The sequence below is a fragment of the Hymenobacter sp. 15J16-1T3B genome (assembly GCF_020711235.1).
Lineage (GTDB): Bacteria > Bacteroidota > Bacteroidia > Cytophagales > Hymenobacteraceae > Solirubrum.
The window spans coordinates 115343-341252 of the sequence record NZ_JAJFAV010000002.1 but is presented as its reverse complement, the minus strand read 5'-3'; the positions used below and the strand labels follow the sequence as shown (position 1 = coordinate 341252).

Below are 225910 nucleotides of genomic sequence, written 5' to 3'. Positions count from 1 at the left end.
GGCTGGCGGTTTCGGTGGCCGTGCCGATCAGCGAGGCCAAGTCCTCGCGCGAGATGGGAATAGCGCAGTTGCCGGAGTCGAGGCAGAAGGTGCGGTGCAGCAGCAACAGCGCCCCGGCCAGCCGCTCGCGCACGGGCTTGTAGGTCATGTGCAGCATGCGGGTTTCGGTGTCGTTGAGCGACTCGGTGAGGTGGCGCAGCAGGGCACGGGTAAACTGCGTGTTCTGCTCCATCAAGCTCAGTACATCGGTGCGGGGCACCATGCACACCACGCAGTCCTCCAGGGCCACGGCCGAGCAGGCGTAGGGCGCGTCGCTCATCAGGGCCCGGAAACCCATGGTGTCGCCTTCCCGGGTGAAGCGCATGATCTGGGCTTTGCCGTCGCCGCCGGTTTTGGTCATCTTCACCTTGCCTTCGAAAATGCAGTAGAGGCTGCTGAGCCGGCTGCCTTCGCGGAAAATAACCTGCCCTTTCTGGTAGGTCTGAAAGGTTTTGGTGGTCGACACCAGATTCAGCTCGGCTAGTTGGCAGCAACCCAGCAACGACTGCTGCCGGCGCGGGCAATCCTGGCAGTTGGCGGGCGCGAGGGAGGGTACTTGTCTCATCAATAGGTGACGTCGGGAGTCGGGCGCAGGCCAGTTGGTCGGTGCGGCCCTCGACTCTGCATAAGGGTGGGTAGGTGGCAGTCAGCGCTCCGCCTCAATTCGTAGAATGCTTGCTGACGCCCGGCGGTATACAATTTTGCGGCCGCGCCCGGGGGCTCGTGCCAACCCGCCGCTTCCGTAATCACAACTTGACTGATAACCTGAGCCTTACCCCTGGTTTAATTCTTAAAAAATCACGCAACTTGTCTTTTGCGCCCGCCCGGCTACGGATCCGTATTCCCAGAACGGTAGAAATACGGATTGTTCCCTTCCCAAAATCGGACGGGGGCAAGCTGCCGGTGGAGGCTTTTCCCTCAGGCCCAAACGCAAACGGCCCCGCTCTCCTGCGAGAACGGGGCCGTTGTCATGCTTACGCCAGTGGGCTTACACGCCCAGCAGCAGGCGGGTCGGGTCTTCTAGCAGCTCCTTCACGCGCACCAGGAACGATACCGACTCGCGGCCATCGATGATGCGGTGGTCGTAGCTCAGGGCCAAATACATCATCGGGCGGATGACCACCTGCCCGTTTTCGGCCACGGGACGCTGCACGATGTTGTGCATGCCTAGGATGGCCGACTGCGGGGCGTTGATGATCGGGGTGCTCATCATCGAGCCGAAGATGCCGCCGTTGGTGATGGTAAACGTGCCGCCGGTCATCTGCTCGATGGTCAGCTTGTTGTCGCGGGCCAAGCCGGCGAGGCGCACGATTTCCTTCTCGATGCCGTCGAACGACAGCTGCTCGGCGTTGCGAATCACCGGCACCACCAGCCCTTTCGGGGCCGATACGGCGATGCTGATGTCGCAGAAGTCGTTGTACACGATGTCGGTGCCGTCGATCTGCGCATTCACGGCCGGCCACTCCTGCAGGGCCACGCACACGGCCTTGGTGAAGAACGACATGAAGCCGAGGCCCACGCCCTTCTTCTCCTTGAACTTGTCCTTGAACTTGTTGCGCAGGTCCATGATGGGCTGCATGTTCACCTCGTTGAAGGTGGTGAGCATGGCCGTTTCGTTCTTCACCGACACGAGGCGGCGGGCCACCGTCTTGCGCAGGTTGGACATCCGCTCCCGGCGCTGGTTGCGGTTGCCGCCGGCTACGGCCGGGGCCGCTTGCGGCGCCGACGCGGCCGGAGCGGCGGCGGGCTGAGCAGCCGGCGTAGCAGCTTGCGGCTGCGCCTTCAGCGCGTCTTCCTTGGTAATGCGCCCGTCGCGGCCCGAACCCTGCACACCGGCAGCATTGATGCCTTTCTCGTCGAGAATTTTGCCGGCCGCCGGCGAGGGCGTGCCCGAAGCGTAGGTGTTCGAGCTGCTGGTAGCTGCTTGAGCAGCCGGTGCAGCAGCCGCGGCCTGGGCCGGAGCTGCCGCGGGAGCAGCTGCCGGAGCGCCAGCACCCGCGCCTTCGATGCGGGCAATGACGGCGCCGATGCCGATGGTTTCACCTTCCTTGGCCACGTGGCGCAGCACGCCGGCTGCTTCGGAGGGCAGCTCAAACGTGGCCTTGTCCGATTCCAGCTCGGCAATAACCTCGTCTTGGGCCACCGTGGCGCCGTCAGGCTTCAGCCACTTGGCCACCGTCACTTCGGTGATGGACTCGCCCACGGCCGGAATCTTCATTTCCTTGGTTGCGCCGCTGCCGCCGGCCGCCGGAGCAGCCGCAGTCGGCGGCGTGCCCGAGGCAGCACCACCGGCGGGCGTGCCGCCGTAGCCAGCTTGGTCGCTGGCCTTGGGGTTTTGCTCACCGGCATTCACCGGGTCGGCTTGCGTAGCCGAAGCAGCTGCCGGGGCAGCGGCAGGAGCCGAAGCCGCTGCGCCGTCGCCGCTGATTTCGGCAATGACGGTGCCGATGCCGATGGTCTCGCCCTCGGCCACGCGGATTTTCAGCGTACCGTCGCCCTCAGCGGGCAACTCAAACGTGGCCTTGTCCGATTCCAGTTCGGCAATGACTTCGTCGCGCTTTACGGCCTCGCCGTCTTTCTTGAGCCACTTGGCGATGGTGACTTCGGTGATGGATTCGCCGACGGCGGGTATTTTGATTTCCAGAGCCATGTACTAGCTGGTGGGAATGATGTCGATGGTGGGAAGTTAGAAAGCGGAAGCGGAATGGCGCCCGTAGCACGAGCCAGAGGCCCGCGCTACGGGTAGGCCACTAGTCCGGTACGTCTTTCTTGGCCGTTTCGGCCGTGGCTTTGATGTTCTTGTCGGCCACGGCGGCTTGGGGCAGTTCGAAGGCACGGGCCACGATGTTCTTCTGCTCCTGCACGTGCACTTTGTTGTAGCCGGTAGCGGGCGAGGCGGAGGGCTTGCGCGCCACCACGTCGTTCAGCTCGCGGCGCATGAAGCGCAGCATGTAGTTCCAGTAGCCCATGTTTTCGGGCTCTTCCTGCACCCAGATCAGCTCGGCTTTGGGGTACTTCTTCAGTTCCTCGGCCAGCTGCACCTGCGGGAAGGGGTGCAGTTGTTCCAGGCGCACGATGGCCACGTCCTTGCGCTCCGACTTGGTTTGCTCTTCGAGCAGGTCGAAGTACACCTTGCCCGAGCACAGCAGTACGCGCTTCACTTTCTTGGCCTCGGCGTAAGTGTCGCCGAGTACTTCGCGGAAGGTGCCGGAAGTGAATTCCTCCACCGGCGACACGCACAACGGGTGGCGCAGCAGCGACTTGGGCGACATGACCACGCAGGGCTTGCGGAAATTCCACACCAGCTGACGACGCAGCAGGTGGAAGAAGTTGGCCGGCGTGGTAATGTTGGCCACCACCATGTTCAGCTCGGCCGAGAGCTGCAGGAAACGCTCAGGACGGGCGTTGGAGTGCTCCGGGCCCTGGCCTTCGTAGCCGTGGGGCAGCTGCATCACCAGGCCGTTCATGCGCTGCCACTTACTTTCCGACGAGGAAATGAACTGGTCAATCATCGTCTGGGCGCCGTTGGCGAAGTCACCGAACTGGGCTTCCCAGATAACCAGCGCCGTGGGGTTGGCCATGGCATAGCCGAATTCAAAGCCGAGCACCGCGTACTCGCTCAGCAGCGAGTTGTAGATGCGCAGCTCCTCCGGCTGCCCGCCCTCGATGTGGTTGAGCGGCGTGTAGGGCGCCGAGGTAACGGCGTCGTGCAAGACGGCGTGGCGGTGCGAGAAAGTGCCGCGCTGAACGTCCTGCCCGCTGACGCGCACGATGTGGTTTTCGAGCAGCAGCGAGCCGTAGGCCAGCTGCTCGCCGGCGGCCCAGTTGAGCACCCGCGTCTCGAAGAACATCTTGTTGCGCTCCTTCAGCAGGTTCTCGATCTGCTTGATGGGCTTGAACCCTTCCGGAATGGTGGTCAGGGCTTTGGCCACTTTCTGCACCACTTCCTCGCTCACGCCCGTTTCCGGCGACTTGTTGAAGTCCTCGGCCGTGGCGCGGCGCAGGCTGCGCCACTCATTTTCCAGCGGCTGGTACTTGTAGGGCAGCGGCTGTTGCTTCACCAGGTCGAGGCGGGCCTGCAGCAGGTCGCGGAACTCGCGGTCCATCTGGTTGGCCAGTTCCTTGTCCACGTCGCCGCGCTGCACCAGCGTCGCGTTGTACACCTCGCGCGGGTTCTGGTGCTTCGAAATGATGTTGTAGAGCGCCGGCTGGGTGAATTTCGGCTCGTCCGACTCGTTGTGGCCGTGGCGGCGGTAGCACACCATATCAATAAAGATATCGGCGTGGAACTGCTGGCGGTACTCGGTTGCCAGCTGCACCGCAAACACGACGGCCTCGGGGTCGTCGCCGTTCACGTGCACCACCGGCGCGTCGATGATCTTCGCCAAGTCGGTCGAGTAAATCGACGAGCGGGCGTCCTCGAAGTCGGTGGTGAAGCCCACCTGGTTGTTAATCACGAAGTGCAGGGTGCCGCCGGTCTTGTAGCCTTCCAGCTGCGACATCTGCGTCACTTCGTAGCCAATGCCCTGGCCGGCCACGGCGGCGTCGCCGTGAATCAGGATGGGCAGGATTTTCTTGTAGTCGCCGCCGTACTGGTGGTCCAGTTTGGCGCGCACGAAGCCTTCCACCACCGGGTTCACCGCCTCCAGGTGGGAGGGGTTCGGGGCCAGCTTCAGGTTTACTTTCTTGCCACCGGCCGCGTCCACTTCCGACGAATAGCCCATGTGGTATTTCACGTCGCCGTCGCCCATGGTCAGGTCCGGTACGGCCGTTCCCTCGAATTCCGAGAAGATCTGCTCGTAGGTTTTGCCCATGATGTTGGCCAGCACGTTCAGACGGCCGCGGTGGGCCATACCGATCATGACTTCCTCCACACCCAGCTCGGCGCCCTTCTGAATGATGGCGTCTAGCGCGGGAATGGTCGTTTCGCCGCCTTCCAGCGAGAAGCGCTTCTGGCCCAAAAACTTCGTGTGCAAGAAGTTTTCGAATACCACCGCCTCGTTGAGCTTGCTCAGGATGCGCTTCTTGTACTCTACGCCGGGGTTGAAGCTCAGCGAGTCCTGCTCCACTTTGGTGCGAAACCAGTCGAGCACCTGCGGGTCGCGGATGTACATATACTCGAAGCCGATGGTTCGAGTGTAAATCTTCTGCAGCGCGTCGATAATGTCGCGCAGCTTAGCGCCGCTGCCGAGGCCCAGCAGTTCACCGTTTTTGAACGTCGTGTCGAGGTCAGCGTCGCTCAGGCCGAAGTCCGAGAGGTTGAGCCGCGCCTGCCGGTCTTTCCGCTCGCGCACAGGGTTGGTGCGGGCCACTAGGTGGCCGCGGCTACGGTAGGCGTGAATGAGGTTGCGCACCGCCGTTTCCTTGTCGGCCGAAACCGAGTCGGAGGGCGCAATGGCGGTAGAACCCAGCGTGGAGGCCGATTTGGTCAGCACGCCGGTGCCGGTGGCTTGCTCGGCACCTTCTTCCGGGTAGGTCTGCGAGAAGTCGAAACCTTCGAAAAACTTGCGCCAGCCGAAGTCTACCGATTCCGGGTCGGCCTTGTAGTCCTGGTACAGCTGGTCGATGTAGTCGCCATGCGCGTTGGCGATATAGGAGTATGCGTCCATGTAAACGGCTATGGTGGGAAAGCAAATGTAAGGCGTATTCAACCAAGCACAAATCTACATTCGCATACACGAATAAATCTGTTATTCAACACACAACACCTTAGCCCAACAATTCCAATTGTCGACAACCTTCCCTCGCTGACAGAATTCGCAATAAAAGAATTTTAGCTAACGACAACGGCCCGCCCAAAGTTGGGCGGGCCGTTGTTGAGCCGCGGTCGTGCTGCGGTTATTTGGGCAGGGCCATTTTAAACAAGCGGTACGGCTGGTTTTGCTTGCCTACCCCCTTATTCCAAGTCGGCGTCTTGTGAATGGCCGAAGCAGTAACGTATAAGGTGTTATCCGGGGTTAGAAAGTAGGTATCCGGCCACTGCAGGCGCGGATCTTTGGCCAGCGTCTCGATTTTGCCATCGGGCGTGCGGCGCACCACGGCATTCTGCTCAATGGCCGTGATGTAGACGTTGTTGTTGGCATCAATTTCCAGCCCGTCGCAGGCTGGAGTCTTGCCCAGGTTTTCCACCTGCGCGCCGAGCTGCGCGTCACTGAGCGCAGCGTTGCGCAAGGCTGCCGTTGGAATGCGGTAGAGCGTGTACCCCGTGACGGCGTGGTAGTAGAGGTGCTTGTTGTCGCGGCTAAGGGCAATGCCGTCGGAATGCAGCTTGGCAGGCTTGCCCATGGGGTCGAGCATGGGGTTGCCCTCCACGTTCAGCTTGATATCCTCGGCCTTCACCGACGGGTGGTTGGTGAGGACGCGCCGAGCCTTTTGCGTCTTTAAATCGACCACTACCAAGCCGCCCTGGCTGGATTCGGTGATGTAGGCGTAGTTGTTGTCGAGGTCGATGCGCACGTCGTTGAGGTAGGACTTGCGCGGAGCCACCGATTGATCAAAGCGAATGGTTTGCACCACTTGGTTGGTCTTGGGGTCGATTTTGACCAGCTTCGGCCCGCCGGGCACGGTGTACTTCAGGCCCGGCGCGGCCGGATCGAGCACCCAAAGCATGCCGCTGCGGTCGACGGTGGCCGCCTGGGGGCTGATCCAGTGCTTCTCGGGTTCGGTGCGCACCGAGTCGTTCCACGTGCACCATTTGGCATCCGGGTAGGGCTGCACGGAGTTGTCGGACCCGAGGATGGCAATGGGGTTGACGGGGTTGTAATCCCAGCGCGGCGAGACGAGGAGCACGCGCTGATCGGGCAGCACGGCCACGCCCACAAACTGCGGTTCGCGCAGTTCGCCAACGAGTTGCAAGGGCGAATCAGCCGGGGCGCTGGGGGCCGCGGCAGTGGCGGCCGCCGAGTCGGCCGGCGCATTTAAATTGGTTGTCGTACCTTTGTCGGCCCCGGAGTTGCAGCCGGCCAGTGCCGCCGCGAGTAGCATGGGCAGCAAGGCAGCCTGGGTGTTGGTAACGAAGCATCGCATAGCAAGCGGTGTTTTGGGTTGGGTAGAAAAGCCTTGGCGCTGGCTTCCGCAGCCCAACGGCGTCCCTTACTACGCTGGTTACAGCCTCGCGTTTGATGGTAGTGGCTTTCCGCATCAGCGGGCGGGCAGCTCGTCACTAACCTTTCCTGAACTCGGCCGTTTAACCACTTCTTTTTGGCCCCTAGCTAGTCTAAAACCGCATTTATATAATTAATACTATAAAAAATATTGTTTAAAACTTAGCCATTATTTACCTTGACCAACTCCGAACCCGGTAAGTCAGGCCATACGGGCCTCCTTCAATCATATGATTTCCCGACCGCGTGACGGCCGGACCTTAACCGCCCCAGGTGAAAGTGGGCGTGCACGAACCCAAACGTCATGTCTATAGCGCTTTTTCTGCTTTACCTTTTCCTTCCCGCCCCCACTCCTTCCGTTCCCCGGCACTTGCCCACCGCGCACTTGGCGCCGCGTGTGGCCGCAGTGACTCCCGCGCCAGCTCCTGCGGTAGCTTATCATCCACCCAAAAAGCTACCGACTTACCGCGTAACGGCCACGGTTTACATGGCCGTGGTCGGCCAAACCGATGACGAACCGTTCGTCACGGCCGACAACTCCCGTATTTCGCCCCATCAAACGCACAAAAGCCGCTGGGCCGCCCTTTCGCGCGACCTGCTGAAGCACTGGGGCGGCCCCTTTGATTACGGTGACTCCGTGCGGGTTAGTGGCATTTCGCCCCAGCTCGACGGCATCTACATTATCCATGATACCATGGCCCGGCGCCACAAGCACTGCTTCGACGTGCTCGTGGGAGCTAAAGAAGCGCACCTGTCCGATATGTGGCACAACGTGCGCCTGACGCCGGTTCCGCCCCGCCCCGCTCCGCAGCCGGAGTGGCAGGCCGGTTAAGCGTATCCGCTTTTTCTGGGATTTTTTGCCGGGCTAGCAGCCCGACCAGCTTCCGCATTGCCTGGCCCCGCCTTCTGGCGAACCGGCACGCTACGGGCCTACCGGCGCGGCAACTTGCTGCGCGGGTAGGCCCGTGACTCGTTGCGCCGGGGCGCAGTTAGGCCGGAAAGGCGGTGAGCGTACGCGGCTGCCCGTCGGCGTCGTAGAGGTAGCTCAGCGGCTCGCGCGGGTTCTGCAAGATGGTGCGCAGCTCTATTTTCCAGGGCAGCCACAGCTCTTCCAGCGTTTGGGCGTAGGCCATGTTGTCCCAGGGGTTGAACACCGAGCCGGTCACGTCGTCGAGGAAGGTATCCATAACCAGCACGTCGTCGCCGGGCTTGACGGGGCGCGGAAAGTACTCCGGAATGGCGCTGAGCAGGTAGGCACCGTAGTACACCCGGGCTTTAAACTCGGCCAACTGCACCGGGTGCAGGGGGCGGGCCTGCGCGTCGTGGTACACGCGCTCCATCACGTGGCGCAGCATGTCGTTGTCGAGCAGGCAGCCGATGACGGCCACGCGGCCCAGGCGGATGCTGAACACCATGGTGGCCAGGTCGTCTTCGTAGGCGAAGTCGGGCTCGTCGGGCCCTAGCTCCACGTCGAGGATAAACATGGAGCCGGGCACAAAGTCGTCGTACTGCATGGGCACGCGCAGGGCCTGCAGCACCTGGAAAAACGAGCGGAAGCGGCTGAACAGCGTGCGGTTTTCGGCCAGCGGGTAGCGCGGCTTGATCAGCGGCTCTTGTTCCCGGGCCAGTTCGCCCACGAAAATGCCGTAGAACATTTTGCCCAGCCACAAGAACAAGGTTTGTTCGTCGAGCTGGCGCAGGCCGGCGGGGTCGGCAGCGGTAGCGGCTTCCACGCGGCTTTCCAGCGCATTCACGTGCTGCTGGTGGCAGCGCGGGCAGCACGGAATCGTCAGCTCCCGGAAAGTGCTGGTGCTCTGGTCAAGCAGGCGGATTTCCCGGTCGGCCAAGCCGTAGCGCTCCGTCAGCCAGGGCGCAAAAACCGGCACGTTGTCGCGGGCCGGGTCGACGGGCGCACCGCACAGAAAGCAGGCCGGGGCCAGCAGCTGCATGCGGGCGAAAGGGTCGTAGAGGGTGAGGTCGGGCGAAGGAGTGGCTGCCATAAGGTGCAAAAATACGCGGCCCGCCGCAGCCGAACCGGAGTTCGGGGCGACGGGCCGCGTATAACCGGCAAACGGGCCGGCGGGTTGGCTAGCGCGAGAGCGAAGAGCCCAACTTGATGAGCAGCTTGCCGAGCTGAGCCAGCGGCGGGCCGTAGCCGGCGGAGGCTTCGTCGGCCACTTTGCTGGTTTCAGCCCCCAGCGTGGCCAGGGTTTCGGCCACGGCGTGCGGGTCGGCGTCCGAGCCGGTGAGCTGCTCGCGCAAGTGCTGCAGCTCCTTGATGATTTTGGCCAGGCCCGGCTTTTCGCTGGCGCGCAGCACCTCGGCCCACCGGTCAATTTCGGTCAGCCCGTATTGATTGGCCGCCGTGGGTACGCCTTCCCCCAGCAGGGCCAGCGTGTCGTCGATCAGTGCCGACTGCTGGCCATCAGTGACTTCCATCGGCAGTTGAAACTCGGGCGTGTGGGCGGGGGTGGGCGTTAAAGAATCCATGGTGAGGGGCGAAAAAGGAAGACTGAACAAGGGCAGCGGTTGCTTGCGTATACTTTGCCTGAATCCAAAAAGTTGAGGGCAGCCGCCGTCCGACTGCGTTTCTCCTATTCCGCCGCCCCGCCCTGCCTTCCCGCTGCTTGATGCTGCACGTTTTTCAGCCCGCCCCTTTTCCCGATCCGGCCCGCCAACAGCTGTTCGAAACCGTCCGCCGCATCTTGGGCACCGGCTTGCCCGCCGACGCCCCCGCCCTGCTGGCCGGTCCGCTGCCGCTGCCCGGCGGCCGCTCGGCCGACGCGGTGCTGGTGCGGCCGCACAGCCTGACGTTGCTGCTGCTGCACCCCGGCGCGGGTGGTGAGTTGCGCATGCCCTCGTTTGCCGAGCACCCTTGGCAGCTCAACGGCAACCCGCTGACCCTAGCTAGCGGTGCGTTGAATCCCTACCAGGACTTCGCGCAGCTGCAGCCAGCCCTGCTGGCCCTGCTGGAGCCCCTGCTGCCGCCCGAATCCGTCAATTCGCGCTTCGTGACGGGCCTGTGGCTTACCGACGGCCCCCTGCGCTTCGGTGCCGATGTGGAGGCCAGCATGGCCGCGGCGCCCGAAGCCCGGCAGCTGCAGCTGCTGCCCGAGCTGACCCGCCTGCCCCGCCGCCTGGCCCAGCTGGCCACCCCCGAAATCGAGCTGACGGCGGCCGATATTCAGCAGCTGGCCACCGCCTTGCCCGCCGCCCTTGCAGCCCCCCAGGCCAATGCCGTCACCGAGCCGTCGGCCACGCTGGGCTCGGTGGTGCAAAACACGGCCCGGCAACTGTGGCGCTGGCTCGGGGCCGAGGACGTGGACGAGCTACCGCCCGACACGTACGCCCTAGCGGCCCGCAGCGAAGACCAAAAACACCAGCTGGAAGAGCAGCAGGCAGCCTTGCAACGCCAGCTCACCGAGCAGCTGCGTGCCATTGAAGCGCGCGAGGCCGCCCGCGAACAAAGCTTAACGCAGTTGCGCGCCGAGTTGGCCCGGGCCCAGCAACAAGCCGCCCCGCACGCGGCCGAGCTGCAGGCCCGCCTGGCCGCCGAAAACCGCGCCAAAGCCGCCGAAGAATCCAGCCTGCAGGCCGCCCGCGCCGAGTGGCAGCGCCGCAATCAGGATTTGGACGCGAAAATCACCGCGTTGGAGCAACTGCTTCTGCGTCTGCAGGCTCCTCCGGCAGCTCCGGCCCAGACCCCGACCGAACCCTTGGCCACCCCAGTTGCGCCGTCCGCAGGTGCGGCCGCGGCGCCGGGGGAGCGGCCGGCCCAAGCGGCGCCGGTAACCGGCGCGGAACATGCCCCACCGGCTCGGGCAGCAGCTTCCATTCCTCCGGGCGCGGCAGGGGCCTTGCCGCGTTCCAGCGCAGCGTCTGCGGCTTCGGTGCCGCCGCTGGCGCAGCGTCTGCGGGTTGGGCTAACACACACCCGCCGCGCCGCTGCCGCGCTGGCGGCCCCGTTGCGGCAGCGCCTGCCGGCCACCGACCACTGGCTGTGGCTGGCGCTGGGCGGCATTTTTGGCCTGGGGCTGATGCTGTGGCTGGGTACGCAGGTGTTCAAAGGCCCGGCGCCGGAGCCGTTTCAGGCGCAGGGCCGCTGGGGTTTTGCCCGCCGCGGCGAACCGGTGATAAAAGCCGAGTACGCCTCGGTGCAGCCATTCCAGGACGAGCGGGCGGTGGTGGAGCGCGACGGGGCATTTGGGGCGGTGGACATGGAAGGGCAGGAAGTGGTGCCGCCCGCTTACGACGCCATGAACAACTACGCCGGCGGCTACGCCCGGGTGCGCATCGGCGACCTATACACCTTCGTCGACGCGGACGGGCAGGAGTTCAACTACTATTTCTTCAACGCCTACGACTTCGCCGAGGGCTACGCGCCGGTGCTCGACCGCCGCGGCTGGTACTACATCAGCGGCCCCGGCGCCGGGGTGCCGGCGCACCCGCGAGTGTTTCAGGAAGCCTACCCTTTCCGCAACGGGCTGGCCCGCGTACGCACCGGCGGCGCCTACACCTTTATCACGCCCGAGCACCTGGCCGACAGCACCCGGGGCCCCGAGCCGTTTGGCCGCTACGAGCAGGCGTCCGACTTCGCCGACAACCGCGCGCAGGTGCAGCAAAATGGCCGCCGCTTCGTCATCGACACCGACGGGGCGGAGGTAACGCAATAGAGCTGCCGGACGCTAGTCGTCGTGCTTGCGGCCGTGCTTTTTACCAAACTGCTTCCACCATTTTTTCAGCTGCCCCGGTGGCATGTGGCGCGCGGGCCCGGCGTGGGGGCCCCGGGCTACCGGGCGGGCGGCTGGGGCCGCCAGTGCCCAGGTGCCGTCGGGCTGCTGCCGGCTCCCGACGGGATTACCGCGCAGGTCGCAGCCCTGGCCCTCGGCGAGCTGGGTGCGGCCGCCGTCGGACCGGAGCACAAAGCCGTCGGGGGTGACGGAGCGGCCGTTGGGCAAATGCACTTCCTGGGTGAGCGGGCGCAGCTGCCCGTGCCGCACGAGGTAAGTGGCGCCGTTGCGGCGCAGGAAGCCGTCGTCGGCCTGGGCGGAGGCGGCGCGGGCCGTCAGCGCCAATAGCGCGGTGGTCGTGAGCAGAAAGCGGAGCAGGGTAAGCATGGAAAGCGGAGGCGGCAACAATGCCGGTCTTGTACGCGCCGCGGTCGGTAGCCGTTGGGCACGTGGGTTACCTTCGGCGCTACTTGGTATAAAGGGCCATAGCATCCACCAAAACAACCTACGACCATGAAAATGACTTTCAAATCCCTGCTGTTTGTAGCCGCTTTTGCCGCTTTCGCTACCACCTCGTGCAGCGAGAAAACCCAGGACAACGCCGAAGCTACCGCTGAAAGCGCTGCTAACGACGCCGCTGCCAACACCGAAGCCGCCGGCAACGCCGTGGAAGGTGCCGCCGACAACGCCGCCGCCGACATGAAAGAAGGCGCCAACGAAATGGCTACTCCCGAGAAGGGCGACACGGCCGTGGTGAAAAACCAGCCCGCCAACGGCGTGGTGGAAGAGACGCCCAAGAAGTAATTTGCGGCTTACCGGCCCTAAAAAGCCCGCTCCTGAGCTCAGGAGCGGGCTTTTTCATTAAGCCGATACCGGGGCGGGTGGGGCCACCGGCTGCGCGGCGGTCAGTTCCATCAGCACATCGTAGTAGGGGCGGCCCATCATGCGGGCGCGCAGCCAGGCGTAGAAGCTCATGGCCTGCAGGTCTTCGCGCTCCAGGGGCAGGAAGCGGGGCATTTCGGCCACGCGGGCGGCAAACGCCGGCCGGCTGGCGGCTTTGGGGTCGTCGAGGATGTCGCGCACCAAGGCCAGGTAGCTCAGCACGTAGCGGTAGGCGCCGCCGTCGGGCCCGAACCGGTCACGCACGAAGCGTTCCACGGCGCGCAGGCGGTGGGTGGCCACGTCGGGGTTGCCCATTTCCAGCTGGGTCAGCAGCTCGCCCAGGTTTTTGTTGAGCAGCCACTCCACGCCCATGGTTTCCTCGCACCAGTGGTCGGAGCGGCCGATGGTGAGCAGCGTGTGGGCCGTGCGCTGGTACTGGCCTTCGGCGAAGTAATGGAAGCCCAGGCCGAGGCGGGCGGTGAGCTGGTCGCGCGGGTTGAGGGCCTGGGTGCGCAGCAGTTCTTCCAGCAGCTGAATGCTTTCGGCGTTGCGGCGCAAAAAGGCCAGGTTGGCGGCCAGCAGGAAGATATACTTGGGGTAAAACTCGTTGTAGTGGCTGCGCGGGCCGTTTTCGATCAGGCCGCGCAGCTGCTGCAGGTACTCCACCGACTCGGGGAAGCGGCGGTTGCGGTAGAGCGCGTGCGCAATCATGTAGAGCAGGCCGAGCTGGTACTCGCGGTGGGCGGGCTGGAAACCGTGGCGCTTTTCCATCAAGTGGTAGCAACGGCGCACGAAGGGCTCGAAAGAAGCAAAGTCGCGGCGCACGAGCATGGCCGAGCGGGCAATGGAGAGCAGGCGGTAGAGCAGGGAGGGGCGGCGGCCGAAGGCATCCTGCAGGTCGTACTCGCGCAGGATGTCATTCATAATCTGGTCGAAGGGCACCACCCCGCCGACCGGGCCGTGGTGGCGCCCCTGGGTGCGGGCCTGGCGCAGACGGGCGCGCATCAGGCTGTAGGCAATGGCGGCGCGCTCCTCTTCCTCGGCCGCGGGTTTGTTGCGGTTGCGTCGCCGAATGATGTCGTCCAGCGGTTCGGCGTGCTCCCCGTGGGCGTGCTCGATCTGCAGGTTGTACACCGTGTTGAGCAGCTCGTACTGCTCGTTTTGCGCGGCCAGCTTCTCAGCCTTGCGCAGGGTAGCCCAGGCCAGGCGCGGAATGCCCGCATCGAAGAGGTACTGCGCGAGGCTAAGCTGCCCGCGCACGGTGCTGGCGGCCGTCAGGTCCTGGTCGCGCTGCTTCAGGAGGAGGAAGTCGGTGACTTGGCGCAGCAGGCGCTTGCGCAGGGCGTAGTACGCGGTGGCGTTGGGCTCGTCGGGCGGGTAGAGCTTGGCCAGCAGCTCGGCCGTGCTGTACTCCTGCTTGTGCCAGAGCAATTCGCAAAGCTGGGCGTCTTTGCGGCCTTTCTCTTTGCGGCGCTGGCGCTGCAGAAAGCGCAGGAATTCCTTCCGGTCGTCGGGCGAGAAGGTGGCGAGGGTGGTGCGTAGGTCGTCCATGACACTGCCAAACTACGGCATTGTGACCCACCGAATGCAAGTGTATGCTAAAAAAGCTGATGTCCCCGGCGCCACATAAAAATGTGAGCCATACAACGAAAAGAGGCGAATCTTCCTCTATCCGTAAAGTCAGATGCCAGGCTAATTCGGCGGCAGCAACCGCGCGGCCAATTCTAGCTTGCCGACGATATTCTTCCCCTCTCTTTATGCGTTCCTTTCTCCCGCTCCTCCTGCTCCTTGGCCTACCCCTGCTGGCCGATGCCCAAACCGTGGCCGACACGCTAGTGGCTACCCCGACTGCCCTGGCTACCGCCCTGCCCGACACCCTCGCGCCGGCTCTTGCCCTGCCGGCCCCCGACTCGGCGGTGGCGGCGGCCCCCGATACGACGCTGACGGCGCTTCAAGGGCTGTCGGACGTGGAGCGGCGGCAACGGGGCCGGGCCGATGCCAAGAAGCATTACCGCCCGGCCCGGGGCGTATTCTGGGGCGGGCTGGGCATGGGCGTCGCCAGCCCGGTGGCCTCGATATCGGGCGGGCCGCTGGGGTTTGCGGGCACTTTGGGCGGGGCCCTGGGCATGGGCTTGGCGGGCCCGCGCCCCGACAAGCTGCAGGCCAGCGCGCCGCAGCCCGAGTTGCTGCGCGACCCGAATTACCGCCAAGGCTACAAGCTGCAAGCCAGCAACAAAAAGCTGGGCAAAGCCATTCTGGGCTGGGGCATCGGCGCCACCGTTGCGTTTGCCGGCCTCATCGTGGCCGTAGCAGTGGCGTTGAGCGGGGGCTTCAGCTAAGGGCCCGACGGTGGGGTGGCAGACGGCGGAGCAACCCCTAGCTCGACCATGCCGTACACCAACTACATTCTTTCCCCACCCCAAAACACCTGTCAATCATGGATATCAACCGCAATAACCTCGACGACTCGACCGAGCTGCGCGCCCGCAGCAACTGGAACGAAATCAAAGGCCAGGCCAAGCAGAAGTGGGGCCAGCTCACCGACGACGACCTGACCTACGACGAAGGCCGCCAGGACGAGTGGTTCGGCCGCCTGCAAGAAAAAACCGGCGAAACCATCGACGACATCAAGGGCTGGTTCCGCCGCACGTTCTAGGCGAATTGCTCTGATGCTGAACGCCCCGCAGCCCGCGCTGCGGGGCGTTTTTTTTGGCTGCGGGGAGCACCCGGGCCCGAGGCCGCGTATATTCCTCCGGCTTTTCGCTCTTCCATGCGCATTCATTCCGACGAGCTGTACACGTTGGGCAACAAAGCCCTGTTCAAGCTCCCGAAAACCGCGTTTTTCTGCTCCCGCGACTACCCGCCGGCCATTGAGCGGCTCACGTTTTTGTGGGCCATGGAGCAGCGCTACCGCGGGCACTGCGTGCTGTCGGGCTTTCACTCGCGCCTGGAACAAGCCGTGCTACGCTACCTGCTGCAGGGCGAGTGGCAACCGGTGATTTACGCCCTGGGCCGGGGAATTCAGCCCGGTACCCGCTTCGAGTACGAGGCCGACATTGCCGCCGGGCGCCTGCTGTTCGTCACTCCGTTTGAACCGGGGGTACACGTCGTGACCCAGGACACGGCCGACATCCGCAACCTGCTCATTGCCGACCTGGCCGATCAGTTCTTCGTGCCCTACCTGGCGCCCGGCGGCAACCTCGACCGGCTGCTGCGCACCGATGCGGTGGGCGCCAAACCCATCCTGACGCTCGATTTGCCCGAAAACCAGCCGCTGCTGGCCCGGGGGGCGCGGCTGTACCGGCCCGGCGGCGTACTCGGGCACGCCAGCCGCCCGGCTCAACCCTAGCACCTGCCGCATGCGTATGCCGAAGGTTCCAACCTAGCACCTTCCGTCTCATGGCAACGCTTTCTTCTTCTATTCCGGCTCACCTGCCGACTTCCCCGTCCGACGGCATCCGGACGCTGGCCCGCTTCGGCTTCGCGGCCAAGGGCGTGGTCTACGGCATCCTCGGCGCGCTGGCCGTCATGGCCGCCACCAACATCGATGGCGGCCGCACCGCCGACAAGCAGCAAGTGCTGCAAACCATTCAGGACATGCCCCTGGGCCGCTGGCTGCTGGGCCTGGTGGCCTTCGGGCTGGCGGGCTACGTGGTGTGGCGCCTGGTGCAGGCCATCCGCGACACCGAAGGCAAAGGCAACGGCGCCAAAGGCATAGCCACCCGCATCGGCTACGTGGCCTCGGCCCTGGGCTACGCCGCGCTGGCTTTCGTGGCGGGCAAGGCGGCCTTCGAAAACACCAGCGCCGACGCCGGCAGCGGCGGCACCCGCCAGTCGATGGTAGCCAAGCTGCTCGAGCAGCCTTACGGGCAATGGCTGGTGGGCGCCATCGGGCTGTTCGTCATCGGCATTGGCGTATACCAGCTGATCCGGGCTTACTCCGGCTCGTTTGCCAAGCACGTCAACGACAGCCAGCTGCCGGCCGCCCAGCAACGGCTGGTGTACCGCGTGGGGCAGCTCGGCTACACGGCCCGCGGCATTGTGTGGGGCATTCTGGGCTATTTCCTGGTGCGGGCCGCCCTCACCGCCAACGCCCAGGCAGCCGAAGGCACCGAAGGCGCGTTTGACTTCCTGGCCTCGCTGGGCCAGGCGCCGCTGCTCATCGTGGCGCTGGGGCTGGTGGCTTACGGCCTTTACATGCTGGTGCGGGCCAAATACCCGATTTTGCGCGGAGTGTAGCCGCCGGGTTTCCGTATAACTCGCAGCCGCACCCCCTGCGTAAAAAAGCCGTCTAACCGACGGCTTTTTTCGTTCCTGCCTTTTTCCTTGCTCCCTCTCCCCGACCTTGATCTACCCAGCCCGGCCCGGGCATTTACCGTTTTGGCGCGCTTTGGCCTGGCCGCGCAAGGCGTGGTGCACTTGCTGCTCGGGGCGCTGGCCGCGCAAGCGGCGGCCGGGGTGCGCGCGGCCCGCGCCGACCGGGAACAGGCGCTGCTGACCATCGAGCACCTGCCGCTGGGCCCGTGGCTGCTGGGGCTGCTGGCCCTGAGCCTGGGGGCGTACGTGACGTGGCGTTTCGTGCAGGCCGCGTTCAATACCGAGCGCTGCGGCTACGACGCAAAAGGCCTGGGCAAGCGCGTGTTCTTTGCCTGCAGCGCGGTGGGTTACGGTTGGCTGGCCTATTATGCCATGCACCTGGCAGTGGCCGGCCGCAGCACCGGCGACTCGCAGCAGCACCTCATTGCCACCGCGCTCAGCTACGCCTACGGCCACTGGCTGCTCGGGGCCGTGGCCCTGACGGTGATGGGCATTGCTCTGTTTCAGCTCTACCAAGCCTTTGCCGGCACCATGGACCGCGAGGTAAACGACCGGCGCCTGCCCGACCAGCCCTGGCAGCTGGTGTACCGTCTCGGGCAAGTCGGCTACACCGCCCGCGGCGTGGTTTGGCTCATTCTGGCCTATTACCTGCTGCTGGCCGCCGTGCACGGCAACGCGCGCGAAGCCCGCGACACCGACGGCGCCTTCGACATCCTGGGCCGCATGGGCAGCGGCGTGCTGCTGGTGGTGGCCGCGGGCTTCGTGTGCTACGGCCTGTACATGTTGGTGCGGGCCCGCTACCCGCGGATGCAAGGCCCGGCCTGAGCCTTTAGTGCGCGGGTGCCAGCACGTCTTCGCCCACGTAGTCGCGCAGGTACTGGTAGCGCGGGGTCAGCTGGCCGCCGCGGGCAATGGTGGCCCGTTCGATGACGGCGTCCGGATCGGGACCGAACAGGTGAGGAAACACGTTGTCGATGAGCTGGCGGCCGAAGTCCCGCGAGGCGTTGCGCGGCAGCTCGCAGGGCAGGTTGTCCACGGCCATGACGGTCAGGTTCAGCGGGTGCGAATAGGCTGTTTCCAGCTCGCCGGTGCGCGGGTTATAGTCGAAAGCCGGGTCGGGGATGCTCGTGCTGCGCTTGGTCACGGGAATTGAGCCGTCGATGTCGCAGGTCACGTCGGCAATGGTGTTGATGCGGAAGTTGGGCCGGCGCGTGTCCTCCTCGGTGAAGAGCTTGGGCGCTTTCGGGTCCCAGTAGGCGCAGGCAATGAGCAGGTCCGTCACCGGCAGGTACTTGTCGAACGTGGACAAGTACTCCTCCGGGTGGTGGTGAAAGTCGGGCGTGTCCCACACGCGGCCGTCGCGGCGGGCGTTGTAGTCGGAGGAGCGCAGCTGGGTGTACACGGGCTCCGTGAAGTCGTGGTAGAGGTAGTCGTACACGCTCACGCGCCGGATGCCCATTTTATCGAGCACCTGCAGGGCGCCCTGGGCCACGCGGCCGGAGCCCGTCACGGCTATCTTGATAGGCGGCAAGGCCCGCACCTTGAAGTATTCCTCCTGCATGTCGTCGAGGTCGGTGCAGAGGTAGGCGGGCTTGAGCTGGTAGAGGCCGTGCTTGCGGCCGTAGGTCAGCAGGCCGTTGTATGCCCCCACCACCCCGGCCCAGTAGCCAAAGGCCACGATTCGTTCGCCCTTGGCGTTGGTCAGCACTTCGTAGTCGACGAGCGTGATGTTCTTCTGCAGCACGGCGCGCAGCAGCTTGCGGTTGGCCGGCTGCTTCTTGATGGTATGGGAGAAGAACAGGTAGGTTTTGTTCGGCACGAGCTGCTCCACGGGCACTTCCTTCACCCCGAGCAGGATGTCGCAATCGGTCACGTCGGCCTGCACCGGAATGCCCAGGTCGCGGTATTCCTGATCGGCGTAGCTGCGGATGTCGCTGCTCTGGGCCACTACCTGCACCTGCGGCCAGGTTTGCTGCACTTCCACGCACTTTTTGGGCGTGAGCGGCACGCGGCGGTCGACGGGAATTTTGCCTTCGCGGATCAGGCCAAGCTTGATGGGGTTCATGGGGGAATGGCTTCGGGTGGGGAATGGCAAAGCTAGAATTTTTGCCCGGAGCGGTCGGCCGCGGCCCCGGCGCCGGGGCCGCGGACCGCGGTTTGGCGGCGCCGGCCGGCGGCACGCGCCGCCCGGGCCCGACTGCCACTTTTTTGCCCGCGAAATGGTTTAAGCGTGAAGCCTTTTCGGCCTACCTTTGTTAGAGGCTAACAGTAGTTAGTTTCCCTGCCAACCCATCCGTTTCCCATATGAAGTTGTCCTTCAAGCCCGCCGACGTGTTTGTTGACCGTCACAACGGTCCTGACGCTGCGGCCGTGGCCGAGATGCTGCGCACCATCGGCGTCGAATCGGTCGACCAGCTCATCAACGAAACCGTGCCCGCCCGCATCCGCCTGAAGCACGAACTGAAGCTGCCTGCCGCCCTCACCGAGCGGCAGTTTTTGCATAAGTTCAAGCAGATTGCCGGCCAAAACCAGGTGTTCCGCTCCTTCATTGGGCTGGGCTACCACGACACCCAGATGCCGCCGGTTATCCTGCGCAACATCATGGAAAACCCCGGCTGGTACACGGCATACACGCCCTACCAAGCCGAAATTGCCCAAGGCCGCCTCGAAGCCCTGATCAACTACCAGACCATGGTGATTGACCTGACGGGCCTCGAAATTGCCAACGCCAGCCTGCTCGACGAGGGCACGGCCGCCGGCGAGGCCCTGCACATGTTCCACGGCCTGACCAAGAAGAAAAACGCCACCAAGTTTTTCGTTTCCGAGCAGGTATTGCCCCAGACCATCGACGTGCTGCGCACCCGCGCCACGCCGCTGGGCATTGAGTTGGTCATTGGGGACCACCGCACCGCCGACCTTTCGGACGAGGCCCTGTTCGGCGCCATCGTGCAGTACCCCGCCGCCGACGGCGAGGTGTTCGACTACACCGACTTCATCAGCCAAGCCCACGACCAGGGTATCCTGGTAGCCGTAGCGGCCGATTTGTTGGCCCTCACGCTGCTCACGCCTCCCGGCGAAATGGGCGCCGACGTGGTGGTGGGCAACTCGCAGCGCTTCGGCGTGCCGCTGGGCTACGGCGGCCCGCACGCCGGCTACATGGCCACCAAAGACGCCTACAAGCGCGTGATTCCCGGCCGCATCATCGGCCAGAGCGTGGACGCTACCGGCAACAAGGCCTACCGCATGGCCCTGCAGACCCGCGAGCAGCACATCCGCCGCGAAAAAGCAACGAGTAACATCTGCACCGCGCAGGTGCTGCTGTCGGTTATTGCCGGCATGTACGCCGTATACCACGGTCCGGAGCGCCTGAAGCAGATTGCCGTCAACGTGCACCTGCTCACCCGCCAGCTGGCCGCCGGCTTGCAGGAGCTGGGCCTCAAGCTGAACGTCGAAAACTACTTTGACACCATCAGCCTGACGCTGGAAAGCGCCGAGCTGAGCCAGGGCCTGCGCACCGAGCTGGAAGCCAATGGCATCAACCTGCGCTACTTCGGCCAGAGCAACGTGGGCATTTCGCTGCACGAGAAAACCGACGCCGAAGATGTAACCGACATCCTGCGCGCCTTTGCCAAGGTGCTCGGCAAAACCGCGCCCGCCGCGGCTTCGGCTGAACTGGAGCTGAACTGGCCGGAGGCGCTGATCCGCACCTCGGAGTACCTCACGCACCCGGTGTTCAACACCCACCACGCCGAAACCGAGCTGCTGCGCTACATGAAGCAGCTCGAAAACAAGGACCTCTCGCTGGCGCACTCGATGATTCCGCTGGGCTCGTGCACCATGAAGCTCAACGCCACCGCCGAGATGATTCCGGTGACCTGGCCCGAAATCGGCCAGCTCCACCCCTTCGCCCCGCGCACCCAAACCCAGGGCTACAGCCAGATCTTCAAGGACCTGGAAGCCTGGCTGTGCGAGGTAACCGGCTTCGACGCGGTGAGCCTGCAGCCCAACTCGGGCGCCCAGGGCGAATACGCCGGCCTGCTGGTGATTAAGGCCTACCACGAAGCCCGCGGCGACCATCACCGCAACGTGGCCCTGATTCCGGCTTCGGCCCACGGCACCAACCCCGCTTCGGCGGCCATGTGCGGCATGAACATCGTGGTGGTGAAGAGCACCGAGCGCGGCGAAATCGACCTGGACGACCTGCGGGCCAAGGCCGAGCAGTACTCGGATAAGCTCAGCTGCCTGATGGTGACCTACCCGAGCACGCACGGCGTGTACGAGGAAAGCATCATCGACATCTGCAACCTCATCCACGAGCACGGCGGCCGCGTGTACATGGACGGCGCCAACATGAACGCCCAGGTGGGCCTGACCTCGCCGGCCAACATCGGCGCCGACGTGTGCCACCTGAACCTGCACAAGACCTTCTGCATCCCCCACGGCGGCGGCGGCCCCGGCGTAGGCCCCATCGGCGTGGTAGCCGACCTGGCCCCCTACTTGCCCGGCCACGTAGTCGTTGATGCCGACGGCCGCTCGGGCGGCGCGGTTTCCGCGGCGCCTTGGGGCTCGGCCAGCATCCTGCCCATCTCCTACGCCTACATCAACATGATGGGCGGCGAAGGGCTGAAGGCAGCTACGCAGACGGCCATTCTGAACGCCAACTACATCAAGGCCCGCCTGGAGGAGCACTACCCCGTGCTCTACACCGGCGCCCAGGGCCGCTGCGCCCACGAAATGATCCTCGACTGCCGCCAGTTCAAGAAAGCCGGCATTGAAGTGGAGGACATTGCCAAGCGCCTGATGGACTACGGCTTCCACGCCCCCACCGTGTCGTTCCCGGTTGCGGGTACGCTGATGGTGGAGCCGACGGAGTCGGAGAGCAAGGAGGAGCTGGACCGCTTCTGCGAGGCCATGATCAAGATCCGCCAGGAAATCCGCGAGGTGGAGGAAGGCCGCGCCGACCAGAAGGACAACCTGCTCAAGCACGCCCCGCACACCGCCGCTGTGCTGCTGCAGGAAGAGTGGACGCGCCCCTACTCGCGCGAGCAGGCCGCCTACCCCACCGACTTTGCCCGCCGCTTTAAGTTCTGGCCCACCGTGTCGCGCATCGACTCGGCCTTCGGCGACCGGAACCTGATCTGCGCCTGCACGCCCATCGAGGCCTACGCCGACCAGGAAGAGCACCTCGTGCCCACCGACAAAGGCCCGTCGTACTAAGCGGCCCGGCTGCCTCATGCAAACGGCCCGGAACCTTGCGGTTCCGGGCCGTTTTATTGGTGCCTGGCTGTCGGGGGGTGGAGGGGGCTACTGCTAGCGGCTGCCGTTGAAGCAGGTGCGGTACATGTAGCCGGTTTCGGTTTTGCCGCCGTTGGTGGCGCGCACTTTCACGAAGTACTGGTCGACGGTGTCCATCACCTGTACTTCGGTGCCCGAGGTAACGGCCATGAGCTGGGTCGATTCCTTTTTCATGCCATCGTAGAGCGGGCAGTCGACCACGGTATTGCGGGCCACCGGGGCTTTGGTGCTGCGGCTGGAGGCGGTGTCGTCTTTGGCGGCGCTGCAGGCAGCCAAGCCAAGCAATGCTAGGAAGAGTAGAGGTTTGGGCATGGGCGGAGGATTTGTGCCGGAATGTAGCGAAATGCCCGGGGTAATGCGCAGTTATTTTCCTCGCGTTCAGGGGGCGGTGTTCAGGCAGGCGCGGTACATGTAGCCCGACAGCACCTTGCCGTTCTTGCTGAATTGCGCGTGCACGAAATAGGCGTTGTTGGCCGAGTCGGTAACCTGCACCTGCGCCCCCACCGGCACGATGGAGAGCATGGGCGACTGGGTACTGGGCCGCGTGTAGAGGCAGCAGGCCGTGCCGGTGGTGCGGCCGGCGGTTTTTTGGGCAATGGGCGGAATTTGGGCCGTAGCCGCGGGCTGCTGCCCCAGCAGCAGGTAAGTCAGTAGTAGCAATGGCATGTGGCGGGAAGGCAAGTCGGGGAACGGACCTCTAATGTGCCAATAAACTGCATTTAATCAAAATAAAATTGGCCTGAATATTTTCATCCACCTGCGCAGAATACAACAATCCGGGAACGGTCGGCGGGGCGCCGATGTTGACAGAATAGCCCGGCAAAACCAGCCTGCCGACGCCGGCAGCGCGGTTTTCGGGCCTTCCCAATTCGATCTACTTATGCAACGCTTCACTCAATTGTTTTCCCGTCCCGTGGCCCTGGCGGCCGTAGGTCTGTCGCTGCTGCTGGGCGCGGCCGGCTGCGCCACGGTGCCGCACGTGGGCGTCACGTCCGACTTCGACCACGCCGTCAACTTCCGGGCCTACAAGACTTGGGCGTGGTACCCCGAGCAGCCCACCGACGCCGAGGGCGGCCCCGCCAAGGGCTACAACTCGTTTTTCGACCAGCGCATGCGCCGCTCGGTGGAAGCCGAAATGGTGCGCAAGGGCCTGACCAAAACCGACAAGAACCCCGACGTGTACGTGGCTTACTCCGCCCGCGTGGAGGACAAGCAACGCGCCGCCAACCCCGGCTACTACGGCCCCTACGGCTTCCCCTACTGGGGCTATTACGGCCTCGGCCGCCCCTACCAGACGGTGCAGGACTACAAAGCCGGCAACGTCATCATCGACATCGTGGACGCCAAGCGCAAGGAGCTGGTGTGGCGTGGCTACGGCCAGAGCCAGGTAGACCAGCAGACGCTGTCGGAGCAGGAGGTCAACCGCCTCGTGACCGGCGTGCTCGGCGACTTTCCGCCCACCGACAACACCGCCCGGCGCTAAGCCAGCGCCGTTGCAACGCTTCGGTTTCGAAAAGCCTCGTCTGTATCAGACGAGGCTTTTTGTTTTGGTATGCGCCGCATGATTCACCGCATTGTTCCGCTCGGCCTGCCGCTGCTCGTGTTCGGAGTTACCGGCTGCAACGCCCTCTTTACCGGTTTGATGGGCATGCACAGCACACCGCCCCACTCGCCGGCCCGTGTGGCGGCGGATGCGGCCCGCTACCGCGTGCCCGCCGCCCAGGTAGCGGTACTCGACGCCAGCTACCTGCGCTTTGTGCGGCGGCAGGCCCGGGAGGCGAGCCGCTACGACGCGGCCAAAAACCACGGCCAGCTGCTGCAGTTACTGTATTTCGACGCGGCGGGCCGGCTCGTATCCTTTCACATCAACTGCTACGCCCCGCCCAAGCTGCCCAGCCTCAACCTGAACTGGAACCCGGACGGCCTGCTGAATACCTTTCCGCCCGCCTCCCAGGTGGCGCCCGACCAGTTGCTGTCGTTTGCGCAGCTGCTCACGTTTCTGCGCACGCCCGAGGGCCAGCCGCTGGCGGCGGAGCCGCTTGCAGTGGCGCCGGGCGGCTACCGCGTGGTGGTGTTCTGGAGCCACACCATGGGCCGGCAGACGCGCGTGTTGCTGCGCGCAGTGGCGCAGAACCTGCAGCGCGTGCCGCCGGGCCAGCCCGCCCCGCAGGTGCTCTACGTCAACAACGACGCTTACTTGGGCTTGCTAGATTAAATGCGCCGGGCCCGCTTCCTCCATGGAAAGCGGGCCCGGCGGCAGATGGCGCAAGCGCAGCGGTTGCGGCCTAGATGGGCACGTTTACGTGGCGCTCGGCGTGATAAGAGCTACGCACCAGCGGGCCGCTTTCCACGTACTTCAGGCCGCGGCGCAGGCCTTCTTCCTTGTAGTGCGCGAACAGGTCGGGGTGGATAAACTCCGCTACCTCGATGTGGCGCTTGGTGGGCTGCAGGTACTGGCCCAGGGTCAGGATGTCGAGGCCGTTGGCGGCCAAATCGTCCATGGCCTGGTACACTTCCTCCTTGGTTTCGCCCAGGCCCAGCATGATGCCCGACTTGGTGCGGCACCCGGCTTCCTTGGTGCGGCGAATCTGCTCCAGGCTGCGGTCGTACTTGGCCTGCGGGCGCACGAGACGGTAGAGGCTGCCCACCGTTTCCATGTTGTGCGACACCACTTCCTGCCCGCCGGCAATCATCGTGTCCAGGGCGGCCCAGTTGGCCTTTACGTCCGGAATGAGCGTTTCGATAGTCGTGGTGGGCGAGAGCTGCTTGGTTTGCACCACGGTTTCGTACCAGATGCTGGCGCCGCGGTCCTTCAGCTCGTCGCGGTTCACCGACGTGATGACGGCGTGCTTCACCTTCATCAGCATGATGGCCTCGGCCACGCGGCGGGGCTCGTCGAGGTCGTACTCGGTGGGGCGGCCGGTGGCCACGGCGCAGAACGAGCAGGAGCGCGTGCACACGTTGCCCAGGATCATGAAGGTAGCCGTGCCGGCGCCCCAACACTCGCCCATGTTCGGGCAGTTGCCCGATTCGCAGATGGTGTGCAGTTTATGTTCGTCCACCAGCTTGCGCACGTTGGCGTAGGCCGGGCCCACGGGCAGCTTCACGCGCAGCCAATCGGGCTTGCGCGGCTTGGCCGGCGCAGCAGCTTCGGGCTGAATGACGGGTAAGGTCAGGAGAGTATCCATCCTACAAAGGTAAGTGGTAGCGGGTTGCGGCGCAGCACGGAGTTGGCGGCCGTGCCCGCTAAACAGCGCCGCCCGTCTGCTAGTTGCAAACCGGCCCGCCGGGCGCGAAAAAGCCCGTCGCCGGCCAGACGCGAGAGGTCCGGCCGGCGACGGGCTAAGGCAGCAACGGTGGCAGCGCTATTTGCGCGAGCCGATGTAGAGCGTCACGTACACGGAGTTGAAGAGGTTGTTGTTCAGCTTGCTCTCCGCCACGCCGGGCACATTCATGGTCACCAGGCGCTTGGTGTAGGCTTCCACCAGGAAGCCGGCCTCGATGCCCGCCACGGCGTCGCGGTAGCGGCCGTACTCGAAGTTCAGCGCGCCGCGCAGATGGGCCCCGAAGTTGGGCTTCACGTTGCCGATGCCCGAAAAGATGGGCGCCCGGTCGTAAATCTTGCCCGTTTCGTAGTGCTTGTCCGGGTCGTACTGCTCGGCGCGGATGTCTTCGCGCGGGTTGGGGTTGCTCTGGTCGGGCTTGGGCGTGTAATCGTAGTAGATGTAGTAGGGCAGCAGCATCCCGATGGACGGGCCGGCCCCGAACAGGGCATCCACTTCTACCCCCGATTCGGCCGCTTTGCGGAACAGGGTGCGCTGCAGGCCCACGGTGGGGCGCAGGGCGAAGAGGTAGTTGGTTTTGCCGGGCACGTAAATCCCGCCGATGTTATTCTGGAAGCGCTGCTCCTTGCGGCCCTTCACCTCCACGCCCTCGAGCAGCCAGAAGCGGGCCCAGTCGTCGTTGAGGCGGCGCGTGGAGCGCACGGCCACCCCGCCGATCAGGCCGGCGTTGGTGTTCAGGTTAATTCCGTAGGTAAATTCCTTCTCGTAGCTCGGCGCGTCCTGGGCCTCCTGGGCCTGGGCGGCGGAAGTGGCCAGCAGCGCGGCCGTGAGCAGGAAAGCGGAGTATAAATAAGGGCGCACGGCAGCAAAAGCGGGCAGGATGAGAAACAAACGCGCGGCCGCCCGCCGGGGGCTGGCCACTCCGAAAGTACGTAAATTTGAGCGCATCCGTCTGTAGTTTTTCTGAATTTATGAGCACTGCCACCGCCCGGTACGCCGGCCAGCTGCGCACCGACGCCACCCACGTAGCCTCGGGCACCACCATCCACACCGACGCCCCGGTCGACAACCACGGCCGCGGCGAAGCGTTTTCGCCCACCGACTTGGTCAGCGCGGCCCTGGGCTCGTGCATGATGACCATCATGGGCATCGTGGCCGAGCGGCAGGGGCTGGACCTGCGCGGCGTGACGTGGAACGTGACCAAGCACATGGCAGCCGAGCCGCGCCGCATTGCCGAAATTGAAGTGGCATTCCAGATGCCCGCCTCGCTTTCGGCCAAAGAACGCGCCACGCTCGAAAACGCGGCCCGCACCTGCCCGGTGGCTCTCAGCCTGAACCCGGAAATCCGGCAATCGGTTCAGTTCTCCTACGAAGGCTAAACCGCTTCGTTACAGCTGGGTTTGGGCGAAGAATTGAGCTTGGTTGCCCCGTTACTTAACGCCCATCGAAAGCGGCTAAAAAACGTCTGTCATCCTGAGCGCAGCGAAGGACCTTATCACCGCTAAACGACCATCGTAACAACGACTCGTTCGGGCGTGATAAGGTCCTTCGCTGCGCTCAGGATGACAGCACTTACTGCCTGGCCGACCTACGCGGCTACTTTCTTTTTCACCTCGCCGAGCTGAATGCTCATGTGCGAGGCGTCGTAGCTGCACTCCCCGTCCTGAATCAGCAAGAGCTGCGGCGACTGGTGCTGCACGCCAAACTGCTCGGCAATTTGGTTGGAGATGGGGCGGTAGCGCAGCAGGTCGAGGTAGTAAATCTTCACTTCCTGCAGGCCGGCGTCGGACCACTGGCGCTCCAAACGGCTCTTGGCCATGGCGCTGATGGAACAGCTGGTGCTGTGCTTGAAGATAACGACGGGGTGTTCAGCCGATTCGCGCACGATGTCGGCGAGCTGTTCGGGCTGGGTAAGCGGGGTCCACTGCATCACTCGGATTCTTTGGGTTGTTTTTTGGCTTTACGCGTGGTGACCATCTTTTGGTCGCTCACCCGCGGCGTGCCGGTGTTGTCGAAGCGGTAACGGTTGCTGCCCTCCGGCAGGTTCCGCTCGGGCGTTTCGCCCGGGCGCAGGTCGCGCTTGTCCACGGCCAGGTGCGACTGGCGCAGGTCTTCGGGCGCCTGGTACTTCTTGGCCGCTTTCAGGGCCTTGCGGGCGGCGCGCTTCTGGGAAACGAATTCGGTTTGGGCGGCGGCCGGCAGGGCACTCAGGCCCCAGAGCAGCAGCCCGAGGGTGGCAATACGGATCAGCATACGAGTGGCAACAACGGTGGGAAGCAATAGCGCACCTTGGCTATACGCGACGCGAACAAGCAAAGGTAAATCAGCGGGTTAGAACGGCAGGGTAATGCCCAGAAAGCGACGCTGCCCGATTTTCTTCTTGAGCTTGCGCCGGTTCATCTTGGGTTTTTTGAGCAGGCCGTTTTTGTCGTAGCTGTTCTTCTGCACTTTGGCCGGCTCGGCCGAGGCGTCGGTGGTCGAGCCGTCGGCCGCTTCGGTCGCGTCGGGGTCTTTCTTTTTGGATTTTTTGACTTTTACCACCGGCCCCTTGGGATTGGGAATGCGGTAGGGGTGAAACAGGCGGCACCCGCTCAGCCCGGGGCCGGCCAGCACCACCAGTACCAGCAGCAGGCAGCTCAGCCGGCGCAGACGCAGAAACTCACTCACGGGGCAGCGGGGTAAAGTCGTAGTAGCCCGAAAAATACAAAGCGCGGAATTAAGAGCTTTGAGTTTGGCCCGGCGAGCTTAGAAGCGAGAAGTCAGCAAGCCGCTCCGTTCTGATTTCTAAGCTCGCCGGCCTAACCTTCGACGTCTAATACGCCAGCAACTTCTCCACGCAGGCACGCAGACGGTTGTCGGCCAGGAAATTGTGCTCCAGCGCCGGCGCGAAGGGAATAGCCGTGTCGAGGGAGGCCACGCGCTGAATGGGCGCGTCGAGCTTGGTGAAGCAGTGCTCGGCAATCCAGGCGCCGATTTCGCCGCCGATGCCGCCGGTGAGCGTGTCCTCGTGCAGGATGATGACGCGGCCGGTTTTCTCCACGGTGCGGCGCACAGCTTCCTCGTCCCAGGGCAGCAGGGTACGCAGGTCCAGGATGTCGCAGTCGAGGTTCATGTCCTCGGCCAGCTTGGCGGCCCAGTGCACGCCCATGCCGTAGGTGATGATGCTCAGCTCCTGGCCTTCGCGGGCGAGGCGGGCTTGGCCGATGGGCAGGGTGTAGTAGTCGTTCGGCACCGGCCCGCTGATGGAGCGGTAGAGCATCTTGTGCTCGAAGTAGATAACCGGGTTAGGGTCTTCGAGGGCGGCGCAGAGCAGGCCTTTGGCGTCGTAGGGCGTGGCGGGGTACACCACTTTCAGGCCGGGCGTGTGCACAAACCAGGCTTCGTTCGACTGCGAGTGGAAGGGCCCGGCGGCCGAGCCGGCGCCGGTGGGCATGCGCACCACCACGTCGGCGTTCTGGCCCCAGCGGTAGTGGCTCTTGGCCAAGTTGTTTACAATCTGGTTGAAGCCGCAGGTCACGAAGTCGGCAAACTGCATTTCCACCATGGCCTTTTTCCCGCGGATGCTCAGCCCCAGGCCGGTGCCGATGATGGCCGACTCGCACAGCGGCGTGTTTCGCACCCGCGCCTTGCCGAACTGCGCCACGAAGCCGTCGGTAATCTTGAACACGCCGCCGTACTCGGCAATGTCCTGGCCCATGAGCACTAGCTCGGGGAACCGCTCCATGCTCTGGCGCAGGCCATCGGAAATGGCGTCGACGTAGCGGCGCTCGGTGCTCGGCGCGTCGGGCGCGGGCGCCTGGTCGGGGGCCTGGAAGGGCATGTACATATCGGCCACTTCCTCTTGCTCGTCCACGGTAATTTCCGGGGTGTCGAACACGATGCGCCAGGCCTCGTCGATTTCGTCCTTGATGGTGCGGCGGTAGCGCTGCTTGGCTTCCTCGTCGAGCACGCCCTGTTCCATGAGGTAGCGCTCAAAGTTCTCCACCGGGTCTTTCTGAGCCCATTCCTCGAACAGCTCCTGGGGCACGTACTTGGTGCCGGAGGCCTCCTCGTGGCCGCGCATGCGGAAGGTCAGCGCTTCCAGCAGCACGGGGCGCGGGTTCTGGCGCAGATCCTCGGCGAGGCGGCGCACGGTGTCGTACACTTCCAGCACGTTGTTGCCGTCCACCTGCACGGCTTCGATGCCGTAGGCCGGGCCCTTGTTGATGAAATAGCCGTGGCGGAACTGCTCGTTGCTAGGCGTGGAGAGGCCGTAGCCGTTGTTTTCGACGATGAAGATGACCGGCAGCTGCCACACGGCGGCTACGTTCAGGCCCTCGTGGAAGTCGCCCTCGGAGGCGCCGCCGTCGCCGGAGTACACCACCGTTACTTTGCCCTCGTCGTTGAGCTTGGAGGCCAAGGCAATGCCGTCGGCCACGGCCAGCTGCGGGCCCAGGTGGCTGATCATGCCCACGATGTGGTGCTCGTTGGTGCCGAAGTGGAAGCTACGGTCGCGGCCCTTGGTGAAGCCGGTTTTCTTACCCTGCCACTGCGCGAAGAGGCGGTCCAGCGGCAGCTGCCGGCAGGTAAACACGCCCAGGTTGCGATGCAGGGGCAGAATGTACTCATCCGGGTGCAGGGCCAGGGTCGAGCCCACCGAAATTGCCTCCTGCCCAATGCCCGAAAACCACTTGCTCACCTTGCCCTGGCGCAGCAGGATGAGCATTTTCTCTTCGATCATGCGCGGCTTCACGAGGCCTTCGTAGAGGCGCAGCAGGTCGTCGTTGGAGTAGTCTTTGCGGTCGAATTGCATGGGGTGGAAGGGGTTCGGGGGAAAGTGGCGGCAAAGGTAGGAGGTTGGGCCGAAGGCCAGAGCCTGATGTTGCAGGCGGAAGCTTGGCTGGCCTGCCCGAGCGTCGTAGTTTTGGCTGATTGACCGTATCCATGCACCGATTTATCCTTCTTAGCTCCTGCGGCCTGTTGGTGGCCCCGGCCGTCAGCGCCCAGCAACTACCCCTACCCGACTCGGCCGCGACGCGGCCGGCCACCAACGTAATAACCGCCCGCGGGCCGGCGGCGGAAGCGCTGCTCACGGCCCAGCCGCTGCTCAGCCAAGTGGCCGGCGTGCAGGTGACGCCCTACTCCGGCGCGCCGGGTGCGGCGGCCGCCGTGTACATCCGCGGGGCCTCCTCGGTGCTGCTGCCCGCTCAGCCGCTCTACGTGGTCGACGGGCTACCTGCCTTCAACCTGCCGCCCACGGCCCCGGGCCTGTATTCACTAGTTGGCGACACGCCGGGTGCGGCGGAGTTTGTCAGTCCGCCGCTGCTGGGCATTCCAGTGGAAGACATTGCCAGCGTGGAAGTGGTGAAGGGCGCCGCCGCTACGGCCGCCTACGGTAGCCAGGGCAGCAACGGCGTCATCCGCATCAGCACCCGCCGCGGGCAGGCCGGGCGGCCGCTGCGCCTACGCTACGCGGTGGCCGGCGGGGTGCAGCAGGTGCGCCAGCGCTACGAGCTGCTCGACGCGCAGCAGTACGCCACCCTGCTCAACGCCATCGTGACTCACCGCAGCTCTTCGAGCAGCCCGCCTTACTCCGACCAGCAGGTGAGCCAGCTCGGCCGGGGCACCGATTGGCAGGACGAGCTGTTTCGCACCGGCGCCGTGCAGCGCCATTTTCTCAGCCTCGACGGCGGCAACGACACCACCCGCTACTACTTTGCCGCCGACTACCAGCGGCAAAGCGGCGTGGTGCAGCACGGCGGCCTGACGCGCTACGGCCTGCGCGCCCGGCTGCAGCGGCAGCTGACCGCCCGCCTGCGCGCCGACGCCGGCCTGAGCCTGAGCCGCAACACCCAGCGCCTGCCCGCGCCCGAAGCCGTGGCCGCTGCCCTGCTGGCGCCGCCCACCGCGGCGGTGCGCCGGCCCGACGGCCGCTACAACCAAACCCAGCCCGTTACCACCGAACGGTTTGCCAACCCGCTGCAACTGGCCGAGTGGGCCTACCGCCGCCCCACAACGCTCTACCTGCTGGGGCAGCTGGGTCTGGAGTACCAAGTGTCGCCGACGCTGCAGCTCACGGCCCGCGCCAACTACGCCCGCCAGGAATTGCGCCAGCAGGACTACGCCGCCGCGCCCGTGGGCTACGTCAACGCGCTCTACAACCCGCCGCTTTACACGGAATCGGTACGGACACTTGGCCTGCGCAACTCGGTCCGCAACTACAACGCGGAGGCCACGGCCCGCTACGAGCGAAACTGGGGCCGGCAGCACTGGCTGGCCGCCGAATTGCGCTACCTGCACCAGGGCTGGGGCCGGCAGCAAGATGCCGAAATACTTTACGCGCCCGGCTCAGTAACTGAAAAACTTGACTGGCAGCACCTGAACAGCGCCACGGCCACACTGCACTACCGCCTGCGTGGCCGCTACGATCTGACGGCCAGCCTGCGGGCCGACCGGCGCCGCAACGGCAGCCCGGCCCAATCCGAGCAACAAAACCCGCCGCGGACTTATTACCCCGGCGCGCAGCTGAGCTGGCGCTTGGGCGAGGAACCCTGGCTGCACGGCTGGGCCGGCCTCAGCCAGCTGACCGCCTGGGTGGGCGTCGGGCAAACGGGCACCTTCGGGCAGCTGGCGGAGCGGACGTACGTGGTCCGAGGCGCTTCCCTGGGCCCGTTTGACTTTCAGCGCCTTACCCAGGCCGAAGCCGGCCTGCGCGCGGGCTGGCTGCACGACCACCTCGTGGCCGAGCTGACGGCCTACCAGCGCCACAGCCGCCACGTGGCCAACCTGGCTACGCTCGTCGGCAGCGCCGGCCTGTACACCACGCTGTTCTACGATTCGCAGGTGCATAACCGCGGGCTGGAGGCCACTATGGCCGCTACCTGGCAGCTTGGACCCGGGCTGACGGGCACTACCAGCCTGGCAGCCGCCCTCAACGACAACCGCGTAACGCGCGGACCGCAGCCACCAGCCGTGCAGCCCGGTCAGCCTGCGGCCCAGGGCCAGCCGGTGGCCGGTTTCTTCGGTGTGCGGCAAGATGGGGTGTACCCCGCGGGCTCGTCGCAGGCCGGCGCCGTCCGCTTCGCCAACGGCGGGCAGTCGGGGTACCTGGGCAATGCGCTGCCCCGCCAACTGTTCAGCTTCACGCAGCAGCTGCACTGGCACCGGTTCGGCCTCGATGCCCAACTCGATGCCATGCGCGGCCACTACGTGCTCAATGAGCTGCTAACCCGGCTTGACTTTACCAGCAGCGAGCTAAACCACCGCACTCGCGCCCTCGATTATTGGACGCCGGCCAACCCCAACACCATTATCCCCGCCCCAGGCGCGCCTCCAGTGAGCCTGGCTGGGCTCAGCAGCTTCGATTACAACGTGCGCAAGGCCGATTGCCTGCGCCTGACGCAGCTGGCGCTGAGCGTGGAACTGGTGCGCACCGACCGCCGCCAGTTGAGTTTCTGGGCTGGCGGCCAAAACCTATGGGTGCTCACCGCCTACCCCGGCTTCGACCCCAACGTAAGCAGCGCCGGTAATACGCCCTACGACGCCGGCCGCGACAACGGCGCCTCTCCCCTGCCCCGCACCTGGCTGCTGGGCCTGAACGCCAGCTTCTGAGCCCGCCGGTCCCCAGTTCTTCCCGCTGGCGCCCGGGCCGCAGCCGGTTCGTCGTGTTAGCCGAACCCGGCGCCGTTTTCGTAGGTTACTGCCTTGGTAGCCGCCCCACCCCTATTGCTTCTATGATCAACTTCCAGGAATTTACCCTTGCCAACGGCTTGCGCTGCCTCGTCCACGAGGATTTCACGCAGCCCATGGCCGTGCTCAACGTGCTCTACAACGTCGGCTCGCGCGACGAAGAACCGGCGCACACCGGCTTTGCCCACCTCTTCGAGCACCTGATGTTTTCGGGCTCGGTGAACATTCCGAGCTACGACGAGCCCCTGCAGCGCGTGGGCGGCGAAAACAACGCCTTCACCTCGCCCGACATCACCAACTACTACCTCACCCTGCCCGCCCAGAACATCGAAACCGCGTTCTGGCTGGAGTCGGACCGTATGCTGAGCCTGGCCTTCAGCGAAAACGGGCTGGAAGTGCAGCGCAAGGTGGTCGTGGAGGAGTTCAAGCAGACCTACCTCAACCAGCCCTACGGCGACGTGTGGCTGAAGCTGCGGCCCCTGGCCTACCAGCAGCACCCCTACCAGTGGGCCACCATCGGCAAGGAAATCAGCCACATCGAAAACGCCACCATGCAGCAGGTGCGCGACTTTTTCGCCAAGCACTACTCTCCCTCCAACGCCATTCTGGTGGTGGCCGGGCACGTGAGCCTGGCCGAGGCGCAGCAGCTGGCCGAAAAGTGGTTTGGGCCCATTCCGGCGGGCACCCGCTACGAGCGGCAACTGCCCCGGGAGCCGCGCCAAACCGAAGCCCGCCTGCTGACGGTAGAGGCCGACGTGCCGCTCAGCGCCCTCTACAAAGTGTACCACATGCCCGGCCGCACCGACGAGGACTACTACGCCGCCGACCTGATGAGCGACGTGCTCGGCCGGGGCAAATCCAGCCGGCTGTACCAGCGCTTAGTGAAGGAGCAGCAGCTGTTCAACTCGATTTCGGCCTCCGTCATGGGCTCGTTGGAGCCGGGCCTGCTTGTCATTAGCGGCAAGCTCAACCAGGGCGTGGACTTGGCTCAGGCCGACGCCGCCGTGGAAGCCGTGGTGGCGGAGCTGCGCAGCCACGCCATTGAGGGAGAGGAGCTGGAGAAGGTGAAAAACCAGGCCGAAGCCAGCATTGTGTTCAGCGAAGTAGAACTGCTGAACCGCGCCATGAACCTAGCCTACGCCAAGCTCATGGGCGACGCCAACTTGGTAAATGAGGAAAGCGCCCGCGTGCAGGCCGTGCAGCCCGCCGACGTGCTGCGCATGGCCCAGGAAGTGCTGCGCCCGGACAACTGCTCGACGCTGCGCTACCTGGCCCGCCCCCGCGAGGCGGCCGAAGTGGAAGTCGAAGCCGAGGAAACCCTGGCCTAAGCTGGGCCCATCGGCTTTTCAACACAGGCAAAAAGCCCTTCCGAATAACCGGAAGGGCTTTTTTATGGTCAGGGGTCAGAGCCGGTTGGCGGCAACTCCGGCGCCGCGGTGGCGGGCTATTCGCGGGGGCGCATCGAGGGCTTTTGCTCGATGGGGCGGCCGCGGTAGTCGTAGCGGGTGCGGCTCATCGGGCGCAGGGCCGAGCCCGGGGCCACGCTGGTGCCTTCGATGGGGCGGGCGTCGTTGCCGGCGCCGCCGCTGTAGCCTCCGCCAAAACCGCCCGAGGCAGCCCCGGCGGCGTCAGTAGCGGCGGGCGTGGTGGCCGTGGCCGGCGCAGTTTCGGTGGGCGCCGGCGTGGCAGCAGCGGGCGTACCGGCATCAGCAGCTACGGCTGATTTCGTGGTGGCGGGCTTGGTGCTAGCCGCTTTGGGAGCCGCGGCTTTCTTGGGCGCGGGGGCCGGCGCGCCCCAGCCGTCGTTGCTGCTGCTGCCCCAACCGTCGCTGGATTTGGAAGATTTTTTGGTGGTCTGCGCCTGCGCCTGCACGGTCATCAGGCCCAGTACCAATCCGAGTAATGCCAACCGTTTCATGGTCTGATTCTTTTGTAAGCGTGGTGGGAAAATCTACCGGGGATGTACGCAGGGCGGCCCCAAAGGGCCAGACTGAAAGCAGCCTTTTGCCACTGGCTTCCCCCGAACCCGGCTATGCGCCAAACAGTTCAGCGACGCCGGCTTTTCTTGGTCGCGGCTTTGCCGCCGGCCGAGCTGGTGCCCCCAGCCGACATAGAGGTAGCCTGGCCCTTGGTGGTTTTCACCGGCGTGGAGGTCAGTTTCGCTTTGGGCTTGAGGGGCCGGCCCATGTAGTCGGTGGTCAGGGCCAGGGGGCGGCCGATGCGCATACCCGGGGCCAGCTTCACGTCATCGGACGACTTTGGCTGGTTACGGACGCGGGTGCCGCGGCCGCTGTGGGCTTTGCGGGTTTGGGCCTGGGCCGCGTTGGTGCCGGCCACGAAGAGCACCAGCAGCAAGGGAAGTAGAAATCGGCGAAGCATGGCGTAGAGACTGGGGGTGAGGGGTGAAACAACCCGGCAAGCCGGGCCGGCACGTTAGGGGCGGGTGGTGGCCGGAGCCGTCTTTTTGGTCGCCGGCACGGGGCGGCCGTTGTAGTCGTCGCGGGCGCGCTCCACGGGCGGCACCGGCTCGCCCGGCGCCGCGCTGACGCCCTGCCCGGCAGGCACGGGGCGCGTATCGGTGGGCTGGGGCGAGCGAGTGGGCTTCTTGTAGGTGGAAGGGCGGCCGTTGTAGTCGGTGCTGGCGCGGCCCAGCTCCACAGTTTCGCCCGGGGCCACGGTGGCGTTGCCGTCCGTGGCGGCGCGGGCGGGGGCTTTGGAGGCTGCCGGCGCCGGGGCGGGGCGCCGGGCAGGTGTGGTTTGGGCCAGCAGCGCGGCGGGGAGCGTGGTTAGCAGCAGAGCGAGGAGCAGGCGCATCGGCGGACGGGGCAAGGCGGTGGAATGATGCTTCATACGTAAACGCGCCGGAGTCAGCCACCCGCCGCGGCCCGCGCCCCGGCCGGGGCGCGGTCGGAGCCCGCCGAGGGCCTATCTTTGCAGGACTTATGCAGGACACGATCCAACAGCTTCAGCAGGAAATCGAGGCCTACGACGTCACGACGGCGGCCGGGCTCGACCAGTTTCGCATTGCCTACACCGGCCGCAAGGGCCGCATTGCCGACCTTTTCGACCAGCTCAAGACTGTGCCGGCCGAGGACCGCCGCGCCGTGGGCCAGCAGCTCAACGCCCTGAAGCAGCTGGCGCAGGACAAATTCGACCAGCGCCGCCAGCAGCTGGAGGACGAGGCCGCCAGCCAGCCCGCCGACGCCGGCTACGACTACACCCTGCCGGCGGTGCCCGGCGCCCTGGGCACGCGGCACCCGCTGAGCCTGACCCGCGACGAAATCGTGCGCATCTTCTCGCGCATCGGCTTCAACGTGGCCGAGGGGCCCGAAATCGAGGACGACTGGCACAACTTCTCGGCCTTGAACTTCCCCGAGAACCACCCGGCCCGCGAAATGCAGGACACCTTCTTCCTGCCGCCCGCGGGCGAGGAGGAGCAGAACCGCCTGCTGCGCACCCACACCAGTACCGTGCAGGTGCGCCTGATGCAGAGCCAGAAGCCGCCGATTCGCTCGATTATGCCCGGCCGGGTGTACCGCAACGAGGCCATTTCGGCCCGCGCCCACATGGTGTTTCACCAGATCGAGGGTCTTTACATCGACGAAAACGTGAGCTTCGCCGACCTGAAGCAGACCATCTATTACTTCGCCCAGGAATTCTACGGGGCCGACGTGAAGATGCGCATGCGCCCCTCCTACTTTCCCTTCACCGAGCCGAGCACGGAAATCGATATTTCCTGCCTGATCTGCAAGGGCGCGGGCTGCAACATCTGCAAGTACACCGGCTGGGTGGAAATTATGGGCGCCGGCATGGTCGACCCGAACGTGCTGCGCAACTGCGGCATCGACCCGGAGCGGTACTCGGGCTTTGCCTTCGGCATGGGCCTGGAGCGCCCCACCATGCTCAAGTACCAGATCAAGGACCTGCGCCTCTTCACCCAGAACGACATGCGCTTCCTGCGCCAGTTCGAGGGTATTCACTAAGCGAAGGCTTGCTCGTTTCAACAAAAAGCGCTTCCCAGTCGGGAAGCGCTTTTTGTTGGCCGTGTGGGGCCGGTGGGTAGGCTTATGCCCGTCGACAACGATGACTATTGAACGTCATGCTCAGGTGGCGTCGGCGTGCCGGGGCAGCTCTACCAAACGACGCACCGCCACGGGATTCCGGATGATACTATTAGAATGTCCGCAAGCGAGATGCCTCGACTTCGCTCGACAGGACGGCCTTTTTGGCTTGTTCACTCGGGGTGACAGGTTACCAACTTGCTTGATTAACGAATTGCCTGCATAGCGAAGCAGTAGTGCTGCTTCGCCTCGCTTAGCAGGATGTGTCAAAGCTACGGCGCCGCCGCGCCGTAGCCGCTGCCGCCGCGGGGCGTGAGTGACTGATTACTTCGCACGGCGGGTTTTTACTTGCGTTATTTTTTTATGTTTTATGCTTGCCGCACCTTTGCCCGGCCGCAGCTTTTCCATTCCCACCAATCCGGCCCGTTTATGATGCACCGCGCTACCTCATTCCCACCAACCTTCGCGTTTCGCCCCGCGCAGCTGCTCCCGCTGCTCTGCCTATTGCTGCTCGGTTTCGCGGTCCGCGCCGAGGAAATCAAGTCGCCCAACGGGCAGCTGACGCTGAACTTCGAGCTGCAGGGCGGCGTGCCTACGTACCGGCTGCGCTACAAGGGCCGCGAGGTTATCAAAACCAGCAAGCTGGGCCTGGAGCTGAAAAAGACCACCAGCCTGCTCGGGGGCTTCGCCCAGACGGATAAGCAGACGCGCAGCTTCGACGAAACCTGGACGCCGGTGTGGGGCGAGGCCAAAACCATCCGCAACCACTACAACGAGCTGGCCGTGACGCTCACGCAGGCCGAAACGCAGCGCACCATGCGCGTGCGCTTCCGCGTGTTCGACGACGGGCTGGGCTTCCGCTACGAGTTTCCGCGCCAGCCTAAGCTCGACTACTTCACCATCAAGGAGGAGCGCACGCAGTTTGCCCTGGCCGGCGACCATAAAGCCTTCTGGCTGCCCGGCGACTACGACACGCAGGAGTACAGCACCGTCACCTCCAAGCTCTCGGAAGTGCGCGGGCTAATGAAGTCGGCCGTGACGGGCAACGCCTCGCAGACGCCCTTCTCCCCCACCGGCCTGCAAACGCCGCTGATGCTCAAAAGCCAGGACGGGCTCTACATCAACATCCACGAAGCGGCCCTCATCGACTACTCGTGCATGCACCTGGAACTGGACGACAAGACCATGGTGCTGGAGTCGCACCTGACGCCCGACGCGGTGGGCGACAAAGGCCTGATTCAGACCCCGGCCAACTCGCCTTGGCGCACGGTCATCGTCAGCGACAAGGCCGGCGACATTCTGCTCTCCAAGCTGGTGCTGAACCTGAACGAGCCGACCAAATTCACGGACGTATCGTGGATCAAGCCGGTGAAGTACGTAGGCGTGTGGTGGGAAATGATTACGGGCAAGAGCACCTGGTCGTACACCAACCTGGACAACATCAAGCTGGACTCCGTCGACTACCGGAAGGTGAAGCCCAACGGCACGCACGCGGCCAACACGGCCCACGTGAAGGAGTACATCGACTTTGCCGCCCAGCACGGCTTCGACGCGGTGCTGGTGGAGGGTTGGAACACCGGCTGGGAAGACTGGTTCGGCAAGCACAAGGAATACGTGTTCGACTTCGTGACGCCCTACCCCGACTTCGACGTGCAGGAGCTGCAGCGCTACGCCCAGAGCAAGAACGTGCGCATCATCATGCACCACGAAACCTCGGGCTCGGTGCGCAACTACGAGCGGCACCTCGACTCGGCGTTTCAATTCATGAACAAGTACGGCTACAACGCGGTGAAAACCGGCTACGTGGGCGACATCGTGCCGCTGGGCCACCACCACTACGACCAGTGGCTGATCAACCACTACCAGTACGTGCTGGAAAAGGCCGCCGCGCACAAGATTATGGTGAATGGCCACGAGGCCGTGCGCCCCACCGGCCTGGCCCGCACCTACCCCAACCTCATCGGCAACGAGGCGGCGCGGGGCACGGAGTACGAGTCGTTTGGCGGCAACAACGCCGACCACACCACCATTCTGCCCTTCACCCGCCTCATCGGTGGGCCGATGGACTACACGCCGGGCATTTTTCAAACCAAGGTCAGCGCCTACAACCCGCAGAACAACTCCTTCGTGCACTCGACGCTGGCCCGGCAGCTGGCCCTGTACGTGACCATGTACTCGCCCCTGCAGATGGCGGCCGACCTGCCCGAAACCTACAACAAGCACCTCGACGCCTTCCAGTTCATCAAGGACGTGGCCGTGGACTGGGACGACACCAAGGTGCTGGAAGCTGAGCCCGGCGACTACATCACCTACGCCCGCAAGGCCAAGGGCAAGAGCAGCTGGTTTGTGGGGAGCACCTGCGACGAAAACGGCCGCACCTCGAAGATTGACCTGAGCTTCCTGGAGCCCGGCAAGAAGTACACGGCCACCATCTACGCCGATGCCCCGGACGCGCACTACGAGAAAAACCCGCAGGCCTACCAGATCCGCAAGCTGACGGTGACCCGCAAAACCAAGCTGACGCAGCTGTGCGCCCCCGGCGGCGGCTACGCCATCAGCCTCGTCGAAGCCGGCCGCTAACCATTCGAAAGTGCCGCGTACCGCCCGGGTACGCGGCACTTTTGCGTTATTTCCCCCTTCAACTCTTCCACCCTTCGCATGGCTGCTCCCCTGTTGTCCGCTACCCCGCCGCCCGCGCCGGCCGCTACGCCCGGCGCGCCGCGGCCCAGTTACGCCCCGGCCTTGGCGTCCTTGACGGTGCTGTTTTTCATGATGGGCTTCATCACCTGCCTGAACGACATCCTGATTCCCTACCTGAAGGGCCTCTTCACGCTCGGCTACGCGGAGGTGAACCTGGTAAACTTCTGCTTTTTCGGGGCCTATTTGGTCATGGGCGTGCCGGCGGGCTGGGTAGTCAAGCGCCTGGGCTACAAGGGCGGCATGCTCGTGGGCTTTTTGGTGGCCGCGCTGGGCGCCTTCCTGTTTTACCCCGCCGCGGCGGGCCGCACCTTCGGCCTGTTCCTGGCGGCCTTGTTCGTGCTGGCCACCGGCATCGTGCAGCTGCAGGTGGCCGGCAACCCGTACGTGGCCATCCTGGGGCCGCCCGAAACGGCCTCCTCGCGCCTCTCGCTCACCCAGGCCTTCAACTCGCTGGCCACGTTTTTGGCGCCCATTCTCGGCTCGGTGCTCATCCTATCGCACCTGCCCGACCTGAAAAAGCTCACGCCCGCCCAAGCGGCGGCGCTGGACGTCACCTCGGTGCAGTACCTCTACCTGGGCATCGGGGCCGTGATGGTGCTCATCAGCTTGCTGCTGGGCTTTTTGAAGTTGCCGCGCATCGAGCACGCCCCCGCCGCGCCCGAGGACACGCGCCGGGCTTGGCACTACGGGCACCTGCTGCTGGGCTTGGTGGGCATTTTCACCTACGTCGGGGCCGAGGTGGCCATCGGCTCGCACATCGTGAGCTACCTCAACCAACCGGAAGTGGCCGGGCTGAGCGCGCAGGCCGCCGGCGTGCGGGTATCATTATACTGGCTGGGCGCCATGGTGGGGCGCTTCGTCGGCATCTTCTTGCTGCGGGCGGTGAAGCCGGGCCTAGTGCTGGCCGTCAATGCGGTGGGGGCCGTGGTGCTGCTGCTGATTTCGATTAACACCACCGGGGCGGTGGCCATGTGGAGCCTGCTGGCGGTGGGGCTGATGAACTCCATCATGTTCCCGGTCATCTTCACCCTCGCGGTGGCCGGGCTGGGCCGCCACACCGAAGACGCCTCCGGCCTGCTCTCGGCCGCCATCGTGGGCGGGGCCGTCGTGCCCCCGCTCTTCGGCCTGGTGGCCGACAGCGCCCTGGGCGGCGGCGGCGTGCACGCCCTGCGCCTGGCTTTCCTGCTGCCCGCCGCCTGCTACCTCTACATCTGCTGGTACGGCCTCAAAGGCCACCGACAACGCGCCTGACTCCGTCCCGTTGCCCGAGCCGCGCTTTTCCACCGAAAGCGCGGCTCGGTTGTATATGGGCAGCACCGCCGGGCAACAAATTATGCGTCATTTCTGCCCGGATTTGCGTCATTGCAAGCGCATTCCCGCGTCGTCTAGTTCTATTCCTCTCACCGCTTCCTGATGAAAACCCTACTCTGCGGCAGCCTGGGGCTGCTGGCCCTGATGGGCGCCCAGCCCCCCGGCGAAACCTACGTGCTCAAAGGCAAGCTCGGACCCAAAGCCAACGTGACCAAGGCCTACCTGAGCTACGTGCTGAACAAGCAGCGCGTGACCGACTCGGCCGCGGTGCAAAACGGCGCGTTCGAGTTCAAAGGCTCGCCGGCCGAGCCGCTGGCCGCCCGCCTCACCCTCAGCCACGGCGGGGCTCCGCTCAACAAGTCGGAGGACGTGACCATGGTGTACCTGGAGAAGGGCACCATCACCGTCACCGCGGCCGACTCGGCCAGCAAGGCCACAGTGGCGGGCACGCCGCTGAACGTGGAGGATGCCAAACTGCAGGCCAAGCTCAAGCCGCTGAACCAGAAGTCAGAGGCTTACATCAAGGAATTCCGCGCCCTGCCCAAGGACAAGCAGAGCGACCCGGCCACCGTGAAGGCCCTGGAAGCCAAGCTCGACCCGCTCGACGAGCAGGAGCGGCAGGTGTACACGGCCTACGTGAAGGCCAACCCCGGCGCCCGCTACAGCCTGTTTGCCCTGCCCAAGGCCATCGGCTACTTTCCGAAAGCCGACGAGTTTGCGGCCCTCTACAACGGCCTCACGCCCGCGCTGCGCGCCACGCCCCAGGGCCTGCGCCTCGGCGAACAGCTCAAGCGCGTGCAGAAAACGGCCATCGGCGCCGTGGCCCCCGAATTCACCCAGAACGACCCCGACGGCAAGCCGGTGGCCCTGAGCAGCCTGCGCGGCAAGTACGTGCTGCTGGACTTCTGGGCCTCGTGGTGCGGGCCCTGCCGCCGCGAAAACCCCAACGTGGTGAAGGCCTTCAACGCTTACAAGGACCAGGGCTTCACCGTGCTCGGCGTCTCGCTCGACAAGCCCACCGGCCGCGAGGCTTGGCTCAAGGCCATTCAGGCCGACGGCCTGGCCTGGACGCAGGTGTCGGACCTGAAGTACTGGCAGAACGCCGCCGCCCAGGAATACGGCGTGCAGGCCATTCCGCAAAATTTTCTCATCGACCCGCAGGGCAAAATCGTGGCGGCCAACCTCAACGGCGAGGAGCTGCACGCCACGCTCGGCCGCCTGCTGAAGAAGTCGAACTAGGCAGGGGCAGAAGCCTTATCTAGTCCTCGTAGTACGTCGTGCCGAGCGCAGTCGAAGCATCTCTGCCGCTTCATTTGAACAGGCCCACCAGCCCGTCATGTCGAGCGCAGCCGAGACATCTCGCCAGATAGGACTTTCTTTCTAGAGGATGCTATCCGGCATCAGCCCGCGAGATATTTTGACAAGCTCGACATAACGAACTGATTGACCTCGATTAGCCCGGACGCCGCGCAGGCGTCCGGGTCACCCTCATCGGGCCGGCTGCCGCAAGGTGGCCGGCCCGACTGTTTTTTAGGCGCTGCGGGGGCGTAACCTGGGCCTCATTAAACCATGACGCAAGCGTAACGCCCGCGTCATTACCGCGTAACGGGCCGCGGTGTACTTCGAACCGGATTTAACCCCCTGGTTATGAAGCGCTCCGTGCTTGCTCCTTCCCGCGCTTACCCGGCTTGGCTGCGGCGGGTGGGCTACCTCGCCGTCGAAATGGCGTTGCTGCTGGCCTACCGCACCGGCCGGCTGGTGGCCTGGCAGCGCAGCCTGCACGGCGCCGGCCGGCAGCTGTGGCGCCCGCAGCGCCCGGGGCGCCGCTACCAGCTGCGCCCCACCGCCTGATGAGCCCGCGTCCGAAAAAGCGCCGCGTGGAAGTGGCCGTCGTTTCCGACGTGCACCTGGGCACCTACGGCTGCCACGCCCATGAGCTGCTGCGCTACCTGCGCAGCATCAAGCCGCGGGTGCTGGTGCTCAACGGCGACATCGTCGACATCTGGCAGTTCAGCAAAAGCTACTGGCCCGCCGCCCACATGCAGGTAGTGCGTCACCTAGCGGGTCTCGCGGCCAAGGGCACCCGCATCCACTACCTCACCGGCAACCACGACGAGCTGCTGCGCCGCTTTGCCGGCACCCGCCTAGGCGCGCTCAGCATCGGGAACAAGCTGGTACTCGACCTGCCCCACGGCCGCACCTGGCTGTTTCACGGCGACGTGTTCGACGTGACCATGCGCCACTCGCGCTGGCTGGTCAAGCTCGGCGCCGAGGGCTACGATTTATTGATCCTGCTGAACCGCCTCGTCAACTGGGGCCTGCGCAAGCTGGGGCGCCCGCGGGTGCAGCTGTCCAAGGCCGTGAAGGACCGCGTGAAAAGCGCCGTGAGTTTGGTCAGCGACTTTGAGCAGACCGCCGCCACCATTGCCATCGACGAGGGCTACCAGTACGTGGCCTGCGGGCACATCCACTGCCCCGACATCCGGCGCGTGACCACGCCCCGGGGCGCAGTCACCTACCTGAATTCCGGCGACTGGGTGGAAAACCTCACCGCCCTTGAATACACCGCCGACGCCGGCTGGCGCCTCTACCGCTACGCCGACGACGCCGCGCTGCAAGCCACGGAGGCTAGCGAAGAAGAAAACAACCCGCTCGACCACTCGCCTGATTCGGCCGCCCTGCTCGACAGCCTGCTGGCCGAATTCCGCATCCACCGCAGCCCGAACTTTTAACTCTCCATTTTTAATTGACCTCGCCCCGCATCCTCTACGCCATTCAGGGCACCGGCAACGGCCACCTCGCCCGCGCCCTCGACGTGGTGCCGCTGCTGCGGCAGCGCGCCGGCCGCCTCGACGTGCTGGTGAGCGGCCCGCCGGCCGATTTGCCCCTGCCCTTTGCGGTGCGCTACCGCTGCCACGGCCTGGGCTTCATCTTCGGCAAGAAGGGCGGCGTGGACTTCGCCCGCACCTTCTGGCAGCTCCAGTCGGCCCGGCTGCTGCGCGAGATTGAGCAGCTGCGCGTACAGGACTACGACCTGGTCATCAGCGACTTTGAGCCCGTGTCGGCCTGGGCCTGCCAGCTGCGCGGGGTGCCCTGCGTGGCCCTGAGCCACCAGAGCGCCGTGCTGCACCCACAGGCTCCGCGCCCCCCGAAACCGGACCTGATGGGCCGGGCCGTGCTGCGCCACTACGCCCCGAGCACGGCCCAGTACGGCTTTCATTTCCAGCCCTACGCCCCGGGCATCAGCACGCCCGTTATCCGCCGGCAGGTGCGCGAGCTGACCCCGCAGAACGAGGGCCACTACACGGTGTATCTGCCGGCCTTCGACGAGGCCACGCTGGTGCAGCGCCTGCGCTACCTCAGCCGCGCGGTGCAATGGGAGGTGTTCAGCAAGCACAGCCCGCAGGAGTCGGAGCACGGCAACGTGCGGGTGCGCCCGGTGAGCGGCGCGGCCTTCCTCGACTCGCTGGCCCGCAGCGCCGGCGTGCTCTGCGGGGCCGGCTTCGAAACGCCCGCCGAGGCCCTGTACCTGGGCAAAAAGCTGCTGGTGGTGCCCATGAAAAACCAGTACGAGCAGCAGTGCAACGCCGCCGCCCTGGCCGGGCTGGGCGTGCCGGTGGTGCGCAGCCTCAAGGACAAGCACCTGCCTGCCCTCGACCACTGGCTGCACCACGGCCCGGTGGTGCCCGTCGACTACCCCGACCAGACCGCCGCCGCCATCGACAAGCTGCTGCTGGAGCAGCTGCCCGCCGGGGTGCGGCCGGTGCTGCAACCAGCAACTGCACTGATGTGACGCGCTGGAAAAAGAACGTCATGCCGAGCTTGTCGAGGCATCTCGTGGGCTCGTTGAACGATGTACCAGAACGCCATGCTGCACCTGCCGAAGCATCTCTACCGAACGATGGTAGAAAGGCGAGTTAACGAAGCGGTAGAGATGCTTCGACAAGCGCGGCATGACGTTCTAACTACTCGTTGCAATGCTAGCAGGCGAGATGTCCGGGCTGCGCTCGGCATGACGGAGACGGGCTGATTCACCTGTTCACCTGACTAGCCGATTCACCTCCTCCGAGCATCCACCGCCCGCTTTCCTCGTTTACCTCGGCATGTCCGATTACCTCGCGCCGGTCCTGCCGCCCGCCTTCTTTCCGCCGACCACGCCCGCCGCGTACACGCGCGCTGATTTCGGCCCCGACTTTCGCTGGGGCGTGTCGACGGCGGCCTACCAGATCGAAGGCTCGGGCAACTGCGACGGCAAGGGACCGAGCATCTGGGACGACTTTGTGCGGCGGCCGGGCAAGATCAAGCGCGGGGAGCACGGCCACGAGGCCTGCGACTTTTACCGCCGCTGGCCCCAGGACCTGGAGTTGCTCAGCCAGCTGCACGTGCCGAACTACCGCTTTTCGGTGGCCTGGAGCCGGGTGCTGCCGCAGGGCACCGGCGCGGTGAACCCCGCCGGCCTTGATTACTACGAGCGGCTGGTCGACGGCTGCCTGGCGCGCGGCATCACGCCCTGGCTCACGCTCTACCACTGGGATTTGCCGCTGGCCCTGCAGCAGCGCGGCGGCTGGCCGAACCGGGACGTGGTGGGCTGGTTCACGGATTACGCCGAGCTGGTGGCGCGCCGCCTCGGCGACCGGGTGCGGCACTGGATGGTGCTCAACGAGCCGATGGTGTTTGTGGGCGCGGGGCATTTGCTGGGCATCCATGCCCCGGGCAAACGCGGGCTGGGCGCCTTTCTGGCCGCCACCCACCACGCCGCTTTGGCCCAGGCCGCGGGCGGCCGGGCCCTGCGCGCCGCCCTGCCCGCCGCGGCACAAATCGGCACCACGTTTTCCTGCTCCTACGTCACGCCCGCGCGGCCCGGCCTCGGGCGCGACGAGCGCGCCACCCGCCGCGCCGACGCCCTGCTCAACCGCCTGTTCGTGGAGCCCGCGCTGGGCCTGGGCTACCCCGTCGACGCGCTGCCGTTTCTGGGCTGGCTCGACCGCTACGTGCGCCCCGGCGACGAGGCCCGCCTGCCCTTCGCCTTCGACTTTTTGGGCGTGCAGAACTACACCCGCGAGGTGGTGCGCCACTCGCCCTTCGTGCCGCTGGTGTGGGCCATGCTGGTGGGCGCCGCCCGCCGCCGCGTGCCGCACACCACCATGGGCTGGGAAGTATACCCCGAAAGCCTGTACCACATGCTGCGGCAGTTCAGCGCCTATCCGAACGCGCCGCGCCTCATCGTAACGGAAAACGGCGCGGCTTTCCCCGACGAGGCGCCCACCCCCGACGGCCGCGTGCCCGACCCGGCCCGGCAGGCTTACTTGCAGGCCTGCATCGGGCAGGTGCTGCGGGCCCGGCGCGAGGGCGTGCCGGTGGACGGCTACTTCGCTTGGTCGTTTACCGACAACTTCGAGTGGGCCGAGGGCTACGCCCCGCGCTTCGGGCTGGTGCACGTGGACTACGCCACCCAGCGGCGCACGGTGAAGGATTCGGGCCGCTGGTACCGCGACTTGCTCGCCGGCGCGGCCCCGGGCAGCGGGCTTCCCGAATCTGTACCCGGGGCCTAACCTTGCGGCAACGGGCCAACAACCGCTTTGGCGTCAGCTTTCAACCCGCGTAACCGCCCGTGCGCCCCACCCTATTTGTGCCCGCTTCCGCTGCCACTTGCGCCCGGGCCTCGCGGCCGCTACGGCCCGCGTTGCGTGTAGTCCGCGGCCTCAGGCACGCTGGCAACGCAGTAGCCTTGCGGGGTCAGCTCCAATCCGCTTGCCCCGAGGCGCTTGCAAAGCTTAACATAGCCGGCGGGCCATGTTACCGAATTGTTACGGTAGCTTTGGCCCATGCCTACTGCCTCTTCCCCGCCCGAGTTGCCCCGGTGGGTGTCGGCGCTGTTCGACAAAATTTTGCTGGTAGCCGTGGTGGCCGTGGTGCTCTTCGGGCTCGGTACCTGCCTGCTCCACATCTGGGTTAGCGCCGTGCATCCGCCCCACGCCGATCCGCAGCACGCCGACTTGTCGCGCCTGACGCAGGAGTGAGCCGCCGGCGCCTCGCCTAGCGGCCCAGCCAGTCCTTGAACTCGGTGGCCCGGTCGACGCTGACGAGCACCGGCTGCCGGGCGGCGGGCTGCAAGATCAGCTCCAGGCGCCCGGCCGAGTGGTGGTGAATGGTGTCGATGGCACTAATGCCGACGAGGTATTGCCGGTTCACCCGGAAGAACTGCTGCGGGTTGAGCACCTGCCCCAGCTTGTCGAGGCTGTAGTCAACCACCAGGCGCTGGCCCGGCCGCGTGACGAGAAAGGTGGCCCCGTCTTCGAAGCAGAAGTAGGCCACCTCGCTGGTGTCGACGCTGCGCAGGCGCGGGCCCACCGACACCAAAAACCGCTCTTTGTAGCCCGGCGCGGGCGCGGGGCTCACCAGGCGCAGCAGCGCGGGCAAATCGGCCGGGGTGAAGTGCTGGCGCAGGCGCTGGTACTTCGTCAGGGCGGCCACCAGCTCGTCGTAGTTGATGGGCTTGAGCAGGTAGTCGATGCTGTTCACCTTGAAGGCCTGAATCATGTACTCGTCGTAGGCCGTGGTGAAGACGATGGGCGAGCTGACCTGCACCTGCTCGAAAATGCGGAAGCCCAAGTCGTCTTCGAGGTGAATGTCGAGGAAGATGAGGTCGGGCGCGGGGTGCTGGCGCAGCCACTGCACGGCCGCGGCCACCGAGGGCAGGCGCTCCAGCACCTCGATGGCGGGGTCGTACTTGCGCAGCTGGCCCTCCAGGCGGCGGGCCGTCAGGTTTTCGTCTTCGATGATCAGGACTCTCATGCGGGCAGCAGGGGGATGCGGACGGTAAACTCGCGGTTGCTCACGGCCACCGAGACGAGGCGCGCGGTGAGCAGCCGGTAGCGGTTGTGAATGTTGTCGAGCCCCACGCCGGTACCGGGGTAGCTGGCCGGGCGGCGCTGCAGGGTGTTGCGCACCACCAGGGTGTCGCCGTCCAGCCCAATGCGCACCAGCAGCGGCTCCTGCTGCGACATGGTGTTGTGCTTCACCGCGTTTTCCACCAGCAGCTGCAGGGTCAGCGGGGCAATCTGGTAGGCGTGCCGCGCCGCCTCGGGCACGTCGACGTGCACGTCGAACTTGTCCTCGAAGCGAATCTTGAGCAGGAAGGTGTAGGCCCGGATGAAGTCCAGCTCGGTGCCCAGCGCCACCAGGTCGTGCTCCCGCTGCTCCAGGGTGTAGCGGTAGGCCCGCGAGAGTTGGTCGATGAACTGCTCCGAGAGGTCGGCGTCGACGTGCACCAGCGAGGAGAGGATGCTCAGGCTGTTGAAGAGGAAGTGCGGGTTCACCTGGCTTTTGAGGGCGGCGAAGCGGGCCTGCAGGTTCTCGTTTTCGAGCTGCTCGGTGCGCAAGTGGAAGGCCCGTACCCGCAGCAGGGCCCGGCTGTTGGCCACCAAGTAAAACGCCGAGAGCATCAACATCAGGAAGAAGCCGTCGTTGGCGCGGCGGTGCAGGGCCATGTGCTCGGGCGTGAGGCCCGGCGGCCGGCTGGAGCGCAGCCCCGGCAGCAGGTGAAAAAAGGTGCGAATCAGCGTGCTGTACACCAGAATGAAGCCGGCGGCCAGCACCATCGACACCAGCAGGGTGGCCAGCTGGGCCGGCAGCTTCAGCTCCAGCAGAAAGTCCTCGCCAAACCAGCCGAACAGCCGCTGCTGAATCCACTCCACCAGGTTCAGCCAGATGAAGTAAAAGCCGAGCATCACCACCACTTGCGTCAGCAGCAGCGGCACCGAATGCAGCAGCCCGTCCCAGTTGCGGTGCCACTCGGGGAAGTTCAGGTAGGTGTGAATCGGGAAGTAGATTATCACCAAGCTGAGCGCCAGCTTCCATTTCTGGCGGGCGCTCAGGTGGTAAGAAGCCGGGGCGGGCGCTGCGGTCATCGAACAGGGAAACTTCCGAACGTCATGCCGAGCGCAGTCGAGGCATCTCGCTAGATAGCAACCTGCTCGTGGCGTTTACTACCTGCCGTCAGCCCGCGAGATGTCTCGACAAGCTCGACATGACGTTCTTTTTCAATCCGTTATTGAGCAGATTACGGCCGGCCGCCGCCTTGCTGCTGCGTCGAGGTGTCGGTGCCTTCGCCGCCGCTCTTCAGGTCGTCGTTATTCACCGACTTCTTGCGGCGCTGCGTGGGGGCGGTGGTTAGCTTGCCGATGCGGTAGCTGAAGTTGACGCGGAAGCCGAGCATCTGCATGGTGTTGACGCTGTTCTGCGTGACCAGCGGCGACACCACCTCGCTGCGGATTTTGTAGGTCGGGGTCAGGAAGTTATCCACGCCGAAGCCCAGGCTACCCTTTTTGTCCCACAGGTCGCGCTTCAGGCCCAGGCTGTACACGCCGAAGCCGCTCTGGTAGCCCTGCAGCTGCACCTGCCGGCCGCGGTAGAAGCCGAAGAACTGCAGGCCCCACTTCGGGGTGAAGTTGTAGCTGCCGAACAGGCGGCCGCTGAGCACCCAGCCCTCGTTCTTGGCGTTGTAGAGCACGTCCGACACGTTGTTGCGCAGCACGGCGTAGTAAAGGTCCGGCCCGCCGCTCAGGCTGAGCTTGCCGGCCAGGTTCACGTTGGCAAACACGTTCATGCCGTAGGCGCTTTCGTTGCCGATGTTGGCGTACGAAGTGCGGATGGTGTCGCCGCCGAGCGGGGTACGCACCGCCTGAATGGAGCCGGTGGTGTTGCGCACAAACCCGCTGAAGCTAAGCGTGGTGCCCTTCAGGAAGGTGCTGTACGACAGCTCGTAGCTGTTGGTGTATTCGGGGCGCAGCAGCGGGTTGCCCTGGGTCACGTTCAGCGGGTTCGAGGCTTGGATGTTGGGGTTCAGGAACTGCAGCGAGGGGCGCTGAATGCGACGGTTGTAGGCCGCCTTGATCATGTCGCCGTTGGCCAGCTTGCGCGAGAGGTTCACGCTGGGCACCAGCACGCCGTACGAGGGCAGCTTCACGGTTTGCCCGGTCTGGAAATCCGCGTCGATGGTGGTCTGTTCGTAGCGGGCCCCGGCCTTCAGCGAGTAGCTCTTCAGGAAGCTCAGCGTGTAGGAGAGGTAGCCGGCGGCCACGTTCTGGTTGTAGTTGAACACGTTGGTGAGCGAGGAGCCGGGCAAGGACCGGAACTCCCCGGTGGCGCCGTCGGCCAGCAGGTAGGTGTACTCGCTGCGCACCTGCCGCATGATATCCTTGGCGCCCAGCTCCAGCAGCTGGCTTTTGCCCAGCGGCACCTGGTAGTCGGCCTGCACCGTGACTTCCTGGTTGTAGCTGTCGTTCTGGTTTTTCAGGCGCTGCGTCACCTCGTCGGTGTTGTAGAGCGTGTTGGAGAAGTCGTTGGTGGCGTTGGTGCGGCTGTAGAGCGTGAGCAGGCTGAACTCGTGCTGGGGCTTGGTGAACAGGTGGGTGTAGTTCAGGCTCAGATCCAGGTTGTTGGTGCGGTCGGTGCTCGTCACGTCGCGCACCGACATGTTCACCAGCGGGCCGTCGGTGCTGTTGCCGGCGTAGGTGCGCGTAATCAGGGCGTCCTGGTAGTTCTGCCCGTTGCGCACGCCCAGCTGCACGCCCAGCGAGAGGGCGTTGCGCTTGTTGATGTCGTAGTCCCAGCCGAAGTTCACGCGGCCGCCCAGGTTCCGGCGGCGGGTGTCGGCCTGCTGGGTGGTCAGGCGCTGGGTGCCGTCGGTGGGGCTGGTGGTCAGCTGGGTGTTTTCGTAGGAGCCAGGCGTGTTGTAGCCGGTGCGCATGCCGCCGCCCAAGGTGAAGCCCATCTTGCCGGTGCGGTAGCCCGCGTTCAGGCCCAGGTCGGCGCTGCGGTAGCCCACGCTGGTGCGCATGTCCAGCGTCTTGCCCTGCAGGTTGTCCTTCTTGGTGATGATGTTGATGATGCCGCCCGAGCCCTCGGCGTCGTACTTGGCCGACGGCGAGGTAATGACCTCCACCGACTTGATCTGGTCGGCCGGAATCTGCTTGAGCGCGTCGGCCACGTTGCTGGCGGCAATGGTCGAGGGCTTGTTGTTGATGAGCACCTTGATGTTGGAGGAGCCGCGCAAGGACACGTTGCCGTCCAAATCCACCGAGAGCAGGGGCACGCGCTTGAGCACGTCGGTGGCGTCGCCGCCGCGGGTGGTTTCGTCCTTTTCGGCGTTGTAGATGGTGCGGTCCACCTTTTCTTCCACCAAGGAGCGTTGGCCCTGCACCACCACTTCGCCCAGCTGCTGGGTGGCCGAGGCCAGCGTGATGGTGCCCAGGTTCACCGTTTCGCCCGCGTCGGTAAAGCTCACGCCGGGCTTCTCCAGGTTTTTGTAGCCGATGAAGCTGACCTGCACGGTGTAGGTGCCGGCCGCCACGCCTCCGATGCTGAACTTGCCCTTGTCGTCGGCCACGGTCCCGTCGATGGGCTTACCGGCGGCATTCAGCAGCGCCACCGTGGCGAAGGGCACCGGCTGCTTGCTGGCCGCGTCGAGCACCGTGCCGGTGAGCTTGCCGCTGCCCTGCACCACCGGGCTCGGCAGGGCGGGCCGGCCTTCGCCGCCGGCGGGCGCACCGGCCGGGCGCTGGCCGCCGGGACGGGCTCCTTCGGGGCGGGGTTGGTCCTGGGCGCTGGCGAGCAGGGGCGTGCTGAGTAGGGCTAGGCAGACGAGCTGACGTTTCATAACGATGGGGTCCGGGCAGTGGCCGGTAGTGCCACAAAGGTACCGCCGCCGCCGCCCAGGGTTCGGGCCGATGTGGTTGAATGCCGGATTTCGCTCGTTGAATCCCCGATAACGGCCGCGGAGCCGGCAGCCTCCTTAGGCCAAACCGGCCCGCTTCGGCGCCCTGGGGCCACCAACCGGCCTCGGCCCGTTGCTTTTTCCATCCGCGCCCGCTCGTTGTGCCCCGGCCGCGTCCACGGCCAGCCGTCCGCCGACGAAGCGCGCGTTTGCATCGACCAATCAGCCCCTGCCGGCCCTGCCGGCCCGCGGGCGGCGCTTGTCGGACCCGAACCGGGCCTAGTCGGCAAAAAGCCCTGCGCAGTCTATTGCCGGCGGTAAGTGGCGGAAGGTCAGTGCAATTTCGAAGCAGAACGGTGCCCCGTCCGGCGGCCGTTGCCCACCCGCTTCCGCGTTTCGCCATGACCTTCGCCGCCTGCTTCCGCCTCTTGCTCGTCTCCGTTTTGCTGGCCGCTGCCTGCCCGGCCCGCGCCCAGCTTGCCGACCGCGAAGTGCCCGCCCCGCGCGTGCCCGTGGCCGACATGCCCGTCAACCTCTCGCCCTTGGCGGCCCTCGACTGCGCCCCCGCCCAGCTCCTGCGGGCCTTGGTGACCGAGCTGCGCCTGCAGCCCCATCAGGCCCTGGCCCTGCGCCACTCCCTGCTCGCCACGCCCGAGGGCGACGCCGAAGCCGCCGTGCCCGCTGCCGAAACCCTGCGCCTGCTGCTGAGCAACGCCCAGCTCGAGCAATTGCAGCAGCTCACCGCCACGCCGAGCGAGGTGCTGAGCACGTGGGTGGCGCTGTACCGCTAGCGCCACCAGGTACGGCTTGGGGCGTAGTGCCCCGGGTAGTCCCTACGCGCTCAACCCCGTGGCCGACTGCAAGACTACTGTAGCCCGCACCGCTTCGCGGTGAAATAGCGGCTTGCCGCCCGCCTCTGCCCCGCCCAAAGTCCGCTCCTCCTCCCACGGCCGCCGGCTACCGGTTGTCCGGAACTGCTCTGCCTTCCAAGCGCAGCACCCGCCCTTTGGCAGCCGGTTGGACTTCGGATGAACAAGCTGCGCTTTGGGCGGCCACCGGCCGCTGCCCCATTGGCGCAGCCTGCTCATCAACTTCCAAGCCGCGCCCGGGCAGGATTTTGACCATTCTGCTAGCCCGCACAACGTCAACCGCCGCTAGGCCTCCGCCGGACTGCTGCCGGCCGGGCTAGCGGCGGGTTCTTTGATTTTTATACACAATCCATTGGTTTCCATACTGCCCCTGCTAGCTGGCTTGTTGAATTTTGCATTGTCGCGCCGGCCAACGGTGCTTGGCCGGGCACCTGTCGCCGGCCATCCGCCCCGGGCCAACGCCTAATCCGCCTGCGGGTGCGCTTACATCTCCGGCGCGCCGTACCATCCCCTATGAGCACTTCCAACACTCCTAACGCCCCGGCCGGCACCACGCAGGGCCCGGCGGAAAACTTCGTCGGCACGGCCTGGGTGACCATGCGGGCCGGCGCCAATCCCACCGACTGCACCGTCGGCGACGTGACCTTTGAGCCGGGCGCGCGTAACAACTGGCACTCCCACCCGGCCGGGCAGATTCTGGTGGTGACGGCGGGACGGGGCTACTACCAGGAAAAGGGCCGGCCGGCCCAGCTGCTACGCGCCGGCGATGCGGTAAGCATTGCGCCGGGCGTGGTGCATTGGCACGGCGCCGCTCCCGACAGTCTGTTCACGCACCTGGCCATCAACCCCAACGTCGGCCGGGGCGTGGCCGAATGGCTGCAGCCCGTCACGGACGAAGAATACCGGGCGGCGCAAGGTTAACGCAGCCGCGCCGAAGCGCCGTCTAGTCAGTTGAGTACCAGCCAGCCTGAGCAGCCGACGGCCCAGCCGGCAACCGGGCCTTGCGCGGCGCCCGCATTGGCCGGGGCCGTGCCTAGCGACGCCGGCGCACCACGCACACTTCCTTATGATACCACCAACCCGAACCATTTTTGAGCGGGAACTGGCCGGCGAGGTTATTTCCCTCGACGACCCGGACTATCCGCAGATCTACGCCGTCATCCGCAAGGCTATCCGCCTCACGTCGGAGCTGAACGCCATGCCGGTAGACGACAACGCGCAGGTCAACCGCGTGTTCAGCGAGCTAATCAACCGGCCCGTCGACGAGACGTTCTTTCTGATTCCGCCCTTCTACACCGACTTTGGCCACAACATTCACATTGGCAAGAATGTCTTTGTGAACCACGCCTGCACCTTTATGGACCGCGGCGGCATCACCCTGGAAGACAACGTGTTGATCGGGCCAAAGGTAAACCTTATCACCACCAACCACCCCACCGAACCGGGGCAGCGGCGCAGCACCTATTCCAAGCCCATCGTGGTGCGGCAGGGCGCGTGGCTGGGGGCCAACGCAACGGTTATGCCCGGCGTGACCATCGGCGAAAACGCCATTGTGGGGGCCGGCGCGGTGGTGACCAAAGACGTACCCGCGGGCTGCATCGTGGCGGGCGTGCCGGCGCGGGTGGTCAAGCACCTGTAAGCCGCTGCAGCTACCCGTTTCACCCTTGCCACTGCTTGCCATGACGCGCCTTGCCCTAACCACTCTTCTGGCCCTGAGCCTCGGCCTGCCCAACACCGCCCAGACCATTCCGCCAGCCGCCCCGGGGCCCGTTTTCCCACGGGGCGAGCGGGCGCCGGCTCCGTATTTCACCGGCGAGGTGTACGTCTACCCGCTGGTGCAAGACGACCCGGCTTTTCAGTGCGTGAGCAGCAGCGTGACCTTCCGGCCGGGCGCGCGCTCCAACTGGCACGTCCACCCGGCCGGGCAGCTGCTGCTGGTCACCGAGGGCGTGGGCTACTACCAGGAAAAAGGCCAGCCCATCCGGCTGCTGCGCCGCGGCGAGGTCGTGCAGGCCCTGCCCGGCGTGGAGCACTGGCACGGCGCCTCGCCCACGCAGGCCCTGACGCACATTGCCCTCAACGTCAACACCGAGAAGGGCATCGTCAACTGGGGCCGGCCGGTAACAACCCAAGAATATACCAGCTACCACTGACCGGCGCTGCGGCCGTGCGGCCCGCGCCCTTGCCCTGATGAGCGCAACAAAACCCCAACTCCCCGCGTCTGTTATCAGCTTGCAGCAACGGCGCCTGTTGGCCCAAGCGCTGAGCAATCCGATGCCCCACTCCCGCGCTTTTTCGCCGCCTGCTTCTGCCCCCGCCCCCGGCGACGTGGAAGTGCTGACCATGCAGGAGGCGCGGTGCGGCATGAGCAACTTCGACCGCCGCGACCTGTTCAAGGTGGTGCTGGTAGTGGAAGGCGCCAACGAGCTGCACTACACCACGCGCAGCTACGCCGTCGACCGGCCCGCGCTGGTGTTTACCAACCGGCTGATTCCCTACGCCTGGGAAGTGGTGGAGGGTTCCGGCGAGCAGCAGGGCCACCTGTGCTGCTTTTCCGAGTCGTTTCTGCACTCGGCCATGCGCGGCGTGAGCCTCAAAGACACCGTGCTCTACAAGGTGGAGGGCAACCCCGTCTACTTCCTCGACGCGGAGCAGCTGCGCTACTTCACCGACGCTTTCACCCGCATGCGCCGGGATTTGCAGTCGGATTACGCCCACAAGGATGATTTGCTGCGCAACCAGCTGTCCATCATCATCCACGAGGCCGCCCGCCTGCAGCCGGCCACGGCCCAGCACGCGCCCGTCAACGCGGCCGAGCGCATCACCGCGCTGTTTCTGAACCTGCTGGAAGTGCAGTTCCCGGTCACGGCCCAGCTGCGGGAACCGGTGCTGAAATCGGCCTCCGACTACGCCGAGCGCATGGCCATTCACGTGAACCACCTGAACGCTATGGTGAAGGAAGTGACCGGCAAGCCCACCACCGCCCACATCAACGAGCGGCTGGTAACCGAAGCCAAGCTGCTGCTGGCCCACACCGCCTGGTCGGTGGGCGAAATTGCCTACAGCCTGGGCTTCGAGTACCCCACCTACTTCAACCACTTCTTCAAGAAGCACACGGCCCTGACGCCGCTGGCCTTCCGCCGTGCGGTTGCGGTGGCCGTATAGAGCGGCTATGACCAGACCCCACGTAATCTGCCACATGATGTCCTCCGTCGACGGAAAGATTCTTTCCGCCAACTGGCAGGACCAACAACTCACCGACACCTTCGCCGGGTATTTCGAGAAGTACCACGAAACCTTCACCAGCCAGGCCTGGATGTGCGGGCGCGTCACCATGGAGCGCGACTTCTCGGGCGGCACGCAGCCCGCGCCGCAGACGCCCCCGCAGCCCATTGCGCGGGAGCCGTACGTGGGCAACAAAGCCGCCACCTCGTTTGCCATTGCCGTCGACGCCCACGGCAAGCTGGGCTGGGACACCAACGAGACGGGTGGCGACCATATCATCGAAGTGCTGACGGAGCAGGTCAGCGACGAGTACCTCTACTACCTGCAGCAAAAGGGCATTTCGTACCTGTTCGCGGGCAAGACCGAGCTTGACTTCGGCGCGGCGCTAGAGCAGCTGGCCGCGCTGTTTCCCATTCAGACGCTGATGCTGGAAGGCGGCGGACACCTGAACGGCTCCCTGCTCAACGCGGGCCTGATCGACGAGCTGAGCCTGCTGCTGCTGCCCATTGCCGACGGCACGCCCATGTCGCCGACCACCTTCGAAGTCAGCGACTACCTGCACAAAGGCCCCGCCACCCGCCTGCACCTCACGCAGGTGCAGCAGCTCGACAACGACGTGGTGTGGCTGAAGTACCGCTTCGAGCACTAGCCGGCGCGGCCGCGCGGCGTAATCCGGGCCGCGCGGCAACGCATACCCATTTTCACTGAAAGCAGTATTGACGCCGCCGGGGCCAGCACTAGCTTTGAAGCACGCAATTCGCGTTTTACCCCTAGCGTTTTTTCTTCATGATTCAGACCAAAGGCTACGCAGCCCCCAGCCCGTCCTCCGACCTCGCTCCCTGGACCTTCGAGCGCCGCGACGTGGGCCCGCACGACGTGCAAATTGACATCCTGTTCTGCGGCGTGTGCCACAGCGACCTGCACCAGATCCGCAACGAGTGGTTTCCCGGCATTTTCCCAATGGTGCCCGGCCACGAAATCGTCGGCCGCATCAGCCAGGTGGGCGACCATGTGCGCAAGTTTCAGGTGGGCCAGCTGGCCGGCGTGGGCTGCATGGTCGACTCCTGCCAGGTGTGCGAAAACTGCCGCGCCGGCGAGGAGCAATACTGCGTGGAAGGCAATACCCAGACTTACAACAACCTCGGCCGCGACGGGCAGCCGACCTACGGCGGCTACTCCACCACCATCGTGGTGCGCGAGGAGTTCGTGGTGAGCGTGCCCGAAAACCTCGACCTGGCCGCGGTGGCGCCGCTGCTCTGCGCCGGCATCACCACCTATTCCCCGCTGAAGTACTGGCAGGTGGGCCAGGGCCACAAGCTGGCCGTGGTGGGCCTGGGCGGCCTGGGCCACATGGGCGTGAAGTGGGGCGTGGCTTTCGGCGCCGACGTGACCGTGCTGAGCACCTCGCCCTCGAAAGAAGCCGACGCCAAGGCGCTGGGCGCCCACCACTTCGTCGTCACCACGGACGAGGAGCAGCTCAAGGCCGTGCAGGGCTCGTTCGACTTCATCCTCGACACCGTGGCCGCCGACCACGACCTGCCCATGTACCTGTCGCTGCTCAAGACCAACGGCACGCACATTCTGGTCGGGGCGCCGCCCAAGCCGCTGGAAGTGCCCGCCTTTGCGCTGATTCCGGGCCGCAAGAGCGTGGCCGGCTCCACCATCGGCGGCATTGCCGAGACGCAGGAAATGCTCGACTTCGCCGCCGAGCACAACATCGTGTCCGATATCGAGCTGATCAACATTCAGGACATCAGCCAGGCCTACGAACGCATGGTGAAAGGCGACGTGCGCTACCGCTTCGTCATCGACACGGCCAGCCTGTAAGCCGGTACGAGCCCCGAATCGTCCGCCCGCCGCGCAAGTTTGGCGCACGGCGGGCGGACGATTTTTAGGTATCGAGCTGGGCGCAAGCCGGCAGCCCGGGGCCGCCGCGGGCGTTAGGCCGCGTGAAACCAGGCCGCGGCCTGCTCCGGGTCGTCGAATAGGGCAACGGTCAGGTACCGCCGCAGATCCTGCACCACCGGTTCGGTGTGCAGCCGACGGGCGGGGTCCGGCGCGGGCAGCGCCGCGTAGTGGGTGGCGCGGGTCCGGGCCACGGTATCGGGCAGCCACTGCGTCAGCAGCCACTGCCGATCTGCCGGCTCGGGGGCCGCGGGCATGGCGCGGTGGTCCACCAGCAGACGGCGCAGGCCTTTGCGCTCCAGCACGTTGCGGGCGTGAACGTAGAGCGCCCGCAGCTCCGGGCTGGTCAACGGCTGGCCCGACCACCGCAGGCGCACGTAGTCACCGGGCACAAAGTCGATGGACCCCGCGGCGTTGGAAAAATAATGACGGGTGTCGGACATTCAGTAAGCGCGGGTGAGCGAACAAAGTAACACAACGATTCGGGCACCCGGTCCCGCTCGGTCATGGGGATAGAATTGGCAGAGGGCTCAACGAGCACCAAGTTGGTCCTATACAATTATTTACACCCGGCATTAATGCCCGAGCCCGCATTTGGCGGGCTCGGGCATTGGTGTTTTTCAGACCTGTTGAAGCAGATCCGCCCATACGTACGTATTACCGACCTTCGCAGTTGGGCGGGGCCGCGGCTGGGCAGCACGTGCGCCGGCGGCACCCGTCCGAACGCGTTTTGCTATGGCTGTTGCCCCCCTAATCAAGCCGCTGGTGCGGCCGTTTGCCGAGTTTTTCCGCCGCGAGGCCGCCGGCAGCATTGTGCTGCTCTTCAGCGCCGCCTTGGCCCTGCTGCTAGCCAATACCAGTTGGGGCCCGGCCCGGTACTTTCCCGCCATCTGGGACGAGCACCTGCAACTAAGCGTGGGCCGTCTGGTGCTCAACAAGAGCCTGCTGCACTGGATCAACGACGGGCTGATGACCGTCTTTTTCCTCATCGTGGGCTTGGAAATCAAGCGCGAGGTACTCGACGGCGAGCTGGCATCCGTGCGGCAAGCGACCCTGCCCATTGCCGGGGCCTTGGGCGGCATGCTAGTGCCGGCGCTGGTGTATGCGCTGTTCAACCACGGCACGCCCACGGCTGGGGGCTGGGGCATTCCCATGGCCACCGACATTGCGTTTGCGTTGGCCGTGCTGCAATTGCTCGGCTCGCGCGTGCCGCTGGGCCTGAAGGTATTTCTCACGGCGTTGGCCATCGTCGACGACCTGGGCGCGGTGCTCGTCATTGCCGGGTTTTACACCAGCGACTTGCACGTGTCGTACCTGCTGCTGGCCGGGGGCATTTGGGCGGCGCTGCTGGGCCTGAACCTGCTGGGCGGGCGCAGCCTGTGGCTGTACTTGCTGCTGGGCCTCGGGCTGTGGTACGCCATGCTTGAATCGGGCGTGCACGCCACGCTGGCCGGGGTGCTGTTGGCCGTAGCCATTCCGGCGCGCATCGGCCACGGCCGCCCGGCGCTGCTGCGCCTGCTCGACGAGCGGCTCCGGTTTCTCAGCCTCGAAGCCCACGCCCGCGACGCCGACCCGCGCACCATCAGCGAGGAGTTGGAAGAGCTGTCGGAGCGCATCAGTTCGCCGGCCCAGAAGCTGGAGCAGCGTCTGCACTCGGTGGTGGCCTTCGGCATCATTCCGCTCTTCGCCTTCGCCAACACCAGCCTGACGCTCGACGCGTCGTTGGTGCGGCAGCTGACCTCGCCGCTGGGCCTGGGCATCTTGGCGGGGCTGGTCGTGGGCAAGCCCCTGGGCATCGGGCTGCTGAGCTGGCTGACGGTGCGCCTGGGCTGGACGGCCCTGCCCGCCGGCGTGACCTGGCGGCAGCTGTGGGGGGCCGGGGTGCTGGGCGGCATTGGTTTCACCATGTCGCTGTTTGTGACCCTGCTGGCCTTCGGCGTGCACTCGCCCAGCGAAGCCGTGGCCAAGCTGGCCATCCTACTGGCCTCGGCGCTGGCCGGAACGCTGGGCTACCTGCTGCTGCGCACGGCGCCGCATAGGTAGCCTCCCCGGCCGCCCAGCCCTTTCGCAGCTCGGCACAGCGCGCCTACCAGCGCTGGAGTCACGGGGCAATAGAGGGCAAATGGACATGCGTCGGGGCAAGTGGCAAGTGAGCGGAGCGCAACGGGTGCGTCGGCGGGTGACCCAACCCGTTGATTTCTTATCCTATGGTAAGGAGCGACGACACGTGGCGGGTGGATCTTTGCATCGTTCTTTCCCAGTGAAGGCGCTGCCCGTCAGCGCCGTTTGCCGTAGAGCCCACTATGACGACGACCCCGCTTCCGTATTTGTCGCTGCCGGCCGAACGCATCGGCATTCACCCGGCCGTGGAGCTGCCCGCGGGCATCCGCCTGGGCGTGGTGCACCTGGCCGTGGCCAGCCTCGACCGCTCGCTCGACTTTTACCAGCGCGTGCTCGGGTTTCACCTGCTGCGCCGCACCCTGGCCACCGATACCGGGCCCGCCGTGGCCGAGTTGGGCGTAGCGGGGAGGCCCGAAGTATTGGTGGCCCTGCACGAGCAGCCGGGCGCCCGCCCAGTGCCGCGCCGGGGCCGCCTGGGCATCTATCATTTCGCCGTCCTGCTGCCCTCCCGCGCCGACCTGGGCCGTTTCGTGCGGCACGTGCGGGCGCAGGGCGTGCACCTGGGCGCCTCCGACCATCTTTACAGCGAAGCCACTTACCTGGTCGACCCGGACGGCTTCACCGTGGAAGTGTACCGCGACCGGCCCCGGGCCGAGTGGCGGGTGTCGCCGGAGGGCGAAGTGCAGTCGGCCCTCGACCCGCTCGATGAGCACGGCGTGCTGCAAGCCGCCGGCGACACCGCGTGGCAGGGCCTGCCGGCCGGCACCACCATTGGCCACCTGCACTTCTACACCGGCAGCTTGGAGCAGGCCGCGGCGTTTTACCACCGGGCACTGGGCCTAGACCTCATGACCTGGCGCTTGCCCGGCGCGCTGTTCGTCGCGGCCGGGGGCTACCACCATCACCTGGGCCTGAACGTGTGGGCCGCCGACTCGCCCGCCGCCACTGCCGCCGATGCCCGCCTGCTGCGCTGGGAACTGCTGCTGCCCGATGCCGCCACCCGCGACGCGGCGGCCGCCCGCCTGGCCGAAGCCGGCTACCCCGCCACGCCCACGCCCGAAGGCCCGCTGATTGCCGACCCGTGGGGCATCCGCCTGCTGCTGCGCACCGAGACTACCCTGCAGTCGTGAAGCACCGCCGAAGCCGTTGCTGGCTGGCGTTTCTCTTCTCCTGCTTGCTTACTCCTGCCATGCCCGTTGCCAACCCGCCGCTGCCCCCGCTGCTCACCGATTTGCCCCTTCCGTACCGCCTCGTCACCCCCGCGCAGGCGCCTGGTGCCCACTGCTTGGTGCTGCTGTTGCACGGCGTGGGCGGCAACGAGCTGAACCTGCTGCCGGTGGGCGCGCAACTGGCCGATGCCCGCACGCTGGTGCTGTCGGTGCGGGCGCCGCTGGTGTTCGGCCCGGCCGGTTTCGGCTTCTACCAAGTTGATTTTTCGACGGGCCAGCCCGTTTACGACCAGGCGCAGCAGCAGCGCGGCCAGGAGCTGCTGCTCCGCTTTATCGGCGAGGCCACGGCCCGCTACGGCGTTCCGGCCGGGCAGGTGTACCTACTCGGCTTCAGCCAGGGCGCCATCATGGCCTACGACGTGGCCCTGAGGCACCCCGGGCAAGTGCGGGGCGTGCTGGCCTTCAGCGGCCGCCTGCTCGAAGAGTCGCGGCAACACCACGCGCCGGCCGCCGAGGTGCAGCGGGTGCAGTTCTTCCTCAGCCACGGCCGCCACGACAACACGCTGCCCGCTTTCTACGCCGACCAGGCCGCCGCTTTTCTGCGGACGCTCGGCGTCGCGCCGCACTACGAAGCCTTTGAGGGCGGCCACGAAATCAGCGGAGCCGGTCTGGCTGCTGCCCGGCAGTGGCTGGGCCAGCAGCCGTAGCCGCTACTTCCCCTTCCTGCTGCCCCAGTTCCATTACCAAGTGGACGTAGGAATTTTCATTTGCATGAAACTATGTATGTACATTAAATGTATATACACATGAAAGCAACAAACGCACGCTTTCCTCCTTCTTCGACACTTCAACTGCGCAAGCACTTCGTTCAGAAATCATGAAAAAGCTCCTCTTCCCCCTGCTGTTCGCTGCCACGGTCCTCTCGGCTCCCGCGCAAGCTGCCAGCGGCCCGGCCACCGGCAAACCCGTCGCGACCAAAGCCGCCGTGGAAACCTACAAGGTGCAGCCGCAGCTGAGCACCCTGGGCTGGGTGGGCAAGAAAGTCGGTGGCCAGCACAACGGCACCATCGCGCTGCAAAGCGGCTCGGTGCAGGTGAAAGGCAACCAGTTGGTGGGCGGCACTTTCGTGGCCGACATGGCCTCGATCAAAAATACGGACCTCACCGACGCCGACTACAACGCCAAGCTGGTGGGCCACCTCAAGTCCGACGACTTCTTCGGCGTCGACAAGTACTCGACGGCCACCTTCGTCATCACCAGCATCAAGCCGCTAAAGGGCGACGCCGCCGGCAACAACGCCACGGTGACGGGCAACCTGACCATCAAAGGCAAGACCAACCCGCTGAGCTTCCCGGCCAAAGTGGGCGTGAAAAACGGCGTGGCGTCGGCCTCGGGCGTGGCCACCATCGACCGCAGCAAGTACGACGTGAAGTACGGCTCGACCCTGTTCGGCGCCGCCGCCGACAAGGCCATCGACGACAACTTCGCCCTGAGCTTCAACGTCATTGCCAAAGCAAACGGCGTTGCAGCTCGCTAAGCAACTGCTTCCCCCCCAAAAAACGCAATGGCACCTTCCTCTCCCGGAAGGTGCCATTGCGTTTTTTGGGGGGGGGGAAGCGGCGGGCAGCGTTTCCCACCCGGGCATTACCGTTGGAAAACGCGGCGGCCCTTGCTTGCGCCAAGGGCCGCCGGTCGGGTGGGGAAGCCCGGCGAATTACTGTTGCTGCTTGATGCGGTCGAGCTCGTCGAGGGCGCGGGCCGGTTTGCGAGCTTCCGGGGCTTGCCCGCTGCGGAAGCGGTAGCGCAGGGTCAGGCGCAGGCTTTGGGTGCCGGTGTACTGGTCAAAGGCGTTGACGTTGCCGCTGAGGGTAGCGGTGGCGCGCAGCCGGCGGGTGCGCAGCAAGTCGGTGGCGCTCAGGCTCAGGTCGAGTTGGTCGTGGCAGAAGCTGCGCTTCAGGCCGGCGTCGAGCCACCAGTTGGCTTGCAGGCGGTACAGGCCGTAGGCCATGGGCCCCTGGTAGCCGGCGTTGAGCTCCAGCCGCAGCTGCCGGGGCAGCAGCACGGTGTGCGCCGACTGGGCCCGCAGCAGCAGCTGGGCGTTGTGCAGCGCCTGGCCCTGCAATGCGGTGGCGAAGCGCTGATAGGCCACGGTGGCGTTGTTGGTCATCTGCCAGCGGGCCGACACGCGCACCGGGGCCAGCAGCGTGGCGCTCAGGCTGCGGAAACTTTGCACGTTTTGCTGCTGAAACACGGTGGTGCGGTCGGCGGCGCGCTGCTCGGGCACCTCGGCGATGAACCCGGTAGTGCTGGCATAGCCCAGCGTGAGGCGGTACTGCTGCTTCCAGCTCTGGGTGAATTCCAACGAGTTGGTGTACTGCGGCTTCAGCCCCGGGTTGCCCTGCACCCAGGTGTAGGGGTCGAGGTAGAGGATAAACGGGTTCAGGCTTTCGTAGCCGGGCCGGTCGAGGCGGCGGCTGAAGCTGTAGCCCAGCTGGTAGTCGGCGCTGACGTGCTGCTGCACCGTCACGCTCGGAAACAGGCCCAGGTAGCGGCGACTAAAACTCTGCGCCAGCGTCAGCGAGTGGCCGTCGGCCTGGGTTTGCTCGGCCCGAAGCCCGGCCTGCACCTGCCACTGCTCCCCGAAGTGGGTGGCCAGGCTGGCGTAGGCCGCGTACACGTTTTCGCGGTAGATGAAGTGGTTGCTGCGGCGCGAATCAAGCAGGGCGGCGTCGTTTTCCACCGCGTAGAAGCGCACCTCGTTGTCCGACTGCACGCGGCTGGCCTTGGCGCCAGCTTCCAGGGTGGTGGCGCGGCTCAGCGGCTTGCTCAGGTCCACGCGGGCGGCGTAGATGTCGTAGCCGGTGGGGTTCTGGCTGCGCAGCTCGGTGCTGAAGTCGCCCCGGTCGCGGCCCAGACTGTCGTAGGCGTTGCGGAAGGTGGAATTCTGGGTGCTGCGCAGGCGGGCGTAGTCGAGGTCGGCGCTGAGCGTGGTGCCGGCCGAGTCGAGGCGGCCGGCGTAGTGCAAGTTGGCGGTGGCGTTCTGGAAGCGGCCCCGGCCCTCGTTGCGGGCTAGCACCAACAGGTCGTCCTCGGCCCGGCCGTCCTGGAGCAGGGTGCTGGTGGCAAACCGGTCGGCGCTGCGGCGCTGAGTCAGGTTCAGGCTCAGCCCCAGGCTGTGGCGGGAGCTAAGGGCATAGTCGGTGCTCAAGCGCAGGGCGGGCACGTCGCGGGTGCCTTCCTCGCGGGCGTGTTGCGCCAGCGTGCTGGTGTTGGTTTCGCCCCGGAACTCGCGGTGCATCTCCATATCGCGAAAGCGTGTGCGGCGGGCCAGGTCCACGCCCGCGGCGGTGTTCCAGCGGCCGCGGCGGTAGCTCAGGTCGGCGCCGGCGCTGTAGCCCGCTAGCTGGTTGTACTGGTAGCCGGCGTAGGCGCTGCCGCTCAGGCCCGCCTGCGGATTTTTCTTCAGCGTGAGGTTAATCACCCCGGCCGAGCCTTGGGCGTCGTACTTGGCCGCGGCGCCCGCGCTGAGTTCCAGGTCGCGGATGTTGTCGGCGCTCATGGTTTGCAGCAGGTTCTGCAGCTCCTTGCCGGTGAGGTAGCTGCGCTTGCCGTCGATGAGCACCTGCACGCCGGCTTTGCCGTTGAGCTGCAGGTTGCCGTCGGCGTCCACGGCCACGCCGGGGGCGCGGGTGAGCACGTCGAGGGCGGTGCTGCCGCTGGCCAGGGCCGAGCCGGCCACGCTCACCACCAGCTTGTCGCCCTGCTGCACCACGGCCGGGCGCAGGGCCTGCACCTTCACTTCCTGCAGCAACTGGGCGTCGGCGGGCAGCAGCAGGCGGCCGAAGTCGAGGCGGAAGCCGGGGCCGTCGACGGCAAAGGCCGGCGTTTGCCGGGTGGCGTAGCCCAGCATACTGAGCTTCAGCACGTAGCTACCCGGGGCCGGCGTGGGCAGCTGAAAGGTACCGTCGGCGGCGGCAGCGGTGCCGGTGACGAGCGTGGCCGTGCCGGCTTCGAGCAGCACCACGTTGGCGAAGCTCACGGCTTGGCCCTGGGCGTCGTACACCGCGCCACTGAGGCCGGTAGTCGTTTGGGCAGCCACCTGAGCAGTGGCCGTTTGGGCGGCCGTGAATTGGGGCAGCAGGCCGAGGCTGCCGAGCAGCAGAGCTTGCGAGAAGAATCGGGTAGCGGACGTGTTCATGGTCGGGGTTTGGTTAAGGCGGGGAGCATCGTGGCAGCCGGCGTCAACCGACTGAGTGCTCAAAAGTGCCTTGCCCCGACAGCGGGCGAAATCAGAAAGCCATGAACGCGGAAACGAGGGTGGTGAACGAGGACTTGCGACCAATGAAAAAGCCGGCGCTTGGCCCTGGCGGCCCGTGCAAAGGGCCGCAGCCGGCCCTGTTGTAGGTCGCGCAGATGATACCCATTGGAAAAAGCCGCGCCCGTCACGGAGACAGGCGCGGCCGAGCAATCAGCGGATTATCATCGGTGCAGCGTGGATCAACAGCACGTCCGACTTCCTCTGGCGTGTGCGCAAGCGAAGGCCTATCAACATTTCGTCAGCTCCATGCAGGCCGTCATGTCGAGCGAAGTCGAGACATCTCGTTGGATAGTAATTTCTTGTCGAGGTTGCTTGCGGACGTCAGCACGCGAGATGTCTCGACAAGCTCGACATGACGTTCTTCTTGTTTCCGTTCAGACGAAGCGGTAGAGATGCTTCGGCTGCGCTCAGCATGACGTTCTGCCCCCTGCTCACGAATCCAGCCACTGCTTGAACGTGGCGGCGCGGGTGCTGCTGATGAAGAGGTCTTCCGGGGCGGGCGGGTTGAGCAGCAGGTACAGGCGGCCTTTCAGGTAGGGCCGCACCTCGCTCACGGCACCGATGTGCACCAGGAATTGCCGGTTGGCCCGGAAGAACAGCTGCGGGTCGAGTTGCTCCTCCAGCTGGTCCAGGGTGAAGTTGACGATGTAGCGCTTCTTCTCGCGGGTGATGAGGAACACCACCGCGTCCTCGGCCAGGAAATAGGCAATGTCGGCCACCGGCACCACCTTGCTGCCGGGGCCGCTTTTCACCAAAAACCGACCCCGGAACGGCCGCGGCGTCGGCGTCTGCAGGGTTTGCAGCAGGCCCTGCAGGTTGCCCAGGCCCTCGGCCAAGTAGTGCTGCTTCGACTCGTCGTACTTGCGCAGGGCGCCGGCCACGTCTTCCGGCTTGATGGGCTTGAGCAGGTAGTCGACGCTGTGGACCTGGAAAGCCTGGATGGCGTACTGGTTGTAGGCCGTGGTGAAGATGACCGGGCAGCGCACCTCCACCTGCCGGAACAGGTCGAAGCTGCTGCCGTCGGAGAGGTGAATGTCGCAGAACAGCAGGTCGGGCGCCTGACGCCGGGTAAACCACTCCACCGCTTCCTCTACCGAGCCGAGCACGCCCAGCAGGTCGGCGTCGGGGCGCGCGGCGCGGATCAGGTCGGCCAGCGCGTCGGCGGCAAAGGGCTCGTCTTCAATCAGCAGAATCTTCATCGTCGGTCGGGGCAAGCAGGGGAAGCGCCACGCGGAAGGTGGCCGGGGTGTCGTCGATGCGCGGGAGCGGGGCGCCGAGGTAACGGTAGCGGCGGCGGATGTTGTTCAGCCCGAGGCCGGTGGACACCACCGGGCTGCTGCGCGGCTGCCGGTTGTTTTCCACCACCACCGCGCCGTCGTCGGCAAAGATGCGTACCTGCAGGGGCTTGAGGCGCGTGGAGCCGTTGTGCTTGATGGCGTTTTCGACGAGCATCTGCAGCGCCGCCGGCGGCAGCACCCGGGTCAGCAGCTCGGCCGGCACGTCGATGTGCACCTGCAGGTTGGGGCCCAGGCGCGTCTGCATCAAGAACACGTAGGCCTGCACCAGCTGCAGCTCGGCCTGCAGGCTGACCAGGGCGCGGGCGCTGTGGTCGAGGGCCAGGCGGTACACGGTGGCGAGCTGGTCGAGAAATTGGTGGGCCAGCGGCGGGTCCTTGGCGATGAGCGAGTTGAGCACGTTCAGGCTGTTGAACAGAAAGTGCGGGTCCACTTGGCTTTTGAGCAGCTCGAGCTGGGCGCGAAAGTGCTCCTTCTGCAGCTGCTCGGCCCGCAGCAGCTCCTGCCGCAGCCGCGCCCGGCCCCGCTCGCGCTCCACGAAGTAGTAGAAGAACAACGACACCACGGTGCTCACCAGCAGGGCCATGCGCACGCGCACGGGCTGCAGCGGAATATCCAGGTGCGCGGCCCGGATAAAAAGCCAGTAGGGCAACAGCAGCGTGAGCACGCAGATCAGCAGGTTGGCCACCGATACCGCTAGCCCCTCAGCCACGGCCTGCTGCCCGACCGTGAGGCGCCGGGGCGGGTGCGCTTCAAAATAGGCCGCCAGGCGCTGGTTCGACCAAAAGATGACCAGCAGGTAGCCCACCAGCAGCGTCAGCTCCAACGCCACGCCCCGGTCGAATACCCAGATGGTGCCCAGGTTGATGAACACGATGGTGTAGTAGAACACCACGGCCGTCAGGACGGCGCGCAGAACGGTGCGGAGCAGCGGTGGGGTGGGCATACGGGAAGCGTGAGCGGGCCGGCGGCAAGCCCCGGCCGGCCAAGCAAAGGTGACACGCCGGCCCGGCTCCGCCAACCCTCAGGCCCTCGAACCGGGATAAGCCCGGGCTGAACGCGGAATCAGCCGCCCTGAACCGGGATGCCCCCGCTGCGCCCAGGCAAAACTGACTTGACGAAAGCCCCCGGCTGGCCAAGTTACACGGCTGTTGTGCTCAGCGGCTGCCTGCTGCGGCCTAGGGAGTGCGAAGACCTTCCGAACCGCGTTGGCATTGCTCCTGGCCTTGGCGAGGTCGGGCAGGTTTGGCAAACCGTGGGGTTCGTTAGTGGACCAGCATGGGGCGGCAGTAATCGGCTGTTAAAACGCCGTCAACAAGTTTGTACTTCTCCGAGAGTAGTGCGCTGGCAGAGCTGTACCACGCTTGCCTTGCGGAGTATATCCGCACTGCCGGGCACGCTCAAAAGGCCTACGCGGCTGACGTAAAGCCAGCCCCCAAAAAGGGATTTTTGGTACCGTTACCCACCAATAAGGTTCAGCATACCGAACATCTTCTGCGCGTTGAGCAAGCGTTAAATCACATTAAAATCACATTAAAAATAGTAAAAACTACGTATTGCGGGGCTTGCTATTCCATTGCACTTTCGTCGTCCCTCAGCAACCCGAACGGACGCGCTCTTCCCCGTTCTCTTTTCCACTGAGGTACCCACCTATGCACAAATTTACCCCCTTCAGACCGGTGTTTCCGGTCTGGCTCCTTTTGCTGTTTGCCCTACTGCTGGGGCAGCGGGCCCACGGACAAAGCTGGCTGTGGGCCAGTACCAGCGAGCAAGGCCTGTTTACCCAAACGGACCTCGCCGTTGATGCCGCCGGCAACACGTACATGACCGGCAACTTCGGCCGCACGCACACGTTTGGCAACGGCGTCACCGTTACGCATACCGGCACTATCGGCTACAACGATGACTTCATCGCGCGTTTTAGCGCGAGCGGCACGCCGCTGTGGGCTGTGCTGATCGATCAAAGCTCGGCCAGCCAGGCTACCCCGTCCGTTGCGGTTGGCGCCAACGGTGACGCCTGGGTTACGGGTCGCATCCCGTACGGGGAGTCCGTGACGATTGGTGCTCAAACATTCGCCGCAACTACGTTCACCGATTCGTATTTCGCCAAATTCAGCAGCAACGGCACCCTGCAGTGGGCGCAAAAGCTCACGGGGTACGCGACTGCCGATGTGGCTGCCGATGCGAGTGGTAATGCTTACCTCAACGGTACGCTGTCTAACGGTGCAACTCTGGGAACCACAACCAGCGGTGCTGGCAACGGCCTTGCGGTGGTAGCCAAGTTTTCGAGCTCCGGCAGCGTGGTCTGGACCTCTTACCCAAGCACGTACGATGCCTATACCTCGTCGGATGGGGGTAAACTAGCCTTGGACAACGCCGGCAACGTGTGGGTGACCGGACGGGTTACCACCACGTCGGGCTTCACCGGGGGGTACATCATGTGGGGGTTGAGCAGGGTGTACGCGCCCGTAATGAGTCCTTACGGCACTCCCCGCTGGTACGCCGTTCGGATGTCGGCCGGCGCAGGCGCCCCTGACCTGGCGTTTGAAGTGGAAGGCCCCGTCTCCAGCCCTCCCGGCCTCGGCGCTGAAGTTGGCTTGGCAACGGACAACGCCGGCAACATTTACTTTGCGCATTCCCTTATCACGGCGTCGGGTACCGGCTACACGGTGGTTGTGGGGCAATCGTATAACAACCTCGGCGTACCCAGTGGGGGTACTTCGATTCCGGTAGCGGTGGGGGATAACCGATGGTACCTCGCCAAATTCACGTCTACCGGCACTCTTGCCTGGGTGAAGCAGGCCAATAGTGCTTCGCCGGCCAGTGCCAACGCCTACGGGCTGACGGTTAGCAGCGCCGGTGAGCCGTATGTAGGCGGATACTTCAGCGGAACCATCGACATCGACGGTACCGCCCTCACCAGTACGCGCGACGCTAACACAACCCAACGTACGGCGGATGGGTTTTTAGCGCGTTTTTCAGCGGCCGGGTCGGTTACCTCGGTCATGTCTTTATCCGGCACCGATCCAACTTTTAATTACGCGTCGCAGGACTACGTTTATGGCATAGCGGCAGATGGCAACGGTGGCGTTTATGTCAGCGGTGATTACGGCTACAACGCGACGTTTGGCAGCCTTACGATGCCTGCTGTCAACCAGTCTAACTCCTCTACTTTTCTCGCCAAATACGGCACCGCCTGCACCCCGCCCACGGCCAACGCCGGTCCGGATAAAACCGCTTGCTCCGGCGGCACGGTGACGCTCGGGGATACCGCGGTGCAGGCCGGGGTGAACTACAGCTGGTCGGTGACGCCGAACATTCCCGGCTTCAGCAGCAGCCAAGCCCGGCCCACGGTGACCCTGCCCACGGTGACGGCCAGCACCCAGTACGTGTTTACGCTCACGGTCACTAACGCGGCCGCCAGTGCCTGCTCGACCACGGACGCAGCCACCGTGACCGTGGCGCCCGCCCCCACTGCGCCCGCTGCCGCGGCCGCGCCGGCCAGTATCGGCCAAGGCCAGAGCACCACGCTCAGCGTCACGAACGCGCAGAGCGGCGTGAGCTACACCTGGAGCGGCCCGGGCCTGCAAACCACCGCGGGCAGCAGCGTCACGGCCACGCCGCCGAGCACGGGCGCGGCGCAGTACACCGTGACGGCTACCAACGCGAGCAACTGCACGGCTACCGGCCAGGTCAGCGTGAGCGTGACGGCGCCGGTGCCCGTGCTGACAAACTTCTCGCCCGCTTACGTGAAGCCCGGCGACGCCATTACCATCACCGGCCAAAATCTGCAGGGCCTGACGCAGCTTACGTTCAACGGCGCGCCGCAGACCTCCTTTTCGGTGAACAGTGCCGGCACGCAGGTCACCACCACCGTGCCCGGGCCCTCCTACCGGCTCAACGGCACGGAGTACCCGGTAACGACGGGCCTGATCCGGGCAACTACCCCCGCTGGCACCGCCAGCAGCGCAACGCGCCTGCGCATTTTCAACGTCGTTGGGTACTACGACCCTGCGCGCGGCTACAATTACCCGGCGCCGCAAAATGCGACGCTGACGGTGAGTGGTGGCGCCTTGCTATCCATAAAAGGGTCCGGGTTGTTGAATGCTACCAGTGCTTCCTTCCAGGGTCTTCTGGGCTGCGGCAGCTTTGCGTCGTTTGCAGCTCCGCTGACGGTGCTCAACGACTCCATGCTCACCATCAGCTTTGGCAGTCCGTTGGCCGGTTTCGGCTACCCAAGCGTCACCTCAGCCATTACGACTTCTATCGGCACGCTTTCGCCCTACAGCTCGTCGACCACCATATCCGGGAACCCCTACTTCGCAAATCTGTCCATTGCTCAGCCGTACGCCTCCTGTCTGTCACCAAGGAGCGGGCCGGTTGGAACGCGGGTTACGGTGAGTGGCAATTGGCCGCTAAGCGTTAGCCCGCCTCCCACCAGCATCACCTTTAATGGCGTACCGGGGCTGAATTTTGCCGTCGGTTCCACGGGGGCTTACCAAACCGTATCGGCGGATGTGCCGGCCGGCCTCAGCCCAGGCACTATCACGGTACAAGTGGGTGGCAACACCTCCCTAGCCGCGTCTGCTTCGGACCTCAGCCTGCCGTTTACCCTCACCGCGCAACCGACCATTGCCAGCTTCACGCCCGGCAACGGCCCGACCAACCTGACTTCCGTCACGCTGACGGGGACGAATCTGACGGGTACCACCGCCGTGAGCTTCAACGGCACGGCCGCGGCGGGCTTCACGGTCAATGCCAACGGCACCAGCCTGACCGTCACGGTGCCCAACGGGGCCACCACGGGCCCGATTACGGTAACGACCCCGCAAGGCACGGCCACCAGCGCCAGCAACTTCACCGTCACCGGGCAAGGCCCGCTCATCGGCTCGTTTGCGCCGGTTTTCGCCAAGAGCGGGCAGACCGTTACCATCACCGGCAGCAACCTGACGGGGGCCACGGCGCTGACGTTTGGCGGCGTGAGCCAGCCCTCGTTCACGGTAAATGCCGCCGGCACGCAAATCACGGCTGCCGTGCCCTACGCCAACGCGTCCGCGTCGCCGGATCTACCCTCGGGCCTGATTCAGGTGGCGACGCCCACCGGCACGGCCACGTCGGCTACGACCCTGCGCCTGCTGGCCGTCACGGGTGTTACCACCAGCTGGGGCGGGGCCGGCGGGCTGACGGGCGACAACGTCACGCTCAACGGCACGGGCTTCACCGGCGCCACCGTGGCGTATGTGCTGAACTCGGCCACGTACCCGGTGACGTATACCGTCGTGAGCGAAACCCAGATTACGGCCACCGTGCCGGACCTGAGCGGCGCCACGGCCTTGTCGGGCAACGGCGGCTTCACCGTCACCAACACCCCGGGCCTGAGCGGGGCGAACTTTGAAGTGCTGAGCCCGGTGGTGTCCTCGTTGTCGCCCAACGCGGGCCCGGTGGGCACGGTGGTGACGGTAACCGGCTTCAACTTTCAGCGCACCGACCCGCGCTCAGGCCTCCCCCAAGCCACGGCCGTCACCGGCATCACCTTCAACGGGGTGGCGGCCACCAACTTTCAGCTGCTGAGCCCCACGCAGGTGCGCGTGACGGTGCCGGCGGGCGCGGCCACCGGCTACGCGCGCCCCACCGGCGGCACGCTGCAGGAAAGCGTTTCCCGGGGTGTGCTCTTTACGGTTGGGCAAGCGCTGACCACCTGGACCGGGGCGGTCAGCACCGACTGGCTGACCGCGGGCAACTGGACCGCGGGCGTGCCCTCAGCCACGCTCAGCGCCAGCATCCCGGCCGGCCTGACGCGCTACCCGGTGCTGAACGCGGCGGGCAGTCCGCCGGCCGCCGTGCTCGACCTGACGCTGCAGACCGGCGCGAGCCTGGCGCTGCAGAGTGGGCAGCTGAACGTGTACGGCAGCGTTGTCAACCACGGCACCCTGACCGCCGGCACCGCCGCGGTGGCCTTGCTGGGCCCGGCAGCCCAGACGCTCAGCGGCAGCGGCACCACAACCTGGTACGACTTGACCGTGGGCCCGGCCGGGGCCACGCTGAGCGCCCCGGCGCAGGTGCAGCGTGTGCTCACGCTCAACGGCAACCTCACCTCCAACGGCAACCTGACGCTGCTCTCCAGCGCCGCGGGCACGGCCCTGGTAGTCAACAACGGCGGCGCGGTGACGGGTACGGCCACGGTGCAGCGCTACATCGACCCGGCGCTGAACGCCGGTCCGGGCTACCGCCACCTGGCGGCGCCGGTGAGCGGCAGCACCGTGGCCGACCTGGCCACTGCCAGCTTCTCGCCGGTGGTGAATCCGGCCTACAACACGGCCCCGGTGCCCAACAACGTAACGCCCTTCCCCACCGTGTTCGGCTACGACGAGCAGCGGCTGACCGCCGCCAGCACGCTCAGCAGCGGCTTCGATTACGGCTGGGTTTCGCCCAGCTCCACGGCCAACGCGCTGACGGTGGCCCGCGGCTACACCGTGAACCTGGCCCCGCAGACGGTTGACTTTACCGGTACGCTGAACAACGGCCCGCTCAGCGTCAGCCTGACGCGCGGCGGGACCAGCAATTCGGGCTGGCACCTGCTGGGCAACCCCTACCCCTCGCCACTAAACTGGGATGCGCTGGCCCGCCCGGCCGGCGTGGACAACGCCTTGTACGTGTACCGCTCGAGCGGGCCGTACACCGGCAGCTACCAGGCGTACGTCAACGGCGTGGGCCCGGCCGGGGCCAACCGGATTCCGCTGGGGCAGGGCTTCTTCGTGCGCGCCACCACCGCAGCCACCTTCGCCTTCAGCAACGCCGCCCGCATGACGTCGCCGCTGCAGGACGCGCCCGTGTACCGCACGCAAGAAACGCGGCCGCTGCTGGCCCTGGGCGTGCAGCAAGCCGGCGCCCCGGAAGACGTGCTCTACGTCTACCAGCAGGCCGGTGCCACCACTGGCTTCGACGCAGCCTACGACGCGGTGAAGGTGCAGTTCAACGGCGGCAGCCAGCCCACGCTGTACCACAGCACGCCCACCGGCGAGTCGCTGGCCATCCAGGGCCTGCCCGCGGGCCCGCAGCCGGTGGATCTGCCGCTGGCCGTGTACGCTCCGCAAGCCGGCAGCTACACCTTCACGCCCCGGCAGTTGGAAAACTTCCCCGCCGCGGCGCAACTCCTGTTGGAAGACCGGCAAACCGGCACTTGGCACGACCTGCGCCAGGGCGGTTACGCGGCCCAGCTGACCACCGGTCTGCAGCCGGTCCGCTTCGTGCTGCACCTGTACGCCTCCCGCGTGACGGCCAGCCAGCCGGCCCAGCTAAGCGCGGCCACGCTGCAGGTGTTCCCCAACCCGGCGACGAACGGCCGCCACGTGACGGTATCGGCCGCCGGGCTCCCGGGCACTCAAGCCGAGCTCTGCTTGCTCAACGGCCTAGGCCAAGTGGTACGCCGGGAAACCGTGGCCCTGAGCGGCCGCCTACTCGAGCATGCCTTCCCGCTTGCGCAGCTGCCGGCCGGCGTGTACACGCTGCAGGTGCGCACCCAGGCCGGCATGCTGACGCGCAAACTCGTTCTGCAATAGCCCCATCTTCTTGCCCATGAAACGCCTCGTATTCCTCTGCCTGCTGTTGACTAGCTCGGCGCTTTGCCCAGCCCAAACACCCGGCTCGGGCGGCCCCGTACCCGGCACGCCCACGGCCGAGCCCACCGCCGTGCCCCTCGATGGCGGCGCCTCCCTGCTGCTGGCCGGCGGCGTGACGGTTGCGCTCCGCGGGTTGCGGCGCCGCAACTAAGAATCCACGGCAACCCAGCACTACGCCCCTCCAAGTTGGAGGGGCGTTTGTGTGTGTAGGGGTGTTGTTTTCCGTCGATACTCATTCCTTTTATTCCAGGTTCGCCTACTCTTGCCGCAGCCAGTGGACGCTGCGCTTGAAACCTTCCTTGCTCACCACACATGCCGCCGTGGCACTACGCCGCTGGGCAGCCACGAGCAGGATGTACCTTTGGGAATTATGCCTACCCCTCCACCTGCGTTACTGACCCTGCTGCGGTTGTGGGGGCTGTTGCTGCTGCTCTTGCCCGTTACCGTGCGCGGGCAATCGGCCAATCATTCGCTCTGCGTTCATGCCGACGGCACCCTCTGGGCATGGGGCCTTAACGGCTATGGTCAACTCGGCGACGGCACCCGCCTCGACCGCTCCGTGCCCACGCAGATTGGAATGGCCACCAACTGGCTGGCGGCGGCCACCGGTGAATTCCATAGCGTGGCAGTACGCCGCGACGGCACGCTCTGGACCTGGGGCGACAACAGCGCCGGGCAACTGGGCAATGGCCGGCGCGGCAGCACCGCCGACGAGGAACGACACGTGCCGGAGCAGGTGGGCACGCGCCGGGATTGGCAAAGCGTGGCGGCCGGCAACCGGTACACGCTGGCCATCCGCCGCGACGGTACGTTGTGGGCGTGGGGCCACAACCGCTCTGGTCAGCTCGGCGACGGCAGCACCACCGGCCGCAACGCGCCAGTACAGGTTGGCACCGTTGCCGATTGGCAAGCCGTATCGGCCGGGACGGGCCACACCCTGGCCTTGCGCCGCGACGGCAGCTTGTGGGCGTGGGGCATTCCCATCGGCGCACCCGACGATACGACCATCCAGACTTCCCCGATGCAACTTGCCCCGGCGTTTACCTGGCGCAGCATTGCTGCCGGCGCCAATTTCGCGTTGGCCATCCGGCGCGACGGTAGCTTGTGGGCATGGGGCTACAACTACTTCGGCCAACTCGGCGACGGCAGCACGCTCAACCGCCGCCTGCCGGTGCCGGTTGGCACGGAGCACCGTTGGCAAAGCGTGGCGGCCGGAACCACCGGCACGGCGGCAATAAGTCGCGACGGGTCGCTCTGGGCCTGGGGCCGCACCACCGGCGAGCAGGAAGAGGACGTCCAGCAGGTGTCTGCTCCCGTTCGGATGGGCACGACCCGGAGGTGGCGGAGCGTAACGGCTGGGTATGCCCACTTCACGGGGCTGCAACGCAACGGCTCGTTGTGGGCTTGGGGCAGCAACAGCAACGGGCAGGTAGGCAGCACCCAGCTGAGCATGCTCTACCAGGCGGACCCGGTGCAAGTCGGGACCGACTCGACCTGGCAAACCATAACCGCGGCGGCAAATCACACCTTGGCCATCAAGCGCGACGGCAGCCTGTGGGCGTGGGGCGCCAACAGCGGGCAGCTCGGCGACGGGATGTACGTGGCTCCAACCCGAACCGTCCGGAGCGCGAATGACAGCTTGTACGCCCATGCCTTCTTCCGGGCGCCCGTGCGCGTGGGCACCGGCAACGCGTGGCTGCAGGTCACCACCGGGGCCGCGCACACGGCCGCCTTGCGCCGGGACGGCACGCTGTGGACCTGGGGCCACAATACCAGCGGCGAGCTTGGGCTGGGCGCGGGCGCGCAGCTGCTCTACCGCGTGCCGCAGCAGGTGGGCCCCGAAACCGACTGGCAGCGCGTGACAGCCGGCGCCGGCCGCACCTTTGCCCTGCGGCGGGACGGGTCGCTTTGGGCCTGGGGGCAGAATCTGTACGGGGAGCTTGGCAACGGCACCACCACCGACCAGAACGTGCCCGTGCCGGTGGCTGCTGGCTCCGCCGGGGGGTGGCAATGCGTGGCTCCAGGCTCCGCCCAAACGGTGGCCATTCGCCGCGACGGAAGCCTCTGGACCTGGGGGCGCAACGTGGCGGCAACCGACTACGCGACCTCCACTACCCCCGTACAAATGGGGAGCGGCACGGATTGGCAACAAGTCGTCGGCTCGCTTCATTTCGTGCTCCTCCGCCGCGACGGGACGCTCTGGGCCTGGGGCAGCAACACGTACGGCCAACTCGGCAGCGGCTCCTGCCAAAGCAGCTCAGTTCCGCAGCAGGTGGGGGCCGCCGCCGATTGGCGAACCATGGCCGCCGGGGCGTATCACACCGCCGCCATTCGCCGCGACGGCACGCTGTGGGCCTGGGGCAGCCATACCTATGGGGCATTGTTCGAGGACAGCGCTTATTGCCGCCGAGCCCCCGAGCCAATTGCCCAGGCCTTCCGCTGGCGAAGCGTCGTGGCCGGAGCCACTCATACGGTGGCGCTGCGCCAAGACGGCACGTTGTGGGCCTGGGGCAACAATCAGTTCGGTCAATTGGGCCGGCCCATCAGCAGTTGCGCCCCGCTGCTGATCGGCAACGTCCGCGGCTCTAAGCGCCAAGCTAAAGGCCCCCGCTTGTAGCTCGGCTGCATTGCCGGCGGGGAAGCGGCCAGGTACTATTGCCGCTCCCACGTGTCGCCGCCTTCTTCCACGAAGCCCACGACACCGTCGCCCTTGGTGTAGTAGAGCTTGGTGATGCGCCACGCCAGGCGGGTGGCCTCGGGGTACGGGGTGCATTCCAGAACGTCGGTGTAGGTGCGGCCGCCGAACGTGGCCTGCGGCAGCAGGCGGAACGTGGCCGGCAGCGGGAATTGCTGGTTCACCAGGTCGGCGGGCAGGTAGAACTCGCGGGTCCAAGTGAGGCTGCAGTGGGTTTGCTCCGTGGGGGTGCCGTACGACGGCTCCGACGTTTGCGCAAAGGTGATGACGTACTTGCCGGCGCTGCCGGAGGACGACGTTGAGTCCTGCCGCCACAGGGTGGCGTCAACGGTATGGTACCAGTACTGAACCTCAAAGGACTTGCCGGCATAGCCCCTTTTTTTTTCCTTGAGCTCGGTGACCTGGTAGCGGCGCTCGGCGCCGCGGCGGTTGCGGAAGGCCCACACAGAACCCTTGGCGTACGGATCGGCCCAGGCGCGCTGCTCGGCGGTGAACTTGTACTCGGGAGCGTCTTTGCCGCCACAACTGCTCACGCTGATGGCCAAGCACGCCACGGCCGCGCCGGTGAGGAACAATCGGGAGGAGGGAACTAGGGGCATGGCAGGAAAAACAAACCGGTAGATGCGCGGCGGCCAAGTCCCGTTGCTTGGAGCCCGAAAGGATGTGCCACGCGCACTCGGCAAGCAAATGTATGACCGCGCTGGTGCGGAGGCACTCACACGATGATGCTATATCCGGTCATGCAGGCTCCGCCGGGAACGGCCGAAGCGTTGTTAGAGGAGGTCAGAGTGTCGCTCCGATGCGCATGCGTGCGCCGGTTCGCAGGTGCGGTTCGGCCGTTCTCCTATGCCATCAACTACTTGTATGACCTAATCAAGAAAGGCATACCTCCTTTTGGAGGCGCCGAAGTAGTTCAGCAAGCATGTATAGCAATCAAATTAAACGTGGTCATATTCGGTATTGCTAAAAACGCACATCCAGTATTGTACTGATCGGGTTACTGGTTTTGCTCCTGCAAAAGCCTCGAATACCGATTACACACTGTGTCCTATACCCTAGCTATGCGAATACCCGCTAGCTACGGCGGGCATCACAGTTGTGCACTCCTTCCCAGGAGCCTCTTTTGCACCGATACAATCGTAATCAAATACTTACAATTTGCATATGCTGGTTTTGCGCTGATTTGGCATTGCCATATGCATTAGACTTATTTCTAAGTCAATACAGGTAACCGATGGGCTTGTTGCCGAGAAGTAGCCAGGGAGTGTGTCAAAGACACAATTAGGTTAATTAAAATAGCCCTTTTACTTAGGCGCTATGCAGTCAATCGAACGTCTTTGTGCGCCATTAAATATTCCAATGCCAGAGACAATCGGGCCCAATTACTTATTAGGCTGATTCATGATGTAAGTGCGGCCTGCTTATGGCCGTCAGCAAAGCCACTCCCGCTACGTGGTATCAGAATAGACAGCGCACAAACCTTTACCTTTGCCGGCAAAAGTCTGTTAGATAGGTGGCTGCCAGTCTGATTTTTACGCAACTACAGAGGATGGCACCCACCGGCAAAGCCAAGTGTTATGCCCTAATGCTTGGCTTGAGCTGGCTGGTATCGTGGGCGCTGGCGGCGCCTGCAAAGGCCCCGCTGGAGCAGGTCTTGGTTCAGCTAGGCCCAGAAAAGCGTAAGGACTCCCTGCGCACGGCCGAAAATGCCGCCTTGCATCAGCATCGGGCGGCCTGGAACCAGGATGGCGCCGCCCGTTTTTTTGTATTTCGCCGGCTTGCGCTAAACTATCAGCGCCTAGCCAACCGCGACTCGGCTTATCACTACCTGCACCGCGCCCGGGGGGCGGGCCAGCCCCTGCGCCAGCAATACCCGCTGGAAGTCGCCGATGTCCTCTACGAGTTGGGTTCCTTTCATTGGGCCGGCTCGGCCTTGGACAGCGTATTGGTTTATTACGCTGGGGCGCTCCAACTCATCGAGCACTCCGGCTACAACTTGCACAATCCCCAGCCGATCAAGCGCGTCGACGGCAGCGAGGTACTGTTGCCCGAGCTGCTGGCCAGCCGCAGCGCCAACGCCAGCCTGCTGTACCGGCGGCGCGGGCAAATCAGCGAGGCCCTGCACCTGACCGAGCAAGCCCGGCGCTGCTACCAGCTCACGGGCAACCAAGCCGGGCTGCGCTGGGCCGAATGCCTTGTTGGGGAAGCCTACGAAGACCAGGGCAACGACGCGCAGGCCTGGGTCTATTACACCCATGCCCTGCAGGCGGCCCGCCGCATGCGCGGCACCGACCCAGTGCGGGCCCCTATCGATTTTGCCGATGTATTAGGTTACGGCCACGACGTGCTGGGCCGCTTGCACCGCCCAGAGCAGCTGCAAGCCCTCGCGCGGGAAGGCCTGCGCCACGCCGCGCGCCAGCAACAAGCTGCTCCCTGGCACAGCCTGCTTGCGGCCGTGCCGGCGGCCCTGCACGGCTATCAGGCGCAAGCTTACCTGCAGGCCCATCAGCCCGACTCAGCCCGCCGCGCCCTCGACGACATGCAGCTTGCGCTAACCCGGGTGGCGACACTGGAAAGCCCTGCGGCCCGGCAGCAGTCCGATTACTACCCGCTCACCCTGCAACGGCAGCTGCTGTTGGCGCAGTGGGCCCGGCAGCAACACCAGCCGGCGTGGCGGCAGTACGTGCAAGAGGCGCAGGCCACGTTTGCCTCGCTGACAGTGCCGGCGCAACAGCATCGCGCCCGCAAGCTCCTGGGCCGGGCCTTGCTGCAGCTGGACGAACCCGCGGCCGCCGCCGCGGTGCTAGAGCCTCTGGCCACCGCGGAGCGGCAGGCTCGCAACTTGGTGGAGTTGCGCGAGACGTACCACCTGTTGCGCCAAGCCTACGCTGGCAGTAGTAACTACGCCCAAGCCTTCCGCTTCGCCGAAAGGTTTGAGAGGCTAGATGATACGCTGCGTGCCGACCAGCAGTATTCCATTCTTACGGCTATGCAAACCCGGTTTCGCACCCGCGAGCAGGCCCTGGCCATCCAGCGGCTACAGGCTTCGGCGCAGCAGCAGCGGCGGCAAACGCAGCTGGGGTGGCTAGCGGTGGGCTTACTCGGCTTGCTGCTGCTGGCCGTGGGCTTGGCCCTGCGCCACACACGCCGCCTAAACGGGCGCCTGGCGGCACTAGACGAGCTGAAAAGCCAGTTTTTTTCCAACGTCTCGCACGAGCTACGAACCCCGCTGACTCTGGTGGTAGGACCGGTGGAGCACCTGCTGCAGCAACCCGACGCGCTGCCGCCCGCTGCCCGCGCCCAGCTGGCACTGAGCCGTCGCAACGGGCAGCGCCTGCAGTACCTGGTCGACAGCCTTCTGGACTTAGCCAAGCTCGAAGCCGGGCGCCTGCAGCTAAACCCCGGGCCGGTGCGCCTGGCGCTGTTCGGGCAGCAGCTACTGGCGTCCTTTGAAGCATTGGCCGAGTACCGGCAGCTCAGCCTCACCTACGAAACCGACCTGCCCGCGGACCTCACCCTCGCCTTGGACGTGGAAAAACTGGAGCAGATAGTGAGCAACTTTCTCTCCAATGCCCTGAAGTTTACCCCGGCGGGTGGCCGGGTCACGTTAACGGTGGCGGCGGGTGCAGACCATACCTGGCATTTGAGCGTACGCGACACCGGCCCGGGCATTGCTCCCGAGGAGCAACAGAAGGTGTTCGAGCGCTTTTACCAGAGCCCGCAACGCCAGGCTCAGGGCGGCACCGGCATTGGGCTGGCGCTAAGCCGCGAACTGGCCGCGCTCATGGGTGGTACTCTGACGCTGACCAGCACGCCGGGCCAGGGTTGCACGTTTACCCTGGTTTTGCGCGCCGAACCAATACCCGAGGTGCTCCCGGCCGCCGAGTCCGGGGAACTCGCGCCGGACGCGGAGGCCGAACCCGATGCGGCCTCGGCCGGGCAACCGGCACGCGTGCTGGTGGTGGAAGACAACGTCGACCTACGGGCCTTCCTGCGCCAAATTTTAGAGCCGCACTACGCCGTACTCGAAGCCGAAGACGGGCAGCGCGCCCTGGATCTGCTGGCCACCACGCCCGTCGACCTGATCTGCTCCGACGAAATGATGCCCCGGCTCAGCGGCACCGAGCTGCTGCAGTCCTTGAAAGCTCGCCCCCGAACGCAAAGGGTCCCCTTCCTGATGGTAACAGCCCGCTCCGACGCGCGGCACCGCTTCGAGGCGCTGGAAACGGGCGTGGACGACTACCTGCAAAAGCCATTTGCGCCCCGCGAGCTGCTGGCCCGGGTGCACAACTTGCTTGGCAACTACCACGAGCGGCGGCGTTATGCCGCTGAACGGGGTTCGGCTGTAGCTGGGGCTGGCGACGAATCCACCGTTGAGGCTCTGCAGCCGATGGCTACCTTGGCCTCGCCGCCAGCAGCGCTGCCCGACGCCGACCAACTGTTGCTTCGCAAGCTGGAAACGCTTGCCCGCACCTCACTGGCCGACTCTGCTTTCGGCGTGGAGCAGTGGCTGGACCAGCTGGCCATGAGCGAACGGACTCTGTACCGCAAGCTCAAGGAGCTGACAGGCCTCACACCGGCAACCTATCTACGGCAGCTACGCCTGGAGCACGGCCGGCAGCTGCTGGAAAGACGCGCCCTGCCCACCGTGGCCGAAGTGGCCTACGCCGTCGGGTTCGAAGACCCGGCCTACTTTGCTAAGGTGTTTCTCAAGCACTACGGCAAGCGCGCCTCCGACTACCTGCGCCAGCCAGCCGAAGCCAAGTAGTGGAGGAAGGACGCTAGGCCCACCTTTGAGCGCCGTGCTTGGCAGCGCTGTCGCTAAGAATGGCAGATAATTACTAGCCGGCTACCAGCCGCCCGCCAGAGTTTTGGACCGGCGTCTTTCCGCAGTCATTCCGGGGCGCCGCGCGTATGAAGCGCCCCGTGTCCCATCCCCACGACCCGCCCGACGCCGAAGCCCTGCGTCGGCTCCGGGAGCTGGCCGCACTGTCCTTGCACCGGTCCGTCTTCGGGGTGGCCGCGTGGGCCGCCGCGGCGGGGCTGAGCGAACGAACCCTCTACCGGCGCCTGCACCAGCTGACGGGGCAACCGCCGGCGGCCTACCTGCGGCAGCTGCGCTTGGAGCGGGCGCATCAATTGCTGCTCACCAAGGCGCTGCCCTCGGTCGATGAAGTAGCTGCCGCTGTTGGCTTCGACGACGCGTCCTATTTCGCCCGCGTCTTCCACCGGCACTTCGGCCTGCGCGCTTACGATTTGCTGTCGGCTTAATCGTGGTGGTTCGGCTTTGGTTGCTACGCTCGCCTGCCGCTCCAAGCCGGCGGGCGTCTGCCGGTTTGCCGCTTGATATGATGCAATTGGCAGGAAATCCCCGAAGTATGGCAGGAATTTACCAGCTCTATATAGGGGTGGCAAAATAGCTTTGTGTTGGCCCGCAAGCACCGCTTGCGGCGTTATTCGGCATTTGGGTCGGCGGCTTTTGCTTCGCCTGACCCGGCCCAGTGGCGCGCCCTCCCCCAGCCTGGGTAGCGCCTGCAGCACGCTCTCCCCATCTCCACTATGCACGTAAATTCTTTACTTCCTTCGGGGCGGAGGCTGGCCTCGGCTGCCCTGGCTTCCGAGCCCAATGGGCTGCTTCGGCGGGGTAGCCGCTGGGCCCGGCGGCTGGCCGTGGCTGCGGGCCTGCTCACCCATTACCCCGCGGCCGGACAGACGCCGGCCAGTATCCTCGGCATGTCGCCGGCGTACAATAGCTTAGCCGTGTCGCGCACGGCTCCGGTGTGGATACAGCTCAACAACGGGCTGAACACGTCGCCCATCACGGCCGTGGTGCCCGTGGGCGCCACCACCGGCCCCGTCAGCGTGACGACGGCCTCGGGCTCGGGCACTCCGGCGGCGGCCTTCACGGTGCTACAGATCCATAACGGTATCCTCAACCAGTGCCTCACCACGGTGCCCGTCAACAGCACCGGCTCGGGCCAGTGGCAGTGGCTGTTGGCCGATAACGGCCAGTTGGTAGCCGCCCTCAACGACCGGCGCAATGCCCTGGGCACGGTGGCGGCGGAGTTTACCCAGGCGCAGCTGGCCGCCGTGCGCACCGACGCCCGCGGCACCGAGTACCTCGACCGCAACTGGCACCTGACGGCCGATAACGCGTTTGCCGGCCAGAGCGTGGACGTGCGCTTCTACGGCTTGCTAAGCGAGTGGAACCGCTTCGTGGCCGCCAACGACGGCGACTTGAACGACGCCACCAGCCTCACGCAGCTGCGCCTGACCCAATACGCAGGCAACAACGAGAACTGCAGCTTCGGCGACAACACCGCGCCCACGCAGGTGCGCCTGCTCACGCCCACGGTGGCCAGCTCCCTGAGCGGCGGCAACTGGTTTGTGGTCGAAGCCCCGGTGCCCGACCACTTCTCGGAGTTCTACCTCAACGGCGGCACCATGCCGCTGCCAGTGGAGCTGACCAGTTTCACGGCCGGGCGCCAAGGGGACGACGCGCTGCTGCACTGGACCACGGCCCAGGAGCTGAACAACGACCATTTTGAAGTAGAAGCCTCCGCCGACGGGCAGACCTTCCGCCCGGTAGGGCGGGTAGCGGGCCAGGCAACAGTACTGTCGCCCATAGCTACGCTTTCACCGACGCCGGGCAGGTATACTACCGTCTGCGCCAAGTCGACCACGACGGCCAAGGGCCGGTCCGCGCTGAGCTTGCCGGCCGGGCTACCGGCGTGAACCTGGTGCGCAGCGGCGCGCAGGTACTGCGGCTAGTGGTCGAATAAGCCTCCGGGCCACTTTCCCTACCCACGCACCGGGCGCTGTGGCTGCTGCCCGCGCCCGGTGCACCATTTCTCTTCGTTTTTCACGCTACTTCAATGCCACGTACGATTGGCTTTTTGACCCCACTCCGGGCCTTCCTGCTGGGAGTCCTGCTCTTCGCCGAACTAGGCATGAGCGGCTTATCAGCCGCCACTGCCCGGCCGGCCGCAGCGGCTCCCCCCCGACACTTTGCGCCGCTGGCAGCCACCATTTCGGCCCAAACCAACGTGAGCTGCAACGGCGGCTCCAACGGCTCGGCTACGGTAACGGCTAGCGGCGGCACCGTGCCCTACTTCTACAGTTGGGCGCCTTTCGGGGGAAGCGGCGCCAACGCCACCAGCCTGCCCGCGGGCACGTACTACGCAACGGTGTACGACGCCGCCGGCGCCTCGGCCACGGCTACGGTCACCATCACCCAGCCAGCGGCCCTGGCCCTGACCGGCACCGCGACCAACACCAGCTGCAACGGCGGGAGTGATGGCTCGGCCACGGTAACGGTCAGCGGGGGCACCGCACCCTACTTCTACAGCTGGTCGCCCGCCGGGGGCACCGGCGCCACGGCTTCCGGCCGGCCGGCCGGCACATACACGGTCACTGTCACTGATACCAAGGGCTGCAGCGCCTCCAAGCAGTTCAACATCGGCCAGCCGGCGGCGCTGACGGCCAGCCTGTACCAAGTCAACCCCGCGTGCTCCTACTCCTCCGATGGCTGGGTGCAGGTGACGCCCAGCGGGGGGACGTCGCCCTACACCTACCAATGGTCGCCGGGTCATCCTACCGGCTACAACACGAACACCATCAGCAATCTGTCGGGGCCCAGCCAATACTCCGTGCTGGTGACCGACGCCAAGGGCTGCACGGTGACCAAACTCGTCGGCATGGTGGCCCCGCTGCCGCTCAACCTGAACGTGACGGCCACCAACCCCAGCACGGCGGGCGGCGCCGACGGCTCGGCCTCGGCCAGCGCCTCGGGGGGCAGGTCACCGTTTCAGTACCGCTGGACGCGCACCTCCGTCCCGGCCGCTACGCTCAGCTCCACCAGCGCGTCGGTATCGGGGCTGACGGCCGGCACTTACACCGCGCAGGTAACGGACTATAATAACTGCACCACTTCCCGCAGCTTCACCGTGCTCGACCCCACCGACGCGCCAGTGCTCAGCACCCCGGCCAACGGTGCCAGCCTGACCACTGCCATTCCCAGCTACGCGGGCACGGCCCCGGTGGGTAGCACCGTCACGGTGTACGTCGACGGCAGCAACGCGGGCAGCACTACGGCCGACGCCGGCGGCAGTTGGAGCTTTTCACCGGCCGCTACCCTTGCTTTCGGCGCGCACACGGTGTACGCCCGGGCCCAGCTCAGCGGCTACGCCCTCAGTGCTAGCAGCAACACCAACTCCTTCACGGTGCTCAACCCAGCCACTTACACCAGCAGCACCGCCGAGCAGCCCAACCTCGACCGCGTGGTGGCCGGCCGCAGCAACCAGGAAATCCTGCGCGTGGCCGTGACCATTGGTGGCGGGCCCGACCTGCCGCTGAGCTTGCAGTCCTTGGGCTTCGCCACGACCGGCTCCTCCAACGCCGCCGCCTGCCTGACGGCGGCCCGCGTGTACTACACCGGCAGCAGCAGCGCCCTGAGCACCACCACACCATTCGGCACGGCCGTGAGCGGGCCCGATGGCGCCTTCACCATCACCGGCAGCCAACCGCTGAGCGCGGGCCTGAACTACTTCTGGCTGGTGTACGACGTGTCCGACGGCGCCGCCCCCGGCCTGCTGCTCGACGCGGAGCTGACCAGCCTGACCGTGGGCGGCACGGCCTACGCGCCCACCGTCGGCAGTCCGGTCGGCAGCCGCACCGTCGTCAATGCCGACCCTACGGCCGGGTACGCCCTACGCGGCACCGGCGGCACCACACCCGGCTACGTCAACCTGGGCAACAACCCGGTGACCCTGGGCGGGCAGTACACCCAGGCCGTGTGGCTGAAGCCAAGCTTTGGTACGGGCACCGGCTTCTACGGGGTGCTGGGCAACGGCACGGGCAACAGCGCCGGGCCCTACCTGGGCGTGGGGGCCGACGGCCGCATCGAAGCCGGCTTCGGCACGGGCAGCACCATTCGCAGCGTTACTACGCCCGCGGGCACGCTCACCTCGGGGCAGTGGAGTTACGTAGTGGTGACCTTCGACGGCAGCCAGCTGCTCATCTACCACAACGGCAGCCTGCTGGGCAGCCTGAGTACCACCAGTGTGCCGGTCAACCCCACGCAGTTCTGCATCGGCAACCTCAGCGCCAGCCCCGCCACCAATTACTTCCCCGGCAGCCTCGACGAAGTCAGTTTCTGGAACCGGGCACTGAGCCAGGCCGAAATCCGCCAGCTGCGCCACCTCACGTTGGAAGGCACCGAAACCGGCCTGCTGGCCTACCTGCAGTTCAACGCCCCCGTCAACCTGGCCTTCGACGCGGTACGGGGCGGGGCCGCGCCCATCGTGGGCGCGACGGTGGTCAGCAGCACGGCGCCGGTGGGCTACGGCCGCAGCGCCAGCCAGACCGTCACCGGCGCCGGCGCCTACAACTTCGCCGCGGCCAACGCGGCCATCAATTTCAGCGCCGCCGGCAGCGCGCCCTACGAAGTGGTGGTCAGCCGCATCGACGGGGCGCCGCTGGGCACCCAGCCCGCCAATGCCAGCCTGAAGGGCACCTACACCCCGGCCTACTGGATTGTCGACCGCTACAGCTTCACCAGCTTCGCCGCCACCGTCACGTTCACATTGGGCCCCAACGACCTCAGTCCCGCCGACGCGGCTTCGCCCGCCAACCTGCGCCTGTTCAAGCGCGACAGCAACGGCGACGGCGCCTTCGACGCGCCCATTGCGGCCAGCAGCGTCGACGCCGCGGCGGGCACGGTGGCCTTCCCGGTGACCTCGTTCAGCCAAGCCGTTATCGGCACCTTCGGCTCCTCGCCGCTGCCGGTGGAGCTGCTGCGCTTTACGGCCGAGCGCCGCGGCCAGGACGCGTGGCTGCGCTGGACCACGGCCCAGGAGCTGAACAACGACCACTTTGAAGTAGAAGCCTCCCCCGACGGGCAGACGTTTCAACGCGTGGGCTCGGTGGCCGGGCAGGGCACCAGCAGCTCCGCTCACGACTACCAGTTCACCGACGCGGGCCTGCTGCGTTACGGCGTACCGCTGTTCTACTACCGCCTGCGCCAGGTGGATACCAACGGCGCGGCGCAGCTGAGTGCGGTGCAGGCGGTACTAGTGTCGGGTGAAGAACTGCAGCTGCGCGTGTGGCCCAACCCGGCGCGGCAAGCGGTGCACGTGAGCGGCGGCACGCCGGGGCAGTCCGTGCAACTGCTCGACGCAGTCGGTCGGGTGGTGGCCACCGGCATCATGCCCGCCACCGGCGCCCTAGTTCTCACGTTGCCGGGGCATTTGCCCCTCGGCATTTACGCAGTGCGGGTACAAGGCCGCTCCACCAAGCTTGTTATCCAGTAGTCAACGTTCAAAACTTGCTGAAACAGCCCGGCAGCATGATGCTGCCGGGCTGTTTCTTTTCAACTCAAATGACCGCTTAGCGGAACCTGATGGTCTCACTATTCTGGCTGTTGGTTGCGCTTTTGGCGCCTCTTGCCGTTCTACCGACCGCCGAACGAATGAACTGTGCCCTATTTTGACGAGATGACCCCAGCACAGCTGAAGGAATTTAGTAAGGGGCGGCCCCCGCCCCGACGCGGACCAGTTTGCCACCTTTGATTATTGCATCTACTTAGCGGGAGAGCTGTGCAATCAATTGCTGGCAGTCAACACCGAAGAGCAAGGGATGGTAAGCCACATTGCTTGGGCAGGCTAAGCGGGGATGTACACGGGCCAGGGACGACGCTGTCTCGTCCGAAAATTTATACGGCTGTATGTCTGTATAACTTATTCCACAGAGATAAGCTCGCAATTGAGCTTGTGGTTTCCTGGACGGTTTAGAAAGCTTGCATACTATTCAGAGTACACATGGCCTAACCTGATATTGGTAAAAGTGGGCTTGATACACACAGCTAGACGCGCTTGATGAATGTCCAATAGGTCCGAAGGAAAGATCTAACACAAACAGCTGGCGCCTTGGCCGTTTTCACCTCAAACCATACTCTTCGAGAAGCGCGTTTTCGTCAATATGCCGTCCGAAGCAATTGCCCGTGGGATAAGTTGCTAGTTAGTAACCCCAACTCAAAATTGGTCTGGGGCCTTTGCGGTTGTTCCTTGCTCGCTATTCGGATAAATGAACAGCGTACCGCCGATCCAACTTGCGCGTGACACGCCATGTAACCTTGCCCCACAGCGGTACGGCTTTGCCTTTCTTGCCCGTCTTTTCAGGCAGGACATGCTCCCCAGTGTCGAGGAGCAGTTCTTGGTTGTGCCAGCGCACCGTGATGCGTGCGGGGCAATAGCCAGCTTTATTGATGGCCGCGAGGCGGGAGAAGAAGCTGACGTTGATTTTGCGCCGGTGGAGGGGCAAACGTTGCATTCGGCGTCTTGTACTGGTTAGGTTGCTGCTTACCAGTATGACCCTCAATCTAAATCTTATCCTATGCCCTTTAAACGCGAATACCCGCCAGTTACGGCGGGTATCACAGTTGTGCGCTCCCTCCTGGGTGCGCCTTTTTTACATCAACTGCCTGTTTGTCAATACTAAGCATAGCCACAACCTTAGATGGTCATGCTTTTGGTCGGGCTTCGGCATGTTCCACGGCCTTTTGCGGCCATGGCCGGCCCCGCTGGCGCTTCGGCCAACCCGCCGGCTCCGGGCGCCCCGTGGCCGCTTCACCGAGCAGCACCCAAGGCACATTGGCAACTGGGCAATGCCGGTGCAGTTCGTAGAGCAGGCGCTGGTTGGCATGGTTGGTGCCGCGTTCGATGAGGCTCAGCAGCGACGGGTTTACTTCCATCTTGGCGGCCAGCTCCCGAAAAGAGCTGATGACGCCTTCGTCGAGCAGGCGTTGCACTTCCCAGACGAAGCGGCGGTCCATAGCCACCTGGTCGAACGGCGGTAGGGTGGTGCTCATGACAGCAGGCGGGCTTTTTGTTGCTCAAATTCCACAGCCGTGATTGTACCCGCCTCGCGCAGGGCCTGCAGCTTCTGCAGTTCGTCGGCCACGCTGGAGCGGGGCCCTGGGGCAGCTACGACCCGCACGGACGGCGCAGGCTTGCTCAGGGCCCAGATCAGGGCCCCAATCCACCCGATGATCGACCAACCCAGCAGCAGGTTCAAAAAGAAGATAGAGGTAGCCTGGCGGTGGGTACGCCCCACTATAGCAGGAATAAAATAGAGCAGGCCTGCGAACATCAAGGCCAGGAACCCAGCAATGGGATTGTAATCTGTGTCGCTGGTGTCGGTTGAAACTTGCAACAGCAAGGAGAGCAGTACCATGTTATTCGTCTTTAGAGCCGGCAGATACCCGTAGAATGTTGGCGCTGGACATAATGGATTCCAACGCGCCGCGAAGGTCCTCGACGTTGTCTTCCAACGCGTCGACTTTCTTGAATAAATCCTCGGTAATGTTCTCGGCCGAGGCGGTGATGCGCCACTCGAAGCGCCAGATTTCGACCACCTCGGAAAAGTCGAGGTTAAAGCGCCGATGGCGGCGGTTATCGGAGAGGCAGCGGATTAGGTGCTCAGCCGGGCGGACCTTCAGCCGCTTCAGCTGAACGCCGTGGGTTTTGCTCACAATGACACACACATCGAAGTCCTTGATGCTGGCCCAATCCTGGGGCGGCACAAAGCGGCATACCACGTAGTCCTTCGCCAAGAATGTCGGCTCCATGGAGTCGCCGATGACGGGAAATACCGCGTGGTGCTGGCCTTTGAGCATGAAACGCGGCATGGTCAGCACGTCGACCTGTTCGACGGGCTCCTGAGAATCATAGCCCGACAGGTAGTTTGCTGCTGCCTTCACATTAAATATGATGGCGGCCTTGTTGGCTGCTTGGTCGGGCACTACCAGCCGCGGCTCTTCTATATGCTGCTGCTGCGTGAGCGGCACCACTTTATTGGTGGCGGCAGCTTCTTCGACCGGCGAGGGGGCTGCCTTTTCGCTTTTCAGCATAGGCCCTTCGCCCAGCAAAAGCCACTCTATCCGCAAAAGCGGATATGCTTTTGCAGTTTTCTGCAATAGCTCAGCGCTTGGCTTGCTCTGCCGCTCCCCAAAAATCTCACTAATGCGACCAGGAGCCACTCCGACCTGCAAGGCAAATTGCCGTTGCACACCGCTCTCGAAATGATCTATCACCGCTTGTAGGCGCTGACTAATAGGGTTTTCAGGAGAAGGCATGGAAAAGCCTGAAAAAAGATTCCGCAAAAGCATACATCATGTGTGCTTTTGCGTATACCTTTGGAACAACAACAACAACAAGCGCCAAGATACGGCACCCGCTGATATGCCTACCCCCACTACCATCGAAAACCCGGCGGCTCCGCGCATCCGGCAACTGATGCCGGATGGCTTCCTGCGCACCATTGCCGAGCGCACCGGCTGCACGCAGCGCGCCACCCTTTCGGGGGTGGTGAACTATGAGCAAACCAGCTCCAAATACTGGCCGGCTGTCGAGCAGTTGGCCCGCGAAACCAACCCCGATGGCTTTGCCGAGTGGCAGGCCGCCCAACTGCAGCCGGTTGCCGCCGGCGCCTAACCCCATTCTTCACTTCAACCCCAGCTACCGAGATGCTGCACCGCTCTACCGGGTCCGACCGGCCCGCCCGCTACTCGCAGAAACAGGCCGTGCGCGCCCTGCTGCAAGACAAACTCATCACCGACGCCGAGCGCCAGGCCGAACTGCCGCTCGTGCGCACTTACAGCAGCCACGGCGCCGATCAGGCCCGCACGCGCTACGCCAGTCTCATCGAAATCCGCCAAGGCCGCGCCGCTGCCTAGCTCACCGGGCGTTGCCGCGCCCTCTCTCCTGCCTCCAACTACCCTACCGATGAAACTGTCCTTATCTCCTGCCCCACTGGTACCGATGCTCGCTGATGTGCGGGCCCGCGCCCACAAACACGACCCGGCCCTCGGCTTCCGCGACTCCGACCTGCTGCACATCATCCGCAACTGCGAAGACCGCAGCGCGGGCCAGGTGCTGCCCGTGCTCGGCTACTGCATCTGCTTCGGCGTGAACCAGGAGGCCTACGCCGTGCGCGTCTACGTCCCGGGCCGCCAGACCACCTCCGCCGGCCGCGAAGCCTTGCGCTTCCCGACGGCACTGGAAACCGAAGTGTTGTTCGTCCCCCTGCCCGCTTTCATCACCGAAATCGACGTGACCGACTCGGCCCACTGCCTGGCCCTGGAGCGTGTGCACGAAGCCGTGGTGATTCCGATGTACGCTTCGCAAACCGCGCTGCAGCGCGCCGCCTGATGCTACTCATTGCCAACGCCAAGCCCAACGTGCATCTGGGCGACTGGAATCAGCTGATGGGCATGATTCCACTCGACAAAGCACTGCGCGCCCCGCGCCCCTGGCTGGAATACGAGGTGTTCGAAGCCGTCGAGGCCAATCCGCACCTGGCCGACGAAGGCCAGTACCTGCTGAACCTGAAAGCCGCGCAGGAAGCCGGCGCTATGAAAGTCCGCTAAGCTTATGACGTCCACCATCCGAGTCTCCGTCAAGCGCGTCGGCCGCCAATGGCTCGCCACCGCTTCCATCAACGGCCGAGAGGCCTGCTACTGCCAAAGCCAGCACCGCGCCGGCGCAGTGCGCCTGGCTCGTCAGGATGCCGAAACCATCGTCAACACGCCCCGCGCCGAACGGCCCGCCGTTGCGCCGCAGCTGCTGGCCGACACCTTCACCACCTCCGACGTCCGCTGGTCATGATGACGCTGGAGCGACTGGCCCTTGACCGGGCGTGGTACGACAACCTGGAGAAATACTCCATGGCCCGGCTGCGGGCCGAACGCCGCTGCTGCTGCCGCATCCCCAACGTGCCAACGCGGCTGGGCCACTGGCACACCCACGTGTACTGTGGCGAGCAGGGGAGCCACGGCGTCGGGGTACCGACCACGCAAGGCACCGACGGCAACTGGTACTGTCCCATTCACTTGAACCAGCGCGAATCCTCCATCCCCTTCACCCGCGCCCACTTAGAGGCCTACCGCCATGAAAAAGCCATTTCGAACGCCGCAGGAGCAACTGGCTGCTGAACGCCACCGCGCCAGTGTAGCCCTGAACCGCTTGCTGGGCTGGCTGCTGCTGGTCTTCGCCGCCGCGCTCTACCTGACCCACTAAAACGCGAACAGCCAGGGGTTGCCGCCCCTGGCTGTCACCGAGAAACTGAACCAAAGTCCCGCTAAGAACCCGACTCATTTCACTGCAAAGGTACTGATATGCAGCTGACCATCACCAAACACATCGGCCGCCGCCGCTACGACTTCACCTGCCAGGGCAACGACCTGCACGAAGTCGTGCTGGAAACCGAGCGCCTCTCCTTTCCGGACGTGCCGGCCTGCGGGCTCTGCAAGTCCGACGACCTGATCCTGACGGCCCGCGTGGCCCAGGACAAATTCAAGTACGTCAGCATCAAGTGCTGCAAGTGCAAAGCCGACCTCACCTTCGGCAAGATGCAGCGCGACGACCGCACCTACTTCCTGCGGCGCACCGAGACCGGGGCCTTGGATTGGCGCCCCTACACTCCAGAGGGGCAGGAGCCGGCCGCGGCGCCGGAGCCGGCGGAGAATTACGCCTTCGTGCCGGCCACCGTGGAGCAGGTCGAGCACATCAAGCGGCTCGTGAAGCACGACAAGGTGACGCCGGCCGAGCGCGCCAAACAGCAGCTGCGCTTCAACCACGCCGGCTACGACCACCAGTGCGCTCAGGATGACATCATGTACTGGACGCAGCAACTCCAGAAGCGCCAGCAAGCACCGGTTAACGCCGCAGCCTAACCGCCATGTCGACGCCCACCATTGCCATTCCTGTGGAGGCCCTGCTACCCGCCGCCATGCCGCTGCTTCAGCCGCTGATTGAAGCGGCGGCGCGGCAGCTGGTGGGCGACAACGTGGCCGACCCGCAGTACTCGGTGCCTCGCGCCGCCGAATACCTCGACGTAGCGCCCGCCACCGTGCGGGCCTACACCGGTCTGCCGGAAGGCCACCCGCGCCGCCTGCGCACGGTCAGCACCTCCGAGCACGAACGGGGCCAGCGCATCCGGCTCTCGGAGCTGCGCGACTGGCAGGCCCGCAACGACGCCGATGCCCTGAAGGCCGCGGCTATGCCCCAACCCAAACGCCCGGCCCGCCGCCGGGGGCACGCATGAGCGGTGCATTGGATCGGGCCATGGATGCCCACCGCGTGCTGCGCCAGCGCGCTGCCCGTGCATTTCGCGGCCTCGCCCGCTGCCGGTGCCGCTACTGCTTGGTCGATTACGTGCAGGCCGCTGAGCAGGCACAGGAAGCCGACCGCGCCCTCATCGGCGCCTGGGTACCGCAATACCACCTCGACGCTGTCGAGGCCCTGATTTCTTCACCGTCTAACTCCTGATCTATGTCGACGGAAACCGAGACCGAATTTCCCGACCTGCGCCTCGTGCCGGTCCGCGAAATCCGCCTGAGCAAGGTGAAGGTGGACAAGCACCACATGCTGACCATCGAGTACACCTGTATTGAAAATGACTCTTACAGCGAGCATACCGCCCGCTATTACCGCCCGGCCCACGAAGACCTGGTGAAGGCCATGAGCCGCCTGACCGTGCACTGCTGCCTGATGACCGAGCAGGTTAACGGGGTTCAGCAAGGTGACGAGTACCTCAGTGGTTACGCGCTGGGCCAGCTGTTCGCGTCGGAAGACATCTACACGGCCTTCGAGTTTCACTCCTACCGGTGCACCGGCTTCACGCTGAGCAGCGGCGGGGTGGTGCTGGTGGGCCAGAAAAAGCTGCGCACCAAGAAGGTGCTCAACGTGATTGCGCCTTACGAGGTGCTGATTCCGGAAAACCCGACTGGCAACGAATACGACTGGCTGGCTGAGCTCAACATCGACCTGGACCGCGTCATCGAAGAGGTGAAGGCTTATATCGCGGGCAAGTGGAATGACGAGGGCCGGCAGCTGGATATGTTCGAGGAAGTCGAGCAGGCAAAGCCGCTGCCATCTACTGGGCTGGAGGAAATCACCCAGCAGGTAGACGAAATGTACGCGCAACACCAAGCCAAACAGCCGCTGCGGGAGCAGCACTTGCGCGACTTGGCCCATGCTGGCGACGAGACGGCTGAATGTATTGTCCGCACTTTCAACGGAAAGGAGCTGGACAGTGAATAAGCTCCCCGAAACCAACGTGCGCTACTGCCGGCGTTCAGCGTGGCTGCAGTTTAACTGCAAACGGACAGGCAACGACTTCAAAATGCTCACGTGGGCGCACCGTCCGTTGTTTCTGAAGTGCCTGCACCTGCTTAAGAAGCTCGGCTTTGCGGTCGGCAAAGATCCTTACTACGAGAAGATGTTTCCGACGCTCTCGCAGTACCACCGCTACGGTAAGTGGCGCGACTTGGAGGTTGGTATCGAGATTAAGTGGAACGGCATCTGGTTTGAATTTTACCAGAACGTCAACGCTAAGAACCCGAACGGTGGCAAGTACGACTTCGACAAGTACGACTTGATGCCTTACCTCTGCCAGAAGCGCTTTGAATACACTTGCCAACGCCTTCGGGATCTGATTGCCAAGGACGTTTCCGTCGGTTATGAGGCCGTAGAACGACCAGTGCTGGCTGAGGAAGCAATGCTTCGGTACTACCGAGAGAGCTGGCACCACCACGGAGTTGAAACGCTGGCGGACGTGAAGGCCAGCATGAAGGACTACGACCATAGCCGCAACGCGCAGGACCGTGATAAGAAGTACATCGAGTGCGGTAGCATTAAGTACTTCCGCGACTCCCGCACCGGTCGGCTGATGAGGGGCCGGGTGTACTGGAGTCTCAATAGTCAGTGGTACGTGATTCTGCATCCCCGCAGCTACACCTGCGTGTCAGCGGGCCAACTGTTCGACCCCTCGCCCGAAGACTTCGCCCAGCGGCGTGTTAAAAAGGGGCGCATTCCAGAAGCGAAACAGCAGCAACTCGACTTGCTGCGCAGCCTGAGCCCGGCAATGCTCCGAAAGGCCTTGGCCGTCCACCAGCGAAAGGGGGTAGTAGCATGAACCTGCGCACCCAGCTCGATTTCTTCCACGATCCAGGGCCCGACGTACCGGCGCTGGTTGCAGCTGGGGCGTTGTTTGTCATCAATCACAGTGGCGGGAAAGACAGCCAGCTGATGTTTCATCACGTCAAGAAGTTGGTCCCAGCCCGGCAGATGATCTGCATTCACGCTCCGCTGAAGGATGTGGAATGGCCCGGCGCCTTGGAACTGGCCCGGGACCAAGCTGCGGCGGCGGGTGTGCGGTTCATTCTGGCTCACCATCACCGCGAAATCAGCCTGCTCGATAAGGTGGCTGAGAAACACGCGAAGCGCCCCGACTGCTCGCCGTGGCCTTCCGATGGACAGCGGTGGTGCACGTCGGACTGGAAAACGGGTCCCTGTCGCCGCGAGGCCCGCCGCTACGCCAATCTAGCCGGCTTTACCACCGTGGTTAACTGCCTGGGGTTGCGGGCTTCGGAAAGTTGGAGCCGGTTTAAAGAGCTGCCTTGGTCCTTGAACGAAGAGCAGACCAACTCCCGCCGCACCTGGTATGACTGGCTGCCTATCCACAACGTCTTCACCCCCGAAGTATTCGCCCAATTAGACGCTGCAGGTCTTGTTCCTCATCATGCCTACGGTCTGGGTAACGAGCGGCTGAGCTGCTGCTTCTGCATCTACGGCAGCTCCAGCGACTTGCGGAACGGGGCGCTGCACAATCCAGAGCTGTATGCCCGCTACGTCGAATTGGAGCAACAGACCGGCTACACCATGCACATGAGCCGCAAAAGCCTGCCTGAGCTGACAGGATTATCAGTGCGCCAAGCTCGCCAGCTGCACGCTCTGAATTTCTCCACCACCTGATTACCGCCGCTATGGCACGCCCCAAAAAAGTAGGGCTGGAGTACTTCCCCCTCAACACCCGCATGAACGACAAGATCGACATGCTGGAAGCTGAGCACGGTTTGGAGGGCTTCGCCGTCTACATCAAACTGCTGCAACTCATCTACCAGACCGAGGCGGGCGAGCTGGATATGTCGAATGAATTCCGCTGGAAAATGCTGCCGAAAACGTGGGGTTTTCCAGCGGAAAACTTCCGGAAAATCGTGGATACCATGCTGGAAATCGGCCTGTTTTCCACTGGAGAATTCACAGCCCGCAAGGTGCTGACCTCCGAAAGCGTGCAGAAGCGCATCGATGCGGTGACGGGCCGCCGACGCAAGGACCGTGACCGGAAAGGAATATCCGAGGGTTTTCCGGCGGAAAACCCAAGTTATCCACTGGAAAACGTCGAGAAAACCCCGGATTTCCCTGCGGATAAGTGCACAAAGGGAAATGGAAAAGGAAAGGATACTAGCGTATCCCAAAGGGAAACGGAAAGCTCTCCAAACGAGCGGGCGGGCGAGCCAGCGGCGGGCCCGGATTTCGACCAGGTTGACGACCTGACGCCCGCGCCCCCTCTTCCCCCCGTTGCGGCCGCCCCCCTTCTCCCCCTGGCCGACCCGCCCCCCGCCCACCTGCAGCGCGACTTCACCGCTTACTCCCCCGCGCTCAGCCTGCCCTTTAAAACCGACGGCTTCCGCGAGGCCTGGAGCAAGTGGCGGGCTTTCCGCTACGAAATCGGCAAGCCCTACCGCGGCGACATCAGCGAGCAGCAGGCCATGCTGGAGCTCAGCCAGCTGGCCGGCCAGGACGAAGCCCGGGCCCTGCGCATCATCGCTCAATCCATCTCCCGGCAATGGGAGGGGTTCTACCCACTCAAATCCACGCAATCCAATGCCAGAAACAACACTAACGGCGGCAATGGAAGCATCCGGGCTACCAACCGCCTCCGCATCAGCGCCCAGCCCAATTTCGAAGGCGATGCGGCTTGACAAAGCCGGCTGGGACATTCCGGCGCCGCAGGACTTCCGCGAAAACGACCGGATGGAACTGCCCCTAACGGACCAGGAAGCCAACTGGCTGTTGCAGCAGGGCCGCCAAGCCAAGTACCACGCCGCCTGGGGCCAGTGGTACCGGTGGCGCCTCGCCGAGTCAGCCAAGCCGCAGGAATTCACCGCCGACGAAATCTGGCAGTGGTTCCACCTTACCGCCCAGCGCATCCTGGGCAAGCCCTACGAGGTGACCGATTACAACCGCTGGATTCTGAACCAGCTCTGCCTCTACTTCGCCGGCGATAAACGCTTCGAGAAAGACGGCCGCAGCCTGGAAAAGGGCATCATGCTGCGCGGCGGTGTCGGTTGCGGGAAAACCACCCTGCTGACCTTGTTCGCCGGCAACCCGCGCCAGCCCTTCGAAGTGACGCCCTGCGAAGACGTGGTCGGCACCTACATGCAGCCCCGCGAGAAAGGCGGCCGCGAGGCGCTGCGGCGCTTCAAACAACTCAACCGCATCCCGTCGGCGCACGAGCCGATGTACAACTACCGGCAGTGGATGGGCCATTGCTTCGACGACCTCGGCACCGAAGACTGGAACGCCCGCCACATGGGCGGCGACCCGTTCAACTGCATGGCGGGCGTCCTCTCCGGTATCGATGACGCCGTTGTCGCCGGGCGCATGCCCCGCCACGCGGTGCACCTGACCACCAACCTGCTCTTCGACGATTACCAGGTCGACGGCGAGAACATCCCGGGCATCGAGTCCATCTACGGCACCCGCGTCCGCTCCCGCATCCGGGGCCTGATGAACGTGCTCACCTTCCCCAACGACGCGCCCGACCTGCGGGCATAATCCACCGACTTATGAACATTTCCACCTACACCCGCCGCGCGCGGGTAGCGGGCACCATTGCCCTGCTCGAAGCCGTGGCGGCCCTGGCCACGCGCTTCACGGCCGACGGCCAACTGTTCAAGTTCAAGGGCAAGCAGGCCATCAACCGGATGCGCGCCGAAGCCGACCAGCTGGTGCTGCAGATGGACCGGCTGCAGGAGGGCGAGCCGATGCACGGCACCAACGAGCTGCTGTTTCTGGGGCAGGACTTCACGGCCGCCGCGCTGTTGTTCGCCCTGCTCGACCTGCCGAGCCGCACCGACAACGCCAACGTGCTGCGCCGCGGCTACGCCCAACTGCTGGAGGGCCTCGGTGACGAAGGTGCCGTGGCCCGGATGGAAGCCGACATCGAGCGCCTGATGGAGGCCCGAGGCTTGCCTTACCACCCCGACGCCGCGGCGGCCCCGGCCGAAGCCCAAACCGCCGAAGAGGTGCTGCGCGGGCTGCTGACGGCTCAGGCCGCCGGCCACGGCGTGCAGCTCAGCGCCGGCGAAGTCTCGCTACTGACGCGCCACCTGCACTACCAGGGCCTGCTGACCCGGGCGCTGCGCAATTCAATTCCTTCCTTCACTCAACCGGCCCAGACGGGCGAAGCTGCCTAATGTCGTCCGTGTCGACTGCATCTAACGCGGTTAGCGGAAGCTACACCCTCCACCACGGCAACGCCCGCCAGCTCCTGCAGCAATACCCCGACAGCCATTTCGACAGCCTCGTGGCCGACGGCCCCTACGAGCTGGGCTTCATGGGCCGCGCCTGGGACCGATCCGGCATCGTCAACGACCCCGCCTTTTGGGCCGAATGCCTGCGCGTGCTCAAGCCCGGCGCCCACCTGGTGAACTTCAGCCACGCCCGCACCTACCACCGCATGGCCTGCGCCGTCGAGGACGCCGGCTTCGAGCTGCGCGACCAGCTGATGTGGCTCTACGGCTCGGGCTTCCCCAAATCCAAGAACCTGGCCGGCGACTGGGACGGCTGGGGCACGGCCCTCAAGCCCGCGCATGAGCCCATCGTTTTGGCCCGCAAGCCGCTGGAAAAGGGTCTCACCGTGGCCGATAACGTCGCCAAGTGGGGCACCGGGGCGCTGCACATTGATGCGTGCCGGGTGAACCCCGGAGAGTTTACAAAAACCGGTGGTCGGTCAAGCCGCGGGCATGGAGGCGTTTACGGTGATGGCATGGCTCCGTCGGGCTTTGAAGCGCATGACAATGGCCGCTGGCCCGCCAACCTGCTGCACGACGGCAGCGCCGCAGTGCTGGCCGGCTTCCCGGATGAAGCCGGAGCCCGGGCCGCGGTGCTTGGGACCGAGCCCAGCAGCAGCAGCAAGATGGGCCCGCACGTGTACGACGGGGGCCAGATGCGCAACCAAGCCCGGGAGCGGCGCGACGACCTCGGCAGTGCCGCCCGCTTCTTCTACTGCGCCAAGGCCAGCCGCGCCGACCGCAACGAAGGTTTGCCTAGCTACGACGCCCCGGCCGTCGGCTCCAACGCCACCATGGGCCAGCGGGAACGGGCGGACTGGCCGGCCCGCAACGGCAACCACCACCCGACGGTGAAGCCCACGCGCCTCATGCGCTGGCTGTGCCGGCTCATCACCCCGCCCAGCGGCCGCATTGTCGACCCGTTCGCCGGCTCGGGTTCCACGGGCAAAGCCGGCCTCCTGGAAGGCTTCGACGTGGTGCTGATGGAGCTGCAGGCCGAGCACCTGCCCCTTATTACCGGCCGCTGTGACCACGCCCTCGATGTGCGCCGCCGCTACTTGGCCCAGCTGGCCCGGCAAGCCCGCATCGGCACTCAAACCACCCTTTTCTCTCTCGCGTCCTAATCCAATTACAGCTATGTGCACCCCCTGCAAACCCCGCCAGTTCTCACTGGTCGAAATCAACGCCCGCATCGGCGGCATAGCCGATGTATACGCCACGCTGATGAACCTGCCGGCGGGCACCCCGCCGCAGCTGATGCAGCAGCGAGTGTTTGGCCTGCTTTGCGACGCCAGCACGCTGCGCGTCGTACAACACGGCATCTGGCGCACTCAATCTGCAGCCTCGGAGGCCCCCGCCCCGGTGGCCTCTACGGACGACCAGCCCGCGCTACCCTACAGTTTTGAGCACGTGCTGGAGTTGCTGCCGCTGGCCATTCGCCAGAAGCACCGAGAGGAAATAGTAGCGCTGCGGGCCCAGGTTCAAAACCTGCGCCGGTTTAAAACCTACGTGCACAGCCGACTTGACCAAGCGGGCATTGATGCTCACGAAGCTCAGAACGCAGTCAACGGCTGCCGCATCGGTGCCCGCTTGGATGATGTGTTGGTAAGCCGCCCGGCCAACCCATCCGAGCGCGAACGGCTGCTCGCTGCCATCAACGTGGCGGAAAACAGCTTTGGCTACGATGCTTACCAGGACGGGCTGACGCATGCACACCTGGAGAAGCTGCGCGCCCAGTTGGCCGCCTTGTCCGAGGATGCTACCCAAGGGCCGCAAGTTGCGCAGGGCCTGCTGGTATGAGCCAGTACCGCTACCAAGGTGATAAGCACACCGCGCCCGAGATGCGCGGCGCGGTGTGCTCAGCCGTGCGCGACAGCCGCGGCAAGTGCATCCGGGGCCGCAACGGCTCGATGCTGGTCGATTTCGAAACCCATGGCCGGCACGTGGTGCTGGGCCGTCAACTCCGGAAACTATGAAAGCTCTCTCCCTTATCCAGCCCTACGCCACGCTCATCATGCTGGGCTATAAGCAGTACGAAACCCGATCCTGGGACACCAAGCACCGTGGGCCGCTGGCCATTCACGCCAGCGTCGGGAAGCCCGCCTGGGCTCGGGAGGTAGCCGAAACCGACCCGCACATCAGCGTCATCCTGGCGCAACACGGCCTGACGTTCGACACATTGCCGCGCGGGGCGGTGCTGGGCACGGTTGAGGTACTCGGCACGTACCGCTTCGTCGAAACGCCGACCGACGGCCAAGGCAAGCCGTCGTTGGTCCCACGCACCCTGCCGACCGTTGAGCTGGCCTGCGGCGACTTCACCTCCGGCCGCTACGGGTGGAAGCTGCGCAAGTCGGGCGAATTAGCGAAGCCCATACCCTGCAAAGGCGCATTGTCGGTATGGACTCTACCGCCGGAGGTAGCCCAGGAATTACAGCAGCTGGGTATATGAAAGCGCCAAAAGGCATCATCTCCTTTTACACCCAGCAGCTGCAGGCCCTTGGCTACGACGTGCATGTAGCCCAGGGCAAGGCGCCGACCCCGCTGGCCGACCAAGTGGCGGCTCTGCGTGGGGCGGCTCTCACGTTCTTCAACGCTGCCCTGGCCACGCGGGGGCTGAAGCTGGTGAAGGCCACCAAGCCGAAGCCACTCTCCGCCTCACGCCGCAAACCCACGCCGAAGAAATGAAGCGCCGCAAGAAGCAACCTACTCCCGAGCGGAGTTGGAGCGACCGGACCTGGCGGATGCTCGCCCGCCGCCGGGGCGTGCTGGCGCTGACGCGCTTTATCCAGCGTCGGGAGCTGAATAAGATGCTGCGCCCCTCATCCCAAGCAGAACAACAAGCCGTGCTGGCCTTGTGTAGCATCAAAGCCGAAGACGTTGTGGGCCTGCTCAGCGCCCACGACGCTTATCACCTGCGGGCACTGCTGCTGCGCACCGTGCGCGCGGTTCACCTATTCCAGAAACTCAATCCGGCCAAGTAATGAACGAAAAGCACCTGCTCTACGTGCTCAGAATACACACGCTGGTGCACGCTATCAAAACCAAGCGTGGAGCTAAGCCCCTGCGTGCCGTGGCTGCTGAAATAGGAATATCGACTTCCTCACTCTCCCGAATAGAGCGGGGCGCAGAGATGGACATGCTCACCTTCCTGCTACTCTGCACGTGGTTAGAACGTCCGCCCAGTGACTTTTTTACCAACCGTCAAGCCGGGAGCCAGCCAGTATGCTTACCGCGTCGGGTAACATCTACAGCTCCGCATTTATGACTCCTACGCTCTTCATCGGCATCGACCCAGGCGTTAATACCGGCTTCGCTCTTTCCGAGCGGGGCCGGCTCACCCGTCTGGCCACGCTCACCTTCTGGGAAGCCATTGCGGAGCTGGAGCAACTCTGCGACGGCTCGCGGCCGGTACACGTCGTAATCGAAGACCCCAACGCCCACGCGGCCATGTACGCCCGCCTCGACGGCATCGACGGCCGCAAGCGGACCAAGATTGCCCAGAACGTCGGCAGCAACAAACGCGACGCGCAGCTCCTCTGCGAGAAGGTGCTACTGCTCGGGGCGCAGCTCACGACGGTGCCCCCGAAGAGCACCAAGGTGAACGAAGTCATCTTCCGCAGCGTGTCGGGGTGGCGAGACAAGTGCAGTCAGCACGCCCGGGATGCAGGCATGTTAGTTCTAGGCCGATGAAGTGCCATTGGACCACTGCAGAAGACGGTTCCCGCTTCTTCTACCCCGGTTGCTGGGGCGGTGCCGTTAACGGGGAGCGTGCCTGTCACTGCCTCAGGAAACCACCCAGACCGGAAGAGCCGCACGAGGCGCTTATCCGTGAACTGGAACAGGAAAATGCCAGGCTCAACCGCCTCATCAGGCGTCTTACAACCCCTCAAAACCGCCGTTTTTGAGGGGTCGGCCTGTGTAGGCAACAACTTCCCCTTTGGGGAGCCCCAAAAAGTGATTTCGTTTTGTGATGTTTGGTGTAATGGAAAACACCAACGTTTCCCCAAAAGCAGAGGGAGCCCAGCCTGAACAGCTGACCTCCCTCGTCTGGACCTGGTTGCCGCGCCTAGCGACAATCTTGGCCATCCTCCATTACCTGTATGAGTTCGTAGTAGCACTCTGGTAATTGGGGACTGAACCCGGTAGGCCGCCTCGTCATTCGCAGTGACGGGGCGGCTTTGTTTTCGGGCGGTTCCAAGGTAGTCAATTTGCCAAGTATTTGATGGGAAAGCACCCCTGAGTACCGCCGAACTTACAAATCCAGTTTTAATGTACATAACTTGCATACATTACTTTTCATTACAAGTTGAGGTGCCATGGCCACGGGACAGCCAGATGCGCAACCGAAGCCGCTCGCGGCCAAGAAGAAGCGGTTCGTAGAAGAGTACGTGAAAGACTGGAACGGCGCGAAAGCGGCCGAGCGCGCGGGCTACGCGCCGAAATCGGCCCGGCAGCAGGCCTACCACCTGCTACGCGACCCGGCCGTGCTGGACTACCTGCAGAAGTTCATGGAGCCGCTGACCATGTCCAGCACCGAAGCGCTGCTGCGCATGACCGAGTGGGGCCGCGGCACCATGTCGCCTTTCCTGAGCGTGACCGAGGATGGGGCCATGGCCATCAACCTGAGCACGGACGCGGCCAAACGACACTACCACCTGATCCGGAAGGCCACCCAGACGCGCACCATCATTCGGATGGAGGACGTGGAGCGCGAGGAAATCCGTACCACCATCGAGCTGCACGACGCCAAGGACGCGGTGAAGCAGATTCAGGCCATCCGCGGCCAGGTGGTGCAGCGCCTCGACCACACCACCAACGGCAAGGACCTGCCCGAGCCCGGCTCCAACATCTACCTGCCCGACAATGGCCGGGACTAAGTTCATCAAGGCCGGAAAGACCAACGCCCCGCACGAAAAGCCGCCCGGCATCTACCCGCAGCCGGGGTTTCAGAGCAAGGCCCTGGCCACCGCCGCCGACATTGCCATCCTCGGCGGCGCGGCCGGGGCCGGCAAGTCGTTCGTGCTGCTGATGGAGGCCAGCCGCCACCAGTTCAACCCCGACTTCGAAGCCGTCATCTTCCGCCGCACCTACCCGCAGATCATGAGCGCCGGCGGCCTCTGGGACACGGCGGGCAAGTTGTACCCCAACGTGGGCGCCCGCGGCCGCGAGAACAACACCGACTACACCTTCCGCAGTGGCTCGCGCGTCAGCTTCCGCCACTTGCAGCACGAGGGCAGCATCTACGACTGGCAAGGCTCCCAGGTGCCCATGATCGGCTTCGACGAGCTGACGCACTTCACCGAGCGCCAGTTCTGGTACATGCTCACCCGCAACCGCTCGGCCTGCGGCGTGCGGCCCTACGTGCGCGCCACCTGCAACCCCGAACCCGACAGCTGGGTCGCCTCGCTGATTGAGTGGTACATCGACCAGCAAGAGTTTCTGCCCGACGGCGCCACGCCCAACCCGAACTACGGCTTCCCCATCCCGGAGCGCGCCGGCGTGCTGCGCTACTTCACCCGCGACGGGGAAAACATCGTGTGGGGCGACTCGCCCGACGAGGTGCGCCAGCGCGCCCCGCATCTGTTCGTGGGCCCGCTGGCCGACGTGCCGCCCAAGTCGTTCACCTTCATCCCAGGCAAGATCTGGGACAACCAGGCGCTGCTCACCGTCGACCCCGGCTACCTGGGCAACCTCATGGCCCAGGACGAAGCCACCCGGGCGCAGCTGCTCGACGGCAACTGGAAAATCAAGATCGACGGGCTGGCCCTGTTCGACTACGCCCGCATCAACGACCTGTTTACCAACTTCCCGCCGGCGGAGGCCCGCCCGCTGCGCTGCATCACCTGCGACGCCGCCGGCTTCGGCCGCGACCTGTGCGTCATAAAGGTCTGGGTGGGTTGGGAAGTGGTCGACATCGTGGTGCAGCGCAAAAGCGAGAACCGGGAAATCTTCGAGGCCATCGAGCAGCTGCGGCGGCGCTGGAACGTGGCCGCCTCGGACGTGCTCATCGACCAGGACGGCGTGGGTGGCGGGGTGCTGAAGCTGGCCACCTACAACGGTTTCAGCGGCGGCGCGCAGGCGCTGGCCGACCCTGTGACGGGCGTACGCGAGGCGTATGCGAACCTGAAGACCCAGTGCTACTACCGCTTCGCCGAGCGGGTGAACCGCGGCGAGGTGAAGTACTCCATCACCAACGACAACGTGCTCATCGACGGGGTGCGCACCAAGCAGCTGAAGATGGGCGGCAAGGTCGTTACCGTCATCGACCTGCTCAAAGCCGACCTGCGGGCGGTGAAGCGCCGCAACCCCGACAGCGAGGGTAAGAAGCAGATCAACACCAAGGAGGAACAAAAGATCATCCTCGGCGGCCGCTCCCCCGACTTCGGCGACACCGGCATGATGCGGGAGTGGTTCGAGCTGCGGCCGGTGGCCGTGCAAGGATTTATGCGGCGCCGAAACTGAGGGAATTGCGTAGGTTGATTTAATGTATATAACTTGCATACATTAAAATCAGGTTTCACCCTTCACGCACTGCCTCGCTATGGCTACTTGCACCCGGCCGGCGGCCCTCTCGAACGTTTCGAAGCAGGACTGCCCCATCGACTTCAAACAGATTCAGCGGATCATTCTGCAGCGCCTGGGCTTCAAGTTCGCAACCGAGGCGGAGATGAAGACCCTGGCGGCATGGACCCCGCTGCTGGCCGCCGCTGATAGCACCAAAGTGGTGTTGTCGCCCTTCACGACCGGCTTCGTGATTCCGCCCAGCGAGCCGACGTTCATCAACGAGAACGACAACAACTCGCTCAACGGCATGGGCAAGTTCACGGGCCTGAACTCGGTGAAGCCGACCGGCCGCTTCGTGGGCTTAGAGTCGGCCATCTGGGAACAGATGCAGCAGTTCAGCACCGAGTCGGACGCCGCCCTCGGCGTCGAGCGTCTGGGCGCCTACCTGCTCAACCAGGACGGCGCCATTCTGCACAACGACCTGGGCCCGATTCCGCTGGCCAACTTCTACGTGGCCGACCCGGGCTCCGAGGGCTTCCGCGCCGAAACCATCATCCCCTTCGGCTTCTCGCTGAAGGGCGGCTGGTACAAGGGCGTGCAACTGCTGCAGCCGAGCTTCAACCCGCTGGTAGACCTTGACTAAGGTGCACAAGCCCGCCAAACCCACCGCTGCACCGAAGCCCGCCACGCCCGCCGTGGTGGTGCTTCGCTGCGAGCAGCTGGGGGTAGAACGCGAGTTCACCCCCGACCACGCCGCCCGGCTGCTGAAGTGGCAGCAGGAGCGCGGCCAGACCGACTGGCAGCCGGTGAATGCTGCCGAATCCACCGACTAAGCCCCGCAGGCTGCATGGCCCGGCTCTCCCAGCAACAAGTACAGGCACTACTCAAGGCCCCCGCCAACGGGGCCGACATTGCTGCGTGCGTCCGCCACGAAGAGCGCATCCGCCTGCACGCCGTGCCCTGCGTCGACGGCGACCAGCCGCCGGTGGGCCTGAAGCAGTTGCTCAAGCGCTGGGAAGCCCGCCTGCCGCTGGATAAGTACCAGAAGATGCTCGACCACCTGGAATGGCCCTTGGCCACGCTGGAAATCGTCGATGCTGTCTTTACGGGCCTCTCCCGCGTCTTCGAAGCGCAGGACGGCTTGGTGCAGGTGGAGCTGGCCACGCCCGAGCTGGAAACCGACTTTGAGCAGTTCCGCACAGATCAGCGCGAGGATGCCTTCTGGGCTGGTGAGGCGTTTCGCGCCGTGCGTCAGGCCCCGCACTCGCTGCTGGTAGTGGATATGGCCACCGAGCAGACCACGCGCTACCCCGAGCCTTACGTGTTCGTGCTGAACGTGGCCAGCGTCATCGACGTGGAGCTGCGAACCGATAGCAGCTGCGAATACTTGCTGTTTGAGCTGCCCAGCCGCCAGGAGGGCGCCACCGTCATCGAGCGGGCTGCCGCCTACGACGACGACTTCTACCGCATCTGCGAGAAGCGCACCGACGAAGACGAATGGCGCGTGGTGCTGGAAAACGCCCACATCCTGGGCTCCTGCCCGGCACGCATGCTGTGGTCGGAGCCGTTGAGCGGCGCCACGGCCTTGCCCCGCCGCGGGCCCCTGACCAAGCAACTGGCCCAGCTTGACCGCTTCGTGTGGTGGGACACCGCCATCGAGTACTACGAGAGCTACGGGGTGTTCCCGGTGTGGTGGTCGTTCGAGGAAAAGTGCGACTACCAGACGCCCGACGGCGCCCACTGCAACGGCGGCATGGTACCCTACCTGAAGGCTACCACGATGCTGGAGGGCCGCGAGGTGCCCATCTATGGCGAACGGGAATGCCCCGTCTGCAAGGCCCGCAAGCTCATCGGCCCAGGCACGGAAGTGCAAGTACCGGCCCCGTCGAAAGACCTGCCCGACACGCGCAACCCCATCGGCACAGTGTCAGCCGATCCGGAGGTGTTGCGCTACATCCAGGAGCGCCAGCAGGCGCGGATGCAGCAGATCATCACTGCCTGCCTCGGCAGCGACACGGAGCCGCAGAACGCGCAGGCCAAGAACCGCGACCAGGTGGCGGCCGGCTTCGAGTCGAAAACCGACGTGCTCACCTGGTTCAAGCGCCCCTTCGAAGCAGCGCGCCAGTGGGCGCTGCAGGTGCGCGGCACGCTGCGCTACGGCGCGCTGATGCGCTCGGCCTACGTCAACCTGGGCGAGCAGTGGTACCTGAAGACGCCCGAGCAGCTCAGCGCCCAGGAGGCCGAAGCCCGCAAGGCTGGCCGCCCGGTCTACGAGCTGAGCCAGGCCCGCGACCAGCGCTACCAGACCGAGTACCGCACCAACCCCGCGCTGCTCGACCGCATGCGCATCCTCTCGGACCTGGAGCCCTTCCCTGAGTACTCGCTGGAGCAAATCGGGACGCTGCTGGAGCAACAGCCCGCCGTGTTCGGAGCCGTGTTCACGCCGCAACTGGTGGCGCTGAAGGCCGACTTCGGCCGCTACCTGACGCGCTTTGAGTCCGAGCAGCTGCCGGTGACGCGCTTCGCGTCCCGGCAGCCCTATCACCTGAAGCTGGAAGCCATCACCCAAATCTTACTTTCCTATGTCCCTCCAATCCCAAACGGCCAAGGCGGCCAAGCGCCCGAAAATCGACCTGCAGGAACTGCAGCGTAAGCAGCTCGACGGCGAAGACCTCGACACCCAGAAAGGCAACACCGCCGAGGGCGCCGACTACGACCTGCCGACCCACGAAGCTGACCGGGTGCACGTGCGCGTGACGCAGCGCGTGAACGACGCGACCAAAAAGGAGTACGTCGACGAAACCCGCGTCATCAAGCTGGTGCCGGCGCAGTACGACCGGATGGTCGCCAACAACTACTTCGACACCCAGACTTACGACAAGGTCGAAGTGCTGCACGACCCGCGCCGGGCCGCTGGCGCGAAAGCGGAGGCCCCGGCCACGGGCAACAAGCCCTGGGAGCCAGTTGAGGGCCTGCCGACGCTGCAAGACGCGCAGGTGCGCTACCAGCAGCTGACGGGCCGCAAAGCCCCAGCCGTGGAGTACGACATCCTGATCGAGTTCATCCGGGCGGCGGAGGCCGACAGCGACGAGCAGACCACGGAGCCGGAAGCCAGCGGCGAGGGTGACACTCCCACCCGCAAGGCGCTGCGCAGCACCGCCGACGCGCAGGCTCGCTACAAAGAGCTGTTTGGTGTCGATGCCCCGGCCGATAAGAGCTTCACGGAGCTCAAGACGCTCATCGAAGCCGAAGAGGCCCTTCGCAGCAAACAGGAATAGGCGACTTAGCACGTCGTCAGGGCCGGCCCCACACGGTGGGGAATGAACCGGGGCCGGCCCACTTTCCCCGCCGTGAGCAGTGTGTTTCACCATAGCGACTCCCCACCCGCATGGCTTACCCTATCCAATTTCCCGAGGCCAACGCCGAACTCGGCCCGCCGCCCGGCATGAGCACCGACGACTGCCGCCCGTTGCCCATCCTGCGCAAAGACAACCAGTGCATCAGTATGTGGAAGCTGGCCCCCGAAGAAATGGCCAGCATCAACCTTACCGGCTGCGTGTGCGTCGGCGTGCTGTCCGGCCAAACCCAGCCGCCTATCTGGGTGGAAGCGGCGGCCCCAGCCAACGGCACCAACATCGAAAACGGCCGTGCTCTGCAGCAGGGTGCGACTTATGAGTTGGGCACGTTGGGCCTCAAAATCTTCCTCTACTCGGACGAAGCCGACGACGTGGAGCAGGCCCGCGCCACCACGTTGCTGAAGCGCCTGACCGAAGCGGTAGAGGGCTACCAGCGGGACCACCACATCTAGTTTTCTCACCCTCTTATCTACCCAACTGAACGGGACTCAGTATGGCCATCACCGACAACACCTTTAGCCTCGAAGAGCTGACCAACGCCGTGGCCGCCAATCCGGACCTGGCGCAGCACGTCGTAGGCGCCGCCAAAGCCGCGAACTACGTCGTGCGCACCGCCGACGAAGAAAAGACCTTCATCGGCTCCAAAGTGGGCGAAATTCACAGCCGCTACGAGCAAGACTTCTTCGACACCTCGGGCATTGCCAAGAACCCGAACGAGAAGGCCTACGAGTACGGCAAACGCGTCATCACCGGCCTGAAGTCCGACGCTACCGCCCGCCAGACGAAGATTACCGAGCTGGAAACGGCCATTGCCAACGGGCAGGGCGACGCCACCATGAAAGCGCAGCTGGAGCAGTTGCAGATGAAGGAGGCGCAGTGGCAGCAGGACCAGGAGAAGCTGACCAAGCAGCTCCAGGAAAAGGACGTGCGCCTCGCCATCCGGGACGGGCTGCGCGAGTTGAAGTACGACCCGACGGTGAAGGAATCCATCCGCAACACGATGGTCGACGCGGCCACCAGCCGCTTGATGAACTTGGCCGTGGTGCAGAAGAACGCCGACAACACGGAAACCGTGGTGTTCGTGCGTGACGGCAAAACCCTGCTCAATAAGGACGGGCAGCCCGCCAATGCGGCCTTCCTGCTGGCCGAAGAGCTGAAGGACGTGCTGGACGCCGGCCACCAAGGTGCCGGCGGAGGCGCGGGGCAGGGCGGCCAGGGCGCCGCTGGGGGCCAAGGTGGCAAAAAAGCCTTGCCCGCTGCCGTGCCGGCCACCATCAAAACCCAGGGCCAGCTGATTGACTGGCTGAAGGAATACGGGCTGGCCCAGAACTCGAAGGAGTTCGACGAAGCCTTCGACAAGTTCAGCGAGGGCCTCGCCCTGCGCTAAAAATACCCGCCGCTGGCCCGCACGGGACGCAGGCCAGCGGCGGTGCTTACCCTCTCATTTCGCTGCGGCTACGGGACGGCCGGGCACTGTTTCATTTCTCACCATACCCCTCTTTTCAACGATGGCTTCTATCACGGAAACCCTCACCCAGGCCGTCCGCACCCGCTACCGCCGCGGCCCCGGCGGCCTGGACTCGCTGGAGCTGCGCGGCTCCAACTACGGTGCGCTCAACCTCTACAAGAAGCAAACCGCTTCCCCCACCGGCATCGTCACGCCCGACCTGAAAGCGGCGCTGGAGCGCAGCTTCGGCAACACGGTGCAGGTGCCGGTCATCGACTGGATGAACCCGACCATCGGCAACGTGCGCACCTGCGCCGTGCAGGTGGGCGGCCTGGTGACCAAGCTGGTGCAGTTCACCGCCGTCACGCTCACCTTCGGCTTCCCGCTGATCCGCTCGCAGTTCGTCAACAACGACATCAGCGAGGCTGACTGGTTCTACCGCATGTTCGAAGCCCGGCGCCTGGCGGCGCTGGAGTTGCTCGATACGTGGGCCGTCGATCACCTGGAAGACAACAAGAACCAGTATTTCCCCACGGAAATTCTGCAGTACTACCCGGAGGCCAACGACGCCTTGCAGGTGCCGGGCACCAAGGAAGAGCGCATCGACTTCTACAACCAGATCCGCTCCATCCTGAGCACGATGGATTTCACGGGCAACCCGGACGTGGTGACCAACCCCATGGCCATGGGCGACATCCGCACCGTCCTCGGCGCCGGCACCACCGACAACGGCAACATGGCCTACGTGCTCGACAACGTGGGCCAGTTCTTCGAGTCGAACCGCGTCATTGCCGGCACCGGCAACCGCGCCGTGCTCTACCTGGTCAACAACAACTCGGTGGGCATGGTCACGCGCATCGACCCCGACTGCGAGCGGGGCGTGGTGCACGGCAGCGACGACAACCCGGTCAAGCAGTGGACCAAGCAGGACGTGCCCGGCATCGGCACGATGGGCGTGTACTACCGCGCCGACTGCGCCGACGAATCGGCCACGCTGGCCGCGCAGAACCTGCAGGGCCTGACCCGCACGTCGGTGGAGTCGTTCGAGTGGAGCATTGACATCTTCTTCATCAAGCTCTACAACTCCAACGGCGCCGGCCGCTTCTTCCCCATCATCAAGGTGGAGCAGAAGACCGCCGCCTAAGTTCTCATCGGTGTTTCGCTCAGCACAACGGCCGGCCCTTGGCCGGCCGTTGTCTTTGCCCTCTTAGCTCATCCCTCCCATGTACAACGCCCGCATCCTCGCACCCTTGCTGCTGGCCGGTCTCGGCTTCCGGCAGGCCGACCCCGCCAACACCGACGAACCGCAGCTGCCGCCGGCGCTGCTGGCCCCCGAAGGCGCGGTGGCGCTGCAGGACGTGCACCCGCTGCTGACGCTGCGCAACATCCGGCAGACCGCTCCCGAGATGAGCGCCGCGAAGTTCCTGGAACATTTGCAGGCCGCGCTGACCGCCTCGGCCACGAAGGTGCTGCAGGCGTTTTCGGACCGCAAAAAGCTCACCGCGGCCGCGCGCACCGTGCTCAGCGAAACCCAGCTCACCGGGGCCAGCGGCGAGTACCGGCACAAAATCATCAAGGCCGGCCGCTTCGTGGGCCTGGCCCTGCGGCCCGACACCGGCTCGCCCGACGTGGGCGTCAGCATCACCGCCGTCGGCACCCAGCTCACCGAGCCCAACCCCGACTTCCGCCTCTACCTCTACCACAGCAGCGACACCGTCGATCCGGTGCAGGTCATCGAACTGCCCCGGCGCGACAAGGTCTTCTGGGAGTGGACGGCGCAGCGCATCGAGCTGCCCACCGGGTACAGCGGCGGCGAATTCTACCTCGGCTACTTCGAAGACGACCTGCTCGGGCAGGCCATCCGCCTCGACCAGGACTTCACGCGCCGGCCGTGCCAGAGCTGCGGCCAGCATTACCTGCTCTACGACAAGTGGGCCCCGCTGCTGGCCGTGCGTGCCTTCTCGGCCGCGCAGCTGCCCGAGGGCCAGGGCGCTTGGGCGGATGTGGTGAGCTACTACACCGACAGCAACTTCGGCCTGAACCTGCGCATCCAGGTGGCCTGCGAGCTGACCGACTTTCTCGGCCGCCACGCCGGCGCCTTCGCCTCGGCCGTGCAGTTGCAGGCGGCCGTCGACTTCCTCAACGGCATGGCCTTCACCACACGCCAGAACGGGACGGCGTACCAGGTGCCGGCGCAGGCGCTGCTGGAGCTGAAGAACACCGCCACAGGCACGCCGGGCCTGCTGGCGCGGCTCGACGCCGCCCTGCAGGCGTTGGACGTGGATTTGTCAGGTCTCGCGGCCCCATGCCTGCCCTGCGAGCAGAAACCCGGCGCCGTACGCTTCAAAGCCGCGTAATGGACCGGCTCGCGCAACTCGCCAAAGCCCTCGGCCAGCTGCCCCGGCGCCTCGATGCGGCCGTGGAAGCCACCGTGCGCGACAACGCGCACGTGCTGGAGGACATGAACACGGCGCAGCTGGCGGCCGGCCTCGACGCCGACGGCCAGCCCATCGGGCCCGAGTACGCCCCGCTCACCGTGGCCATCAAGCAACTCAAGGGCCAGCCCACCGACCGCGTGACCCTGCGTGATGAGGGTGATTTCTACGCCGGCGTAATATCGCAGCTCACCGGGCAGCAGTCGTTCGAACTGGTGGGCACCGACCCGAAAACCGACGAGCTGCAATACAAGTACGGCGAGGCTATTCTGGGCCTCACCGACGCCCACGTGCAAGAATTCACCGACGATTACGTGCGCCCGGCCTTGGAAGAGGAAGTGCGCGCTACCCTAGGATTATGACCGATATCCACACCCCGCCGCCCTTCAAAGAGCTGGACCGCGGCACGCTCTTCATGGGCCAGCACATCTGGCACCACGAGGAAACCAACATCCTGGAATCGTCGGTGGGCGTCTGGGAATGGGAGCAGGTGGCCGCCGTCTGCACGGCCGTCGAGCCGCCGCAGTTCCCGGAGTGGGACGGCCCGCTGTGCTGCGTGCTCTGGGCCGGGCGCTACCTCTACCTCTGCGCCGAGTTCCAGGTGGTGCTGCTGGCGTGGCGCCGCTACAAACAACGTTACGGCGGGCAGTACGTCCGCCTGCTGGCTAATTAACCCTGCCATGGTCTCCTACTCCGCCCCTACCGCGCCCACGCTGCCTAACCCGGTCGGCCTCGACGCCAAGATTCAGCAGGTGCAGCTGGCGCTGGCCGCCGGGCTGCCCTGGCTGGCCGTTAGCTACGGCAAGGCCTACCGCGGCTCGCGCAGCGTAAACAGCAAAACCGTCTACTTTCCGGAGGTGTACCACGCCGCCGGCGAGTACCGCGACGTGCTGCCCAACGACAACGTGCAGGCCCAGTCGTTTCTGTACCCGAAAGACCCGGCTAGCAACCTAGCCGACGAGCCCAGCCCCGTCAGCATGCGCTTCACGGTGTCCGTCGACATCGTCTTCTGGTACAACCTGGAGCGCATCGACCCGGCGAAGACATACCGTTTCGACCAGGAGCTCAAGCGCGAGGTGCTGCAGGTGCTCAGCCGCCTCGGCGGCCTGCTGGTGCGCAAAACTTACGACAGCGCCGACGAAGTCTTTCGCGGCTTCTCGCTCGACACAGTGGCCCCGCAGTGCCTGCGGCAGCCGTACGGCGGCTTTCGGATATCCTGTGACTTCACCCTCGACAACGTGCTATGCTAACGCAGCTGCTGTCCTTGGTGGTGCTGGTGGGCCTGACGGCCGCCAGCCTGTTGCTCTGTTTCGAGAAGTGGGGCTGGCTCCAAGCCTGGGAGGTCTACCGGCCGTGGTGGCTGTTCAAGCGCTGTGACTTCTGCGCCGGTTTCTGGCTATCGGGTTTGTTGTGTGCTGCGGCCGTAGTAGCGCTGAGGCTGCCGTGGTGGTGGGTAGCCGGGGCGCTACCGGCGGCGGCACTGTGTCGGGCGGCGGCAGGTTTTAGTAGAGTCTCCTGATGAATTTGCATCAATTCGGCAGCTCACAGTAGTTTTCAGGCGATTATCAGTAATATGCCTACCTTCGGAACCGCATTCCGTAAGGGAGTGTCTATTTACAGTTATGCCGCGCCCTCATCTGGAACCAGAAAAAGCACTAAACACTCTGCTGTTCGTTATACAGCAGCTGGGCCAGCCTGGGTATCACAAGGTGTTCAAGACGCTGTATTTTGCTGAGCAGCGTCACTTGACAACTTGGGGCGCGTCACTGATGGCTGGTGACCGTTTTGTGAAGATGGTGGACGGACCTGTTCCGTCCGACATGTATAACTTCATCAAATTCACCAACGGCAACCACGACGGGCGCAATTACCCGCCAGCCTTGGTAGAAAAGGTCAAGAACAGCATTGCAGCAGTAGGCCGTCACAATGTGATTGCCCTGACCTTGCCTGATGTGGACTATTTGGCCCAAGCAGAGATTGATAGCCTGCTCTGGTCAGTAGAGAAATGTGCAACTCTCGGGTTTGGCAAGCTGCGTGACCTTTCGCACGATCAGGCATGGGAATCTGTAAAGTTCAACGAAACGATTGAGCCCGTTGCCATTGCGGCAGCCGGTGGCGCTACACCCGAGGAGTTGGATTATTTACGTGAATCATTAAGTAACGACTTCTACGCTTCCCTGTGACCCCTGCTTTTGGCCGACAGCCTGCTCCTGCTGGCTTTACGCTTGAAGCAGGAATGGTTCTGCTGGTATTTACAGACTTGGTCAATCCGGCCAAGGTCAAATACCTAATCGTAGCAAGCATCTCTCCTGACCGTTCGAAAGTAGGGCTGGTTATTGTGAGCACGCATCAAAATCCATTTGCGTCTAAGAACCCGGAAATTGCAGCAAGGCAGTGGGTACTCCGTGCTGATGATCGGCATATCGTTATGTACAATAGCTTTGCTGACTGTGCGCAGGTTAAGGTCCGGCCGTACGATGAAGTTCAAGGATGGCTGAGTACACCCCGAGTACTTCGTGGAAGATTAAGTGGAAAGGAGCTGCATAAGGTTTTAGAATTACTCCGCACAGCTCCTACTATTACTCCAGCGACCAAGCGAGACTTGGGGTTGATATAGGAGCATTTATAGCTCGGCTAGTTGAGGTGTAGGAACTACTGTTGTTTTCATAACCTCGGAGGCCGCTTGCACTTGGTGCAATGAAAAAGCTTTCCCTGTGAGCTGTGAATTAGTTTCCTCTACTATTTGAACTTCAATATAGTCAAGCAAATTACTAAGCTTTTCAAAACCATTGCTCGATATTATATCTCGCAAATTATTGCTATCAACCACCTTTGAAATAATATTATTCAACAAGTGCTTGTCATCAAGCCAATAATAGGACTCATTACTCCCAATCTGGGAATGGGCTTTAAATGCAATTCTGATCATAGTAGAAATACTCGCTGAATACAGCATCCATACCCGTAACCCAATAAAAGGCCTTGCAGCATCTATAATGGCTTTGGCCTCTGAGAGCTTCTCTAGATACACCTTGGGGTCATATGCATTCATAGTATTATGAAACTTGATATTATTAGTCTTCCTGGCGTTAACGACTTCGTCTCTAGTCATAACATTGCAGGACATAGTTAAATAAAAGGGCATATCACTTCTTACTACTAAATGAGCCTTCCAAGCCTCCTTCAGGCTTTGTACCCTCTCATGATTTGACGACAGATAAACGCCTGACAAGCCAGCGTTAATTGACTTATATTGCTCGATTTCTTGATTAAGCTTACTCTTAACAGCCTCTATTTGCGATTGATAATCAGCCTTAACAGCCTCAATCTTCGCTTGTTGGCTCACTTCAAACCGCATCAAAAGCACCTTCTGAACTAAAGCAACCACCGGGGTTATAATCACTCCGGTTCCAAAGCATATTTTCAAAAGGTCAACTAGCTCTATATTCATTTGAGGCAGAAATGAGGTTGATACTTAATGGGAAGATAACTGGTATAGTCATCTCATGGACCTCTGTATCTTGGCCACTATGAAAACAACCTATCCCCTCCGCTCCCTATTCGCCATCCTACTGCCGCTGACACTGCTGCTGAGCAGCTGCGGCGACGATGACAAGAAAGACGACCCGAAGCCGGCCACTACGCACCAAGTGGTAGTGCGCTACAATGGGCAAAACATCAACGGCCTCGGCGCCGCGGTGTCCGCTGGCAGTGTCTCGCCCAGCGGTACGGCTACGTCGTACTTCTCCGACAATCTCGCCACTACCACCAACATCAGCGAGCAGAAGCCGCAGCCCTTCACTATCCCGGCCGGTGACGACTTCAGCGTAACGGTGTCGTTCACCAATGTCCGCGGCACCCAACGCGCCCCCGCCGGTGCCACCTTGTATGCCGCCATCCTCGTCGACGGGCAGGTTCGCAAAACCGTCACCATCGACAACACCACGGCCCCGGGCAATGCCTACGTGACGGCCAGTGCGAAAATCCTGGCCAGCGAGTGGTAGCCCTTTCGTTATGTTCGAGTGAATAAAAAAAGCCCCAACCATCTGGTCGGGGCTTTTTCAATGGAGAGCGGCACTAATGCTTAATTTCGATGCGCTGGTTGACCAACTTGCCATTCTGCCGCATACGCAGGTTGTACAGGCCGTTTGGTAGCTGCTTGACATCGAGTTGGGCAGCGCTGCTGGCCCGCTGTACTTCTAAGCCTTGGCTGCTGAGTAGCACGGCCTCAGTGGCTCCAGCGGGCAGTTGCAGTGTTTCGTTAACTGGGTTGGGGTATGCCGTCGCGCTGCTTCTGACAGTACCGTACCCGTAGCAATGGTATTCCACGCTGATCGGATCGGTTGTGGCGCTGCTATTCTGGCACGAACTATACGCCGTCAAGGTGAATGTGCCGGCCGTAGTACCCCCATTGCCTTTGATCATGAACACGCCTTGGTCGTTCACGGGGATGTAAGGCCGGGCATTGAAAATGTTGGTGACGGTGTACGTCAATGCCGGATCATAATTGGTGACCTGGAAGTAGGCAACGCTGTTGCAGTCTTCGCCCGGGTCGTCCAAATCAATGACGTTGGGTTGAACCGCAGGGCAGCACGCCACGTCAACTGTTGAGGTATAGATGCTGTTATTCGGCAACTTGACGGTAAGCCTGTATTTCTTATCCGTGATTGAAGTAGGAGGCGTCCAGAGTAAAGTGGTGGCCAGCACCGTCTGCGCTGGATCGTTGTCGAGCGTCCACTTGTAAGGACTTTCAGGAAATTGGGGATGTGGAAATTCACACCCTTCGCCCACTTGTTGACCGCAGCCCACGGCGGGTCCGGCCGTAGGAATGCGGTAGAGGGCCACATCGTCGATGTAATAATAGGCGGCAATGTTTTGCGTCGGGCTTGGCGGGGCGGGCGGATTGTTGTAGCCTATGCAGACGAAATTGTCGTTGGAACCGGCTTGAATCACGCCCGATACCCGAGTCCAGATGGTCCTGTCGGTGATAATTGGACTGGTGATTTGCCGCCCGGACCAAGTGAGCCGGGTTGGCGGATCGATATAGTTTGTTGCGGAGCCGGTGAAGGTGGTGGTGTGGCCGCTGTTCTCAGCTACATACATGCCTACGCTGGTCGATAACGCAAACCCGCTCGCTGGGCGAGTCCAGAACTCCGCATAATAGGCTTTTCCTGCCTCGAGCGGGGTGCTCAATTGCTGCGCTACATACTCAGGGTAATAATTAGGCGCTGCACCAAGAAAGGTGCTGTACACAATCCCAACCGCTCCGTCGTTGTTGGTCGGGTTGACGCCGTTTTCAGTAATCGGAAGAAACGGTCCTCGGCTACTGGTGGCTGGCCGCTGCCCACCATCAGTTGCATTGCTGGCAAAGTAGTCCGGGCTGGTGTAGTTGGGCGTAAACCAGCTAGGCAGCTCATCTTTGGTGTCGTCGATGGGCGTGGCAATGTTGAGCGGCCCGGAAGGAAATACGCCGAGGTATTGATTTTCGAAGTCGCCGTTGGTAATGACGTTGCACGAGTTGTCCGCCCGGCCCGCGGTGGTAAGCGGCAGTTTGGATTGCCCCTCCTGCCGAGTTGCTTGTGCTGCTCGCGCCTTAATCAAGGCGGGGCTGGGGTAGTAGAGCTGGAGCGGGTCAGCTACCCTGGGTTCGGAGGCCTTGCGGCCAGCCGGTTGCTGTGCGAGGGCCGCGCCCCACGCGCAGCCAGCTACTAAAATGCCGCCAGCGAGGCGCTGGCTTAAGCGGAACAGTGTAAGCATAAGCGAAAAATGGTAATGGTGAGAAAAGACAATACCCTATCAGGCTTCAATTTGAAGCAGGGTTCAGGCATGCGACTAGCAATAGGTTAGAAAAGGGGGGCGGCGCTACAGGTGAGGGTAAGGTATTCGATAATCAAGCCTGTTGATGCGCTCGTCTATTAAATTAATGTCATATTTCTATGTTATATAACATTTCCTTGCTTAGTCATTGAACAATAGCTTCTAAGCACAACGCTCAACTAGGATAAGTGCTTGCACCAAGTTGCTTGCAAATGAGTAGCAGCCAGTCATAGCCTCTTGTGGCACCCTTCTCCCGGAATAGAGAGGGGTTTTCTTTTGCGCCGATTTAATGTATATAACTTGCATACATTAACGCAGCGCGCATGGCCAATCCGGTTAGATACGACGACTTATTCGACCAACTGGGCCCGGGGGCCCAAGAGATGGCCGAATTCATTAAGCAGGTGCAGGGCCTGAACCGGAACTACAGGGCCCTGGCCAAGAACCTCGACGCCGATGCGCCGCGGCTGGCCGCGAACCTGAAGGAAGTCAACACGGCCCTGCTCGGCCTGCGCCAGCAGGGCCAGAGCGCCAACGTGGCCAACAAGCAGGACCAGCAGCAGATTGCAGCCCTGACGCAGCAGGTGGCCAAGCTGGCGAAGGAGTACCAGGAACTGAAGGAGGCGCAGGCCGGGCAAGCCACCGTGCGCAAGCAGGTGGCGGATGCGACCAAGCAGGCCACCAGCGAATTGAAGCGCCTGCAGGGCGAGCTGCGCGCAGCCTTCGACGCCAAGGATGCCGAGCGCGCCACCAAAGCAGCACTGGCCATCCAGCAATACAAGAACGACACCGAGCAGCTCAACCGGGCGCTGCGCGGTGCCAACTCGACGTACACGGCCGTCCTCGGCAGCTACAACAACCTCTCGCTGGCCACCGAGCAGCTGGGCCGCAAAATCAAGGCGCTGCCCGGCGGGTTCGACAACACCAGCGAGGAAGCCCAGAAGCTGAAGGCGCAGTTCTACGCCAACACCCAGCAGCTAAAGGATTTCGACCGGGAGCTGAACCAGAACTTTCGGGAAGTCGGCGCCTACGCCCGCGGCATCATCGAGGCCACGCAGGCGCTCAATCAGCAGAAAGCGGCCCTGACCCAGCAGCTGCAGGCGCTGCGCTTGCAGAACAACGCTACCGGGCTGTCGGCCGAGCAGTACAAGAAGCTGCGGGCCGAAATCGACCGCACCGAAACGGAGCTGACCAAAGTCACCGGCCAGCTCCAGCACTATGGCGTCGCCGCTAAGAGAGGCGGCGACGCCACCGGCATCATGGCCGGCGGGGCCGCCAACCTGAGCCAGACCCTGCTGGGCACCTATCTGAGCATCACCGGCCTGCTGGCGGGCCTGACGCAGATTTTCGAGGCCAACGCTAAATACAGCGACCAGCTGGCCAGCGTCCGGAAAACGACCGGCCTCACCTCCGAGGCCACCGACCAGCTGGCGGAAAACCTGAAGAAAATCGACACCCGCACGTCGTTGCAGGGCCTGCTGGACATTGCCAAGGTTGCCGGCCAGCTCGGCGTGGCCGGCAAGGACATCGAGGACTTTACCAAGGCCATCGACGTGGCCACGCAGGCGCTGGAGGACGACTTCTCGGGCGGGGCGGAGCAGATTGCCACCGAGCTGGGCAAGATCAGCACCGTGTTCCGCAAGAACCTCGGGCCCGACCAGGCGCAAAACATCATCCTGATCGGGTCGGCCGTCAACGAACTGGCCGCTTCGGGCGCGGCCACGGCGCCGTTTCTCACCGACGTGGCGCTGCGCACCGGCGCCGTGGCGGCCAACGCCCGCCTGGGGCTGAAAGACGTGCTGGCCTACGCCGCCGTGCTGCAGGAAACCGGCTTCAACGCCGAAACCTCGGGCACGGCCCTCAACCGGCTGTTCAACACCTTGAGCACCCGCACGGAGGCCTCGTTTAAGATTGCCCAGCTGGCGCAGTCGAACCTGACGCTGACCGAGTTCAAGCGCCTCATCAACACCGATTTTCAGGCGGCGCTGACGCTGTTCCTGCGCGGGCTGCGCGAAGGCGGCACCTCAACCACCAAGTTCAACGGCCTGCTCGGCACCCTGAAGCTGCAGTCGGGCGAGGCCAAGTCGGTCATCACCACGCTGGCCCAGAACGTGGAGCTGCTCAGCGACAAGCAGGCCATTGCCAGCGACCAGTTGGCGCGCGGCACCTCGTTGGGCAAGGAAGCGGCCATCGTCAACAACAACCTGGCCGGCTCCTGGAACAAGCTCAAGAACGACGTGAGCAACTTCTTCAGCTCCGGCACCGGTGGCCAGGCGCTGAAGTGGTTCATCGACATGACCCGGGCCGGGCTCAATTTCAAAGAGGGTTTTGGCGCCATTCCGCGGCTGCTGGGCCTCACCAAGCCCGCCGTGGACGACTTCGGCAGCAGCCTGGCCACGCAAGCGCTGGGCCTGCGAAAGTCGGCCGACGGCACCGAGATGCTGCTGGCGCGCTACGAGTCCCTGCGCCGCGTGCTCAACCCCACGCTGACGCAGCAGCGGCAGCTGCGCGACACCGTGCTGCAGCTCAAAACCCGGTTGGGGGAAGAAGCCGTCGTGCTCAACCAGCAGACCGGCCAGTGGGAGCTGAACACGCTGGCCGTGCGCAAGAACCTCGGCGCGACCCGGTCCTCGTACCAGGAAGCCGTGGTGGGCCTGGCCAAGCGCCTGAAAGCCCTCGACGACGAGAAGGCCCGGTCGGAAGCCACAGCCCTGGCCATTCAGGAGGAAGCCACCGCGCGCGAGCGGCTGGTCAAGTCCCAGGTGAAGCTGCAGCCCGGGCAGGATTTCGACGCGGTGCTGCGCGGGCAGGCCGCCCAGCGGGCGAAGACACCCGCCACCTACGACCGGTCGGCCGGTGCCCTGAGCCCGGCCACGCTGCAGGCGTATCAGCAGTACGTCGAGTTGACCCAGCAGGCGCAAGGCGCGGCCAACCAAGCGGCCGTGGCCGACGCCAACCGCAACAAGGTGCTGGCGCAGCTCAAGCGCCTCGGCCTCGACGCGGCCGGCGCCTACACCTACCTGATTCAGGCGACCCAGGACGACAAGGCGGCCACCGACGACAGCGTCGAGGCCGACAAGAAGAAAAAGCAGTCGGTAGCCGACCTCGCCCGCGAGCAATACGAGCTGGCCAAAGCCCGGCTGGAAGCCCGCGTGGCCGATCTGGACCGGCAAGCTGGCAACCCGGCCAACACCGAGGCGCTGCGCACCGAAGCCATCCGCAAAGCCACCCAGGCCCGCATCGAGTTGGCCGCGCTGGAGCGCGACGAACTGATCCGGCAGGCCGTCAAAACCTACAAGGACCAAGTGGGCGGCGAGCGGGCCGCGCAGGTGGCGCGCGTGCGCCTGACGGAGGAATTCAGCCGCAAGAAGCTCGGCATCGAGCGCGACGGCGACCAGCAGCTGCTGGCCCTGCACAACGCGCTGCTGGATCAGCTTTCGGAAATCGACCGGCTGATCATCGACACCGAGCTGCAGGCCTTGGACCAAGTTGTCGGCGATGAACAGCGCAGCCAGCAGGAGCGGCAGCAGGCTGTGCTGGACGGCGCGGCCCGCCGCATCGAGCTGGCCGAAATCGAAGCTGAGGCGCGCAAGCGGGCGGCCAAGGGCGACGCCGTCGAGCTGGCCCGCATCGAGCAGGAGTTGCAGGCCAAGCGCACGCAGATCCTGGCAGCGGTGCGACCGTTCAACGCCGACTTCGCCAACGCAGACTTGGAGCAGAAGTACCTGAAGTCGCAGCTGGCGCTGGAAAACAGCCGCAAGGCGGGCATTCTGACCGAGCGGCAATACGACCGGGAGCGGCGCGAGCTGGAGCGCAAGTTCAACGAAGAAAAGCAGCGCAACTACGCCAAGGACACGACCAAGCAGCGGGAGGCCCTGCAGCAGCAGCTCGACAACACGAAGGCCAACACCGACGCGCAGATTGCCGAGATGCAGCGCCTCAACCAGGAGCGCGCCGACCTGATTCAAGAAGGGCTCTCGGCCGTGGAGGGCTTCGCGTCGTCGTATTTCCAGATCCGCGAGAACCGCCGGCAGCAGGAGTTGCAGAACCTGACGCTGCAGAAGGATTTCGAGCTGAAAAACGCGGGCGAAAACGCCGAGCTGAAAGCCCAGATCGAGGAACGGTACCGGCAACGCGAGCTGGCCATGCGCCGCAAGCAGGCGAAGGCCGACAAAACGGCCGCGCTGTTCCAGGTGGGCCTGAACACGGCCATGGCCGTGACGTCGGTGCTGAGCACGGGCGGCGGCACGCGCTACGCCGACTTCGGCGTGACGGCAGGCATTCTCTCGGCCGTCGTGATTGCCGCCGGCCTGGCGCAGGCCGCGGCCATTGCCTCGAAGCCGCTGCCGCAGTACTGGAAAGGCCGTCAGGGCGGCCCCGAGGAATGGGCCATCGTCGGCGACCGGGGCCGCGAAATCATCGAGGGCCGCTCCGGCGGGGCCCAGCTGATCGACAAGCCCTCGGTGGTGCACCTGAAGCAAGGCGACACCGTGCACACCAACGCCGACACTGAGCGCCTGCTACGGGCCCCGGACTTCGACGCCGACCGCTGGCAGCACCGCCGCTACACCGCCGGCTGGCAACAGGGCGCCGACTCGTTGCAACGCCTCGTGGTGCCCGTGGCGGAGTCTCCTGCCCTGCTGGCCGCCGTGAACGGCATGCGTGGCGACCAGCAGGCCCTGGCTAAGGCCTTCGCGTCCCGCCCGGAATACCACTACCACCTCGGCCCGCGCGGGCTGGAAGAATGGGTGAAGCAAGGCGACAGCTGGACCCACTACGTCAACCGGCGCCACCGGCGCAATGGATAATGAAACGACTGTCTATAATCTGCTCGATGGGCGTGTTAGCCCATTCTTCCCTTCTGATGGCTCTCAAGCATCAAGACGCGGAAATGATGTCAGCCAAAGAGGCTGAGGCTCGCGGTCAACTACCGATTGAGAATAAGCCTAGCCGAATTACAGCCGCCGAGTTAGCTCTAGAGCAACATGAGAGTATCAACCTCGATACGCTGGGCATGTCGGCATATACCAAGTTTACGCCCGAGCCCTACCGGGGCTACATGGGTAATAGGCGCCGTTGGAAATGAGCAGCCGTCGAACCGACCCACCGAAGCCCTGCGGCAAACGGAAGCTGAGCAAGAGCAAGGCCGCCGGCGTCATCAAAGCCGCGCGCCGCTCGCCCAACCCCAACCGGCAAGAGTGCCGCGTGTACTACTGCCGCGGCTGCGAGGCCTGGCACACGGCCAGCAGCCCCTACCGGTCCTATCCTGAGTTCCTGGCCCTTCAACAAGCACAGCAATGAGCAACCGCATTACACCCTTGCCTGATCATCCAGGCGTGTACCGATTCACCTGCCCGGGCTGCAAATGCCAGCATATCGTGTACACCCAAAGCGCCAACAGCTACGGGGCGCGCTGGAGTTACAACGGCAACCCTGAGCGGCCAACATTCAGCCCCAGCCTGCTCATTCGCAGCGGCCACCATATCCCGGGTCATTCGGGCCGGTGCTGGTGTGATTTCAACCGGGACAACCCCGAAAACCCGGCTCCGGCTAGCGTGTGCTGCGGCATCTGCCATTCGTTTGTGCGGGATGGCTACATCGAATTCTTAAACGACTGCACCCACGAGTTGGCCGGTCAAACCGTTGAACTGCCCCTCATCCCGTGAAGACCCTCGCCCTCACCGCCCCGCACACCATCTCGGTGTACGAATCCATGCACGAGCTGCCGGTACTGCGCCACGCCGAGTTTCAGGTGTACCGCCTCTACGAGACCGGCATCGGCGGCGACGACGGAGCCATCAGCCGCCACTTTGCGCAGCTGCATCAGTTCCTGGCCGCCGGCCGCGTCGACGACGCCATCGACCAAGCGGCCAATCTGCAGTACGCGCACGACTTCGCCGTCGACCGCTTCGCGCCCAACTCGCTGGCCTTCGGGTGCCTCGTGGCCGCGGTCGACGGGGAACCCGCCACCGACCTGAGCGAAGCCGGCCTGCGCGCCCTGCTGGCCCGGCTCGACGGGCTGGGCCTGACGGTGGGCCACGTGCAGGAGGTGGTCGACGCCGTTAAAAAAAAAGTCCAGTCTGAACTGAGCGCCGCCTTTCCGCAGCGCTACGGCGACGACGCCCAGGGCTTGGCCACGGCCCAGCAGCTGCGCCGGCGGCTGCTGGCCGTGTGCGACTACCTGGCCACCGAGGCCCCCGAGCACCTGGCCGTGGTGGCGCAGGTCGACGCGTGGCTGCTGGACCAGCAGCGCCCGCCGTGCTTCGACGACGGCGCCCCGGCCAACGTGGTGCAGCAGATGCGGCGCAGCTTCGGCCACCTCTGCGCCACCCTGGCCGACCACGGCACGCCGCAACCGGAGCTGCTGACCGTGTTTCAGTTCGAAACGCGGGTCGACTACCTGCAGCAGAAGTTTGAGCGCGGCAGGGAGGCGGCGGGGGTGCGTTAATGTATATAACTTGCATACATTAACTCTCGCCCGATGCAGAACGCGCCCCGCTACCGCTTCACCCTGATCAGCCCCAACCAAGCGGCGCTGACGCTGGACACCGACCCGGAGGGCTGGGAAGACCTGGGCCTGACGCTGCACCGCGACCCGGTGCTGCACGGCCTGAGCAGCGAGTACACCGACGCTTTCGGCTGGCTGAAGGAGGCGCGGCGGTACCTGGAGCGCGAATACCAACTCGGCGGCATCGAGGCCGACGTGACGGCCCTGATCGAGTACTTCGACCCCAACTCGTTTCTCTGGGAGGAATACTACCGGGCCCGCTTCGACTTCGGCAGCCGGCAGCTAACGGCGACCGAGTTTCGCTGCGGCCTGGAAAAGCTCGGCTTCACGCAGTCGTTTCTGAACCGGGCCGAAACGCCGGTCGACCTCTTTAAAAACGAGTCGGTGAACGGCCGGGCCCTGGCCCCGCTCACGCCCCGCACGCTGCAGCTGCACTCGCGGGCCGTCGTGAAGCGCTACGACATCCGCCAGCCCGACCCGGCCCAGCCGGGCGGGCAGAACGTGGTGAACGACAGCGAAAGCCGGCGGCAGACGTTGTACTTCGGCTTCGGCAGCGGCCCGGAGGTGAACGACTTCGACCTGCAGCCGGTCTTCGGCGGCCCCGTGACGGTGCCCGCCGGCAACCTCTCGCCCCTGGTCCCCATTTACACCACGCAGGAAAGCGGCGTGTTCGACTTCGACACGCAGATCCGGGCGGAACTGGTGGTGGAGCGCAACGGCAACGGAAACGGCGACTTCGACAAGGTGGACGTGGACGTGTGCTTCCGCATCAACGACGAAGCGCCCGTCGTGCTGCGCACCATCCGGGCCACCAACATCGGCGGCACCTACCGCGTCGACCTCGATACCGCCCGCTTCCAGCTTACCCGGCCGCTGGCCATCGCCGACCGGATCTTTCTCTACGCCGACGTGTGGGTGCACGACATCAACCCCAACGCCCTCGGCAACTACTCGTTTCCGATCAAGCTCAACGAACAGCCGGGCTCCTATTTCACGATGCAGGCGGCCTCGCAGACCGAGCCGACCCCGTGCCAGGGCCTGCTGATCTACGAGGCCTTGGACCGCGTGGCGCAGGCCATCACCGACCGCGGCACGGCCTTCCGCTCCGCGTTCTTCGGGCGCACCGACACGTACCCCGCCTACCCGGCCGACGGCCCGGGCAGCCTGCTGTTCACCGCCTCGGGCTTCCAGGTGCGCGGCTTTCCCCTGGCCGTCAAGCCGCTGGTGACGACGTGGCGCGACTTGTTCGGCTCGCTGCAGGCGGTGCACGCGGTGGGCTGCGGCGTCGAGCGCCTGCCCGACGGGCAGGAGGTGGTGCGCGTCGAGCCGCTGGCGTACTGGTACAGCGACGAGGTGGTGCTTGACCTGCTCGAACCAGTGCAGCTGAGCACCAAAACGCTACTCGACCGGCATTTCATCAAAGCCGAGGTGGGCTACCAGAAGTGGCAGACGGGCCAGGTCAACGGCCTCGACGAGTTCAACGCCAAGCGCACCTACGCCACCCCGCTGACCCAGACCGAGCAAACCTACTCGCAGCTGAGCAGCTACGTGGCGTCGGGCTTTCACCTGGAGCTGACGCGCCGCCAGCGCTACGACGCCACCTCGACCACCGACACCGGGGCCGACGCCGATAACTACCTGGTGTGCGTGCTGCGCACCGCGGACGGCTTCGAAACCGAGCGCAACCAGCGCTTTGCCGAGGTCACCGGGCTGTTTTCGCCCTCGACCGCCTACAACCTGCGCCTGAGCCCGGGCCGCATCCTGCGCGCCCACGGCCCGGTGCTGGCCGCCGGCTTGCAGCCGCAGCGGCGCCGGGCCCTGCGCTTCGCCGCCGGGGAAGGCAACAACGCGCTGCGCACGCGGCTGGCCGCCGAACCCGCCGCCGTGGCGGAAAACGGCGACGTGCCGGTGCCCGAGCTGGGCGCCCCGCTCTGGCGGCCCGAGCAGTACTCGTTTACCGCGCCGGTGCGCCACGAGCAGGTGGCCGCGCTGCTGCGCAACCCGCGCGGCCGCGTCCGCTTCCGCGACCAATACGGCCAGCGGCACGAAGGCTGGATCAGCGACTTCAAGCACCGCGCCGCGGGCGACGACGGCCCGCTCGGCTCTTTCGACCTGCTGCCCTGCGCAGCCCTGCTTCCCTTACTCCCCCGCTAATGCGCCCCCTCTTCTACCTCGTCTGGCAAGCCGCCAACCTGCAACGCCTCGTCCAATACAACGAGTCGCTGCCCCGCGCCGTCGTGGCCACCACCGAAGCCATCGACCCGGACGCCAGCATCGAACCCGACCTGGCCACCGGCCCGCCCGACGGCGGCTGGCCCTACGGCGTGGGCGACGTGGTCGATTCGTTTTGCGAGGGCTCCGACGGCGTGACGCTGTTTGCCCTGCACGAGGCGCCGTACGCGGACGTGGCCGTCGACCCCACGGCCGCCGCCTGCGCCGCGCCGCCGGCCGGCTGCGACCTGGTGGCCGGCGTGGCCACCTGGGACGAGGCCTCGGAGCAGGTCACGGTTGCGGCCCCCGCCACCACGCACGGCCCGGTGCAGTTTTCCATCACCGGCATCAACGGCACGTACGTACCGGCCGACGTGACCGGGGGCATCACCTTTCCCACCGAGAGCCTGCCCGCCGGGGCGCACGTGGTCTACCTCAAAGACGCGGGCCTCGGCGGCACGCCTTGCCGCGCCGAGGCCGCGTTCAACATCGTGCGCACCGATCCGCCCGGCCCGCCGACGGGGTACTTCGACAGCTTCGCCGTGGACGACGTGGAGGTGTTCCTCTACTACGTCAGCGACGCCGACGGCCGGCGCGTGACCGTGGCCCTCGATCCGGCCGGCGGCGCGGTGCAGGACGTGCTGACCGCGGCGCAACGCGGCCGGGCCGCCGGGGAACCGATTACCCAGTTCTGCGAGGGCACCACCCGCGTCGACCTGCTGGCCAGCCTGGAAGCGCCCTTTGCCGCGGTGCAGGTGACGCCCAATTCGCCCAGCTGCACGGTGCCCCCGCTGACGCTCACGGCCGCGGGGCAGGCCCCGGCCGCCGCGGGCGGCGCGGGGGCTGCGGTGGCCACCGTTGGCGGCGGCACCTACCCCGTCACGGTGGCCGTGGTGCAAACCGGGGCCCAGCAGCAGCGCGGCAGCGCCGGCACGCTCACCTTCGCCCTGGCCCCGGGCAGCTACACGCTGCGCGCCACCGACAGCGGCTCGCCGGCGCAGGTGGTGGACGCCCCGGTGCTGGTACCCGCCCTGGCCGTGTGGGGCTGCACCGACCCGAACGCCACCAACCCCACCCCGGGCGCCACGGCCGACGACGGCAGCTGCGTGTATGCCCCGCCCGTGGTGACGCCCGTGTTTGCGGTGCCGCTGCTCAACAGCCTGCGCCTGGTCGTCGAGGAAGCGCCCGACAACTGCCTGACCTTCGAAACGCTCGACAACACGCTGTTTTGCCAGCAGACCCGGCCGGGCCAGCAGGTGCGGCCGCTTTACGTGCAGAAGGTGGCGCGCTGCGACGGCGGCCCGCTGCAGGTGCTGACCAACTACACGGCCGTGTCGGCGTCAGTGCGCCGCTGGGGCGACGGGCAGCAGGTGGCCACGGCCAGCGGCGTGCGCGTGCAGCAGCTCACCGGCGCCGCCGCGCCGCTGGCCGTGGCGGTGAGCGACACCGGCGACGGCTGGACCCGGCTGGACAGCCCCGCCACCGCCGACGCGGCGCTGCCGGCCACCCTGCTGCGGGCGGCGCGCGTGGTGCTGGCCGGCGGCGCGGCCGGCACCTACCGGGTGCGCAGCACAGGCCAGGACGCGGCCACGGGAGCGCCGTACCTGGTGCTGCAGCGGCCGTGGGCGGCGCCCGGGGGCGACGTCACCGCCAGCTGGGACCTGGGCGGCCCGGGCTTCGACGTGTGGGAAGTGCCGCTCGACTGGGCCGCGCTGCCCGACGGCGAATACACCGTGCGGGTGCGGGCCACGCGCAACGGCTGGGCCGACGCGGTGGCCAACTCGGAGCCCCTGCGCGTGGCCGACGCCCACCCCAACACGGTGCTGGTGGAATACCGCAACCGCGACAACTGCTTCGGCATGGTGTGGACCACCGGCATCACGCCGCGGCTGCGCGTCGACGGGGTGTTTTTCCGCCGCAAACCCGCCGGCACGCTGGCCGTGCACCGCAACTCCACCAACGTGCCGACGGTCATCAGCTCGACGGCGCAGCGCAAAATCCTGCTGGAAACGATGGAGGTGCCGGAATACCTGCACGAGAAGCTGTTCGTGGCGTGCCGCTTGGACTGGCTGCGCGTGAACGGCGTGCGGGTGCAAGCCGAGGAACCCTACGAGGCGGCCGACCAGACCGTCTACCCGCTCACCAGCGGCAAAGTGGCCTTGGAACAGCTCGACTGGTTGGGCGCGGGCAACGGCGACGACGCGGGCCCGGTGCTGCCCGAGGGCGACAACCTGCTGGTGCTGCGCGGCACCGGCGGCTTCCTAAAACTGCGGGGCGCGTAGAAAGCCTGATTTAATGTATATAACTTGCATACATTAAATCAGGCTTTTCGCACCGCCTATGGCCAACAAGGATATCCCGTCGCACGACCCCTGGCCCGTTTCCAGCCCGTTGGCCCAGGGCATGGCGCTGCTTTACGACCCGACGACCGACAAGGAATACCGGGCCAACGCAGGCGACCTGCCGGGCGGCGCGGGCGCGGTACCGGGCAACAACGACCGGCCGGACCTCTGGAAAGCGGCGCGCTGGTACAGCACGGGCACGCCCGGGTACGACGGCGCGGGCCCGGTGCTGCTGGGGCTGCTGGCCAGCCACCCGGAGCGGTTCTGCTACCAGACCCGGGTGCTGGTGGAGTTCAACCCCGACGGCTCGCGCAACCAAACCTACCGCTTCATCTACGACGCGGCCAGCGCGCTGGAGGTGCCGCGCGAATTCGGTGCGGGTGCGCCGCTGCTGCCGGTGCGCCTGGTGCTGGAGTCGTCGCCGGAAGCGCGGCTGGCCAGTATTCCGCTGTTCAAGAACACCACGCCGGTGTACTACAAGGCCGACACCACGGCCACGCCGCCGGTGGCGGGGGACTTCGTGCAGCACGTCGTCAGCGGCGACACCCAGGCCACGGTGCACACGCCCAAACGCAACCTCGTGGCCACCGCCTTCCCCGGCGGCGTGATTCCGGCGCCCACGGGCCTGCCGGGCGACGTGAACTGGCTGAAGCTGGGCAGCGCCCCGCCCGTCACGCCGGCGCAGCCCACGCGCATCGTCGTGACCCAGGCCGACGCCGTGTACTACGCCGGGGCGGGGCTGCTCACCACCGACCTGCCGGTGCTCATCACCGACCGCCGCAAGAACGGGGTGGACTTGCCCAACGTGCTCGTGAACGGCTCGGTCGACAACTTTCGGCTCAGCGCCAGCGCGCAGCTCGTGCCGGCAACGGGACCGGTGGAAGACGGACGCTACACGCTGGCCACCGACGACTTCAGCCCGATCGACTACACGCTGCTGGCCGCGGTGCGGGTAACGTTTCCCGGTGCGGGGGCGAAAGGCTACCCGGATTTGGCCAGCGCCGTGGCCGGGACCCTGGCGGACTTCGGCGGGCTGGACGAATGCACGTTTTTGCTGAACAGCGCGCAGGTCGTCAGCAGCAACATCCAGTTGGACAACGCCGCGGCCTTGGTGGGGCAGCAAGTGGCCATCATCGTCGAGTCCGGGGCCACGTTGCGCCTGCCGACCAGCGAAACCCAGGGCGTGTACATCTCCGGCGGCGGCGGCACGGGCACGGTCGTGTTGCAGGGCACCATCCGCAACAGCCGCGTCATCAGCTCCGAGCAAGTGGTGCTAACCACCTGCACCGTCTACAACAGCGCGCTTTCCATCAATACCGTGGCCGCCGGTGCCACGCTGACGGTGGGCGCGGCTACCACGCTGCCCGCGGGCTTTTTCGCGGGCATGACCGACAATGGCGACGGCAGCTACTCGACGCCCGACGGCGGTACGGTTGTCGACCAGCGCGGGGGCAGCGCGTCCGGCGCCACGCTCGACCTGCTGGCCCTAACGCCGGCCCAGCTCGATGAGGTAATGGCCCTGACGTTCGGCACCGACGGCGAGGCGACGGACGCCACGCCCGCTTGGTCGCGGCCCGGCCACGAGTTCGACGCCAAGTATCCTTCTGGCGACGCTTACCACTTCTACTGCCGCCGCGGCACCTACGTGCCCGGCGACGCCACGTCCGGCGCCGGCCCCCGCTGGCACCGCATCTTCAAACAGCAAGCGTAAGCACATGGCCACCTTCTTCCCGGTTTACTCCGATTCCTACCCGGCATACGGCAGCAGCCAGCCGGCGCCGCAGCCGCTGGGCACGCCCACCAACTTCCAGGCCACCGCCACCTCGGCCACGTCCGTTGGCCTGGCGTGGTCGGCGGCCGTCGGCGCCCCGGCGGGCGTGCAGTTCGTGCTGCAGCGCAGCACCGCCGCCGATTTCAGCGCCAACCTGATTACGGTCTACACCGGGCCCAACACGAGCGTCAACAACGTGGCGGGCCTGCTGGCGGCCACCTCGTATTGGTACCGCGTGAAGGCCACGCGCAGCGGCTACCCCGATTCGGGCTACGCCACCGACGACGTGACCACGCCGGCCGGCGGGGGCGGCGGGCTGCAGGTGTTTGAGCCCACGGCGGCCCAAACCAAGGACGGCGGCCGGCGCGTGGTGCTCGGCGACCACGTGCGCTACGAGTCGTTTGCCGACCGCGACCTGGTGTGCACCAAGGACACCTACGAGCTGGCGCTGCAGACGACCTGGCCCGACTCGGTGGCGCTGGCCAACCTCACGTTATTTGTGAAGGAAGGCCAGCCGGAAGACCCGGGCGAGTTCGTGTTCTTCGACCAGCTGCCGGTGACGGCGGGCGCCGTGGGCCGGCAATACAAAACCGTTTCGGGCCTGCCGTTCCCCTGCGTGCTGCGCATCCGCGACTCGGGCCGGCGCAGCTCGCCCAGCTTCTCCTACACGGTGTTCGTGGGCGTGCGCGACACCGTTGCCCCGACCTACCTAACGCAGACGCCCCCGCAGCACCGCAAGGTGCTCATCGGCGACAGCCGCGAAACCAACGACGGCTCGACCCGGCCCGGCTACGTGGGCCAGAGCACCACCGTGCGCCGCCGCTACGAAGCGGCCGGCACGGCCGGGGTGATTATCCGCTCGACGGGCGGCGCCTCGTTCTTCAGCGAGTTCAGCGGGGGCGACAACGCCCAGCGCGAGGCGTACATGGAGACGCTGGAGCCGCTGGCCGACGGCACGGTCGACACCGAATTCATCCTCGCCCTCTTCCGCAACGACTGGTACGCCGGGCGCACCGCCGCGCAATACCAGGCCGACGTGGACGACTTCGCCCAACGCTTCAACACCCGCTTCGCCGGCCGGCCGGTCACGTTGTCGCTGCAGCTGCCCTACCCGGATTTCGACGCGCCCGGCCAGGCCAACATCCCCGACTACCGCACGGCCATGCAAACCGTGGCGGCGGCCCGGGGGCTGGGCCTCAAGGAAGGCAACGACTTGGCCGAGCCGCTGCAGGACTACCGCACCGACGGCGTGCACTTCAACAACGAAGGCAACGAGATGGTGGGCCAGCGCCGCTACTGGCGCCTCTCCGGCGACACGACCGTGTGGCCGCTGACGCCGGATTACTTCGGCATCGGCGAGCAGATGACGGTGGCCGACGTGGGCATCCGCATTCTGATCACGCCCAACTACGCCCTCTACACCTCCGACAGCTACGGCGGCGAAATTGCCCTGGTGTCGGGCTCGGGTGGGCAGATCGAGCTCTACGTGAACAGCGCCACCTACACGCACTACTACCACCTGGACAGCTACGGCGGCGGGGTGAACAACGTGTACCTCGACGACGATTTCAGCGCCCCGTTCGACACGTTCAACACCAAAAGCACCACCGGCGCCGACGTGCCCGGGCAAAGCAAGGTGTTCAACTTCGGCACCAAGCGCGTGCGCAAGCTCACCATCCGGCCGGCCACCGGCCCCGGCGGCCCGCTCTACATCTGGTTTTTCAAAGGCCTGCCCGGCTAAGCACTACTCCCGTGCCCGACCTCTCCACCATCCCCCCGCCAGAGCTAAAAACGCTGAGCACCGCCTTCTGGACGCTGCTCATCACCGGCGCGGGCTTGTTCGCCACCTACGCCAAAAAACTCTACGAGGACTGGCAGGCCAAGCGCCAGCAAGCCAAGCAGAGCAATCCCGCCTTCCTGGCAGAGCGCCAGGCTGCCCTGGACCAGTACGCGCAGCACGTCTGCGAGCGGTCCGGCTGCGACCATGTGAGCCTCTACCAGTTCCACAACGGTCAGTACTTCACCAACGGCGACAGCATCCAAAAGATCAGCATGGTGACCGAGGCGGTGTGCGATGCGTCGCTGGCCCGCTGGAAGATGCTAAGCCGGGATTTGCCCTGCAGCAGCTTCCCCAACACGCTGCTGGCCGCCTCGAAGCAAGCGCGGGTGTGGCTTTACCCGGGCGAGTGTGAGGATTTCGCCGCCAACAAAGTGCTCAGCGACCGGGGCTACACCTGCGCCGTGGTGCTGCTGGTGCGCGGCAACAAAGGGGCCTGGGTGGGGCTGGTGGTGCTGAGCTGGTGCGAGGGCCGGCAGACCGATGACACAATTGACCCCGCGGCGCTGGAGCACCACCGCCGCGAATTCGCCTACAAACTCACCTAACACACCTATGCTCATGTCCTCCCCCTTCTCAACCGCCTGGCGTCTGTTTGGCGTGGCGTGCTTCCTGCTGCTGATCAGCATGGCGTTCGGGGCCTACCAGTGGTTCCGCAGCCGCGACTGGAGCACCAAGTACCTGCAGACCCGCAACTACTACGAGGCCCGCGAAGACTCGCTGGTGAAGGTGCGCGACGCGGCCGGGCGCGAAACCGTGGTCTACAAAACCACCGGCCTGAGCCCGGCCACCCTGAAGCAGCTGCGCTACGGCCTCGCCGCCGAGCTGCGCGACCAGTTGCGGGAAGAGTTCGGCCGCAGCGCGCAGCTGCTGTTCGGCCAGCGGGCCTCGGTGGTGACGGCGCAGCAGCTGCCGGCGGTGGCCTTGCGCGACACCGTGCTGCGCATCGTGACCAAGACCGACACGGTGACGGTGCCGGCGAAGGCTGCGACCTACCGCGACGCGTGGCTGACGCTGACGGCCGCCGTGCTGCCGGGCGACTCGCTGTCGGCCACCTACAAGATCCGCAACGAATTCGACGTGCGGGCCTACTCCAAGCGCGACGCGAAGCACTGGTGGCAGTTCTGGAAGCCCCGCCGCGTCTTCGTCGACTTGAAAAACAAGAACCCAAACACCACCACCGACAAGATGGAAGCGGTGCTGGTGGAAAAGGAATAAGCTCACTTCAACCCTTTTTCTATGTCTCTAGCCCCTTCCTTCCGCGTGGCCAAGTGGCTGCGCCACCGTGCCGGCTGGCTGCTGGCCATTGCCCTGCTGCTGCTCTGGCCCCGGGCCCAGCAGCTGCTGGTCGACTTCCAGCAGCTCTACACCGGTGACGAACAAACCGCCCTGGCCACCTCGCCCTGGCTGCCGCTGGGCAATCCGCTCAGCAAACTGCTGCTGACGATGGCCGTGGCCGCGCTCGGCTACGGCTTCATGTGGCTGGGCATGCGGCTGTTTCACACCTGCATGCACGCCTGGGCCAAAACGGATTACAAACGCGCGTTCGACGCTCTGTCCGACAAATGGAAAATCGTGCTGTTCTGCGGCTTCTGGTTGGGGCTGCTCTTCTACTTTGCCCTGATCTGGCTCGGGGCCAGTCTGGTCGCGTAAGCCGTGCCCAGCAGGCCGCCAACGCCGCCTGCGTGCTGCAGTGGTGCACCTCGAAGCTGTACGTCCGCGAGGCCACCGGCCGCAACGACGGCCCAGAAATCGACGCCTGGAACAAAGCCGCCGGCGCCGCGCCCCGCTCTTTTTGGTGCGCCACCTACCAGACGGCCGGCCAGCGGGCCTGCGGGCTGCCGGTGCCGGCGGGGCCGGCCGGCAGCTACAACTGGTTCAAGCCGGGCAGCGCCCGCACCTACTACATCCGGGGCCAGCGCGGCGCCGTCGACTCGCTGAAGGCCGGCCACCTGGTCGGCTTCTACTACGCCAACCTGGGCCGCATCGGGCACATCGGCCGGCTGCAGGCGCCGACCCGCGTGGCCCGGCGCGGCAACGCCCGCGGCTGGACTACCCTGGAAGGCAACACCGGCTCGGGCGGCGGGCGCAACGGCGCCGGCGTGCACGTGCTGCTGCGCGCCAGCTGGGAGTTCTACGCCGGCGCCAACTGGTCTTACTGATTCACCCATTTAACCTTTCCCGCTTATGTTCTCCAAACTGACCACCGCCGAAAAGTGGTTTTTCGGCCTGTTCTTGGTGCTGATGGTGCTGACGCCCATTGGCTACTACTTCTACGATGTGTCTACCGAGGGCAGCGCGCCGGGCGTGCTGCTGTTTGCCTTGGTCATGCTCATCGTCTGGTTTGCCGCGCTGCTGGTTACCATCCGCCAGAAGCACGCCGACGAGTTCGAGCAGCGCCGTAAGGACCGACGGCTATGAGCTGGCTGCAGGCGTACCTGCCAGTGCTGGTGCTACTCGGCGGGGTGTTTTGGCTGGCGGGTACGGCCGCCGGCAGCAACGCGTACCAGGTGCTCAAGAACTACGACATCAGCCACCTCTGGGAAACCCGCGAGCGGCTGGCGGCCATCGGGCCGCAGGCGGTGCTGGCTTACCTGCCCGACCTACTGGCCGGGCAGCACTGGCTGGCGCTGGCCAGTGTGGTGCTCAGCCTGCCAGCGGCCGCAGCGCTGTTCTCGCTGCGCTTTGACCGACGGATGAACTCCCGTCGGCACCTCAATCCGCTCTATGTCGGCACTGACCCGGGCACTGCGGCCAGCGACTCGCAGGTTCAACGCTGGGGCCTGACCGGCCTGCAGTATGCGTTGGTGAAGGCAGCGATTATGCTTCTCTGTCTAGGCGTGCTACTATGGTTGCGCTGCCCATGAAAACCAAGCGCAAGCGCCAAGGGTGGTACCGCATCCGTCAGTAGTCGTATATTGAGCCTCCTTGCTAGAGGGAGTGGGTTCCATCCACAACGAAGCCCCGGTCGCGCCAACGACCGGGGCTTTTGTTAAGTACTGGCCGGGTTTTATCGGGGCCTGCGCTTCCGCAGGCCTAAACTTTTCTGATAATTTAAACATGCTTCAAAATTTATTAGACACGCTTTCATCTCTTGGTAGAGTCAAGCAATGGACTTTTTTTGCATTGTTTTTATCTACTCTATTTGCATTAACAAAACTACTGGTTGGCGAATTTTCTACGCTTCCTAATATAGAAGAGTCGTTAAAGCAATTAATTACATTTTCTGCTCTACTTGTTACGCTGATTTATGCTGTGATGATACCTAGACTATTATCTGATCAAGAAAAGAGAGATAAATATCTAGAAGATTTTAGATCGAAGTGCAGGGAAATACATCTTTACAAAGACTTTATCTATGCACTGTATAGAATATCTATTAGCAGAATACAGCAAGATGGATTGAACTATCCAAGCTACTTGACCAGATTGCCACATGAGAAAATATCAACCTATTACATAACTGATAGCTCACGAGACTCCACCCCAGAAGAAATAAGCAACAAGGCTCAACTATTGCACGACTTCCCTGAACTCAAAGCAAGGAATTTCATACTATTTACTGCTTACTTGGAAAGCATAGCGTATTATGGAAAGGAAACATGGGACCAAGGATACAGCACAAATTCGCCTGATAATATCCGACTTATAACAGAAGAGGAACTATGGCGCATTGGGTTCTGCAGCTCTAAAATAACCGCTTTGCTATTTGTATCATCTGGAGATATTGTAGATAGAATACACAGAACCTGGAGCAATAATTTAGATAATTCTATCGAATTTCTTAAGAGCATCGCCATCAATTCAATATCAAGCTTGAATCTATCAAAGTTAGACCCAGCGCAAAACAACACATCTGAGTTAGTCAATAAAACAACAAGATCCTTTGTTCACAAATCGTATAACGCAGCCAAGTTACTAGTTGAGCTAAACACTGATTATAGCCCCAAAAAATATATACATATGTTCTCCAGCTCAAGTGCAGTAATAGCTGCTGGCGCCATAGGTCCATTATTAGCGCTTCTTTTCGAGTTCAGCTATGCAGCCAAAGTTATAATTGCCTGCACGTCTTCAATATCGGTCCTGTCCTTTTTAATGCTGTTTACAATTGATCTTTATCAGTATCTAAAACAAGACAATACCGATTCCCTACGAATGAAGAAAGATGAAAAAATCACGTTTAGATAAGACCATACTCAGCTTAAGCATCCACACTCAGTGCTAATACTCATTGCCGACAACCACGCCAGCGGGCCAAACTCCGCGCTCATACCCTGCTGCCAGCGCCGCCAAGGCCACGGCCGAATCAAAGGATTGTAGCACGTCGCGGTAGCCGGCCATGGGCACCTCGGCTTTCTCGTAGTTGCAGTAACCGGCCGCCACGTAAAAACCGGCCTGATTGACGTGGCGCCCGACCCAGTGCTTCGCTTGGTAGGGCAGCACCTGCTGCGGGTCGCCGGCCCAGAGGATATAGGCAACGTGCTCCTGCAGCAGGTGCTGCTTTAGCTGAGCCAGCGTTACGCCCGGCTGCGGAACGTAGAGGCAGATAACGCGGCCGGCTTCGGCCTTTAAGGTCAGGGCAATGTGCTCCGGCTGGTCCATGCTCAGGCGCGTTTGCGTTGGCGTTGCTTGTCGAGCTGCTTGCGCAGCGCGCCGATGGCGTCCAAGGCTTCGGCCGTGTAAACGCTGACCGAGTACCAGATGCGCCCGCCGATGATCTGGTCGTGCACCTGGTCGATGTGGCCCTGCGCCTTCATTTCGGCTACCTCGGCGCGGGAAAGCACCCGCTTGGTGTGTATTTGGTATTCGCCCGCGGGCGTGACAATCATGCTGATGCGGCGGTTGTGCAGCCGGCGCGTCACGCCCCGCACCCATATATCGTTCTCCGGCAGCAGCATACCGGGCAATGCGTTTTTCCGACTCATGCTAATTTTGTTGGCAGTTATTTGCCAAATATATTAGCAGTCTACACAAAAGCAATTCCCATGGAATCCAACGCCCGCTTCGTACTTGGTGCTGCCGTTCACCTGGACCCGCACGCCACCAACCTGGAAATCCGCATCAACGACGGCTCCTGCCCGTGGGTCATCACCCACGATTTCCAGCGCTACCTGCGCGAAGGCCAGGATGCCACGGCGGCGTATCTGGCCAAACGCTACCTTGCCAGCCGGCCCGATCAGCTGCGCTACTGCAACCTCGCGGTGGTGACCGGCTTGCTCTTGGTCGCTATGGAAGAATACGAAACACGAGATGCCTGCGCCTGAGTTATGAGTTACAATCCCGGCGGCTGGAGCGAATCCAAGCTCAAAGCCTACTTTATCATGATGTTGATTGCAATGGCGGCGGTAGTACTTGGCCAGTGGCTGGGGCTGATCCACATTCCCCCGCCCACGCCGGGTTCCGGTAGGCCAGCTTCAGCAGTTGCCGCCGACTCAGTTGCACCGCCCGCCCGTCCTTCCGGAGAGTAAACACGTCGTAGCCGTTTTTCACTACGAAGTGAATCTGCCGCCACGGCCGGTTCCGGCCGGCCGCATCCGCGTGGGGCAGGTGCCACAGCCGTTTGCGGGCGTCCACGCCGTAGTGCTGGTACGGCTCGCGCAGCAGCCATTTCAGCTCGTGCACCCCGGCCGGCGGCACCACCACGCCCGTGGGTAGCGCCGCGGCGGGCTTGCCGTTCACGATAAACCACTGCCGACGCTGGAACCGCATCTTTCACTACGTTAGGCCGGGTTGGCGTCGTACCAGTCGCCCAGAATCTGCTGCCAGGCCTCGAGCACCTGGGGAGCCAGCAGCCGGGCTTTGTCCTTGGCGTAGCGGTCGGTCACGTCTTCGTCAGCATGCCCGAGCACCAGCTTGGCCAGGGCCTTGTTGCCCGACACCTGCTTTAACAAGGTGCCGGCCGTGTGCCGGGCCGTGTGCGTGCCGATGACCTGCCAGACTGGTCGCCAGTTGTGGTGCACCTTGCCACCGCTGATTTTGCGGTCATCCCATTCGCGCGTCAGCCCCGCCTCCTTGGCCACTTGCTTGATCCACTCGTTTCGGTCCTGGTGCCCCCGGGCCGGAAACTGCCACTGCCACCGCTCGCCGATGCGCACGGCAATCGGCGGCAAGGGCACGGCCGCATCAAGGCCCGTTTTGCCCTGGGTGTGCAGCAGCGCCGGCACCTGCCGGCCGTCGTCGAGCGTGAGTACAGTGCGTTGCCGGGCGTGCTCCAGCTTTTCCAAGTCCTCGTAACGGCGACCGCTGAAGAGCTGAAACAGCCACCGGTCCCGTTCCTCGGCCAGTTGCGCCGTGGTGGGTCGCCAGCGGATCAGCCGCCGCAGCTCGTCGATTTCCAAGTCGAGCTGCGGCGCGTTCTGCGCCGAGTATTGCAGCCACGGGGCATCGGTGGGCAGGCCCAGGCGCTCGAAGCACTTGCGGATGCCGGTGAAGTGCACCTTAATCGCGGCGTCGCTGAGCTTCTGGTCCAGCAGGTGGTTGCGGTACTCGGCGGCGGTTTCTTCGTCGAGGGCCGCCGGCCGCAGCTCGGGCCGCCAGCTTTCCATCATCGTGGCCAGCTGGTCGTACTTGCGCAGCGAGTCGGGCGCCAGGTGCCGGTTCAGGTGCTTCCACTGCTCGAGCAACTCGCGCCACGTCACGCCGGTGCTCGGGGCCGCCGGCTTCTTGGTAGCGGCCTTGGCGGCGGGTGCCGGGGCCGGTGCATCCGCGCTGGGCGGGAACAGCTCGGCTTCCATCATCGGCTTGGTGACGCGCGTGTAGCCGTGCGGGCCGGAGAGCTTGCGGAAGGCCGCCTCGATGCGGTCGAACCACAGCTGCAGGGCCGAGTTGATGCGCGTGGCGTTGGGGTGGTTGCTGGTCACGCGCTGGGTGCCCGGGTCGTAGAGCTGCTCGGGCCTCCCCTTCTTGTCGACCTGCTCGGGCAAAATGCGCACCCCGGGCGACACGCAGAAGTCGGTGTTGTGGAAATAGGCAATGATGCGCGCCTCCTTATACCCGCGGGCATCCGGGCGGCGCAAGTACACGTGAATCTTGATCTTATCGATGGGCGTTCGGGTTCTGGTCACAGGTTGGTCAGTATTTTGGTCATGGATTACACGCAACTAAAAGGCGCTAATTGCGTGGCCCATGCCCGCGAAAAGCGCCAGAAACGGCCGAAAACGCCGTAAAACAGCAATACCCGCCAGTTGCCTAGCGGGTATTGACTCAGTGAAAGCGCTCCCTCCTGGGCTCGAACCAGGGACCCTCTGATTAACAGTCAGATGCTCTAACCGGCTGAGCTAAGGAAGCGGTTATGGCGGCGTTTCATTGCCGTTGCGGGTGCAATATTAGATACAGGAACGCTTTTCTGCAACTCCACGGCAAATATTTTTTTATCACCTCTGACTAGTTGGTGATATACAGCAAGTTGCCGTTTACGGAAGTAGTGTACTGCCGCAACGGCCGGCGGGCCGGACCGCTAGTCACCAAGCCGTTGGAAGGGTCGAAACGCGAGGTGCAGCAGCTGTCGACGAGGAAAAAGCCGGACCGATCCATGCTGACCCGGGCGCAGGCGTCGTAAGGCTGGTACGGGCAGTTGCGCTCAAAAGCGAGGTATTGCTGCGCGCTTTGCCGCACCACAATAATGCCGCGCACCCCGCCGGGGCGATAAATGAAGCCTCTATTTAGGAGCAAGGGCGCGGCGTCCTGGTTGCTGAGGTTAATCAGGTCGTTGACCACGGCCGACGGAATGGCCGGCTCGACGCTGGTGCCCGACGAGCCGCAGCCGGCGAGTAAACCCAGCCCCAGCGCGGCACCTAGTAGCCCACGACGACGAAATAGATAATGCATGGTGCAATAACGTCAGAAGCCCGGTTTTCTGTTCATGTCGCCTACGGTTGGAGCACCCGGCCAGCCATTCCAGCCCCGGGGCAGCTAAGCAGCATCGGGCTAGTCCGCCAGTTGGTCGATTGGGCCGGGCGCTGGCGGTCGGGCACGGTGCCGTCGGGGCGGGCCCAGGGGCGCAGGGGCGTCAGCGGCAGGCATAGCAGCTGCGCGGCGCTTTGCGCGGGCGCCTCGGGGTAGGCGGGCACCCCGATGGTTAGGTCTTGCTGGGGCACGTGCAGGCGCAGGGTGCGGTGTAGCCGGTCCCAGAGCGTAAGCACCACGCCGAAGTTGCTCTGCGTTTCGCGCCGCACGTCGGAGTGGTGGATGCCGTGCATGCGGGGCGTCACCAGCACGCGCACAACGCTGCGCTCCAGGGCTAGCGGCAGCCGCCAGTTGCTGTGGTGAAATGCCGTGCCGGCTTCGAACAGGGCCTCGTAGGCCAGCACCGTGCCCGGGCGCACACCCAGCAACGCCGGCAAGGCGCCCCGGTATGGGATGCTAGCCAGCATTTCCCCAAAATGGAAGCGCCAAGCCGTGGTCAGGTCCATGTCGCGGTCGAGGTGATGCACGCGGTGCAGGCGCCAGAGCAGCGGCGCGTGCAGCAGGCGGTGCCAAGTGTAAGCCACGTAATCGAGCAGCAGCCACTCCAGTACCAGCCGCGCCGGCGCCGCCACGCGGGCCAGGGCGCCCCGGCTGCGGCCCCGCTGCGCCAGGCCCACCATGGCCGGCAACAGGGCAAGGCGCAACAGCAGCAGCGACGGACCGGCCACCGCTACGTTGCGCGGCCAGCGTTCGGTCCGGGGCCGGGTGCGCCGCCGCAGCGGCCGCAGGGTTTCACCGAGCAGCACGACCAAGGCCACTGCGGCCAGCACCGGGGTGGCCCACCGGTCGAAACGGCGCAGCTCCGGGGCGCGCCAGGCGAATAAAGACATAAGCGGTGGCCGTCGATGGGAAATAACCATTAGGTACCGGCTTGCGGCGGCTTAAGTTGCGGCCGGGTTGCTTCCACAGCACGGCGCCCGGAGCTGTGCTCCCTTTACATCAAGGACCGATGCACGCAACCTTGCCATCCGCCTGGCCGAACCGGAGGCTGATACAGCCGGGGCGCAGTGCGGGCGTCGCAGCAGCTATTAAATAAAAAGCCCCGGCTCACCGGAGCCGGGGCTTTTCAGAAAGGCGGGCTACCGCAACAGACCGCCTCAACTTGGCATTACTGCAGCACCACTTTGCGCGTCAGCACTTCGGAGCCGACTTGCAGGCGCAGGGTGTAGAGACCAGCGGCCAAGCCCTGCGTCGAGACGTGCTGCTCGCCGCTGCCCTGCAGGGACTGGCGGCGTACCGCCTGACCGAGAGCATTGACCAGTTCGATGGAGCCCGCGCCGGCGTAACCGGCCAGCTTCACGGCCAGTTGGCCGGTGGCGCTGGGGTTGGGGTACACGGCCAAGGCGGCGGCGTTGGTCTGGGCGCGGGTGCTGAGCGGGGTCAGGCCAATGGTGAAGGCGCCCTGGGTGTCGCTGCTGCCGTAGCCCGACACGGCCACGTAGTAAAGCTGGTTGGCCGTCAGACCGGTGACCGTCACGGTGCCAACGCTGGTGTTGGCCACGCCGCTGGACTGGCAGAAGACCTGGGTGAAAGGCCCGGCACAGTTGGCAGTGCTAAATACACGCACCATGCCAGCGGGGTCGCCGGTGATGTAGAGCACGGTGCTGCTGCCAGTGGCCGTGAAGGTAAACCACACGTCCTTCGGCGACTGCGCCGGCGAGCAGGCGGGCAGTTGCACGCCGTTCAGCACCGCGAAGGTGGCGTTGGCGTTGGAGCTGTTGACGCTGCCGCCGGCCAGCGAGGTAGCCGTGCAGGGCCCGTCGTTGGGCGGGGTCAGCTGGTCGAAGGTCGTGGTCTGGGTGTTGTTCAGGGCGTTGGCATCGGGCTGGCCGTTGGGCAGCGAGCCGGTTACCGTCAGCGTAAAGGTGCCGAGCTGGGTGAGGGTGATGCCGGTGGTAAACGTGAGCTGCTGCGAGGCGCCGGTGGCCAGGCTCAGGCCCGTGAAGTTCTGCGTCACGGGGGTGCCGCCATCCAGCGAGTACGCCAGCGTGACGGAGCTGAGCGTGGCCGTGCCGCCGTTGCGGATGGTCACCGTCACCGCGTTCAGGCCGAGTGCGGCGGGCGTGGTCGGCGCGTCGATGCTCACCACGTCCACGTCGTTGACGACGGTGCGCAGCGTGTAGGCGCCCAGGTCGGGTGGGCTGGTGCGCGTCACGCCCAGGAAGTCGGCCGGCACGCGGGGCAGCGTGGCGGCTGTGCCGGCCGCTACCACCTGCGTGGCGGCGGGCACCAGGTCGGTGGCGCTCGGGAACAGCGGGTCTACCTGCAGGCTGTTCTGGTCGTAGGCGTTGCCGTTGGCCGCTTTCCAATCGGCCAGGGTGGCGAAGTTGGTGCTGTAGCGGCCGGTGTAGAAGTTCGAGCCCGAGCCGATGTGCAGGTCGTTGTAGTTCGAGGCAATGGCCGAGCCGGTGGTACTGAAGTACAGGGCGTAGCGGCTGCCGGTGCCGCCGCGCGTCACGCTCACGATGTTGTTGAGGAACTCGATGCCCGTGGCCGCCGTGATTTGGTAGAAGCCGTAGCTGGCCGAGGTCGACGTGGCCGCCGTGTTGTTCAGCGACACGATGTTGTGGTAGTAGCGGGCGTTGTCCGAACCGGAGTTGTAGATGCCGTACTCAACGCCGCCGCCGGTGAAGTTGTACACCAGGTTGTTGACCACGTCGTTTTCGGCGCCCGCCGGCGCGTCGTTGGTGCCGGAGTAGATGCCGTAGGCCGACGAGGTGCTGGTGGTGGTGATGCCGCCGAAGGGCGTGTGGATGCGGTTGCGTTCCACGGCCGTGCCCGTGTTGCCGGTCTGGTAGATGCCGTAGAAGGTGCTGACGGTGGCGCGGGTGCTGCGGTGGATGTTGTTGCCGATTAGGCGCGCCCCGTCCTGGTTTTCCACGTCGAGGCCGTACATGTAGAAGTCCCGGATTTCGTTGCCGGTCACGCGCAGGCCCACGTTGTTGGTGGTGGCGTTACCGGTCAGCACCACGCAGTAGTAGCCGCCGCTGATGACGTTGCGCTCGAGGCGCAGGTGGTTGGCGTCGCCGGCCGAGGTGCTCGACGTCACGCCGCCGCTGGCCACAATGGCCGCGTTGCCGGTGGTCGAGGTGGCGGTAGCCGGGCCCATCACCACGCAGTCGGCCACGCGGTTGCGGTTGGCTTGGCCCACCAGCAGCACGCCGATGCCGTAGGTGGTTCCGGCCGAGGCGTCGATGGTCAGGTTGCGCAGGGTTACGTAGTCGGTGCCGTTGAGCACTACCGCGCCGGGCTGGGCCGACGTGCCCACGTAGCTCAGCGTCTGCTTGTTGGCCCCGCCGTCAATCAGGATGGTATCGGCGGCGCTGACGCCGGCCACCTCGCCCAGCACAAACTGCTCGGTGTAGGGCCCGTTCAGCACGTTGATGCGCACCGAGCCCGAAATGCCGGCCAGGTTCAGGGCCGCCGCCGCGTCGGCGAAGGAGGCGAAGTTGGTGCCGCCGGTGGCCGCGTTCTTGTTGATGGTGAACGTGCCCACCATGCCGGTGTACACCGTCTGGGTCAGCGTGTTGTTGGCCGGGTTGGTGTCGGCGTTGCCGTTGGGCAGGCTGGCCGTGACGACCAGGGCCGTGGCGCCCGCGCCCAGCGTGGCCTGCTGCGTAAACGACAGCGCCTGCGAGGCGCCGGCGGCCAGGTTCAGGCCGGTGAAGTTTTGCACCACGGCCGTGCCGCCGTTTACCGTGTACTGCAGGCGCACCGAGGTCAGGGGCGAGAGGCCGTTGTTGCGCACCGATACCGTTACCGTGTTGGCGCCCAGCGCAGCCGGGGTCAGCGGGGCCGTCAGGCCCACCACGGCCACGTCGTCGGCGCCGGGCGTGAATTCGTAGGCCCCGATATCGGGGGTGCTGCTGCGGGCGGCGCCCGTCACGTCGTCGGTTACCCGCGCCAGCGGGGTGGCCACGTTGTTGATGCCGCTGGCGCTGGGCAGCAGGTTGCCGGTGGCCGCGTTGGTGAACTGCGGCACCACGGCCACGCTGTTCTGGTCGTAGGCGTTGGAGTTGGCCGCTTTCCAGTCGGCCAGGGTGGCGTACTTGGTGCCCGCGGTGGCCGTGCCGATGCGCCCAATGTAGCTGTTGGCGCCGGTGCCCACCACCAGGTCGTTGTAGTCGGAGCTCACGGTGGAAGTAGCCGTGTTCAGCGTGATGGCGTACCGCTCGCCTGCGCCGCCGCGCCGCACCGAGAGAATGTTGTTGCGCAGCTCAATGCCGGTGGCCGCCGTGGTCTGGTAAAAGCCGTAGCTTTCGTCGGCGCTGGTCGAGGCCGCGTTGTCCAGCGAAATGGAGTTGTGGTAGTAGCGGACGTTGTCGGAGGAGGAGTTGTAAATGCCGTACTCGATGCCCGCGCCGTTGAAGTCGTACACGAGGTTGTTGACCAACTCGTTTTCCGAGCCCGCCGGGGCGTCGCAGCCGCTCAGGTACAGGCCAAAAACGGTGCTCGTGGAGGCCGGATTGCCCCCGGCCGGGTTGTGGATGCGGTTTTTCTCGATGTCGGCCAGCAGGTTGCCTGCCCCTAGCGAGATGCCGTAGAAGGCCGCCAACACGGTGCGCGTCGGGCGGCTCACGTCATTGCCGATGATTTGCGCGCCCGTCGTGTAGTCGGCGTCCACGCCGTACAGGTAAAAGTCCTGCAGGGTGTTGTTCTTGATCTGGTAGCCCGGCAGCACGGCCGTGGAAGCACCCGAAATCCGGATGCCGTAGTAGCCGCCCGTGATGGTGTTGTTCTCAATCGTGAGGTTGCTGCCCGCGTTGCCGCCGGTGGTCAGCGACGAGGTCGAGTTGTTGGCGACGATGCCCACGAAGTTGGTCGACGAGGTCGACGAGGTGCTGCTCGACACGGTGCAGTTGCTGATGACGTCGTTGTCCGAACCGTTCATCACCTGGATGCCCCAGCCGTAGGTGCTGGTGCTCGTGCCGCCCACGGTGGCGTCCACCAGCAGGTTGTTGATGGTCACGTAGTCAGCCCCGTTCAGCGTCACCACGGCCCGCTGCGCCGTGGCGCTCGAACCGAACTGAATCTTGCGCCCGTTGCCGTTGATGGTCACGCGGTTGGTGGCGCTGCTGCCGGTGAAGGCATTAAGCAGCACTTGCTCGGTGTAGGGCCCGCCGCTGACGTTAATCGTCACCGGCCCGCTCACGCCGTTGGTGTTCAGCGCGGTGGCCGCGTCGGCGAAGGAGGCGAAATTGGTGCCCGCCGTGGCCTGGGCGTTGTTGATGGTGTAGGTGCCGCTGAGCGGCGTTTGGGCCCAGGCCCCGGCAGAACTGGCCAGCAACAGCAACAGGGCCCCGGCGGCGCGGCGTCCGGACCGCGTAGTGGCCGCCCAACGGCGGGCCGGGGCGCAACTTGATAAACGTGCTTGCATTGGGTGTGAGAATGGGTGAGAAAAGAAAGAATGTCATACCCGTTTACACAGAATAATCCAAAATAGCACTGCGTTTGCCGCGCCGCTGTTGAGGGCAATAAAACTGCGTGGCCGGGAAACAAAAGGGGTGGGTGTGCCCCGGCCGCAAGGGGTGGTGACGGCGCAACTTATGAAAATTGCATGAAGAATATAATCCTTACCCCCACCCGATGGCCTTGTTTACCCCTCTTGCTGCTGACTAGGCATAAAAAAACCGGCGTCCACTAGGCAGTGGACGCCGGTTCGTTGATTTCGGCAGGCAGCAGCTAAGCGCGCGAAGCCCCGATTTTAATCTTAATTTAACCATACTTCGGCCACCACTTCGAAGCGGTGCGGGCCGAAGGCGTTGTAGTACGGGGCAGAGCCCTCAAAGCCCAGCACGTGGATCAAGGGCATGCCCTCGAGCCGGCTCGGCACCAGTCGCACGGGGTACACCCGGCCCTCTTCGGGCCAGTCGCCGGTGTGGTTCACCGGGCGGTTGCCGGCATCGACGCAGTAGGCGTAATGCAGCACGGGCTCGTGGCGCGTGGCTTCGGCGAGGCTCAGGTTGGCTACTTCGTTACTCATCTGGCCAAGATACACGAAAGTCGGGCTGATAGTTCATGCCGGGCGGCGGCCGGGGCGTCAACCTTTTGGCCGGCTGGCCAGTATGCGCCCTATAGATAGTTGGCAGCCCGAACGCGGCCGCCCGGATGTGCACCTTCTTCCCCTACTCCCCATGAAACGCTCCCTTCCTTGGCTGCCGATGCTGCTGGCCGTGCTGTTGTTGCCCCTGACCGGGTGCGAAGCCATTGGCGAAATTTTCAAAGCCGGCGCCTACACGGGCATTATCGGCGTCATCGTCGTCATCGTGCTGCTGCTGTGGCTGTTCAGCCGCTTTTTCCGCCGGGGCTAGGCACTAGCTCTACCTCCCCAATCGCGCCGACGCCCGGCTCAGTGCTCTGAGCCGGGCGTCGGTCGTTACGGCGCGTCGGTGGCGCGGGGCTACTGCTTCACCACGCGGGCCGTGTGCTGGCCCGCGGCCGAACGCACGCGCACGTAGTACACGCCGGCCGGCAAGCGGCGCAGGTCGAGCTGCGGGCGCTGGGCGGTGGCCGTCAGGCGCTGACGCAGCACCTCCGTGCCGAGCACCGTTTGCACCGTCAGCTGCAGCGGCGTGCCGGCCGGGGCGTCGGTCCACACCTCGAAGAGGCCGGTGCCGGGGTTAGGCGAAACGGTCAGCGCGGCGGCTTTGTCGGTAACGGCGGCCACGGCCACCACGTTCGACAGCGTTTCGGTGCCGTCGTTGTCCACCTGGCGCAGGCGGTAGTAAGCCAGCCCGGCGGCCGGGTGCGCGTCCACGAAGCTGTAGTCGCGGCGCTGGGTGCTGTTGCCGGCGCCGGCCACGGTACCCAGCGTTTCAAACGCTTTGCCGTCGAGGCTGCGCTCCACCTCGAAGCGGGCGTTGTTTTGCTCGGTGGCAGTGGCCCAGGTGCTGGTCACGGTGCCGGCCGTGCGCTTGGCGTCGAAGCCGAGCAGTGCCACGGGCAGCACGCCGTTGCCGCTCGACGACACGCCGAAGGGCGAGAAGCTGCTGATGCCGCCGCGCGCCACGCGGTGGGCGTTAGCGCGGGGCTGCGTGGCGCCGGGGCGGTTGGTTACCCGGTCCCACTGCCCGCCGGTGAAGTGGTCCACAAAGGCCTGAGCGGGCACGAAGTCCGCCGTGGCGTCGGCCGAGTTCCACTCCATGGCCAGCTGCACGTCCACGTTCGGGATGGTCGGCGTTTCCTTGCTGACAAACCAGGTTTTCTTCACCACTTCGCCCTGCACGGCCGGGCCCAAGGGTTCCTCGTTGGCGTTGTAGCGGTGGTACACGTTGTTGATGACGCGCACCTCGAAGATGTCCTGGCTCTGGGCCGTGTTCTGCTGAATGCTCACCGGCGAGTACGACGTGGCGTCGGTGCCCACCGGGAATACCACCGCCGTACTCGTGCCGTTGCTCAGGCCAGCCACCGGCAGGCGCAGTTTGCCTTTGCCGTTGGTCACCACAAACGAGGTCGGCGAGGAACCCACGATGGCTCCCAGGGACGACAGCGTGAGGTCGTAGGCGCCCAGGGCCAGGTCGGCACCGCCGCGGAAGCTGAGCGTATCGGTCACCGTCACGTCGCCGCCGAGGTTTTTGCCGCCGGTGCCGATGACGCGTAGGCGGCTGTACTGCTTGGGCTGCACGGTGTGGTCGGCGGTGCCGATGTACTCCACAGTGCTGCCCACGTTGAGGGTGCCCAGGCGCAGGGTGCTGGAGTTGGTTTTCTCAATGCGCAGCGTCGAGCCGGTGGCCACGTCCACGGTGCCGTTGATGTCGGCGCCGGCCGCTACCAGCATTTTGGCCGGGGCGCCGTCTTGGCCCACCACGATTTTCGAGTTGGTACCGCTGACCGTCCAGCTCGCTCCGCCGAGGCGGTCGGTAGTGGGCGCCACGCCGCGCACGTAGAAAATCTGGTTGGCGTCGGTGAAGTTGCTCGGCGGCGTGCCGGTACCATCGGCGTTCGGCCCCCAGGTAGCGCGGTTGTTGTAGTCGCCGTTGGCCTTGCTGTAAAAAATGGTCGACTCGGGCGTCACCGTCACGTCGTCGATGCCCAGGCCGTTGCCGTTGGTGCTGTTGTTGAGCGAGTAAGTCCAGCGCAGCATAATTTCCGCACCGTTGGCCAGGTTCACGTTCGGAATGGTGTACGACAGCGTCACCCGGTTGCTGGCCACGTTGCCGTTCTGGTTGGTAATGGGCTTGGTGGTCGACGGTGCAAACACGCCCAGTTGGGACACGGCCGTCCAGGTACCCGACGATTGGTACACCGACGTAACGGTGGTGCCGGTGCGGTAGTGCACCTGGAAGTTGGCCTGGTCGATGGTGCCGGAGTTGTACCACTGCTCCATCGTGTAGGTCACCGCCAGGTTCTTGATGGTGGCGCCGGTGTTGTTCTTGTAGCGCAGGCCCGCCCAGCCCGTGCCCGACTGCCCGGTGGCCAAGCCGCCAATGGCGCGGTCGGTGGAGCCGGCGCTGCCGAGGCTGTAAAACTGCGCTGTCGTTACCGAGCCGTCGTTGGCACCCAGCCGGTCGGGTGTGTAATCGTAGAAGCCGCTGGGATAGGGAAACGTGGGCGAGTTCTGGAAGTACACGTTCGAACCCAGATACAACCCCAGCATGGTGGCGTTGTTGGTGTAGGTCGGCGGTGTGGCGGCCGTGCTCGTGGTGAGGGTGTTAAAATCTTGTGTGTTGGGGTTGAAATTGCTCAGGACAATCTGTCCGCGCACGGCCAGCGCCTGTAGCAGCAAGCCGGCTCCTAGAGCCAAACGGTAGAGGTGGTGCATGCTCAATCGAAGCTGATGAAGGAATGAAAGCAAGCTTTGCGCAAGGGGCAAAGATTACCATTTACAAATTTAAAAATACCCACTCAATAGGCGGCATACGTTCCCAAAATAGGAAATCCGGTATAATTATTCCAATTATGACGCTGAATTATACTTTTAGTCCATCAAGCAACTTCTATATACCTCACGCAAAGAAACGGCGCCGGCCGCATCTGCCTTGGGGGAGATGCGGCCGGCGCCGCTAGCAAGGGCGCCCGGCGGGCGCCTACGACTTGGCTTCTTGGCGCTTATCCTCCGGCATGGTGCCGATGATGTGGTCCCAGATGGTGGTCGACACCCCAAACGCTACCTCGTCCTGCCGGTAGTGGTGCTGGGCGTGGTGGTGCCACCAGAACTTTAGGAAGTTCTTCGGCGGGTTGTACACGTGAATGGCGTAGTGCACGAACAAGTACGTGGCGTACCCAAACACGAACCCGGCCAGAATGCCGAAGCCCGCGTTGCCGAACGTGAAGCGGAAGATGAAGAACAGCAGCGAAGCGACGAACACCGTCAGAATGGGCGGCATGGCCAGGCGCGTTTTGTCCTTGGGGTATTCGTGGTGCACCCCGTGCATGGTGTACTGAAACTTCGCCTTGCCGGGCGTGTTCGTCTTCATGTGGTAGAGGAAGCGGTGCATCAGGTACTCCACCAAAGTGAAGGCAAACCAGCCGACCAGAAACAGCCCAAAGGCCGACAGACCGGTCAACAGCCCGCGGCTAAGCCCGTAGTACAGGCTGACGGCGGCAACGCAGAAGAAGATAGACAGGGGCGCGGCGATGTGCGTGTGCGTCATACGCTCCAGCACAGGGTTGTCAAACAATTGCGCCGAACCTTTGTGCTTGGGCTTGTGGAGTTGGCCCGACGCAGGAGCAGCCTTTTGTTCCATGTAGATTGGGAAAGGTGTGATTCAGGGGCAAAAGTAGCCACCGCGGCGCAAACGCGCCCGCGCCCCCAAAGGTTTTAGCCCGTGGCGAGGTAGCGCTGCACCAACGCATACACGGCCTCGACCGTGCAGGTGAGACCCGCGCAACGCAGGGCGGCCTGCCCGTAAAACCCCTGCCGGGCCGCCAATGTTTCTTCCAACCGCCGCGCCAGGGCGGCGGCATCGGGCAGGGCGGCCAGCAGCGGGCGCGTGGCCGCGGCGTGCTGCAGGCGGGCCACCAGCTCCGCCACGGGCACGTCGAGCCAGAGCGCGAGGCCGGTTTGGGTGAGCAGGGCCATGTTGTGGTGAAAGCAGGGCGTGCCGCCGCCGGTGGCCAGCACCAGCCGCGGGTGCTCGGCCAGCACGGCCCGCAGCGTATCGGCTTCCACCTGTCGGAAATACGCTTCGCCTTCGGCCGCAAACATCTCCGCCACGCTGCGCCCTTCCCGCCGCACGATTTCCTCGTCCAGGTCGCGGAAAGGCAACTCGAAGCGCGCGGCTAGGCCCCGGCCCAGCGTGGTTTTGCCGGCGGCGGGCATGCCCACCAGGTGAATTCTGAATGGGTTGGCCGGTTGGCTTGCCGGCTGCGCGCCGGCTTCCGCTCCTGGGGTGGCAGCCGCGGATGTCGGTTCGGCGCCGTCGGGACTCAGTTCAGCACTCATCGTTCCTGTTCAGCATTCGTCCTACGACAGCTTTACCCGCGGGTCGAGCACGGCGTAGAGCACGTCCACGGCGATGTTGATGACCACGAAGAGGAAGGCCACGAACAGCGTGGCGCCCATCACCACCGGGAAGTCCAGGTTTTCGACGGCGCGCAGCGTGACCGTGCCCAGGCCCTTCCAGTTGAAGATGTACTCGATGAAGAACGCCCCCGCCATGAGCGAAGCCAGCCAGCCCGACACGGCCGTTACCACCGGGTTCAGGGCGTTTTGCAGGGCGTGGTGCCACACCGTGCGGCCCCGCGAAAGCCCCTTGGCCCGGGCCGTGCGCACGTAATCCTGCGAAAGGACCTCCAGCATGGAGCCGCGGGTGAGCTGCACAATCACGGCCAGGGGCCGCACGCCCAGCGCCAGCGCGGGCAGCAGCAGGTTGCGCCACACCACGTGCGACTCGGCCGTAAACGGGTCGGTTTCGAACAGCTGCCCCGTCAGGCTCAGGCCCGTCCAGTGGCTCCAGTAGAAGCCAAACGTCATGGCAATGAGGATGGCGGCCACGAACGAGGGCACCGAAATGCCGAGCACCGACACCGTCAGCAGCGTCCGATCAACCCAGGTATGGGCCCGCAAAGCCGCCACGATGCCGAAAGCTATGCCGAGCACCGCCGCCAGCAGCATGGCCGCCAGCGCCAGCCACAAGGTGCCGTCGAAGTGGTCAAGTAAGATATCGAGCACGTCCTTGTTCGACTGAAACGAGCGGCGCAGGTAGGGTTTTTTGAGCACCAGCGCCTTTTCGCCGCCCAAGGGCAGCAGCGTTAGGCCGCCGTAGCGGGCCACCCCGGCCGAGTCGCGCGGGTGCACCCCCACGGGCGACACGTCGTTGAGGTAACCGGCCAGCTGCACGGCCACGGGCTGGTCGAGGCCGAGGTCGGCGGCAATGGCGGCGCGGGTGGCCACGTCGCTGCGCTGGCCCGCGAGCAGGGCCACCGGGTCGCCGGGCAGCACCTGAAACAGCAGGAACACCGTCAGGGCCACGCCGGCCAAGATCAGAATGCCGTGCAGCAGGCGGCGCAGGATGAAGAGGAGCATACCGTGTTGTCTTCTATTATCCTGAGCAACGCGAAGGACCTTACCACCTCAGAACGACCATCGTCACAACGACTCGTTCCGGCGTGATAAGGTCCTTCGCGTTGCTCAGGATGACGTGCTTATCATACTGCCTTACAGCGACTCTTCCAGCTTGGCGCGGCTGGGAATGTCGTGGTAGTGGTACTTGCCCTTCACCACGCCGTCCTTGAGCAGCATAAAGCCGGGGTTGGAGCGGATCATTGACTTGAGCACCGTCGCGTCGGCGAAGTAGTACTTGCCGGGCAGGTTGACCTCGTGGCGGAACGCGTCGAACTCCGCGGGCGAGGAGCTGGTGATAATCACCGGGGTGATGTGCTTTTTGGAGGAATCGGCGCCGGCAATGAGCTTGTTGATGAGCGGAAACCGGTCCCGGTCGGCCTTGTCAGTGTTCTGAATCAGAATGAGCAGCTTGTTGCCGCTGAGCACTTCCTTGGTCAGTTCTTCCTGCTCGCCGCCCCACACGCGGAAGTCCGTGATTTTGGGGCCGTCCTCGGGGTTCAGCGCCACCATTTGCTTGAATTTCCAGAGCGTATCCGTGGGGTACTCCGTGAATTCCTGCGTGGTGCCGTTTTTCTCCATGATGTACTTGTAGCGCAGCGGCGCCGAGGGCTGCATCAGCTTGCCGATATCGTTGCCCACCTTGTAGGGCAGGAAATCAAAGTAGGGCAGGTGGCCTAGCGCGTACACCCCGATGCCCACGGCCACGGCCAGCGCAAACGTGACGTACATGGTGCCCAGGGTACCCTTGGCGAAGACGCGGCGCAGGTAGCGCTGGTTGAAGAATATCACCACCCAGAGCAGCAGCAGGAACATGTCCTTGGCAAAGGACGTCCAGGGCGTGAGCTTGATAAAGTCGCCGAAGCAGCCGCAGTCGGTGACCGTTTTGGTGTAGGCCGAGTAGAACGTCAGGAAGGCGAAGAACACCAGCAGCGCGAACAGGCTCCAGAGCGTGGTGCGCAGGTTCCAGCGCAGCAGCAGGGCCACGCCCAGCACCACTTCCAGCGAGCTGAGCGTGAGGCTCAGCGTGCGGGCCATGCCGTGGAACACCATGAAGAACGAGCCGAATTCGCGCGAAAAGACCTCGAAGTACTCTTCCAGCTTGTAGGCCGTGCCGATGGGGTCGTTGAGCTTGACCAGCCCCGAAAAAATAAACAGCGCGCCGAGCAGAAACCAGCAGACTCGAACGAGCGTGCGCATGGCGTGGGAGGGCTGGCGGCCGGCCGTCATGGCCGAAGTAGCAGCAGCGGAAGCAGAGGTGGACATATCTACAAAGTAAGCGGCTGGCAAACGGCTGGACAACGCGGATTGTTCGCCGAAACGGAAAAATGGCGGGGAGAAAAAAGCCCGTCATCCTGAGCGCAGCGCTCTGCCCCTCCTACCCTGCCTGCTCCGCCGCGCCGCGCAAAATCAGCGCGAAGACGGCGTAGTTGAGCATGTCGCGGTAGTTGGCTTCCACGCCCTCCGAGGCCAGGGTGCGGCCGTGCAGGTCTTCGATCTGCTTGGTGCGGTGCAGCTTCATCAGGATGATGTCGGTGATGCTCGACACGCGCATCTGCCGCCAGGCCTCTCCGTAGTCGTGGTTTTTGGCGAAGAGCAGGCGGCGGTTTTCGGCTATTTCCTCGTCGTAGGTAGCCGCCACGGCTTCCGCGTCGAGGTCCAGGGGCGCGTCGGCGGGCAGGTGCAGCTGCATCAGGGCAATGACGCAGTAGTTGACGATGGCCACGAACTCGTCGTCGATGGGGTCCTGCACCAGCTGCGTGCCCTTCTCCTGAATGGAGCGGATGCGCTGGGCTTTGATGTAAAGCTGGTCGGTGATGCTGGGCAGGCGCAGGATGCGCCACGCCGTGCCGTAGTCGTGGGTTTTGGCCAGAAACAGCGTCCGGCACTGCCCAATGACCTCGTCGTACTGCCGCGGGGTTTGGTCGTTCAACGTGAAAATGCTATTTTTAAAACAGTGCTTGGTGCGTAGTGCCTAGTGCTTCGGCCGGGGCCGCGCCAGCCCCTTGAAGGCGGCGCCCGTTGTCCGGCCGACTAAGCACCAAGCACCCAGCACTAAGCACCAACTACCCATGACTGGTCTGTCCGCGCAAGATACGCTATTTCGGGGCCGGCAGACGCTGCGCTGCCCCGGCGGCTCCGTGCTCGACCTGAGCCGCCCCCGGGTCATGGGCATCCTCAACGTCACGCCCGATTCGTTCTTTGCCGGCTCCCGCCTCGACGCCGAATCGGAGGTGCTGCGCCGCGCCGAGCAGATGCTGGACGCCGGCGCGGCCATCCTCGACCTGGGCGGCTATTCCTCCCGCCCCGGCGCCGAGGACATCAGCCCCGACGAGGAGTTGCGCCGCGTGCTGCCCGCCTGCGAAGCCATCCGCCGGCGCTTCCCGCAGGTGTTTCTCTCCGTCGACACCTTCCGGGCCCGGGTGGCCGACGAGGCCGTGCAGGCCGGGGCCAACATGATCAACGACATCGGCGGGGGCCTGCTCGACGAAGAGATGTTCCCCACGGTGGCCCGGCTCAAGGTGCCCTACGTGCTCATGCACATGCGCGGCACCCCGCAGACCATGACCCAGCTCACCGACTACGACGAGGACCTGGTGCTCAGCCTCACGCGCTACTTCCGCGACCGGCTCACGGCCCTGCGCGCCCTCTGGCCCGCCGCCGACGTGGTGCTCGACCCCGGCATTGGCTTCGCCAAGACCCCGACGCAGAGCTACGAGCTGCTGCGCCGGCTGCCCGAACTGCGCGCCGTCTTGGACTTGCCACTTTTGGTAGGACTTTCCCGTAAAACCCTCGTCTGGAAACCCCTGGGCCTCACGCCCGACGCCGCCCTGCCCGGCACCATCGCCCTGAATACCCTGGCCGTGCTCGGCGGGGCCCGCCTCGTGCGCGTGCACGACGTGGCCGAAGCCGTGCAGACCGTCCGCCTGCTCGAAAACACGCTTAGTACCTGATTCTGACCCCTCACGCCCATGTTTAACCCCGTCGCCATCGGCTTCCTGCGCATCGGCTGGATCGACGTCGTCGACGTGGTGCTGGTGACCATTCTGTTCTACCAGATCTACAAGCTGCTCACCGGCTCGGTGGCCCTGCGCATCTTCCTGGGCTTTCTGTCGATTTACCTCGTCTACCTGGTGGTGAAAGCCGCCGGCATGGAGCTGCTCACCATGATTCTGGGGCAGTTTATGTCGGTGGGCGTGCTGGCGGGCATCATCCTGTTTCAGCAGGAAATCCGCCGCTTTTTGCTCAACATCGGCAAGGTAACGGCCCTGGAGCGCATGCGCATGTTCTCGTGGCGCAAGGAAACGCCGCTGCAGCGCATGTCCGTCACGCCCTTCGTGGAGGCAGCCAAGAGCCTAGCAGGCAAGAATACCGGCGCCCTCATTGCCTTCCAGCAGGCCTCCGATCTGAAGTTCTACGCCGAATCGGGCGACCTGCTCGACGCGGCCGTGAGCAAGCGTCTGCTCATGAGCATCTTCAACAAAACCTCGCCCCTGCACGACGGGGCGGTCATCATCGCGGCGGGCCGCATCCGGGCCGCGCGCTGCATCCTGCCGGTGAGCGAAAACCCCGACGTGCCCGCTTCCATGGGCCTGCGCCACCGCGCCGCCATCGGCCTGACGGAAGTGACGGATTCGGTGGTGCTGGTGGTGAGCGAGGAAACGGGCCAAATGTCGTTGGTGCGCGGCGGAGAGGTGTTCCGCAATCTTTCCTCCTCCGAGTTGCGCGCCAAGCTCAACGAGTTCCTCTTCGATGCCCAGCCCCGGCCGGCCACGCCGGCGTCGTCGGTGGGCTCGGCGGCGGAAGTGGCGGCCTAAGCCACGGGCGGCGTTTTTTGAGCTTATGCGTACGGCCCGCGTCGTCCTAGCCCTCTTGCCGACCCTGATGCTGGCGTGGCCGGCGCTGGGCCAGCGCGGCGGCGCAGCCCCTAAACAGGCGCCGCGGTATTACGAGTTTCCGTCGAGTGCCTGGTTCAAGGAGAAGCAGGAGTTGACCGCGCCCTTGGCGGAGGCCCTGCGGCTGCGCCCCACCGACAGCCTGCAGCTGAAGCTGTTGCCGGACTTTTTGATTTACGGCCCGCACGGCATTCATTTCGCCCGGATGTACGCCGTCAACGGCGGCCCGCACCCGTTACCCGTTGGCCGCATCGATGCCACGGTGGCCGGGGTACAGCTGCTGTTCCAGGTGGACGGCCAGTGGAAAAGCTTCGCTACGTTGCCCGAATCCTACTGCGGCAACAGTTTCTGGTCGGATACGCTGGCGGCCCGCTCCTACCTGACCATGGACGTGGACGTGTACCAGTATTACCGGGGCGCCGTTTCCACGCCCTGCCGGATTGTGGCGCGCATCGGAGCCCAGCCGGCGGCGTCGCCGGTGTTTCGGGTTTTTCTGACGCCCCAGCAGGTCGAAGCCCTGTGCCAGCCGTAGCAAGGCCGAAAAATTCTGCAAGGCCAGCCGCTGCCGCTACTTATACAGCAAGTACTTGCGCCGCATCTGCTTGTACTGGCTCAACCCCGGCTCCCAGGAGGCCCGGATTTCCGGCGCTGATTTGCCGGCCTCGATTTGCTTTTTGAAGTCGAGCGTGCCGGCCAGGCCGTTGATGTTGCCGATTTCCTTGCTCTGGGTGCGGTCGAAGAAATGCTCCTTATCGGGGTAGGCGTTGTAGAGCGTAATCATCCAGTCGAGGTTGATTCGCCCGGTTTTGCGCAGCTCGCGGGTGTCGTACTGGCGCAGGTCCAGGCCGTAGCAGACCTGGTTCATGTGCAGCGGCGTCTCGCTCATGCCCGGAATGCTGACGGGCGTGTAGGCGAAGTCGAACTTGCCCTTCAGGGCGGGACTGCCGAGCACGGTGAAGGGAAACTGCGTGCCGCGGCCGTGGTTGAGCACGGTGCCCTCGAACAAGCAGGTAGACGGGTAGAGCAGGATGCTTTGCTGGGTGTTGAGGTTGGGCGAGGGTTTCACCGGCAGCATGTACTCCATGTCGTGCCGGTAGTTCTTCACCGGGATGATGTTGAGCCGGCAGGGCTTGCCGCCGGGCAGCCACTTCTCGCCGTTGGCCATCTGGGCAAACTCGGCCACGGTGAGGCCGTGGGCAATGGGAATGGGAAATTGCCCGATGCCGGACTTGAGCTGCATGTCGAGCACGGGTCCGTCGACGAGGTAGCCGTTGGGGTTGGGCCGGTCGAGGATGAGCAGTTCCTTGTCGTTCTGGGCGCAGGCGTCCATCAGGTTGCGCAGCGCGTTGATGTTGGTGTAGAAGCGGCAGCCCACGTCCTGCAAATCGTAGAGCAGCACGTCCACGTCGGCCAGGTCCGCGGCCGAGGGCTGCCGCTTGCTGCCGTAGAGCGAAATGATGGGAATGCCGGTGGCCGGGTCTTTTTCGTCGGCTACCACCACGCCGGCGCTGGCGTTGCCCCGGAAGCCGTGCTCCGGCCCGAACACCTTCACGATGTGCACGCCGCGGCTCTGCAGGCTGTCGACCAGGTGGCGCTTGCCGATGATGGTCGTGGGGTTGGCCAGCACGGCCACGCGCTTGCCCCGCAGGTACGGCAGGTAGGCCTCGGTTTGGTCGGCGCCGGTGACGATGCCGGCTTTACTCGCCAGGCTTACTTCCGTGCCCGACCGTTCGGCCGGCGGTGTGGTTAGCAAGCCGGAGACGGTACCGGTGGCCAAAAGCCAGGCAATAACAACGGGCAATTTCATAGCAAAGGCGGGAATGACAGGAGGCGGGGCAGCTCTTGAAGGTAACGTTTATCGGACTTGGCCCACAAATTCCGCTGCCAACAACAAAGCCCGGCTGCTTGCGCAACCGGGCCTCGGGCGAAAATCAATTTGCGGTGCAGCCTCAGGGCGTGTTGGTCACCACCTGCCCCGCTTCGGGCTGCTGGGCCTCCGGCGCCTTGATGGTGCCCAGCTCGCGGCCGACTTCGATGAAGGCTTGAATGGCCTTGTCGAGGTGGGCGCGGGTGTGGGCGGCCGAGAGCTGCACGCGGATGCGGGCCTGACCCTTGGGCACCACCGGGAAGTAGAAGCCCACTACGTAAATGCCTTTTTCCAGCATCTTAGCCGCGAAATCCTGGCTGAGCTTGGCGTCGTAGAGCATGACCGGCACGATGGGGTGCTCCCCGGGCTTGATATCGAAGCCGGCGGCGGTCATCTGCTCGCGGAAGTACTTGGTGTTTTCCTCCAGCCGGTCGCGCAGCTCGGTGCTTTCGGTGAGCAGGTCGAGCACGCGGATGCTGGCGCCCACGATGGCCGGCGCGAGGGTGTTGCTGAACAGGTAGGGGCGGCTGCGCTGGCGCAGCATGTCGATGATTTCCTTGCGGCCCGAGGTGAAGCCGCCCATGGCCCCGCCCAGGGCCTTGCCCAGCGTGCCGGTGATGATGTCGACGCGACCCAGCACGTTGCGGTACTCGTGGGTGCCGCGGCCAGTTTTGCCGAGGAAGCCCATGGAGTGGCACTCGTCAATCATAACCAGCGCCTCGTACTTGTCGGCCAGGTCGCAGATTTTGTCGAGCTGGGCGATGGTGCCGTCCATGGAGAACGAGCCGTCGGTGACGATGATGCGGTGGCGGGTGCCCTTCTCCTTGGCGTCCTGAAGCTGCTTTTCCAGGTCGGCCATGTCGTTGTGGGCGTAGCGGTAGCGCTGCGCTTTGCACAGGCGCACCCCGTCGATGATGCTGGCGTGGTTCAACGCGTCGGAAATGATGGCGTCCTGCTCGTTGAACAAGGGCTCGAACACCCCGCCGTTGGCGTCAAAGGCGGCGGCGTAGAGGATGGTGTCCTCGGTGCCCAGAAACTCGGCCAGCTTCTTTTCCAGCTCCTTGTGAATGTCCTGGGTACCGCAGATAAAGCGCACCGACGACATGCCGTAGCCGTGCGAGTCGATGGCTTCCTTGGCGGCTTTGATGACCTCGGGGTGTGAGCTAAGGCCCAGGTAGTTGTTGGCGCAGAAGTTGAGCACGTCGCCGGCCTCGTTGGTTTCGATTTCGGCGCCCTGGGGCGAGGTGATGATGCGCTCCTTTTTGTAGAGGCCGGCGTCCTTGATTTCCTGGAGCTGCTGCTGCAGGTCGGGCTGAAGGGTGGTGTACATGCGGTTGGGAACTGAGGGGAAATCGGTGGGCGAAGGTACGGCCGGCCAGCGGCAAACCGGCGGCCTACCCAAAGCTACGGCTTACGGGATTGTCGGGGCGAGCGGGCGCGGCGGCCGGCGACAAACGTCATGGTTTCGGGCCGGCGCGGGCTCTACTTTCGGGTCCGTGCGGCGGCGCACCGGCCGCCCGACGGCTATGGGCGCAGCGTAGCGGCACCCACCACCAAAACCAATTGCTGATTGCCATGAAACACTGGGTAACAGTGGCCGGCCGCGTCGCCGGCGGATTGCTAGCCGCGGCCGCCGGAGTGGCCGCCCTGGGCACGCTGCGCTGGAACCGGGCCACCACCCGCGCCGTGGCCCGGCTCGACCAGCCCGCGGCCGCGCCGCCCGCATACCAGCCCGAACAGCTGGCGGGGCTGCCCGCCCCGGTGGCGCGCTATTTCCGCTTCGCCCTGGCGCCGGGGCAACTTCCGGTGCGGCGGGCGCGCCTGCACGAGCAGGGCGAGTTTCGCACGGCCCCCGACGCGCCCTGGAGCCCCTTCACGGCCGACCACCACGTGCAAACGATGCCGCCCGGCTTCGTCTGGGATGCGCGCATCTGGCTGCTGCCCGTGCTGCCCGTGCGCGTGCGCGACGCCTACCTGGGCGGCGCCGGCGCCATGCAAGACGCTTTCGCGGGGGTGGTGCCGGTGGTCGATGAGGCGGGCCGCCCCGACCTCAACGCCGGCGCCCTGCTGCGCTACCTGGCCGAGGCGGTGTGGTACCCCACGGCCCTGCTGCCCGGGCAGGGCGTGCGCTGGAGTCCCCTCGACGAACACCGCGCCCTGGCCACGCTCACCGACGGCTCCACCACGGTCAGCCTGGAATTTCACTTCGGGGCGCAGGGCGAAGTGGTGCGCGTGTACACCCCGGCCCGTTTCCGCGACGTGAACGGGCACGGCGTGCCCACGCCCTGGGGCGGCACCTTCGGCGGCTACGCCCGCCTCGGGGGCATGATGCGGCCGCAGCGGGGCGAGGTCAGCTGGTTTCTGCCCGAGGGCGAATTTGCCTACTGGCGCGGGCGGCTGCGCTCCGAGCCGTAGCGGGTGCCGGACGCGAGGCGGCCCGGCGCCGCAACAACCGCGCGGCAGCGGCGCCGGGCCGCTGCGTATACTTGCGCGCTGCTCCTTGCGCCACCGTTGCTTATGCTACCCTCGCCAAACCGCCTGCTCCGCCTCGCCCTGGCCCTGCTGCTGCCCGCCGCCGCGCAGGCCCAAACCCAGCCCGCCTTCACTGCCCAAACGCGCGAGTTCATCCGCACCGAGGCGCCGCTCATTGCCCTCACCGATGCCAAGGTCATCGACGGCACGGGGCGGCCGGCGCAGCTGCACCAGACCGTGCTGCTGCGCAACGGGCGCATCGAGCAGGTGGGGCCGCTCAAGAAAGTGAAGGTGCCCAAGGATGCGCAGGTCATCAACTGCGCCGGCAAAACGCTGATTCCGGGCCTGGTGATGCTGCACGAGCACCTCTACTACACCATGCCCACGGGCCAGTACTTCAACATCGCGCAGATGCCCTACTCCTTCCCGCGGCTGTACCTGGCGGGCGGGGCCACCACCATCCGCACCGCCGGCAGCATCGAGCCGCAGACGGATTTGGCCATCAAGCGCATGGTGGCCGAGGGCAAGCTCATCGGGCCCGACATCGACGTGACGGCGCCCTATATGGAGGAGCCCGGCATGGACATTCCGGCCCTGAACACCATCAACGGCCCGGCGGACGCCGCCCGCGCCACCGCCTTCTGGGCCGACCGGGGCTGCACTTCCTTTAAGATGTACATGCACGCCACCCGCGCCGACCTCGCGGCCGTGGTGCAAGAAGCCCACCGGCGCCAGCTCAAAGTCACGGGCCACCTCTGCGCCGTCAGCTACCGCGAAGCCGCCGAACTGGGCATCGACAACCTGGAGCACGGCTTCATGGCCAGCTCCGACTTCGCCGCCGGCAAGCAGCCCGACAACTGCGACTATCCCGCCGCCCGCAAAGGACTTCTGCAACTGCCCGCCAACGCGCCCGAGATGCAAAGCCTGATCCGCCTGCTCATCAGCCGGAAGGTGGCCCTGACCTCCACCCTGCCGGTATTTGAGCCCTACACCGGCCGCGAAGTCGTGCTGGGCGGCGGGCTGGAGGCGCTGATTCCGCAGCTGCAGGAGCGCGAAACCAAGACCTGGGAGCTGAATCAGAAGAAAGACTCGGCCAGCGCGGCGCTGTTTAAGAAAGAGCTGGGCTGGGAAAAGCAGTTTCACGACGCCGGCGGCCTGCTCGTGGCGGGCACCGACCCCACGGGGGCCGGCCGCACCATTGCCGGCTACGCCAACCGCCGCCAGGTGGAGCTGCTGGTGGAAGCCGGGTTTACGCCGGTGCAGGCCATCAAAATCAGCACCCTGAACGGGGCCGTGTACCTGGGCCGCGAGCGGGAAATCGGCTCCATCGAAGCCGGCAAGCAGGCCGACTTGGTGCTCATCAACGGCGACCCGGAGCAGGACATCCAGCAACTGCGTCGCATGGAACTCGTTTTCAAGCGCGGCGTGGGCTTCGATTCGGTCAAGATTTTCGAGTCGGTAAAGGGCAAGGTGGGGCTGAACTAAGCCGCCGTCCGGGCCGGCTGACGGCCGAGCTTACCACCCTGCGCCGCCGGCCGGCGTAAAACCGCTTGTTTTGCATTTTACCCCCTCGCCGGGGATGCGGCCGGACTTTTCGGCTCGTCCGCGGTTTTCTGCTGCATGAACGTCCACCTTCAACAGATTCTCGACAACCCGCTGGCAGCAGCGGCCATCGTCGGCAACCTGGTCATCATCGAAAGCCTGCTCAGCGTGGATAACGCGGCGGTGCTGGCCACCATGGTCGGCGACCTGCCCAAGGAGCAGCGCCAGAAAGCCTTGCGCTACGGCATCATCGGGGCCTACGTGTTTCGCGGCATCTGCTTGCTGTTCGCGTCTTTTCTGATCAACTTCTGGTACCTCAAGCCCCTGGGCGGCTTGTACTTGCTCTACCTCTGCTACCAGCAGTTTCGGCCCAAGGGCCGCAGCGCGGACGAGGACGACAACGACGCGCCGGTGAAGGAGAAAAGCTGGCTGTACCGCCGCACGCTGGGTGCTTTTGGGCAGTTCTGGGCCACCGTGGCGCTGATTGAGCTCATGGACCTAGCGTTTTCCATCGACAACGTCTTTGCCGTCGTCGCCTTCACCGACAACCTGATCCTGGTTTGCATCGGGGTCTTCATTGGCATTCTGGCCATGCGGTTGGTGGCCCAGGCCTTCGTGCTGCTGATGGCGCGCTACCCCTTCCTCGAAACCTCCGCCTTTCTGGTCATCGGCATCTTGGGCCTGAAGCTGGTGTTGTCGCTGTTCGATCATTTTCAGCCCAAGCACCCCGTCAGCATCTTCCTCGAAAGCCAAGCCGCCGACGTGGGCCTGACGGTGCTGACGGTGCTCATGTTTCTGGTGCCGCTGGCCACCTCCCTGCTCTTCAACGTGCCCCGCCACCAGCGCCTGCCCTAGCGGCGTCACCGGCGGCGAACGGCAGCCCCAGCCGTTATTGTGAGGCACTCGACGGTAGCACCGGTAGTTATTGCGAGGAAGCACGACGGCCTAACTGGCACAAACCGAAAACCACTCGACCAACAACAGCCCCGCCCGAAACGCCAGACGCGAAGTTTCGGGCGGGGCTGTTGTTGGTCAGCAAGGATTGGAGCGGCGGTGCTGCTAGAGGAAGGATTGCCGCGCTTCGCTCGCAATGACGGCCGGTGCCGCCGGCGGCCGCGGTGCCTGCGAGTTTTCCACACGGCTATGCACACGCGGTGGATAAGGCCTCAGGCCAGGGCCGCGCGGGGCTTGGGCTTCTTGGTTTTGTGGCGGCGCCCCCACCAAATGACAGTGCCCGTGACGGGCAGGCTGGCCGCAATCAGGCTAGCCAGGCAGGCCACGAGTTTGCCGCCGAAGCCCAGAATCTGGCCGGTGTGCAGGTCGTAGTTCATGTCGGCAAAGCGGGTAGCCGCGCTCTTGCGGGCGTGGGGCAGAAACTGCAGTACCTGCCCCGACGCGGGGTGAAAGGCGTACTCGTCGCGGTGGTAGTAGTGCAGGGTTTTGCCGTAGGCCCAGCAGTACACGGGGTCTTTGCCGCCGCCCGTCGGACCCAGCAGAATCATTTCGGCCCGGGGCGAGAGGCGCCGGGCTGTGCGGTACACCACGTCGGGCAGGGGCTGGGCGGCGGTGGGCGCCGGCTGCCGGGTATCGACTTTGGCCGTCATCTTTTCCCGCGGGTCCACCGGGCCGCCGTTGATGACGAACATGCTTGATTCCAGCATCCAGGGGAAAATCATGAACAAGCCGGTCAGGGCCAGCACCAGCCCGATGCTGGCGGCGTAAAAGCCGAGCACGTTGTGCAAGTCGTAGTTGACGCGCCGCCAGCGCGCCCCCCACTTGATGGCGAAGCGCTGCTTCCGCTCATGCCGGCGCCGGGGCCACCAGAGCACCAGGCCTGTCAGCAGCAACACCACGAACACGCTGATGCCGCCGCCCACCACCCACTTGGCCACGGGCTCGGGCAACAGCAGGTGCATGTGGATTTCCTGCACGATGCTGAAAAAGTGCGTGCGCAGGTCTGTTTCGTGGAGCACCTGCCCGGTGTAGGGATTCAAGGACACCATGATGGGCGCTCCGGCCTTGTCGGTGAAGAACACCGTGGCCGAGCGTTCCGGTCCGAAGTAGGTGGTCCAGCATTCCGCGGCCGCCACGCCGGGGTGCGCGGCCAGGGCCGCCGCCTGCAGCCGCGAGGGCAGCAGCGGCGCCGCGGCCCGCGGCGTCACTTTGCGCCAGGGCTCGGTCAGGTCCCGGATATCGTCCTGAAAGGCGAAGATGGCCCCGGTCAAGCTCACGATAAACACCACGAGCCCGGACGCGAGACCGAGCCAGAGGTGCAGCTTGCCGATGGCTTTTTTAAAAGGCGTCATAGGCCTAATGCCAGAAGGTAAAACCGGACGGGCGGCGCCGCGGCTTGCGGCAGCTTGGGCGCATCAGCCACCGTGCACTCATCACTCCGCTGATCTGTTGCCCAAGCCGCCGCGGCCGGGGCACCGCCCGTCCCGCTTGGTTAAAACTTGTAGGCCACCGAGCCCACGAGGCTGCGCAGCTTCTGCGCGTTCATGGTGGTGTAGCCGGTCCAGTACCGCTCGTTGGTGAGGTTGTCCACCTTGGCCGAAATGCGGAACGTGGGCTGGTCGTAGAAGACGGAGGCGTTCAGCACGGTGTAGCTGGGCAGGATGAACACGTCGGTTTTCAGGTTCTGAATGCGGTTGTCGCTGGCGTAGTTGCCGCCGAAGCCCAGGCCCAGGCCGCGCACCAGCGTTTCGGGCAGGCGGTAGCTCAGCCAGAGGTTGGCCAAGTAGGGCGAGCCGGCCGTGGCGGGGCGGCGGCCGTTTTCGGCTTCGCTGGCGCGGGTCAGCTTGGCGTCGTTGTAGCTGAAGCCGGCCACCACGTTCAAGCCCGCGCAGGGGTTGGCCACCACGTCCAGCTCCACGCCGCGGCTGCGCTGGGTGCCGTCCTGCACCTGCAGGTACTTGGCGGCGGCCAGCGGGTTGGGGTCGGTGCGCAGCAGGTCCTTCACCCGAATGTCGTAGTAGCTGACCGTGGCCGTGAGCTTGCCGTCGAAGGCGTCCGCTTTCAGGCCAACTTCCACCTGGTTGGCCTGCTCCAGCCGGGCCAGGCGCTGCACCACGCTGTCGGCGGCGGCCACGTCGTAGGCATTGTAGGCGCCGCGGTTGCTGAAGCTGTTCTGGTAGTTGGCAAACACCGACACGCGGTCCTTCACCGGCTGAAACACCACCCCGAACTTCGGCGACACGGCCGTCTGCGAGTAGTCGTCGTCCTGGGTGCCGGTCACGCCTTGGTTGCTGAAGCGGTCCACGCGCACGGCAGCCAGCACGCTCAGCCGCTCGCTCAGGTTCAGCACGTCCGACGCAAATGCGCTGCTGGTGCGGCGCTTGCTCACGGCCGGGTACACGCCGTCCGGGCCGCTGGCGTCGTACTTGGCCTGCAGCGCGGCGGCGTTAAAGGCGGCATAGGTGCTGCGCGGGGCGCCCAGCGGCACTTGGTCGAACGTGGTGTAGAAGAAGTGCTGGTCGGAGTCGACGTGCAGGTAATCCAGGCCCAGCACCACGCGGTTGCGCAGGGTGCCGAGCCGGAAGTCGCCGTTGAACAGCTGCTGCACCTCGGCCACGCCCTGGGTGCTGTTGTCGGTCGACTGGTCGGCGCGGGTCACCAAGAAGGCGCCGTTCCGGTCGCGGTTCAGGTAGAAGTAGGCGCCGAAGCCGTCGGAGAAGCTGTGGCTGCTGCTAAAGTTGGTGGAAGAAGTGAAGCCCGGCGCCAGCTGATAGTTCACTTGCCCGAACAGGTTGGTGCTGCGCGAATCCGCCGCCAGCCCGGTGCCGGTGTACGATTCGCGGTAGTCCAGCGGCAGCTCGTCGGCGCGGCGGACGCCCAGGCCGGTGCCGCTCAGCGAGAAAAACATCTGCTTGCCCGTGCCGCGGCCCTTCAAAAATTCCGCGTCCAGGTTGATGGTCAGCCGCTCGGTGGGGCGGTAGCTTAAGCTGGGCGCAACGGCAATGCTCTTGTTGAAGCCTTGGCCCTGAAAATTGTCTTCGTACTGGTACGCCGTGTTCAGGCGGAAAGCCAGGGTCCGCGGCTGGTCGGCGGGCGTGTTGCCGTCCACCAGGTTCACGTCGGCGCTGACGCGGTGCAGGCCGTAGGAGCCGGCCGCCACGGCAATTTCGCCGCCGGTGTGGTCGTAGGGCGTCTTCGTGACGCGGTTCATCAGCCCGCCGTAGGAGGTCAGGGCCGAGCCGTAGAGCGTGGCCGAGGGGCCTTTGATGACTTCGAGCTTCTCCAGGTTCACCGCGTCGATGCTGCCCGTCACGTTGCCCGCCAGGCCGTTGCGCAGCTGGCTTTGCACGATGAAGCCGCGGGTGTTGTAGTAGCTGCCCCCGTCGCCGGAGCGGCCGGTGGCCTCCCACATGCGCTGAATGCCCGGGGCGTTGCGCGTCGCGTCGTCGACGCTGAACACGAGCTGCTCCGTCAGGATTTCCTTGCCGATGCTGTGGTACACCTGCGGATTCTCGATGTTCTGCAGCGGCATCTTGCCCACGTACTCGCTCGAGGGGCGCGCAAAGCGGTTGATGCGGGCCCCGCGCACCGTCACTTCGCGCAGCTGCTGGGCGCTTTCGGCCAGCACGAAATCCACCGTCACGCCCTGCCCGCCGCTCACCGTCACCGCTTTGGCCGTCGTCTGCAGGCCCACGGCCGACACCACCACGGTGTAGTCCCCGTCGCGCACCCGCTCGATGACGAACTGGCCCTTGGCGTTGGTAATGGCGCCTTGGGGGCGGCCCCGCAGGCCGACGCTGACGGCTTCGGCCGGCGCGCCGTCCTGGGTCGTGACGGTGCCTCGGATGGTGGCGGCTTGCTGGGCCCAGGCGGGCAGCGCAGTAACCGAAACGATGGGTGCTATTGCTAGCAGGCGGCGGATGTTCATGAGTCGCTTTATTATTTGGAATCATTCCAAAGAGCAGCAAAGAAAGCAACGCACCTTTGCGGATTAACAACCCGCCGTGATTTTGTGATAAAGTTTATACAGTTGATTAGAAAAAGTCTAAATAACCAAGATACTCGGCCATTGCTTCCCAGCCGACGATGCCGCCTTCTTGCCGCGGGCCAAACGGCAAACGCCCCTCCGGCCGTCTGCCGAAGGGGCGCTAGAAGGGAAGCCGCTCGTCCGCGTGGTTACCACACCTGACACCCACGCGAGTTGCCGCATCTGACGAGGGCTTCTGTAGGCTTAAACGCGCGCCGTTGGGCCCCGGCTGCGCTACAAATGCGGATTTCGCGCTGCGCCAACTGCGGGTTTTGCAGTGCGTAGTTAGCGCCGGCCGGTTATTTTTTGGCTTGGGCGCGCTGCAGGTAGGCCTGCACCCCGCGCCGGCCGCTGTCCATCAGCTGCTGCTTTTCGGCCTCCGACATGCGCTTGATTTTCGGGGCGAAGCCGGCGGTGTTGATGCTCACCGTGCGCGACCAGTCCTCGGGGCGGGCGGGGTTCAGGTTTTCCTCCGTCAGGTTGTAAAGCGCCCCCACGTACGAGCCGAAGTTGTGGATTTCGTAGGGCGCCAGGGCCTGCCGGCCGGTGGGCAGCGTGTCGAGGGCAATCTGCTCGGCCCGGTCGACGCGCAAGCCCAGCGTCTGGGGGTTGAACACGTTGCCGCGGGCGTCGGGCGCCGGGGCGGTGCCGGCGGGCAGGTAGCGGGGCTTGTCGAACAGGTCGATGGGGTAGTTGGCCAGCATGCCGCCGTCGACCATCACCTGCACGGGCTGGTCTTTCGCCGGCTTGCCCTGGATGACGTTGCCCCCGGCATCGAGCAGCACGGCGCGGAAGTAGAGCGGAATGCTCATGGAAATGCGCACCGCGTCGGCCACGCGCATCTGCGGGTTGGTTTCGTAGCTGAACACCTGCACGCGCTGCAGGGTGAGGTTGGTGCCGGTGGTGTACAGGTCGCGGAAGCGGCCGGGCTGCTGCTGGGCCAGCTGGTGCAGCTCGCCGAGGGTGAGGTTGGGCTTGCCGGTTTTGCGGGCCACCAGCCCGGCTATTTTGTTGGCCAGCGCGTCGCCGAGGTACCAGCCGTACTGCTTGCGCATGCGGTGCGAGCCGCCGAAGAAAAACCAGCGCCCGTCGTTGAAGCGCTGAATCGGGGTGTTGTTGACTTCCTGCACGATTTCGGCCGGCGTGTAGCCCACGGCCAGCAGCGCGGCCTGAATGGCCCCGGCCGAGGTGCCGCCCACCCGCTCGATGCCCCGCAGCACGCCCTGCCGGTCCAGCTCCTCGAGGGCGCCGCCGTAGGCCACGCCGCGGATGCCGCCGCCTTCCATCACCAGGTTGCGGTAGGGATAAGCCGTCGTCTGGGCTTGCGCAGCCCCGGCCAGTAGCCCCAGGCCGGCGAGCAGGCCGAGCCCGCGGCGCATCATCACGCGTATAGTCTTGTGCATCATACCCCAAAGATACCCGTACCAAGCCTGACCGTTGCACACCCGCCCGCGGGCGGTGTAGCCCCGCGGCAAACCGGGTATCTTTGCCCACGGCCCGCGGCGGCCCCGCGGCGCGTTTCCCCTGATCGGCATTCCCCCACTCCTTCCCCTTCTCCACCCCATGAGCACCAGCAGCACAGGCGACACCATTCTGGTTATTGGCGCCGGCGGCCAACTCGGCTTCGAACTCACCCACGAACTGCGGCAGCGCTACGGCGCCTCGAACGTCATTGCGGCCGATGTGCGCCTGCCCAAGCACCCGGAGCTGGCCGAAGCCGGCCCCTTCGAGCAGCTCGACGTGCTCGACCGGACCCGCCTCGGCGAAGTGATGCAGAAGTACCGCCCCAAGCAGGTGTACCACTTGGCCGCGCTGCTCTCGGCCACGGCCGAAAAGAACCCGGAGTTTGGCTGGCAGCTGAACATGGACGGCCTGTTCAACGTGCTCAACGCCGCGCTGGAATACGACAAGCCGCGCATTTACTGGCCAAGCAGCATTGCCGTGTTTGGCCCGAATACCCCGCGCGACAACACCCCGCAGTACACCGTCATGGACCCCGGCACGGTCTACGGCATCAGCAAGCAGGCCGGGGAACTGTGGCTCGACTGGTACTTCCGCCGCCACGGCCTCGACGTGCGCAGCCTGCGCTACCCCGGCCTGATCGGCTACAAATCCTTGCCCGGCGGCGGCACCACCGACTACGCCGTCGACATCTACCACCACGCCGCGCAGGGCCTGCCCTACCAGTGCTTCTTGCAGCAGGACACCTATCTGCCGATGATGTACATGCCCGATGCGCTCAAGGCCACGCTGGACCTGATGCACGCCCCGGCCGAGCAAGTGAAAATCCGCACCAGCTACAACCTGGGCGCCATGAGTTTCTCGCCGGCCGAAATCACCCGCAGCATTCAGCAGCATCTGCCCGACTTCCAGGTCTCGTACCAGCCCGACTCGCGCCAGCAGATTGCCGACTCCTGGCCCAAGAGCATCGACGACAGCCGCGCCCGCGAAGACTGGGGCTGGCAGCCGCAGTTCGACCTGCACAAAATGACGACCGACATGCTGCAGCACCTGCACGCGGAGCCGCAGTACCTGGCGCCGCTGGCCGCCGCCGCGAAGTAAGCCACGCCGGCAGCCGCTTTTAGATTCTTGGCCCGTAAGCAAGGCTCCGCGGAATTGCTTCCGCGGAGCCTTGCTGTTGTTATGTGCACCCCAAGAAACGCCGCCCGCATACCTGCGCCCAAGGCCCCGTTACATCGTTCTGGCCCGGCCTGCGTATCGAAAGCAGCTTTTCGATGCGCCCATGATAGTCAACTACACCGCCGACGGCTGGCAAATCATCTACCAACAGGCCCACGCCCTGCTGGCGGCGCAGCTGCTGCACCAGTGGCCCGCCTTTCTGCCGCCCGACCGGTGGGTGGGCCTGCTGGCCGCCGCTGCCCAACACGACGACGGGCAGCGCCGCTGGGACGGGCGCTACGCCCTCACGCCCACCGGCGCCCCGGCCAACTTCACCATGAAGGACTTCTCGCCCGAACAGGCCCGGGAGGTGCTGCGCGAGGCCCGGTTTCAGGGCCGCTGGCGCAGCCTGCTCACCAGCATGCACCTGAGCTTTCTGTACGAGGAGCTGCGCGGCCAAAGCCCGGCCACCGATGCCTTCCTCGACGAGCTGCGCCGGTGCCAGCAACGCTGGCGCCGCGAGCTGCCGGTGAAAAAAGACGAGACCCAACAAGCCTACGCCCTGCTGCAGTGGTGCGACCGGCTGAGCCTGATTTTGTGCCGCCGCGAGCTGCCCGAAATGGAGCGCGCCCTCGAAATCAGCCTGGGGCCCGACGGGCGCCGCTACGACCTGCGCCAGCGCGCCGATGAAACCGTGCACGTAACGCCCTGGCCCTTCGCGGCGCCGGAATTTGAGGTGTCGGTGGAAGCGGCCGTGGTGCGCCAGTTGCAGTTCCGAGACGACGAGGAGCTGAGCGCGGCCATCAAGGCGGCACCGCTGCAAACGCTGCGCTGGACGCTGCGCCGCTGAGCCGCGCCGCAAGCTCGACGTCAACGCCCGGGCCGGCCGGCGCGTAGTACCGCGCAGAACCCACCATGCCGCCCCGCGGCCACGTTGCTCATGGCTTCCCATTTCCGCTTTTCCTCGCTGCCTTCCTTGCTGAGCACCACCGTGGGGCAGTTCAACGAGAACAACTCCCTGCGCCTCGCCGCGGCCCTGTCCTACAACGCGGTGCTCTCGCTGCCGCCGCTGCTGCTCATCGTCATCACCGCCGCCGGTGCCCTCTTCGACCAGGAGGCCATTCAGGGGCAGGTGTACGCTCAACTCAACGGCTTGGTGAGCCCCGACGCGGCCAAGACCATTCAGGACTCCATCAACAGCTTCAACCAGCAGCGGCAGGGCGGCATGTCGGCCGCGCTGGGCATCGGCACGCTGATTTTTACGGCCACCACGTTCTTTGTCACCCTGCAGGAAAGCCTCAACAGCATCTGGAACCTGCGGGTGAAAACCGACGGCAACGCCGGCGTCGTCAAGCAGTTTGTCCGCGACCGGGTCCTCTCGTTCGGGTTGATTCTGAGCATTGCCCTGCTGCTGCTGATTTCCTTCGTGATTAGCGCCACGCTCAGCTTTTTCACCGGCTACCTGCAGCGCATCATGCCCGACGTGGCCGTGGTGCTCATCCGCCTGGTCGATTTCGTGCTGTCATTCAGCATCACCACGGTGCTCTTCGCCCTGATCTACCGCTTCCTGCCCGACGCGGTCATCCGCTGGCGCGACGTGTGGGTGGGCGCCCTGTTCACGGCCGGGCTGTTCGTGCTCGGCAAGTACCTGCTCACCTTCTACATCAGCACCGCCAACCCCGGCTCCGCCTTCGGCGCGGCCGGCTCCATCATCGTGCTGCTGGTCTGGATTTACTACTCCTCGCTCATCATCTTCTTCGGGGCCGAGCTCACCCAGCAATACGCTGACTGTTACGGCGCCCACGTGGTGCCCAAGGCCCACGCCGTGCGCATCGAAGTGCGCGAGGTGCCGCCCGGGGAAAGCCTGGAAGAGCAGAAAACCGGCCGCCCCCACGCCGAAGGCCGCTGGCGCGGCTAAGCAGCGGGGTGGTGACACGCACGAACTGGCCCTGCCCGGACGTTGGTAGCCCAGACTCTATCCGTTGCGGCCCATGAAGCGCTTGTTCCTGCCCGTGTTGCTGGCGGCCTCGGCCTGCCAGACCGACAAAGACGCCCGGCCGGCACCCGGGCCGGCCACCTACCGCGTCACATTCGAAGCCACCTGGAGCCCGGCCACTCACTCCGGCGCTTATCCGGCCGGCGCGCATTTTTCGCGGCTGATCGGCGCCGCGCACGCCCATTCCGGCAGCACCGGCATCGGCGACGACGCCTACCGGGCGCTCTACCGCCCCGGCACCGTGGCCAGCGCGGGCATCAAAGACATGGCCGAGCGCGGCGACAATACGGCTCTGCGCAGCGAACTGGAAGCCCTGGCGCGCAACCAGCTAGTGGGCCTGCGCTTCGAAAGCCGTCTGGGCGCCATCGGCTCGCCGGGCCAGTTCGTGGATACGGTGACCGTCGACGCGCAGCACCCGCTGGTCACGGCCGTGAGCATGATTGCGCCCAGCCCCGATTGGTTTGTGGCCCTGGAAAGCCCCTCGTTGCTCGACGCCGCCGGCCAGTGGCAGCCGCACCTGAGCGTGCCGGCCCGCGCCTACGACGCCGGCACTGACAGCGGCGCGGATTTTACGTCCCCCGACGAGCCCAGCTTCCCCGTGCAGCTGGTGCGGCTCATCAGCAGCGGCCCACTGGCGCCCGGCGGCGCGGCCACGCCCCTGGGCACCTTCCACCTGGAGCGGATTCGGTAGCGCCGGCCGGTTTCCGAACGCCCGGCTTACCTTTGAGAAATACACTCTTTGGTATGCCCCGTTATTTCCTCGCGCTAGCCGCCGCGCTGCTGCCCTTCGCCGCCCTTGCCCAGACCAAACCCGCCGCCCCGGCCAGCACGGCGCAGCTGGAAAGCCAGCTTAGCAGCGAAATCTGCCAGGATTTCGAGAAGCTCAACGCCGCCAAGTCCTTCGCCCTGCTCAGCCAGCAGGAAGCCATGAACACCTTGCAGCAGTCGATGACGCAGGTGGCCATGAACCACCCGCAGGAAATTGAGCAGATCATGAAGGCCAGTGGCGCCGACGCCCAGGCCGCCATGCAGGCCATGGGCCAGCGCGTGTCCACCAAGCTTGCCGCCGACTGCCCCGTGGCCCTGACGCTGTTTGCACGCCTGGCCGGCACGGACACCGGCAGCGCGCCCGACCTGACCGTCAGCGACGCCGAACGGCCCCTGCTCACCAAGCTGGCCACCGACATTTGCACCGACCTCTCGGCCCAGGACGCCAAGAAACCCCTGCTCAAGATGCCCAAAGCCGACCGCATGGCCCTGGTGCAGAAAACGATGGAGCGCCAGATCAGAGCCCACGCCAACGAGCTGACCCAGCAGTACGGCGCGGGCTTTTTGCAAGACATGCCGCGCATCACCGCCATGGGCGCCAAAGTGGGTGGCCTGATGGCCAAGCAGTGCCCCACGCAGACGGCCGCCTTCACCACCCAGCCCTGAGCCGACCCGCCCCGAAATACGCAAACGGCCCGCCGCGCAGACTTGCGCGGCGGGCCGTTTGCGTTGGCCGCAGCTCGTTAGGCCGGCTGGGGCTGGCCTTCCTTGGTAGCCAGTTGCCCGCAAGCCGCGTCGATGTCCTTGCCCCGCGAGCGGCGCACGTTTACTTGCACGCCGCGGTCGGCCAGGTACTTCATGAAGGGCACGAGGCGGTCTTCCTGGGCGTTGAGGAAGGCGGCCGGCGCAATGGGGTTGTACTCGATCAGGTTGACCTTGCAGGGAATCCATTTGGTGATTTCCAGCAGGGCTTTGGCGTCTTCGATGGAGTCGTTGAAGTTGTCGAACACGATGTATTCGTAGGTCACCATGCGGCCCGTCACCTGGTGGTAGTGCTGCAGGGCTTCCTTCAGCACCGGCAGCGAGTTCGACTCGTTGATGGGCATGATGGTGTTGCGCTTCTCGTCGGTGGGCGCGTGCAGGCTCAGCGCGAGGTTGGCCTTGAAGCCGTCGTCGGCCAGCTTCTTGATCATCTTCGAGATGCCGGCGGTGCTCACCGTGAGGCGGCGGGCGGCCATGCCCAGGCCCTCGCGGTTGTCGGTGATGCGCTCCACGCTCTTGAGCACGTTGGCGTAGTTGAGCAGCGGCTCGCCCATGCCCATGTACACGATGTTGGTGAGCGGGGTGCCGAAGTGCTCCTGGGCCTGCTGGGCAATGATGGCCACCTGGTCGAAGATTTCGGCCGTGTCGAGGTTGCGCTTGCGCTCCATGTAGCCGGTGGCGCAGAACTTACACGTCAGCGAGCAGCCCACCTGCGAGGAAATGCACGCCGTCATGCGCTCATCTTTCGGGATGAGCACGCCCTCTACGAGGTGGCCGTCGTGCAAACGGAAGGCGTACTTGATGGTGCCGTCCGAGCTTTGCTGCTGGGTGTGGATCTGCACCGCGTTGATGGTGAAGTGCGCGTCGAGCAGCTCGCGGGTGCTCAGCGAGATGTTGTTCATCTCGCTGAAGGAGTGGGCCACGTTGCGCCACAGCCATTCCATCACCTGCTTGGCGCGGAAGGGCTTTTCGCCGTGCTCCACGAAGAAGGCTTTCAGCTCGTCGAGCGAGAGTTTACGAATGTCGCGTTTGGTGACGATGGGCAGCGTGATCATAGCACAAAGGTACAAACAAGCCGCCGCATAGGTTCCCGGCGGCGGCAGGCATTGTGAGACGCGAACCTATTGAGCCAGAACGCCCTGTCGAGCTGGTTGAGACAGAACAGCCTTTTTTCCTCTACCGACTTTCGCTTTCCCCCGCCCGCTCGGCTAGCCGGGCGGCCGCGTCGGCGGGCAGCGGGCTGAGCTTGCGGGTGGTGTAGTCGAAGCACAGCATGCCGGTTTTGGCGCGGGCAATGTCGCGGCCGGCGGTGGTCTGCACGTGGTACACCACGTCGAAGCCGTACTTGTGCAGGTCGGTGGCGGCCATGCGCACCTGCAGCACGTCGCCGTAGAACCCCTCGCCCTTGTACTCCACGGCGAGGTCGGCCATGATGAAGCCTTGCCGGGTGGCGGGGTCGAATTCGGTGAGCTGCATGCGGCGCAGAAACTGCACCCGCGCCTCGTGCAGCAAGCTCACCAGGGCATCGTTGCCGAGGTGGGCACCGTAATTCAGATCGGTAATGCGAACGGGCAGCTCCGCCGTGATGGAAAAGGATTCGGGCAGGACAACTTTGATTCGGGCCATGAATTGACAAAAAAAGCGCGGCTCGGGTGCAACTTCCCGGGCCGCGGCTACGATTAAGGCCGCGCCGCGGGGCACCGGCAGCGCGTTGAAAGACAAGTTTTTTGGGTCGACAAATATCGGCATGCCGAATTGGTGAACGAACGTTTTGCCCGTATCTTACCCCGCCGCCCGGCTCCCCAACCGGTTCATTCTCCCCAGTTCCCCTTCTTCACCGTTCTCCCAATGATTGTAGAAGTACGCCCCACGGCCGACGGCTCCAATACGCTGTACGTCCCCGCGCTCGACGAGCATTACCACTCCACGCACGGCGCCGTGCAGGAGGCGCTGCACGTGTACCTGCAAGCCGGACTGGAACCTGCCCTAGCCAAAGCCAGCGGCCCGGCCCCCGTGTGGGTGTTGGAGGTCGGCTTCGGCACCGGCCTGAACGCGCTGCTCACGCTGCAGCGCAGCCTTTCCTCGGCCGCCCCCATTTTTTACGATACCATCGAGAAGCACCCGCTGTCGGCCGCCGTCATCCGCAAGCTCGGCGCCGAGCGCTACATTCTCAACCCCGAGCTGCTGGAGTGCTACGAGCTGCTGCACGAAGCCAGCTGGGAAACGCCGGAAGCCCTGACCACGCAGTTTGCCCTGCTTAAGCTGGAAGGCGCCTTGCAGGATCTGCCCCTGGCTGAGGACACCTACCAGGTCATCTACTTCGACGCCTTTGCGCCCGAAAAGCAGCCCGATATGTGGACCGACGAGGTGTTTCAGCAGCTGTACGCCGCCGCGGCCCCGGGCGGCTGCCTGGTGAGCTACTGCGCCAAGGGCTCGTTCAAGCGCAGCCTCAAGGCCGCCGGCTGGGAAGTGGAGTCGCTGCCCGGGCCGGCCGGCAAGCGCGAAATGACGCGGGCCTGGAAGCGCTAAGCGCGCCACCACCCGCCCCGAAAGAAGTTACGTTGGGCGTCGTTTCCGTGCTTGCGGAAGCGGCGCCCATTGTTCTGTTGACAGATTCTGCTCCATTGCCAAGCCCCGTTGTTGCCGACCACCGCAGCCCGTGGCAGCGCCGGTTTGCCGCTGGGCGGCAGAAGGCGCAACGAAGCTTCCGCAAGGCCCGATGCACCCGCTGCCCGGAAGTCCTGTAGCCCATCCGTAGCCGGGGTATCAGCTATTACTGCGCCTTTCCACGTAAGTTGAAACCGCATTATGAGTCAACAATTTCTCGATACCGAAGGGCCCGGCTGGGTGGAGCGCGGCATTATCAGCACCGAGCAGCTCCAACAATTGCGGGCACTCTACCCCGCGCAGCCCCGCGCCATCGGGCTACTGCCGCTGCTGGGCTCCATCCTGGTGGGCCTGAGTGCGCTGAGTTTGGTGGCGGCTAATTGGCAGGACTTGCCCGAAGCGCTGCGCCTGGCCCTGCTCATCGGCGCGCTGATGGCGGCCTACGCCGGCGGCGAGTATTTTCTGGCGCGCGGGCAGCGCGGCCTGGGCATCGGCCTGGTCAGCCTGGGCCTGCTGCTGTTCGGCGCCGGCATCGTGCTCACCAGCCAGCTCTACCAGCTCATCGGCTACGACGTGACCGGGCTGCTGGCCTGGGTGGTGGCCGGCGTGGTGCTGACTTACGTGTACCAGAGCCGCACGCTGCTGCTGCTGACGGTGTTTATCGGGGCCTTGGCGCAGGGCTACAGCGCGGGCAGCCTGAGCAGCTACAGCTACGCCACCGCCGCCCTCACCGCCGGCGGGCTGGGCTACTACTGGTGGCGCCGCCCCGACGGATTCTGCGGCGTGGTGCTGGCCACCGGTCTGCTGTGGCAGTCGGCCCTGCTGATTGACTTTCTGCACATCAAAATCACTTGGTTTTTCGTGCCGGCCATGCTGATTTACGCCGTGGGCGACTGGCAGCCGGACCGACCCGCGGCCCGCGCCTGGCAGGCGCCGCCGCTGGTGGCCGCGTTTCTGTTCATGCTCGGGCTGGCCATGTTCGGCGAGGCCGGCAGCTACACCGACCGGCTGCGGCCCCAACTGGTGGGCTTCCTCGGCGCCCTGCTGCTGGTGCTGCTGGTTTCGGTAGCCGGCAAGCGCGCCCGCGGCCGCTTGGCCAGCACCGCCGACTGGCTTTTGCTGCTGCCGGGCTACTACTTTCCCGGCGGGCTGCCCTTGGCCGTGGCGGCGCTGGTGGTGCTCTACGCCTACTCCGGCTCGGTGCTGTACCGTGGCTTCCGCGAGCAGGCCCCGGAGCGCGTCAACCTCGGCACGGTGCTCTTCGTGCTGACCACCATGGTGGCCTACTTCAAGCTTACCTGGGACTTCCTGAACAAGTCTCTGTTTTTCCTGCTCGGCGGGCTGCTGCTGCTCGGCCTGAGCTGGTACCTGCGCCGGCAGGCCCGCGCCCTGCCGCCTTCCGACCAACCGCCCACGCCCCAGTCCTAATGACCACGTTTTCGCTCTTCCCGCCCTCGCCCGAGCAGCGACGCCGCCGGGCCGTGCTGGCCGTGGCGGCGCAGGTGCTGTTTGTGCTGCTGGTGGCCGCGGCCGGCTACGCCGTGAGTCACTACGGCCGCACCGTGGCGCTGCGCACCTCCCCCGTCGACCCGCGCGACCTGCTGCGCGGCGACTACGTGAGCCTGAACTACGACATCAGCCAGGTGCCGCGGCGCCTGTGGCGGGGCGAGGCCGAGCCCCGGCGGCGGCGGCCGGTGTACGTGGAGCTGCAGCCCACCGCGGCCGGCTACTACGCGGCCGCAGCCGTGTACCCGGCCGAGCCCGCTACGCTCCCCACGGGCCACGTGGTGCTGCGCGGTTGGATCAGCAACGCCTGGCGGCAGGGCCTGCAGCTGCGCTACGGCCTAGAGCGTTACTACGTGCCCGAAAACACCGGCCTGGGCCTGCAGCGCCAGCCGCTGCTGGTGCGCGTGAGCATTGCGCCTTGGGGCCAGTCGCGCATTACTGGTATCGAAAAGTTGCCCGCGGCCGCGTCGCCCCGTTGATGCAGCTCTGGCTTAACGGGGATGTCTACGCCGTACCAGCTTACGCTACATTCCTCTCAAACGACGGCGCCCGGCTCTGCTAACACAGAACCGGGCGCCGTCGTTTGGGCTACAACAGCTAGCGGTGTAGCAGGGCTATATCGGCCGGGGCGGTGTCGACCACGGCGTATTTCTCCTGGCCGGTGATGGTCATTTCGTCGAGGGCATCGACCATGTCACGGTAGCTGGCTTCGGGCGTGGTTTTGATGAGCACCATCAGGCCCGGGTGGCTGCGGCGCTGCTCCAGCAGCACTTGGCGCAGGCCGTCGGCGGCGAAGTTGGTGGTGTGCAGGGCGGGCTTGTCGGCCGGGTCGTTTAGGCCGAGGAAGTAGTGTACTTGGCCGTTTTTATCCAGCAGCAAGGTCATAGCATTTTTGGCTCCGACGGCCATTGGGTCGCCTTTGCCGTCGGGCATGGTCAGCTGCATCACGTTGGGTTTGCTGAAGGTGGTCGTGAGCATGAAGAAGGTCAGCAGCAGAAAGGCCAGGTCCACCATCGGCGTCATGTCGAGGCGAAAGGCGTGCTTTTTGGCGCGGGGCTTGGTGCTGCGGGGCTGGGCGGCGGCTTGGATTTCGGCCATGACGGATAAGGGGTTGAGGTGGCAGATGACTAACTGCCTTCCTCAACGCCGCCCGCACGCCCGGTATTGCCTACCGAAGCTCGGCAGCCGCCGGCCCGAAGTGCCACACCCGTTCGGGCGTCACGCAGGCGTGCAGGGGCACGTCGCCGGGCCAGGCGTCCTCGATGCGCGGCCCCGGCGGCTCCAGGCTCAGCCCGATGCGCAGGGCTTGCGGGCAGTCGAGCAAAAACCGGTCGTAGAAGCCCTTGCCGTAGCCCACGCGCTGGCCCCGCTCGTCAAAGGCCAGCAGCGGCAGCAGCACGGCGTCCAGTTCGGCCGGAGCTACCTGCGGTGCGTCCACCGGCTCCGGAATGCCCCAGGCGCTTTCCACCAGCGGCGCGTCGGGCGTCAGCAGGCGGTGGGTCAGGGTTCCGTCGGCTTCCACCACCGGCACCACCACCCGCGGGGCGGGCTGCGCGGCCCAGAGGCGGCGGATGATGGGCCAGGTATCCAGCTCCTGCCGCCGCTGCAGGGGCAAAAACACGTGCACCGCGCGCCAGGCGGCCACGTCGAAGCCGGCGAAGAGCTGCGCGGCCACCCCGGCGCTACGGGCCGCCAGCTCCTCGGCCGACAACGCCCGGCGGCGGGCCAGCATCAGACGGCGCAGCTCGGCCTTTATCATGGCTTGGCGCGGGCGGCGGAGCTTCGAAAGCGTTTCATGGCTGCAGCGCTGCCCGAATCCACCCCAAAGTAGGCCCAGGGGTAGGGTGTAAACCGCGAAGCCAGCCGGTCCAGCAGCTCGTCGCGCCGGGCCTGTTCGCCCAGCAGGTGGTACACATAAGCCAGGTTATTATTGGCGTAGATGCTCACCAGCGTCTCGCTGACCGGTAGCGTGGGCCGGGCCAGCACCTCGCGGACGAGGCCCTGCTGCTCGTCGTACCAGCGGCGCTGGGCCGTGACTTCGTTTTCCAGCTCGCGCTCCAGGTCGTCGTACATCTCCACCAGGTACATCAGCCACAGGGCATACTGCACCCGGGGCTCAGCTACCGACTCAATGTACTCCGCCAGCTCCTCCCGACTCCCAAACCACCGCGGGGAGGCGACTTTGAACAGGTGGTGGTAAGCCCAGAACTTGGTCGGGTCCAGGGCCACGCTTTCGTGGAAAGCTTCCATGGCCGCTTCCACGTCGCTGAAGCCCTGTTCGGTTCGCACCAGCCGGGCCCGCGCCTCGCTGCGAAACAGTTCGCTTTCAAAGGCACTGCTCAGCCGCTCGTGGGCCAGGCGCAGGTAGTGCTCGAAGCCGTTGATTTCGGTTTCCGTCAGGTCCTTGCCGTACTTGGCGGTGCGCGCCTGCCAGGCCTGGAACAAGTACCAAGCCCCAAGCGCCAGGCGGCTGAACTCGTCGTCCGGGCGGGCGCCGAGCTGGGTGAGGTCCACGCTGTAGGCATCGGTCAGGCAGAGGCCATCGAGCAGGCGGGAAAGCTCGTCGCCCGAAAGGCTGGCCGCCAGGGCCGCCACCTCGTCCCAGCGTTGGGCGCGCACCAGGGCAGGCACGCCGCGCGCCGCCAGCAGTCCGAACGACAAATCCTGCTCAGGAGGCGCCGGCTGACGTCCCGAAAACAAGGAGGATAAAAAGGAAAACATGCGTGGTGGTTGAAATCAATACGGCCCCAAAGTACGCGTATTGCGGCAGCCACCTTACTCCTCTTCGATAACGGTGAACTGCAGCGCCAGCGGGTCGAAGGCGTCGACGAGCTGCGCGATGAAGCCGGGGTTGTTGGTGAGGATGCTGAGCACGTTGTCGTGGCGCTCCTGCAGGCCGCCGTCCGGAAAGAGCTTGTCCTTGAGCCCGCTGAGCTGGTTGTAGGCCGTTTCGTGCTTGGTTTCGGCGGCTTTGCTCAGGCGCTTTTCCAGCCCGGCCACGATGCCTGTCACCTTCTGCTGCTCGGCGGCCACGGTTTTCACCAAGGTTGGATCGACCCGCTGGGCCAGCGCCGACACGGCGGCAAAGGCCGCGGCCAGCTGCTGCTGCTGCTCGGCCAGGCTAACCTCCTCCTGCCCCACGGCAGCGGCCACCTGCTTTTTCAGCTCGGGCAGCGGACGGAATAGGTCGTCGGTGGTCAGGCCCAGCTTGCGCAGCTTGCCCAGGTGGGTGCGGCCCACGTACAGGGCCGAGTTGCGCAGCAGCACCAGCGGCATGGGCACCTGGTAGTGGTCGAACACGCCCTTGAGCTGCAGCCAGTAGTTGACTTCGGCCCCGCCGCCCACGTAGCAGAGGTTGGGCAGCAGCAGCTCCTGGTAGAGCGGGCGCAGCACCACGTTGGGGCTGAAGCACTCGGGTTCGGTTTCGGCGCGGCGCACGGCCTCGTCGATGGTCCAGCGGATGTCGGTGTTGCGCACCAGCACGTGGCCATCTTCTAGCTCCAGCCGCTCGCGCGTGCCGGCGTTGGTTAGGTAAAAGAGGTTGAGCGGGCGCGCGTACACCTGCGGCTTGTAGCCGGCGGCTTCCAGGGCCTCGTCGGCGGCCTGCACGGCCCGGAAGGCGGGCTGGCTGCGCAGCTCCTCGGCCAGCACCGGGGCCAGCACGGGCTTGAGCGCGGCGTCGTCGGGCTCGATGCTCACCAGGCCGTACTCCCCGAAAAGCGTGTGCACGAGGCGGCGCATGGCTTCGGCCAGGGTGCGGCTCTGCTCGTAGGCCTCGCGGAAGGCGGCGGGCACCTCGGCGGGCAGCTGGCTGAGCACCTGCTCGGCCAAGCCGTCGAGCTTCAGCCGCCCCACGGGGCCGCCGGTGCCGTCGGCCTGCCACTCCAGCTTTTTGCCAAAGAGGTGCAGGTGGTTGATTTCGGCGAAGTCGTGGTCTTCCGACGCCAGCCAGTACACCGGCACGAAGTTGTGCTGCGGGTACTCGGCTTTGAGCTGCCGGCACAGCTTGATGACGGTGGCAATTTTGTAGATGAAGTACAGCGGCCCGGTCAGCACGTTGAGCTGGTGGCCGGTGGTGACGGTAAAGGTCGTGGCCTGGGCCAGCCGGTCGAGGTTGGCCTGCACGGCCGGGTGCACGTCGGGCAGCGTTTCGTACTGGCGCCGCAGGGCTTCCACCAGCCGGGCGCGGGTGTCGGCGGAATACTGCGCCTGTTTGTCCTTGATCTGCTCCGCGAAGGCTGCCAGCGTGGGGAAGCGGTGGTAAAACGGCCGCAGCCGGGGCTCCTGGGTGAGGTAATCGGTGAGGAAGGAGCTGAACGCGCCGGTGGCGGCGTAGGGCAGACAGTGCACGGGCATGGGCGAATGGAAAACGGTGCGGGCTGCAACGTTCGCAAAAAAACCGCACCCCGGCTCGAATGTTCAGCTGTAACCTTATTTCGCCGGCTGCGTCTTTTTTGCACCGTGGTTATTCTGTATATTGCTTAACCACCCTTCACCGCTTGCCTCCACCCGTTTATGCACCTAGTTACGCTTCCCTGGGTCTGGCTGACCCTGCTCGGGCTATTGCCCTGGCTGTTCACTATCTGGCACATCCGTAGCGGCGAATTTCCCGGCCGCTGGGAACGGCGGCGCTGGTTTTACACCGTGACGTACCTGCCCATCATCGGCATGTGGCAGTACTGGACCAGCGGTGTGCACCGCCGCAACATCCACAAGGGCTACGCGGCATAAGCCCGTTTTCCCATTCTTCTCAAACAGCCAGCAGGCCCGCCGTGCACACGGCGGGCCTGCTGGCTGTTGGGGGGCTGGGCACCCGTTTAGTCGGCCGACCAGAACCGCATCTCCAACGACACGCGCGTGGTGTCGGCGTTCAGGTTCACGGCGCCGCCGTGCAACAGGTATGGCGAAAACACCAGCACCTCGTCCTTAGCCGGGTTGGGGCGGATAATCTGCAGGGGTTCCTCCGATTCTTTCACGGCCGGTACCGTAAAGGCGACGCCGTTGTAGACGGCTCCGCCGCGGGTGCGCACCACGCGGCTTTCGGGCCACCAGTGGCTGCCGGGCACCAGCGTCAGCGAAGAATTGGCCGTGCTGCCCGCCAGCGGCGCGTAAATGTTCACGCAGTCGTCGTAGTCGGGCAGCCACACGTCGCGGTGCAGGGGGTTGTTGTCGGGCTGGTTGGGGCGCACGATGCGCAGGTGAAACCAGCGGCCGTTGTCCCAGGGGTTCAGCGCCTGCACCGGCCGGCCGCACAGCTCCGACACGCGCCGTTCCAGCACGCTGGCGGGCAGCGGCAGCCGCGTTTGGGGTATTTCCTTGATCTGGTTGATAACCGCCAGGTGCAGGTCTGGGCTGGCGCCGACGGCGTGGTGGTACTGGCTGATGTCAAAATCGTCGGCCACGGGCAGCCCGGCGTTGCGCATGAATTCGCGCACGAGCTGGTGCAGGCCTTGCTGCAGCTGCTGCAGCTCCGCGGCGGGCAGAAAATCCGCCACCGTATAGCCATCGGCGGCCCAGGCCGTGCCCGCCGTGAGGTCCTTGGCCGAAGCCAGCAGCACCTGCTCGTCCGGGGCTCCCGCTTCGCCTTCGATGCGGTACTCCACCGCTTTGTTGTTGATATTGACTTTCATCTCGAATACGTATCAGGCCGCGCAGTACGAGGCCTTGCCACTTCGACCAGTATTTTCCTAGGCAAAGAAGCTCAATAAACACGACAAAGACTGCCCGCAAGAGCAGTCTTTGTCGTGTAAGTCTGGCCCGGAACTAGCGGCTCACCACCTCGCCGTACAAATCGAAGTCGGAGGCTTCGGTAATCTTCACTTGGGCGAAGTCGCCGAGGCGCACGTACTGCTCGGTGGCGGGCACCAGCACTTCGTTGTCCACTTCGGGCGAGTCGTACTGGGTGCGGCCCACCCAGTAACCGCTTTCCTTGCGGTCGAAGAGCACCTTGTAGGTGTTGCCCACCTTCTGCTCGTTCAGGTCCATGGAAATGCCCTGCTGCAGCTCCATGATGGCGTCGGCGCGCTCCTGCTTCACCTCGGCGGGCACGCTGTCTTCCAGCGAGAAGGCGTGGGTGTTTTCCTCGTGCGAGTAGGTGAAGATGCCCAGGCGCTCAAACTTGGTTTTCTCCACGAAGTCGTACAGCTCCTGGAAGTCCTGCTCGGTCTCGCCGGGGTGGCCGGCAATGAGGGTGGTGCGCAGCGCAATATCGGGCATGCGCTGCCGAATCTGGTCGACCAGCTCCACGGTGCGGCGCTTGGTGATGCCGCGGCGCATGGTCTTCAGCATGTTGTCGCTGATGTGCTGCAGGGGCATATCGAGGTACTTGCACACGTTTTCGCGCTCCTGCATCACGTCCAGCACTTCCATCGGGAACTGCGAGGGGTAAGCGTACTGCAGGCGAATCCAGTCGATGCCATTGACATCCGAGAGGCGGCGCACCAGCTCGGCCAGCCTCCGCTCCCCGTATTTCTCCAAGCCGTAGTAGGTAAGGTCCTGGGCAATGAGAATCAGCTCCTTGGTGCCGAGCTTGGCCAGCTTATTGGCCTCGGTCACCAGGTCGTCCATGGTCTTATCGACGTGCTTGCCGCGCATCAGCGGGATGGCGCAGAACGAGCAGGGGCGGTTGCAGCCCTCGGCAATCTTGAAGTAGGCGTAGTGCTTAGGCGTCGTGAGCAGCCGCTCGCCTACCAGCTCGTGTTTGTAGTCGGCGTTCAGGGTCTTGAGCAGCTGGGGCAGCTCCAGGGTGCCGAAGTAGGCGTCGACCTGCGGAATTTCCACTTCCAGCTGGTCTTTGTAACGCTGCGAGAGGCAGCCGGTCACGTACACCTTGTCCACCTTGCCGGCTTCCTTGGCGTCGGCGTACTGCAGGATGGTGTCGATGCTTTCTTGCTTGGCGTTGTCGATGAAGCCGCAGGTGTTGATGATGACGATGCCCGACTCGTCCTTGGTCGATTCGTGCGTCACGTCGTAGCCGTTGCCGCGCAGCTGGCCCATCAGCACTTCCGAGTCCACCAGGTTCTTGGAGCAGCCCAGGGTGATGACGTTGACCTTGTTGGCCCGATTGCCTTTTACTTTCATTCTGCAGAGGGCGCGAAGGGGTACTTCGCGTATCGTTGTGCGGCGCCGCCCACCGGAAAGCACCTAATCCTTAACATTTTGCCTGGTTTTCGCCCGGGGCGAAAATCGGAGGGCAAAGGTACGAAGACGCCAACGCCTTTTCCTAGCCGGAACGTTCCTTTGCTCAGGGCCGGGCGTCCGCCACGGGCCGCTTCATCAGGATATCGGTCTGCCGGTCGTCGCCCAGGGTAAACACGTGCTGACCGAAGGCTACGAAGCCGTTTTTCTCATAGAAGCGAATGGCCCGCGGGTTTTCTTCCCACACGCCCAGCCACACGTACTCGGCCCCGGCCTGCGCGGCCAGCTTCATCGCCTTATCGTACAGCGCCTGCCCCACCTGTTGCCCCTGGTAGGCCCGCAGCACGTAAATCCGCTCGATTTCCAGGGCGGGAGCCGCTTGCGCTTCCGTCTGCGCCGCGCCGGTATTCACTTTCAGGTAGCCCACGACCGTGCCCACCAGCTCGGCGAAGTAAAAGGCCGAGTCGGGGTGCTGCAGCTCGGCCGTCAGCTTGTCGAGGGCAAAACCGTCGGCCAGGTAGGCCTGCATGTTCTGCTCGGAGTTGCTAGCGGCGAAGGTTTCAGCAAACGTCTGCCGGCCGATGCGTTGCAGGTCGGCCGCGTCCTGCGCGGTGGCGGGGCGAATGGTAAGCGGAGTCATGTTGCGAGTGTTGAAATGAAAAAGTTGATTCGCCGGATTGCCGGCGGCCCTGCCGACCTTCGGTACTTCGGCCCCTGCGTATTCCCTTGCCCCGCATGACCCTGCCCGACATTCTGCAATCCACGCATCCGCTGCCGGAGGCTTCGCTGGCCAAGCTGCTGGCCCTGGCCGAGCCGGTGGAGCTGCCCAAAGGCGCCCTGCTCTTCCGCGACGACCAGCTGGCCCGCCACATTTACGTGTTGCAGCACGGCCTCGCCCGGATTTTCGCCCGGCGCGAAGAGCGGGAAGTCACCTTCTGGTTTTCCACCGAAGGCGCGGTGCTGGTGTCGATTCGGGGCTACACCGAGCAGGCGCTGAGCTACGAAACCATCGAACTGCTCGAGGACAGCCGCCTGTTTCGGCTTGATATGCACGCGCTGCAGGCGCTGTACCAGACCGATGTGCACGTGGCCAACTGGGGCCGGGTGCTGGTGGAGCGGGTGTGGCTGCAAACCGAGCAACAGCTCCTGGCCCGGCAGTTTCGCAGCGCCACCGAGCGGTACACCGACCTGCTGCGGCAGAACCCGCAGCTGCTGCAGCGCGTGGCCCTGGGCCACATTGCCTCGTACCTGGGCATCACGCAGGTCACGCTGAGCCGGGTGCGGGCCCAGCTCAAACAAGCGTCGCCCTAGCTGGTGCGGGCCAGGTCTTGCAGCGCGGCCAAGGCCCGGGCGCCGTCGGCATGGTCGACGAAGAGGTGGTCGTGGTAGTAGGCCGCCACGACGTTGCAACTGATGCGCTGGGCAGTCAGGGCTTGCGCCACGGCCGCCGTCAGCCCCACGGCCGTCAGGGCCGAATGCACCTGCAGCGTGAGCCACGCGGCCACAAACGAATAGGGCAGCTGCAGCCGGTCGGCCAGCTCCCGGCGCACGATGACGGTGACGCCTTCCGGCTCCCGGAACAGGCCAATCAGCTCGGCGGCGGGCAGCGAAAGGGGTTCGGGCAGCGAGCAAAACACGTAGGCCCCCGGGTGCAGGACCGGCGTCATGGTGCGCAGCAGCGTCGGCAGGTCGGTTTCTCCGGTCATCGGCTTATCGGGTTACGCAAGGCAGCAGGAGCCTCAGCGGGCGTTGGTTGGTGGGGCGAGACAAGTTTCAGCCCCAGCACGGAGCCAATCAGCGTGGCGAGAAAGAACAAGCGCGGGCCACTCAGCGCGTCGCCGAAGGCCAGCACGCCCACCGCGGCGGTGCCGACGGCGCCGATGCCCGTCCAGACGGCGTAGGCCGTGCCCAAGGGTATCTGCGCCAAACTCAGGTTCAGCAAATAAAAGCTCAGGGCCGAGCAGACCGCAAAGGCTGCGTACCACCCAACCGACTCGGAGCCGGCGGCCAGCTTGGCCTTGCCCAGGCAAAACGCAAAGGCTACTTCGGCCAACCCGGCCACTACCAACAACAACCAGTGCATGGCAAATAAGAAACGTGTGCCGGCAAAGGTCCGGCCCCGCAGCCGCGTTTCTTTTTACCAATGTTAAAAACGGCTGGGGCGCACCGCTTCCGTTGAGCGACAAGCTTTCGGACTGAATCACGCCTGTCGGTTGGCTTCGGCTGCTCCCAAGGCTACAGCCCGCGGCCGCCGGTCAGCAGGCCGTATGCGCCCGGTGCCAGGCGGCGCAGTGCGGCCCCGAGCAGCACCGCCACGGCCACCACGGCCAGCGGCAGCAGCAGGAACGTGAGCAGCTGCAGCTGCGGCCACACGCCCAGCACGGCCTCGGTGGCGTAGTTGACCAAGGGCACGTGCAGCACGTAAATCATAAACGAAAAGCCCGTCAGCCAGACAAACCAGGACCGGCGCATGGCCGCGCGCACCACCGCGTTGGAGCCGAACCACATGACCACCACGCCCAGCAGCTCGGCCGCCCGGTGCAGCAGTATCATGGGGATGAACGGCGGGTGCTCGAAGTGAAACGCCATCCAGGTTTTCACCGCCACCAGGCCCAGCCACAGCAGCGCCAGCGGCAGCAGCCGAAACCAGTGCGGCTGCAAGAGCACTTCCACGTTGCGCCGGCGCAGCCACACGCCCAAGGCAAAAAACAGCAGCCCGGAGCCGTCGAAGAACAACACGTTGAACTCCGTCAGCCACAGCAACGCGGCGATGATAAAGTAAACGATGGCGCCGCGGCGGTCCAGCACCCAGCGCAGGGCGGGGTACGCCAGGTTCAGCACCAGCAGGCTGCGCAAAAACCACAGCTGAAACGGCACCGGCAGCAGCAGCCAACGCAGGAGCAGCTCCTTGGGCGAGTAGCCGCTGACCAGCGGGTTGTCGCGCCCGAACACGCTCAGCGCCGCGCTCAGCACCAGCTGCCGGGTGTAGGGGTGCTGCTCCAGCGCCCAGGTAAAGGCCAGCCCAAACAAACTCCAGAGCAGGTAGGGCACCAGCAGGGTGCGCAGGCGCCGCTTCACCCGCTCCCGGTGCGGCGTGCCCGCGTCGTGGTGGGCGAAGAGGTAGCCGGAAATGGCAAACAGAATCGGGATGCGGAAGCGCAGCAGGCCGTTGGCCAGGAAATACTGCAGGAAGGTTCCGGGCGACAGGGCCTCGTCTACCGGCGTCCAGGGCTGCAGGTAGCGGCTGTGCAGGTTGTAGGCGTGCACGTACACCAGCAGCAACATGGCCACCAACGACCAGAACCGCAGCTTCTGGCTCAGAAACGGATCAAGACGGGCGGGCTGCACCACGGCCGGGGCCGGCGCTTTGTAAACAACTTCCATAACCAACCAGATGCGCCCGGTGGCGCAGCCGTTGGCTAGTTAGTCAGATAATTTGCCCGGCGCACTCGCATAATCGGGTGGTGCGGCGAGTTTTCCGTCGAATCAGCCTTGCTGGGCCGGCTGCGCCTTGGCTATCAGTGCCTGCATCAGCTGCTGCGCCGCCGCCAGCACCGGCCCGCCCAGGGCATCTTGCCACAGCGCCTCAAACGGCGCCTGTCCGAAGTGCAGACCCGAGGGCGTAAGCATGTTGATACGCACCGAACCGAGGGTCGGCGCTGCAGGCCGGGGTGCTGCCCAGGGCCCAATCTGCGCCGCCACCTGCTGCCCGGCGGCCAGCAAATCCTGAATCATTGCCGCCAGGGAGTCGTCGGGCCGCTCCCACACCACGCCGGCCCCGCTGAAGTTGTAGTAGCGGGCCGAGCCGTCGGCGTAGGCGGCCACCAGATCCAGGCCCTCCTGCATGCCCACTTCCACCACCACACCCAACACCTGCTTGGCTTCGGCCGGCGTGGGCACCTGCCCCAGCGCCCGCAGCGCCTGCCAGGCCTGCAGGTAATGGCGGGATTCCAGCCCCGCGGTGGCCAGCACCCGGCGCAGGAATTGCTCGGCAGTGGCCGGCTCGCGCCGCTGCACGGCTTGCTGCGCCTCCACAAACCATTTCCACGGCTCGGTGGCATCAAGGTCGGAGCCGGGGCGGGGCCATTGATCCGCTGGTAGGTCGCCAAATAGCACTTCGCGGATACCGGCGGGCGGCGGGGCCGGCTGTTCGCCGCGAAGCTTTTGAAGCAGGTTTCGGAGCATAGCAGGCAGCTGGAATGGCTGGGGCTAATGTAACGCCAAAGCGCCACCGACGCGAGGCCGGTGGCGCTTTGGCAACGCTGGCTGGGCAGCGCTATTTCTTCGAAAACAGCGAGTCGACGAAGGTGCGGCGGTCAAACAGCTGCAGGTCGGTCATTTTCTCGCCCACCCCGATGTAGCGCACCGGCACGTTCAGTTGGTCGGAAATGCCGATAACCACGCCGCCCTTGGCCGTGCCGTCGAGCTTGGTAATGGCCAGGGCCGTCACCTCGGTGGCTTTGGTAAATTCCTTGGCCTGCAAGAAGGCATTCTGCCCGGTGCTGCCGTCGAGCACCAGCAGCACCTCGTGCGGCGCATCGGGAATCACCTTCTGCATCACGCGCTTGATCTTGCTCAGCTCGTTCATCAGGTTCACCTTGTTGTGCAGGCGCCCCGCGGTGTCGATGATGACCACGTCGGCCTGCATGTCCACGCCTTTCTGCACCGCGTCGTAGGCCACGGAGGCCGGATCGGTGTTCATGCCGTGCGAAATGACGGGCACGCCCACCCGGTTGCCCCAGATGATGAGCTGATCCACGGCGGCGGCGCGGAACGTGTCGGCCGCGCCGAGCACCACTTTCTTGCCCGCGGAGTGGAAGCGGTGGGCCAGCTTGCCGATGGTCGTGGTTTTGCCCACGCCGTTGACGCCCACCACCATAATCACGAAGGGCTGCCCGCCGGCCCGGTCGCTGCGCTCGAGCACGGCCGTCGAGCCGGAGTCGTTTTTCTGCAGCAGCTCGGCAATTTCCTCGCGCAGGATGCGGTCCAGCTCCGAGGTGCCCACGTACTTGTCGCGGGCCACGCGCTTCTCGATGCGGTCGATGACCTTCACCGTGGTGTCGATGCCCACGTCGGCGTGGACGAGCACGGTTTCCAGGTCGTCGAGCACTTCCTCGTCGACGGTGCTCTTGCCCACCACGGCTTTGCTGAGCTGGTCGAAGAAGCTGGTTTTGGTTTTTTCCAGCCCCTTGTCCAGCGACTCGCGCTGCTCCTGGTTTTCCTTGTCCTTCTTAAAAAAATCAAAAAGTCCCATGTGGGTCTGATGTAGAGACGCCGATGCGCGCCTCAGCGTTGAACGATAAAAAGAAGAGCCAGTCTACAAACGCAGCGCAATGCACCCAATATCAAGACGCCAGTAAGCGCGTCTCTACGGTCGTTCAACGGCTTTTCTGCGCGCCTGCTACAACGCAAAAAAGTCCCACGGGAAGGCGGGACTTCTTCACTTATTGAACGGGCGCGTATCGGTGGCCCCGTAGGGCACCGGATGGGCGTTGGCACAGCCTCTTGACCGTACGCACCCGCTAAAGGCCTTACTTGGTGCCGGTAGCGAGGAACTCCTGCACTTTGTCAACGGGCACCATCTCCTCCTTGAAGGTGTAGGCGCCGGTTTTGGGCGAGCGGACCGCGCGGATAACCTTAGCCCAGTCTTTGCCGCCCGAGGTTTTCAGGGTAGCTACTACTTTCTTAGCCATGACTCAGCTTACTTGATTTCCTTGTGAACGGTCATTTTCTTGAGCACCGGGTTGTATTTCTTCAACTCGATACGCTCCGGAGTATTTTTCCGGTTTTTCGTCGTGATGTAGCGCGAGGTGCCCGGCTGGCCCGAGTTCTTGTGCTCGGTGCACTCCAGGATTACCTGCACCCGGTTTCCTTTCTTGGCCATCGTGGTACGGTCAGAACGTGGGTTTCGATTTTAGGACTGCAAAGATACGAGTTGATTTGGAAAAGTCAAACAGTTAGTTGTCAGTTGTTAGTTAGGAGTTGTCGAAGCCGACTTTCTCCCCACCATCAACCCGCAACTACTAGCTGACCACGGCCCTATTTCAGCTCCGGCAGCTTGAAGTTGTCCACCGGGCTGGATTTGGCCATCATGCTCTCGATTTCAGCCACGGTGCGCGGGGCTTCCTTGGAAAGATTGTCCCAGCCCTTGTCGGTGATGAGCACGTCGTCTTCGATGCGCACGCCGATGTTCCACCACTTTTTGTCGCAGGGACTGCCCTCAGGGATGTAGATGCCGGGCTCCACGGTGATGACGTTGCCGGCCTTGAGCGGGCCGTACGAGCCCCGGTCGTGCACGTCGAGGCCGAGGTAGTGCGAGGTGCCGTGTGGGAAGTAGCGGCGCACTTCGGCGTCTTCCTTGATGATGCCGAGCTTCTTCAGCCCGTCGACGATAACCTTGTTGGCCGCTTCGTGCGGGGCACGGAACGTGGCGCCGGGCTGGCAGGCCTGAAAACCGGCTTCCTGGGCGGCCAGCACCAGTTCGTAAATCTGCTTTTGCTCCGGGCTGAACTTGCCCGAGGGCGGGGCCGTGCGCGTCACGTCGGCGGTGTAGCCGTGGTACTCCGCGCCGCAGTCCATCAGGATCAGGTCCGTGCCGATGCGGGGCTTGTCGTTGGTTTCGTAGTGCAGGATGCAGCCGTTGGCCCCCGCCCCCACGATGCTGGGGTAGCCCTCGAATTCGGCGCCGTACTTTTTGTACACGTACTCGTGCAGGCCCTGCACCTCCATTTCGCCCATGTTGGGCTTGAGGGCCTTCATCACCTCCTGCTGCCCCACGGCGCTGATGCGAATGGCGCGGCGCAGCAGCTGGAGCTCCTCGGGCGTCTTCACCTCGCGCAGCTGGTCCAGGGCTTGGCCGAGCGTGGTGATGTCGATGCGGGACACGGGGCGGCTGGCCACGGCCTTTTCGCGCGCTTCCTTGGTGTCGGCCTTGAGGTAGGCCTGCACGTAGGCGTCGGCGGCTAGGGCCGGCTGGGTGCTGGTCTGGGCCGTGAGGTAGGGGCGCAAGTTGTCGGCGTTGGCCACGCCGAAGCGGCTGATCATCTGGTAGAGCTCGGCCACGCGCGGGTTGAAGTCGGCCGGAATCTTGGCCTGCTGGCGCACCGTGGCCACCAGGTTGAAGAGGTCAGCGGGGTCGTTGGCGTCGTCGCGCACGTCGGCGGGCAGCTCCGTCAGCAGCACTTGGCCGAACTTGTCCCAGTTGATGCCGGCCGTGGCGAAGTCTTTGTTGTCGGCCGTGAACTGCAGTTTCAGTTCGCGCTGGGCGCCCTCTTTGCCCAGGCGGCGCCCGGTCCATACCTCTCGTTTTGGGTCGCGGGGCTGCACGAACAAGGCCTCGGTCACGCCACTCTGCCCGCCTACGGTCTGCGGCTCTTTGAAGAGCACGAGCACGCCGTCGGGCTCGTCGTAGCCGGTGAGGTAGTAGAGGTCGGGGTTCTGGTGAAAGATGAAGCTGACGTCGTTGGCGCGGTTGCGCACCGGGGCCGTGAAAATCACCGCCACCGAGCCGGCGGGCAGCTGCTGGCGCAGGGCTTCGCGGCGGCCGCGGTGAAAACCGGGGTCCAGAAAATCAGCGGGGCGGCCCGGACCGACCGGGCGCTGGGCCAGGGCGGGCGCGGCGCCCAACGCGCCCACGCACAGCAGCGTGAAGGTTCCGCGGCGGAACCACGACGGCATCGACATACCTATGAAGCAGCGGCTAAGCGCGCGCCACCGACGGCGGCGCTTGCCGGGCCTGAAAGAAGCGAAAGTTGCTGAGAAGTTGCGCCGCTAGCGGGTCAACACGCCGGCAATTTTGGGACGAGCCCGCTGGCGCCCGTCCAATGCCAAAAAGCCGTTGGCCGCCCGACGCGTGAACGTCCGGCGGCCAACGGCTTTGCTATCTACCAGCGAAAGACTAGTAAACTACGTAGCCTTCCTGCTTGGCTTTCTTCAACACGGCCATGATGCCGTTCTTGTTGATCGTGCGGATAGTCGAAGCGGCTACGCGCAGCGTTACCCAAGCATCCTCTTCGGGGATGTAGAAGCGCTTCTTCTGCAGGTTCGGGTAGAACTTGCGCTTGGTCTTGTTGTTGGCGTGCGACACGTTGTTACCAACGCGCGTGCGCTTGCCGGTCAGATCACAAACTCGGGCCATGGCTATGTGTACTTTGGAGTGACGATGCTAGAAAAAGGGACGCAAATATCGGCAAAAGTCTGAATTAGTCAAACTCTCCCTGAAAAATAGTGCGTTAGCCCCCGGCGCAACGGCTGGTTGGCGCGTAGTTCTGCGCCGGCCGGCCGTTCTTTGGCGCCGCGTACCGCCGCCGCAGCCCGGGGCGGTACCCACTTCGCGTATGCCCATTGGTTTTTCTTCCCGCGCCGCTCGTCTTGCGTTACTGGCCCTGTTGCTGCTGGGCTTGCTCCCGTTTGCGGCGCTTTGTGCCTACAACGAACCCTACTCCGACGACTTTATAAACGCGTGGCGCACCCTTGCCCACGGCCCTATGAGCGTGCAGCGCGAACTGTACCAGCAGTGGACGGGACGGTTTTTCTCCACCTTCCTGATTACTGCCCTGAACCCGCTGACCTGGGGCTGGCTCCGGGGAGTGCGCTGGGCCGCTGCCGGCATTGAGTTGGCACTGGCCGCCGGGCTGTACGCCGCCATCCGGCAAGTGTGGCCCGGCCGGCTGCGCCGGGGCTCGGCCGCCGTGGCCAGCCTCACGGCCCTGCTGCTGTACGTGCAACTCCTGCCCGATGTGTATTCGGCGTTTTACTGGTTCACAGCGGCCGCGGTGTACACGCTGGGCCTGGTGTGCTTTACGCTGGTGCTGGTGGCCTCGGCGGCGGGGCTGCGGCAGCCGCAGGGCCGGCGCCGAGGCTGGGCCGTCGTGGCCGGGGTAGCCGCGGTGGCCACGGCCGGCACCAACGAGGTGCAGCTGCTGCTACTGCTGGCCACCCTCGCGGCGTTGCTCTGGGTTAGTTGGCTGCGGGGGGCGCCGGCCACCCGGCGGTGGTGGCTGATGCTGCTCGGCGTGACGCTGGTAGCCGGCGCGGTGGCGGTGGCAGCGCCTGGCAACTTTGTGCGGCTGGTCGACAAAGGCTCGGGGCTGGAGCCGCTGCCGCACAAGCTGCTGATGGCGCTGCCGCGCACCGGCCGCGGCTTGCTTACCCTGCTCATTCAGCCGCGCCTGCTGGCGGCCCTGGTCTTGGTGTATTGGTGGCTGCAGCCGCTGGCCCGCCGCTGGGGCAACCCGTTTGGCCAGCGAGTACCGCTGCGCCAGAGCCTTCCCTGCTTGGTTGCCGGCCTGGGCTTGGCGCAGTTGGTGTCGTACGTGGGGCTGGGCGGCAGCCTCGACCGGCTCGCCAACGTGCTGATTTATGCGCTGCTGCTGGGCTGGGGCGCCGCGCTGCTGGCGGCGGCTCCGGTTCACCCGCCGCTGCCCGCGCCGCCCACTCCGCGGTGGCGGCGGGCGCTGCCCTGGGCTGGCCTTTTGGTGCTCTGCGCCACCGGCCCCACGGCGCGGGCTTGGCAGGAGTGGTGCTACAGCGCCGGGCCGTATTCCCGGCAAATGGCGCAGCGCTACGCCCTGATCGAGGCCGCGCGCCGCGCCGGCACCCGCCGCCTCGTGGTGCCGCCCATCATGCACGTGCGGCCCTACCACGTGCTGCTGAGCGGGCAGGACTTGGCGGCGTGGCCGGGCTACTACGCCAACGCCGAAACCGCCGTGTACTTCGGCCTGAGCGAGCTGGTGGTCGACGAGCCGCTGCTGCCGCAGGCCCACCACGACTTCGGCGGCAGCTGGCGCGCCCCGGCGGAACGCTAAGGCTGCCCGCCGGGCTTGGGCTTGCGCCAGGGGCAATGCCGGCAGCCGCTGCCGCAGCAGGTGCCACGGCGCCGGTGGTACTGCTCGGTAAAGACCATGTAGCCCTCGGGCGTGTAGTAAAAGTCGCCGGGCTGCAGCGGCTGGGGTTTAGCTTTCATGCGGAAAGCTTAACCCCGCAGGGCGGCAATGCATTCAATTTCGACCAGCGCGTCCAGCGGCAGCCGCGACACTTCCACGGTGGTGCGGGCCGGGCGGTGGGTGCCAAACACCACGGCGTACACGGCGTTCATGCGCTGAAAATCGGCGAAGTTTTTCAGGAACACCGTGGTCTTGACCACGTCCTGCAGGCCCAGGCCGCTGGCCGACAGCACCACGTCCAGGTTGATGAGCGCCTGCCGCGTCTGCTCTTCGATGGTGGTGGCCTCGATGCGCATGGTGGCGGGGTTGAGCGGCGTTTGGCCGGAGCAGAACACGAGGCCGCCCGTGACAATGGCCTGGGAGTAGGGGCCGACCGCCTGGGGCGCGTCGGGGTGGTGGAGAACCTGCATAGCCGAGAAACTGCGCGGAAAGTACTGGCCAAAAGTAGGGCGTTTCGGCGGGCCGGGGAAGTCCGTGGTCTGGCAGCCAGCTATTACCTTACCGCTGCTAGCTTTTTCATGTCTCATCCCGCTGATTCTCTGCTATGTTCCGTTTGCCTATCCTCCTCTTGCTCGCCCTGCTGCTGGTTGGGGCGCCGGCCACCGCCCAACAGCCGGGCTACCGCATCCAGGGCCAGTTGACCCAGCTGCCCGCCGCCGGCACCCGCGCCTACCTGCGCCTCCACGACCGGCCCGTCGACTCGGCGGCCATCGTGAACGGCAAGTTCACGCTGACCGGGCGGGTGAGCGAGCCGAATCTGTACACCGTGGGCGTGCGGGGCGTTGCCGGGGAGGTAGAAGTGGTGCTCGACAACCGCCCCATCAGCATCAGCGGCAGTGCCCAGGACTTAGAAGGCGCCTGGGTGCGCGGTTCGGCGCTGACCACGGCCTACCGGCACTACCAAACGGACTACCTAACTCCGCTGGATGACAAGCTGCGCAACGAATTGATAGCCAACACCAAGCTCGCGCAGCAACTTCGCGCCAAAGGCGACTCGGCCGCGGCTATGCAATACATCCGCCGCAACGGCCAGCTGATGGCGCAGCGGCCCCGCTACGTGGCCAGCTACATCCGTCAGCACCCCGCGGCCTTCCACAGTTTGTTGCTGCTGAGCCGCGGCTGGCAGAGCTATGGCGGTGCCCTGGCTACTGATTCCATGCTGCGCAGCCTGACGCCCGAGCTGCGGCGGCATTCCCTGGCCCGCCAGCTGGCCACCGAGTTGGCTTCGGTTCGGCTGCCCAAGGGCATAGATGCGGTGGGCAAGCCCGCCCCCGAGTTTGTGCTTCCCGATACCAGCCACGCGCCGGTCCGCCTCTCGGCGTACCGCGGCCAGTACGTACTGGTGGATTTCTGGGCCAGTTGGTGCGGCCCCTGCCGGGGGGAAAACCCCAATCTGGTGGCGGCTTACCAACGCTACCACCCCAAAGGGTTGGCCATCATCAGCGTGTCGCTCGACGACAATGCGCGCAAGTGGCAAACGGCTATTCGCCAGGATAACCTGCCGTGGACGCAGGTTTCGGACTTGCAGGGCTGGCGCAATCAGGTAGCCGCCTGGTACCAGGTGCTGCAACTCCCCACCAACTTTCTGCTGGACCGAGAGGGCACTATTGTGGCCCGAGACCTTCGTGGCGCCGCGCTGGATGCGAAGCTGCAGGAGCTACTGCCCTAAAAACGTCGGCGGCTCAGCCGCCCATACGCGGCATGGTCTGCCATTTCCTGTGCGCACTGGCAGCCGCTCCGTCGGGCTCATGAGGTGTTTTTAGGATTTGCAGCTAGGCGCTGAACGCCTCCGGGCATGGCTTCGGGCTGCAAGCCCGAGCGCATGGGCGCGTTGCTGCGGCGGGCTTGGCAAACGGGTGCGGCCTAGCAATTAGGTGCCGCTAGGTGCGGCACTAGGTAGAATAGCTTACCTCCATTCGCGGCACCGGCAGCAAGGTATTACGGTTCAGCGGCTTACTACCGAGCACCTTGCCTGCCCGTTTTCCGTACTTTTGAAGCCTCCGACCCCATTGCCCATCCCAACCATTCCCGCTATGTCCGTCAGCACGCCCCCCGCTACCGCCGCCCCCATTCAGCTCAGCAGCCACGCGCTGATGCAGCTCGAAGACCAGTACGGTGCCCACAACTACCACCCGCTACCGGTGGTGCTCAGCCGCGGCGAGGGCGTGCACCTCTGGGACGTGGAAGGCAAGCACTACTACGACTTCCTCTCCGCCTACTCGGCCGTCAACCAGGGCCACTGCCACCCGCGCATCATCAAGGCGCTGACGGACCAGGCCCAGAAACTCACCCTGACTTCGCGCGCCTTCTTCAACGACCAGCTCGGCCGGGCCGAAAAGTACCTCTGCGAGCTGTTCAACTACGACAAGGCCCTGCTGATGAACTCGGGCGCCGAGGCCGTGGAAACCGCCCTGAAGCTGGCCCGCCGCTGGGGTTACGAGCAGAAGGGCATTGCCCCAAATCAGGCCCGCATCATCGTGGCCGAGCACAACTTCCACGGCCGCACCACTGGCATCATTTCCTTTAGCACCGACCCGGACTCGACCGGCGGCTTCGGGCCCTATATGCCCGGCTACCAAGTGGTGCCCTACGACGACCTGGCGGCCCTGGAAGCGGCCGTGCAGGACCCGCACGTGTGCGCTTTCCTCGTCGAGCCCATTCAGGGCGAAGCCGGCGTGGTGGTGCCCGCCGACGGCTACCTGGCCCACGCCCACCAGATCTGCAAACAGCACAAGGTGCTCCTGATTGCCGACGAAATCCAGACCGGCCTCGGCCGCACCGGCGAGCTGCTGGCGTCCTGCTACGAGGGCCTGCACGCCGACATTCTGGTGCTGGGCAAGGCCTTGTCGGGCGGGGTGCTGCCGGTGTCGGCGGTGCTGGCCCGCAACGAAATCATGCTGGGCATCAAGCCCGGGCAGCACGGCTCGACCTTCGGCGGTAACCCGCTGGCCTGCTGCGTGATGACCACGGCCCTGGACGTGCTGCTGGAAGAAAAGCTCACCGAAAACGCCCGCGCCCTGGGCGAGGTGTTCCGCGAGCGGATGCGCCGCCTGCAAGCCAAGCGCCCCGAGGTGGTGGAGCTGGTGCGCGGCAAGGGCCTGCTCAACGCAGTGGTCATCAAGCCCGCCGCCGACGGCCGCACGGCCTGGGACGTGTGCGTGACCCTGATGGAGCGCGGCGTGCTGGCCAAGCCCACCCACGGCGACATCATCCGCTTCGCCCCGCCGCTGGTCATCACCGAGGAGCAGCTGCACGAGGCCTGCGACGTGATTGAGGAGGTAATTCTGGCGTTTTAAGCCCGCGGTAACGCGCGCCGGCTGAGCCATTTGCGGGGCCCGGCCGGCGCGGGCGGCTTTCCACTCAGCCAGCCAGTTCGGATTTTCGCACAGCCCCGGAACGGTTTCACCGAGTCCGGCGGTTAGGCGGCGGCGGAGCACCCTAGTTTTGCACCGTCTTCACCGCTAATCCGCTGTTATGCTGACCCGTTACGCTCTTCTGTTGGTAGTTTCCGCCCTGTCGCTGACCAGCTGCCAGACTACCAAGTCGGCACTGACCACGCCGCGCTGGGAATTTACCGCCGTCGACGCTACCGACAGCACGGAAGCCGTGGTGCTGATGCACAGCTCGCAGGGCCCCGAGCCCGCGCGGGTGGTGGTATCGGCTGCGGAAGCGCGCACGCTGCTGGCCGAACGGGCCGAGGCGGAGCGCTAAGCGAGCGAGGGGAATGAGTGAATGCGTCGCCGCGCCAGGTCTTGTGATGGGGACCGGGCGCGGCGAACTGCTTTGCGGCCGGTGCGTACGTAGGGCCACTGCGGCCTACCTTGGCGCAGGTCACGCTACTCGCTGATGCGTTTTTCTACTCCTCGCTTTATCTGCCTTGCGGCCGGCGCGGGCGCGCTGAGCGGCCTGCTGAGCAGCTGCGCGGGCACCAAACCGGCCTTTTCCTTCCAGCCCGCTCCCGTAACGGCCAGCCCACCGACTTCACCCGCTCCGCCCCCCGCTGCCGCGGCGCCGGTAGCTGCGCCGGCCGCCCCGTCGCCCGCGCGGCCCAACGCGCTGCCTGTATCCGTCCGCCCGGCTTCCCGGCACTGGCCGGCCCACGCGACGCCCGCGGCCGCGGTCCGCCGCACGCCGCTGGTGCGCCTGCAGCGGCCCGCTAGCCGCCACCAAGCCCGCCGGCCCGCCGACGAGGGCCGCCGCCCGCACGACACGCTGCACATTATTTTGGGCGCGCTGCTCATCCTCGGCAGCGTGGCCGTGGGGTTGTGGTTGGGCGGCTGGTTGGGCTTGGGTGTCGGCGCGGCCATCATGCTGCTCGGCGACTATTTTCTGGTGCTCGGCATCGGCGGCAAACACGCTTGGCAGGAGATATTCCAGGAGTTCTTTAATATGTGAGGTTGAATAACCTTGCGTGCTATGCTCCCATCGGCCAGCCACTGGCTTCGTTATGTGCTTTTAGCAACCAGCCTGCTGGGCGTAGGCTGCCGCGCTCAGCAGGCCGCCTTCACCTTTCGCCCGGCTACTGCTCCTGCCGCAGCGCGGCCCGCTGCGGCCCAGCCGCCCGTAGCCAGCGGAGTGCCCGCAACGCCGCTCCCTCTCGCCCGCCCGCTGCACCGAGCCGCCCGCCCGCTGCTTCCGAAGCCGTTTCGCCCCTCACGCGGCGCGGCTACCGCGACCAAGCCACGGGCCCGGTTGGCCGCCCCCGTGAGTCACCAAGTGCTGCGCCCGGCCGCAGTGCGGCAGCGCTCGGCGGCTGTTCCGGCGCTGCGGGGCAGCGACGTGCGCGAACTGCTCAGCCTGCTGGCGTTGCTAGGCGGCATTGCGCTTTGGGTGGTCGTGGGGGGCTGGGCCGGGGCCGGTTTGTTTGCCCTCAGCCTGCTGGTGCTCTTCGGCATCATGATTTGGGGCTTTGGCAAGGGCGACATGCCCTAGCGGCCGGCCAGAGCTGTTCCTCGTTCGGGTGAGGCGGCCCGCCCCGCAACTTTATCTTTGCCCCGGCTGTTTTGCCCGGTTGATTTACACGTTCTCATGGCACTAATCCCCACGCACCGCCCCCGGCGGAACCGCAAGTCCGAAGTCATTCGCAACATGGTGCAGGAAACCACCCTGTCGGTGCACGACTTCATCTACCCTGTGTTCCTCATCGAGGGCGAGAATAAGACCATCGAAGTCACGTCGATGCCCGGCATTCAGCGCTTCACGGCCGACCGCCTCCTCGACGAAATCGGCCAGTGCGTCGACCTCGGCATCAAGGCGTTTGCGCCCTTTCCCAGCATCGACGACCGACTCAAGGACCGCCTCGCCAAGGAAAGTCACAACCCCGACGGGCTCTACACCCGCACCATCGGCCAGATCAAAAAGGCCTTTCCGGACATCGTTATCATGTCGGACGTGGCCATGGACCCCTACTCCAGCGACGGGCACGACGGCATCGTGGACCCCGATTCGGGCGAAATCCTGAACGACGCCACTCTGGAAGTGCTCGGGCAGATGGCCCTGGCCCAGGCCCGCGCCGGCGCCGACATCATCGGCCCCTCAGACATGATGGACGGCCGCGTGGCCTGGATCCGCGACGTGCTCGACCGCAACGGCTTTGCGCACGTGAGCATCATGAGCTACACGGCCAAGTACGCCTCGGCCTTCTACGGCCCCTTCCGCGACGCGCTGGGCTCGGCCCCGAAAAAGGGCGACAAGAAAAGCTACCAGATGAACCCTGCCAACCGCCGCGAGGCCCTGCGCGAGCTGGCCCTCGACGAGCAGGAAGGCGCCGACATGGTGATGATCAAGCCCGCGCTGAGCTACCTCGACGTCATCCGGGAAGTGCGCAACCACACCACCCTCCCCGTGACGGCCTACAACGTATCGGGCGAGTACGCGCTGGTGAAAGCCGCCGCCCAAAACGGCTGGGTCGACGGCGAGCGAACCATGATGGAAGTGCTGACGAGCATCAAGCGCGCCGGCGCCGACGCCATCCTGACCTACTTTGCCAAGGAAGCCGCCGCCGTGCTGCGCCGCGGCTAAGCCCCACCCTGTACCCCACTTCGGTAACACCAAGGGCAAGCTGCGGCTTGCCCTTGGTGCTTGTTGGGGGCTGCGCAAACGCGCCGACGGCGTTAGTTGCCGTTGCCAAACATAAAGCTGAGCAGTTGCCGGATGCCGTTGAACATATCGTCGATCTGGTAGGTCATCAGAAACAACCCGACGTAGAACGGGCTTGGGTGTCGGCGCTGCCAGGCCAGTAGCGGGGCATAGAGCCGTTGGCGGAGCGCCGGCAGGTTACAGAGCACAGCCGCCAGCGCCCCCACCAGGCCGCCGGCCAGCAGGTCGGTCGGGTAATGCAGATCGAGGTAGACGCGCGGTAAGCACACAAACACTACCACGTAAAGCAGCGCCGCGACGCCCAAGCGCCACGACAAAAAGCAGAAGCCCGTGGCCAACGCAAAGAACAGCGTGGCATGGTCGCTGGGAAACGAGCTTCTGTCCTTGCTATCGGCCACGAGCTGCGCGCGCACCGGCCTCAGGGTCAGTTCTGTATTGTGCAAGGGACGCGGGCGCTCCGGAAACGCGTGCACCAAGACCCGCGCGACAAACATGCCCAGCAGGCAGCCAGTCAAAATTCCCAGAATAATCTGGCGCTTGTGCATGGCCACCTCCGGCTCGGCGCTGCTAAACCACACCCACCACATAACGACGGTAAACAGCACCCCTTTGAAAAGGCTACTGTAGCTCAGAAACTCGACGAATACGTCGAACCTCGGCCAAACATGCACCCATTGGTTGAGTGCTTCCAGAATGTGGCGGTCGAAAGCAGGTACCATAACGGTAGAGGAATTGGATAGGCATCCTGAATTTACATATAACTTAGCCATAATGTAATATTAATTCACTAAATATTTCAATTTAAAACAAAGCAATTGTAGTCCAACCCAGACTGCATCTGTAGCTAGTTGTAGCTGCCACTTTGCGCACTGCCTGTTTGCACGTGGAAAAACCTTGATGCCACCGCGGCTACCACCTAAAGGCAGTAACAGCTTGAGTATGATCAGCTATGCTGCTCAGCTCCGTTTCGGTTCGAACGGCTCCTGATTTTTATCATGTTTTGATAAAAAACGCACTATTATCTTGCAAACGTTGCAATGCAAGAAGCAAGAGCCGGCTGCCAAGAGCAGTCAGTTATTGCCGCTCAGCGGGCCCCGGTCGAAGTGGTGTTCGGCCGGGGCTTTTTGCGTCGAGTCTAGCCCCGGCCTCGCCGCCTAGTCGTTGGCGGTGGCACGGGCGGTGCCAAATGGCCAACGGCCCAGCCGTCGGCTCCAAAGCAGGAAAATAATCGTGCCCAGGCCCATCATCAGCAGGGCCGCCACCTGAAACGGCAGAACCACCTGGGTGTGCGCGGCTTCGTTGGTGTGGAGCACAATACCATCCTTGATGCTCCAGAACACCCACAGCCACACGACCACCGCCACCACCACCGGCAGGGGGTAGAGCGGCATGCGGAAGGGTAGCCCCGCGGTGCCCCGGCGGCGGCGCAGCAGCACCAGCCCCACGGCCTGCCCCACGAACTGCACCAGGATGCGCATGGCCAGAATGGCGCTGATGACTTCGCCGAGCTTGAAGAGCAAACTGAACACGAAGCCCACCCCACCCAGCACCAGCAAGGACACGTGCGGGAAGTGCTTGGTGGGGTGCGTGCGGGCAAATACGGGCAGAAACTCGCCGTCGGCGGCCGCGGCGTACGGGATGCGCGAATAGCCCAGCAGCACGGCAAACAGCGAGGCAAAGGCGACCCAGAGCACCAGCGCGGTAGCTGCTTTGGCGGCGGTGGCCCCGTAGAGCCGCTCCACGAAGGTGCTGACGATGAACTTCGACTCCTTCGCTTCCTGCCAGGGAATGACGGTGCCCACGCTCCAGTTCAGCAGCAGGTACAGGGCCATGATGCCGAGGATGCTCAGGAAAATGCTGCGCGGAATCACGCGCTGCGGCTCCCGGATTTCGCCGCCCAGGTGGCACACGTTGTAGTAGCCCAGGTAGCTGTAGATGGTCTTGACGGTGGCCTGCCCCATGGCCGCCGACAGCAGAATGCCCGGCAGCGCGGCTGCCCCGCCGGCCGGCAGCCAAGCCACCGCGTGGGTGCTGTGCGTGAGCCCGCCGATAATCAACCAGGCCATCAGGCCCAGCACGCCCGTCCAGAGCAGCACGCCCAGCCGACCGATGTCGCCGATGCGGCGGTAGAGCAGGACCATGAGCAGCAGCACCACCGTGCCCGACACCAGCTTGGGCTGCCACCATTCCGTCAGCGGCACGAGGTAGCCGAAGTACTGGGCGAAGCCGATGGCGCCCGAAGCCAGCACCAGCGGGGCCTGCACCAGGGTTTGCCAGACGTAGAGAAACGAGAGCAGCCGGCCCCATTTCTGTTCGCCGTAGGCCAGCTTCAGAAAGCGGTACGAGCCGCCGGCCTCGGGGTAAGCCGCGCCCAGCTCCGACCAGATCAGCCCGTCGAAAATGCTCAGGCCGGCGCCCACCAGCCAGGCCAGCAGGAAGTATGGCCCCACAAACCCCATCACCAACGGCAGCGTGACGAAGGGCCCGATGCCGACCATGTCAATCATGTTCAGGGCCGTGGCCGAGAGCAGGCCCAGCTCGCGGCGCAGCGGGGGCGCGGCGGCCGGGGCGGTGGTGTCGGGAACGGCAGGCGTAGACGTATCGGGCATAGCGCGGAGCGAGGGTGAAGCGGCGGGGCCGCCGGCGCGGTGTAACCCGCGAAGGGGGCAGCAGGTTTTGGGCGTAAGTTGCGGGCTATTCAGCCAAACGTGCCGGCTTACGTATAGCAAGGCCGGTCCGACCACTCTAACCGCGTTTCTGTGGCAAACCCCAACTCTTCTAAAGCCGCTCTTTACGGTGGCCTGCTCGCCAACGTCGGCATTGCCGTCAGCAAGTTCGTCGCCGCCTACTTCACCCGCAGCTCGGCCATGCTCTCCGAGGGCATCCACTCCCTTGTCGACAGCGGCAACGCCATTTTGCTGCTCTACGGCATGGGGCGCAGCCAGCGCCCAGCCGACGCGCGCCACCCCTTCGGCCACTCCAAGGAGCTGTACTTCTGGGGCCTGATCGTGGCCGTGCTCATCTTCAGCATCGGCGGCGGCATGTCGTTTTACGAGGGCATCAAGCACATCGAGCACCCCGAGCCGCTCACCGACCCGCTCTGGAACTACCTGGTGCTCGGCATTTCCATCGGGTTTGAAGGCTGGGCGCTGTACTTGGCCGTGAAGGCGCTCTACCAGATGCCGGGCGCCCGCGAAGCCGGGTTCTGGACCACGCTGCGCAGCAGCCGCGACCCCGCCGTCTTCGCCTCGGTGCTCGAAAACCTGGCCGCCGTGGTGGGCCTGGCCGTGGCCTTGTTGGGCGTGTACTTCGGCCACTTGCTCAACAACCCCTTCCTCGACGGGGCCGCTTCCATCGTCATCGGCGTGATTCTGATGCTGGTGGCCGTGTTTTTGGTGGCCCGCACCCGCGCCCTGCTGGTGGGCGAAGGCGTGGACGAGCAAACCCTGGCCACGCTGGCGCGCATCACCGAGCAGGACCCGGCCGTGGAAGCCCAGGCCCGCACCCCGCTCACCATGTACCTCGGCCCCGACGACGTTATCCTGGCCCTGGACGTGAAGTTCCGCCGCGGCATCAGCGCCGGCGAAGTAGAGCAGGCCATCGACCGGCTACAGGACCGCATTCGGGCCGAGTACCCAGAGTTCCGCCGCATCTTCATCGAGGCGCATTCCGTATCGGCTCGGGAGCGGGCCACTGTTTAGCTTACGACGGCCGCCCGCTAGGCCCTAAGCCCGCGCCGCTTGGTGCGGGCTTTTTGGCCCTTACCGGTTTATTTCTGAGCTTGTTCCAGTCATTCCCGCGCCCTTAGTGGCCGCTGACCCGGCGGCTGTCACCCCTTACCCTTGCTTGTATGCTCGACTACGCCGCCGCCCTTGGCCAGCCCGCTTCCCCGTTTCAGTCGTTCTGGATGGGGGGCTACGAATGCACCGACCAGCAAAACTGCTTCGGCCACCGCGTCGACTTCCTGCACCTGACCGGCCACTTTCAGCAGCTCGACGCGGACTACCAACGCCTGCAGCCCTTCGGCATCGGCACGGTGCGCGAGGGCATCCGCTGGAGCCAGGTGGAGCGCACGCCCTACCACTACGACTGGAGCACGGTGGCCGCCATGCTCGAAACCGGCCAGCGCCAGGGCATTCAGCAGCTCTGGGACCTGTGCCACTTCGGCTACCCCGACGACCTGACGCCGCTGCACCCCATGTTTGCGCGCCGCTTCGCCTCGCTGTGCCGCGCCTTCGTGGATTTCTACCGCTCGGTGCGCCCCGAGGGCGAGCTAATCGTGACGCCCATCAACGAGGTGAGCTTTATGAGTTGGCTGGGCGGCGACGCCCGCGGCACCGTGCCCTACTGCGTGGGCCAGGGCTGGGAGGTGAAGTACGGCCTGATGCGCGCCTACATCGAGGGCGTGGCCGCCCTGCGCGAGGCCGATCCGAGCATCCGCATCCTCACCACCGAGCCGCTGGTGAGCATCGTGCCGCCGCACGGGGCCACGGCCCGGCAGCGGCAGGAGGCCCGGCTGCGCCACGAGCACCAGTACCAGGCCGTGGACATGCTCAGCGGCCGCATCTGCCCCGAACTGGGCGGCCGCCCCGAGTACCTCGACCTGCTGGGCTTCAACTACTACTACGACAACCAGTGGGAGTGCCACAGCAACGCCCGCCTGGGCTGGGCCAACGAAACCTGCGACCCGCGCTGGCGCCCGCTGCGCAGCCTCTTGCAGGAAGCCTACCAGCGCTACCACCGCCCCGTCGTCATTACCGAAACCAGCCACCCTCTGGAGCACCGCCCCGACTGGCTGCGCTTCGTGGCCGGGGAGTGCGCCGCCGCCATCGAGGCCGGCGTGCCCTTGCTGGGCGTGTGCCTCTACCCCATCATCGACCGCCCCGACTGGGACTTCCTGGACCGGCCCTGGCACCGCTCGGGCCTCTGGGACGTGGAGCAGCGCGCCGACGGGCAGCTGGAACGGGTGCTCTACGCGCCCTACGCCGAAGCCCTGCTGAACGCCCAGCAGCAAGTCGCCGCGGCGGTGCCCGGCCGGCGCAAAGCTCGGAAGGCGTCCAAAGCGTCGGCCCTGCTGCTGCCCTAGCCAATCCGGCAGGCCGCCGTGCTGCCCTGCCCAGGCCGTCAGGTCGAGCTTGGCGAGGCATCTCGCGCGCTTTATCAGAACAACCGAATTAGAACGTCATGCTGAGCTTGCCGAAGCATCTCTACTGGTTCGTTCGCCCTAATTCAACGAAGCGGTAGAGATACTTCGACGAGGCTCAGCATGACGTTCTGATTTGTTAACCCTCTCCCATCCGCTTTCCCATGCCCCACTCCACCGCCGCCGCTGACCCCGACCTGCTGCTAAACCGATTCAGCCAGGCCCTGCAAGACGCCACGCTCTCGGCCACCGAAGCTCAGCAGCTGCGCGAGGCAGCAGCTAGCTTTGCCGCCGCGGGCGGCGACGTGGCCCAGCTGCGGCGGCAGGTGTTTGAGCTGGCCAAGGGCTTCGTGGGCACCCCGCTCGACAAAGCCGTCATCAACTGGCTGGCCGGGGCCACGGCCCTGCTGCCCGGCGCGGCGGCCCACCAGCCGCAGGTGTACTTCAGCCCCGGCGACGAGTGCGTGGGCGCCATCCGCCGCTTTATCGGGCAGGCCGCCGCCCACCTCGACGTGTGCGTATTCACGGTGGCCGACGACCGGCTGACCCAAGCCCTGCTGGCCGCCCACCGCCGAGGCGTGCGCGTACGCCTCATCACCGACAACGACAAGCTGCTCGACCGCGGCTCCGACGTGCGGGAGCTGCAGCAGGCCGGCGTGCCCGTGCGCGTGGACCGCACCGCCGACCACATGCACCACAAGTTTGCCGTGGCCGACCACCGCGCCGTGCTCACCGGTAGCTACAACTGGACGCGCTCGGCAGCCCTCTACAACCTCGAAAACCTGCTCATCACCGACGACCCCGCCGTGGTGCAGCCCTACGACGACGCCTTCGACAAGCTCTGGCACGAAATGGCCGTGTTTGAAGGCTAGTCTTGCTTGGCCTTCGCACCCAGGCCGCCCACATCCGGGCCGGCCTTGTGCAGTTGCGACGGGGCAGCGCGGCTACTCAGCCAAGCCAATTTCGGGGCGTTACGAGCGAGGGGCGCCCCCGGCTTGGATGAAAGCCAGCAGCTCGCGGTAGATAACGTTGTCGGACCAATAGAGCTGCAGCACCATGGCCGCGTGCTTTTTGCCGGGCAGTACGTGGTAGGGCGGCGCGGCGCCCAGCGCCGCCAACCGCTGCCGGAATGTTTCGTTGCTGCGGGTGATGGACGGGTACGTTTTTTCGCCCACGAACACGAGGAAGGGCGGCACCCCGGCGCGCAGGTGGTAAAGCGCAGAAGCCGCGCGCCAGCCCGCCGGCTCGGGGCCGAAAGGCACCAGGTACTGCCGGTCGTCCTCGAACTCCATGCGCTGCAGGTAGTCGTACATATCGAGGCCGGCGGCATCGTCGAGCACCACGCCGCGCACGGGGTTGCGCGGCTGCCCGCGGCGGGCAAACAGGGCATCGTCGGTGGCCAGCCAGGCCGCCAGCCCGCCCCCGGCCGAGTGGCCCAGCAAGTAGATGCGCCCGGCGTCGCCACCGTACTCACCGATGTGGGCCTGCACCCAGAGCACGGCGCGGGCGCAGTCGTCGGCCATTTGCGGCACGCGTACTTGCGGGGCCAATCGGTAGTTTATCACCACGGCTACCAGGCCTAGGCGAGCCAAGCGCCGCCCCACGAAGCGGTAAAAGTCTTTGTTACCGCTGTTCCAGCTGCCGCCGTGGATAAACACTACCACCGGCCGGGGCGCCGCTCTTCCTTCGCGCTGGGCGTATACGTCGAGGCGGTGGCGGACGGCGTCGTAGTCCGGGTCGGTGGCGGGCACGTAGGCCACTTCGGCGCTGCGGTGGCTGGCGCGGGCCACGGCGTATTCGTTGGCGGCGCCCAGCAGCAGGGGCACTAGCAGCAGGGCCGGCACGGCCAGCCATCGGCGAAAAGTCATAACCGGTAGTTACGGCCCGCTCCGGGCCAGCCGACCTACGCAGCCGGCCGCGCCCCGGATGCCGCCGGCGGAGCCGGGCCGTACAATTTCCGCGCCCGGGCGGCGTTGTAGCAGCTTCGGGCGGCGCCTGCCTCACCCGCGCCGCGGGCCGGCACCCGCGGTTGTGGCCCGGCCGCTTACCTTTAGGAACTCGGGACGCGCTGCCTGCGTCCCGGTTAGTACCGATGAAACGACTTCCTTTTCTGCTTTCCCTGCTGACGGCGGGCCTGCTGCTGGGCCGCCCGGCCCTGGCCCAAAAAGTCAAAGCCAAAACCAAGGGCGCCGCCACCGACGTGCCCGCCGCGGCCCGGCGCCTGCTGCCGCTGTTCGGCGGCCTCACGCCCGAAGCAGCCCAGCAGCTGGTGGGCGCGGCCTTCCTGCAGAGCGCCGACCAGAGCTTTGCCTCCCGTGCCGAAGCCAGCCAGTTTTTCTCCACCAAGGCCTACGAGTACCTGCGCGAAGGCCAAGCCGACACGGCCCGCTACCGCTTCAACCTGGCTTGGGTGCTCGACCCGAAAAACCCCGCGCCCTACCGCGGCCTGGGCCTGCTCACGGCCAGCACCTCGCCCGACGAGTCCTTGGCCCTGCTCAACCAAGCCCTTACGCTGGCGCCCACCGACGCGCAGCTGCTCACCGACGTGGGCGGCGTTTATCTCATCCGCTTCGAGCAGACCAAGAAAAACAAGGACCTGAAAACGGCCGACGACTACCTGCACCGCGCCCTCGCCACCGACGCCAACAACGCCTACGCTTGGCAGCAGTTGGCCTGGGTGCAGTTCAAGCAGGAAAACTACCCGGCCGCCTGGGAGTCCTTGCACAAGTCGCGCAACCTGGACTTCAGCGGCATTGATTTCGAGCTCATCAGCCAGCTCAAGGAAAAACTGCCCGACCCGCAGGGCATGTTCAAGTAAGTCCGGGCCCGGCAACGCCCGCCGTCCGGCGGGCGTACCCTAGCCCACTCACCATTTCTTCGTTTCGTGCGCATAGCCTCCTTTCTCCTCGGCGCCGCCTTGCTGGCGCCTTTGGCCACGCAGGCCCAGGGCCCGCGCCGCCACTACGACGCGCAGGGGCGCGGTTTCTACCGTGGTCCGCTGCGCCTGACGGCCGGCGGCGGCGCGGCCCTCTACTTCGGCGACCTGGGCGGCCTGCGCCCCGGCCCGGCCGTGAGCGGCGGGCTGGTGTACACCTGGCGGCCGCACTGGGCCGTGGGTGGCGACGTATCGTGGTTTCAGCTAGCCGGTACCGACAAGTTGCGGGAGCGTAGCCTAGCCTTCCGCGGCCGCAACCTCTCGCTGACCAGCTTCGTGCGCTTCGAGCCGCTGACCGACCCCTCGTGGTACGGCGCCACGCGCAACCAAGTCCTGCGCATCAAGCCCTTTTTGCAGGCCGGCGGGGGCTTTGCCATCTACAATCCCAAGGCCTACCGGGGCGTGAACGTGCCGAATGTGCCAGAAGGATTCCTTTCGCCCGAACGGCCCGATTACCCCGGCACGGCCCTGATTGCGCCCGTGGGCGGCGGGTTGAGCTTCAACGTGGTGCCCCGCCTCTGGATAACCGCCCAGGGCCTCTACACCTTCACCACCACCGACCACCTCGACGACGTGAGTCAGCGCGGCAACCCCGCTCAGAACGACGGCTACGCCACCTTCGAGTTGAAAGCCGAATACCAGATCAAGTAAGCGCCGCCCAAGCGGCCGGCGGCGTCAGCGGGGCATTTGCGCATCGTTGCCGACGCTACACTGGCCGCTGACCGGCGGAATGCCGTTCAATGAGCCGCGACCTGTCCGGTTGCGTTACTCTCCCCCTTACTCCACCGAGCTATGCCTTTTCCTGCTGATGCAGCCACGCGCTGGTCGCTGCAAGACCGCGTCTTTATCGTTACCGGGGCTTCGGCCGGCATCGGGGCCGCCGTGGCCGAGGAGCTGCTCGGCTTCGGCGCCACGGTGGTAGCGGCGGCCCGCCGCCCCGAGCCGCTGGAAGCCGCCGTAGCCGCCTGGCAGCAGCAAGGCCTCGATGCCCACGCCATTCCGGCCGACGTGAGCCGCCTCGACGGCCGCCAAACTCTGCTCAACGCTGTGCAGACCCGCTTCGGCCGCCTCGACGGGCTGGTGAACAACGTGGGCACCAACGTGCGCAAGCCGACCACCGAATATTCGGCCGAGGAATACCAGCACGTGCTGCAAACCAACCTCGACTCGGCCTTTAGCCTCTGCCAGTTGGCCCACCCGCTGCTTAAGGCCAGCCCCGCGGGCACCATCGTCAATATCTCCTCGGTGGCGGGCCTGACGCACGTGCGCACCGGCGCCGTGTACGGCATGACCAAAGCGGCCCTCGTGCAGCTCAGCCGCTACCTCGCCGCCGAGTGGGCCGCCGACGGCATCCGCGTCAATTGCGTGGCGCCTTGGTACATCCAGACCCCGCTGGCCGCCGGCGTGCTCAGCAATGAGGACTACCATCAGGAAGTCATTGCCCGCACGCCCATGCGCCGCGTCGGCGAGCCGCAGGAAGTGGCCGCCGCCGTGGCTTTTCTCTGCCTGCCCGCCGCCAGCTACATCACCGGCCAGACGCTGTCGGTCGACGGTGGTTTCATCGGCCACGGCTTCTAACGACGTCCGGCCCGGCCGCTGGTGCGAGGAGTCACGACGGTAGTACCAGTCGTCCTTGCGAGCGAACCGACGGGCGACGTAGTCAAGCGCGGCACCCGCAGGAAGGCGTAGCTAATCATTCCTCCCGCGGCACCACCGACGCAATCCTTGCCAACCGAAAACAGCAGCGCCCGAGACTGTAGCATCAGTTTCGGGCGCTGCTGTTTCTTAATTAGTGCTTTTCTCACCGTCCTGCCGCGAGAGGAAGGCTTGCCGCGCTTAACTATGTCGCCCTTCGCTTCGGTTCGCTCGCAAGGACAACGAGGTCCACCGCCGGGCGTCTTTGCTCGCAGTGCCTGCCGTGGGTGTCGCGGGTGCTACTGCGGGTTAGCTTAGTAGCGCCAGCAGCGCGTCGGCGTAGCGGGCGTAGGCAGCGGGGCCGGCCGAGTCGAGGTAGAGGAAGGGCTCAATCAGCTCCAGCTCCATGAGCCAGAAACCGCCGGTGCCATTTTCCACCCCGTCGACGCGGGCGTAGAGGCAGCCGGGGGCGAAGCGCTGCACGATGTCGGCGGCCAGGGCCTGAATATCGGCTGGCGGCGTTTCGGCGTGGATGCCGCCGCCGAACATGTGCTGCACCCGGAAGTCGCCGGACTTGGGCGTCTTGCGCAGGCAGTGGCTAAGCTGCCCGCCGAAAAACACCAACGACCATTCGCCGGCAGTCTGAATCTGCGGCAGGAAGGGCTGGGCCATGAAGTCGCTGGCGTCTACCAGGGCCTGCAGCTGCGCCGTGGCGGCTGCGGCCTCGGCGGGCGTCAGGGCAAAAGTGTCCTTGGCGCCGCCGCTGACGGTGGGCTTGAGCACCAGCTTGTCGGGCTGGCCCAGCTCGGCCAGCAGCGCGGCGGTATCCACGCGGCTGCCGCGCGGCAGCCAGCGCGTGGGCACGATGGGCACGCCGGCCGCTTCCATGTCGCGCAGGTAGCTTTTGTCGGCGTTGGGCCGCACGATGCTCGTGGGATTGAGCAGGCGCACGCCGCGGCGGTCCAGCTCGTCGAGCCAGCGGTGAAACTCGGCGGGGCGGTCGAAGTAGTCCCAGGGCGACTTGAGCACGGCTGCATCGAAGCCTTCCCAGCGCACCGCGGCATCCGACCAGGAAGCAAACGTGACGTCGAGGCCGCGGGCGCGCAGGTGGGCGGCGAGTTGGTGGTCTTCATCGGTGACGCCGGTGCTCTGGTACTGAGCCAGGGCGTCGCAGGTAACGAGGGCAATATGCATAGGGCGAAACAGACGCGGGGGCAGCCGCTACGGACGCACCGCCGGCGCTTGGCAAACAAAAAAAACGCCCGCCGCGCGGCTGCGCGACGGGCGTTTTTCGGTCCCTAACCGTAGCGGAAGGCGGTTATTCCTTCACGAAACGGGTGCGGAAGGCTTTCTGGCCGTCCGACAGGCTTACTTGGTAGATACCGGCCTTCAGGCTGCTCACGTCGAGCTGGCCACCAGCCACCACGCGCACCTTCACTTCGGCGCCGCGCTGGTCGTACACTTTCACCGACTTCAGCTCGCCGTTGTTGGGCAGGGCTACGGTCAGCAAGCCGGCCGTCGGGTTCGGGTAAGCCACGGCGTCGCGGCCCACTTCGTTGCCCAGCTGGGTAGCGCCGCTGATGCCGGCTACGCCCGGCGTGAGGGCGGCGCCGCCGGTGATGTTCACCGTGTAGTCTTCGGTTTCGCCGTAGCTGAAGGTGCCGCAGCTGGTCGTGGCCGAAGCGTCGCTCATGATAACGCGCATCCGCGTCGTGCCGCTCTTAGCCGTGGTGGGCACCGTGAAGGTGCTGCTCAGCGTAGCTGCGCTCGACGAGGAGCCCGATACTACCAGTTCGCCGGCATCCGTGAACACGCCGTTCTTGTTGTAGTCGATGTACACCTTCCAGTACTCCGTGTAAGCCGTGGAGGTGAAGCCCGCCGAGAAGTAGATGGTAGCGGCAGCGCCGGCAGCCAGCGAGGTGCTGGTAGCGGTGCCGTTGTAGTAGCCACCGGTTTCTTTGCTGGAGGTGCGGTTGATCGAGCCCAGCTGCACCAGGTCAATCCACTCGTACGACTGCGTCGAGCCGTTCGAAGCGCAGTACGAGGTGGTGCCGGTGCCGCCACCGGTCGAGCCGGAGCCGACGCCCACGGCGCCCCAGGCGTTGGTTACGGCCGTTACTTGCGTCGAGCCGGCGCCGTAGAGGTCGGTAGCAGCGCTGATGGAAGCGGTGCGGGCCGCGGCGTAGTTCGAAGAAGCCGAGAGGTACACGCTTTCGGCGCGGAAGGCAATTTTAGCGGCGGCGTCGATGCCGATGCCGGCTACCGAGAAAGCCGTGCCCTTGTCGTTGGTGCCCGAGCCGCCCTGCGCCAGCAGGTAGAACCAGTAGTTCAGTACGCCCGAGTTGGTGTGCACTCCGCCGTAGTCGTTCGACGAGGTGGGCGACGAGGTCGTGGCCTTCCAGTAAGTGCCCTGGTAGGTGTCGGGCTGACCGTACTGGTTGGGGTTGCTCATGGAGCGCAGCGCGCCGCCGGCTTTCATGATTTCCTCGCCGATCAGCCAGGTGCTCTTGCCGGTCAGGCTGTAGAGGCCCGCGGCGCGAGCTTCCACGCAGGCACCCCAGATGTCGGAGAAGCCTTCGTTCATGGCGCCCGACTCGTTCTGGTAGGTCAGGTTAGCCGTCTTTTCGCACACGGCGTGGCCGATTTCGTGGCCGCACACGTCCATGGCCGTCAGCGGCTTGAAGGTGCTGGCCCCGTCGCCATAGGTCATCACCGAGCCGTTCCAGAAGGCGTTTTCGTAGCCAGAGCCGCCGGGCACGTCGTCGTAGTGCACGTAGCTCTTGATTTTGGCACCGGCGTTGTCGTAGGAGTTGCGGCCGTGCACCGCCTTCCAGTAGTCGTAGGTGCACTGGGCGCCGAAGTGGGCGTCGCCGGCCACGTTGTCGTAGTAGGTGTTGTTGTACTCGGCAGCCGTCCAGTTGTTGTCGGCGTCGGAGAAGTCAACGGCGGCGGTGTAGCTGTTGCTGCGCTTGGCGTTGTAGGTCTCGATGCCGAGGCCGCGGGTGTACTCGCGCAGGCGGTAGGCCGTGGCACCGGTGCTGGTGGTGTAGCTTTCGTTAGCCAACGAGCGGGTGCCGTTGTAGGCCGTAGCGAAGGTGGCCGTGGTAGCGGCGTGCTTGATGATGGCGTCTTGCATCACGATTTCGCCGGTGTGAGCGTCCACGTAGATGTAGGCGCGGCTCACGGGCTGGGCCGCGTACACGTCCAGTTTCCAGGCCAGGGTGAGCTGGCCGGCTTTGGCCGCGTCCATGCTCATGGTGTTGCGCACGAGCACCAGCTCACCGGCGGGCTTGAAGGTGCTCTTGCCTTCGGTTTCCATGGCGGAGGCGCCCTCGTTGGGCAGCTGCCACATGTACTTGCTGGCGCGCACGAAGCTCATGGCCGCCTGCAAAGCCGATTCGGCCGACAGCGAGGGGCGCACGTTGAGGCCTTCGGGCAACTTTTCGAAGTCGCCCGAGAGGCTTTCCACGGCGCCGTTGCGGCGGTGGGCGGTGTAGGTGGCGTGTTCCACCTTCACGCCTTTGTAGTACTGCTGGAATTTTTCGTGGGTGAAGCCCAGCTCGTCGGCTTCGCTGCGCGCAGCGCGCAGTTCGTCGTGCTGGGAGAGGGGCAGGGCGGCGGCCAGGGCCACGCGCGAATCAAGGGGCCGGGCGGCAGCGGGGAACTGCACAAATTCGGGTTGGCCGTCGGCACCTTTAAGCAGCTGGGGCGCGCCAACGCGGGCGCCGTCTTGAGCCTGGGCCGTGAGGCTGCCGAGCAGCGCCAGCCCGAGGGCAGAGTACTTGTTAAGCATGAACAGTGGTAAGGAGTTGGTTGGGAAAAGAGTTGGACTGTTACCAGATGGGGACTGGATGGACGGCAAATTAATGATTTTTTAATTTCAACCGATTTTTATGCGACTTTGGAAGAAAATATTTTTTTCTCTGCGAAAAGCTTAAAAAACCCAACCCAATACCCGCCATTCCGTAACGCGCACGCCTGCCAATCCGCACTACGGGCGCGGGCTCATTTGTTGAACATTTCCGGCAAATACGTTAAACCAAAAATAGAACCACCCAGCCCTTAACGGCAGCGCCGCCGGCTCCTGCTGTCAGGAACCGGCGGCGCCAGTGGAAAGAAGCCGGCGGTTAGCGGCCGCCGCTGCCGAGGTAATCGACGGCCAGGTTGGCCAGGGTGCGCACGCCCAGGCCCAGCCCGGTGTCGTCGACGTAGAAACCGGCGGTGTGGTGCGGGGCGGTGCGGGCCGCGTCGGTGCCCGCGGGCATGCCGCCGAGGTAGAGGAACAGCCCGGGCACTTTCTCTTCGTAGCAGCCGAAGTCCTCGGCCCCGGTCACGGCGCGCATTTCCGTCACGTTTGAAATGCCGGCCACGCGGCGCAGCGTGGGCAGCATGCGGGCCGTCAGGGCCGGGTCGTTGTAGGTGAGCGGGGCGGCAGGGCGCACGTCCACCTCGGCGGTGGCGCCGGCAGCTTCGGCCACGTTGGTAGCCACGCGCTTCACGCTCTGGGCCAGCAGCTCGCGGGTTTTGGTGTTGAGGGCGCGCAGCGTGCCCTGCAGCTCCACCTGCTCGGGAATGATGTTGTTGCGCACGCCGCCGTGCACCATGCCCACCGTCACCACGGCCGCGTCGTCGGTGAGCTGCACCTCGCGGCTGACGATAGTCTGCAGGGCCACGATAATCTGCGCGGCGGCCACCACCGGGTCGACGGCCAGCCAGGGGTAGGCACCGTGGGCCGATTTGCCCTTCACCTTGATCTGAAACACGTCGGCGCTGGCCATCATGCCGCCGGCGCGGTACTTGAGCTGCCCCACCTCGGTCTGGGCGTTGATGTGCAACCCGAACACGGCGTCGACCCGGGGCTTGTCGAGCACGCCTTCCTGCACCATAAGCTTGGCGCCGCCTTCCTCGCCGGGGGGCGGCCCTTCCTCGGCGGGCTGAAAGATGAACTTGACGGTGCCGGGCAGGTCGGCCTTCATCGAAGCCAGCACGTTGGCCGCGCCCAGCAGCATGGCCACGTGCGCGTCGTGGCCGCAGGCATGCATCACGCCCACTTCCTGGCCGTTGTACTGGGCGCGTTCTTTCGAGGCGAAGGGCACTTTGCGTTCCTCGGTTACGGGCAATGCGTCCATGTCGGCGCGCAGGGCCACCACGGGGCCGGGCTTGCCGCCGCGCAGCACGCCCACCACACCGGTTTTGGCCACGCCGGTCTGCACTTCCAGGCCCAGGCGCTTGAGCTCGGCGGCCACGAGGGCGGCGGTGCGGGTTTCGCGGTTGCCCAGCTCCGGGTGCTCGTGGATGTCGCGGCGCCAGGCAATAACCTGGGCGTCCACGCGGGCCGCGGCCGCGTCGATGCGGGTGTCGGCGGCGGGTTTCTTTTGGGCCGGCGCAGGCAGGGCCGGCAGCAGCCCGCAGGCAAGCAGGACCAAGGAGGAAAAACGAAGCATAGGCAGACCGACGGGCAACGTCGGGCGGCAAGGTACGATGCACGACGGGCCGGGCAAGTGCGGAAATCATTCCACTGGCGGGCCCAGCGAGTGGGTGCGCACAGCTCCGGCAGCAGCACGTCGGCGTGGCTGAGGCTGGTGGCGGCGAGGTCCGGCTCTTCCAGCGGCCGGTAGCCCGGCACGTAGCGAAACAGCTCGGGGTTCAGCGTGCGAAAGGTCATGTCCCAGTCGCCGAAGCGGCGCTCGGCCGCGGCGCGTACCTTGCTCCGATGTTTACGCGCCCTACTTCGCTTGTTTCCGTGCGGGCCGCCTGGCGGCAGGCCTGGGCCCGGCCGGCGTTTCGGGCCCGGTTAGGCGCGGCCCTGGCCGGATTAGTAGGGCTAGCCGCCGCCCTGCCGAGGTTCTTCGCCTGGATTCAGGCCCGCCCGGGCTACCAGCCACCCGACGCCCTGCTGCGCGCGCTGCCGGCCCGCGACGTATCCACGGCCACGTTCTTGGTGATTTACGCCTGCCTCGTGCTGGGGCTGGCGGGGCTGGTGCCGCGGCCGCCGCGGCTGCTGCGCGCCTTGTGGGGCTACCTGCTGCTGCACCTGCTGCGCCTCGGCACCCTGGCGCTGCTGCCCTGGGAGGCCCCGCCCCAACTGCTGGTGCTGCACGACCCGCTGGTGGACCGCTGGTTCTACGCCTCCGCCACCAGCATCACCAAGGACCTGTTCTTCTCCGGCCACACGGCCACGGTGCTGCTGCTGGCCCTGGCCGTGGGTCCGGGCGGACGCCGCCGGTTGCTGCTGCTCGGCACGGGCGTGGTGGCCGTGCTGGTGCTGGTGCAGCACGCTCACTACAGCTGGGACGTGCTCGGGGCCCTGGCGGCGGCGCCGCTGGCGTGGTGGCTGGCCGGACGGCTCGTGGGCCGGGGCTGAGCTGTGCTCGGCGGGCGGCTATTTCAGGTGCTTCTCGTAAAGACCGGCGGCTATTTTTTCGGTCAGGGCTTTGGGCACCACCCCAGTCAGCCGGGCCGATACTTTGTTGAGCACGCCCGGAATAATTTCGGCCTCGCCGGCCAGCAGCCCGGCTACGCCGATGCGGGCCACTTCCGCCGGCTTCATGGCGAAGCGGGCCGAGGTTTGCTGCAGCTCCGGGTTCATGCCGGCGCGGTCGGCAAAGTCGGTGCTGGTGGCCCCGGGGCTCAGGCAGCTCACCGACACGCTCGTACCGAGCAACTCATAGCGCAGCCCACGCGAAAACGTCAGCAAAAACGCCTTGCTGGCGGCGTACAAGGCCAGCGTGGGCACGGCTTGGTAAGCGGCGGTGCTGGCTACGTTGAGCACGTAGGCCCGGGGCGCGGCCCGCAGCTGCGGCAGCAGGGCGTGGGTCAGCGCCACCGGCACCAGCATGTTCAGCTGCAGCATGTTCAGCTGCTCGGCGGCGGACAAGTCAGCAAACCGCCCCCACAGCCCGAAACCAGCGTTGTTGACGAGCACGGCCAAGCGGCCCGCGGCCTGCTCGGTAGCCCATTCGGCCACCCGGGCGGCGGCATTGGGCGAGGTCAGGTCCAGGGGCAGGTACTCGACCGGCACCTGCCCGAGCGTGCGCAGCTCGGTGCAAAGTTCGGCCAGGTCGGCGGCCGAGCGGGCGACCAGCAGCAGGCCGTAGCCACGGCGGGCCAGTTCGCGGGCCAGCTCGCGGCCAATGCCGCGGCTGGCGCCGGTAATTAGGGCAAAAGGGGGCATATCGGTCGAATACGGGCGGGAGGCGGTTCGGCAAGAATACGCAGGAGCCGGCCACGGCGGGGTGCGGCCAGCGCCTGCGCGCGTGAGGCGGCGTTATTTCACCACGTGCAGAAACCGCAGGTAAAGCGGGGTGGCGCTTTCGGCGTGCTTGGGCTGGTACTTGCCGGCAATGATGGGCACGTACATCACGCGGCGACGCGAGGCGGCGCCCAGCAGCGGCGAACGGGCCACCCGGTGCCACATGCGGCCGTCGTGCACGGTCAGGTCGCCGGCTTCGGTTTCGATGGCCAGCTCGGCCGGGTCGGGGCCGGTGTCGCGGAAGTATTTTTTGCGAAACAGCAGCCCGCCCAGGCCCTGCTGGTGCGTGCCGGGCAGCACGCGCAGGCCACCGTTGCTAGCCGGGCAGGCGTCCAGGTGCAGCCCCACGTTGAGCATGGGCCCGATGCGGCGGCCGTAAAACACGTCGCGCAGCGCGTCGGTGTGCCAGCCCATCTGGGCAAACTCGGAGCCGGGCACGTTCACGTAGTGGTTGATGACCAGCCCATCCTTTTCGTTTTCGCCGACCCGGCCCCCGGGCGCCTCCAGCAGCTCAAACAAGGCCCGAAACCGCTCGTCCTGCAAAAACTGGTGGAGCACCGGGCTGTGCTGCGAGGCAAAGGCGAAGCGCTGCACGATGCGCTGCCCGGCTTCGTCGCGGCCGTACTTGATGGGCACGCCGTTGACCTTCGTCACGCCCTCGCGCAGCCAGCGCCGCTGCACGTCTTCGGCAGCGGTCAGCAGCTGCTGTACGGCCTCCGGACCGACGAAGCGGCGAAAGTGCAGAAAGCCGTAGCGGTGAAAAAACGCCGCTTGCTCGGGCGTCAGGCGGGGCGCGGTCAGCGCAAAGCGCGGGTAATCAGCAGTGAGGAGCATGGCAAATCAGCTGAGTGGCACGGGAAAGGCGGCGGAAAGAATACGGCTACCCTAATATAAGCCGGCCGGGCCGCAACCGCCACACCGGCGGAAAGTCGGTGCTTACCTCCAACCTAGGGGGCGGCGGTGAAGCTGCCGTGAAGCCGCTTCGGCCGGCTTTGCGTATTTTCGACAGCCGGCCGCCGCGCCCCGTTGCGGGCCGTTTTCCGGGCCGGCCGTTTGTATGATTCGAGTTGCGTGGCTGCCCGCGGTTTTGCTGGGCGTGTTGGTTTCCTGCGGGCCTGCCGCGGCCCAATTCGGGCCGGCGCGGCTGGTGCCCTACCGCAAGGGCGCGCAGTGGGGCTACGCCGACCGCCGCGGCCGCGTGGTGCTGCCCCTGCGCTACGACGAGGCCGGCCCCTTCGTCGACGAAATAGCCTGGGTGCGCGTGGGCCAGCTTTACGGCTACATCGACGGGGCGGGCAACCCGGTCACGCCGGTGCAGTACGAGCGGGCCGGCACCTTCCGCGGCGGCCGCGCCCGCGTGAGCCTGCCCGGCGGCGACACCTTCGACATCGACAGCAGCGGACAGCGCCTGACCCAACCGCCCGAAGAAGTGGAGGAAGACTTCATGGCCCAGGGCGACCCAGTGCGCCGGGGCGGCAAGGTGGGCTTCCGCTTCACGGTGGGCTCGGCCGAGGTGCCGCCCGTGTACGACGAAGTGCGCGACCTGTACCACGACGGCCTCGTGCTGGTGCGCCGCGGCCCGAAGTGGGGTGTAGTCGACAACCGCGGCCGCCTGCGCTTGGAACCGCAGTTCGACGCCATTACGGCCGTGGAGCAGAACGGCTACCAGTTTCCCATCGTGGAGCAGCAGGGCCGCTTTGGCTACCTCGGCGCTGACGGCAAGTTGCTGGTCACGCCCAAGTACGCCCACGCCGAGCCCTTCGTGGCGGGCGTGGCCCGCGTGACCACCGCCACGGGCCAGACCGGCTACATCGATACCGAGGGCCGGGAATATTTCGAGTAGAAGCGCCGGCGCATAACGGGTTTGCCCCCGCCAATATGTGGGGCAAGGCGGGCGTTATCATTCGCCTATTGTCCCCGCCTAGCTTATCCGGCCATGCTCTACGAATTGCCCGTTACCAACGTCCGCCTGCTGGCCTGCCCCGAAAACTGGCAGCGAATGACGCCCACCGCCCAGGGCCGCCACTGCGCCGCCTGCAACCGGGAAGTCCTCGACTTCACCGCCGCTACGCCGGCCGACGTAGCCCGCGCCCGGGCTGCCTCGGCCGATGGCCGGGTGTGCGGGCGGTTCCGGCCGGCCCAGGTGGCGGCTTCGGTTACGCTTCGGCGGGGGCAACGCTGGTTTCTGGCCGCGGCCGTGCTGATTCTGCTCCAAGGCCTATCGGCTTGCGAACTGCAGGAGCGCATGCCGCCCGAAAGCCCGGCCCCGGAGGCGTTGGCCGCGCAGCAAGCCGCCGACACCGCGGCCGGTCCCAACGTCTGGGCCGACGCCGGTATCGTCGGAATGGTTGCGGAGCGGATGCCGGAGTTTGCGGGCGGGCAAGATGCCCTGATGCGCTACCTGCAGAGTCAGCTACACTACCCCGAATCCCTGCTGCACGACCCGCAGGCGCAGGGCAAGGTGTTCGTCAGCTTCGTCGTGCTGCCCAGCGGCCGGGTGGACAGCGTGGTGGTCGTCAAAGGCGTGCATCCGCTGCTCAACGCCGAAGCGGCGCGCGTAGTAAGGCAGATGCCGGCCTGGCAGAACACTGGAGCCAAGGAATGGCGCTACACGCTGCCAATCACCTTTTCCAACCAGGCAGCGCCCACCGCGCGCCCTTGATCTGCCCTGCTTATGCTGCATGAACTGCCCATCACCAACGTCCGCCTCACGGCTTGCCGCGAGGACTGGGCCCGGATGACGCCCAGCGCCCGGGGCCGCCACTGCCAGCGCTGCAGCCGGGAGGTTGTTGATTTCACCCAAAGCACGCAGGCGGAACTGCTGTGGGCGCGGGCCGGCGCTGCTGATGGGCGCGTGTGCGGCCGGTTTCGGGCCAGCCAGCTGGCGGCCGTGCCGGCCGCGGGGCGCCTGCGGGCCCGGCTGCGCTGGTTTCTGGCGGCCGTGGTGCTGGTGCTGCTGCAGGGCTTTTCGGCGGAGCAGGCCGTAGCGCAGGTACGCCGTCCGGCCACGGCGGCTCCGCACCGGGCGGTAATGGGTGCCCCGCCTCCCCGGGCGCGCCCGCGGCCGGCATTTCACGCCGTAGCAGTCCGGCCACCGGGCGAAGCTGTTGTTGCCCCGGGCAACGTTCAGCTAAGCGGGGAGCTGCCGGCGGAGTCAGAGCCGACTGAAGGGGGCCCCTACCCCGGCCTGAGCACGGAAATGCTGATGCGCCACGTGCAGCGGCACCTGCGTTACCCAACCACTGGCCGCAGCACGGCCCAGGTGCTGGTGCGCTTTACGGTGGATGCCGCCGGTCAGGTGCAGGCCCCGAGCATCGAGCGCAGCGCCGGGCCGGCTTTCGATACGGAAGCCCTACGTGCGGTGCAGCAGCTCCCGCGGTTGCCCCCGCCCCCGCAGCCCCAGGAAATCACCCTGCCGATTTACTTCCGCCCCTGATGCCGCCCGAAGCCATGCTCCACGAACTGCCCGTTACCAACGTCCGCCTGCTGGCCTGCCGTGAGGACTGGCAGCGAATGACGCCCACCGAGCAAGGCCGGTACTGCCAAAGCTGCAACCGCGAGGTCCTCGACTTCACCCAGGCCACGGCGGCCGACGTGGCTCAGGCGCGCACTGCCGCCGCCGCTGGCCGGGTGTGCGGGTATTTTCGATTGACGCAGCTGGCCGGCGGCCGCCCCGTGCGCTTCGGCCTGTGGGCGCGGGCCTTCGTGCTGGCGCTGGCGCTGGTGTTCGGCCAGGGGTTGACGGCCCACGAGGCTTGGGCCCAGACGCGCAAGCCCGCCGCCAAAGCCTCGGCGCGGGTCAAGCGCCCACCGGCGCCGCCCGAAACCGTCCGAGAGCTTCCCGCCGTTGTCATCGGCATCACCATAGCGCCGCCCGCCGTCGACTCCACCAAGAACTGGGGCAGCGCCGAGTCGCCCTACACCTTCGTGGACCAGATGCCGGAGTTTCCTGGCGGCGCCGAGGCGCTGCAGCAGTTTCTGCAAGCCGGCGTGCGGTATCCGGTGCCCGAGCAGCAGGGCAAGGTGTTCATTGACTTCATCGTGACGCCGGACGGCCGCCTGCTCGACCCGCAGGTGCTCAAGGGGCCAAGCCCCGCCGCCAACGCGGAGGCCATGCGCCTCGTGCGGCTGATGCCGCGCTGGAAGCCCGGCCGCCAGCGCGGCGCGGCCGTGCACGTGCGCTACACCCTGCCGGTGCTGGTGGCCCCGCCCCTCGACGCGGCCCGCTGACTCCGGTCGGGCGCGACGCAGCCCGGAAGCGGGCGCGGCTGATTCGTCCGATTGCCCTAGCATTCCACCCGGAAACCCTTAAACTTATAGCCAAACCCGGCCCAGCCGCGTACTCTCCTGCATTCCGAACCCCTACCCGGCCATGATCTTTTCCCCGAGTCCGATGCTGCTCAAGCTGCTCTACACCCGCGGCAGCCTGCACAACCTCCCCGACCACGGCGGCGTCGCCTTTTCCCTCAAGAACCGCCTCGACACGGTGCACCTCACCCGCATCGACCAAGTGCGCGTGGACGGACGCACGCTCGGACCCGAATCGATAACGCTGGACATGGGCGACGGCAACGTGCGCCCGGCCACCGAAATCGGGGAAAACGGGGGCTTGAATTTCCCGGTGGGGCAGAGCATTACCATCCGTCTACACACCGAGCCGCTGCCCGAGGGCATGCACCCGGTGCACCTGCAGTTTCAGACCGAGCCCTTCGGCGAGCTGAACGTGGAGGTGGAAGACGCCATTGTGCACCAGGATTCGCGCGTGCGCATCCCGCGCCAAGACAGCGACGACTACTCCGAGGCTGCCGTGCAGGCCCGGCAGCGCTTTGCCGAGCAGTTTACCGGCCAGGAGTTTGAGCACCTGAAAAAGTACTCCTTCGACGCGCACATGCTGCAGGGCAACTGCGAGCATTTCACCGGCGTGGCCCAGATTCCGATCGGGCTGGCCGGGCCGCTGCGCGTCAACGGGGAGCACGCCCAGGGCGACTTCCTTATCCCGATGGCCACCACCGAAGGCACCCTGGTGGCCAGCTACAACCGGGGCATGCAGGTGATGAACCTCTGCGGCGGGGTGAAGTGCACCGTCATCGGCGACGCCATGCAGCGCGCCCCGGTGTTCGTGTTCGAAGACGCCCGCGGCGCCCGCGACTTTGCCAAGTGGATCGAGCAGGAAATCGGGCCCATCCGCACCGAGGCCGAGTGCACTTCCCGCGTGGCCAAGCTGCAGTACATCGACACCTACTTGGCCAACAAATTCGCCTACCTGCGCTTCAACTACTCGACCGGCGACGCGGCAGGGCAGAACATGGTGGGCCGGGCCACGTTTGCGGCCTGCTCCTGGATTCTGGAAAACTACAAGGGTGCGCCCATCCGGCACTTTTACCTGGAATCGAACTTCGCCACCGACAAAAAGGCCTCGCAGATCAACGTGATGCGCACCCGCGGCAAGCGCGTGGTGGCCGAGGCCGTCATCAAGCGCGACATTCTGCAGCAGCGCATGCGCGTGACGCCCGAGCAGCTGGCCTACCACGGGCAGGTGAGCAACGTGGGCGCCTTCCTCTCCGGGGCCAACAACAACGGCGCGCACTCGGCCAACGGCATCACGGCCATGTTCATTGCCACCGGCCAGGACGTGGCCAACGTGTCGGAGTCGTCGGCCGGGGTGGTGTACTCCGAAGTGACGGCCGAGAAAGATTTGTACCTGAGCATCACCATTCCCTCGCTCATCGTGGCTACCCACGGCGGCGGCACCGGCCTGGCCACCCAAAACGAGTGCCTGCGCATGCTCGGCTGCGTGGGCCGCGGCACCGTCAACAAGTTCGCCGAAATTGTGGCCGGCGTGGTGCTGGCCGGCGAGCTGAGCCTGGCCGCCGCCATCAGCTCCTCCGATTGGGTCAGCTCGCACGAGCAGTACGGCCGCAACCGGTGAGTAGGGCAATGGGGAAGTGATGCGTGCGCGCCGGCTAACTCCCGCCGTTCTGGCCGGGAAGCCCGCCGGTGACACCAGCCGTCATTGCAACCGGTAGCCGCCGGTGTACCCCGGCAGTCATTGCGAGCGAACCGAAGGTCGACGTAGTCAAGCGCGGCAATCGTTCCTCCCGCGGCACGACGATACGGGAAGCGCCAACCGAAACCCGCTCGACCGACAACAGCCCCGCCCGAAACCGGTAACTCCAGTTTCGGGCGGGGCTGTTTTTTTGGAGCAGTAAGTATTGTCTCGGCGGTGCTACTGGGGAAAGATTGCCGCGCTTGACTACGTCGACCTTCGGTTCGCTCGCAATGACTGCCAGTGCTACCGTGGCAAAGACGGTCGAAAAGCGGCCTCCGCCGGGTCCGATGACCTTGTGGAGCCGTTTCAGCGAGTGGGCGGCGTGCTGGGCGGCGTTTCAGTCCGGCCCTGTACTTTAGCCCGGCATTCCATCGTCGACTTTATCCCGCCTTACATGAAGCAACTGCTACTCCCGCTGGCGGCCGTATTCCCGTTGCCGCTGCTGGCCCAGTCGCCGCACCCCAACGTGCTGGTGAGCACCCAGAACACGCCCACCGAAACGGCCGTCTGCATCAACCCCAAAAACACCAACGAGCTGGTGGCCGGGGCCAACATCAACAACCAGTACTACTCCACCAACGGCGGGCTGACCTGGACCTGGCGCACCCTTTCCTCGCCCTACAACGTGTGGGGCGACCCGTGCGTGGTGGCCGATACCACCGGGGCGTTTTACTACCTGCACCTGTCCAATCCCAATCCCGCCGGCGGGCTAGGCTTCCCGTTTATCGACCGGATTCAGGTGCAGCGGGCCGCTGCCGCCGCCACGCCCTTCACCCTGCGCGGCACCTTCGGGCTGAACGCACCCAAGCAGCAGGACAAGGAATGGGCCGCCGTGGACCGCCGCACCAACGCCCTGTACGCGACGTGGACGGAGTTCGACTCCTACGGCAGCCTGGCCTCGCGCGACAGCAGCCGCATCCTCTTCACCCGCTCGCTCGACCAGGGCCAGACGTGGTCGACGCCCCGGCGCATCAGCAAGCGTGCCGGCGACGCCGTGGACGAGGACGAAACGGTGGAGGGCGCCGTGCCCGCCGTGGGCCCCAACGGCGAGCTGTATACCGCCTGGGCCGGTCCCGACGGGCTGGTGTTCAACCGCTCCCTCGACGCGGGCCTGACCTGGCTGCCGCGCGAGCGGGTGCTGCTGCCCGTGCCCGGCGGCTGGGACTTCGCCATCAGCGGGGTGTACCGCGCCAACGGCCTGCCCATCACCGCCTGCGACGCCAGCCGCGGCCCCTACCGCGGCAACGTGTACGTGAACTGGAGCGACCAGCGCAACGGCCCCTCCGACACCGACGTGTGGCTGCTGCGCAGCGAAGACGGCGGCCAGACCTGGAGCGCGCCCATCCGCGTGAACGACGACGCGCCCGGCCGCCAGCAGTTTTTTACCTGGATGACGGTGGACCAAGCCACCGGCTACCTTTGGTTCGTGTTCTACGACCGGCGCAACTACACCGCCAGCGCCACCGACGTGCGCACCGACGTGTACGCCGCCCGCAGCACCGACGGCGGCCGCACCTTCCAGAACTTCCGCATCAGCCAAAGCCCGTTTTCGCCCAACGCGGCCACGTTTATGGGCGACTACAGCAACATCACCGCCCACAACAACGTGGTGCGCCCCGTTTGGACGCGCCTCGACAACACCGTTTCCAGCGTGTGGACGGCCCTCATCGATGTGAACGTGCTGGCCGGGGCCGCTCCCAAGGCCGCTGCGGTGCGCGTGCAGGCCTACCCCAACCCCGCTACCACCGTGCTGAACGTATCGGTGCAGCTGCCCGCGCCCCAGCGCCTGAGTGCGGAGCTGCGCACCCTCGACGGCCGCCGCGTGCGCCGCTTCCTCGCCGGCCAGGCCTACGCCGCCGGCACCCAGCAGCTCAGCCTGCCCGTGGCCGACGTGGCGGCCGGCGCTTATCTGCTGGCCGTGCAGGTGGGCGAGGAGCAGCTGTTTCGCAAGGTGATGGTGCGCCACTAGCAGCCATTACGGGCATAAAAAACGTGCGCCGAACCTGCTCTCAGGTTCGGCGCACGCACGTCGGCCGGAACGAATGAAACCGGCTTACAGCGGGTCGGCGGTGACTTTGAAGCGCGAATCGGCGCGCACGGTCACGTCCTGGGGCACGTTGCGGCCCACGGTGGCGCGGGTCTTCAGCGTGTACTGGCTGGCCTTGAGGTAGGCGTCGAGCTTGGCTTCGGTGGGCGTGAGCGTGATGGTGCGCACGCCCTGCGGAATGGAGTTGAGCGAGGCCAACACGATTTCGTCGGCACCGTC

General features: G+C 65.1%; 214 protein-coding genes and 1 tRNA gene (2 of these 215 cut by a window edge). 132 read left to right on the top strand and 83 right to left on the bottom strand.

Going from position 1 to position 225910, the window contains the following annotated elements:
* The 4 genes from LJ737_RS04780 to LJ737_RS04765 form a co-directional block, all read right to left on the bottom strand.
* Positions 1–604 carry the 5' portion of a Crp/Fnr family transcriptional regulator gene (locus LJ737_RS04780; RefSeq protein ID WP_227763371.1) on the bottom strand. The gene continues 107 nt to the left of window position 1, outside the view, so 604 of the gene's 711 nt are visible here — the first part of the coding sequence; the start codon lies at positions 602–604; the stop codon falls past the left edge of the window.
* A gap of 423 nt (positions 605–1027) precedes the next feature.
* Positions 1028–2689 carry a 2-oxoglutarate dehydrogenase complex dihydrolipoyllysine-residue succinyltransferase gene (gene odhB, locus LJ737_RS04775; RefSeq protein ID WP_227763370.1) on the bottom strand — a complete coding sequence of 554 codons (1662 nt, stop codon included), beginning with the start codon at positions 2687–2689 and terminating at the stop codon, positions 1028–1030.
* A gap of 100 nt (positions 2690–2789) precedes the next feature.
* Positions 2790–5648: a 2-oxoglutarate dehydrogenase E1 component gene (locus LJ737_RS04770; protein WP_227763369.1), complete on the bottom strand. Its 2859-nt coding sequence runs from the start codon at positions 5646–5648 to the stop codon at positions 2790–2792.
* Positions 5649–5877: 229 nt separating this feature from the next.
* The gene (locus LJ737_RS04765; protein ID WP_227763368.1) at positions 5878–7065 is read right to left on the bottom strand and encodes an L-dopachrome tautomerase-related protein; all 1188 of its coding nucleotides are present in this window, start codon (positions 7063–7065) and stop codon (positions 5878–5880) included.
* A 474-nt stretch (positions 7066–7539) separates the two neighbouring features.
* Between LJ737_RS04765 and LJ737_RS04760 the strand changes: the two genes are divergently transcribed.
* Positions 7540–7974 (top strand): RlpA-like double-psi beta-barrel domain-containing protein, encoded by a 435-nt coding sequence (locus LJ737_RS04760; RefSeq protein ID WP_227763367.1) that lies wholly within the window; start codon positions 7540–7542, stop codon positions 7972–7974.
* Between the two features lie 157 nt (positions 7975–8131).
* Here LJ737_RS04760 and LJ737_RS04755 read toward each other — a convergent pair whose 3' ends face one another.
* Entirely contained in the window at positions 8132–9142 is a 1011-nt protein-coding gene (locus tag LJ737_RS04755; protein WP_227763365.1) for a hypothetical protein, read from the bottom strand.
* A gap of 88 nt (positions 9143–9230) precedes the next feature.
* Positions 9231–9632, bottom strand: a complete 402-nt coding sequence (locus LJ737_RS04750) for a hypothetical protein (RefSeq protein ID WP_227763364.1) — start codon at positions 9630–9632, stop codon at positions 9231–9233.
* 140 nt (positions 9633–9772) lie between these two features.
* Between LJ737_RS04750 and LJ737_RS04745 the strand changes: the two genes are divergently transcribed.
* Positions 9773–11815, top strand: a complete 2043-nt coding sequence (locus tag LJ737_RS04745; RefSeq protein ID WP_227763362.1) for a WG repeat-containing protein — start codon at positions 9773–9775, stop codon at positions 11813–11815.
* 12 nt (positions 11816–11827) lie between these two features.
* On the opposite strand, the gene LJ737_RS04740 is transcribed toward LJ737_RS04745, so the two are convergent.
* Positions 11828–12259: a DUF6799 domain-containing protein gene (locus tag LJ737_RS04740; protein WP_227763360.1), complete on the bottom strand. Its 432-nt coding sequence runs from the start codon at positions 12257–12259 to the stop codon at positions 11828–11830.
* 126 nt (positions 12260–12385) lie between these two features.
* On the opposite strand from LJ737_RS04740, the gene LJ737_RS04735 reads away from it, so the two are divergent.
* Positions 12386–12676 carry a hypothetical protein gene (locus LJ737_RS04735; protein WP_227763359.1) on the top strand — a complete coding sequence of 97 codons (291 nt, stop codon included), beginning with the start codon at positions 12386–12388 and terminating at the stop codon, positions 12674–12676.
* Between the two features lie 57 nt (positions 12677–12733).
* Here the strand turns inward: LJ737_RS04735 and LJ737_RS04730 are convergent, their stop codons facing one another.
* Entirely contained in the window at positions 12734–14305 is a 1572-nt protein-coding gene (locus LJ737_RS04730) for a tetratricopeptide repeat protein (protein ID WP_227763358.1), read from the bottom strand.
* Between the two features lie 206 nt (positions 14306–14511).
* Here LJ737_RS04730 and LJ737_RS04725 point away from each other — a divergent pair, with 206 nt between their 5' ends.
* From LJ737_RS04725 to LJ737_RS04705, 5 genes are all read left to right on the top strand, one after another.
* Positions 14512–15093: a hypothetical protein gene (locus tag LJ737_RS04725; protein WP_227763357.1), complete on the top strand. Its 582-nt coding sequence runs from the start codon at positions 14512–14514 to the stop codon at positions 15091–15093.
* Between the two features lie 98 nt (positions 15094–15191).
* Positions 15192–15410 carry a CsbD family protein gene (locus LJ737_RS04720; RefSeq protein ID WP_227763356.1) on the top strand — a complete coding sequence of 73 codons (219 nt, stop codon included), beginning with the start codon at positions 15192–15194 and terminating at the stop codon, positions 15408–15410.
* Between the two features lie 114 nt (positions 15411–15524).
* Positions 15525–16103, top strand: coding sequence for a hypothetical protein (locus LJ737_RS04715; RefSeq protein WP_227763355.1), 579 nt, complete (start codon positions 15525–15527; stop codon positions 16101–16103).
* A gap of 50 nt (positions 16104–16153) precedes the next feature.
* Complete coding sequence (locus LJ737_RS04710; RefSeq protein WP_227763354.1) at positions 16154–16993, top strand: DUF1206 domain-containing protein; 840 nt, start codon at positions 16154–16156, stop codon at positions 16991–16993.
* A gap of 87 nt (positions 16994–17080) precedes the next feature.
* Positions 17081–17896, top strand: coding sequence for a DUF1206 domain-containing protein (locus LJ737_RS04705; RefSeq protein ID WP_227763353.1), 816 nt, complete (start codon positions 17081–17083; stop codon positions 17894–17896).
* A gap of 4 nt (positions 17897–17900) precedes the next feature.
* Here LJ737_RS04705 and LJ737_RS04700 read toward each other — a convergent pair whose 3' ends face one another.
* The gene (locus tag LJ737_RS04700; RefSeq protein WP_227763352.1) at positions 17901–19136 is read right to left on the bottom strand and encodes an NAD(P)-dependent oxidoreductase; all 1236 of its coding nucleotides are present in this window, start codon (positions 19134–19136) and stop codon (positions 17901–17903) included.
* Positions 19137–19375: 239 nt separating this feature from the next.
* Here LJ737_RS04700 and gcvP point away from each other — a divergent pair, with 239 nt between their 5' ends.
* Entirely contained in the window at positions 19376–22288 is a 2913-nt protein-coding gene (gcvP, locus tag LJ737_RS04695; RefSeq protein ID WP_227763350.1) for an aminomethyl-transferring glycine dehydrogenase, read from the top strand.
* 93 nt (positions 22289–22381) lie between these two features.
* Here gcvP and LJ737_RS04690 read toward each other — a convergent pair whose 3' ends face one another.
* Positions 22382–22678: an SH3 domain-containing protein gene (locus LJ737_RS04690; protein ID WP_227763348.1), complete on the bottom strand. Its 297-nt coding sequence runs from the start codon at positions 22676–22678 to the stop codon at positions 22382–22384.
* A gap of 66 nt (positions 22679–22744) precedes the next feature.
* Positions 22745–23032, bottom strand: coding sequence for an SH3 domain-containing protein (locus LJ737_RS04685; RefSeq protein WP_227763347.1), 288 nt, complete (start codon positions 23030–23032; stop codon positions 22745–22747).
* 214 nt (positions 23033–23246) lie between these two features.
* Here LJ737_RS04685 and LJ737_RS04680 point away from each other — a divergent pair, with 214 nt between their 5' ends.
* Both LJ737_RS04680 and LJ737_RS04675 read left to right on the top strand, forming a co-directional pair.
* Positions 23247–23849, top strand: a complete 603-nt coding sequence (locus tag LJ737_RS04680; protein ID WP_227763346.1) for a DUF4136 domain-containing protein — start codon at positions 23247–23249, stop codon at positions 23847–23849.
* Positions 23850–23918: 69 nt separating this feature from the next.
* Positions 23919–24581, top strand: a complete 663-nt coding sequence (locus LJ737_RS04675; RefSeq protein WP_227763345.1) for a hypothetical protein — start codon at positions 23919–23921, stop codon at positions 24579–24581.
* Positions 24582–24651: 70 nt separating this feature from the next.
* On the opposite strand, the gene lipA is transcribed toward LJ737_RS04675, so the two are convergent.
* Together lipA and LJ737_RS04665 are read right to left on the bottom strand one after the other, a co-directional pair.
* Positions 24652–25554: a lipoyl synthase gene (lipA, locus tag LJ737_RS04670; protein WP_227763344.1), complete on the bottom strand. Its 903-nt coding sequence runs from the start codon at positions 25552–25554 to the stop codon at positions 24652–24654.
* Between the two features lie 177 nt (positions 25555–25731).
* Entirely contained in the window at positions 25732–26511 is a 780-nt protein-coding gene (locus LJ737_RS04665; protein WP_227763343.1) for a hypothetical protein, read from the bottom strand.
* A gap of 110 nt (positions 26512–26621) precedes the next feature.
* Here LJ737_RS04665 and LJ737_RS04660 point away from each other — a divergent pair, with 110 nt between their 5' ends.
* Positions 26622–27029 (top strand): OsmC family protein, encoded by a 408-nt coding sequence (locus LJ737_RS04660; RefSeq protein ID WP_227763342.1) that lies wholly within the window; start codon positions 26622–26624, stop codon positions 27027–27029.
* Positions 27030–27238: 209 nt separating this feature from the next.
* Here LJ737_RS04660 and ytxJ read toward each other — a convergent pair whose 3' ends face one another.
* The 4 genes from ytxJ to LJ737_RS04640 form a co-directional block, all read right to left on the bottom strand.
* Positions 27239–27580, bottom strand: coding sequence for a bacillithiol system redox-active protein YtxJ (gene ytxJ, locus LJ737_RS04655; protein ID WP_227763341.1), 342 nt, complete (start codon positions 27578–27580; stop codon positions 27239–27241).
* Positions 27580–27903, bottom strand: a complete 324-nt coding sequence (locus tag LJ737_RS04650; RefSeq protein ID WP_227763340.1) for a hypothetical protein — start codon at positions 27901–27903, stop codon at positions 27580–27582. The genes ytxJ and LJ737_RS04650 overlap by 1 nt, the downstream gene beginning before the upstream one ends.
* 78 nt (positions 27904–27981) lie before the next feature.
* Positions 27982–28317 carry a hypothetical protein gene (locus LJ737_RS04645; RefSeq protein ID WP_227763337.1) on the bottom strand — a complete coding sequence of 112 codons (336 nt, stop codon included), beginning with the start codon at positions 28315–28317 and terminating at the stop codon, positions 27982–27984.
* A gap of 145 nt (positions 28318–28462) precedes the next feature.
* Positions 28463–30442, bottom strand: a complete 1980-nt coding sequence (locus LJ737_RS04640; RefSeq protein ID WP_227763336.1) for an alpha-ketoacid dehydrogenase subunit alpha/beta — start codon at positions 30440–30442, stop codon at positions 28463–28465.
* 131 nt (positions 30443–30573) lie between these two features.
* Between LJ737_RS04640 and LJ737_RS04635 the strand changes: the two genes are divergently transcribed.
* A complete protein-coding gene (locus LJ737_RS04635; RefSeq protein WP_227763335.1) occupies positions 30574–33240 on the top strand; it encodes a TonB-dependent receptor plug domain-containing protein in 2667 nt (888 codons plus the stop codon).
* Positions 33241–33362: 122 nt separating this feature from the next.
* On the top strand, positions 33363–34646 hold the full coding sequence (locus tag LJ737_RS04630) for a M16 family metallopeptidase (protein WP_227763334.1): 1284 nt from the start codon (positions 33363–33365) through the stop codon (positions 34644–34646).
* A gap of 116 nt (positions 34647–34762) precedes the next feature.
* Here the strand turns inward: LJ737_RS04630 and LJ737_RS04625 are convergent, their stop codons facing one another.
* From LJ737_RS04625 to LJ737_RS04615, 3 genes are all read right to left on the bottom strand, one after another.
* The gene (locus tag LJ737_RS04625; RefSeq protein WP_227763331.1) at positions 34763–35236 is read right to left on the bottom strand and encodes a hypothetical protein; all 474 of its coding nucleotides are present in this window, start codon (positions 35234–35236) and stop codon (positions 34763–34765) included.
* A gap of 128 nt (positions 35237–35364) precedes the next feature.
* Positions 35365–35697: a hypothetical protein gene (locus LJ737_RS04620; RefSeq protein WP_227763328.1), complete on the bottom strand. Its 333-nt coding sequence runs from the start codon at positions 35695–35697 to the stop codon at positions 35365–35367.
* Positions 35698–35751: 54 nt separating this feature from the next.
* The gene (locus tag LJ737_RS04615; RefSeq protein ID WP_227763327.1) at positions 35752–36132 is read right to left on the bottom strand and encodes a hypothetical protein; all 381 of its coding nucleotides are present in this window, start codon (positions 36130–36132) and stop codon (positions 35752–35754) included.
* Positions 36133–36260: 128 nt separating this feature from the next.
* On the opposite strand from LJ737_RS04615, the gene pheS reads away from it, so the two are divergent.
* The 9 genes from pheS (at position 36261) to LJ737_RS04570 (ending at position 47410) form a co-directional block, all read left to right on the top strand.
* Positions 36261–37301, top strand: coding sequence for a phenylalanine--tRNA ligase subunit alpha (pheS, locus tag LJ737_RS04610; protein WP_227763326.1), 1041 nt, complete (start codon positions 36261–36263; stop codon positions 37299–37301).
* A 507-nt stretch (positions 37302–37808) separates the two neighbouring features.
* Positions 37809–39959 carry a glycoside hydrolase family 97 protein gene (locus tag LJ737_RS04605; protein ID WP_501993662.1) on the top strand — a complete coding sequence of 717 codons (2151 nt, stop codon included), beginning with the start codon at positions 37809–37811 and terminating at the stop codon, positions 39957–39959.
* Positions 39960–40037: 78 nt separating this feature from the next.
* Positions 40038–41330, top strand: a complete 1293-nt coding sequence (locus LJ737_RS04600; protein ID WP_227763325.1) for a sugar MFS transporter — start codon at positions 40038–40040, stop codon at positions 41328–41330.
* Between the two features lie 162 nt (positions 41331–41492).
* Entirely contained in the window at positions 41493–42629 is a 1137-nt protein-coding gene (locus LJ737_RS04595; protein ID WP_227763324.1) for a TlpA disulfide reductase family protein, read from the top strand.
* A 408-nt stretch (positions 42630–43037) separates the two neighbouring features.
* Entirely contained in the window at positions 43038–43241 is a 204-nt protein-coding gene (locus LJ737_RS04590) for a hypothetical protein (RefSeq protein WP_227763323.1), read from the top strand.
* Entirely contained in the window at positions 43241–44122 is an 882-nt protein-coding gene (locus tag LJ737_RS04585; RefSeq protein ID WP_227763322.1) for a UDP-2,3-diacylglucosamine diphosphatase, read from the top strand. Before LJ737_RS04590 ends, LJ737_RS04585 begins: the two co-directional genes overlap by 1 nt.
* Positions 44123–44136: 14 nt before the next feature.
* Positions 44137–45183, top strand: a complete 1047-nt coding sequence (locus tag LJ737_RS04580) for a glycosyltransferase family protein (protein ID WP_227763321.1) — start codon at positions 44137–44139, stop codon at positions 45181–45183.
* Between the two features lie 310 nt (positions 45184–45493).
* Positions 45494–46942, top strand: coding sequence for a GH1 family beta-glucosidase (locus tag LJ737_RS04575; RefSeq protein WP_227763320.1), 1449 nt, complete (start codon positions 45494–45496; stop codon positions 46940–46942).
* Positions 46943–47215: 273 nt separating this feature from the next.
* Positions 47216–47410 carry a hypothetical protein gene (locus tag LJ737_RS04570; RefSeq protein WP_227763319.1) on the top strand — a complete coding sequence of 65 codons (195 nt, stop codon included), beginning with the start codon at positions 47216–47218 and terminating at the stop codon, positions 47408–47410.
* A 16-nt stretch (positions 47411–47426) separates the two neighbouring features.
* On the opposite strand, the gene LJ737_RS04565 is transcribed toward LJ737_RS04570, so the two are convergent.
* The 3 genes from LJ737_RS04565 to LJ737_RS04555 all read right to left on the bottom strand — a co-directional run bounded on the left by LJ737_RS04565 (position 47427) and on the right by LJ737_RS04555 (position 52050).
* Positions 47427–48185, bottom strand: coding sequence for a LytR/AlgR family response regulator transcription factor (locus tag LJ737_RS04565; RefSeq protein WP_227763318.1), 759 nt, complete (start codon positions 48183–48185; stop codon positions 47427–47429).
* Entirely contained in the window at positions 48182–49300 is a 1119-nt protein-coding gene (locus LJ737_RS04560; protein WP_227763317.1) for a sensor histidine kinase, read from the bottom strand. The genes LJ737_RS04565 and LJ737_RS04560 overlap by 4 nt, the downstream gene beginning before the upstream one ends.
* Before the next feature lie 152 nt (positions 49301–49452).
* Positions 49453–52050 carry a TonB-dependent receptor gene (locus tag LJ737_RS04555; protein WP_227763315.1) on the bottom strand — a complete coding sequence of 866 codons (2598 nt, stop codon included), beginning with the start codon at positions 52048–52050 and terminating at the stop codon, positions 49453–49455.
* 458 nt (positions 52051–52508) lie between these two features.
* Between LJ737_RS04555 and LJ737_RS04550 the strand changes: the two genes are divergently transcribed.
* The 7 genes from LJ737_RS04550 to LJ737_RS04520 all read left to right on the top strand — a co-directional run bounded on the left by LJ737_RS04550 (position 52509) and on the right by LJ737_RS04520 (position 58028).
* Positions 52509–52898: a hypothetical protein gene (locus LJ737_RS04550; protein ID WP_227763313.1), complete on the top strand. Its 390-nt coding sequence runs from the start codon at positions 52509–52511 to the stop codon at positions 52896–52898.
* A gap of 591 nt (positions 52899–53489) precedes the next feature.
* Positions 53490–53897: a cupin domain-containing protein gene (locus LJ737_RS04545; protein ID WP_227763311.1), complete on the top strand. Its 408-nt coding sequence runs from the start codon at positions 53490–53492 to the stop codon at positions 53895–53897.
* A 145-nt stretch (positions 53898–54042) separates the two neighbouring features.
* On the top strand, positions 54043–54615 hold the full coding sequence (locus tag LJ737_RS04540) for a sugar O-acetyltransferase (RefSeq protein ID WP_227763310.1): 573 nt from the start codon (positions 54043–54045) through the stop codon (positions 54613–54615).
* 40 nt (positions 54616–54655) lie between these two features.
* Entirely contained in the window at positions 54656–55129 is a 474-nt protein-coding gene (locus LJ737_RS04535; RefSeq protein ID WP_227763308.1) for a cupin domain-containing protein, read from the top strand.
* A 121-nt stretch (positions 55130–55250) separates the two neighbouring features.
* Positions 55251–56141 (top strand): helix-turn-helix domain-containing protein, encoded by an 891-nt coding sequence (locus LJ737_RS04530; protein ID WP_227763307.1) that lies wholly within the window; start codon positions 55251–55253, stop codon positions 56139–56141.
* 7 nt (positions 56142–56148) lie between these two features.
* The gene (locus LJ737_RS04525) at positions 56149–56850 is read left to right on the top strand and encodes a dihydrofolate reductase family protein (RefSeq protein WP_227763306.1); all 702 of its coding nucleotides are present in this window, start codon (positions 56149–56151) and stop codon (positions 56848–56850) included.
* Positions 56851–56987: 137 nt separating this feature from the next.
* The gene (locus LJ737_RS04520; RefSeq protein WP_227763305.1) at positions 56988–58028 is read left to right on the top strand and encodes an NAD(P)-dependent alcohol dehydrogenase; all 1041 of its coding nucleotides are present in this window, start codon (positions 56988–56990) and stop codon (positions 58026–58028) included.
* A 113-nt stretch (positions 58029–58141) separates the two neighbouring features.
* Here LJ737_RS04520 and LJ737_RS04515 read toward each other — a convergent pair whose 3' ends face one another.
* Entirely contained in the window at positions 58142–58549 is a 408-nt protein-coding gene (locus LJ737_RS04515; protein WP_227763304.1) for a hypothetical protein, read from the bottom strand.
* A gap of 292 nt (positions 58550–58841) precedes the next feature.
* On the opposite strand from LJ737_RS04515, the gene nhaA reads away from it, so the two are divergent.
* The 4 genes from nhaA (at position 58842) to LJ737_RS04495 (ending at position 62933) form a co-directional block, all read left to right on the top strand.
* Complete coding sequence (gene nhaA / locus LJ737_RS04510) at positions 58842–60149, top strand: Na+/H+ antiporter NhaA (protein ID WP_227763303.1); 1308 nt, start codon at positions 58842–58844, stop codon at positions 60147–60149.
* Between the two features lie 260 nt (positions 60150–60409).
* Entirely contained in the window at positions 60410–61357 is a 948-nt protein-coding gene (locus tag LJ737_RS04505; protein ID WP_227763302.1) for a VOC family protein, read from the top strand.
* A 59-nt stretch (positions 61358–61416) separates the two neighbouring features.
* The gene (locus LJ737_RS04500) at positions 61417–62103 is read left to right on the top strand and encodes an alpha/beta hydrolase (RefSeq protein WP_227763300.1); all 687 of its coding nucleotides are present in this window, start codon (positions 61417–61419) and stop codon (positions 62101–62103) included.
* 170 nt (positions 62104–62273) lie between these two features.
* Positions 62274–62933: a YceI family protein gene (locus tag LJ737_RS04495; protein WP_227763298.1), complete on the top strand. Its 660-nt coding sequence runs from the start codon at positions 62274–62276 to the stop codon at positions 62931–62933.
* A gap of 177 nt (positions 62934–63110) precedes the next feature.
* Here LJ737_RS04495 and LJ737_RS04490 read toward each other — a convergent pair whose 3' ends face one another.
* The 3 genes from LJ737_RS04490 to LJ737_RS04480 form a co-directional block, all read right to left on the bottom strand.
* Entirely contained in the window at positions 63111–65594 is a 2484-nt protein-coding gene (locus tag LJ737_RS04490; RefSeq protein ID WP_227763296.1) for a TonB-dependent receptor, read from the bottom strand.
* Positions 65595–66145: 551 nt separating this feature from the next.
* Complete coding sequence (locus LJ737_RS04485; protein WP_227763294.1) at positions 66146–66913, bottom strand: LytR/AlgR family response regulator transcription factor; 768 nt, start codon at positions 66911–66913, stop codon at positions 66146–66148.
* Complete coding sequence (locus LJ737_RS04480; protein WP_227763292.1) at positions 66894–67955, bottom strand: sensor histidine kinase; 1062 nt, start codon at positions 67953–67955, stop codon at positions 66894–66896. The genes LJ737_RS04485 and LJ737_RS04480 overlap by 20 nt, the downstream gene beginning before the upstream one ends.
* A gap of 754 nt (positions 67956–68709) precedes the next feature.
* Here LJ737_RS04480 and LJ737_RS04475 point away from each other — a divergent pair.
* The 3 genes from LJ737_RS04475 to LJ737_RS04465 all read left to right on the top strand — a co-directional run bounded on the left by LJ737_RS04475 (position 68710) and on the right by LJ737_RS04465 (position 77245).
* Positions 68710–74568, top strand: coding sequence for a DUF8693 domain-containing protein (locus tag LJ737_RS04475; RefSeq protein WP_227763291.1), 5859 nt, complete (start codon positions 68710–68712; stop codon positions 74566–74568).
* Positions 74569–74584: 16 nt separating this feature from the next.
* Positions 74585–74779 carry a PID-CTERM protein-sorting domain-containing protein gene (locus LJ737_RS04470; protein ID WP_227763290.1) on the top strand — a complete coding sequence of 65 codons (195 nt, stop codon included), beginning with the start codon at positions 74585–74587 and terminating at the stop codon, positions 74777–74779.
* A gap of 219 nt (positions 74780–74998) precedes the next feature.
* Positions 74999–77245, top strand: a complete 2247-nt coding sequence (locus LJ737_RS04465) for an RCC1 domain-containing protein (RefSeq protein WP_227763289.1) — start codon at positions 74999–75001, stop codon at positions 77243–77245.
* Between the two features lie 35 nt (positions 77246–77280).
* Here the strand turns inward: LJ737_RS04465 and LJ737_RS04460 are convergent, their stop codons facing one another.
* The gene (locus LJ737_RS04460; protein ID WP_227763288.1) at positions 77281–77922 is read right to left on the bottom strand and encodes a hypothetical protein; all 642 of its coding nucleotides are present in this window, start codon (positions 77920–77922) and stop codon (positions 77281–77283) included.
* A gap of 986 nt (positions 77923–78908) precedes the next feature.
* Between LJ737_RS04460 and LJ737_RS04455 the strand changes: the two genes are divergently transcribed.
* From LJ737_RS04455 to LJ737_RS04440, 4 genes are all read left to right on the top strand, one after another.
* Positions 78909–82091 carry an ATP-binding protein gene (locus LJ737_RS04455; RefSeq protein WP_227763287.1) on the top strand — a complete coding sequence of 1061 codons (3183 nt, stop codon included), beginning with the start codon at positions 78909–78911 and terminating at the stop codon, positions 82089–82091.
* Between the two features lie 146 nt (positions 82092–82237).
* Entirely contained in the window at positions 82238–82594 is a 357-nt protein-coding gene (locus tag LJ737_RS04450) for a helix-turn-helix domain-containing protein (protein WP_227763285.1), read from the top strand.
* A gap of 288 nt (positions 82595–82882) precedes the next feature.
* Positions 82883–84058 (top strand): hypothetical protein, encoded by a 1176-nt coding sequence (locus LJ737_RS04445; protein ID WP_227763284.1) that lies wholly within the window; start codon positions 82883–82885, stop codon positions 84056–84058.
* A gap of 140 nt (positions 84059–84198) precedes the next feature.
* Complete coding sequence (locus LJ737_RS04440; RefSeq protein ID WP_227763283.1) at positions 84199–87633, top strand: LamG-like jellyroll fold domain-containing protein; 3435 nt, start codon at positions 84199–84201, stop codon at positions 87631–87633.
* A gap of 760 nt (positions 87634–88393) precedes the next feature.
* Here LJ737_RS04440 and LJ737_RS04435 read toward each other — a convergent pair.
* The 4 genes from LJ737_RS04435 to LJ737_RS04420 all read right to left on the bottom strand — a co-directional run bounded on the left by LJ737_RS04435 (position 88394) and on the right by LJ737_RS04420 (position 90455).
* Entirely contained in the window at positions 88394–88651 is a 258-nt protein-coding gene (locus LJ737_RS04435; RefSeq protein ID WP_227763282.1) for a hypothetical protein, read from the bottom strand.
* A gap of 190 nt (positions 88652–88841) precedes the next feature.
* On the bottom strand, positions 88842–89189 hold the full coding sequence (locus LJ737_RS04430) for a hypothetical protein (protein WP_227763281.1): 348 nt from the start codon (positions 89187–89189) through the stop codon (positions 88842–88844).
* On the bottom strand, positions 89186–89554 hold the full coding sequence (locus LJ737_RS04425) for a superinfection immunity protein (protein ID WP_227763280.1): 369 nt from the start codon (positions 89552–89554) through the stop codon (positions 89186–89188). Before LJ737_RS04425 ends, LJ737_RS04430 begins: the two co-directional genes overlap by 4 nt.
* Position 89555: 1 nt before the next feature.
* Positions 89556–90455: an XRE family transcriptional regulator gene (locus LJ737_RS04420; protein ID WP_227763279.1), complete on the bottom strand. Its 900-nt coding sequence runs from the start codon at positions 90453–90455 to the stop codon at positions 89556–89558.
* A 106-nt stretch (positions 90456–90561) separates the two neighbouring features.
* Here LJ737_RS04420 and LJ737_RS04415 point away from each other — a divergent pair, with 106 nt between their 5' ends.
* From LJ737_RS04415 to LJ737_RS04235, 38 genes are all read left to right on the top strand, one after another.
* Entirely contained in the window at positions 90562–90813 is a 252-nt protein-coding gene (locus LJ737_RS04415) for a hypothetical protein (protein WP_227763278.1), read from the top strand.
* Positions 90814–90845: 32 nt separating this feature from the next.
* Positions 90846–91055 (top strand): hypothetical protein, encoded by a 210-nt coding sequence (locus tag LJ737_RS04410; protein WP_227763276.1) that lies wholly within the window; start codon positions 90846–90848, stop codon positions 91053–91055.
* Between the two features lie 49 nt (positions 91056–91104).
* Positions 91105–91530, top strand: coding sequence for a hypothetical protein (locus tag LJ737_RS04405; RefSeq protein WP_227763275.1), 426 nt, complete (start codon positions 91105–91107; stop codon positions 91528–91530).
* Complete coding sequence (locus LJ737_RS04400) at positions 91530–91748, top strand: hypothetical protein (protein WP_227763274.1); 219 nt, start codon at positions 91530–91532, stop codon at positions 91746–91748. Before LJ737_RS04405 ends, LJ737_RS04400 begins: the two co-directional genes overlap by 1 nt.
* Before the next feature lie 4 nt (positions 91749–91752).
* Positions 91753–91986 (top strand): hypothetical protein, encoded by a 234-nt coding sequence (locus LJ737_RS04395; RefSeq protein WP_227763273.1) that lies wholly within the window; start codon positions 91753–91755, stop codon positions 91984–91986.
* Entirely contained in the window at positions 91983–92312 is a 330-nt protein-coding gene (locus tag LJ737_RS04390) for a hypothetical protein (protein ID WP_227763272.1), read from the top strand. Before LJ737_RS04395 ends, LJ737_RS04390 begins: the two co-directional genes overlap by 4 nt.
* Positions 92269–92397 carry a hypothetical protein gene (locus LJ737_RS26870; RefSeq protein WP_262907829.1) on the top strand — a complete coding sequence of 43 codons (129 nt, stop codon included), beginning with the start codon at positions 92269–92271 and terminating at the stop codon, positions 92395–92397. Before LJ737_RS04390 ends, LJ737_RS26870 begins: the two co-directional genes overlap by 44 nt.
* Positions 92398–92495: 98 nt before the next feature.
* Positions 92496–93053 (top strand): hypothetical protein, encoded by a 558-nt coding sequence (locus tag LJ737_RS04385; protein ID WP_227763271.1) that lies wholly within the window; start codon positions 92496–92498, stop codon positions 93051–93053.
* Positions 93054–93058: 5 nt separating this feature from the next.
* Positions 93059–93424 (top strand): hypothetical protein, encoded by a 366-nt coding sequence (locus tag LJ737_RS04380; protein WP_227763270.1) that lies wholly within the window; start codon positions 93059–93061, stop codon positions 93422–93424.
* 227 nt (positions 93425–93651) lie between these two features.
* The gene (locus LJ737_RS04375) at positions 93652–94422 is read left to right on the top strand and encodes a hypothetical protein (RefSeq protein WP_227763269.1); all 771 of its coding nucleotides are present in this window, start codon (positions 93652–93654) and stop codon (positions 94420–94422) included.
* A complete protein-coding gene (locus tag LJ737_RS04370) occupies positions 94415–95296 on the top strand; it encodes a hypothetical protein (RefSeq protein ID WP_227763267.1) in 882 nt (293 codons plus the stop codon). Before LJ737_RS04375 ends, LJ737_RS04370 begins: the two co-directional genes overlap by 8 nt.
* Positions 95293–96135, top strand: a complete 843-nt coding sequence (locus LJ737_RS04365; protein ID WP_227763265.1) for a phosphoadenosine phosphosulfate reductase domain-containing protein — start codon at positions 95293–95295, stop codon at positions 96133–96135. Before LJ737_RS04370 ends, LJ737_RS04365 begins: the two co-directional genes overlap by 4 nt.
* A gap of 11 nt (positions 96136–96146) precedes the next feature.
* Complete coding sequence (locus LJ737_RS04360; protein ID WP_227763264.1) at positions 96147–97145, top strand: DUF4373 domain-containing protein; 999 nt, start codon at positions 96147–96149, stop codon at positions 97143–97145.
* Positions 97135–98001, top strand: coding sequence for a P-loop NTPase family protein (locus LJ737_RS04355; RefSeq protein WP_227763263.1), 867 nt, complete (start codon positions 97135–97137; stop codon positions 97999–98001). Before LJ737_RS04360 ends, LJ737_RS04355 begins: the two co-directional genes overlap by 11 nt.
* Before the next feature lie 11 nt (positions 98002–98012).
* Complete coding sequence (locus LJ737_RS04350; protein WP_227763262.1) at positions 98013–98642, top strand: hypothetical protein; 630 nt, start codon at positions 98013–98015, stop codon at positions 98640–98642.
* An 8-nt stretch (positions 98643–98650) separates the two neighbouring features.
* Positions 98651–99862, top strand: coding sequence for a DNA methyltransferase (locus LJ737_RS04345; protein ID WP_227763261.1), 1212 nt, complete (start codon positions 98651–98653; stop codon positions 99860–99862).
* Between the two features lie 13 nt (positions 99863–99875).
* Positions 99876–100538: a hypothetical protein gene (locus LJ737_RS04340; protein WP_227763260.1), complete on the top strand. Its 663-nt coding sequence runs from the start codon at positions 99876–99878 to the stop codon at positions 100536–100538.
* Positions 100535–100714 carry a hypothetical protein gene (locus LJ737_RS04335; RefSeq protein WP_227763259.1) on the top strand — a complete coding sequence of 60 codons (180 nt, stop codon included), beginning with the start codon at positions 100535–100537 and terminating at the stop codon, positions 100712–100714. The genes LJ737_RS04340 and LJ737_RS04335 overlap by 4 nt, the downstream gene beginning before the upstream one ends.
* Positions 100711–101187 carry an ASCH domain-containing protein gene (locus LJ737_RS04330; protein WP_227763257.1) on the top strand — a complete coding sequence of 159 codons (477 nt, stop codon included), beginning with the start codon at positions 100711–100713 and terminating at the stop codon, positions 101185–101187. The genes LJ737_RS04335 and LJ737_RS04330 overlap by 4 nt, the downstream gene beginning before the upstream one ends.
* A complete protein-coding gene (locus LJ737_RS04325) occupies positions 101184–101423 on the top strand; it encodes a hypothetical protein (protein WP_227763253.1) in 240 nt (79 codons plus the stop codon). The genes LJ737_RS04330 and LJ737_RS04325 overlap by 4 nt, the downstream gene beginning before the upstream one ends.
* Entirely contained in the window at positions 101420–101719 is a 300-nt protein-coding gene (locus tag LJ737_RS04320) for a hypothetical protein (protein ID WP_227763251.1), read from the top strand. Before LJ737_RS04325 ends, LJ737_RS04320 begins: the two co-directional genes overlap by 4 nt.
* Before the next feature lie 280 nt (positions 101720–101999).
* Complete coding sequence (locus tag LJ737_RS04315) at positions 102000–102428, top strand: hypothetical protein (RefSeq protein WP_227763248.1); 429 nt, start codon at positions 102000–102002, stop codon at positions 102426–102428.
* A gap of 626 nt (positions 102429–103054) precedes the next feature.
* The gene (locus LJ737_RS04310) at positions 103055–103615 is read left to right on the top strand and encodes a terminase small subunit (protein WP_227763246.1); all 561 of its coding nucleotides are present in this window, start codon (positions 103055–103057) and stop codon (positions 103613–103615) included.
* A complete protein-coding gene (locus LJ737_RS04305) occupies positions 103602–105200 on the top strand; it encodes a terminase large subunit domain-containing protein (RefSeq protein WP_227763244.1) in 1599 nt (532 codons plus the stop codon). Before LJ737_RS04310 ends, LJ737_RS04305 begins: the two co-directional genes overlap by 14 nt.
* A gap of 79 nt (positions 105201–105279) precedes the next feature.
* Positions 105280–105885: a hypothetical protein gene (locus LJ737_RS04300; RefSeq protein WP_227763243.1), complete on the top strand. Its 606-nt coding sequence runs from the start codon at positions 105280–105282 to the stop codon at positions 105883–105885.
* Positions 105878–106075, top strand: a complete 198-nt coding sequence (locus LJ737_RS04295; RefSeq protein ID WP_227763241.1) for a hypothetical protein — start codon at positions 105878–105880, stop codon at positions 106073–106075. Before LJ737_RS04300 ends, LJ737_RS04295 begins: the two co-directional genes overlap by 8 nt.
* A 14-nt stretch (positions 106076–106089) precedes the next feature.
* Positions 106090–107895, top strand: a complete 1806-nt coding sequence (locus LJ737_RS04290) for a hypothetical protein (protein ID WP_227763239.1) — start codon at positions 106090–106092, stop codon at positions 107893–107895.
* Positions 107825–108520, top strand: a complete 696-nt coding sequence (locus LJ737_RS04285; RefSeq protein WP_227763238.1) for a hypothetical protein — start codon at positions 107825–107827, stop codon at positions 108518–108520. Before LJ737_RS04290 ends, LJ737_RS04285 begins: the two co-directional genes overlap by 71 nt.
* Positions 108521–108630: 110 nt before the next feature.
* Positions 108631–109050 (top strand): hypothetical protein, encoded by a 420-nt coding sequence (locus LJ737_RS04280; RefSeq protein ID WP_227763236.1) that lies wholly within the window; start codon positions 108631–108633, stop codon positions 109048–109050.
* A 41-nt stretch (positions 109051–109091) separates the two neighbouring features.
* Positions 109092–109985 (top strand): hypothetical protein, encoded by an 894-nt coding sequence (locus tag LJ737_RS04275; protein WP_227763234.1) that lies wholly within the window; start codon positions 109092–109094, stop codon positions 109983–109985.
* Between the two features lie 121 nt (positions 109986–110106).
* Entirely contained in the window at positions 110107–111189 is a 1083-nt protein-coding gene (locus tag LJ737_RS04270; RefSeq protein WP_227763232.1) for a hypothetical protein, read from the top strand.
* A gap of 79 nt (positions 111190–111268) precedes the next feature.
* The gene (locus LJ737_RS04265; protein ID WP_227763230.1) at positions 111269–112402 is read left to right on the top strand and encodes a hypothetical protein; all 1134 of its coding nucleotides are present in this window, start codon (positions 111269–111271) and stop codon (positions 112400–112402) included.
* A complete protein-coding gene (locus LJ737_RS04260; protein WP_227763229.1) occupies positions 112402–112842 on the top strand; it encodes a hypothetical protein in 441 nt (146 codons plus the stop codon). The genes LJ737_RS04265 and LJ737_RS04260 overlap by 1 nt, the downstream gene beginning before the upstream one ends.
* On the top strand, positions 112839–113153 hold the full coding sequence (locus LJ737_RS04255; RefSeq protein ID WP_227763227.1) for a hypothetical protein: 315 nt from the start codon (positions 112839–112841) through the stop codon (positions 113151–113153). The genes LJ737_RS04260 and LJ737_RS04255 overlap by 4 nt, the downstream gene beginning before the upstream one ends.
* A gap of 7 nt (positions 113154–113160) precedes the next feature.
* On the top strand, positions 113161–113730 hold the full coding sequence (locus LJ737_RS04250; RefSeq protein WP_227763226.1) for a hypothetical protein: 570 nt from the start codon (positions 113161–113163) through the stop codon (positions 113728–113730).
* Entirely contained in the window at positions 113724–113999 is a 276-nt protein-coding gene (locus tag LJ737_RS04245) for a hypothetical protein (protein WP_227763224.1), read from the top strand. The genes LJ737_RS04250 and LJ737_RS04245 overlap by 7 nt, the downstream gene beginning before the upstream one ends.
* 103 nt (positions 114000–114102) lie before the next feature.
* Entirely contained in the window at positions 114103–114663 is a 561-nt protein-coding gene (locus tag LJ737_RS04240) for a Panacea domain-containing protein (protein ID WP_227763222.1), read from the top strand.
* On the top strand, positions 114660–115097 hold the full coding sequence (locus tag LJ737_RS04235) for a hypothetical protein (protein WP_227763221.1): 438 nt from the start codon (positions 114660–114662) through the stop codon (positions 115095–115097). Before LJ737_RS04240 ends, LJ737_RS04235 begins: the two co-directional genes overlap by 4 nt.
* Before the next feature lie 6 nt (positions 115098–115103).
* Here LJ737_RS04235 and LJ737_RS04230 read toward each other — a convergent pair whose 3' ends face one another.
* Positions 115104–115931 (bottom strand): hypothetical protein, encoded by an 828-nt coding sequence (locus LJ737_RS04230; RefSeq protein ID WP_227763220.1) that lies wholly within the window; start codon positions 115929–115931, stop codon positions 115104–115106.
* Positions 115932–116010: 79 nt separating this feature from the next.
* Here LJ737_RS04230 and LJ737_RS04225 point away from each other — a divergent pair, with 79 nt between their 5' ends.
* A complete protein-coding gene (locus LJ737_RS04225) occupies positions 116011–116484 on the top strand; it encodes a hypothetical protein (RefSeq protein ID WP_227763219.1) in 474 nt (157 codons plus the stop codon).
* 73 nt (positions 116485–116557) lie between these two features.
* On the opposite strand, the gene LJ737_RS04220 is transcribed toward LJ737_RS04225, so the two are convergent.
* Positions 116558–118237 carry a T9SS type A sorting domain-containing protein gene (locus tag LJ737_RS04220; protein ID WP_227763218.1) on the bottom strand — a complete coding sequence of 560 codons (1680 nt, stop codon included), beginning with the start codon at positions 118235–118237 and terminating at the stop codon, positions 116558–116560.
* A gap of 443 nt (positions 118238–118680) precedes the next feature.
* Here LJ737_RS04220 and LJ737_RS04215 point away from each other — a divergent pair, with 443 nt between their 5' ends.
* The 14 genes from LJ737_RS04215 to LJ737_RS04150 all read left to right on the top strand — a co-directional run bounded on the left by LJ737_RS04215 (position 118681) and on the right by LJ737_RS04150 (position 137154).
* Positions 118681–123105, top strand: coding sequence for a phage tail tape measure protein (locus LJ737_RS04215; RefSeq protein ID WP_227763217.1), 4425 nt, complete (start codon positions 118681–118683; stop codon positions 123103–123105).
* A gap of 489 nt (positions 123106–123594) precedes the next feature.
* On the top strand, positions 123595–123963 hold the full coding sequence (locus LJ737_RS04210) for a ubiquitination-like system serine protease family protein (RefSeq protein ID WP_227763216.1): 369 nt from the start codon (positions 123595–123597) through the stop codon (positions 123961–123963).
* Positions 123960–124745 carry a hypothetical protein gene (locus LJ737_RS04205; protein WP_227763215.1) on the top strand — a complete coding sequence of 262 codons (786 nt, stop codon included), beginning with the start codon at positions 123960–123962 and terminating at the stop codon, positions 124743–124745. The genes LJ737_RS04210 and LJ737_RS04205 overlap by 4 nt, the downstream gene beginning before the upstream one ends.
* A 33-nt stretch (positions 124746–124778) precedes the next feature.
* Positions 124779–126959 carry a hypothetical protein gene (locus LJ737_RS04200; RefSeq protein ID WP_227763213.1) on the top strand — a complete coding sequence of 727 codons (2181 nt, stop codon included), beginning with the start codon at positions 124779–124781 and terminating at the stop codon, positions 126957–126959.
* The gene (locus LJ737_RS04195) at positions 126959–129298 is read left to right on the top strand and encodes a hypothetical protein (RefSeq protein WP_227763211.1); all 2340 of its coding nucleotides are present in this window, start codon (positions 126959–126961) and stop codon (positions 129296–129298) included. The genes LJ737_RS04200 and LJ737_RS04195 overlap by 1 nt, the downstream gene beginning before the upstream one ends.
* 58 nt (positions 129299–129356) lie before the next feature.
* Positions 129357–131069, top strand: a complete 1713-nt coding sequence (locus LJ737_RS04190) for a hypothetical protein (RefSeq protein WP_227763208.1) — start codon at positions 129357–129359, stop codon at positions 131067–131069.
* A gap of 4 nt (positions 131070–131073) precedes the next feature.
* Positions 131074–132870 (top strand): hypothetical protein, encoded by a 1797-nt coding sequence (locus LJ737_RS04185; RefSeq protein ID WP_227763207.1) that lies wholly within the window; start codon positions 131074–131076, stop codon positions 132868–132870.
* Positions 132871–132881: 11 nt separating this feature from the next.
* A complete protein-coding gene (locus LJ737_RS04180; RefSeq protein ID WP_227763205.1) occupies positions 132882–133514 on the top strand; it encodes a hypothetical protein in 633 nt (210 codons plus the stop codon).
* A gap of 13 nt (positions 133515–133527) precedes the next feature.
* Positions 133528–134184 (top strand): DUF6549 family protein, encoded by a 657-nt coding sequence (locus LJ737_RS04175; RefSeq protein ID WP_227763204.1) that lies wholly within the window; start codon positions 133528–133530, stop codon positions 134182–134184.
* Positions 134185–134205: 21 nt separating this feature from the next.
* Positions 134206–134619: a hypothetical protein gene (locus LJ737_RS04170; protein ID WP_227763203.1), complete on the top strand. Its 414-nt coding sequence runs from the start codon at positions 134206–134208 to the stop codon at positions 134617–134619.
* Between the two features lie 32 nt (positions 134620–134651).
* Positions 134652–135128 carry a hypothetical protein gene (locus LJ737_RS04165; protein ID WP_227763202.1) on the top strand — a complete coding sequence of 159 codons (477 nt, stop codon included), beginning with the start codon at positions 134652–134654 and terminating at the stop codon, positions 135126–135128.
* 25 nt (positions 135129–135153) lie between these two features.
* Positions 135154–135387 (top strand): hypothetical protein, encoded by a 234-nt coding sequence (locus LJ737_RS04160; RefSeq protein ID WP_227763201.1) that lies wholly within the window; start codon positions 135154–135156, stop codon positions 135385–135387.
* Positions 135384–135833, top strand: a complete 450-nt coding sequence (locus LJ737_RS04155) for a hypothetical protein (protein WP_227763199.1) — start codon at positions 135384–135386, stop codon at positions 135831–135833. The genes LJ737_RS04160 and LJ737_RS04155 overlap by 4 nt, the downstream gene beginning before the upstream one ends.
* A gap of 73 nt (positions 135834–135906) precedes the next feature.
* Complete coding sequence (locus tag LJ737_RS04150; protein ID WP_227763196.1) at positions 135907–137154, top strand: hypothetical protein; 1248 nt, start codon at positions 135907–135909, stop codon at positions 137152–137154.
* Between the two features lie 33 nt (positions 137155–137187).
* Here the strand turns inward: LJ737_RS04150 and LJ737_RS04145 are convergent, their stop codons facing one another.
* Together LJ737_RS04145 and LJ737_RS04140 are read right to left on the bottom strand one after the other, a co-directional pair.
* The gene (locus LJ737_RS04145) at positions 137188–137568 is read right to left on the bottom strand and encodes a hypothetical protein (RefSeq protein ID WP_227763194.1); all 381 of its coding nucleotides are present in this window, start codon (positions 137566–137568) and stop codon (positions 137188–137190) included.
* A gap of 2 nt (positions 137569–137570) precedes the next feature.
* The gene (locus LJ737_RS04140) at positions 137571–137864 is read right to left on the bottom strand and encodes a hypothetical protein (RefSeq protein ID WP_227763192.1); all 294 of its coding nucleotides are present in this window, start codon (positions 137862–137864) and stop codon (positions 137571–137573) included.
* A gap of 87 nt (positions 137865–137951) precedes the next feature.
* Between LJ737_RS04140 and LJ737_RS04135 the strand changes: the two genes are divergently transcribed.
* Positions 137952–138230 carry a hypothetical protein gene (locus tag LJ737_RS04135; protein WP_227763190.1) on the top strand — a complete coding sequence of 93 codons (279 nt, stop codon included), beginning with the start codon at positions 137952–137954 and terminating at the stop codon, positions 138228–138230.
* Between the two features lie 55 nt (positions 138231–138285).
* Here the strand turns inward: LJ737_RS04135 and LJ737_RS04130 are convergent, their stop codons facing one another.
* The 7 genes from LJ737_RS04130 to LJ737_RS04100 form a co-directional block, all read right to left on the bottom strand.
* Positions 138286–138675 (bottom strand): hypothetical protein, encoded by a 390-nt coding sequence (locus LJ737_RS04130; protein WP_227763189.1) that lies wholly within the window; start codon positions 138673–138675, stop codon positions 138286–138288.
* 11 nt (positions 138676–138686) lie between these two features.
* Positions 138687–140030 carry a tyrosine-type recombinase/integrase gene (locus LJ737_RS04125; RefSeq protein ID WP_227763187.1) on the bottom strand — a complete coding sequence of 448 codons (1344 nt, stop codon included), beginning with the start codon at positions 140028–140030 and terminating at the stop codon, positions 138687–138689.
* A gap of 149 nt (positions 140031–140179) precedes the next feature.
* Positions 140180–140253, bottom strand: a tRNA-Asn gene (locus LJ737_RS04120).
* Positions 140254–140349: 96 nt separating this feature from the next.
* Positions 140350–140793, bottom strand: coding sequence for a Rieske (2Fe-2S) protein (locus LJ737_RS04115; RefSeq protein WP_227763185.1), 444 nt, complete (start codon positions 140791–140793; stop codon positions 140350–140352).
* 41 nt (positions 140794–140834) lie between these two features.
* Positions 140835–141761, bottom strand: coding sequence for a sterol desaturase family protein (locus LJ737_RS04110; protein WP_227763183.1), 927 nt, complete (start codon positions 141759–141761; stop codon positions 140835–140837).
* A 278-nt stretch (positions 141762–142039) separates the two neighbouring features.
* Positions 142040–146308, bottom strand: a complete 4269-nt coding sequence (locus LJ737_RS04105) for a beta strand repeat-containing protein (protein WP_227763182.1) — start codon at positions 146306–146308, stop codon at positions 142040–142042.
* A gap of 333 nt (positions 146309–146641) precedes the next feature.
* Complete coding sequence (locus tag LJ737_RS04100; RefSeq protein WP_227763180.1) at positions 146642–146914, bottom strand: hypothetical protein; 273 nt, start codon at positions 146912–146914, stop codon at positions 146642–146644.
* 151 nt (positions 146915–147065) lie between these two features.
* Between LJ737_RS04100 and LJ737_RS04095 the strand changes: the two genes are divergently transcribed.
* A complete protein-coding gene (locus LJ737_RS04095; protein ID WP_227763682.1) occupies positions 147066–147242 on the top strand; it encodes a hypothetical protein in 177 nt (58 codons plus the stop codon).
* A gap of 89 nt (positions 147243–147331) precedes the next feature.
* On the opposite strand, the gene LJ737_RS04090 is transcribed toward LJ737_RS04095, so the two are convergent.
* The 6 genes from LJ737_RS04090 to LJ737_RS04065 form a co-directional block, all read right to left on the bottom strand.
* The gene (locus tag LJ737_RS04090) at positions 147332–149692 is read right to left on the bottom strand and encodes a T9SS type A sorting domain-containing protein (RefSeq protein WP_227763179.1); all 2361 of its coding nucleotides are present in this window, start codon (positions 149690–149692) and stop codon (positions 147332–147334) included.
* 265 nt (positions 149693–149957) lie between these two features.
* Entirely contained in the window at positions 149958–150617 is a 660-nt protein-coding gene (locus LJ737_RS04085; RefSeq protein WP_138076564.1) for a sterol desaturase family protein, read from the bottom strand.
* A 74-nt stretch (positions 150618–150691) separates the two neighbouring features.
* The gene (locus LJ737_RS04080; RefSeq protein ID WP_227763675.1) at positions 150692–151192 is read right to left on the bottom strand and encodes a shikimate kinase; all 501 of its coding nucleotides are present in this window, start codon (positions 151190–151192) and stop codon (positions 150692–150694) included.
* 144 nt (positions 151193–151336) lie between these two features.
* Positions 151337–152398, bottom strand: coding sequence for an ABC transporter permease (locus LJ737_RS04075; RefSeq protein ID WP_227763177.1), 1062 nt, complete (start codon positions 152396–152398; stop codon positions 151337–151339).
* A gap of 132 nt (positions 152399–152530) precedes the next feature.
* Positions 152531–153700, bottom strand: a complete 1170-nt coding sequence (locus LJ737_RS04070; protein WP_227763175.1) for a BT_3928 family protein — start codon at positions 153698–153700, stop codon at positions 152531–152533.
* 112 nt (positions 153701–153812) lie between these two features.
* The gene (locus tag LJ737_RS04065) at positions 153813–154367 is read right to left on the bottom strand and encodes a DUF1599 domain-containing protein (protein ID WP_227763173.1); all 555 of its coding nucleotides are present in this window, start codon (positions 154365–154367) and stop codon (positions 153813–153815) included.
* Between the two features lie 139 nt (positions 154368–154506).
* Between LJ737_RS04065 and folP the strand changes: the two genes are divergently transcribed.
* The 3 genes from folP to LJ737_RS04050 are packed head-to-tail and all read left to right on the top strand — an operon-like array spanning position 154507 to position 156862.
* Positions 154507–155388: a dihydropteroate synthase gene (gene folP / locus LJ737_RS04060; RefSeq protein ID WP_227763171.1), complete on the top strand. Its 882-nt coding sequence runs from the start codon at positions 154507–154509 to the stop codon at positions 155386–155388.
* An 18-nt stretch (positions 155389–155406) separates the two neighbouring features.
* Positions 155407–156252 (top strand): diadenylate cyclase CdaA, encoded by an 846-nt coding sequence (gene cdaA, locus LJ737_RS04055; protein ID WP_227763170.1) that lies wholly within the window; start codon positions 155407–155409, stop codon positions 156250–156252.
* A gap of 25 nt (positions 156253–156277) precedes the next feature.
* A complete protein-coding gene (locus LJ737_RS04050; RefSeq protein ID WP_227763169.1) occupies positions 156278–156862 on the top strand; it encodes a hypothetical protein in 585 nt (194 codons plus the stop codon).
* A 36-nt stretch (positions 156863–156898) separates the two neighbouring features.
* Here LJ737_RS04050 and LJ737_RS04045 read toward each other — a convergent pair whose 3' ends face one another.
* Together LJ737_RS04045 and kbl are read right to left on the bottom strand one after the other, a co-directional pair.
* Positions 156899–158137 (bottom strand): exo-beta-N-acetylmuramidase NamZ family protein, encoded by a 1239-nt coding sequence (locus LJ737_RS04045; protein WP_227763168.1) that lies wholly within the window; start codon positions 158135–158137, stop codon positions 156899–156901.
* Between the two features lie 142 nt (positions 158138–158279).
* Entirely contained in the window at positions 158280–159527 is a 1248-nt protein-coding gene (gene kbl, locus LJ737_RS04040; RefSeq protein WP_227763167.1) for a glycine C-acetyltransferase, read from the bottom strand.
* A 245-nt stretch (positions 159528–159772) separates the two neighbouring features.
* Here kbl and LJ737_RS04035 point away from each other — a divergent pair, with 245 nt between their 5' ends.
* The 3 genes from LJ737_RS04035 to LJ737_RS04025 all read left to right on the top strand — a co-directional run bounded on the left by LJ737_RS04035 (position 159773) and on the right by LJ737_RS04025 (position 163066).
* A complete protein-coding gene (locus LJ737_RS04035; protein WP_227763166.1) occupies positions 159773–160612 on the top strand; it encodes a DUF6544 family protein in 840 nt (279 codons plus the stop codon).
* A gap of 102 nt (positions 160613–160714) precedes the next feature.
* Positions 160715–162154 (top strand): amidohydrolase family protein, encoded by a 1440-nt coding sequence (locus LJ737_RS04030; RefSeq protein WP_227763165.1) that lies wholly within the window; start codon positions 160715–160717, stop codon positions 162152–162154.
* A 135-nt stretch (positions 162155–162289) separates the two neighbouring features.
* Positions 162290–163066, top strand: a complete 777-nt coding sequence (locus tag LJ737_RS04025) for a DUF475 domain-containing protein (protein WP_227763164.1) — start codon at positions 162290–162292, stop codon at positions 163064–163066.
* A 311-nt stretch (positions 163067–163377) separates the two neighbouring features.
* On the opposite strand, the gene LJ737_RS04020 is transcribed toward LJ737_RS04025, so the two are convergent.
* The 3 genes from LJ737_RS04020 to LJ737_RS04010 all read right to left on the bottom strand — a co-directional run bounded on the left by LJ737_RS04020 (position 163378) and on the right by LJ737_RS04010 (position 168598).
* The gene (locus LJ737_RS04020; RefSeq protein ID WP_227763162.1) at positions 163378–164517 is read right to left on the bottom strand and encodes a PepSY-associated TM helix domain-containing protein; all 1140 of its coding nucleotides are present in this window, start codon (positions 164515–164517) and stop codon (positions 163378–163380) included.
* 140 nt (positions 164518–164657) lie between these two features.
* Positions 164658–167093 carry a TonB-dependent receptor gene (locus LJ737_RS04015; protein ID WP_227763160.1) on the bottom strand — a complete coding sequence of 812 codons (2436 nt, stop codon included), beginning with the start codon at positions 167091–167093 and terminating at the stop codon, positions 164658–164660.
* Between the two features lie 398 nt (positions 167094–167491).
* A complete protein-coding gene (locus tag LJ737_RS04010; RefSeq protein ID WP_227763158.1) occupies positions 167492–168598 on the bottom strand; it encodes a patatin-like phospholipase family protein in 1107 nt (368 codons plus the stop codon).
* Positions 168599–168755: 157 nt separating this feature from the next.
* Here LJ737_RS04010 and LJ737_RS04005 point away from each other — a divergent pair, with 157 nt between their 5' ends.
* The 5 genes from LJ737_RS04005 (at position 168756) to LJ737_RS03985 (ending at position 173241) form a co-directional block, all read left to right on the top strand.
* The gene (locus tag LJ737_RS04005; protein ID WP_227763156.1) at positions 168756–169754 is read left to right on the top strand and encodes an NAD-dependent epimerase/dehydratase family protein; all 999 of its coding nucleotides are present in this window, start codon (positions 168756–168758) and stop codon (positions 169752–169754) included.
* Positions 169755–169935: 181 nt separating this feature from the next.
* Positions 169936–170661 (top strand): DUF3891 family protein, encoded by a 726-nt coding sequence (locus tag LJ737_RS04000; RefSeq protein WP_227763153.1) that lies wholly within the window; start codon positions 169936–169938, stop codon positions 170659–170661.
* A gap of 90 nt (positions 170662–170751) precedes the next feature.
* Positions 170752–171729: a YihY/virulence factor BrkB family protein gene (locus LJ737_RS03995; protein ID WP_227763151.1), complete on the top strand. Its 978-nt coding sequence runs from the start codon at positions 170752–170754 to the stop codon at positions 171727–171729.
* 73 nt (positions 171730–171802) lie between these two features.
* Positions 171803–172498, top strand: coding sequence for a spondin domain-containing protein (locus LJ737_RS03990; RefSeq protein ID WP_227763149.1), 696 nt, complete (start codon positions 171803–171805; stop codon positions 172496–172498).
* Between the two features lie 53 nt (positions 172499–172551).
* A complete protein-coding gene (locus LJ737_RS03985; protein WP_227763148.1) occupies positions 172552–173241 on the top strand; it encodes a hypothetical protein in 690 nt (229 codons plus the stop codon).
* A 77-nt stretch (positions 173242–173318) separates the two neighbouring features.
* Here LJ737_RS03985 and rlmN read toward each other — a convergent pair whose 3' ends face one another.
* Together rlmN and LJ737_RS03975 are read right to left on the bottom strand one after the other, a co-directional pair.
* On the bottom strand, positions 173319–174392 hold the full coding sequence (gene rlmN, locus LJ737_RS03980) for a dual-specificity RNA methyltransferase RlmN (RefSeq protein WP_227763146.1): 1074 nt from the start codon (positions 174390–174392) through the stop codon (positions 173319–173321).
* Between the two features lie 121 nt (positions 174393–174513).
* A complete protein-coding gene (locus tag LJ737_RS03975; RefSeq protein ID WP_227763145.1) occupies positions 174514–174963 on the bottom strand; it encodes a thioesterase family protein in 450 nt (149 codons plus the stop codon).
* 222 nt (positions 174964–175185) lie between these two features.
* On the opposite strand from LJ737_RS03975, the gene mnmC2 reads away from it, so the two are divergent.
* The 3 genes from mnmC2 (at position 175186) to LJ737_RS03960 (ending at position 177929) form a co-directional block, all read left to right on the top strand.
* On the top strand, positions 175186–175866 hold the full coding sequence (gene mnmC2 / locus LJ737_RS03970; RefSeq protein WP_227763144.1) for a tRNA (5-methylaminomethyl-2-thiouridine)(34)-methyltransferase MnmC2: 681 nt from the start codon (positions 175186–175188) through the stop codon (positions 175864–175866).
* Positions 175867–176145: 279 nt separating this feature from the next.
* Positions 176146–177372, top strand: a complete 1227-nt coding sequence (locus LJ737_RS03965) for a DUF2157 domain-containing protein (protein WP_227763143.1) — start codon at positions 176146–176148, stop codon at positions 177370–177372.
* Entirely contained in the window at positions 177372–177929 is a 558-nt protein-coding gene (locus LJ737_RS03960) for a GDYXXLXY domain-containing protein (RefSeq protein ID WP_227763142.1), read from the top strand. Before LJ737_RS03965 ends, LJ737_RS03960 begins: the two co-directional genes overlap by 1 nt.
* Before the next feature lie 118 nt (positions 177930–178047).
* On the opposite strand, the gene LJ737_RS03955 is transcribed toward LJ737_RS03960, so the two are convergent.
* The 4 genes from LJ737_RS03955 to bshC form a co-directional block, all read right to left on the bottom strand.
* Positions 178048–178548 (bottom strand): ExbD/TolR family protein, encoded by a 501-nt coding sequence (locus LJ737_RS03955; protein WP_227763140.1) that lies wholly within the window; start codon positions 178546–178548, stop codon positions 178048–178050.
* A 70-nt stretch (positions 178549–178618) separates the two neighbouring features.
* Positions 178619–179209, bottom strand: a complete 591-nt coding sequence (locus LJ737_RS03950) for a 5-formyltetrahydrofolate cyclo-ligase (RefSeq protein WP_227763138.1) — start codon at positions 179207–179209, stop codon at positions 178619–178621.
* Positions 179206–180171 carry a hypothetical protein gene (locus LJ737_RS03945; RefSeq protein WP_227763137.1) on the bottom strand — a complete coding sequence of 322 codons (966 nt, stop codon included), beginning with the start codon at positions 180169–180171 and terminating at the stop codon, positions 179206–179208. Before LJ737_RS03945 ends, LJ737_RS03950 begins: the two co-directional genes overlap by 4 nt.
* 54 nt (positions 180172–180225) lie before the next feature.
* The gene (bshC, locus tag LJ737_RS03940; RefSeq protein WP_227763135.1) at positions 180226–181806 is read right to left on the bottom strand and encodes a bacillithiol biosynthesis cysteine-adding enzyme BshC; all 1581 of its coding nucleotides are present in this window, start codon (positions 181804–181806) and stop codon (positions 180226–180228) included.
* Positions 181807–181965: 159 nt separating this feature from the next.
* Here bshC and LJ737_RS03935 point away from each other — a divergent pair, with 159 nt between their 5' ends.
* Positions 181966–182181, top strand: coding sequence for a hypothetical protein (locus tag LJ737_RS03935; protein WP_227763133.1), 216 nt, complete (start codon positions 181966–181968; stop codon positions 182179–182181).
* 86 nt (positions 182182–182267) lie between these two features.
* Here the strand turns inward: LJ737_RS03935 and LJ737_RS03930 are convergent, their stop codons facing one another.
* The 3 genes from LJ737_RS03930 to LJ737_RS03920 all read right to left on the bottom strand — a co-directional run bounded on the left by LJ737_RS03930 (position 182268) and on the right by LJ737_RS03920 (position 185227).
* Positions 182268–183080: a phytanoyl-CoA dioxygenase family protein gene (locus LJ737_RS03930; protein ID WP_227763131.1), complete on the bottom strand. Its 813-nt coding sequence runs from the start codon at positions 183078–183080 to the stop codon at positions 182268–182270.
* Positions 183081–183213: 133 nt separating this feature from the next.
* Positions 183214–184530: a 30S ribosomal protein S12 methylthiotransferase RimO gene (gene rimO, locus LJ737_RS03925; protein ID WP_227763130.1), complete on the bottom strand. Its 1317-nt coding sequence runs from the start codon at positions 184528–184530 to the stop codon at positions 183214–183216.
* A gap of 163 nt (positions 184531–184693) precedes the next feature.
* Entirely contained in the window at positions 184694–185227 is a 534-nt protein-coding gene (locus tag LJ737_RS03920) for a GNAT family N-acetyltransferase (protein ID WP_227763128.1), read from the bottom strand.
* A gap of 95 nt (positions 185228–185322) precedes the next feature.
* Here LJ737_RS03920 and LJ737_RS03915 point away from each other — a divergent pair, with 95 nt between their 5' ends.
* Complete coding sequence (locus tag LJ737_RS03915; protein ID WP_227763126.1) at positions 185323–185898, top strand: Crp/Fnr family transcriptional regulator; 576 nt, start codon at positions 185323–185325, stop codon at positions 185896–185898.
* Here the strand turns inward: LJ737_RS03915 and LJ737_RS03910 are convergent.
* The 9 genes from LJ737_RS03910 to rpmB form a co-directional block, all read right to left on the bottom strand.
* Positions 185895–186293: an ACT domain-containing protein gene (locus tag LJ737_RS03910; RefSeq protein ID WP_227763125.1), complete on the bottom strand. Its 399-nt coding sequence runs from the start codon at positions 186291–186293 to the stop codon at positions 185895–185897. The two genes, LJ737_RS03915 and LJ737_RS03910, sit on opposite strands and share 4 nt — an antisense overlap.
* Entirely contained in the window at positions 186290–186670 is a 381-nt protein-coding gene (locus LJ737_RS03905) for a DMT family transporter (protein ID WP_227763123.1), read from the bottom strand. The genes LJ737_RS03910 and LJ737_RS03905 overlap by 4 nt, the downstream gene beginning before the upstream one ends.
* A gap of 152 nt (positions 186671–186822) precedes the next feature.
* Positions 186823–187971, bottom strand: coding sequence for an acyltransferase family protein (locus tag LJ737_RS03900; RefSeq protein WP_227763122.1), 1149 nt, complete (start codon positions 187969–187971; stop codon positions 186823–186825).
* 102 nt (positions 187972–188073) lie between these two features.
* Entirely contained in the window at positions 188074–188772 is a 699-nt protein-coding gene (locus LJ737_RS03895) for a hypothetical protein (protein ID WP_227763120.1), read from the bottom strand.
* 91 nt (positions 188773–188863) lie between these two features.
* The gene (ftsY, locus tag LJ737_RS03890; RefSeq protein ID WP_227763119.1) at positions 188864–189841 is read right to left on the bottom strand and encodes a signal recognition particle-docking protein FtsY; all 978 of its coding nucleotides are present in this window, start codon (positions 189839–189841) and stop codon (positions 188864–188866) included.
* A 277-nt stretch (positions 189842–190118) separates the two neighbouring features.
* Positions 190119–190280, bottom strand: coding sequence for a DUF4295 domain-containing protein (locus LJ737_RS03885; RefSeq protein ID WP_111477636.1), 162 nt, complete (start codon positions 190278–190280; stop codon positions 190119–190121).
* 8 nt (positions 190281–190288) lie between these two features.
* Positions 190289–190471 (bottom strand): 50S ribosomal protein L33, encoded by a 183-nt coding sequence (gene rpmG / locus LJ737_RS03880; protein WP_126694919.1) that lies wholly within the window; start codon positions 190469–190471, stop codon positions 190289–190291.
* A 155-nt stretch (positions 190472–190626) separates the two neighbouring features.
* Entirely contained in the window at positions 190627–192270 is a 1644-nt protein-coding gene (locus LJ737_RS03875) for an aminopeptidase P family protein (RefSeq protein WP_227763118.1), read from the bottom strand.
* A 214-nt stretch (positions 192271–192484) separates the two neighbouring features.
* Entirely contained in the window at positions 192485–192724 is a 240-nt protein-coding gene (gene rpmB, locus LJ737_RS03870) for a 50S ribosomal protein L28 (protein WP_059068864.1), read from the bottom strand.
* A 199-nt stretch (positions 192725–192923) separates the two neighbouring features.
* Between rpmB and LJ737_RS03865 the strand changes: the two genes are divergently transcribed.
* Complete coding sequence (locus tag LJ737_RS03865) at positions 192924–194393, top strand: DUF6056 family protein (protein WP_227763117.1); 1470 nt, start codon at positions 192924–192926, stop codon at positions 194391–194393.
* On the opposite strand, the gene LJ737_RS03860 is transcribed toward LJ737_RS03865, so the two are convergent.
* Both LJ737_RS03860 and LJ737_RS03855 read right to left on the bottom strand, forming a co-directional pair.
* Positions 194390–194551: a C1orf53 family protein gene (locus LJ737_RS03860; protein WP_227763116.1), complete on the bottom strand. Its 162-nt coding sequence runs from the start codon at positions 194549–194551 to the stop codon at positions 194390–194392. The two genes, LJ737_RS03865 and LJ737_RS03860, sit on opposite strands and share 4 nt — an antisense overlap.
* A 9-nt stretch (positions 194552–194560) precedes the next feature.
* A complete protein-coding gene (locus tag LJ737_RS03855; protein WP_227763115.1) occupies positions 194561–194941 on the bottom strand; it encodes a RidA family protein in 381 nt (126 codons plus the stop codon).
* A 134-nt stretch (positions 194942–195075) separates the two neighbouring features.
* Between LJ737_RS03855 and LJ737_RS03850 the strand changes: the two genes are divergently transcribed.
* From LJ737_RS03850 to hemB, 6 genes are all read left to right on the top strand, one after another.
* Entirely contained in the window at positions 195076–196200 is a 1125-nt protein-coding gene (locus LJ737_RS03850) for a TlpA disulfide reductase family protein (RefSeq protein WP_227763114.1), read from the top strand.
* A gap of 364 nt (positions 196201–196564) precedes the next feature.
* Entirely contained in the window at positions 196565–197827 is a 1263-nt protein-coding gene (rocD, locus tag LJ737_RS03845) for an ornithine--oxo-acid transaminase (RefSeq protein WP_317206642.1), read from the top strand.
* A 178-nt stretch (positions 197828–198005) separates the two neighbouring features.
* Positions 198006–198242 carry a hypothetical protein gene (locus LJ737_RS03840; RefSeq protein WP_227763113.1) on the top strand — a complete coding sequence of 79 codons (237 nt, stop codon included), beginning with the start codon at positions 198006–198008 and terminating at the stop codon, positions 198240–198242.
* A gap of 135 nt (positions 198243–198377) precedes the next feature.
* Entirely contained in the window at positions 198378–198926 is a 549-nt protein-coding gene (locus tag LJ737_RS03835; protein WP_227763112.1) for a hypothetical protein, read from the top strand.
* Between the two features lie 309 nt (positions 198927–199235).
* The gene (locus LJ737_RS03830) at positions 199236–199463 is read left to right on the top strand and encodes a hypothetical protein (RefSeq protein WP_227763111.1); all 228 of its coding nucleotides are present in this window, start codon (positions 199236–199238) and stop codon (positions 199461–199463) included.
* A 96-nt stretch (positions 199464–199559) separates the two neighbouring features.
* Positions 199560–200552 (top strand): porphobilinogen synthase, encoded by a 993-nt coding sequence (gene hemB / locus LJ737_RS03825; protein WP_227763109.1) that lies wholly within the window; start codon positions 199560–199562, stop codon positions 200550–200552.
* 92 nt (positions 200553–200644) lie between these two features.
* On the opposite strand, the gene LJ737_RS03820 is transcribed toward hemB, so the two are convergent.
* The gene (locus LJ737_RS03820) at positions 200645–201349 is read right to left on the bottom strand and encodes a phosphatase PAP2 family protein (RefSeq protein ID WP_227763108.1); all 705 of its coding nucleotides are present in this window, start codon (positions 201347–201349) and stop codon (positions 200645–200647) included.
* A gap of 435 nt (positions 201350–201784) precedes the next feature.
* Entirely contained in the window at positions 201785–203239 is a 1455-nt protein-coding gene (locus tag LJ737_RS03815; RefSeq protein WP_227763107.1) for an APC family permease, read from the bottom strand.
* 150 nt (positions 203240–203389) lie between these two features.
* Between LJ737_RS03815 and LJ737_RS03810 the strand changes: the two genes are divergently transcribed.
* The 3 genes from LJ737_RS03810 (at position 203390) to LJ737_RS03800 (ending at position 206645) form a co-directional block, all read left to right on the top strand.
* Positions 203390–204331 (top strand): cation diffusion facilitator family transporter, encoded by a 942-nt coding sequence (locus tag LJ737_RS03810; protein ID WP_227763105.1) that lies wholly within the window; start codon positions 203390–203392, stop codon positions 204329–204331.
* Between the two features lie 149 nt (positions 204332–204480).
* The gene (locus tag LJ737_RS03805; RefSeq protein WP_227763103.1) at positions 204481–205716 is read left to right on the top strand and encodes a glycoside hydrolase family 1 protein; all 1236 of its coding nucleotides are present in this window, start codon (positions 204481–204483) and stop codon (positions 205714–205716) included.
* Between the two features lie 221 nt (positions 205717–205937).
* Positions 205938–206645, top strand: a complete 708-nt coding sequence (locus LJ737_RS03800) for a phospholipase D-like domain-containing protein (protein ID WP_227763101.1) — start codon at positions 205938–205940, stop codon at positions 206643–206645.
* Between the two features lie 99 nt (positions 206646–206744).
* Here LJ737_RS03800 and LJ737_RS03795 read toward each other — a convergent pair whose 3' ends face one another.
* Entirely contained in the window at positions 206745–207641 is an 897-nt protein-coding gene (locus tag LJ737_RS03795) for an alpha/beta hydrolase (RefSeq protein WP_227763098.1), read from the bottom strand.
* Between the two features lie 224 nt (positions 207642–207865).
* On the opposite strand from LJ737_RS03795, the gene LJ737_RS03790 reads away from it, so the two are divergent.
* The 3 genes from LJ737_RS03790 to LJ737_RS03780 all read left to right on the top strand — a co-directional run bounded on the left by LJ737_RS03790 (position 207866) and on the right by LJ737_RS03780 (position 210286).
* Entirely contained in the window at positions 207866–208591 is a 726-nt protein-coding gene (locus LJ737_RS03790; protein WP_227763096.1) for a tetratricopeptide repeat protein, read from the top strand.
* A 66-nt stretch (positions 208592–208657) separates the two neighbouring features.
* Entirely contained in the window at positions 208658–209359 is a 702-nt protein-coding gene (locus LJ737_RS03785) for a hypothetical protein (protein ID WP_227763094.1), read from the top strand.
* A gap of 141 nt (positions 209360–209500) precedes the next feature.
* Positions 209501–210286, top strand: a complete 786-nt coding sequence (locus tag LJ737_RS03780) for an SDR family oxidoreductase (RefSeq protein ID WP_227763092.1) — start codon at positions 209501–209503, stop codon at positions 210284–210286.
* Between the two features lie 366 nt (positions 210287–210652).
* Here LJ737_RS03780 and LJ737_RS03775 read toward each other — a convergent pair whose 3' ends face one another.
* The 3 genes from LJ737_RS03775 to LJ737_RS03765 all read right to left on the bottom strand — a co-directional run bounded on the left by LJ737_RS03775 (position 210653) and on the right by LJ737_RS03765 (position 215787).
* Positions 210653–211537, bottom strand: coding sequence for an ATP-grasp domain-containing protein (locus tag LJ737_RS03775; RefSeq protein ID WP_227763090.1), 885 nt, complete (start codon positions 211535–211537; stop codon positions 210653–210655).
* Positions 211538–211661: 124 nt separating this feature from the next.
* Positions 211662–214136, bottom strand: a complete 2475-nt coding sequence (locus tag LJ737_RS03770; RefSeq protein WP_227763088.1) for a M4 family metallopeptidase — start codon at positions 214134–214136, stop codon at positions 211662–211664.
* Between the two features lie 334 nt (positions 214137–214470).
* Positions 214471–215787 (bottom strand): amidohydrolase, encoded by a 1317-nt coding sequence (locus LJ737_RS03765; RefSeq protein WP_227763086.1) that lies wholly within the window; start codon positions 215785–215787, stop codon positions 214471–214473.
* Between the two features lie 269 nt (positions 215788–216056).
* On the opposite strand from LJ737_RS03765, the gene LJ737_RS03760 reads away from it, so the two are divergent.
* Positions 216057–216707, top strand: coding sequence for a phosphatase PAP2-related protein (locus LJ737_RS03760; RefSeq protein ID WP_227763084.1), 651 nt, complete (start codon positions 216057–216059; stop codon positions 216705–216707).
* A gap of 18 nt (positions 216708–216725) precedes the next feature.
* On the opposite strand, the gene LJ737_RS03755 is transcribed toward LJ737_RS03760, so the two are convergent.
* Entirely contained in the window at positions 216726–217517 is a 792-nt protein-coding gene (locus tag LJ737_RS03755; RefSeq protein WP_227763082.1) for an SDR family NAD(P)-dependent oxidoreductase, read from the bottom strand.
* Positions 217518–217610: 93 nt separating this feature from the next.
* Positions 217611–218429, bottom strand: coding sequence for a phytanoyl-CoA dioxygenase family protein (locus LJ737_RS03750; RefSeq protein ID WP_227763080.1), 819 nt, complete (start codon positions 218427–218429; stop codon positions 217611–217613).
* Positions 218430–218652: 223 nt separating this feature from the next.
* On the opposite strand from LJ737_RS03750, the gene LJ737_RS03745 reads away from it, so the two are divergent.
* From LJ737_RS03745 to LJ737_RS03720, 6 genes are all read left to right on the top strand, one after another.
* Positions 218653–219438, top strand: coding sequence for a WG repeat-containing protein (locus tag LJ737_RS03745; protein ID WP_227763077.1), 786 nt, complete (start codon positions 218653–218655; stop codon positions 219436–219438).
* Positions 219439–219531: 93 nt separating this feature from the next.
* A complete protein-coding gene (locus LJ737_RS03740) occupies positions 219532–220257 on the top strand; it encodes a TonB family protein (protein WP_227763076.1) in 726 nt (241 codons plus the stop codon).
* A 12-nt stretch (positions 220258–220269) separates the two neighbouring features.
* A complete protein-coding gene (locus tag LJ737_RS03735; protein WP_227763074.1) occupies positions 220270–221031 on the top strand; it encodes a TonB family protein in 762 nt (253 codons plus the stop codon).
* Entirely contained in the window at positions 221031–221825 is a 795-nt protein-coding gene (locus LJ737_RS03730) for an energy transducer TonB (protein ID WP_227763073.1), read from the top strand. Before LJ737_RS03735 ends, LJ737_RS03730 begins: the two co-directional genes overlap by 1 nt.
* Positions 221826–221967: 142 nt before the next feature.
* Positions 221968–223524 (top strand): hydroxymethylglutaryl-CoA reductase, encoded by a 1557-nt coding sequence (locus LJ737_RS03725; RefSeq protein WP_227763072.1) that lies wholly within the window; start codon positions 221968–221970, stop codon positions 223522–223524.
* Positions 223525–224038: 514 nt separating this feature from the next.
* The gene (locus tag LJ737_RS03720; RefSeq protein ID WP_227763071.1) at positions 224039–225613 is read left to right on the top strand and encodes a T9SS type A sorting domain-containing protein; all 1575 of its coding nucleotides are present in this window, start codon (positions 224039–224041) and stop codon (positions 225611–225613) included.
* 84 nt (positions 225614–225697) lie between these two features.
* Here the strand turns inward: LJ737_RS03720 and LJ737_RS03715 are convergent, their stop codons facing one another.
* Positions 225698–225910, bottom strand: the end of a protein-coding gene (locus LJ737_RS03715; RefSeq protein WP_227763070.1) for a hypothetical protein. 315 nt of this gene lie beyond the right edge of the window; only the last 213 of its 528 coding nucleotides appear in the window; its start codon lies beyond the right edge, outside the window — the gene reads right to left on this strand; it ends in the stop codon at positions 225698–225700.

Coding starts and splice junctions, on each gene's coding strand:
- odhB (WP_227763370.1), bottom strand. CDS start 2,689: ATGGCTCTGGAAATCAAAATACCCGCCGTCGGCGAATCCATCACCGAA.
- LJ737_RS04770 (WP_227763369.1), bottom strand. CDS start 5,648: ATGGACGCATACTCCTATATCGCCAACGCGCATGGCGACTACATCGAC.
- LJ737_RS04765 (WP_227763368.1), bottom strand. CDS start 7,065: ATGCGATGCTTCGTTACCAACACCCAGGCTGCCTTGCTGCCCATGCTA.
- LJ737_RS04755 (WP_227763365.1), bottom strand. CDS start 9,142: ATGGCAGCCACTCCTTCGCCCGACCTCACCCTCTACGACCCTTTCGCC.
- LJ737_RS04750 (WP_227763364.1), bottom strand. CDS start 9,632: ATGGATTCTTTAACGCCCACCCCCGCCCACACGCCCGAGTTTCAACTG.
- LJ737_RS04745 (WP_227763362.1), top strand. CDS start 9,773: ATGCTGCACGTTTTTCAGCCCGCCCCTTTTCCCGATCCGGCCCGCCAA.
- LJ737_RS04740 (WP_227763360.1), bottom strand. CDS start 12,259: ATGCTTACCCTGCTCCGCTTTCTGCTCACGACCACCGCGCTATTGGCG.
- LJ737_RS04735 (WP_227763359.1), top strand. CDS start 12,386: ATGAAAATGACTTTCAAATCCCTGCTGTTTGTAGCCGCTTTTGCCGCT.
- LJ737_RS04730 (WP_227763358.1), bottom strand. CDS start 14,305: ATGGACGACCTACGCACCACCCTCGCCACCTTCTCGCCCGACGACCGG.
- LJ737_RS04725 (WP_227763357.1), top strand. CDS start 14,512: ATGCGTTCCTTTCTCCCGCTCCTCCTGCTCCTTGGCCTACCCCTGCTG.
- LJ737_RS04720 (WP_227763356.1), top strand. CDS start 15,192: ATGGATATCAACCGCAATAACCTCGACGACTCGACCGAGCTGCGCGCC.
- LJ737_RS04715 (WP_227763355.1), top strand. CDS start 15,525: ATGCGCATTCATTCCGACGAGCTGTACACGTTGGGCAACAAAGCCCTG.
- LJ737_RS04710 (WP_227763354.1), top strand. CDS start 16,154: ATGGCAACGCTTTCTTCTTCTATTCCGGCTCACCTGCCGACTTCCCCG.
- LJ737_RS04700 (WP_227763352.1), bottom strand. CDS start 19,136: ATGAACCCCATCAAGCTTGGCCTGATCCGCGAAGGCAAAATTCCCGTC.
- gcvP (WP_227763350.1), top strand. CDS start 19,376: ATGAAGTTGTCCTTCAAGCCCGCCGACGTGTTTGTTGACCGTCACAAC.
- LJ737_RS04690 (WP_227763348.1), bottom strand. CDS start 22,678: ATGCCCAAACCTCTACTCTTCCTAGCATTGCTTGGCTTGGCTGCCTGC.
- LJ737_RS04685 (WP_227763347.1), bottom strand. CDS start 23,032: ATGCCATTGCTACTACTGACTTACCTGCTGCTGGGGCAGCAGCCCGCG.
- LJ737_RS04680 (WP_227763346.1), top strand. CDS start 23,247: ATGCAACGCTTCACTCAATTGTTTTCCCGTCCCGTGGCCCTGGCGGCC.
- LJ737_RS04675 (WP_227763345.1), top strand. CDS start 23,919: ATGCGCCGCATGATTCACCGCATTGTTCCGCTCGGCCTGCCGCTGCTC.
- lipA (WP_227763344.1), bottom strand. CDS start 25,554: ATGGATACTCTCCTGACCTTACCCGTCATTCAGCCCGAAGCTGCTGCG.
- LJ737_RS04660 (WP_227763342.1), top strand. CDS start 26,622: ATGAGCACTGCCACCGCCCGGTACGCCGGCCAGCTGCGCACCGACGCC.
- ytxJ (WP_227763341.1), bottom strand. CDS start 27,580: ATGCAGTGGACCCCGCTTACCCAGCCCGAACAGCTCGCCGACATCGTG.
- LJ737_RS04650 (WP_227763340.1), bottom strand. CDS start 27,903: ATGCTGATCCGTATTGCCACCCTCGGGCTGCTGCTCTGGGGCCTGAGT.
- LJ737_RS04640 (WP_227763336.1), bottom strand. CDS start 30,442: ATGCAATTCGACCGCAAAGACTACTCCAACGACGACCTGCTGCGCCTC.
- LJ737_RS04635 (WP_227763335.1), top strand. CDS start 30,574: ATGCACCGATTTATCCTTCTTAGCTCCTGCGGCCTGTTGGTGGCCCCG.
- LJ737_RS04630 (WP_227763334.1), top strand. CDS start 33,363: ATGATCAACTTCCAGGAATTTACCCTTGCCAACGGCTTGCGCTGCCTC.
- LJ737_RS04625 (WP_227763331.1), bottom strand. CDS start 35,236: ATGAAACGGTTGGCATTACTCGGATTGGTACTGGGCCTGATGACCGTG.
- LJ737_RS04620 (WP_227763328.1), bottom strand. CDS start 35,697: ATGCTTCGCCGATTTCTACTTCCCTTGCTGCTGGTGCTCTTCGTGGCC.
- LJ737_RS04615 (WP_227763327.1), bottom strand. CDS start 36,132: ATGCGCCTGCTCCTCGCTCTGCTGCTAACCACGCTCCCCGCCGCGCTG.
- pheS (WP_227763326.1), top strand. CDS start 36,261: ATGCAGGACACGATCCAACAGCTTCAGCAGGAAATCGAGGCCTACGAC.
- LJ737_RS04605 (WP_501993662.1), top strand. CDS start 37,809: ATGATGCACCGCGCTACCTCATTCCCACCAACCTTCGCGTTTCGCCCC.
- LJ737_RS04600 (WP_227763325.1), top strand. CDS start 40,038: ATGGCTGCTCCCCTGTTGTCCGCTACCCCGCCGCCCGCGCCGGCCGCT.
- LJ737_RS04595 (WP_227763324.1), top strand. CDS start 41,493: ATGAAAACCCTACTCTGCGGCAGCCTGGGGCTGCTGGCCCTGATGGGC.
- LJ737_RS04590 (WP_227763323.1), top strand. CDS start 43,038: ATGAAGCGCTCCGTGCTTGCTCCTTCCCGCGCTTACCCGGCTTGGCTG.
- LJ737_RS04585 (WP_227763322.1), top strand. CDS start 43,241: ATGAGCCCGCGTCCGAAAAAGCGCCGCGTGGAAGTGGCCGTCGTTTCC.
- LJ737_RS04575 (WP_227763320.1), top strand. CDS start 45,494: ATGTCCGATTACCTCGCGCCGGTCCTGCCGCCCGCCTTCTTTCCGCCG.
- LJ737_RS04570 (WP_227763319.1), top strand. CDS start 47,216: ATGCCTACTGCCTCTTCCCCGCCCGAGTTGCCCCGGTGGGTGTCGGCG.
- LJ737_RS04565 (WP_227763318.1), bottom strand. CDS start 48,185: ATGAGAGTCCTGATCATCGAAGACGAAAACCTGACGGCCCGCCGCCTG.
- LJ737_RS04560 (WP_227763317.1), bottom strand. CDS start 49,300: ATGACCGCAGCGCCCGCCCCGGCTTCTTACCACCTGAGCGCCCGCCAG.
- LJ737_RS04555 (WP_227763315.1), bottom strand. CDS start 52,050: ATGAAACGTCAGCTCGTCTGCCTAGCCCTACTCAGCACGCCCCTGCTC.
- LJ737_RS04550 (WP_227763313.1), top strand. CDS start 52,509: ATGACCTTCGCCGCCTGCTTCCGCCTCTTGCTCGTCTCCGTTTTGCTG.
- LJ737_RS04545 (WP_227763311.1), top strand. CDS start 53,490: ATGAGCACTTCCAACACTCCTAACGCCCCGGCCGGCACCACGCAGGGC.
- LJ737_RS04540 (WP_227763310.1), top strand. CDS start 54,043: ATGATACCACCAACCCGAACCATTTTTGAGCGGGAACTGGCCGGCGAG.
- LJ737_RS04535 (WP_227763308.1), top strand. CDS start 54,656: ATGACGCGCCTTGCCCTAACCACTCTTCTGGCCCTGAGCCTCGGCCTG.
- LJ737_RS04530 (WP_227763307.1), top strand. CDS start 55,251: ATGCCCCACTCCCGCGCTTTTTCGCCGCCTGCTTCTGCCCCCGCCCCC.
- LJ737_RS04525 (WP_227763306.1), top strand. CDS start 56,149: ATGACCAGACCCCACGTAATCTGCCACATGATGTCCTCCGTCGACGGA.
- LJ737_RS04520 (WP_227763305.1), top strand. CDS start 56,988: ATGATTCAGACCAAAGGCTACGCAGCCCCCAGCCCGTCCTCCGACCTC.
- LJ737_RS04515 (WP_227763304.1), bottom strand. CDS start 58,549: ATGTCCGACACCCGTCATTATTTTTCCAACGCCGCGGGGTCCATCGAC.
- nhaA (WP_227763303.1), top strand. CDS start 58,842: ATGGCTGTTGCCCCCCTAATCAAGCCGCTGGTGCGGCCGTTTGCCGAG.
- LJ737_RS04505 (WP_227763302.1), top strand. CDS start 60,410: ATGACGACGACCCCGCTTCCGTATTTGTCGCTGCCGGCCGAACGCATC.
- LJ737_RS04500 (WP_227763300.1), top strand. CDS start 61,417: ATGCCCGTTGCCAACCCGCCGCTGCCCCCGCTGCTCACCGATTTGCCC.
- LJ737_RS04495 (WP_227763298.1), top strand. CDS start 62,274: ATGAAAAAGCTCCTCTTCCCCCTGCTGTTCGCTGCCACGGTCCTCTCG.
- LJ737_RS04490 (WP_227763296.1), bottom strand. CDS start 65,594: ATGAACACGTCCGCTACCCGATTCTTCTCGCAAGCTCTGCTGCTCGGC.
- LJ737_RS04485 (WP_227763294.1), bottom strand. CDS start 66,913: ATGAAGATTCTGCTGATTGAAGACGAGCCCTTTGCCGCCGACGCGCTG.
- LJ737_RS04480 (WP_227763292.1), bottom strand. CDS start 67,955: ATGCCCACCCCACCGCTGCTCCGCACCGTTCTGCGCGCCGTCCTGACG.
- LJ737_RS04470 (WP_227763290.1), top strand. CDS start 74,585: ATGAAACGCCTCGTATTCCTCTGCCTGCTGTTGACTAGCTCGGCGCTT.
- LJ737_RS04465 (WP_227763289.1), top strand. CDS start 74,999: ATGCCTACCCCTCCACCTGCGTTACTGACCCTGCTGCGGTTGTGGGGG.
- LJ737_RS04460 (WP_227763288.1), bottom strand. CDS start 77,922: ATGCCCCTAGTTCCCTCCTCCCGATTGTTCCTCACCGGCGCGGCCGTG.
- LJ737_RS04455 (WP_227763287.1), top strand. CDS start 78,909: ATGCTTGGCTTGAGCTGGCTGGTATCGTGGGCGCTGGCGGCGCCTGCA.
- LJ737_RS04450 (WP_227763285.1), top strand. CDS start 82,238: ATGAAGCGCCCCGTGTCCCATCCCCACGACCCGCCCGACGCCGAAGCC.
- LJ737_RS04445 (WP_227763284.1), top strand. CDS start 82,883: ATGCACGTAAATTCTTTACTTCCTTCGGGGCGGAGGCTGGCCTCGGCT.
- LJ737_RS04440 (WP_227763283.1), top strand. CDS start 84,199: ATGCCACGTACGATTGGCTTTTTGACCCCACTCCGGGCCTTCCTGCTG.
- LJ737_RS04435 (WP_227763282.1), bottom strand. CDS start 88,651: ATGCAACGTTTGCCCCTCCACCGGCGCAAAATCAACGTCAGCTTCTTC.
- LJ737_RS04430 (WP_227763281.1), bottom strand. CDS start 89,189: ATGAGCACCACCCTACCGCCGTTCGACCAGGTGGCTATGGACCGCCGC.
- LJ737_RS04425 (WP_227763280.1), bottom strand. CDS start 89,554: ATGGTACTGCTCTCCTTGCTGTTGCAAGTTTCAACCGACACCAGCGAC.
- LJ737_RS04420 (WP_227763279.1), bottom strand. CDS start 90,455: ATGCCTTCTCCTGAAAACCCTATTAGTCAGCGCCTACAAGCGGTGATA.
- LJ737_RS04415 (WP_227763278.1), top strand. CDS start 90,562: ATGCCTACCCCCACTACCATCGAAAACCCGGCGGCTCCGCGCATCCGG.
- LJ737_RS04410 (WP_227763276.1), top strand. CDS start 90,846: ATGCTGCACCGCTCTACCGGGTCCGACCGGCCCGCCCGCTACTCGCAG.
- LJ737_RS04405 (WP_227763275.1), top strand. CDS start 91,105: ATGAAACTGTCCTTATCTCCTGCCCCACTGGTACCGATGCTCGCTGAT.
- LJ737_RS04400 (WP_227763274.1), top strand. CDS start 91,530: ATGCTACTCATTGCCAACGCCAAGCCCAACGTGCATCTGGGCGACTGG.
- LJ737_RS04395 (WP_227763273.1), top strand. CDS start 91,753: ATGACGTCCACCATCCGAGTCTCCGTCAAGCGCGTCGGCCGCCAATGG.
- LJ737_RS04390 (WP_227763272.1), top strand. CDS start 91,983: ATGATGACGCTGGAGCGACTGGCCCTTGACCGGGCGTGGTACGACAAC.
- LJ737_RS26870 (WP_262907829.1), top strand. CDS start 92,269: ATGAAAAAGCCATTTCGAACGCCGCAGGAGCAACTGGCTGCTGAACGC.
- LJ737_RS04385 (WP_227763271.1), top strand. CDS start 92,496: ATGCAGCTGACCATCACCAAACACATCGGCCGCCGCCGCTACGACTTC.
- LJ737_RS04380 (WP_227763270.1), top strand. CDS start 93,059: ATGTCGACGCCCACCATTGCCATTCCTGTGGAGGCCCTGCTACCCGCC.
- LJ737_RS04375 (WP_227763269.1), top strand. CDS start 93,652: ATGTCGACGGAAACCGAGACCGAATTTCCCGACCTGCGCCTCGTGCCG.
- LJ737_RS04365 (WP_227763265.1), top strand. CDS start 95,293: ATGAACCTGCGCACCCAGCTCGATTTCTTCCACGATCCAGGGCCCGAC.
- LJ737_RS04360 (WP_227763264.1), top strand. CDS start 96,147: ATGGCACGCCCCAAAAAAGTAGGGCTGGAGTACTTCCCCCTCAACACC.
- LJ737_RS04355 (WP_227763263.1), top strand. CDS start 97,135: ATGCGGCTTGACAAAGCCGGCTGGGACATTCCGGCGCCGCAGGACTTC.
- LJ737_RS04350 (WP_227763262.1), top strand. CDS start 98,013: ATGAACATTTCCACCTACACCCGCCGCGCGCGGGTAGCGGGCACCATT.
- LJ737_RS04340 (WP_227763260.1), top strand. CDS start 99,876: ATGTGCACCCCCTGCAAACCCCGCCAGTTCTCACTGGTCGAAATCAAC.
- LJ737_RS04335 (WP_227763259.1), top strand. CDS start 100,535: ATGAGCCAGTACCGCTACCAAGGTGATAAGCACACCGCGCCCGAGATG.
- LJ737_RS04330 (WP_227763257.1), top strand. CDS start 100,711: ATGAAAGCTCTCTCCCTTATCCAGCCCTACGCCACGCTCATCATGCTG.
- LJ737_RS04325 (WP_227763253.1), top strand. CDS start 101,184: ATGAAAGCGCCAAAAGGCATCATCTCCTTTTACACCCAGCAGCTGCAG.
- LJ737_RS04320 (WP_227763251.1), top strand. CDS start 101,420: ATGAAGCGCCGCAAGAAGCAACCTACTCCCGAGCGGAGTTGGAGCGAC.
- LJ737_RS04315 (WP_227763248.1), top strand. CDS start 102,000: ATGACTCCTACGCTCTTCATCGGCATCGACCCAGGCGTTAATACCGGC.
- LJ737_RS04310 (WP_227763246.1), top strand. CDS start 103,055: ATGGCCACGGGACAGCCAGATGCGCAACCGAAGCCGCTCGCGGCCAAG.
- LJ737_RS04305 (WP_227763244.1), top strand. CDS start 103,602: ATGGCCGGGACTAAGTTCATCAAGGCCGGAAAGACCAACGCCCCGCAC.
- LJ737_RS04300 (WP_227763243.1), top strand. CDS start 105,280: ATGGCTACTTGCACCCGGCCGGCGGCCCTCTCGAACGTTTCGAAGCAG.
- LJ737_RS04290 (WP_227763239.1), top strand. CDS start 106,090: ATGGCCCGGCTCTCCCAGCAACAAGTACAGGCACTACTCAAGGCCCCC.
- LJ737_RS04285 (WP_227763238.1), top strand. CDS start 107,825: ATGTCCCTCCAATCCCAAACGGCCAAGGCGGCCAAGCGCCCGAAAATC.
- LJ737_RS04280 (WP_227763236.1), top strand. CDS start 108,631: ATGGCTTACCCTATCCAATTTCCCGAGGCCAACGCCGAACTCGGCCCG.
- LJ737_RS04275 (WP_227763234.1), top strand. CDS start 109,092: ATGGCCATCACCGACAACACCTTTAGCCTCGAAGAGCTGACCAACGCC.
- LJ737_RS04270 (WP_227763232.1), top strand. CDS start 110,107: ATGGCTTCTATCACGGAAACCCTCACCCAGGCCGTCCGCACCCGCTAC.
- LJ737_RS04265 (WP_227763230.1), top strand. CDS start 111,269: ATGTACAACGCCCGCATCCTCGCACCCTTGCTGCTGGCCGGTCTCGGC.
- LJ737_RS04260 (WP_227763229.1), top strand. CDS start 112,402: ATGGACCGGCTCGCGCAACTCGCCAAAGCCCTCGGCCAGCTGCCCCGG.
- LJ737_RS04255 (WP_227763227.1), top strand. CDS start 112,839: ATGACCGATATCCACACCCCGCCGCCCTTCAAAGAGCTGGACCGCGGC.
- LJ737_RS04250 (WP_227763226.1), top strand. CDS start 113,161: ATGGTCTCCTACTCCGCCCCTACCGCGCCCACGCTGCCTAACCCGGTC.
- LJ737_RS04245 (WP_227763224.1), top strand. CDS start 113,724: ATGCTAACGCAGCTGCTGTCCTTGGTGGTGCTGGTGGGCCTGACGGCC.
- LJ737_RS04240 (WP_227763222.1), top strand. CDS start 114,103: ATGCCGCGCCCTCATCTGGAACCAGAAAAAGCACTAAACACTCTGCTG.
- LJ737_RS04230 (WP_227763220.1), bottom strand. CDS start 115,931: ATGAATATAGAGCTAGTTGACCTTTTGAAAATATGCTTTGGAACCGGA.
- LJ737_RS04225 (WP_227763219.1), top strand. CDS start 116,011: ATGAAAACAACCTATCCCCTCCGCTCCCTATTCGCCATCCTACTGCCG.
- LJ737_RS04220 (WP_227763218.1), bottom strand. CDS start 118,237: ATGCTTACACTGTTCCGCTTAAGCCAGCGCCTCGCTGGCGGCATTTTA.
- LJ737_RS04215 (WP_227763217.1), top strand. CDS start 118,681: ATGGCCGAATTCATTAAGCAGGTGCAGGGCCTGAACCGGAACTACAGG.
- LJ737_RS04210 (WP_227763216.1), top strand. CDS start 123,595: ATGAGCAACCGCATTACACCCTTGCCTGATCATCCAGGCGTGTACCGA.
- LJ737_RS04200 (WP_227763213.1), top strand. CDS start 124,779: ATGCAGAACGCGCCCCGCTACCGCTTCACCCTGATCAGCCCCAACCAA.
- LJ737_RS04195 (WP_227763211.1), top strand. CDS start 126,959: ATGCGCCCCCTCTTCTACCTCGTCTGGCAAGCCGCCAACCTGCAACGC.
- LJ737_RS04190 (WP_227763208.1), top strand. CDS start 129,357: ATGGCCAACAAGGATATCCCGTCGCACGACCCCTGGCCCGTTTCCAGC.
- LJ737_RS04185 (WP_227763207.1), top strand. CDS start 131,074: ATGGCCACCTTCTTCCCGGTTTACTCCGATTCCTACCCGGCATACGGC.
- LJ737_RS04175 (WP_227763204.1), top strand. CDS start 133,528: ATGTCCTCCCCCTTCTCAACCGCCTGGCGTCTGTTTGGCGTGGCGTGC.
- LJ737_RS04170 (WP_227763203.1), top strand. CDS start 134,206: ATGTCTCTAGCCCCTTCCTTCCGCGTGGCCAAGTGGCTGCGCCACCGT.
- LJ737_RS04160 (WP_227763201.1), top strand. CDS start 135,154: ATGTTCTCCAAACTGACCACCGCCGAAAAGTGGTTTTTCGGCCTGTTC.
- LJ737_RS04155 (WP_227763199.1), top strand. CDS start 135,384: ATGAGCTGGCTGCAGGCGTACCTGCCAGTGCTGGTGCTACTCGGCGGG.
- LJ737_RS04145 (WP_227763194.1), bottom strand. CDS start 137,568: ATGGACCAGCCGGAGCACATTGCCCTGACCTTAAAGGCCGAAGCCGGC.
- LJ737_RS04140 (WP_227763192.1), bottom strand. CDS start 137,864: ATGCTGCTGCCGGAGAACGATATATGGGTGCGGGGCGTGACGCGCCGG.
- LJ737_RS04135 (WP_227763190.1), top strand. CDS start 137,952: ATGGAATCCAACGCCCGCTTCGTACTTGGTGCTGCCGTTCACCTGGAC.
- LJ737_RS04130 (WP_227763189.1), bottom strand. CDS start 138,675: ATGCGGTTCCAGCGTCGGCAGTGGTTTATCGTGAACGGCAAGCCCGCC.
- LJ737_RS04115 (WP_227763185.1), bottom strand. CDS start 140,793: ATGCATTATCTATTTCGTCGTCGTGGGCTACTAGGTGCCGCGCTGGGG.
- LJ737_RS04110 (WP_227763183.1), bottom strand. CDS start 141,761: ATGTCTTTATTCGCCTGGCGCGCCCCGGAGCTGCGCCGTTTCGACCGG.
- LJ737_RS04105 (WP_227763182.1), bottom strand. CDS start 146,308: ATGCAAGCACGTTTATCAAGTTGCGCCCCGGCCCGCCGTTGGGCGGCC.
- LJ737_RS04100 (WP_227763180.1), bottom strand. CDS start 146,914: ATGAGTAACGAAGTAGCCAACCTGAGCCTCGCCGAAGCCACGCGCCAC.
- LJ737_RS04095 (WP_227763682.1), top strand. CDS start 147,066: ATGAAACGCTCCCTTCCTTGGCTGCCGATGCTGCTGGCCGTGCTGTTG.
- LJ737_RS04090 (WP_227763179.1), bottom strand. CDS start 149,692: ATGCACCACCTCTACCGTTTGGCTCTAGGAGCCGGCTTGCTGCTACAG.
- LJ737_RS04085 (WP_138076564.1), bottom strand. CDS start 150,617: ATGGAACAAAAGGCTGCTCCTGCGTCGGGCCAACTCCACAAGCCCAAG.
- LJ737_RS04080 (WP_227763675.1), bottom strand. CDS start 151,192: ATGCCCGCCGCCGGCAAAACCACGCTGGGCCGGGGCCTAGCCGCGCGC.
- LJ737_RS04075 (WP_227763177.1), bottom strand. CDS start 152,398: ATGCTCCTCTTCATCCTGCGCCGCCTGCTGCACGGCATTCTGATCTTG.
- LJ737_RS04070 (WP_227763175.1), bottom strand. CDS start 153,700: ATGTCCACCTCTGCTTCCGCTGCTGCTACTTCGGCCATGACGGCCGGC.
- folP (WP_227763171.1), top strand. CDS start 154,507: ATGACTGGTCTGTCCGCGCAAGATACGCTATTTCGGGGCCGGCAGACG.
- cdaA (WP_227763170.1), top strand. CDS start 155,407: ATGTTTAACCCCGTCGCCATCGGCTTCCTGCGCATCGGCTGGATCGAC.
- LJ737_RS04050 (WP_227763169.1), top strand. CDS start 156,278: ATGCGTACGGCCCGCGTCGTCCTAGCCCTCTTGCCGACCCTGATGCTG.
- LJ737_RS04045 (WP_227763168.1), bottom strand. CDS start 158,137: ATGAAATTGCCCGTTGTTATTGCCTGGCTTTTGGCCACCGGTACCGTC.
- kbl (WP_227763167.1), bottom strand. CDS start 159,527: ATGTACACCACCCTTCAGCCCGACCTGCAGCAGCAGCTCCAGGAAATC.
- LJ737_RS04035 (WP_227763166.1), top strand. CDS start 159,773: ATGAAACACTGGGTAACAGTGGCCGGCCGCGTCGCCGGCGGATTGCTA.
- LJ737_RS04030 (WP_227763165.1), top strand. CDS start 160,715: ATGCTACCCTCGCCAAACCGCCTGCTCCGCCTCGCCCTGGCCCTGCTG.
- LJ737_RS04025 (WP_227763164.1), top strand. CDS start 162,290: ATGAACGTCCACCTTCAACAGATTCTCGACAACCCGCTGGCAGCAGCG.
- LJ737_RS04020 (WP_227763162.1), bottom strand. CDS start 164,517: ATGACGCCTTTTAAAAAAGCCATCGGCAAGCTGCACCTCTGGCTCGGT.
- LJ737_RS04015 (WP_227763160.1), bottom strand. CDS start 167,093: ATGAACATCCGCCGCCTGCTAGCAATAGCACCCATCGTTTCGGTTACT.
- LJ737_RS04010 (WP_227763158.1), bottom strand. CDS start 168,598: ATGATGCACAAGACTATACGCGTGATGATGCGCCGCGGGCTCGGCCTG.
- LJ737_RS04005 (WP_227763156.1), top strand. CDS start 168,756: ATGAGCACCAGCAGCACAGGCGACACCATTCTGGTTATTGGCGCCGGC.
- LJ737_RS04000 (WP_227763153.1), top strand. CDS start 169,936: ATGATAGTCAACTACACCGCCGACGGCTGGCAAATCATCTACCAACAG.
- LJ737_RS03995 (WP_227763151.1), top strand. CDS start 170,752: ATGGCTTCCCATTTCCGCTTTTCCTCGCTGCCTTCCTTGCTGAGCACC.
- LJ737_RS03990 (WP_227763149.1), top strand. CDS start 171,803: ATGAAGCGCTTGTTCCTGCCCGTGTTGCTGGCGGCCTCGGCCTGCCAG.
- LJ737_RS03985 (WP_227763148.1), top strand. CDS start 172,552: ATGCCCCGTTATTTCCTCGCGCTAGCCGCCGCGCTGCTGCCCTTCGCC.
- rlmN (WP_227763146.1), bottom strand. CDS start 174,392: ATGATCACGCTGCCCATCGTCACCAAACGCGACATTCGTAAACTCTCG.
- LJ737_RS03975 (WP_227763145.1), bottom strand. CDS start 174,963: ATGGCCCGAATCAAAGTTGTCCTGCCCGAATCCTTTTCCATCACGGCG.
- mnmC2 (WP_227763144.1), top strand. CDS start 175,186: ATGATTGTAGAAGTACGCCCCACGGCCGACGGCTCCAATACGCTGTAC.
- LJ737_RS03965 (WP_227763143.1), top strand. CDS start 176,146: ATGAGTCAACAATTTCTCGATACCGAAGGGCCCGGCTGGGTGGAGCGC.
- LJ737_RS03960 (WP_227763142.1), top strand. CDS start 177,372: ATGACCACGTTTTCGCTCTTCCCGCCCTCGCCCGAGCAGCGACGCCGC.
- LJ737_RS03955 (WP_227763140.1), bottom strand. CDS start 178,548: ATGGCCGAAATCCAAGCCGCCGCCCAGCCCCGCAGCACCAAGCCCCGC.
- LJ737_RS03950 (WP_227763138.1), bottom strand. CDS start 179,209: ATGATAAAGGCCGAGCTGCGCCGTCTGATGCTGGCCCGCCGCCGGGCG.
- LJ737_RS03945 (WP_227763137.1), bottom strand. CDS start 180,171: ATGTTTTCCTTTTTATCCTCCTTGTTTTCGGGACGTCAGCCGGCGCCT.
- bshC (WP_227763135.1), bottom strand. CDS start 181,806: ATGCCCGTGCACTGTCTGCCCTACGCCGCCACCGGCGCGTTCAGCTCC.
- LJ737_RS03935 (WP_227763133.1), top strand. CDS start 181,966: ATGCACCTAGTTACGCTTCCCTGGGTCTGGCTGACCCTGCTCGGGCTA.
- LJ737_RS03930 (WP_227763131.1), bottom strand. CDS start 183,080: ATGAAAGTCAATATCAACAACAAAGCGGTGGAGTACCGCATCGAAGGC.
- rimO (WP_227763130.1), bottom strand. CDS start 184,530: ATGAAAGTAAAAGGCAATCGGGCCAACAAGGTCAACGTCATCACCCTG.
- LJ737_RS03920 (WP_227763128.1), bottom strand. CDS start 185,227: ATGACTCCGCTTACCATTCGCCCCGCCACCGCGCAGGACGCGGCCGAC.
- LJ737_RS03915 (WP_227763126.1), top strand. CDS start 185,323: ATGACCCTGCCCGACATTCTGCAATCCACGCATCCGCTGCCGGAGGCT.
- LJ737_RS03910 (WP_227763125.1), bottom strand. CDS start 186,293: ATGACCGGAGAAACCGACCTGCCGACGCTGCTGCGCACCATGACGCCG.
- LJ737_RS03905 (WP_227763123.1), bottom strand. CDS start 186,670: ATGCACTGGTTGTTGTTGGTAGTGGCCGGGTTGGCCGAAGTAGCCTTT.
- LJ737_RS03900 (WP_227763122.1), bottom strand. CDS start 187,971: ATGGAAGTTGTTTACAAAGCGCCGGCCCCGGCCGTGGTGCAGCCCGCC.
- LJ737_RS03895 (WP_227763120.1), bottom strand. CDS start 188,772: ATGCTCCGAAACCTGCTTCAAAAGCTTCGCGGCGAACAGCCGGCCCCG.
- ftsY (WP_227763119.1), bottom strand. CDS start 189,841: ATGGGACTTTTTGATTTTTTTAAGAAGGACAAGGAAAACCAGGAGCAG.
- LJ737_RS03885 (WP_111477636.1), bottom strand. CDS start 190,280: ATGGCTAAGAAAGTAGTAGCTACCCTGAAAACCTCGGGCGGCAAAGAC.
- rpmG (WP_126694919.1), bottom strand. CDS start 190,471: ATGGCCAAGAAAGGAAACCGGGTGCAGGTAATCCTGGAGTGCACCGAG.
- LJ737_RS03875 (WP_227763118.1), bottom strand. CDS start 192,270: ATGTCGATGCCGTCGTGGTTCCGCCGCGGAACCTTCACGCTGCTGTGC.
- rpmB (WP_059068864.1), bottom strand. CDS start 192,724: ATGGCCCGAGTTTGTGATCTGACCGGCAAGCGCACGCGCGTTGGTAAC.
- LJ737_RS03865 (WP_227763117.1), top strand. CDS start 192,924: ATGCCCATTGGTTTTTCTTCCCGCGCCGCTCGTCTTGCGTTACTGGCC.
- LJ737_RS03860 (WP_227763116.1), bottom strand. CDS start 194,551: ATGAAAGCTAAACCCCAGCCGCTGCAGCCCGGCGACTTTTACTACACG.
- LJ737_RS03855 (WP_227763115.1), bottom strand. CDS start 194,941: ATGCAGGTTCTCCACCACCCCGACGCGCCCCAGGCGGTCGGCCCCTAC.
- LJ737_RS03850 (WP_227763114.1), top strand. CDS start 195,076: ATGTTCCGTTTGCCTATCCTCCTCTTGCTCGCCCTGCTGCTGGTTGGG.
- rocD (WP_317206642.1), top strand. CDS start 196,565: ATGTCCGTCAGCACGCCCCCCGCTACCGCCGCCCCCATTCAGCTCAGC.
- LJ737_RS03840 (WP_227763113.1), top strand. CDS start 198,006: ATGCTGACCCGTTACGCTCTTCTGTTGGTAGTTTCCGCCCTGTCGCTG.
- LJ737_RS03835 (WP_227763112.1), top strand. CDS start 198,378: ATGCGTTTTTCTACTCCTCGCTTTATCTGCCTTGCGGCCGGCGCGGGC.
- hemB (WP_227763109.1), top strand. CDS start 199,560: ATGGCACTAATCCCCACGCACCGCCCCCGGCGGAACCGCAAGTCCGAA.
- LJ737_RS03820 (WP_227763108.1), bottom strand. CDS start 201,349: ATGGTACCTGCTTTCGACCGCCACATTCTGGAAGCACTCAACCAATGG.
- LJ737_RS03815 (WP_227763107.1), bottom strand. CDS start 203,239: ATGCCCGATACGTCTACGCCTGCCGTTCCCGACACCACCGCCCCGGCC.
- LJ737_RS03805 (WP_227763103.1), top strand. CDS start 204,481: ATGCTCGACTACGCCGCCGCCCTTGGCCAGCCCGCTTCCCCGTTTCAG.
- LJ737_RS03800 (WP_227763101.1), top strand. CDS start 205,938: ATGCCCCACTCCACCGCCGCCGCTGACCCCGACCTGCTGCTAAACCGA.
- LJ737_RS03795 (WP_227763098.1), bottom strand. CDS start 207,641: ATGACTTTTCGCCGATGGCTGGCCGTGCCGGCCCTGCTGCTAGTGCCC.
- LJ737_RS03790 (WP_227763096.1), top strand. CDS start 207,866: ATGAAACGACTTCCTTTTCTGCTTTCCCTGCTGACGGCGGGCCTGCTG.
- LJ737_RS03780 (WP_227763092.1), top strand. CDS start 209,501: ATGCCTTTTCCTGCTGATGCAGCCACGCGCTGGTCGCTGCAAGACCGC.
- LJ737_RS03775 (WP_227763090.1), bottom strand. CDS start 211,537: ATGCATATTGCCCTCGTTACCTGCGACGCCCTGGCTCAGTACCAGAGC.
- LJ737_RS03770 (WP_227763088.1), bottom strand. CDS start 214,136: ATGCTTAACAAGTACTCTGCCCTCGGGCTGGCGCTGCTCGGCAGCCTC.
- LJ737_RS03765 (WP_227763086.1), bottom strand. CDS start 215,787: ATGCTTCGTTTTTCCTCCTTGGTCCTGCTTGCCTGCGGGCTGCTGCCG.
- LJ737_RS03760 (WP_227763084.1), top strand. CDS start 216,057: ATGTTTACGCGCCCTACTTCGCTTGTTTCCGTGCGGGCCGCCTGGCGG.
- LJ737_RS03755 (WP_227763082.1), bottom strand. CDS start 217,517: ATGCCCCCTTTTGCCCTAATTACCGGCGCCAGCCGCGGCATTGGCCGC.
- LJ737_RS03750 (WP_227763080.1), bottom strand. CDS start 218,429: ATGCTCCTCACTGCTGATTACCCGCGCTTTGCGCTGACCGCGCCCCGC.
- LJ737_RS03745 (WP_227763077.1), top strand. CDS start 218,653: ATGATTCGAGTTGCGTGGCTGCCCGCGGTTTTGCTGGGCGTGTTGGTT.
- LJ737_RS03740 (WP_227763076.1), top strand. CDS start 219,532: ATGCTCTACGAATTGCCCGTTACCAACGTCCGCCTGCTGGCCTGCCCC.
- LJ737_RS03735 (WP_227763074.1), top strand. CDS start 220,270: ATGCTGCATGAACTGCCCATCACCAACGTCCGCCTCACGGCTTGCCGC.
- LJ737_RS03730 (WP_227763073.1), top strand. CDS start 221,031: ATGCCGCCCGAAGCCATGCTCCACGAACTGCCCGTTACCAACGTCCGC.
- LJ737_RS03725 (WP_227763072.1), top strand. CDS start 221,968: ATGATCTTTTCCCCGAGTCCGATGCTGCTCAAGCTGCTCTACACCCGC.
- LJ737_RS03720 (WP_227763071.1), top strand. CDS start 224,039: ATGAAGCAACTGCTACTCCCGCTGGCGGCCGTATTCCCGTTGCCGCTG.